The following is a 181,468-nucleotide window of genomic DNA, read 5'->3' on the forward strand; positions in this document are numbered from 1 at the left end:
TGATCACTTGAGCTCGGAAGTCTGCTGAATAGGTCATATATTCTTATACCATTTCGCTTGTTTTAAAACAATTGTATCTTATTTATAAAAGACTGACTATATAATCAGAAGTCTTCAACTCAATCAACTATAGTATTAAACCATTGATATCTTATGAAAGACAAAATCTTATTTATCTTATCTGTTCTTGTTGCCTTTTTATTTGGTGTTTTAAGCACCTATTTGTTTATGACCAAACAGCAAATGGATCGGGTTATGCAGACGAAACAGCAAACCCCTATAGACACAAATAATCAAAATGGCTCTAATCAAGCAAGTAATACTTTAGTGAAGTTAGAGAGTTACGCAAATAATATAGGCGCAGGGAAATTATCAGCTGATCCAAACACAAAGGTATCATCTCCCTCTACTAATGATTACTCACAGCAGCAAGCTATAAATATCGTTAATGATATGCCGGATTACGTCCTAGGTCAGTACGTTGATAAATTTATGGCAAAAGGCTCCAGTGATGTTATCTCAGATAAAAGACGGTTTGCCCAGCGAGCTGTCGAAGAACTATATAAATCAAATGACAATCAACCATTAGTAGGCAATGTGAAATTATCTTTAAGTCCAGTAATGCCGCCAAACTCTTTAGATACTTCAACCCTGAATAAAGATACTAAGCTATTTGCGCATTTGGACACAGATGGTAAAGTCTCTGCTAGCCCTTTTGTATTTGTAAAATGGGTTAACAATCAAACAGGGCAAGTGTTGTTATTTGAGAAAAAGAATATTGTCGCTTACAGTAATCAGAATTGGGTAAGTTTTAAACCATATGATGGCTGGACTCCGGGAAGCTATGATATTCGTTTTTATCAATTTACCTCAGAGCTTCAGCCAGTCGCTCAATTGACTTATAGTATTTACGCCGTAATTGAGTAAGACCTGAAAATTAAAACCCGCAAGGCGCATCAATAGAGGCAATCACACCGCCACCCAGACAAACCTCATCGATATAGAATACTGCTGATTGCCCAGGTGTGACTGCACGCTGCGGCTCATCGAATAGTACACGGACTTCACTGCCGTCATCACTTAGCGCGTAAACACGGCAGGCCTGATCAGGCTGACGATAGCGCGATTTTGCCATACAGCGTAAGCCATCTTGGCCAAAAATATCAGCAGGCGGTAAGCCATCGACCCAGTCAAGCTTATAAGCTTGTAGTTCATTACTTAGCATCATCGGATGCTCATGACCTTGACCGACGATTAAACGGTTCTTGTCCAAATCTTTTGCCAGTACAAACCAAGGCTCTTCAGGACGGTCTTTGACCCCGCCAATACCGATGCCGCCGCGCTGACCTAGGGTGTAATACATTAAGCCATCATGCTGACCTATCACATGACCATCGTCGGTGATGATATCGCCTTTTTGTGCTGGCAAGTACTGCTGTAAGAAGTCTTTAAAGCGACGCTCACCAATAAAGCAAATGCCGGTTGAGTCTTTTTTGTTGGCGGTAATTAGGTCATGTTCTTCAGCGATTTGGCGCACCACTGGTTTTTCAAGCTCGCCAACTGGAAATAAGGTCTTAGCAATTTTATCGCCACCGACCGCATGTAAGAAGTAACTTTGGTCCTTATTGTTATCCAGTCCGCACAATAGCTGGGCGACGGTTTCGCCATTGCTATTTTCATAGTTCATGCTGCGGCGTGTATAGTGGCCGGTGGCAATATAGTCAGCACCAAGGGTCAAAGCATAGTCTAAGAAGGCTTTAAACTTGATTTCTTTGTTGCATAAAATATCTGGATTTGGGGTGCGTCCGGCTTTATATTCGGCTAAGAAATGCTCAAAAACCCTATCCCAGTATTCCATCGCAAAGTTGGCGGTATGCAGCTTGATACCGATTTTGTCACACACCGCTTGCGCGTCTGCTAAATCATCCATCGCCGTACAGTATTCGGTGCCGTCATCTTCTTCCCAGTTCTTCATAAACAGACCTTCCACTTTGAAGCCTGCTTGCTGGAGCAAAACAGCAGAGACGGAAGAGTCAACGCCGCCCGACATCCCGACAATCACGTGCTTGCTGCTAGGATTGTCAATATCGGCAAGCGTCAAAGGACGATGGACGCTAAAAGAGTCTGAAACGGGTAGGCTTGAGGTGTTTGGCGTGGCTGACATAAAATTGCTCAACAATTTATACGTTATCCAAAATTGGAAATGACGCTATTCATTAATAAAACGACTAAGAGTGATAGACTTAGTCAGCGGATAAGGTCATCTCGTTTTTTGGACTGGGTATTTTGGTCTAAGTATTGTGATAAAATAAGCGTCATATTATAACAGTTAATTGAAAGCGGTGGCGACCTATGCGCGCCTACTGTGAGTAAAAGCGCTTGAGAAATTTAGATAGTGATTCTAAATTATTTTAATCACCCCTAATTCACTTGGAATAATAATGATAAGAATTGGTCAAGGTATTGATGTTCATGCTTTTCATAATAATGGTCAGCAGCAGCAATATGTCATACTGGCAGGTGTGCCGATAGAGCATACGCATAGTTTGCTTGCGCATTCTGATGGGGATGTAGTACTGCATGCGCTTGCTGACGCCCTGCTTGGCGCATTGGCACTTGGTGATATTGGGCAGCATTTTCCAGATACTGATGCGGCGCACGCCGGTTTGGATTCGCGCGTCCTACTCCGTTATGTGTATGGTAAAGTCCAAGCAGCCGGCTATACTTTAGGCAATGCCGATATTACCGTCATGTGTGAGCGCCCAAAATTGGCACCCTATAATCAAGCGATGCGCGAAAATATCGCCAGTGACTTGCAAACCGATGTGAGTAATGTCAGCATTAAAGCCACAACGACTGAAAAACTGGGCTTTACTGGTCGGCAAGAGGGCATCATGGCCAATGCCGTGGTATTATTGGTGCCGAATATGAATCTGGCTAGCGACAACATGGCTAGCGATAATGTTTCTGATGTTAATACGCCTGACGTTTAATCCCTAATAGCAAGCGATTAGATGATGGTTGCAATATAACGGCAATTGCCCCATGTAGCAGCCACATGCCAAATTTAATGTGACACACCTCTGTTTGATAATAATTTTTGATTTTAATAAATAGGAGCTTTTATGAGCGAGCAAACCCCAAATACTGCTGCAAACGATGTTGAACAGCTGATTCGTGATCAAATCAAAGACAATAAAGTCATTCTTTATATGAAAGGCACGCCGCAGTTCCCGCAGTGTGGTTTTTCTGCCAAATCGATTGAGGTTTTGACGCAGATTGGCCGTCCATTTGCCTTTGTTAATATTTTAGAAAATCCAGAAATCCGTGCAACATTACCAAAGATTGCTAACTGGCCAACCTTTCCACAGTTGTGGATTGATGGCGAGTTGATGGGCGGTTCAGACATCATTTTACAAATGTACCAATCAGGCGAGCTTAAGCCTTTGGTTGAAGCCAATAGCCCTGCTGCTTAATATTTAAGCGCTTTTATTGGGCAGCTTATATGTCTCAATAAATGGTTTAAAGGATTTTTGAAGTATTGAAGCACAGTAAACCCGAATAGCCTTCCTTAATAGATTGGATGGGTTGTTCGGGTTTTTTTGTCTATGCAATTCATTGTTTTTATAGCTTTTAGCCCCATATAGTGTCCAAGATAAATATATTTTGCATAAAGGAGAGGGTTATATGAATAATCAATTACCAAACACGGAATTAACGGAGCAACAAGAAGCAACTGAAAAAGCAGCCATTGAAAAACGCCGCGAGCATTTAAAAAACGAATCAACCCGTTTGATTGATATGGCAGACAATGAGCCAAATTCTGCCCTTAAATGTATTCATCATTTAAGCGTGGCAGGCGGTGCAACCGAGGCGACTTATATTGCTATTGAGCAGCGTATCTTCGCTGATCAAGATGCTGCCGGTGCCTATCATCTAGCATTATTGGCGCAAAATACCCCAGATTTACCCATCGATGCGCGTCAACTTATCGAGCTTGTGGTCAATAAAGGTGATAACGCTCAGCGTTTGGCCTTGTTAAAAAACTTGCCATTACCGCCAGTTGAGATGATTAAAGAGCAAATCTTGGCTAGCGATGATGGTGATGCTATTGGGCAAATGAATGCCTATTTGCAGATTAACCCAGAAGGTTATGGCAGCCACCATATGCTGGCAAGTGGGCAGTCCGACCGTATTGTACCGCTCAGTCCGGGTAAATAAATCCCACCTAGGCTCATCAAGCTTCTATTGATGCACCTTGATAGTTAATTGGAATAATAATTAATTTGAATAGTTTTTCGTATAACGTTTTTTCAGCGGTAAAAAATTGTTATAATTACCGGCTATCTAACCTATCTTTAATGGCTCATCTGAGTCGTTATCTCTTTTTAAATTCGACTGACGTCTATTTATCGGCAGCCATGCTATTTGAACATAGCCTCTGGCTCACGGTTGCGTTAAAAGTCAAGTGAGGCATACATGCAATACCCAAAAACTTACGACGTGGTAGTGATCGGTGGCGGTCATGCTGGCACAGAAGCTGCTTTGGCGGCCGCACGTATGGGTGCGCAAACTTTACTTTTGACGCATAACATTGAGACACTAGGACAGATGAGCTGTAACCCTGCGATTGGTGGTATCGGTAAGTCGCATTTGGTGCGTGAAATTGATGCGCTTGGTGGCGCTATGGCATTGGCGACGGACAAATCCGGTATCCAGTTTCGCGTGTTAAATAGCCGTAAAGGTGCTGCTGTTCGTGCCACGCGCGCACAAGCAGATCGTATTCTTTATAAAGCCGCTATTCGCCATACGCTTGAGAATCAGCCAAATCTTGATATATTCCAACAAGCAGCTGACGATATCTTGGTCGAAAACGGTCGTGCAACGGCAGTTGTGACCGCAACGGGTATTATCTTTAATACTCAAACCGTGGTACTCACCTCAGGTACGTTTTTAGGCGGGGTTATTCATATCGGTCTTGAGAATTCAAAAGGTGGACGTGCAGGCGATCAGCCTTCTATCAAACTTGCTGACCGTTTACGTGAATTGAAATTACCCGTTGGTCGCTTAAAAACAGGGACACCAGCACGTATCGATGCGCGTAGCGTTGACTTTAGCGTGATGACGGTACAGCCAGGCGACACACCTTTGCCGGTGATGAGCTATATGGGCGATGTCTCCATGCACCCTGAACAGGTTAATTGCTATATCACTCATACCAATGCGCGTACCCACGATATTATTCGTGAAAATCTAGACCGCTCACCGATGTTCTCTGGAAAAATCGAAGGGGTAGGTCCGCGTTATTGTCCGTCTATTGAAGATAAGATTCATCGCTTTGCCGATAAAGACAGCCATCAAATTTTTATTGAGCCAGAAGGTTTGACCACGCATGAGCTATATCCAAATGGTATCTCAACCAGCTTGCCGTTTGATGTGCAATTAGACTTTATCCATAGTATGAAAGGCTTAGAAAATGCGCATATTACACGCCCAGGTTATGCGATTGAATATGATTATTTCGATCCACAAAATCTAAAACCAACGCTTGAAACCAAATCGATTGAGCGCCTGTACTTTGCTGGTCAAATCAATGGTACGACCGGTTACGAAGAAGCGGGCGTGCAAGGTCTATTAGCCGGTACCAATGCCGCACTGGTCACCTGTGAAAACAGTGAGTTTGATGTTTGGACACCGCGCCGTGATGAAGCGTATCTTGGCGTGCTTGTCGATGATTTGATTACGCATGGTACCACTGAGCCATACCGTATGTTTACCAGTCGTGCAGAGTATCGCTTACTGTTGCGTGAAGACAATGCTGATCAGCGCTTAACCGAAACTGGTCGTAAGCTTGGACTAGTAGATGATGTGCGTTGGCAGGCGTATGAAGAAAAAATGGAAGCCATTGCTTCAGAAACCGCACGTCTTAAAGATATTTGGGCAACCCCTGCTAATGCTTTAGGTCAGCAAGTAACCGAGCAGACAGGAGAGGTGCTGTCTAAAGAATCCACTGCTTATGACTTATTGAAACGCCCACAAATACATTTTAATGATATCGCTGCTATTACAGGTTCGGAAGTTGATAACCAAGTTGGCGAGCAAATAGAGATATCGGTTAAATATGCCGGCTATATTGATCGTCAGCAAGAAGATATCGACCAGATGAAGCGTTTAGAAAATACAGCCCTACCAATGGATTTTGATTATAGCGTGGTGTCAGGATTGTCCAATGAGATTGTACAAAAGATGGCGCAAATTCGTCCAGCAACTTTAGCACAAGCGGGACGTATTAGCGGTGTGACACCTGCCGCTATTCAGTTACTAGCGATGACCGTTAAAAAACAGAAAAAAGCACAAGCGGCACTGAATGCGTCGTAGCAATAGCTTAAAAGACAAAAGCTCAAAACTAAAAAACCAACCTATCAAAAAGTGTTAGCTCAAAGCCTAAAAAATATAAAAAAGCCCATAATGAGAAATCGTTATGGGCTTTTTTTGTCAAAATATCGCCGTTATGAAAAGAAAGTCGCATACCAGCTTGTCTTGCTTGCCGTTTTATCTCTATACTTATATGACGAATCATCCTACTTATCATTTATTAATTTATCTCGCTGTTGTCTATAGTATGGTGGGCTTGTCACCGAATTGAGCTTGTTTATGACCGCTGCTATTATTTTTGCCATCACCATTGTATTGCCCAACCTTTTTTTGATGGGGTTGGGTTTTTTAATGCAAAGGCGCGGTGAGGCGAGTCAAGCTTTTATCGATCAAGCATCCAGCTTTGTCTTCAATTACTGCTTGCCTTGCTTGTTGTTTTTTAGCGTCGTTGATAGTGAGGTCGATTATGCGAAGCAAATGATTTTAATCATGGCTGGTATCCTTGTAACCTTTATTTTATTTATTGGGGCAGAGGTTTATGCTAAGTTTTTTATCCCTAAGCCTGCCGACCAAGGCGTGTTTGTACAAGGTATCTTTCGTAGTAATATGGCGATTATCGGGCTGGCAACAGTTGCCAATGCCTACGGAGAGCAGGGCTTAAGTATTGGCGCCGTCTATATGGGTGTGGTGACGATATTATTTAATATCTTAGCAGTTATTACGCTGAGTCGTGTGTCCAAAAGCGCAGACGATACGTGGGTCAGTCGCAGCATAATGGTTGTCAAAAAACTGTTTACTAATCCATTGATTATCGCCTTATTAGCGGCATTTGCTTATAAATCGTTACCGCTACCGCCTATTACGGGCGTGATTCATACGACTGGCGATTTGCTGGCAGCGGTGGCATTACCGTTAGCGCTGATTTGCGCTGGTGCGAGTATTGATCTAAAGTCGATGTTGCATCCGTCTGGGTTGTCCATGCAGGCCAGCATTGGACGTATTGTCATTGCCCCTTTTGTAGCGATAGCCGTTGGGTTAAGTTTTGGCTTATCGGGCATGCATATGGGCGTGCTGTTTTTAATGGCGGCATCACCAACTGCGGCTGCCAGTTATGTGATGGCAAAGGCCATGGGTGGTAATGATATATTGGCTGCTAATATTTTAGCATTTACAACCGTGGTAGGAATGTTTGGCATGGCGATTGGCGCGGCAATACTACGTGTGTTAGGGTGGATATAGCGTCAATCATTACGCTTAATCATCCTGTTTAGTCATCGCGTTTAATTATGGATATAAAGTAAATAATAAATTGATAAAAAGGAGCATCCAACGTGCAGTTATTAAATCAAGCAGTCGTGACAGAACATCTCAATATGCAAGCGGCTATTGACGCCATTGAAGCGATGTTACATCAGCAAGCGGCACACCCTAAGTGGATTAAAGCGCCTGAGCGTTTAGTTATTGAGACGTTTAGCGAAGATGACAAACACAGCTCAGGCTCGCATCTATCGATGCCCGCTACGATTTATGATGGGGAAAAAGAATATACTGCCGTGAAATTGGTGACCATTTGCCCTGATAATCCCAGCCGTGATATGCCAACGACTACCGCCCTTATTACCGTATCTGATAATGATACTGGCGCCATATTAGCGATTATGGATGGCATTTATATTACCCAAGTGCGTACCGCAGCATTGTCAGGTATCGCCACCAAATATATGGCAAAGCCTGATTGTCAAAGCGTGGCAGTGGTCGGCTGCGGCGGCATGGCTTATGAACAATTGCATGCTGTATTAACAGTCCGTCCTGAGATTGGAACGGTTTACCTATGGAATAGAAGCAGTGAAGGCGCTGAACAATTTAAAACGTGTTTTGAGCGTGATTATAGTCAATGGAACGTTGATATAAGCATTTGCGAAAATATCAATGATGCTATCTGTGATGTGGATATTATCAATGTAGCCACGCGTGCGACGGAAGGTTTATTTGATAGCAATCATATTAAGCCTGAGGTGCATATCAATGCGGTAGGAGCATATCAGCCGTCGATGAAAGAGATCAGTAATGAGGTTATCGCAAATAGTAATATGGTGGTGGTTGATGACTTAGCGGGTAGTCGCCATGAAGCAGGTGATTTGATTCAAGCGCACGATAGTTCTGATTGCGCATGGACATGGGATGACCTTAGTGGCGATTTACAAGCGCTCGTAACCAAAGAGATAGTAAAAACAGAGCCTGGTATCACTTTGTTTAAATCAGTCGGCGCGGCAAGCTTTGATGCCGCTGTGGCTCTATATGTGGCGAAACAAGCCAAACAAAAAATCTTTGGTACTGCAGTTGATTGGTAAGAATACTGACGGCTTTTAACGCCAATATTTGAATGTTTTTATCCCAACTATTATTACCATTAAAAAGCCCCCTTTTCAAATTAGAGAAGGGGGCTTTTAACATCGAATGTCATTTATTTAATGTTATCTTTATTGCGTTTATTTTCAATACGCTGTTTGCGCTTGGGGCTAATATGATAAGTAAAATAGCCGGCAACGACCATCACCGCAATAAAGGCCACGATATATAATAATATTGATAAATCGATAAAGGCCGAGGGTTTCATGACCGTAATCTCATTAGGGTTTATCAATAATTATGCGAGCATGGCGGTCTATTGTAAAGTAAACAAGTTTAGCTCAGGTGTAAGTTCCAGTGAACGCAAACGCGCTGCCTGATCATAAACATTGGCGGTGACAATCAATTCATCGGGCTGATACTGTGCAAGGAATTTAGCAAGTTTAGGTTTGACGGTTTCGACAGAGCCAATAAATGAGACCGATAAAGCGCTGTCTACCATCATTTGCTCGGCAGGGCTCCAGATGCTGTCCATATCGTAAGTTGGCATTGGCATTTGTCCGCGCTCACCGCGACGTAGACGTACAAAACTTTGCTGCGCTGATGTAAAGTGATAATGGGCTGTCTCATCATCGTCAGCAAGTAACAGGTTTGCCGCCAGCATCACATAAGGCTTAGCGAGATGCGCCGATGGTTTAAACTGTTCACGATACGCACTAATTGCTTGTGCCATCATCTGTGGCGCAAAATGCGAGGCAAAAACGTATGGTAGGCCTAAATGCGCCGCTAAAGTCGCGCCAAAAAGCGATGAGCCCAGTATCCAAATAGGAATGTTAGATTTCGCCCCTGGAAATGATTGCACAGGACTGTCATCGGTGCCATCACCTAAGAAATACATCAATTCTTGTACATCTTGCGGAAAACGATCGGCGTCTTGCATTTGACGACGCAACGCTTGAAAGGTAGCACCATCTGTACCCGGTGCGCGGCCCAGACCCAAATCTACGCGGTCGCCATATAGTGCCTGTAAAGTACCAAATTGCTCAGCGATGACTAACGGCGCATGATTGGGCAACATAACACCACCAGCACCGATGCGTATGCGCTTGGTTTGACTACCGATATGCGATAACAGTACCGAAGTTGCGGCACTAGCAATGCCGGGCATATTATGATGCTCGGCCATCCAATAGCGGTTAAAGCCAGATTTTTCTGCTTGCTGAGCAATGGCAACTGTCTGTGCAATGCCTTCAGCGATGGTTTTGCCTTCAGGAACGGGTGCTAAGTCTAAAAAAGATAATGGGATTGTGTTGCTCATGATTCACCTATTGTTATGATGGCGCTATTCAACGACATTCTTATAGTTAGTTTTTTAAACATCAGTAATAAAATAAAAAGCATTCTGATTATTCAATAGCTCATATGATGGGGCGATTAAATCAAATATAAAGGTCAACGCTCAAGGTAATAACAAATCGTAATAATTCGAGGCGCGTATAAGAGTGCTGCGCAGATTTCTTACCGGAATCAATAGCGTCATAAAAGAAAAAAGCAAACGGCACCGCTATCTATTGATAACGGTGCCGTTTGTATTTACTAGAAAGACGATTGTTAAACCATGATGCTTGAAGTCGCTGCTAGTGACTTAAGCGCCGCTGCTTAATAAGCTACTGACTAAGTTAAGAGTTACTGACTAAATTGTTTTTGGCATAACTCCATAAAGGCGCGTCCGTATTGACGAATTTCTGCATCATCACGTACCGCCATCCAACTGGTAAAACGCCCGAAATGGTCAACAGGAATGGCAGTCAGGTTCTGATAATGGCTTGGCTCAAATGCCATTTCGGCGATGATACCAATGCCCAATCCTAATCCTACATAGGTGCTAATCACATCCGCATCAAGTGCTGCCAATACAATGTCTGGTTCAAGTCCTGCATCGCTAAAGGTTTTATCAATGGCGCCACGCCCTGTAAAGCCGCCGTGATAAGTCACAATCGGATAGCTGGCAAGCGTTGGTAAATCAATCGATTCCAGTCCTGCCAGCTCATGGTCGCTTGGTACAATGACGCGATGCGTCCAGTCATAATAGCGGTAGCAACGTAGATAGTTATTGTGTAGTAATGACTCGGTGGCAATGCCAATATCTGCCTGCCCGCGAATGACCATCTGCGCGATGGTTTCAGGATCTGCCTGTTGTAGGATTAAATTAACCTTGGGGAAGCGTTCTTTAAATGCTTTGACCACTTCTGGCAATACATAACGCGCCTGTGTATGCGTAGTGGCAATCGTTAGCGTGCCAATATTGGGGTTATTAAAATCCAGACTGAGATTTTCAATGGTACGAATTTCCGCAAAGATAGACTCGATGTGCGGCATAAGCGCTGTGCCCATGGTTGTCAGCCCCGTCAGGCGTTTGCCTTGGCGTACGAACACTTCAGTTTTAAGCTGGTTTTCAAGTGCTGCAATATGTTTTGATAGACTCGATTGGCTGGTGTGCAGCACGGTTGCTGCTTGACTTAAATTATAGCCATTGATTACCGTATGCCACACTGTTTCCAACTGCTTGAGTTGGATTTGTAGATGCCGCTGATTGACTACTACGTCGATTGCCATCATTTAACCCTATGTATAAATATACAAACCTCGTCTGTATATAAAAATAAAAACTTACAAATATTCAATAAGTCGCTAGTGTAAATCAAAGCTATTATTCTTGTATATAATAAATGGCTATGAATTTATATTAATTTGGAATATAGGATGGTTTATTTGTCTTAAATTGACAATAGGACTTTAAAAAAATATGCAATTGAAGAAAGACGTTTTTAATATTTAAGTAAGCTACTGATACATGAAGTTACTATTATGAAATAAATAGCGTGGCTAGATACTGTGGTTATTAACTTAATGCAAAAACATCTAGTCAAGGTTAGCGTTCTCAAGTACCATAATTCAATTTTGTACTAATGATGGTTTTTGTGCAACGCTGAGCAATTTTTATCCATCCTTTTTGTCTATATTGAATAAGAAATGATTGATAAAAATTGTGCGCAGTTGTGTTATTTATCTCAATTTTTGGTGATTGATTATGTCTGCTGTCCAACCTATAACGCCTGAACAACCGATTGCCAAAAAATCATGGGGAGAAGCCGCCAAAGCTTATTTAGACCCACGTGTGATTATCATGCTGTTTTTAGGGTTTTCAGCCGGTATTCCCATTCTGCTTATTTTTTCCAGTCTGTCGTTATGGCTGCGCGAGGCAGGTATTGACCGTAGCGTTGTCACTATGTTTAGTTGGGCGGCATTGGGATATTCATTTAAGTTTATTTGGGCGCCATTAATCGACGCGCTGCCGGTGCCTTTTTTGACTAAATGGTTGGGTCGTCGCCGTAGTTGGATGGTGGTATCACAGCTGCTCATTGTATTGGCTATCTTTTTGATGGCGACGGTTAACCCTGTTAGCGAAGACGTATTGGTTTATATGGCGGGTGCGGCGGTTTTGCTGGGATTTTCTTCTGCCACGCAAGATATCGTCATTGATGCTTACCGCATTGAGCTGGCACCGCCATCGATGCAGTCTATTTTGTCCTCTATCTATGTGTCAGGTTACCGGGTTGGTATGATTGTCGCTGGGGCAGGCGCGCTATATTTAGCAGATTATTTTGGTTCGACAGAAACTTCTTATAGTTATGAAGCGTGGCGTAATACCTATTATATTATGGCTGGGGTTATGACCTTGGGTGTATTGACCACCTTTGCCAGTTATGAGCCAACCGCTGAGATTTTGCAAAGTCATAAGCAAAAAAGCAACCTCAAAGTTTTCCTAATTTACTCAGCGTTACTATTAATACCAGCCTTATTGTTTGGTGTCGTATATCTTATCAATATCCTTATTAATAAGGTTTTTGATAGTACCATTGCCCTGATACCGCTAATGGCAATGCCGAGTATTAAGTTCTATTTTATAGCGTTGGTTGTGTGTGCACCTCTGCTGCTGTTGTACTTTATGATTAATCAACCTAAGATTATTAATAAAGCACCATTGGTGGCTGAAACGCGCGAAGACTACGTCAAGTTGGTTTTACTGTTTGTGTTTGCCGTCGTAGCATTTGTTGCGGCCTATGTCTTGATAGGGCAAGTACTGCCAGAGTTTGAAGGCGTGTTTGTCAGCTTCATTAGTGAGACATTGCATTTACTAGTAAGCTTAGCAGCAGCACTGGCAGCAGGTTATGCATTGGTAAAAGTCGGTTTAGTCAAAAAAGAAATTGCGATGGCAACGTGGATTGAGCCTATCTTAGACTTCTTTAGACGCTATGGAAAAAAAGCATTTTTGTTATTAGCGTTGATTGGTTTATACCGCATATCAGACATTGTGGCAGGGGTGATATCAAACGTCTTTTATCAAGATATGGGCTTTAGTAAAACCGATATTGCCAATGCGGTAAAACTGGTTGGCGTGATTATGGCCATCGCTGGTGGTTTCTTAGGCGGTCTATTGGCGCAGCGTTTTCGTATCATGCATGCCATGATGATTGGTGCCATTCTCGCTTGTGCGACCAATTTATTATTTGTGGTGCTGACCTATAATCCGGGCAGTTTACCCATCATGTATATGGCAGTAATATTTGATAACTTAGCTGCTGGTCTTGCCAGTGCGGTCTTTATTGCATTCTTATCAGCATTGACATCTATACGTTTTACCGCGGTACAGTATGCTATTTTTTCTTCATTGATGACCTTAATACCAAAAGTAATGGGTGGTTATTCAGGTTCTATCGTTGATAGTATGGGCTATCCGTTCTTCTTCATTTTTACCTTTGCGATTGGTATTCCAATTCTTGTGCTGATTTACTTTGTCGATAAATATATCGTCATTGGCGATAACGACGATATTTATGGCGACAGTGATGGTGAAGGCGGCAAAGGTATTGGTGATAAGTTAACCAAAGCCAATCCGAATCTGACGGATACCAAAGAGCCACCACGTGCCTCAGAATAGCTAAGACAATAAAATATAACCAGTTCGACAGCTTTATTCAGTAAACAGTAATTTTATGAGTTATCTATGACAGCATTTACCATTGGTCAAATAAAACAGCAGATTCAGCAATTGACGAATGAGTCTGCGAGCAGCAGTTTGCCCTCATTTTGGCTCACTGATTGGTTGTTGTTTGTCATCGATAAACCAAGCTCATTTTTAATCACTGATGAAAAATATCAGATGACCGATAGCGAGCTTGAGCAATTTCATGTGGGTGTGACCAAGATGCAGCAGGGCACGCCGTTGGCGTATTTAACTGAACAGCAAGAATTTTGGTCGCTGAACTTTAAAGTAAATGAGCATACTTTAATACCGAGACCGGATACTGAGATATTGATTGAACAAGTATTAACTTGGATACAATCTCAGCCAAAAAGTGCGGATAAGGATAAAAAGCCAAAACGCCTATTAGATTTAGGGACAGGCTCAGGTTGTATTGCTATTAGCTTAGCACATGAGTTAAAACAAAATCATGTCAGTAGTTCAGCAGAAAACTGGCAAGTGATTGCCGTTGACTTATCTGCAGAGGCGCTAAAAGTCGCTAAGCACAATGCAATGGTAAACGAGGTTGCTGATATTAAGTTTATTAAAAGTAGTTGGTATGATGCGCTGTCTATTCAGGATGAGCCATTATTCGATGTGATTGTTTCTAACCCGCCTTATATCGATGAAGAAGATGAGCATTTAGCAAGGTTAATTGCTGAGCCGATTAGCGCTCTGAGCTCACCAAATCATGGACTTGACGATATAGAACATATTATCCAGCATGCGCCGCAACATTTGAATGTAGGTGGGCTTTTAGCAATTGAGCATGGTTTTGATCAAGGTGATGCTGTACGGCAGCTATTTTTGAATAGGGGTTTTGAGTCAGTATATACCGTACAAGATTATGGTGGTAACGATCGTGTGACGCTCGGCCAGTTACTATAAAAATACGCAGTTGCTGTCAAAATAAGTTTCAGTGCTAAGCCTTGGTAATGACTATGAGTGGCATTTATGAGTGATATTAGAGAGACGGAAATGTTAGGAGATGCGGAGCTGCTGCGTTATGCGCGCCAGATATTGCTTGATGGTTGGGATATTGATGCTCAATTACGCTTAAAAGCATCGCGAGTGGTTATGGTAGGCGCAGGTGGTTTAGGTTGCCCCGCTTCTGAGACACTCGTGCGGGCAGGCTTGGGACAAGTGCACCTAATAGATGATGATATAATTGAAGCCAGTAATTTACAGCGCCAAACGCTATTTTTACCTGAGGATATCGGTAAACCTAAAGCGCTTACAGCGGCGCAGATGCTCAGCAAAATTAATCCTCTTATCAGTGCTCATGGTACAGTGGCAAGGTTGAGCGAAGATAATGCTTATGAGCTACTTGATATGGCATCTAGCAAACCTGATTTACTCCTAGACTGTACTGATAACTTCGCCACCCGTGATATTATTAATCGTATTAGTGTCCGTTATCAGATTCCGTTGTTATCTGCTTCAGCGATAGCCATGCAAGGACAGTTGGCATTATATGAGCCGCAATTAAATACCGGCTGCTATCATTGTGTGTTTGGCTCAGTGGTGCTAGATGCCGCCGCAGACGAGCGGACCTGTGCCAATTCAGGGGTACTTGCCAGTACCACAGCCATCATGGGTAACTTACAAGCAAATGCCGCCTTACAGTATCTAGGATTAACCAAAAATCCACTGACAAATAAGCTATTAATATGGGATGGTAGCCAGATGCAGCAACGGCTAATGGGCTATCGAAGAGATGCACATTGTCCGATTTGTGCCAAGCATTAGCAAATTGCTCAACCTTTTTAAGTCTCCACATCCTCATAACCTCCTTTTTATTGCCATAGTTGTTTTTTATGAAAATCCATCGTCCGCATTTATTAAAGCACACCTTTAATGTTGTTAATCGCATTCGCCAAACCGCGAGTGTGGCTGGTTTGTCTGCACTAAGAGTGGCAAAAGGTGAAAAACCTGATGCCATGCTGCTAAAAGAAACCTTTGAACAATTAGGCACGACCTATATCAAAATCGGGCAGTTTATTGCCAGTACGCCGTCACTATTCCCGCGCGAATATGTGCAAGCATTCCAAAGCTGTCTGGATCAAACGACTCCCTTATCCTACACTTATATTGAACAGGTATTAAAAGAGGAACTAGCCGTTGATGGGCTAACGCTTGAGGAGATGTTTGCTCACATCGATGCAAAGCCGTTAGCATCAGCCTCTATTGCCCAAGTTCATGCGGCGCGTTTGCATAATGGCGATGAGGTGGTGCTAAAGGTACAAAAGCCGGGTGTTGAAACCATTATGCAAACGGACTTGGGCGTGTTGCACGGCGTGACCAAATTGGTTGAGCTACTAATGCCTTCGATGCGCTTTGCCAGTATTGCGCCAATTATCGATGAGATTCGTCTGCGGATGCTTGCCGAAACCGATTTTATCGCTGAGGCGCAAAATATCCGTGATTTTCAGCAATTTTTAGCGATATCAGGAAATACACGCGTCGTTGCGCCAACCGTCTATGAAGAGCTGACCACCAAGCGTGTACTGACCATGAGCCGCTTATATGGCGTCTCTATGGTAGATGAATCTGTCATGCGTCAGTATTGTAATGACCCTGCACAAGTAATGGCAGATACGCTTAATACGTGGTTTGCCAGTCTTATGCTATGCAATAGTTTCCATGCTGATTTGCATGCGGGCAATTTGATGCTATTAACCGATGGGCGTATTGGATTCTTAGACTTCGGTATCGTTGGTAAATTGAAAGCTGAGAGTTGGCGCGCATGTATGGGTATGATGCAAGCGATGCAAGACAGTGATTATCACGCAATGGCACGCCATATGATTGATATGGAGATGACCCATGGCGACAATCAGGTAGATGTGGTGGCATTGGGCAATGATTTGCAGCGCATGATGAAAACCATTATGGCTGAGGACAAGGCTTTTACCAGTGGTGTGCCTTTTAATAGTAAAGAGCAAGCTGATGAGTTAAATACAATGATGTTGGAGATTGTTGAGGTCGGCAAGCGTCATGGTATTCATTTCCCACGTGACTTTGCCTTATTGACCAAGCAGATGCTCTATTTTGATCGTTTTATGCGTACGCTTGCCCCTGATATGGATATGTTTAGTGATCAACGGGTACAGATGCTTGGGCAATCAGAAACCGCCGAGCAAGCCAGTCGTCCAATCCAAAATATTTCTTAGCAGTAATCGTTATAATTAGAACTCTTTTATTTTATCTTTGCTTGGTTATATATCACTGCTTTTAACACAAAGGATTGTGTGCTTTTTGCCACAAAATGGCTCTGTCATGATGACTGTACTTAAAAGCCGTGCTACTACTATCATTACCAATGAAACAGCGGTTGCTTGTATAGGGTTGTATTGTTTGGCGGTGGTCATGGGATTTGGGCGGTTTTTATTTACCGCAACCTTGCCTGATATCATGACGCAATTATCGTTATCGACGGTCATTGCAGGCTGGCTGGCCTCGGTTAATTACAGTGGCTATTTCATTGGGGCGCTCATTGCGATGTTTGTGCCCCATCGTTTGACATGGCAAATGCTCATAGTATGGACAGCAGTCAGTGTCGTCACCACCATGTTATTAGTGGTGCCAAATCTGTCATTGAATCTCTGGTATGTCATTCGGCTATTCTCAGGTATCGCAAGCGGCGTGGCGATGATTTTGAGCTCATCACTGGTGATTCAAAGCTTTAGTCATGAGCGCCGCTCGGTACTCTCAGCACTGCATTATGCGGGTATTGGCGTCGGTATCAGCGCTTCCGCCGTACTGACGTGGTGGTTGTTAACGCTCGGCTATCATTTCGATATCATTTGGCTGGTAGCAGGGATTATCAGTCTACCGTTATTATGGCTGCTTTATGCCATCAGACCAGAAAACTCAACTCCATTTAAATCAAAAGCAAATAACTCGCAGACATCCCAATTACAAACCTCTAAGCAACAAGCCGCTGAATTAAAATACGGTAGTCAGCGGCTGTCCGTACAGCAAACTTATCTCAATTTTAAACATTCTTTATATGAAGCAGTGGCTGGTCATACTAAGGCGATTGTATTACTGTCGGCAAGTTATGTGTTGGCGGGGTTTGGGTATATTACTTCGGCGACTTTTTTGCCAGTGATGGCGGCACAGCGGCTCACGACACAAAGCTATGCAGGATTACTGATTTGGCTTGTGGTCGGGATTTTTGCCATGCTATCAAACCCTATATGGGGCGCGCTTGCCAAGCGTATCGGCGAGACTAAAACCTTAATGGGGTTAACGTTATTGCAAGCGTTTGGTATGGGCTTACCGATATGGTTCGATGGCGCTATTGGCTTGTACGGTAATGCGGTGATTTTAGGCTTAACCTTTGTTGGCATGGTTTCAATGACGCTAAATTTGATTAAAAACATTAATCCTGCTTACTCTAACTTATTGATTGGTCTAGCGACTTTGGCCTATGCCATAGGGCAGTTCATGGGACCGCTCGTCACGGTGGCGCTGGCGGGTAAAACTGATAATTTTAATGCCGGTTTACTGGTCGCTGCTATCGGCTTATTATTAGGATTGACTTTAGTCTTCTTTTTCCGGCGTCAAACCCAGCGCCGATTCTTGTTTAATCAATAACTACAATTAAAACAAAGATAAAAGTCACAGCCTTATTAACTTCAAACTAAACCACGCTACGGCTAAACACTTCCCGTAGCTCAAAGCTGGTATGCACTTGGGCAACACCTTTGATGCGGTTGAGCCTATGCAATAAAAACTCCTCATAATGCGCCATATCGCGTACGCGCACTTTGATTAAGTAGTCTTCGGTGCGACCGGTGACAATACTACAGCTAACCACCTCATCAAAACTTTGAATTTTCTCTTCAAAATGCTCGAAGCGGTCTGCAGTATGGCGATCCATACTAATCGCAATAAATACGGCTAAAGGATAGCCAAGTTTTTGTGCATCGGTTTGGGTGTAGTAGCCAGTGATAATACCTGCCTCTTCTAAGCGTTTGATACGGCGCGCGCAAGGGGTCGCCGATAAGTTGACCCGCTCGGCAAGCTCGGTAATACTCATACGCGCTTGGGTTTGTAATAAGCGTAATAACTGTTTGTCGGTATCATCAATATCTATAGATAAAGAATTATCCGTATGATTATTTAACATCGAATATCATCTATTTAGTGAAATAACCTAATTATAGCTTCAATAATGATTTTTATCACTAAATTAGTATGTATTCAAGTAAAATAAAGCTGATTTCTAACGCATAGAATTTGTTATTATAATGGCATAAACTTTTATTATCTCATATGATAAAGAGTGCTTGGTCATTAGTTGCCCAGTTAAAACCTCTACTTCAACTCAGCTCTTTATGTTATCTAAGGATTGATTATGCCTAATCAAGCAACACGCCATGCAGACAATACCTCTGCAAAAGTCACCCCAAAAAATGCCGCTTTTGATTTCCGTAAATATCGCCCTTTTGCGTTTGCACCTGTGCTGTCAGATCGCACTTGGCCGAGCAAAACGATTGAGAAATCACCAGTTTGGGCAAGTGTGGACCTGCGTGATGGTAATCAGGCGCTGATTGATCCAATGACGATTGAACAAAAAATGCGCTTCTTTAAAACCTTAGTGGACGTTGGTTTTAAAGAGATTGAAATTGGTTTCCCCTCAGCGGCACAAGTTGAGTTTGATTTTGCGCGTAAACTCATTGAAGAAAACCATGTCCCTGCTGATGTCACCTTGCAAGTATTGGTGCAGGCTCGCGAGCATTTGATTGCCCGTACCTTTGAGTCATTGATAGGGGCGAAGCGTGCCATCGTCCACGTTTATAACTCAACGTGCCGTATCCAACGCGAAAAAGTATACGGTAAAAATAAAGCAGAAATTAAAGAAATTGCTATTGCTGGTGCTAATTTATTGGTCGAATACGCGGCCAAATATCCAGAAACAGAATGGGTATTCCAGTATTCACCAGAGAGCTTTAGCCAAACCGAAACCGAATATGCGGTCGAAGTTTGCGACGCGGTTTGTGATGTTTGGCAGCCTGAAAATGGTCAAGAAGTGATATTAAACTTGCCAGCGACCGTTGAAGCATCAACGCCCAATGTATTTGCCGACCAAGTTGAGTATTTCTGCCGTCATCTTGCCAAACGTGAGCTTGTCACCATCAGTTTGCATACCCACAATGACCGTGGCTGTGCCGTAGCTGCTGCTGAACTTGGCGTGCTTGCTGGCGCAGATCGTATCGAGGGTACCTTGCTTGGTAATGGTGAGCGTACCGGCAATATGGATATTATGGTCATGGCGATGAACTTGTTTAGTCAAGGCGTCGATCCAGAGCTTGATTTTAGTAATATGAGTGAGATTGTACAAGTCGTGAGCGAATGTAATAATTTGCCACTTCATCCACGTCATCCGTACGTTGGGGAGCTAGTGTTTACCGCCTTTAGTGGCTCGCATCAAGATGCTATCAAAAAATGCCTCGATTATAATGAACAGCATGCCGAACAGACGGAAAATGTTTGGGATGTCGCATATTTGCCGATTGATCCGGCGCATATCGGTCGCAGCTATCAAGACGTGGTTCGTATCAATAGCCAATCTGGTAAAGGCGGCGTTGCTTATATCTTGCAACGCAACTATGGCTTTAATTTACCGCGCTGGATGCAGATTGACTTTAGTGGCGTAGTACAAAAACAAGCGGAAAGCGCTGCTCGTGAACTGCAGAATGATGAAATCTTACAGACCTTTGAAGACACTTATTTGCAACAAGGCAGCTTTGAGCTTCTAGATTATAGTGTCAATAACAAAGGCGGCGAGGCGTACTTTAACGGTCAAGTACAGATGAATGGCGATACCATTACTATTGATGGTACGGGTAACGGTCCTTTGTCTTCATTTATTGACGGACTTGCACAGCACACGGGTAAATCTATTCATGTCATTAATTACGCTGAGCATGCGATTAATCCGCAGCATAATAGCGGTAATGGCATCGATGATGATACCAATAATGACAACAAAACCAATGCTAATGCTGCTGCTTACATTCAACTAAATGTCGACGGCGACGTTTATTCAGGGATTGGTACTTGTAGCAGTACCGTATCGGCCATGCTTAAAGGCGCGTTATCTGCCTTTGCTCAGGCAGTAAATACTGTCGCTGCTTGATAAGATTCTTAGTATTAGTATTAAGACAGTTCATTTAATACGATAATCTATAACGTCATGGCTTTTGCAATTCGCAAATCAGTCATGACGTTATTTTTTTATGGAAGAAACTATCCTAGCAGCATGCTGTTTTAAAGGTACTCTTTTTATATTGAAATAATTATAACTGAGTGAGTGCTTAGCTACGTCTTTACCGACTAATAGCATAATGTTACTTGTGTTTTTGGTGTCTAAGACTTACGCTAATGTATACATCATTCATTATTATAATAGTAGAAAAATAAGGTTAATTATGGAACCTATATCATTTGCTTCATTTACATTGGCATCTATTTTAGCGTCACTGCCAGCGAATGGTGAAGCCGTCAGTAAGCCCACGATTACCACGCATATCAGTCCCGCCATTGCCGGACAGTGGGAGATAGATTTAGATAGCAGTATCACCATGACCAAAGAAGCGAAAGCCAGACAAGCGGCATCAGAGCAGCAAAAAGGAAAAAGTAATGAGCCAAAAGTAAGCGCTGATACAGAGGGTGGCGTGTTGACTCAAAATGAAAAACGTATCGTTAATATTCAACCAAGCAGTAGTAAAAAATTAATGGCTTCAGCGGCAAAGTCCAATCAATGCCGTGAGTTATATAACTTTGCTGCCGATAATGAGATGTGGGCGGTCAGTGGTAAAGAATGGACCTATGGTCGCTACCTAGTTACGCATCGCGAAGAAGGATTACCGATTATCGCCATCAAGACAGTTTATGACAATAATGAGGTAGATTGTTCAGGCAATCAGATAGATCAGACGGATGAGGCTTTAATAGCGTTTTTAAACCATGACGGTAATCAAATGCAATGGTGTGCCGACCCTGATGGTAAAGAATGCTTTATGAATTTCACTAGAGTGTTGCCATAGCATTTTATTATCATCTATAAATTGTCATCTGTAAATTGAGAATCCTCATTTATAAAATCCAGACGCAATAAAAAAACCGCTATCCATTTGGATAGCGGTTTTTTTATTAACTTTCTTGTAAAACAACAGAGTTTAGAAAGATTATGAATCAGCCTTGTCTTTATTGGCCGTTAATAATTCTCTTTCAAGATAATGAATGTTTTGCGCTTCATGGACAAATTTATCATCAGCTAAAATCACATCACGATGCATCGGTATATTGGTTTTAATACCTTCAATCACCAATTCATCAAGTGCATGTAAGGTTTTAGAGATTGCTTGCTGACGCGTTTGACCGTGGCAGATAAGCTTGCCAATCAATGAATCATAGTAGCTTGGAATCTCATAGCCTGGATAGAGATGTGAATCAAAGCGAACGCCAGCGCCACTAGGTGAGTACAGCTGAGTGACAGTACCGGGTGATGGCATAAAAGTCACTGGATCTTCAGCATTGATACGACATTCAATCGCATGACCTTGAACTTCAATCTCACTTTGACGATAAGATAGACCGTAGCCCGCCGCGATTTTAAGCTGCTCAACTACTATATCAATCCCTGTAATCATCTCAGTGATGGTATGCTCAACCTGTACACGGGTATTCATTTCGATAAAAAAGAATTCATTGTTTTCAAATAAAAACTCAAATGTCCCAGCACCGCGATACTTGACCAGTTTACAAGCTTTGACACAAGCATCGAGGATAGGCTGACGTACATCATCAGGGATATCAGGGGCAGGAGCCTCTTCTAATACTTTTTGATGGCGACGCTGTAAAGAGCAATCACGGTCATACAGATGAATCGCATTACCATTGCCGTCACCAAGTACCTGTACTTCTACGTGGCGCGGATTTTGTAGATAGCGCTCCATATAAACCGTATCGTCACCAAACCACAATTCAGCTTCTTGCTTTGCCGCTTGCACTTGACCAATAATTTCCTCAAAGCGTTCAACGACGCGCATACCACGACCACCACCGCCTGCCGCTGCTTTAATAATGAGCGGAAAGCCAATATTCCGTGCTTGCTCTTCCGCATTGTGCATGGTCACCGCACCCACTGAACCGGGTACCGTTGGTACACCTGCTTTTTTCATAGCATTAATAGCAGAGACTTTATTGCCCATTAAGCGGATATGGTCAGCACTAGGACCAACGAAGGTCAATCCGGCTTCTTCGATACGCTCAGCAAACTCAGCATTTTCAGCCAAAAAACCATAACCGGGGTGAATGGCGTCAGCGCCAGTAATTTCAGCGGCGGTCAAAATAGTATTGATATCAAGATAGCTTTGGTTGGCATTGGGTTTGCCAATACAGATTGCTTCATCAACAAAGCGTAAGTGCATCAAGTTTGCATCAGCGGTAGAATAGACGCCGACGGTCTCTATGCCAAGCGCCTTACAAGCTCGAACGATGCGTAGGGCAATCTCACCTCTATTGGCGATGAGCAGTTTTTTTATCATGGGTTCATCCTTGTTGAAGCGGCAGTCATTGATAAAGTCGCTATTTTAGACATCACAAAAATAAATGACGATACAACTCATTTAGGTAAATTGAGCGCTGATGCCGTATCAATAATAACGAGGTTTCAATCATTACAAAGTAAAGGTTGGCGAATATCGTTACGCTTTGTAGCGTACGATTGGTTGGCCAAACTGCACAACGTCAGAGTTGTCTACCAAGATTTCATCCACGATACCACTTTGAGTGGCTTCAAGAGGGTTCATAATTTTCATGGCTTCAATAATACCAAGCGTGTCACCTGCCTGTACTTTTTGTCCGACTTTTACAAATGGTGGATCGTTAGGACTTGGTGCGGAATAAAAAACACCAACCATCGGCGATGTCTCAACGCTACCAGCTTTAACAGCAGCTTTGGCTTCAGCAGCGATTGGTGCAGCACCAACAGCAGGAGCGGCCATCATTGTCGGTGCTGGCGCATCATAATGACGAGTTAAACTAATATGTTCGTCGTCTGAGCTGATTTCTAAATTAACCAGTTCACTTTCTTCCATGAGTGCGATCAGGGTGCGTATTTTTTCAATATCCATAATTTTAATTTTGCCTTGTACTAAATTCGAGAAAATAATGTAACTAAATAATGTGTTGGTAGTTGCTAATGATACCTATATTCACGCCAATGAGCAATCGATGTACAGTTGTTAACTGAGTTTTTTTACATATTATGACGTAAGCTATCTTAAGCGTAAGAAACGCTCAATGATTAATCATAGTCTATGTGACAAGGTAGCGCTAGTAATGGTTACTAGACGCTACGATTGGATAAAGGTAATGACGGTATTAAGCCCACAGCATCGTTAAGCGTTTTTGCTGATAGCGCAAACGCAAAGTCAGTAAGATAGAGGATAAGAATAATCCGGTAATGAGTGCCATCCAAAAACCTTGCGCGCCAACGTCGGTAAAGCGCACCAGATAAACACCAAGTGGTAATGCCACGATCCAATAGCAAAATAGCGTTACCCACATCGGCACAGTAGTATCTTGCATACCGCGCAATATGCCAGCGACATTGACCTGCCAACCATCAAATAACTGATAAGCCAGCGCAAAGATAAGTAAATGCATGGCTTGTGCTGTGACGTCGGGGTTATCGGTAAATGCCGCCGCCAATTGTGGTCTAAATAACCAAATGCCAAGCATACAGGTGAGGGCAATCATTACCGTCCATATCAACCCTGTGGCTTGTACCTGACGTAATGCCATGAGGTTTTTTTCACCAAAGCGGTTAGACACCATAATAGTCAGAGCCATCGCGACTGAGATGGGAATCATAAACAGTTGCGAGGTCACCGATAGCGCCACCTGATGTGAAGCGGTTGCAAGCTCGCCTAAAGGGCTGATTACCAACGCTCCCAAGCTAAATAAACTGGCTTCAAAAAAGATAGAAATACCAATCGGAATGCCAAGTTTTAACAGCTTTTTTATCTGCGCGCGATTGGGACTAGCAAAAGCATAAAAGAAGCGCGTACTGGCAAACTGCTGACGCTTAGTAAAACTGGTATATGTCGCTAATAGCAAGACATTAATCCAAAGGACTATTGCGGTCGCAACCCCGCAACCAGCGCCGCCCATCTCAGGCATGCCAAATAGACCATGGATAAAAATATAGTTAAGCGGGATATCGGCAAGCAGCCCGATGATGCTGATAACCGTGACAGGCTCTGGTCGACCAAGCGCCTCACAATAACTGCGTAGTACCGCATAGACCGCAATCGCAGGGAAACCGAACGATACCCCACGTAGGTATTGCGAAGCGATGGGTTGAATGTTTTCAGGTACGCCCATTACCCCCAGTATATTGGGCGCTATATTGACAACAATAAAGCCAATGATACCAATGACACCAGCCGCCCATAAAGACTGCTGGGTGATGTGTGGCACTTGGTTGTGTTTGTTTTGCCCGATTGCTTCGCCAATGAGCGGCGTCGTGGCAATCAAAATACCTGTCGCCAATAAAAACAGCGGCAGCCAAATACCAGAACCGACGGCCACTGCTGCCAAATCAAGCGCAGAGACTTGGCCTGCCATAATGGCATCGACAACCCCAAGCGCGGCTTGGCAAAACTGGGTAATCAAAATAGGGAGTGCAAGTACGCCTAAGCGTAAGCTATAACTTTTAAAATCTCTAAAGGATAATGGGAAAACCATAATGAGCAACTTTTTATTCTTGGCAGTAATTATTGTAGATGAGCAAATGCTGCCATCAACAAGTTAATAGCGATACAGTAAAATAGAATTGGTGCGACGATAATACTCCGATAAATAATATGAGCAAGTCCATTCTGAGTAACAATAGCCAGACTTGGTATAAAAATAAAATTGTTAGCCCTAAAATAAAAAATGACCCGTCAATTCGTGAGCAGAATTGACAGGTCATCATAAGAAAAAATAGTAAATAAGCTAAAGCCTGAGGTCATTGATTTAGATATGTATTGTTAATACTTATACTCGTCTAGTCTTCTAAGATTTGCTCGTGTAGCAATACAGATAAAATTAATTATCTACAATGATTCAGGTAAGTCTTGCACCAGTGCTTGATAGCCAATCAAGGTGTTATTTGCATCGAATGCCTGTACGACAATCGCATAATTGGTTGAACGATCGGGAATAACGGGCGCAAACTGGGTTTCAAGATTGTTTAATACCAGATTCTGGACATAACCGTTAGCACCCGATTCTGCCTTATTAACATCAATTTGACTCACTAAGACATGCTTAGTATTGCTAGGGTTTTGCCATGTTATGGTTTTTTGACTACCATTACCGATAATATCAAGATTTAGGTTGCCAAGTTTATAATCGAGTGGGTAAGTTTTAAAGTTAGAACGGTCACTGATGGTATAGCTGACATTACAATTATCTTGACCACTTGATAGATTCTTGCCGCCCAGACCATCTTGGTATTCAAAGCTGCCTTTCCAAGGCGCACCTACTTCATTTTTTGCAAAGTTACCAGCAAAGGTCGTTAATAAGTTGGGTGTCTCTATCCCTAAGTCACTGACATATTTAATGTCTAAAAATTCTAATGTATCAAGGCTGCCCGTTACTTTACCAGCGATATAGTTGTCTACTTTGATTGCTGAATTGATACCTAATGCATTGTTTTCTTGGCAAGCTTGCTGCTGATAACTAAAGCTACCATCAACACTACCTGCGCCATCTTTACTGATATCAAAGTATACCGCACCGATATCAGTATCGCTGTTGTCACCATCATCAATCTCGACAAAGTGCCCAACATAAAGACCACCGCGACCGCCTTCTGGCGTTAGTTTATCCAAGAACTTATCAAGTGATTCCTCTGGTAAAAAGACCGACTCCAAAATCTCAGCCATGGATTTTTCATCATCGCTCAATTTATCTTCGACTTCTTTATATTTCTCTTTGATTTTATCTTCCAAACGGTCGTATTCGTCTTTTACTTGATCTTCTACGCGATCATATTCTTTCTTAACTTTATCGCCATCACTGCCACAGGCGCTTAGGGTAAGACTTAGTATGCTGGCCGTTAATACAGATAATAGTAGCTTGGGTGCGCTCATGAATGAGTCCTGATGATTAATTGCTATGATAGAGAAGGGTAAATGAAAAATTAATTTCTGTGCATAAATATAGCAAACTCCATTAGGCATGTACGTGGATAAATGTGCACTCATAACATAAAAATTCTTACGCCATCGTTACCGTCAGATACTATCATCCTCTGGCAACAGATTTAGATCTTCTGCCATATCCATAATCGTGCTCCAATGTTTGGCTTCAAGCGGAAGAATAGTCAGCTGCTCACAGCCTTTTCTCAGCAATAAGGAATCCTCAAGCGCCGGCAAAAACTTAAGTTGCGCTAACGGCAATATATCAGTAAAAGCCTGCTCGAAAGTCACATCGACCATATACCAGCGCGGCTCATCTTCAGTTGCTTTGGGGTCATAATGGCGATGTTCGGGATGAAATTGGGTGCTGTCAGGGTAGCCGGCTTTACTGATAGTGACAACGCCAGCGACACCAGAAGGCTTGGCGCTTGAATGGTAGAAAAACGCTTGATCGCCGACCTTCATATCGTCACGCATAAAGTTGCGGGCACGGTAATTACGGACGCCATCCCACATCTCGGTACCTGAACGTTGTAAGTCTTCTATATTAAAACAGCGTGGATTGGATTTGATAAGCCAATAGGCCATTATTTTTATCCTTTTAAGAGTTGTTATTCTAGTAGAAATGATTTGAAAAGCTACTAATAACGTATTGTCATTTTAGGTGGTCATTGCGTTTGCTTACTGTTTTATCTATCAGATATTCACTTAGACACCCATTTTTTTAATGATTTTATAGCTAATTTATGGCGACTGGGCTTTTCTTTAGCTCTTACAGCCGTTATCCTAGCGTTACTTTCTGTTCTTCACTGCAGATCACCCTTTATAGATAAGTCCGCTTATGTCAAATATCAAACCTTTTCATTCTTCCAGCGATATTGGATCTGTTAATCGTGACAATATAAATATGCTCAATGCAAGAGAGATTCCGCTAGCGCTTTATATCCATATCCCATGGTGCGTCAAAAAATGCCCTTATTGTGATTTTAATTCGCATGAACTGCCGGTTGACAGTCAGCTATCTATGTATGATGAGTATGTCGATGCGCTATTACTCGATGCAGCAGCGCAGCAGCAGTTAACCCAAGGGCGAGAAATCAGCTCAATATTTATTGGTGGCGGCACACCTTCGCTGCTGCCCATTGCCCAGTATCAGCGCTTATTTAACGGCTTGCGTAAGGTTTTTAGGTTCTCAGATGACATTGAAGTCACGATGGAGGCCAACCCAGGCACCCTTGAGCATGCACCATTTGCTGAATATTTAAAGGTAGGCATCAATCGTTTGTCTATTGGGGTACAAAGCTTTTCTGCTGAGCAGCTCACCACGCTGGGGCGTATTCATAATCCAGCCCAAGCGCTATCTGCCATTAAATCGGCTCGTAGCGCTGGATTTGAGCGCGTCAATGTAGATTTGATGCATGGACTGCCGCAGCAAATGATGAGTGAAGCGTTGGAAGATATCCAAATCGCGCATGACGCAGGTGCCACTCATATCTCATGGTATCAACTAACCATTGAGCCAAATACTGTGTTTTATCGCAGTCAGCCGATTCTACCCGATGAGGATAACTTGGCAGATATCGAGCAGGCCGGTCAGGCACTGCTTGAGCGTTTAGGCTATAACAATTACGAAGTGTCGGCATGGGCAGGCGCGTCCGATAAACCTTGTCGTCACAACGTCAATTATTGGCAGTTTGGTGACTATTTGGCGATTGGTGCAGGTGCTCACGGTAAAGTCACCATTACTAAAGATGCCAATCAAGAATTGGCGGCTGAAAAAGATTCTTGTGAGATATTAAAAAACGAGTCAGGTATTTATCGCTTTAGCAAATCACGTATGCCCAAAGACTATATGGAATACCAAGACAAGGCTCAGCAGAATGAAACAAGTGAGCAAAATCAAATAATAACTATGATGCTAAAAACGCCAATGCCGCCAAAAATGGTAGGCTGGCAGGCAATTGCGAGTGATGAGCTGGTCAGTGAGTTTATGCTTAATGCTTTACGCTTACATGATGGTGTGGCGTGGTCATTGTTTAAAGCTCGTACGGGGCTTAGCTATGACAGTATTGCTGTAGAGGTGAATAAACTCATTAAACAAGGTCTTTTGATAGATGACAATGAACATTTACAGCCGACTGCATTGGGTAGAAAGTACCTTAATCAAATACTAAGAGTCTTTTTATAAAGGCAGGAAACAAAAAAGAGGCTTACCAAATGATAAGCCTCTTTAAAATAAGTCTAACAAGATCAGAGCTTAGATTTTGTTTTGTACTTCTTGTGCAGTACCACTTACAGCGCTACCAGCGCTTGATACGTCTTGACCTAGACCTTTAAAAGTATTACAACCAGTTAATACAAACATAGCAGCCAAAGATGCGATAACTAATTTTTTCATAATTTTTTCCTCAAAAAAGACAGGGTGTTATAAGTAATAACAGTAAAACCTAGCATTTTGCTTAAGTTTTACCGAGGGGTTGCAGGATACGATGATAATGTTTTTGCATCATCTCGTTATCCGTTACAGCCATCATAATCAAAGTTAAAATCAGAGCACAGTATCAAAATGTAATTATTGGCAGTAAACTGTAACTTTTGATTACGCCTGCTATATACGCCCAATATAAAGTCCAAACCATTGACGGAGTTCGTATGACCATTCATATCGTGTTGGTAGCGCCAAAAATGCCTAGTAATACGGGTAATATCATTCGTCTGTGTGCCAATAGTGGGGCGCAGCTACATTTGGTCAGGCCGTTAGGGTTTGAGCTCGACGATAAGAAGCTACGCCGCGCTGGTTTAGATTATCATGAATATGCCCACCTGAAAGTACATGACGACTGGGCAATGACCAAACAGGCGCTGCAAGCTGCTAGTTGCGATATTATTACCGCGCTTACGACCAAGCTCAGCAAGCCATTTTATGAGTATGATTTTAGCGTGCAGAAGACTGACCATACAGATAATCAGTCGACTACTAGCCCATCATCAAATCATGTTGCTTTAGTTTTCGGTTCTGAAACGGCAGGGCTGCCAGATGATATCCGTGCCGATATTGGTGCTGATAACTGGCTGCGACTGCCGATGTTGGCAGATTCGCGCAGTTTAAATTTGTCTAATAGCGTGGCAATATGCTTGTATGAAGTATGGCGACAGCAAGGGTTTGACGGCGATGAAGGTCGCAGTATTGGCTATGAGACTTTGACGGTTTATGAACCTAAATAGAGAAGGTAGTTAAGTAAAAAAGAGGTTAAAGAAAATTAAACCAATGATTTTCTTTAACCTCTTTTTTACTGCTTTTTTTTATAAACCACGTTTTTTATAAACAATTAGGCGGTTTTGGTAAGCCAGCAAGACGATTGACATGACGGGCGACCAAGCCAGTATTAAATAGCTGCTGTAGCTTTTGATTACTGATGTCATGCTCGGGTAAGGTTTGCTGTAGCCATTTAATCAGCGGACGGGTAGCAGGCGCGTGGTTAAATTTGACAAAAAATGCGCGTACCTGCTGTAAGACTGCTAAATGTTCAGCATTAATAGTCACATCAATAGTGTTCGCTAACTGCTGCGCTATAGTAGGCGTCCAAATCGTATGGTCGCATAAATGTCCGTCTTGGTCTAATTCAACGTTGAGCGCTGCTGTGATAGGAGTGATTGTATTGTCATTATTCATAGAGCAATCGTCACCACTTTATCAAACTTAGCACCATTAGCATGAGTATTTTGAGTCATGGCAACCCATTCACTATCGCTTAAAATAGCGGTTAATTTGGCAGCGAGATTAAGCTTAGCGCTTGTATTGTCGCTCAGCTGCGCTATATCCTCAGTCAGGGCGTAAATAGCAGCGATATCTTCTATCTCAATGTTCTCAAGGTCACCCAAATAGGCATTAAACCAGTCAATAAAAGCCACAGTTGAACCTAATAATATAATGCTATCACCCGCTCGCCACGTCGATACCATTTGTTCTGTGCTGCGTCTGAGCGTATCCATAGTGCAATGTAATTGGTATAAAGTTGCCATAATTGTATCCGCTTGCTTACTGTATTTTTTGTCATGTTAAAGTAAATATTAAAATGAAGATTGTCACTAGTACTAAAAAACCAAAATCTGATCAAAATATTGCGAATTTATTACCTCTGGCATCAAAGTCAGTTGCTTCGCCAAATCAGTCGGTAGCATACCCGTAATCCAACCGCTAAACACATCGTCAGGTAACCAAGCGGCTGGCATATCATATAATTCAAGCGACTGAATCATGCCGTGCAGACGTGAATCAGGCTGCATCAAAAATCCAAATACAGGCGCATCCAAATACAGCTGTACCTCATGGCCAAAAGTCGCTAAAGTTAAAGCCAGCGCGCAACCTTCATAGCTTGCCATCTCGGTATGTGTGTGCAAGCGAATGAGTAATTTCATGATGTCTTCCTAATCTTATGTATCGCTATCGCTAAGCTGATTGTTTAAGGGCTGATTATTTGTACAGCGAACTATAATTCCAATGCTCATTAAAACTGTATCAAACGACAGTCACCTTGCATCATCATCGCAAGCTCACTCAGTCCAACCAACTTAAAACCAGCTGCTAGATTTTCGCTATCTAATTGATGACGGGTAATATTTTCACTATCTGAAATACCACGGCTGAGGGCCGTACTGACACAAACTGGGAGCGCCAACTGATATTGTTTGGCAAGCTTTTGCCATTCTTGAGTGATATTCATCTGGTCTGCTGATTGCCAGCGTAATCGATTGGCCGTATTGGCAGCATCCGCATAGAAAAAAATATTTAACGACGCATGCGGGTTTGCAGGGCGGTCGCTATTATCGGTCTTATCATTATTATTCGTGTCAGTGCTTTCTAGATAAGTACGAGCATAGCGTAGCGCAATATGTGCCAACGGCTGGCTGGGATCAGCAGTAATCAATAATAGCGGGGTTGAGGTCGTCATAATCGCGGTGTCACTTATGATGAATGAGTATGAAGAAAAAAGCGCAACGCCTTAATTTTTTTAAGACTCAAGGTTTTTAAGAACCAAGAACTTAAGAACCAAGCACTTAAGAACCAAGCACTTAAGAACCAAGCACTTAAGAACCAAGCGCTTAAGAATCAAGCGCTTAAGAATCAAGCGCTTAAGAATCAAGGTTTTTGAAGCCTTTTAAGCATTGGCTATTGTAGCATTATTCACGAATTTTTCTTATGTTCGTCAGTTCTTAGTTAGTAGAGTGCTGTCAATAGCATGGTTGAGAATTTATGCTACTATAAAAACCCTAAAATAAGATTGTTTATAGCCACTTTAATATTATAAAAATAATTTTTCCGATTGATGTGGTTTTTATAGCTTTATGCTGCAAGGAGTTGTCGTCGTTATGCTATCTACCGTACTTAGTGGTACAGGCTTCCAGCCCGCACCAGAGCAGCTACAAGTGCTACAGACTGCAAGTGAGTTTGCTTATCAGGTTTGGCAAAGTCGAACGGGCGCTTGCCAGACATTTTTGCGCAGTTATCCGTTACAAAGCACCTTAACACGCCAGCAAATTGACGATTTGATTCAAGATTATACCTTGGATGAGAATTACCAACTTGCCAATGAAGCTAAGGTGATGAGCGGCTTGCGGCATTTGCGTATGTTGTTAATGATGCGCTGGATTTGGCAAGATGCCTTGGCAATGATTGAACTTGAGCAATTGACCGATGAGCTGTCTGAATTTGCGGATGGCTGTATTTTATTTGCCAAAGACTATACGTACCAGCAGCTGATTGCGCAATATGGGCAACCGACCTTTATTAATGCAAAGGGCAATGTGCAAGTTGATGATATGGCGATTATGGCGATGGGTAAGCTTGGCGCGCATGAGCTGAATTTATCCAGTGATATCGATCTTATTTTTGTCCATCAGGCGCGCGGTGAGACAGACGGTGACAAAGCAAAAGGGACGCGCAGCATTGATAATAAGCGTTTTATGACGCGGCTTGGACAAGGCATGATTAGACTGCTCGATAACAATACCGCTGATGGTTTTGTGTTTCGAGTCGATATGCGTTTGCGTCCTTGGGGTGATGGCAGTGATTTGGCGATTCATTTATCAGCACTACAGAAGTACTTTGCTCAGCATGGGCGGGCATGGGAGCGTTTTGCTTGGCTCAAGGCACGCGTGGTTGGGCACATAGAACAGCCGTTTTACGACGATATTCAGGCGCTGATTAAGCCTTTTGTGTTTCGTTATTATGTTGACTATAGTGCCTTTTCAGCCCTTAGAGAGATGAAATCTCTGATTCAGAATCAAGTCGCTCAGCGTGAAGACTTGGACAATATAAAGCTTGGCGCGGGTGGTATTCGAGATATTGAGTTTATCGTCCAAGCCTTCCAATTGATCTATGGTGGGCGGCATCCGCAGCTACAGGTTAAGTCTTGTTTAGCAGCGATGCAGGCGCTCTGTCAGTTTGAGTATTTAGAGCTGAGTACTTATCAGGAATTGCAGGCTGCTTATCGTTTTTTACGTCGTCTTGAACACGGTATTCAAGCAATTAATGATCAGCAAACGCAGCGCTTGCCGCATGATAGACAATGGCAGCATAATTTGGCGGTCACACTTGGCTTTAATGATTGGCAAGGGTTATTAGCAACACTCAATCATCATCGCTATCATGTTAATGTGCCGTTTGAGCGTATGGTCACCGAACGGCAAGTACCGGATCAAGACGATGACGAGCTTGAACCGGAACGTTTAAATGAGCAGATTGCACGGTTAAATGAAGTGTTGACTGAAGACAACCGCGCGCGCTTACAAGGCTTTTGGCAGTCAAAAATGGTCGCCAACTTGAGCGATGAAGCGCGTGAGCGTTTGGATGCCGCTTATCCTGTAATCGTCCATGCGTTACTTGCTCATCAAGAACAGCAGCAACTGGCCAATATTGCTTTGCCCCGTTTAATTACCTTACTAGAAGCTATTTGCCGCCGTTCTATCTACTTAGTCATGATTGCAGAAAATCCCAATGCCACCGTTGAGCTGATTCCAATGTTATCAGCCAGCCCTTGGATTGCAAAAGAATTGGCGCAGTATCCTGTACTTTTAGATACCTTCTTACAGCAGCGCTATCGTCACTTACCGGACAAGCCGGAGCTACGTGATATTTTACGTCAACAGTTATTACGGGTTGAACCTAACGATGAAGAGGAGCTACTGAGCGTACTGCGATTATTTAAAAAGAACCAAGTATTGGCAGTGGCTGCCAGTGATGTGTTGGCAGAACGCCCAATTATGAAAGTGTCAGACTCACTGACTTATATTGCTGCTGTGGTACTCGAGGCGGCGCTTGAGCGAGCCTTTGCCGAAATCGTCAAACGCTATGGCTATCCGATTGCTCAAGATGGTGATCCGGTCACTGAAGCGGACTGCGGTTTTGCTATTATCGGCTATGGTAAGCTTGGCGGATTGGAGCTGTCATACTCTTCAGATTTAGACTTGGTTTTTTTGCATAAAATAAAAGAGCAAGGCATGACCACGGGTGAAAAATCCGTCAGCGGCATGAAGTTTGCGGCACGGTTGGCGCAAAAGCTGATGACGTACCTTAATACCCAAACCCGTGATGGCCGCGCTTATGAAGTCGATATGCGTCTGCGTCCCTCAGGTAATGCCGGCATGATGGTGGTTTCTTGTCATGCGTTTGAGACTTATCAGCTTGAGAAAGCTTGGTCTTGGGAGCATCAAGCGCTGGTGCGGGCGCGGGCCATCTGCGGTGATAAACGCGTGACCGCCCGTTTTTGTGATATTCGCCGAACTGTTTTGGCATTACCGCGTACGATTGAGCAAGTCCGCATTGAAGTCACGAGTATGCGTATTAAAATGCAAAAACATCTAGGTACCAGTCAATGGCAACAGCAAGCCGGCAAGTTCCATCTTAAGCAAGATGCTGGCGGCATTGTAGACATAGAGTTTCTCGCGCAGTTTGCGGTACTGGCTTATTCGCATGAGCATCCAACCCTGACCAAATGGAGTGACAATGTGCGCATTTTTGAAGAGATGGCGACTTTGGGTATTTGGGAGGCGAAGGTTTGTCAGGATTTGACCGATGCTTATTTACGCATACGCGCAGCGACGCATCAATTGGCATTGTCAGAGCAGTCGTTATTGGTTGATGAGGCGCTTTGGACAGAAACACGAGCACTGGTACAAACGCAGTGGCAACATCTGATGGGCGTAGACTCAGCAGAATAGCGCTGCTGTCATATAATGACACGGCCAAATGATACGACAAGAAGCACAGCGCTTCGATAGCCATTCTACCCAAGGGTGTATGAATAAAAGCCATGCAGTGATAAACTAAAATATTGTATTCGCTTCGCTTGCCGGTGATATAATCGCTGGCACATTAAATGTGTATATAAAAAATTGCACCTGAAAATAGACACTCAGTTTCAGCATACTATTTTAATTAAAATATCTACTTAACACTCAACAAAAAAAGTTAGACGTCAGTGCTAGCATAAGGACTATTAAATGAATATGGCAACACAAGAAGGTAAGCTTTGGATGAATGGCACAATGATTGAACAGCCAGATGCCAAGGTTCATGTGCTTACACATAGCCTGCATTATGGAATGGCTGTGTTTGAAGGTGTACGTGCTTATCAGACTGCTGACAACCGTACGGCGATTTTTCGCTTAAAAGACCATACCGATCGTCTATTGGGTTCTGCAAAAATCTTTCAAATGAATGTGCCTTTTGATGCAGCGGCACTTGAGCAAGCACAAAAAGATGTGGTCAAACAAAATAACTTGGCAGAAGCCTATATTCGTCCGCTTATTTGGGTTGGCGCAGAAAAATTGGGTCTGTCATCGCGTGACAATAGTATCAATGCGATGGTTGCTGCTTGGCATTGGGGCGCCTACCTGGGTGAAGACGGTATCAAAAACGGCATTCGTGTAAAAACTTCTTCATTTACCCATCACATGACCAATGTGACCATGTGTAAAGCAAAAGCCTCAAGCAATTATCCAGTCTCTATCATGGCCAACCAAGAAGTGACTCGTAATGGCTATGATGAAGCAATTTTGATGGACCCACAAGGCTACGTCTGCCAAGGTGCTGGCGAGAACTTGTTCTTAGTCAAAGATGGTGTGCTGCATACACCAGATTTGGGCGGCGGTGCGCTTGACGGCATTACCCGTCGTACCATCATTCAATTCGCTGATGATTTAGGGATTAAAGTCGTTGAACGTCGTATCACTCGTGATGAGTTCTACTTGGCAGATGAAATATTTATGACTGGTACCGCAGCTGAAGTCACGCCTATTCGTGAGTATGATGATCGTACTATCGGTAATGGTGGTCGTGGTGAGCTGACTGAGAAATTGCAAACCTTGTACTTTGACGTGGTGCATGGTCGCAATGAGCAGTATATGGATTGGTTAAGCTTTATCGATTAATCTCTTTAAGGTTATATCTCATTAAATAAAAAAGCTAAGACTGTTTTGAGTCTTAGCTTTTTTTATTTCTGTTATTTAGCCATTCTTATTAGAGGTTTAGTTAAATGATCAAAAGCTTAGTAAGCTGAGGCAATATCTGACCAGCTTAGTAATCTCACATTATACTTATGCAATAAATCTTCAAACTCATGGCTTATTAGCCAATCATACTCCATCTCTCGAGCCGCCTTGATTTCATCTTCCCAATTATTGCTACCATTTTCAGGCACAGCAGGATGACACATAATCAAAGTAGGTGATAGGTGAACAGGTGTTGTCGATAGCGTGGAATTTAACGTAAGTGGCTTTGTAGATAAGCCAACATTACGCGGTGAACTTTGCAGCCACTGCTCCCACAGCAGCGCTAGCTTTTGATTATCAGCATTAAAACCATAGACCCCACCGAATTTATCATTGGTTTTAATATGGTTATGCTCACAGGATTGACGCCATCCATAGCCGCCCAAGGCGTAGATTATCCAAGATTTTAAATCTTTAATAAGCGGCGTGGTAACGCGTGCGCTCAGTGCACCTTTTGATATCTCGTTACTATAACGATTGGTCAACTCTTTAATTAAACAGTGACGAATAATCGGGAACTGGTGGATATGTTGATGTCCGTCAATAAACAAGGGTGCATGATTAAAGCGATCTTCAAATCCATCCAACTGTTGTTTAATAATATCAGTTACCTCCATAGAATTGAAACGACGCAAGTAACTGGCGACGATGATTGATTTTAATGAACCACGTAGGGCAGAGGGGAATATCCCAGTTAAATCTAAATGTAAGCCGACATCTACATTGAAATTTTTAAGTTGATTGATATCGCTAGCTGTAATCGTACCGCCAACCATATAGCTACTGGCACCAATACGACCAAGCTCGGCAAGATGGATAACCGCATCATTAACCGCAGTAGATAGGCCTAAATCATCAACATTAATAATAATGGGGCGTGCATTATCTATTAATGATGGAACTTGTTTTTGAGAGTTAGAATAGCTCATGATTTAAATGCCCAAAACTTACCCAGCGCAAAGGTCATTACTGTAATAACGCCAGTAACTAACAACCATATCAGTATATAATATTGCTCGCCAAACCAACGTAAACCCAGTACAAATAAGCTTTGATTAGCAATAAAACCTGCTGCGGAACTGCTAAACCATTTGATTAGTGCAGATAGTTGTTTACTTTTATAGTTTTTACTATCGCTTTTAGTATTGTCGTTTTTAATAATATTGCTTTTGAAAGTAGGGCTATTCTGACTGGTCTCATGTGAGGTATTTGCCTGTCTAAAGGTGAGATAAAAATGCCCAAGAAAACTCACCACAAAAGCGATTAAAAAAGCACCTACGTTTGCCCATGCTGGAGTAATTGTAGTGATGTTGACAATACTCACCAGTACCGAAAAGTGCACCAAAGCTGCACTGGCACCGACTGCTAAAAACCAAAGTGCCTGCATGGAGTTTGATTTTGTTTCTGCTGCTTTATTCATCAGCTTGTTTATCCATCATGTTTATCTATCGTAGTATCGATAGTAGCTTGTGAGTAATCATCAGCATATTGATGGTGAGTATTGGACGATTTGCTATTGATGACCTCATCAATTAAATATAGTGGGCGCTGTTTGACCTCTTCATATAGCCTACCCACATATTCACCAATCACACCAATACACACCAATTGAATACCAGTGGAAAACATAATCCCTGCTGCGACAGTTGCCCAACCTGCGACATCACTACCAAATATTAACGTATCTATTACAATATATAAGCCGTATAAAAAAGCCAATGCAGAGACGACAAAACCCATACGTGATATTAGTTTTAATGGTCGTTGAGAAAATGAGGTAATACCTACGAGTGCCAATTCAAATAAGCTACCATAATTAAATTTACTTTCACCAGTATCACGATTGGCAGCGGTAAAGGGCAGGTAGACCGTATTAAAACCAACCCAAGCATACAAACCTTTCATAAAGCGTTGGCGCTCTGGGAGTGAGCGTAAGGCATTTAATACCTTACGGTTCATCACTCGAAAATCGCCAGCATTGGGACGAATCTCGTAGCGTTGGCTGTCTTGGATAAAATGATAGAAACTGCTCTTTAAGGTTTTTGCCAACCTGCTCTCATGCGGACGATTGGCCTGAATGCCTGCAACCATATCAATATCTGATTGCTCAATCATCGCTAGCATTTGCGCAAGTATTGGTAAAGGGTGCTGTCCATCAGCATCAATCATAGCAACCATATCACCTCTCGCTGCGGCTAGCCCTGCACTGAGTGCAGGCTCTTTACCAAAGTTACGTGATAAACGTATGATTTCTAACTCTGTATTTGATGGGCGAGTAGTCATCAAATCTGTCACCACATTAACGGAATGATCGCGGCTACCATCATCAACAATAATAATCTCACAAGTTGCTATCGTCGTTTCACTGTTTTGTTGTGTCGATGAGCTATCTGTTACAGGAGCGCGCAGTGTCTGTGTAAACGCAAAGACTTCTGGTAAAAAGCCCTTTAAAGCATCAGCATCATTATACGCGGGTATGATAATAGATAAATAAGGCCGAGATTGCGACGGATGATGTGACATAAAAAACTCAATTAGTTTATTCAATATAAATGATCGTTAAGTAGGCATTCATAGACAATACATTATTTGGAAGGCTGGAAGCAGCGGCTCGGAACATAAGCCACCCAGTTTATTAATAACGGCTTCTTTACCTTGTTATCACGCCAGTCAATTCGCCATTGCCCTTGTTGTTTGACCAAAGTGTTTTTATTGGCGTGATTGCTACCTAGTTCATTGGCCTTGATAACGCTAACATCGTCAAGCAAGGGCAGCACGATATCTTCCTCACTCTCTTGCCACATCACTAATGTACCGTGCTCTTGAAGACGTCGGGTATTCATCCAAGGCGAGTGGCTTGCAGGTCCTGATATCATTTGTGATGGAAAGCCACTATTCATAGCAACTAACGATCCAAGCCAAGGCTCGCCCGACACACTATCGAGATTACAGCTACTTAATGACTGCCAAGTAGTTTGTGCTTGAATTGCCAATGCCTGCTCCGGCCATTGCATACGAGAAGGCTTATGACGAATCTTGTCACCGAAACCCACATATACTATCATTAGTACAGTCGCAACAGATAACCAGATAATAATCGCTTTACGTAGCTTAGTTGCGGTCAATAATTCATTAGTAGGTGCTATAAATGAAGCGGCGAGCAACCCCGATAACGCCCACATTGGCATACCCCACATATCACGCAAGCCAATTCCAAATATTAAGCTTAAAACAATCAATACCGCTATTGGTGATAACCACATATACCATAGCAACAATGCATCATGCGGTACGCTCTTTTTATACTCATGAATGCTGACTAAGCGTTTGCGATTTAAAGCCAGTATGATCAATAGTGGAATATGCGCGACAAGCTGAGCAGTGATAAATCCTATCCAGCTAAAATGCCGCTTGATGTTATATGCACCAGCATCAACTTCTTGTGAGCGTCCACTTGCATAACTAAGCGGTAACCAATCATGAGTTATCAGCCAATACAAATGCGGTGCAAAAACTGCTAGCATCACAAAAGCCGCTATCCACGGTTTTGGCTGTCTTAAGAGAGGCCACTGTTTCGGTAACACTAAATATAATGCCATTGGTATCAGTAAAAATATTACAGTGTACTTGGTCAGCATACCAAGTCCACCAAGCACACCCAGTAATATCCAATCTCTGAGACGGTTTTGGGTCAAAGATTGATACAACGCTAAATATAATCCAGCCCAAATGGGAAACTGGGCGACATTGTGATTAAACTCAAGGCTAGGATAGGTGTAATAAAGAACCGCCAAAGTTAATGCGCTACCGATTAGAGTAGTGGTAGGTGACCAAATTTTTTTGCCTAACTGGTAAATTAGGACTAAGGTTAGTAAGACGTATAATTGGCTGAGTAAATAAGGGCCAATATGACCAAACAATTTATAAAAATTGTATAATATCCATGACGATAGTGGGGGATGTTTATAATAACCCCATTGCCATTCGTGCCCCCAATTAACTCCTTCACTTACGTCTAAAGGTACACTGCTTGAGATAAATACAGGTAAGATACTCCAAGCTATAAAATATAAGCATATAAATACAAAAAATGGTCGCCATTTGTATAAAATATTTTGCGGTTCAGTATGAGCTGTCATGAATAAACTCGTAAATATATAGTCTTATAGGAATACTTATATTTTGGTTATTACTAACCAAGAGATTGCTAGAGGGGTGTATTGTAATCATTTATTATTGCGATTGCTAATCAATAAGATTCCAACTTAATAGTTATATTTCTTTAAGCAAAGGAATAAAGTCTACATATATATCAAAACTATGAGCAATTAGTTGAACGTTGGAGACATCTAGCCAATCTTAAATAGTGGTTTTATAAAGTATTGATTTAAAGCAGATGTTGCTATGTAGGGGTTAAAGGGGCAGTGTTAATGTCTCTCTATAAAATAGTTTCTAATTAAAATAAAATTAATGGTGAAATAATTGAAAGTATTGCATTTTGTGACAGGGGGCTTCTCGGGAGCCACTAGAGTAGCTATAGATTTAACAGACGCTCATAATAAATTAGCGGGAATTGATAGTCTGCTAGTATTACGACAGAAAAAGACCACAGTTCCAGAAAAGTTAATGGAGCTAGACAAAAAAAATATCGATTATCGCGTTATTACTGGTGTGGCTCATATCGCTACAATATATGAGCTAAAGAAGCTATGTGAAAAGTGGCAACCTGATATTTTAGTTGCTCATGGTTTTCCTGAACATTTGTTAGGTAGGTATGCAGGTATACTGGCAAAGGTTCCTCATTTGGTACAAATAGAGCATAACTCTCAAGAGCGATATACGCCATGGAAACTAAGGCAAAGTCGTAAGTTAAGCGAATCTACTGACAGAGTGGTGGCAGTTTCTAAGGGTGTGGCAGAAGTCTTATCTAAACAAGGACTGCATGCACCTATTCAAGCAATTACTAATGGCATTGATACTACTAGATTTGGTGGTAAAGGACTTTTGCCAGTAAAAGAACGGCCGCAAGATATTATAATGGTGGGTAGGTATGCTAAAAGTAAAGATCACATTACCTTGATTGAAGCCTTAAATAGGCTAAAACATAAAGGTATCCTGCCGAATTTAACTTTAGTAGGCAGTGGGCGTAAAAGTTATAAGAAAGAAGTACACGAACTAGTAAAGCGTTATGACTTACAGAGCCAAGTTAATTTTATTGAATACAGTAGCGAAGTGGATAAATTATTATCGCAGCATAAGGTGTTTGTGATGTCCAGCAGGTTCGAAGGATTGAATCTTGCAGTATTAGAAGCAATGGCAAGTGCTTGTGTGGTGATTGGTAGTCGAGCTGTGGGTGTAGAGGAATTAATTGAAGATAAAAACGATGGTTTTCTGTTTCCAATCGGTGATGCTAATGCACTAGCAGATATTATTGAGTTTGTTTTATCCAATCCTGCCTTTTATCAATCATTAGCAGTTGCAGCTAGAGAGAAAGTTTTAGTTCATTATGATAAAAAACAGGTCACTCAAGCATATTATGAGTTATTTCAGGATTTATTAACAAGCTGTTAATTATTATAAAGTTTTTAATGTGAGTGTTGTATGAATAAAGAAGATCTAACAATTGGTATTTTAATACCTGTTTATAATGTAGCGGATTATGTAGAAGAGTGTATAGAATCCATACTCACTCAAATCGATACTAGAGCATCTATTTTAATAATGAACGATGCTTCGACAGATAATAGTACAGCTATTATCAAGCGTTTTGAAAATCACCCTCAAGTGCAAATCTTCGACGCTCCTTATAATAGAGGGTTATCAGCCACACGCAATACGCTTTTTGATATGGCGCAAACAGAGTATATCTGGTTTATTGACTCTGATGATGTTATGTATGAAAACGCTTATTCATCGGTTATGTCTCAAATAGAGAAATTGAAATCGGATGTGCTATGTGCCGATTATGTATCATTACGAGGGAAAAAAGAGGTAAAGAAAAAAGCTTTTCTAGGCAAAGCTAATAAAAATTATATCAATAATAACAATAACTTCTTAGATAATATTATTCAAAATAAAAGTAATCATATTTGGAATAAAGTCTTTAGAAGACAGTTGATACAAGATGTAAGATTTAAAGAAGGTGTTAATTTTGAAGATATCTACTATATAACAGATGTCTCTAATAATCATTTTAAGTTCAGTTATCTCAAAATGCCTATTATAAAATATCGCGAACGACAAGGGTCTATTGTCCAAAACTTGAATGAAAAATATGTGGATAATTATTTGTCAGCTTTTCAGTACCGTATTGAGAAATATAAAGTAGTTGACGATAATGAATTAGGCTTCATCTATTTAAAATATAAAGTTTATAAGCATTACACAGGTCTTATTACAAAACTCGATAAAAATAAGCAGGCTCAACTTTTATCTTACGTCGATATTCATTATAGTGATTATTTTTCGAAACTTTACTCAGCTACTTATAATAGATTATCTTTTTTTCAAAAAAAGATAATAAGACTCAAAAAATCAAAAGTAGATATGTTATTTAAAAAGAAAGGGCATAAGTCGTGAATAAAATTTTTGATATTGTCAGTAATAAACCTTTCAAGATTTTTTACCACGGCTTAGTGCCTAGAAGTGTAAGAAAATCTTGGAGGTATAAATATGATGAGTTGCCAACTCAAGTTGCTGTAGCTGAATATTGGCAATCGATCATTAGGGAATACCAAGATGGAAATATCGATAAGTATCAAATAAAGCCAAAAAAAGACCTGAACAATAGAAAAGTTATTTGGCAATACTGGGCACAAGGAATAGAAAACGCGAATGACACCGCCAAGCTATGTTTTGCTTCAGTAGATAGATATAAAGGTGATTATGAAGTCATACGTATTACTGATGATAACTTAGAAGACTATCTTGAATTGCCAGATTTTATTGCTGAAAAACGAAAAAACTCTGTATTCAAACCCGTTTTTTTCTCAGATTTACTTAGAGTCGCACTGATTAATGTTTATGGTGGGATATGGCTTGATGCTTCTATATTACTGACCGAAACCATACCTACGCAATATAGTGATTACGACTTTTTCATGTTTTCTAGAGACCCAAACTCAGTTAATAAAAACTGGGGGACAGGCGATAAGCATGTTTACTTTAGTTGGAGAGACACTCTAAAGGTTAAGTATTTAAGCAGTATTATTTATGGTCGTGCTAGCAGTAAGTTGTCCTCTATTATGTTAGATCTACTATTATACTTTTGGAAAACTGAAGAGGCGATTCCGCACTATTTTTTCTTTCAAATTATGATAAATGAGTTACGAGGAGTAGGCGTAGTTGACTTTGATTTTCCAGTAAAAGACGATACTCTGCCGCATCTTTTACAATTTAAAATGAAGGAGAAGTTTGATCACAGTGAATTTGAAGCTATCAAAGCACAAGCTTCAATGCACAAGCTAAGCCTGCACGATACGCTTAAAGAAAAAACACTATTGGGCGACTTGACCTATTACGGTTATTTAACAAAAAATCAATAAAATAGTCGTTATTGCTAGTTTAACCGCTACACCCAATACTCTTGCAACCAAGGGCTAGGCTTCACATGACGATACCATTTACCGCCGCCACCTTTGATGGCGTCTGGTGGATTAATCTCACCATGAAAGATAACAATTTTTGCGCCTTCAGGTAACGTCGGTGCACGTACAAAATTCAAAGGAGTAGGCGCCATACACTGATATTTAAAACTGACACACCAGTTTTTATCCCAGTACTCTAAATGGTGATGCTCACGCAGATAGTTAGAAAGATAAGCCTGCTCATGACGAACCTGTGTGCGAATGGTTTCAAAGTTGCGCTCAAAGTTTGCGAGCAAATCAGGATAGTAACCCATACCGATGTTAAAGCGATAAACCGAGCTATTGCCAATCATGCGCCATGGCTTTTTCCAGTCACGAATAATGACCACGCTGTCTTCATATTCAGCTTCATAAGTGAAAAAAGCATCGATATTATCGACGATAACGATATCAATGTCTAAGAATAAGACAACACCTTTTAAATCATATAACTCTGGCTTAAAAGTGGTCAGCTTTTTCCAGCCACGTTCAGGGCCTGCTGGTAAATCCATTTCTGGAATAGGGTAACATTGAACGGCAGGGTCGATGCCAGTACTATCATCGGTTAAACAGACCATTTGAAAATCTAAAGTCAAGTGTCGACTGACCATGCTGTAAAGACGGTTGACATATTCTGCACCGTATTTATCGCCCCATTTCATACAGATGACATAGCGCTGCTCGGCAGAGCTATAATCGGTTTGTAGCTGCTCGGTCGATGAAAGGCTGGTTACGTCAGGCGCCATAATGTACTCATATTAAAGTCAATGAAGATTTGTTCAGTCATTAGTCAGTCAAAAAATATCCTAATAAACAACCGCTTGCTCATATTAGCATAGCTATCATTGACGATATTTCTAGATGCTTAACTGATTGTACGAATGTTGCTTATTTGAATCAAACTTCAAAATTATTAGACACTTACTTATTATCATGTAAGGCATGTTTTTGAGTATTACCGCTGATAAAATCAGCCAAAGTTTTTTCGTCAGCCCTATAAGGGTTGTCTAATAAAGGGATTTGTTTGAAACGGCGATAACCCCACATATAATGACTGTAATGAGCTTCAATCATATGCTGCATGGCAATATTGAGCGCATACGCCGCGTTTTCGGTATTGCGGTCATAGAGTGCTGGATCGTCTAACTTATAACAATAGATATCAAAACCTTGTCCATCATCGCGGCGAATACAAGATAAACCAACCAACGCACACTTGGTTTTACTGGCAAGTTTTGACGCCAATGTGCTGGTTAAGGTTTCAATACCAAAAAAGGGCACAATTACGCCACCTGAAGGCTCAGGAACGTGATCAGGCAATACAATACTAAAACCGCCTTGTTTTAAGGTTTTAAAAACCGCTTTGACGCCGCTACCATCGGTCGGAACCAGTGTCGCATTAAGACGCGAGCGACCTTGTAGAACAAAATTGTTGGTAAGCTTACCTTTAACAGGCTTATACATAATCGTTGGCGCGCCAAACTGATTAAGCCACGCGTTCATCATCTCCCACGTCCCCAGATGGGGGACAATCGCCAGCATACCATTAGGATTGGCAAGCCCTTCTAGTAAGTACTCTTTATTATGCACGTCACGAATCTGGGCAATGCTCCACTGCGGTGGCATTGCCCAGCTTTTAATAGATTCGATACTGGTTAAACATTGATGATAAATAATCTCTTTGGTTAATGCGCGTTTTTGATGAGCAGATAACGACGGTGCAACCAGTGCCATATTGATACGCACAGTACGCATAATACTAGTATTTGGTAGGCGTAATATTACCCAGGCAACAAAACGTGCCAGCATCTGCAAAACAGACAGTGGCACGAATTTGAAGAGATGATATGGATTCATGACCATTCGCATGGTGATAAATTACATAACCAGTCAGACAATAAGTAACTAAGCATTATCTGACTATTTATTGCGCAGGTTTGTTGGTGTCAGCCTGTGCTTTTTCGCGCACACGGATACCAAGGTCACGTAGCTGCTTGCTATCAACTTCAGCAGGTGCTTGGGTTAGTGGGCACTCAGCCGTTTTGGTTTTTGGGAAGGCAATGACATCACGAATGGAGTCTGCACCGACCATAAGCATAATCAGGCGATCTAAACCAAATGCCAAACCACCATGCGGAGGCGCACCGAATTTTAAGGCGTCAAGTAAGAAACCAAACTTATCTTGGGCCTCTTGCTCGCCGATACCAAGCGCTTCGAGTACGGCTTGCTGCATATCATAGGTATTGATACGTAAGCTACCACCGCCAACTTCTGTGCCATTTAGTACCATATCATAAGCGATAGAAAGTGCCGCTTCAGGATTGGTTTTCAGTTCTTCAACAGAACCTTTTGGCTTTGTGAATGGATGGTGCATTGAGGTCCATTTGCCATCGTCAGTTTCTTCAAACATTGGGAAGTCAGTCACCCAAAGAGGCGCCCATTCGCAGGTCAGCATGTCTAAGTCTAGACCAATTTTTTGACGTAACGCACCGATGGCATCGTTGACGACACTGGCTTTATCAGCACCGAAGAAGATAATATCATTACTCTCTGCACCCGTACGCTCAATCAAGCTTGCCAATACGTCATCAGTCATGTTTTTGATGATAGGCGACTGTAGACCAGATTCTTTATCCACGCCGTTGTTGATGTTGCTGGCGTCGTTGACTTTAATATAAGCCAAACCACGCGCACCATAAATACCAACAAACTTGGTATAAGCATCGATTTGCTTACGGCTGAGCGAAGCGCCGCCAGGGATACGTAGGGCAGCAACGCGGCCTTTAGGATCGTTAGCAGGTCCAGCAAAGACTTTAAAATCAACGTCTTTCATTAAATCAGCAACGTCGATGAGTTTTAATGGAATACGTAAGTCGGGCTTGTCTGACGCATAGTCACGCATCGCTTCAGCGTAAGTCATACGCGGGAAGTCTTCAAAATCCACATTCATCATGGTTTTAAACAGATGCTTAATCAAACCTTCGTTGATATTCATGATTTCTTCTTCATTTAAGAAAGAAGTCTCAATATCGACTTGGGTAAATTCAGGCTGACGGTCAGCACGTAAGTCTTCGTCACGGAAACACTTAGCGATTTGATAATAACGATCAAATCCTGACACCATCAATAACTGTTTAAATAGCTGTGGTGACTGCGGCAGGGCAAAGAAGTTACCCGGGCGAGTGCGTGAAGGCACCAGATAATCGCGTGCGCCTTCTGGTGTGGCACGAGTCAAGATGGGGGTTTCAACGTCTAAGAAACCATGGTCGTCTAGATAACGACGAATCGTTGAGGTGGCTTTAGCACGAAAAACCATACGCTCTTGCATTTGCGGACGACGCATATCAAGGTAGCGATATTTTAAACGCAAATCTTCTGATACCGTGGTTTTCTCATCATTTAATGGGAAAGGCGGTGTTTCAGATTTTGCCAATACTTCAATCTCTTTGCCCAGCAGCTCAATCTGACCACTGGTCATATTATTGTTTTCGGTACCTTCATAACGGCGGCGTACGCGACCAGTGATTTTTAGCACGTATTCAGGACGTACCGCATCGGCAATCGCAAACGCTTCTGGCGTATCAGGGTCAACGACGACCTGCAAGATACCCGCGCGGTCACGCATGTCTAAAAAAATCACGCCACCGTGATCGCGACGACGATGTACCCAGCCTACGATACTAATGGTCTGATCGATGAAGCTTTCGGTTACGGCTCCGCAATATTCGTCTCGGTATTCGCTATGCGTCATAGTGCTTTGCGTCATAATATAATTATCCAGTTGTCAGCCCAATTCGAAATACAATAATGCAGCCGCTATTGTGTGATACATGCGCCGTGCCATTTAAGCCTTTAACTAAAAAAGCACGAATAACGCGATATAAGACAAATGGTCATCACGTTGGCTGCAGAAAATTTGGTGTAAACACATATTATGCCTAATCTGCCCTTGTTATACAACCTGTGGCGTCCAATCAGTGATGTTCAATCGAAGTGCAGGAATGTATTCGTAGTGGGCGTATTTATTCAGTAATATTTGCATTGGGTTAAATATTGTCATTTTGCTTGAAAATACTAGCCAGCGTGCGCATATCAGGCTAACTTATCAAACCTTATTAAAATTAAAACCACTTCAATTATGCATTACCATTATTTATTTTAACTATCAAGGAATCCTGCTCATGCTTTTTCATCCTTCTAAAAATCCTGTTGAGCTAAGAGTTATTCATCTCAATAAAAGTCAAGAGCAACGTCGTGAAGACCTGATGGAGGCGACCCAAGGTAAAGCGGCGCTTAAACAACTGAAAAAAACCATGGCGAAAAAAGCCAAGCAAGCCTTAAAAGTAAAAACTAAAAGCAAAAATAAAAAGAAAAATAGCGATGATAAGCAACAAGTATTTGTTCTTGATTTTGATGGCGATATCAAAGCCACAGCAGTGAAGCATTTACGTGAAGAAATCAGCACGCTTATCAGCACCGCTAATAAAGGTGATGAAGTCGTGGTACGCTTAGAATCAGGCGGCGGTTTGGTTCATAGCTATGGATTGGCAGCGGCACAATTAGCACGTTTAAAAGACGCGGGTCTAAAACTCACCGTTTGTGTCGATAAAGTCGCGGCCAGTGGCGGTTATATGATGGCTTGTGTCGCCGACAATATCGTCGCCGCACCATTTGCTGTGATTGGCTCAATCGGTGTGGTATCGCAATTACCAAACTTCCATAAATGGCTCAAAAATCACGACGTCGATTATGAGATGTTTACCGCTGGTGATTACAAACGTACCGTGACCGTATTTGGTGAAAATGACGCTGAAGACCGCGCCAAATATCAAGAAGAACTTGAGCAGACGCACGAGTTGTTTAAGCATTTCGTCAATACTTATCGTCCAACATTAGATGTCGCTAAAGTGGCGACTGGCGAGCATTGGTATGGTGAAGATGCCCTAAAACTTAATTTAATCGATAGCCTGCAAACCTCTGACAGCTATATTTTAGAGCGTATGGAAAATAATGAAGTGTATGCGCTGCATTCACGTCAAAAGCCAACGTTAGCAGAAAAATTGGGTTTGTCACAAGCCGCAGAAGCAACAATCAGCATGGCGGTTGATAAGCTACCAGATGCATTGGCACGTTTTGATTTGAACAGTCGTTTGAATATTCTAAAATAAGTCTAAATATCATTAGGTTACTTGATAATTAGCGTTCTAGCATTTCAACAGCGAATCGTGCATTGTTTGTATTTTGTAAAAGGCGTGTCCTAGCGGGTCGCGCCTTTTTTGCTGTTTAATCATAAATGCTGTGTTATAAATAGTGCAGATAAAAGAGAGTATACGCACGTACACTATAAAATATCATTAATCTTTTTATGAAATCTCGATATATAGAATCTCAATGTGAATTTTATAAAAGTTATTAACTATAAGCAAAGAAAAGGATGTCAACTATGTCTACCGACACATTAATGTTTACCGCCACCGAACATGGTCAAGCCATGCATGCCAAAGTCAAAGAATTTATCGAAACCCAAATCGAGCCAATAGAAGCACAGTTTTGGGCGGATTGTCATGCGCAAAACCCAGACGGCGATTGGACCAAATGGCACTGGCCAGAAAAGTACGAGAGCCTGCGTAAACAAGCGCGCGAGGCGGGTTTATGGAATCTTTTTTTACCAGATGATAAGCTTGGTGCTGGGCTTTCTGTTACCGATTATGCACCGATTGCCGAGCTGACCGGTCGCAGTTTGTTAGCGCCTTATGTCTTTAACTGTAATGCCCCTGATAGCGGTAATATGGAATTATTATGGCGCTATGGTTCTGATGAGCAGCAAGACAAGTGGCTCACGCCAATATTAGAAGGTAAAACGCGTTCGGTGTTTTGTATGACTGAGCCTGATGTGGCGTCAAGTGATGCGACCAATATGCAGGCGACGGCTGTCGTCGATGGTGATGAGATTATCATTAATGGTAGTAAGTGGTGGTCATCTGGTCTTGGCGACCCTGCGGTCGATGTTTTGATTGTTATGGCCTATACCCCTGATGAAAATAAAGACCGTCATCATCAGCATTCGATGGTATTGGTGCCAGCAAAGACAGCAGGCGTCAAGATTGAGCGTATGCTAAAAGTATTTGGCGATTATGATGCGCCGCACGGTCATGGTGAAGTCAGCTTTAACAATGTGCGTGTGCCAGTTAATAACTTTATCGGTGGACCCGGAATGGGCTTTGAGATTGCGCAAGGTCGATTAGGGCCAGGTCGTATCCATCATTGCATGCGTTGTATTGGTGCTGCCGAAAAGTCTCTTGAGCTAGCGGTCAAACGTGGTATGCAGCGTACGGCTTTTGGTAAACCATTGCTACAACTGGGCGGTAACTTTGAGCGTATTGCTGACGCACGTATTAAAATTGACCAAGCGCGCCTGCTGACGTTATACGCGGCGCAAAAAATGGATGCCCAAGGTACCAAAGCAGCATTGACTGAAATTTCTGCGATTAAAGTCGTTGCACCAACGGTATTACAAGAAGTGGTTGATATGGCAATTCAAATCCATGGTGGTATGGGCGTTTGTCAAGATACGATGTTGCCTGCTTTCTTTGCGCAAGCACGAGCGCTACGTTTAGCCGATGGTCCTGATGAAGTTCATAAAACTATGATTGCTAAATTAGAATTAAAACGTCACGGTTTTAGCCGTTCTTCATCAAAGCCTGTTAAATCTTAGAAGGCCTACTAAATCGTCATTTGAATTGCACGACTAAAAATTCACTATCGATTATTTGATGGTGAATTTTTAACTCTTAAGCTTTTATAAAGAATAAAAGACTTATAAAAAATAAACGACCACACGATAAGGAACATCTTATGGCAACTGAATACCCTGCCAACAACAGCGATGCTGACAATCAAGCCGTTAATAAAGTCCTAGATAAAGGCGGCGAAGTGCGCGAGGGCGAAGAGCTCGACGCTAAAGCGGTCAGCGCTTGGCTACGAGAGCAAGGCGTCGATATAAAAGGCGAGCCAACCGTTACCCAATTCTCAGGTGGCGCTTCAAACTGGACTTATCGCTTGCAATATAATGGTGAGGGCACAGACCAAGACTTGATTCTGCGACGTCCACCAAAAGGCACTAAAGCCAAATCAGCGCATGATATGGTGCGCGAATATACCGTGCAAGAAGCTTTAAAAGACGCTTATCCGTACGTACCAAAGATGGTCGCGCTCTGTACTGATGAAGACGTTATTGGAGCCGATTTTTATGTCATGGAGCGTATGGAAGGCATCATTCCTCGTGCCAATTTGCCAAAAGGCGTTGATTTAGATCCAGAGCAAACGCGTGCCCTATGTACCAACGTCATCGACGCCTTGATTGAATTGCATCAAGTCGATTATACCAAGCATCCTGATTTAGTGAATTTAGGTCGTGGCGAAGGGTACTGTGAGCGCCAAGTGACGGGTTGGGATAAGCGTTATGTCAAAGCCAAGACGCCCAAGGTGCCAAGTTTTGCCTTAGTACGTCAATGGCTTGGCAAGCACACGCCTGCTGATAGTAAAACCTGCCTCATTCATAATGATTGGCGCTTTGATAATGTGATTTTGGCGGCTGATGATCCGACCAAGGTCATCGGTGTGCTCGATTGGGAAATGGCAACCTTAGGTGATCCTTTGATGGATTTGGGCAGCGCATTGGCTTACTGGATTGAAGAAGACGATAACATCATCATGCAGCAATCTCGCCGTCAGCCAACACATTTGAAAGGCATGATGACGCGTGACGAAGTGGTTGCCTATTATCTTGAAAAGACTGGCCTTAAGATAGATAACTGGACTTTTTATGAAGTGTTTGGCTTGTTTCGCCTAGCGGGTATCGTGCAGCAGATTTATTATCGTTATTATAATAAACAAACCAGCAATCCAGCTTTCAAGAATTTTTGGATTATCGTCCATGTCTTACATGCTAAATGTCTAAAACTTATTGCTCAATATGAAGGCGAGGCTTTATTTACGAGCCACGTGCAACCGCACCTGCAAGATATGGGCGTCGATGCGGCTATGGTTGAGCAACTGCCGAGTCCTATTCAAACGGTTATCAAAGGCATTTTACCAAAAAGCTATTTTGGACAAAGTACTTCTAAAACTCAAGAATAAACGCTTCAAACGCATATCAAATGCAGAAATTTATAGCAGTTTATTAAATCTAAAAAATTGAAAAAAGTACGATTAATAAGGCAATGTTTTATGACAACCATACTTTTAGCACGTCATGGTCAAGCGTCATTTGGGCAAGAAGATTACGATCAGCTCTCAGAGCTTGGTGGTATGCAGGCACAAATGCTGGGTCAGCATTATGCAACGACCCAACGACGAATCGATGCGATTTTTAGCGGTAGTTTGGTTAGGCAGCAAGATTCTGCACGTCATTTTTGGCAAAGTTATCAGTCATCTTTTGGCGAGGGTAACGAGAAACCGAGCGTGTCTGCTATCAATCTAAATGAGCCTGATAGCTATGTGCTGCCGCAATTTGATGAGTTTAATCATAAAGATGTACTGATAAAATCGAATCCTGCTTTTGCTAGTCGCGTAGCAATTGCCGCTGAGATTGCTAAAGCAGAAGTGCCGGTCACACGTCTAGCGGAGCTGTTTGACGACGCGATGCAGCGCTGGCATGCGGGTGAAAATGACAACGATTATATCGAGAGCTGGCTGCAATTTAATGAGCGTGCCAAGCAAGCGCTTGAGCAGGTCCGTCTGCAAGTTGCTAATTTACAGTTGGGCGTTGATGATACAGTGCTGGTCTTTACCTCAGGCGGTATCATCGCTGCTATCACCGCGCAGTTATTACAACAAGGCAGCTCGATGGCGTATCAAATCAATAAAAGCTTGGTAAACACCGGCGTGACGTCACTTACGCTTAAAAACGAACGTAGTCGCTTATTGTCTCTAAATGAGTACAGTCATTTATTCGCTGATGGCAAACGCTTTGTGACATGGCGCTAAAAAAGAGATGAGTAAAATATTAAAGCCATGATTAAGAAGCCAATTAAAAACATAATAAAGCGGTTACTGTAACTAGGTAGCCGCTTTTTATGGTTTTAAAATCAATAATTAGCATCGTTAAAATGCTTTAACTTTATGGTACTGTAAATTGATTGCGTGTTTGGTTTACGCTATAACTGCTAAGCTAAGCTAAGCTAAGCTAAGCTAAGCTAAGCTAAGCTAAGTCTATAGGTTTACGCTATGATAGATAATCGACGTCATTTATATTGATACCAACAGGATAGGATGGTCCATGAAAAATAAATTAATAAACTTAGTCACTAGTAGTGCTAAGCAACATAAAAATCAGCTATTTAGTGCTATTCAGCCAGCGCGTTATCTGAAAGGCTTGAATAAGCAGCAAGTTGGACGCGGTAAAACGATTTTAATCACCGGCGCGAGCTCAGGATTGGGCGAGGGCATGGCACGATTATTTGCTAAACTTGGCTATAACCTTGCTATTTGTGCCCGCCGTGCTGATCGTTTAGAAAATCTAAAGTCAGAGTTGATGGTCCAGTATCCTGATATTCGTATTGAATATAAAGTCTTAGATGTCAGCGATTACGAGGCGATATTCGACGTATTTGATGCGTTCGCAGCGGATTTTGAACATATCGATCGCGTGGTGGTCAATGCTGGTATTGGCGATAGTCGCCGGATTGGGAAAGGGCGTTTTGATACCAATCGTAAAACGGTTGAAATTAACTTTATCTCAGCGCTCGCCCAATGTGAAGCAGCGATGAATATCTTCCGTGCACAAAATAGTGGTCATTTGGTCGTGATATCTAGTATGTCAGCGATGCGCGGCTTACCTAAGCATTTGACCGCTTATGGTGCAAGTAAGGCGGGCTTGGCGCATCTCGCAGAAGGTATCCGTGCGGATATGTTATTGACCAAGCTGCCGATCAAAGTGTCTACTATTTATCCCGGTTATGTGCGCACGGAGATCAATGAAAATGCCAAACCTTTACCGTTTGAAGTAGATGCCGAGACGGGTACCAAAGCAATCGTCGCCGCGATTGAGGCGGAGGTCGACGAAGCTTGTGTACCAAGTTTGCCATGGTCGATTGTCGGTAAAGCTATGAAACACTTGCCATTACAAGTGGTCAATAGAGTCAGCTGATAGCAGTTTTTTTGCTGATGATGTCAGAAGTATTAAAATCAAACCAATAAAAAGCCCGCTACATTTTATATAGCGGGCTTTTATTATTTTTGAAACTTTAAAGTTTTAAATATTACAAGGTTTGCGGGTTATCTGATATATGTTTTTCACGCAGTTTTTGACGTAGTACTTTACCGACATTGCTCTTTGGTAGCTCGCTGACAAACTCGATATGACGCGGGCATTTATAGCCAGTTAAGTTATCGATAGCGAACTCTTTGATGTCGCTTTTACTGACATTGTTATCGGCAGGCACGATATAGATTTTAACCGCCTCACCTTGATGGTCATCAGGAATGCCGATGACCGCACATTCAACAATCCCTTTACAATCAAGCATCACTGACTCGATTTCATTAGGGAAGACGTTAAAGCCTGAGACCAAAATCATATCTTTTTTACGATCAAGTAAGGTGATATAACCTTTTTCATCCATACTGATGATATCGCCAGTACGGAAATAACCATCTTTGGTAAAGTCATTGGTATTGTCTTTATTAAAGTAGCCAGAGGTAATATTTGGTCCTTTAATGCACATCTCACCCGACTGATTATAACCGACGGTCTCACCATTATCATCAACCACAATAATATCAACACTTGGGACAGGAATACCAATGGTACCGTTGAATTTGCGATCTGTGATGACGTTAGCTGTACCTGCCGCTACGCCTTCGGTCATACCCCAACCTTCAACCATTGGACAGCCAGTAACTTCCAACCAGCGTGCAGCGGTCTGTTCGGTCGCTGCCATACCACCTGCTTGCGAGATACGTAATGAGCTAAAATCTAAGTCTTTAAAATTAGGTTGATCAAGCAACCCTTTAAACAAGGTATTGACCGCTGGGAAAATATGGAATGGTTGTTTTGATAAGGTTTTGATAAATCCAGGCATATCGCGTGGGTTTGGTATCAAAATAAAGGTATAACCAGAACGCATACCAAGTAAGCTCAGCATAAAGGCAAAAATATGATAAAGCGGCAGTGCCATGACCATATTGATATATACCTCATTAATCTCCGAGGTAACAGGACGGTACCATGCTTCTGACTGCATTGCGGCAGCGACGACGTTACGCTGAGTTAATACAGCGCCTTTAGACAAGCCTGTTGTACCACCGGTATATTGCAAAATCGCTTTTTGTTGCAATGACGTTTTTGGTGCTTGGAACGGCAGGTTTTTACCTTTTTTAAGCACGTCAGGGAATTTGGTAACGTTATATTTAGGATCATTAAGATTGTACTTCGGTACTAAGCGTTTGACCTGACGGATAACCGTATTGACCAAAATACCTTTTAGACCCATCATATCGCCCATTTTTGATAGGACAATACGTTTGATATCCGTCTCTTCGATCACTTGCTCAAGCGCTTGAGCAAAGTTATCGACCACAAAAATCACTTGAGCACCTGAATCATTTAGTTGATGACGCAGTTCGCGACCGGTATACAGAGGATTGATAGGGGTACAAACATAGCCTGCACGTAAAATACCAATCATGGTCGGTAAGTACTGTGGTACGTTTGGCATCATAAGCGCAACGACGCTGCCTTTAGGAATGCCTTGTGCTTGCAACCAAGCAGCGACGGCAAGAGAGGCTTTATCAACATCACCATAAGTATGAGTCACACCCATACAAATAGTCATAGGGTGCATACGAAAGCGGTTAAAGCACTCTTCATATAACTCTATGAGGCTCTCATACTGATCAGGATTGATGGTTTTAGGTACGTTTGCTGGGTATTGAGCAAGCCAAGGTTTATCAGTGGTCATACTTAGCGTCCTTAAATTTACGATAAGTTAAGGTTCTATAAAAAAGTAGTCACATCCTTGTCAACAACATTATCATCGCTATATAAGCAATGGATTGTCGAGTGTTATCCTATTTATCCACAGACTGCTAAAATACGGTGACCTTTATACAAATGTATTAAATTGCAAGATTGTTTTACGAAAAAGATATTTAACTACCAAAAATAAGTATTTAAGTAGATTAAACGGCTAGTAAAAGATTTTAATATTAAAACAAAAAATATTATCATCCACATAAGGCTAGTCGGTTAACCTCAATCGAAGATACTATTAATATAAGTTAATAAATAATAGCGTAACATATTTTGGCAGTACATTAACATAACTACCATTGAGCTGGTTATTCTTATACAAGAACTTGTTAGTTTATAATTAAGTTTGATAAAGTAAAAGAACTGTGTTGCAAGTAAAATAAGATAAGTGGTTGTGAATATAAGATAAAAGGTGGTAAAGCACAAAAAAGCACCCTATATATGATAGAGCGCTTTTTTCATGGCTTTTATATTAATAAGCCATTGAGGCTTTGCGTTAATTAACGTTGTGGATTGTCAGCGATATGCTTTTCACGCAGTTTTTGGCGCAGTACTTTACCGACATTACTTTTTGGCAACTCATTCACAAACTCGATATGACGCGGGCATTTATAACCAGTCATGTTGTCTAGGGCAAATTCTTTGATTGAGTTTTTAGTAACGTTATTATCAGCAGGAATAACATAGATTTTGACTGCTTCACCTTGACGATCGTCAGGAATACCAATCACGGCGCAATCAATAATCCCTTCACAATCAAGCATGACGGACTCTACTTCGTTAGGGAAGACATTAAAGCCTGAGACCAAAATCATGTCTTTTTTACGGTCTAATAATCTAAAGTAGCCTTTTTCATCCATGCTGACAATGTCGCCAGTGCGGAAATAGCCATCTTGGGTAAAGTCTTCGCTACTGTCTCTGTTCAGGTAACCTGAAGTAACGTTAGGGCCTTTAACACACATCTCACCTGCTTGGTTGACACCAACGCGATTGCCTTCATCGTCAATGATGATAACATCAACGCTTGGCACAGGAACACCAATGGTGCCATTAAACTTACGGTCAGTAACGACGTTGGCAGTACCGACTGCGACACCTTCGGTCATACCCCAACCTTCAATCATGGCGCAGCCAGTGGTCTCAAGCCAGCGTGCTGCCGTCTGTTCGGTTGCCGCCATACCACCTGCTTGCGAGATACGTAGCGAGCTAAAATCAAGGTCTTTAAAGTTTGGATGATCAAGCAAGCCTTTAAACAAGGTATTAACCGCTGGGAAAATATGGAACGGTTGTTTTGATAAGGTTTTGATAAATCCAGGGATATCACGTGGATTAGGTATCAATATAAAGGTATAGCCCGAACGCATGCCTAATGAGCTCAGCATAAACGCAAAAATATGATACAGCGGTAGTGCCATGACCATATTGATATAGACCTCATTAATCTCTGAGGTAATCGGGCGCGTCCAAGCTTCTGATTGCATGGCGCCTGCGACGATATTACGCTGAGATAAAATGGCGCCTTTAGATAAACCTGTTGTACCACCGGTATATTGTAAAAAGGCTTTTTGATCCAAGTTCATTTTTGGCTTTTGGAAGGGCAAGTGCTTGCCTTTTTTTAGCACATCTGGAAACTTCGTTACTTCATGTTTAGGATCATTAAGCTTATATTTTGGTACCAAGCGTTTGACCTGACGAATAATGGTATTCACTAAAATACCTTTTAGACCCATCATATCGCCCATTTTTGATAAGACGATACGTTTGATATTGGTCTCATCAATAACCTGTTCGAGTGCTTGAGCAAAATTATCAACCACAAAGATAACCTGAGCGCCTGAATCATTTAGTTGATGACGCAGCTCGCGACCGGTATACAGAGGGTTGACTGGCGTACAAACGTAACCTGCGCGCAAAATACCAATCATCGTTGGCAGATACTGCGGCACGTTTGGCATCATGAGTGCAACCACGCTGCCTTGAGGCAATCCTTGCGCCTGTAACCAAGCAGCGACCGCAAGAGACGCCTTATCAATGTCATCATAAGTATGGGTCACGCCCATACAGATACTCATCGGATGCAAACGAAAGCGGTCGAAGCACTCTTCATATAGCTCCATGATGCTGCCATATCTATCTGGATCGATAGTTTTTGGTACACTCTTAGGGTATTGGGCAAGCCAAGGTTTATTCAACATCATAGTCAGCGTCCTGGTAGTTCAATTAGGTTTCTATCGTTAAGCAGTCATATCCATGTCAATAAAAAAATCAGCGCTGACATAAAAAAATTGCCGCTGAGTTTGATAACATCCTTATCTATTGACGGACCGCTAAATTTGTAACTATTGTTCATTTTTGAAAAATGATAAAAGCGTTAATATCAAGTAAATTCGCCCATCTTAAAAATCATACCTAGTTTTACACCGTTTTTACCACTTCTCTGCAACTAAAAAATAATGCATCGGCGATATAATGATACATTTAAGCAATACATTAGCATGAATCTAAGTAAAGGCAATATTAACATGAGCGTACTGCCCAGTACATATTTAATGCTAATAAAACCATTTAACTATTATGCAAGAAAAAAATGACCAACGGTCGTTATGGTAGGACGAGCTGCTGCTTTTTATTAAAAAAACGCCGATGAATGAGTAAAGCGCTTATCGTACAGCCAAGGGTACTACTGACGCAGATTAAAAACATCGTTACAATCTGATAACGTACCGCTTGGGTAGGGTCTGCGCCAGCAAGTATTTGCCCAGTCATCATACCTGGTAGGCTGACAATACCGACAACCAGCATTGAATTTAGGGTGGGCGTCATGCCATTGATGATCGCAGCTCGTATTTGTTCATGTACCGCTTCAAATGGTGTGGCAGATAGGCTTAACATCATCTCTATGCGCCCTTGTTGCCCATGAAGGTTTTCGATAAGCTGATTGCTGGTCAAGGAGATGGCCGTTAAAGAATTGCCAAGTATTAAGCCGAGTATAGGAATGATAAATTGCGGTGTATACCAAGGTTGCACTTGTAAAATAAGGCTAATAGCGATGACTGTCACCAATACTGCTGATGTACTGACAGCGATTAACGTATCGACTAATAAGCCTTTATAAGTACGTTTGACTCGATTTTTGGCAGCGCTCCCGGCAATCAAAGTCATGATGGTCAAAATAATAAGGACTTCGTACCATTGTTCCCGAGCAAAAATCCATGCCAGTATTAGTCCGATAAAGCTAAGCTGTATCACCGTACGGATAGCAGCAATGACAAGTGTTTTGGTCAATCTTAGACGTAAAAACCATGACACGACCAGCACGATAATAATCAAACTGCTGGCAAGCGCAATGTCAGCGTTAGTCAGTACGATTTGCATGTTATCTGTACTCATGACGGGAGCTCGTTATAAAGACTATGTTAATCTACTTTAGTTAAAACCCCTGCTTGCATATGCCAATGCTTATCTGCTAACGGCATAATATCGTGCGTGTCATGAGTCACCCATAGTAATGTTCGCTTTGGCTCACGCCGTAACCAACTGACAAGCAAGTGGATGAGTTTCGCTGAGGTATCGACATCTAAGGCCGCAGTAGGTTCATCCAATAACAGCACTTGCGGATTTAATTGTAATAAACGCAGCGTATTGACCAGTTGCTTTTCACCACCTGACAAAGTATTAGCGTCTTGTTGTAAAAAGTCAGGGATGCGCTCTAAATGCTCAAGCTGCTCGATATGCCAATCGATATTAAAATGCTTTTGCTGATGGATTGCCAAGCGGTAAGGCAACTGCAGGTTATCAACCACGCTGCCTTCTAGTAATTGAGGCTGCTGCGCGAGAAGGGCGACCTGTGAGCGCCATTGCGTGAGTGCTATTTCATGAATGTTATGACGAGTATGGCTATTTTGTTCATCGCTTTGTAGCCAAACATCGCCTGTGGTCATAGGCAGTAGCCCTGCCAATACACGCAATAAAAAGGACTTGCCACTGCCAGAAGCACCGGTCAAAACCGTTACTTGCCCAGCCAACAACGTACCACTGCTGCCACTTATCAGTGCTCGTTTATTAATAGATAAAGCATCAACGCCATCGGACGCTGAGTTCTTCTGTCTTTTTGTGCGCCATCGGCGGTAAGTAGGAAACGGAGTAAAGCTTGAATGAGCAAGCGCGCTATGATTAGGGTTTGCTATCGCAGCGCCCTTGCTATATATCCAGATATCTTCAAATACTAGCATAAAAGGCCTTATTATTTGTCTTATCAGCGCTCATAGGCCAGTCAGTTAAGTGTTTTATTGATCAGCGTGTTGTGTGATTGCTTGCTGAATGGTATCGCGCAATTTTTGCGGTACACGAATAGGACGCATGGACGCGTTGTGATTCACAGTAGCATCAGAACCATCATTCGATATAGGAGTTGGCATGATTTGATTTTGTACACAAGCGATAACGATTTTGGTGCTGCTTAATAGGGTACTGCTTAAAAAAGCAGAGCTCGCTTGAGTGTTATCATCTGCATCCACATTTGGCGATGAGCGATGGATACTTTGATAAAATATAATGCTGGCAGGTTTGAGCTCAACCTTATCGATGCGTACATTGATAACTTCGTCTAATAGAATGGCTTTTTTGTATTGCAGGTCTGCTTGACTGACGACAAAGTGCTGAATGTCACCATCATCGGTCTGCAAAAAATACCCATTTAAACCAAGCTTAGTAAACCAGTCGCGGCGACAGTTTTCGAAGAATACTAAATGATTGGCATGATAGACTATGCCACCCGCATCAGTATGGTTAATATACACATTATAGTCAGTGGCAAATAGCGGTTTGGTTGCGCTAATGGGTGTGGTATCGGTATTTTTATTCGGGGTTGTTATCATAATAATGCTCAATAAATTTGCTTGAAAAAAAGTGCTTAGTAAAAGTACTTAACTGAAGCGTTTAATAAAAAACTGCTTCATTAATAATGTTAACGCACAGGTTGTGACTTCTAACAGCTACTCTATCGTAAGAAATAAGGGCGCGCAACAGATAGCCTTGCTGATGTCTGTTATCATAATCCTTTATATATTGCCGCTTTGTCTAGTTTATAGCAGCACTTTTTAACAGCCGCACTTGTGTATAGTCACACTTTGTTTTAATTCACTAGTATAGGATAATTTATGACCCGTTTTGTCAGTTTTAATATCAATGGTATCCGCGCTCGCCAACATCAGCTAGAGGCGGTACGAGAGGTAATCGACCCTGATGTGATGGGTTTGCAAGAAACCAAGGTACATGATGAGCAGTTTCCACTCGAAAATGTCGAGAGCTTGGGCTATCACGTCGAGTATTTCGGTCAAAAAGCCCATTATGGCGTCGCTCTACTGTCCAAGGTTGCCCCTATTTTTGTACAAAAAGGCTTTCCGGGTGAAGATGCAGAGGCGCAAAAACGCTTTATCCATGCGCGTTATATATTTGATGGACGTGAAGTGGATGTGCTTAACGGTTATTTCCCGCAAGGTGAGAGCCAAGATCATCCGACCAAATTTCCTATGAAGCGTGCTTATTATGCAGATTTGATGACCTATATCGATACGCTAAAAGCAGAAGGGCGCTCGCTGATTATCATGGGTGATATGAATATTGCCCCAGAAGATACCGATATTGGTATCGGTGAGGTCAATGCGAAGCGCTGGCTTAAAAATAGAAAAACCTCGTTTTTACCGGAAGAGCGTGAATGGTATAGTGACTTGATGTCGCGCGAGCTGACTGATACTTATCGTTTACATTATCCAGAGAGTACCGAATTATATAGCTGGTTTGATTATCGCAGTCGCGGCTTTAATGATGAGCCGAAACGCGGACTGCGTATTGACCACATTTTATGTACGGCGGATTTAATAGAGCACTGCGTCGACGCAGGCATCAGCTATGAGCTACGAGCCATGGAAAAACCCTCTGATCATGCGCCAATTTGGGCAGCTTTTGACTTAAACAAAGTATAATAACTCGCTTTTAACATCAGATTTTTAATAGCAGACTTTACAACCAAGAGTGTATAACGAAGATTTTATAAAAGATAACCAATAAATAATGCATCAGCATTGATGAATAAGGATTGAATGATGGCTGTCGGCAACGTTGCAGTACCCAATACGATTTATCCTATTGATGGAATCAAACTAAGCGCCACCCCTGCAGGCGTACGCTACAAAGACCGCGATGATTTGGTGGTGATAGAAATTGCTTATAGCGCCAACACTGCGGTTGTTACTACGAAAAACACTTTTTGTGCCGCGCCCGTACGCGTCTTACGTGAACACTTTGCTAAAGCCAGTCCGCGTTATTTAATTACCAATACAGGCAATGCCAATGCTGGCACAGGCGCTGATGGCATGCGCCGTGCGCTTGATATCTGTAGCGCTTTAGCTACCAAAGTTGGCGTAGATGTCAGCTCTGTGTTGCCGTTTTCAACTGGTGTGATAGGTGAGCCGCTAAACAGTGACGCCATCATCGCAGGCTTAGACAATGCGTTAGCCAACTTAGGCACTGATAATTGGCTCGCTGCCGCAAATGGCATTCGAACCACTGATACCATTCCAAAGCTTGCTAGTGAAAAGGTGAATGTCGATGCTAGCAGCTATCATATTACGGGCATGTCAAAAGGGTCAGGCATGATACGCCCTAATATGGCGACCATGCTTGGCTATGTGGCCACGGACGCTAATATCGCCGCTGACTTATTGCAAGAAATGCTTAGCAAGATTAACGAGCAATCTTTTAACCGCATTACTGTCGATGGCGATACCTCAACCAACGATTGCTGCGTTTTGATTGCCACAGGTACGGCGAGCTCAGAGGTTATTGATAGCCCAGAACATCCGCATTATCAGCCGATATTTGCTGCTTTGACGGCGGTGTTTGTACGTTTGGCGCAATTGATTGTGCGAGATGGGGAAGGTGCTACCAAATTTATGACGGTAAAGGTCACGGGCGGCAATACCACCCAAGAATGCTGCGATGTGGCATATGCCGTTGCTCATTCACCACTGGTCAAGACCGCATTCTTTGCCAGTGATGCCAACTGGGGTCGTATCTTAGCAGCGGTTGGTTATGCGAGTATCGATAACCTTGATACCGAGCAAGTCGATGTTTATCTAGACGAAGTGATGATTTGTCAAAATGGCGGTGTGGCTCCGACTTATACGGAAGCGGCTGGCAAAAAGGTCATGAGCCGTCCTGAGATTACCATTCATATTGATTTGGCACGTGGCGATGCTCAGGATACCGTTTATACCTGCGATTTATCTTACGATTACGTCAAGATAAACGCCGATTATCGTAGCTAAAAGTCATCTATATTTTTATACAAACGCTCAAAGCTGTCATTTTTATGCATAGTTTTGAGCGTTTTTTTATGTCCAATACCGAATTATTCAATACCGCGATTTCTCTCATTAATAAATCACTGTTAATTAACGACCATGAATAAAAACCATCTATTAACACCAGTTGCAAAAGCTGACGTTAAGTTACAAAGCAGTCATAGAGCGTTAGGGGCTGAGCGACCTATACTTACCGCAGTAAACAATAGACGGTACTGATAATAAGAGCTGAGCGCTTTTTTATACATCAAGATATCGATTTATAAATCAAGTTTGTCTCGATTCTATAGCTTGTGATTAGTGCTTGTAATTAATTAGGCTTTTAATTAACAGTATCTTTATAAATACCTACTACCTTTTGAATAGTAATAATTGATTAAAATGAGTTCAAAAGGTAATGATTAATACAAATAAACTGAGGATTTAATAATGAAAAAATTAGCAATAGCTGCATTGATGACGACTTTTGTTTTGTCAGGTTGTTCTACTATTGGTATGAATAATGAGCGTACTATGGTCGTTGAAGGCGAACCTGTAAACGTGAAAGTGGTTAATATTCCAAGCTTTAAAATAGAAATAGCGCCACTAAAAGCAGTATGTGAGCTACCAACTGCAAATGGCACTATGGTTGAATCAGAATGCCTACAATATCGTCAGACTTATCAGAAAAACTACACGCCTTTAAACGGTGATATCCAAGGCTTTACTTATGAGCCAAATTATCGCTATATTCTAGATGTGCGCCAAGAAGCGGTTATGAATGAAGCGACCAAAGTAGTTAAACCAGTTTGGATTCTAAACGAAGTGGTTTCAAAAACTGCTGAGTAACTTCTAGACCTAATTAGCATTAGCTAATATTGTTAAATTAGAATAGTTAACCACTTATAAAAAAGCCTCTAATCATTAGAGGCTTTTTTTGTTTTACGTTGAACGATGAAAGTTTTGGTGTAGATTAACATTGACTATAATTAACACTAACGCCGCGGGTGGCCGTGGGAATACGATTATCAGCATAAATAGCAAGCCCACCGCGTGCGGTTTCTTTGTATTTATCAGACATATCAGCGCCTGTCTGCTTCATGGTTTCAATCGCTTTGTCTAGAGAAACAAAGTGCTGACCATTGCCGCGGCAGGCAAGACGAGCGGCATTGATGGCTTTTACTGCACCCATCGCATTGCGTTCGATACAAGGAACTTGTACCAAGCCGCCAATCGGGTCACAAGTAAGACCCAAATTATGCTCAATGCCAATCTCGGCGGCATTCAAGCATTTGGCTGGCGAGCCACCCATTATCTCAGCCAATGCTGAGCCTGCCATGGCACAGGCTGAACCCACTTCGCCTTGGCAGCCAACCTCAGCACCAGAGATAGAAGCGTTTTGTTTAATTAAGCTACCAATGGCAGTAGCGTTTAATAAAAACTTACGGACGCCATCTTGGTTATAATCGGTTAAAAAATCACGATAATAGTGCAAAACCGCAGGAATAATACCCGCGGCACCATTGGTCGGTGCGGTGACCACTTTACCACCATTGGCATTTTCTTCATTGACGGCAAGGGCATACAAATCGACCCAATCCATCGCTGCGAGCTTATCGGTTTTGGCGATAGGCAAGTCCTTTTCAGCGCATAGTTGCTTATGTAAATCGTGGGCGCGGCGTTTAACATCCAGCCCGCCCGGTAAAATGCCGCTGTTTTTACAACCTTGAGTCACGCAGTCCTGCATCACCTCCCAAATCGTATCTAAATAGCTAAAGATATCTGCTTGATTGCGGTAGTGACATTCGTTGGCGAGTACCAGCTCGCTGATACTTAACCCATGCTCACGGCACTGCTCAAGCAACTCTGCGGCATTATTAAAAGGGTAGGGAACGATATCAATCGTTGGGCTGGCATGATCCTCATCGGGATTATTGGCATCATCTTCGTTGATAACGAAGCCACCACCAACTGAATAATAAGTCTGCTGGTACTTGCTACCATCGGTTAATAACGCGCGGATGGTCAATGCATTCGGATGATAGGGCAACACGGTATCATCGTACCAATACATATCGCGCTCGCTATCGAAGTCTATAATGTGTTTGCCAGACAAATTGAGCTGCTTATCAGTAAAAATAGGCGCTAGATATTCGCCAGTCAAGCGGGTATCAATGGTGCTCGGCGTATGTCCAAGCAAGCCCAAATATATCGCCGTATCGGTTGCGTGTCCTTTACCGGTAGCGGCCAAAGAGCCATAAAGCTCTATTTCAATATTTTTAATCGACGTTAATGCGCTTTGTTTAAGCAATGATGTCAAAAATAAGTTGGCAGCTATCATGGGTCCGACCGTATGAGAGCTCGATGGTCCAATACCAATTTTAAATAAGTCGAAAACACTAATCATAAAAATACCAAGAAATTGTCAGTGCATCAGCGTATGTTATAGATAGGCTTTAGGACTGGTAGGAAAAAAATAATAGATAACGCTCGCAAAAGCCTTGATGAATACAGCACGATGACAAGGTACACGATTATTTAAAGGCGTATTTCAATAGATGAGGCATTTAAATAATATGGGAAAGTTATCTATAGATGTCACTCAGTATAGGCGTACAGGGGACTATTGAATAATAACTTTTATTTATCATAGAACTCCGTTATCATGCTCGCAGCCATTACCTGTGTAACATCCTGTAAGCTCGTCAGTGTTTATTATTTTTGATAGTTCACACGATCTATCTGTTTTCGTCTCGGCTCAATTCATAGTTGTATTTCTCACAGTTTTTTAGCTGACGAGTATTCTCTTAGCTCAAATAGGACAGCGCATGACAACTCCCGAACCTCATTCTCCAAAACCCGAAAATAGCACCCAAGAATCTGCTCCGCATAATGCATTAGAAGCGGCTGGTATTGATGCAACTGCAATGAGCTATCCGCACAATCCAGACTTTGATAATGGTCGTTGGTTTCCAACGTGGCGTCCGTACGGCGGTGATTTGGATCGTGATCCGGTCGGTATCAATGAGTATTTGCCACCAGCAAAGAGCGTTTTGTTAGGTGTGCAGCATACTTTTGCGATGTTTGGGGCGACAGTGCTGGCGCCATTATTAATGGGCTTTGACCCTAATTTAGCCATTTTGATGTCCGGTATTTGTACGGTGATGTTTTTTATGATTACCGGCGGGCGCATGCCAAGTTATTTGGGCTCAAGTTTTGCCTTTATTGGTCCAGTTATTGCGGTGACGGCTTATGCGGGTGTGGGATTCAATGACAATTTGAATGTCGCCTTGGGCGGTATCATGGCATGCGGCATCATTTATGCCTTGATAGGTCTTTTAGTAATGAAGACGGGTACAGGTTGGATTGAGCGCTTGATGCCACCTATTGTTACCGGTGCAATTGTGATGATTATTGGTTTGAATTTAGCGCCAGTGACCATTCAAGGGGTTTCCGCCAACCAGTTTGATGCATGGATGGCGACGCTGACAGTATTACTTATCAGTGGGGTGGCTGTATTTACCCGCGGTATGCTGCGCCGTCTGTTGTTGCTTGTTGGTTTAATTTTGTCGTATATCGCCTATTTTGTCATGACCAATGTGCTTGGCTATGGCGTTCCGATTGACTTTACTGGTGTATCAGCAGCGTCATGGTTTGGCTTGCCAAGTATTCATTCACCGCGTTTTGAGATGAGTGCGATTATATTGATTGCCCCTGTTGCCTTTATTTTAGTGGCTGAAAACTTGGGACATTTTAAAGCAGTAGAAGGCATGACCAAAGCGCGAGTAACGCCTTATATGGGTCGAGCATTTTTTGCTGATGGTTTAGCAACGACGTTTTCGGCAGGTTTTGGTGGCACAGGGGTGACCACTTATGCAGAAAATATCGGTGTCATGGCAGTCACCAAAGTATATAGTACGACGATTTTTGTAGTAGCTGGTTTGGTTGCTATCTTGCTTGGATTATCTCCAAAATTTGGCGCGATTATTCAGACAATACCGGCAGCTTTATTGGGCGGTGCATCTATCGTAGTGTTTGGTTTGATTGCGATTGCAGGGGCAAAAATTTGGATAGACAATCGTATCGACTTTAGTAAAAACAGCAATTTAATCATTGCGGCCGTTACCGTGATTATGGGTACGGGTAATTTTAGCCTGAATCTGGGTGGCTTTGACTTGGGCGGTATTGGTACGGCTACCTTAGCCGCGATTGTGCTTAATGCCTTATTTAACAAACAAAAAGATTAATAGACAAAAAGATTAACCGTCAAAAAGGTGAACTGCTAAAATGATTGATGTTTTAATCATAAAATTAAAAAACTTCATAGAGCGATAAGCAAAAGCCACAATCATTATTGTGGCTTTTATTCGTTATGACGCTTATTTATAAACATTGTTATTTGCTGTGTTCTTTATTTATAGTCACGTTTATAAAACCGTGAAAAAAACCGATAACGTCGTAGCACGCGTGGTTTAGGTTTCAATGAACCTAAATAAATGGCAAACATAGTCAGCAGCGCACCACTCCATTGTAAAGTATTAATGGGTTTATCGAGCCAGCTATAATCAATCACCAAAGCGGCAATGGGCTCGGTTAATAATAGCAACCCTGTCAATGCTAATGACAACTTAGGAATAGAGTAGGCGATAAGCCCCCACGCTAAGCATTGCATCACTGTGCCATAAATCAACACCCACCCAATTTCAGACCACGTATTGGGCAGAATATGACCCATATCAAACACGAACATTGGGATAATCATTGCCACTACGCCGCCGATACTAATCAGTTGCATGAGCATAAATATCGGCGTTGGCTCAGTGTCGTGGGTCTTACGGATAAAGGTCATTGACGCGGCAAGCATAGCGCCTGAGATAATGCCCGTAACGAAACCCCAGGTCGCGGCGGTATTTTGCGCAAACTCAGGGCTGCCTATCATTGCCACGCCTAACATGGCTAGAAATAAACTGATAAGCTGCAAAATAGACTGGCGCTCATTAAAATATAAAAAACCAATGGCTGCTAAAAAGAAAATCTGCAAGCTGTTTAATAAGGTTGAGATACCAGGGCCGACCGCATAAATACTCTCGTGCCATAGTGCCAAATCGAGTCCTAAAAATGCGCCCGATAATAAACCGTAAAAAATAGCCCGTTTTGAGCGCGGTAGTCGTTGCCCCGTCATTTTAGCCAATACAGCGAATACCACACCTGAAATAGCCAGGCGCCAAAATGACATCGCCCAACCACCAATATCGACATGGGCGACAATCAAGCTGCCCAAACCGAAAATAACACAACCAATGACCAAGCCAGTAGCGGCGGAGCGTGAAGCGGCAATAGCCATGCAATATCCTTATCTTATTACTATGATGCTTTTTTAATGGTTTTTATCGTCGTTTGCTAAAGCGGTGACTTAAACAAGCTATATTGTCAGTGTTTTGCACTTGAAATGGAATGGTTTGATACGATTTATTTTATAATGACGGATCACACACTATGTATAAATAAAACAGTCACCTTCTTACAGGAATAGCATTGGCGCAAACGCTGTCATTTGTTACTCTACTGCCTATCTGTATTTGAAATCGGTCATGTTTTAAAGTAGTGATGCTCTTCAAATACTTAACTTAATATACTCAACTTCATATATTCATATAGCCTCTATTATTTTTAGCCTAGGTTTGCTTATGCTGCTACGTTCTATATCAAAACGACAAATAGATTTCTTATCCACATTATCGCCACAACTGCCGCGAGGCAGTTGTGGCGTGCGCCTGTTTGTGATGAGTATAATAGCTGCTACGTTTTTTTTGATGTCAAATGCGCAAGCGGCCAGCTGTAAAATACCCAAAAGTTATTATAAAAATGTCGCTTGTACAGCCAGTAGCGGCTATTTCTTAGCGATCAAAGATTTTGGTGCGCCAGTTGCCTTGATTGATAAACAAGGTAAAAGTGTGGTTGATTTATCCCGCTATCAAAAAGTAGATGCCGATAAAATATCGGGCGGATTGCTACCGGTACTCCATAACGGTCGGGTAGGTTATGTCAATATGCAAGGTCGCGAGGCTATCCCTGCGATGTACGATATGCTCAAGGAGAGTCAAGGTTGGGCGCGTCCCGTCTCTGAAGGTCGCATCGTAGTCAAACAAAACGGTCATTATGGGGTTATCGATACCGCCAATAAGACTATTGTGCCATTTGCCGCTGCAATTAGTGATATAGATGATTATCGCGGCGGGATGACGCGCGTGCGTAAAAACCAAACCATAAGCTGGTTGGATAAAAATGGCAAACCTACGCGTGACTCGAATTCGAACAGTAAGGCTGATAGCCAAACATCGACGACAAGAGCACCTGCTAGTAATAGTAATATTAACAGTAGTAATAATGCTAACGAAAACGCCAAGGAGATGCAGCAATCAGTGGCAACAGGTCGTTTTACCACCCTGCAGCCACGTCAACAAGATGGCAGATGGGGCTTTGTTGACGATGACAATGTCACCATGATTACTTATTCGTTTGATGAGGTGCTTCCATTTTCTGAAGGGTTGGCGGGCGTGCGCATCGATAACGAATGGGGTTTTGTCAACTTAGGCGGCGAGTTAGTGATTCCTTTTCGCTTTGATAATAGCGGCGTGAGCGTAGGCGATAGTTATAAAAACCAGCCAGCATTTGTATTTATAAATGGTAAAGCATGGATTGGTAATTTAAAGAATGGCGATAAGATGTGTATTGACAAAGAGGGCGCTGGTGTCGGTTGTGATTAATGTTTAACACTTATCATTTAATATTGTGATTAAACTCGCAGGTAAAAAAGAGTGTCAGAATTATGGATAATCTATCGCTCCGACACTCTTTTTTATGGTTTATTGATTAACAGTTCTACACTTAAAACACTATTTCTCTAACAGATGACTGCTAATCAAGTCGACCATATAAGGCTGATAATATTCTGGAATATCGTGTGCCATACCTTCGATTAAATGAAATGTTGCATTGGGAATGGTTTTTGCAACCACTCGCCCTTGCGAGGCGGGTAACAGCCCGTCTGCGCTACCGTGCAGAACAATCGTCGGTGCTTTAACTTGCTTACTGTATTTGCTAATTGAGCCTGAGGCCAAAATAGCATTGAGCTGTTGTACGGTACCAAGTGGGTGGAAATTACGCTGATAGCGTATCTTGGCTATGTCACGCACCATGCGTACATTGACGTGTCCTGGCGTACCAACGGTTTTCATAAACCAGACGCTATGACGCACAATATCACGCTCAGAATGGCTCTCAGGACGATTGATGAGGGTATATAACTGCTTGGGCTTGGGCGGTTTTAAAAAGGCGCGATTGGTGGTGGTAAACATCAACGCCAGGCGTTGTACCAAACTTGGATAACGCGCGGCGACAATCTGAGCAATCATACCGCCCATAGAAGCACCAAGTAGATGGGTTTTACTTAGGTGCAAGGCCTTGATTAAACGAGCCGTATCTTCTGCCATATCGGTTAAATTATAAGCAACCTGCGCACCTTTATTCGACAATCCTGTTTGCAGGCGCATCATCATTTTTAACTGACTGATACGTGGTAAACCATCAATCTGTACTTTAGACGACAAGCCGATATCACGATTGTCAAAACGAATCACAAAAAAACCGGCATCGATAAGGCGCTTTATGAAGTTATTTGGCCAAAATATCATTTGTGAGCCAAGTCCCATAATCATGAGTAGAGGTGGATTATTTGGGTTGCCACCCGCCTCAACACACAGCTCGATACCGTCACCAATATCTATCATGGCTTGATGCAGATGCTCGCTTAAGTCTGAAGCATGCCAGTCATGGTCACCAAATTGCTGCCATTCAAGCGTTGGATAATTGCCATTTCCTTCTGCAACCTCAGCTGTTCCCGACGTGTTAGGCGCTTCAGAGATTCCGGGCACAGCGTTAATGGGGTTTGATTCTGTCATGAAGTATCCTATTTAGACGATCGTTGGCTTAAAATTCGAGCATTTCAAAATCAAGCTTGCCAACGCCGCATTCTGGGCAAGTCCAGTCATCTGGGATGTCTTCCCATTTGGTGCCAGGAGCGATGCCTTCTTCAGGACAGCCAAGCGCTTCGTCATATATCCAACCGCAGACAATACATTCATAACGTTTCATAAATAGTCCTATCGATTATTTCCAGTATTACGATTTCCAGTGTTTCTATTACCCATATTAAATAGGTAGTTAATACATGTTTTAAGGTATTTATTAACCATAATAGGCAATATCTAGCTACTAAAAACGCCCATAGTTTAGCATATAACCGTCATTTTCATAGTTAAGTTTACACTTGTATATTGAGATTAACCAGCTTTTATCAAGTTCTTAAGCGTCACTTTAATGGTTTTAGCGATGGTAAGTTTGCCAGTTTTGCCGCCACGATAAAGTCGATTATGCTATAATCCTTGCCACTAAGTTTGCCAATTGATATATCGATTGACTCTGCCATATCATCATCGCAGTCCTATAAGCTAAGGGTTATTATGAGCGCTAATGCCGCCGTTAAAGCAGTAAATACCACAACCGAGTCGTCTCCTACGCTCAATACTGACCATCCATTTTGGCAAGTCATTCGCACAGTACCAGACTTCCCGAAAGTCGGCATTGATTTTTATGATATTACGCCGTTACTACGCAGTCATATTAATGCCGTGATTGACGAGATGCTTGCTGTACTGCCTGCGGGTTTGCTTGATGAGGTGGATTGCTTGGGTGCAGTGGAGGCGCGTGGGTTTGTATTTGCCAGTTTGCTGGCGGGGCGCTTAGGTAAAGGCATGATTTTGCTACGTAAACCTGGCAAGTTACCACCACCAGTCGCTAATAAAGCTTATGCCTTAGAATATGGCAAAGACACGCTTGAGATGCAAAATAATTTGCCACCTGAGCGGGTATTATTGGTCGATGATATCTTGGCTACTGGCGGTACACTGACTACTGCTTATGAGCTGTGCAAGTCTGCTGAGCATACGGTGGTTGGCGCATTGGTATTGTTAGATTTGGTTGATTTACATGGTGAATTTCCTGTACCTGTCTATACGGTTTTAAAAGCTTAGAGAAATGGTTTTTAGCATAATAAAAAGCGCGCTGAATAAATAGTTCAGCGCGCTTTTTTTTGAATTGGATGTACTTTACTTGTTTGTCTTAACTCGTTTTATTTTATGCTATTTAGCTTGCTGGTAATTTTTACAAGCTTGTTCGATGAGCAAGCGACTAATCGTTTTTGGTTTAGTAAGCCTAAAGTCTTTAGTTGTCAGTATCGGTTTATCTGATTGCCAAGATTTTAACACTTTATCATCAGCAGCATAATTCACGTAAGCGCGCTGATAGTAGCTTGCGTCCTTACATGAAATAAGCCATTGTTGGTCGCTATGATGAGTGTTCGTTTGTTTAGTGTCTTTCGGTTTCTCTTTAGCTTCTTTGGTGTCTTTTGTTTCTTTCGCCTCTTCATTTTCTTTTACGCTTTTTGGCGCAGGATAGGTTCTGCGAATCGAGACGGTAATATTTTCGACCTCTTTTTCATCAATAATATGAATATCTGAGCGTTCGATAGAATCCAAATCTAAACTAAAAATAGAGCCAGTCTGACTTTTTGATACCTCTAACCAGTTTGCCGCATAGCCACTCATTGCAAGTGTACTACCTGCTAATATCACTGCTAGCCGTTTCATAATCGAGCCTTGCTTTTTGTTATATTAAGTTGCTCATGATAGCCAACTTAATAGGGGCAGGCAAATTTCTTTTATGACAAGGGGTTCACGCCCAGGCAGTTTCAGTACTGTCTGTTAGCAAGCAAACAAACCCCTAAGAAGCCTAGGACATAATTAACTAGGGCAGTTAATCACGCATGGCTGCTAGCATTTGCGCAAGCTCATCACGTGCACCGATAAAGCCATCAATGCCCTTTGGTAATAAGTCTTGAGTAACGGTATCTTGCTGATAGGCGGCACTGAATTCGTCATGCGTTAAGCTGACTTTGGTCATGTCGGCCAAATCCATGGACATGCTTGGTGACAGTTGGCGCGTGACTTCAACATCCATGGCTGCCAACTCATCAATTAGATTGGGCGCGATGGTCAGTAAATCGCAACCTGCGAGTGCCAATATTTGCTCAGTCGAGCGGAAGCTGGCACCCATCACTTGCGTTTTATAGCCATGCTGTTTGTAATATTGATAAATGAGTTTGACCGATTGCACTCCCATATCATCTGCAGCTGGTACGTTTTGGCGATTTTGTTGACGTTTTTGCCAGTCTAAAATACGACCAACAAAAGGGGAAATCAGCGTCACGCCAGCATCTGCACAGGCAATCGCTTGATGCTGACCGAATAATAAAGTCAGGTTGCAGTGAATACCCTGAGTTTCAAGATAACGTGCTGCTTCAATTCCTTGCCACGTTGCTGCCATCTTAATCAACACGCGCTCTGAGTCGATGCCTGATTTTTGATAGGCTTCCATAAAGCTTAGGGCTTTATCAATGGTGGCTTGGGTGTCATAAGACAAGCGTGCATCGACTTCGGTTGAGACGCGACCTTCAATCAACGCCAGAATATTACAGCCAATTTGAATGGTTAGCTCATCAATCACCGCATCGATATCGCCCCGATGGCGACTCATGGTTTCTGACAGCATGGCCTCATTATCCGGATGAATAAGAGCTTTGGTAATCAGGCTTGGATTGGTAGTGGCATCGATGGGTTTTAGACGCGCAATGGCGGCAAGGTCGCCCGTATCAGCGACAATAGTGGTCATGGTGCGAAGCTGTTGTAATGCGCTCATCAGATATCCTTGGTATGGTCAATTAACGTTGTTATGTTCTTGTTTAGAATGGTTATTCAAGTTTGTACTCCATGATATTTTTTATTTATAAAGCTGTTTATCATGGTGAGGTTTCTAGAGGTTTTGGTTAGTAGTAATGCCTCAAAGATTTTCTTAAGCCTAAACCTATTAGACGTATGCGCTGTTAAAACTATGCGCTGTTAAAATTAGGTGCCTTTAATAAGAGCCTTTAAACTGTATCATAGATTTGAGCGTATGTAGCCCGATAGTTTTACAGCACTTGGTCGTTACAGGGCATAACTGTGCTAAGATTTATAGCAAATTGCCCATTAACGCGCATTTACGAATGGGCACTGTCGATAGTTTTTGCTATAGTAGAGCCGATCAGCTGTTTGCCTCGCGCGAAACATCAAAAGTAAGTATTTATTATTAAAATAAACATATTGAACAGAGAGTCACCCCTAACAGTGATAAAACTCAGTAATAATATTAGAGAAAGGATGGGCGGTAATGATTGAGCAGTCACCAGAGCAAAATGTAGACAATCTAAATCAAATCAATACAAACGATATGGCCAATGAAAAAGAGTTTTTGGATAGTATCCGCCAAAATATCGATGCGGTAGACTGCGAAATACAGACGCTGATTAACAATCGTGCCAAACTGGCTCAGCAAGTGGCAGTCGTGAAAAAAAGCCATATTGCTAATAATCCAACTGCCGACAATACCAATCCTATTTTTTATCGTCCTGAACGTGAAGCGCAAGTGTTAAAGGCGGTCATGGAACGCAATACCGGACCCATCGCTGATGAAAAAATGGCGCGTTTGTTCCGTGAAATTATGTCGGTGTGCTTGGATTTAGAAGCGCCGCAACGTATTGCATTTTTGGGCCCTGTCGGTACCTTTACCCATGCAGCAGCGTTAAAACACTTTGGTAAAGCTGCCGATACTGTGCCACTCAATACCATCACTGACGTCTTTCGTGAAGTTGAAGCGGGCACGGCGATGTATGGTGTGGTGCCAGTCGAAAACTCATCAGAGGGCGTGGTCAACCATACGTTAGATGGCTTTTTATCTTCTACGCTAAAAATAATCGGTGAAGTTGAGCTGCCTATTCACCAGAATTTCTTAGTCGCGGAGCATACCAAACTTGATGGTTTAAGCCGTATTTACTCGCATCAGCAATCATTGGCGCAGTGCCGTCATTGGCTTGATGTTAATTATCCTAATGTCGAGCGTGTGGCGGTATCGAGCAATGGTGAAGCGGCCCGTCGTTTAAAAAACGAGTGGCATTCAGCGGCGATTGCAGGCGATGTGGCGGCGGCAGAGTATGATTTACATAAGCTTTACTCAAACATCGAAGACAATCCAAGTAATACCACGCGTTTCCTCATTATTGGTCACGAGGCGATTGCGCCATCGGGCCAAGACAAAACCTCAATCATGGTCTCAGCGCATGATAAAGCGGGCGCCCTGATCGAAATCCTAAAACCATTGTCCTATCATGGCGTGTCGATGACCAGTATCGAGACACGCCCTGAACGTCCTAATAAATGGGCTTATGTGTTCTTTATTGATATGGATGGGCACATTGAAGACGCAAATGTGAGCGCTGCTATCGCTGATATCCGCCCATTGGTCAAAGATTTGCGCGTACTAGGCTCTTATCCAAAAGCAGTATTGTAAAACTGATTTAATCAAATTGTTTATCAAACGAATAACAGGTATTAACGAACAGTAGATGCGTTATCACCTCTAAGGATAAATCATGCAGTCATCTCATTCGACAGAGTCAAATTTATCACCGCTTGTGCCTGCCTATGACAGTATTCTAGAGCTGATACCTTATCAGACTGGAAAACCAGTTGAAGAGCTGACACGTGAGTATGGCGTCTCAGATGTGGTAAAACTTGCTAGTAATGAGAACCCGAGAGGCTGCTCACCGCACGTTACGCTGGCGATTACCGAACAATTGGGTCAGCTGGCACGTTATCCTGATGGCAATGGTTATTATCTAAAACAAGCGCTTGCTGATTTTAACGATGTCCGTGTCGACCAGATTACCTTGGGCAATGGCTCTGATGATTTGCTTGATATTTTAGCACGTAGCTTTGCTGGTGCTGACGATGCCATCATTTACAGTCAGTATGCTTTTATCGTTTATCCGATGCTGGCTAAAATGCAAGGGGCGACAGGTATAGAAGTACCTGCTCATCGCTTTGGTCATGATCTAAAGGCGATGAGTGAGGCAGTTCAAGACAATCCTAATACCAAAATGGTGTTTATCGCCAATCCTAATAACCCAACCGGCACCCAGCTTGCGCATCAAGAGTTGCAAGCGTTTATGGCCAGTGTGCCACGCTCGGTATTGGTGGTATTAGATGAAGCCTATATCGAATATAGCCCTGAGAGTAATAATCGGGCGCTGTTAGATGAGTTTGATAACGTGGTCATCGTACGTACCTTTTCCAAAGCTTATGGACTGGCGGGCTTGCGTGTTGGCTATGCGTTAAGCTCAGTGCCAGTCGCTGATTTACTCAATCGAATTCGTCAGCCATTCAATGTGAGCAGAGTGGCGCTAGCTGCTGCCGCTGCGGCGCTTAACGACCAAGATTTCATTGAAAAAACGAGGCTTACTAACCAAGAACAAATGCGCTGGTTAGAAAAGCAGTTTGATGCCTTGGGACTAGGGTTTATCAAGTCGCATGCCAACTTTATTATGGTTGAAATAGAAGTCGAGATGGAAGACATAACAGCGGCTTCTATTCATCAAGCATTGCTAGAGCAGGGCGTTATCGTGCGTCCATTAGAAGGTTATGGCTTGCCTAATTGGTTGCGTATTACGGTAGGGATTGCAGAAGATAACATGCGTCTGATTGATACGCTGCGCTCCATATTGACCGACGATTAAATAATATTGCGAAGGGTTTTTTAAAGTCAGTTAATTAGCCACTAAATTTTATAAAATGAATGTCAGTTTGCTTTATCTAAAAAGACGTTTATTTGTTCAAAGAGAAATGCCGTGAGTCGCCAGCAAAGCAATCAAAACAATAATATGCAATCCATTAATACTCAGCCGCCGTTATTTAAGCAAGTTTGTGTTATCGGTCTCGGGTTAATTGGTGCCAGCCTTGCCCAAGCCATTAAAGACAATGGTTTGAGTGAGCGATTGGTGGCGGTTGATAGACATGCGCCAAGCATCGACGAAGCCATTCAGCACGGTTTGCTAGATGCTGGTAGTGCCGTCTTAAGTGAAATAGTATCGGGCAGTGACCTGATTGTCATCGCCGTACCAGTGCAAGCGGTGCAAGCCGTGTTTGTCGATATCAAAGCTGCCATGGATAATGGGCAGATTTCTTCTGATTGCATCATCACTGACGTCTGTAGCACCAAAGGTAATATCATTGATGCAGCAAAAGCGGTCTTTACTTCGCTACCAACTGGCTTTGTACCAGCGCATCCGATTGCTGGCGCTGAAAATTCAGGGTATCATGCCAGGCGCGCCACATTATTTATCAATCATAGCGTTATTATTTGTGAGCTCTCAACGACAAACCCTTGGGCGATTTCTAATCTGCGTCAGTTATGGGAAGCGGTAGGTGCGACTGTCATGTCAATGGATGCTGAGCATCATGATGCTATCTTAGCGCATACCAGTCATTTACCGCATCTGCTGGCATTTAATTTGGTCGAGCAGCTGGCGAGTCATGATGATAATTTAGATATGTTTCGTTATGCAGCGGGCGGCTTTCGCGACTTTAGCCGCATCGCTGCCAGTGACCCTAAAATGTGGCATGATATATTTTTTGCCAACCAAAGCGCAATCGTAAGCGCCCTTGATGAGTATGGCGTTTATTTACAGACCATACGCCAGCTTATCATTGATAAAGATTCAACCGCCCTGATGGGACTTTTGGGCCGCGCGCAAGCCGCACGGCGACATTTTGGCCATATGTTAGCCAGCACCCCTTATACGGATACTCCTGCTATGTCAGCTTCTTATATCATTACCCCTAGCAACACCGTTTCTGGCACCATTACCATTCCTGGTGATAAGTCTATCTCTCATCGCAGTATTATGCTCGGTAGCCTTGCAACAGGCGTCACCAAGGTCACTGGATTTTTGGAAGGGGAAGACGCGCTTGCTACTTTGCAAGCGTTCCGAGATATGGGCGTGACCATTGAAGGTCCTGATAATGGGCAGTTAACTATTCACGGTGTTGGTATGAACGGTCTAAAGCCAAGTAAAACGCCATTATATATGGGCAACTCAGGCACCAGTATGCGTCTGCTAGCGGGTATCTTAGCCGCACAGTCATTTGATAGTGTATTAACAGGTGATACCAGCTTAAACAAGCGCCCAATGGAGCGTGTGGCAGCACCGCTACGTGACATGGGTGCGGTCATTCAAAGTACGGGTCATAGTGGCACAGCGCCACTTAGTATCACTGGTCGAGATAGTGTTGGCAAACCTCTACAAGGCATAGAGTATGATATGCCGGTTGCTTCTGCGCAGATTAAATCTTGCTTATTACTGGCTGGACTGTGGGCAGAAGGCACAACAACTGTGATTCAGCCTGAAATCAGTCGAGACCATACCGAGCGTATGCTCTCAGCCTTTGGTTATCCCGTTACCGTTGATGGCAATCGTATCAGTGTTGAGGGCGGTGGTAAACTCACAGGCGGTGACATCGCGGTCCCTGCTGATATCTCATCAGCGGCATTCTTTATGGTCGCTGCGGCTATCAGTCAAGGCAGCGAGTTGACCTTGAAGCAAGTTGGCATTAATCCAACGCGTACCGGTATTATTGATATTCTAAAGTTGATGCAAGCGGATATCAGCCTGAGTAATGAGACTCATGTCGGTGGTGAACCAGTAGCAGATATCACTATTCGTGGCTCAAACTTGGTCGGTATAGAAATACCTGAGTATCTGGTGCCGCTCGCGATTGATGAGTTTCCAGTATTGTTCATTGCTGCCAGCTGCGCCCAAGGTCGTACGGTGTTAACGGGTGCAAAAGAGCTGCGCGTTAAAGAGTCAGATCGTATTGCCGTCATGGCAGATGGTCTACAAACCCTTGGTATTGATTGTACCGTTACCGAAGATGGTCTAATTATTGAAGGTAAAGGGATTGAAGGCAAGGGCAATAATACTGATATCAATGAAGTGAATAATAGCCAACCTGTCTTTGATGGCGGACATATTACCTCGCACCATGACCATCGTATCGCGATGAGCTTTGCTGTAGCTAGTCTGCGTGCATCCAAGCAGATTACGATTGAAGGTGTTGAGACCGTCAACACCAGCTTCCCAGGATTTGCTGAGCTTGCCAACCAAATCGGTATGTCTATCCAAGTGGATAAGGGTGCGGCTTAAGGTCATGTCAATATGATAAGCCTTATTATTTGCTTTTAAAGTATTAGTTTTTGAAGTTTTGGTCTCTGAAGTATTGAGTCTTAAAGTTCTGTATGTCGGGATTCAATACAGTCTAAAAGGTTATTTATAAACCTTTATGTAAAATTTTTTTTAAAGTTGTTTTTTTAAAGTCGTTTTTTTAAAGTTATTGTCGTGAGCAATGTGTTGATACTTAACGAGTATTAACGCATTGCTTTTTACTTTCTACCCTATATGTAGTAACCCTGCGCTCTTACCGCTAAGTTTTCATTATTGATAAATAATAAATAAGTAAGGTCGCGCTTTGCTCTAATTTAAGTTGTCTTGTCTTATGACCACTCAAAATGTTGTCAAAAAACCAGTCGTTCCTATTAAAACCACACGAAGTGGTATCATAACTGCGCTGATCGCTTTTTGTATATGGGGCGCATTTCCTTTATATTTTAAACAATTAGCCGCTTATAACGCCACAGAAATCATCGGTCATCGCATTGTTTGGACGTTTGCCTGTTTGCTTATTGTCGTAGTCGTGACCAAGCGCTGGCAATGGATAGAGACTTTAAAGCGAAATCCAAAGTGGATAGGATTGACCTTTTTGTCAGGTATTATTATCGCCACCAACTGGCTGACTTACGTATGGGCGGTTAATCACGATCAAATACTTGAGGCAAGCTTAGGATACTTTATCGGACCGCTCGTTGGGGTGGCGCTATCGATGATTTTATTCAAAGAGCGCCTGCGACCTTTGCAATGGGTCGCGATTGGGTTTGCGCTATTATCTGTGGTCATTCAAGTAGTGATGCTCGGTAGCTTGCCATGGTTATCACTTATTCTTGCTTTTAGTTTTAGTACTTATGGCACGATTCAGCGCCAAACGCCACTGACTGCAGTCGATGCAATGTTTGTTGAAACGACGATGCTGGTACCTATATTTATTTGGTGGTTTTGGCAAGCGGATGTTGTGAGTAGTCAGCTGAGCTTTTGGTTTACGCCCAATATTTGGCTGTTGATGCTGGCAGGTCCGATTACTTTAATACCGTTACTGTTATTTAATAGATCGACTAAGCTAGTTGCTTATAGTATTTTAAGCTTTATGAATTATCTGACGCCGACCTTTATTTTCTTCTTAGCCGTATTCTATTATAAAGAGCCTTTTGACCTAAACCGTTTAGCCGTCTTTGGTTTGATTTGGCTCGGGCTATTACTATTCAGTATTGATTTGTGGCGTCATCGTCCTAGTAAAGCGTTAAAAGCTGAGCGCTTGCGCGAAGAAGCGTTGCAGCAGAGTAAGTGAAAAACAACAAAGTAAATAAAATTTCGAGCTAAAGACTTAAATTAAAAAGCTCAGTTAAAAAATTAATAATTAAGGATGAGTGCATGTTTCATACCGAATCTGATGTGGTATTTGTCAAAGGTTTAACAGTAGAAGCAGTCATCGGTGTTTATGCATGGGAGCGCGCTATTACGCAGCCGCTCCTGATTGATATTGCGCTCGAGACGGATATTAGTAAAGCTGCTGTTTCAGACGATGTTAAGGATGCGCTGAATTATAAAGCGGTCTGTGACGATGTGAGCGAATGGTGCCAAGCGATTAAGGCACAGTTGCTTGAGCATTTGGCTGGTCAAATCGCTGATAAGCTACTCGCAAAATACAACTGTCATAAAATAACGTTAAGCGTTGCCAAGCCGACTGCTATCAAGCAGGCTGATGCGGTTGGAGTACAAATCACACGTTATGCAAAAGCCAGTACTAACAAGCCAACTGCAAGCAAGGGCGATGACGTTTAAGATGCATAAAAATTTGGCTAATCTGAATCTTGATGACTTAAAAAAGTATGCGCCTGAACAGCTGCAAACGCATTCTGTGAGGGCGCTGCTATTGGCTTTGGGTAGTAATTATCAAGCAGAAAAACACTTAGCCCGCGTTCGAGGAACGTTAGCCGATTTAGGTGAAATACAACTCTCGACGGCGTTTCAAAATCCTGATTTTACAGCAACACCTGAGCTGCCAAAACCTGATTATACCAATCAGTGTGTTTATTTAACCCTTACATCTGCCATGACCTTGCAACAGTTGCAGCAGACTTTTAAAAAGTTTGAAAGTGATTGCAACAGGCAGCGTTTAACGGAAGCGCAAACGTCAATAAAACGCCCGATAGAAATAGTCACCATGGATATCGATATTCTACTGATAGAAACTGCTTTTAATAAGAATAGCCTAAGCAAAAAAGAAATATCCAAAAGCCCAAAGCAATGGGTAATCATGGCGGATAGATATCCATTTAAGGCGCATGAAAGAGCAGGAGTTGAGGAATTAATTTCGAATGGGCTTTAAAGAGGTTAAATTAAGCGGCTGAAATTTTATTAAGAATTAAGCTATTGAAGGCTTAGTATTCGATAGCTTAGTATTTTTCTGAAAAAAATCTCAAAATAAAAGCTAGGCGAAATGCCTAGCTTTTATTTAACTCACATGGTTTAGATTGAAAATTCTTATTGCGCCGTTAAACCACCATCAACGATAAACTCCGAACCTGTTGAGTAGCTTGAATCATCTGACGCTAAGAATAGCACCATGCCGCTGACTTCTTCTGGCTGAGCCACACGTCTCATCGGAATAGTTTTGGCAAAAGCTTCAACCGCATCTTTGGTATCACCTTGCATAATCATCGGTGTGGCAATGACGCCTGGATGAATGGAGTTCACGCGAATGCCATGAGGGGCACACTCTAATGCTGCCGCTTTGGTCATACCGCGTACCGCAAACTTAGAATCGGTATAGCCAATTGCACCGCCAACCAAACCGTTAATCGATGAGATATTGATGATAGAGCCTTGTTTAGCGGCTTTCATGGTTGGAATAACCGCTTTCATGCCTAAAAAGACTGATATTTGGTTAATCTCTAGAATCTTGCGATACTCTTCTACTGAAGTATCTAAAATGGATTTGTGAGTGGTAATGCCTGCATTATTGACCAAGACATCAATACGTCCAAAACGCGCTTCAGTCTGCTCAACGACTTGCTTCCAATCCTGCTCGCTAGTAACATCATGCTTAATAAATAGCGCATCAGCGCCAAGCTCTTTAGCCAAGGCGTCGCCTTTATCAAAATTGATATCGGTCAAGACCACTTTTGCACCTTCTTGCATACATAAACGCGCATGAGTTTCGCCCATACCTTGGGCGGCACCAGTGATAATGATAACTTTATCTTGTAAACGAGCCATGAGTTTTCCTGTTTTTTTAGTTATGAATAATGAGAGAGTATAGGACAGAATCGCTAAATACTCCTTAGTAATTATGAAACCAAAAGTCAATGCTTTATGTTTTTAAAAGATATAGTCAAAACATCCTAAAAACGCTACGGTATTACTGATATCAATTTTTTGTAGCCTCTGTCTGCGCAGGCACAGCAAACAAGAAAAATTGATATCAGCAGTGCGTGATGTATTGATATTACTTTTCACTGACTATAGCTTTGAATATAGCTTTTGGCTGATTTTTTTAAATAATGTAGTGAGGAAATAATGTACAACGACATATTAAATTTCTGTTTTAATGAGGCGGGTAGTGAGAAGTTTTTTGAGAAAGACGAGAATTTTGATAAATTACTAATAGAGCGGTACAGCGATATACTTGAGCAAGCGACGGCTGCAGAGTTTTATACATGGCGAAGCAGCATAAAAGGGCGTTTAGCAGAAATTATTATATTGGATCAGTTTTCGCGCAATATTTACCGTGATACGCCAGCGGCTTTTGCCCAAGATGCGATGAGTCTCGCGCTCGCGCAAGAAGCGGTTGCTGCCGGTGCATTAGAGGCGCTTGAAACGATGGATGAACGTAAGTTTTTGTTGATGCCCTATATGCACAGCGAATCAAAACTGATCCATCAGCAAGCAGAAAAGCTATTTAAGCAATATACCAATGCAGACACCGTGGATGCTGAGCTTAAACATAAAGTGATTATCGATCGTTTTGGTCGTTATCCACATCGTAATGACATTTTAGGACGAGTTTCTAGTAGCGAAGAAGTAGAGTTTTTGACGCAGCCTGACTCGTCATTTTTATAAACGTTGTCTGTTAAATAGTTAGTCGATAAAGCTTTATTTATCAATTGGTTAAAATAGAAAAAGAGGCTCCCTTTTGAACTGACCCCCATAAGTTGGACACAACTTATGAGGGTATTTTCATGCGTTACGATCTATAATTTAAGATGCAAGTCATCACATACTATCGGCAAGGCCATAGTAGTCATGCCACCGCTAAGAAGTTTAACGTCAATCCAGAGTTTGTACTCAAATGGGTTAAGCAATACCAAAGCGGTGGCATAAATACCATTAAGCCAAAGACAAGTAAGGCCAAATACAGCAGTGAGTTTAAACATCACGTGATTACCACCATGCTTAAGGAAGAATTAAGTCAATCCGAGGTCGCTCTAACGTTTGATATCAGCTCACCGGCCTTAATTAGCCACTGGCACAAAGCGTATCGGCTTTATGGTATGTCTGGACTAATATCCAAACGTAAAGGTAGAACCGCCATGAGTAAACCCTTTATTACAGACAAACCTGATGATGAAAAGACGCCCGCAGAGCTTAAGCGTGAACTGGAATATTTGTGTGCAGAGAATGCTTACCTAAAAAAGCTCGATGCCTTGCTCAAAGCGGAGGAACAAGCAGGCAAAAAGCAAGGCTCATCGAAGCACTAAGACAAGAGCACCCTTTATCTGCTTTGCTAAACATCACTAAGATGGCTAAGAGTGTCTTTTACTACCATAGGTGTCAGTTTGATGTTAAAGACAAATATGCAGACTTAAAACATCATATTGCTCAGATATACCACAAGCACAAAGGTAGGTATGGTTATCGTAGAGTCACGGCGGCGCTAAAGCAGTTAGGGGTTTATCATAACCATAAGCTCATCGCTAAGCTTATGCATGACATGAAGCTTAGCGCAAAGATAAGACGTCAGAAGTACCGATCTTACAAAGGACAACAAGGCAAGATTGCGAAGAACTATTTAAAGCGCCAGTTTCATGCAGATAAACCAAATAAGCGCTGGCTCACCGATATTACTGAGTTTAAGGTGGGTGACGATAAGCTGTATTTGTCGCCCATACTTGATTGTTATAACAATGAGATTGTCAGTTATACACTCTCAAAGCGCCCGACTTATGACTTAGTGAGTAATATGCTAGGGCGGGCTTTAGCAAAGACGAAAGTGTGTCGTGATAAGACACTCATGCTACATTCTGATCAAGGATGGCATTATCAAATGAGACCGTTTGGAGTGGTGCTTAAACAGCATGGTATTAAGCAAAGTATGAGCAGAAAAGGCAATTGCTTAGATAACGCACTGATGGAAGGGTTCTTCGGTACGCTGAAGTGTGAGACGATTTATATTGAAAAACCTCAAACGATTGAGGATTTAGAACAACAGATTCACGAGTATATTCATTATTACAACAATGAGCGTATTCAGATGAAACTAAAAGGACTGAGTCCTGTGCAATACAGAACTCAGTCCTTGGGGTAAACTAAACCGTCCAATATTTGGGGGTCAGTTCATTTGGCCTCTTTTTTATTCAGTATTGACGACAGCTAGCAGATTACTCCTGCTCAGTGCCTATATCGTCCATATCACTTTTACCAATCACATCCAAGTCCTCTAAGCACAATTTATCGTATTGTTTTTTGCAAAAATCTGGATCTATTTTACACATAGCGGCTTGCAGTTGGTCGAGTCGATTTTCTGATTGCTGAATATGCTCGAGCATTTTAGCAAAAGCTTCAGCAACAGGATCTTGTGAAGAGGGGTCAATCCCATAAGCCTGAAACGCTGTCGCTCGTGCTGTGCTAGAAGCGGCGCTTTTAGCCTGATGATGAGCAGTTGTGCCTGCTTGCGCGGCTTTTTCTTGTTGTTTGGCGTCATCTACTTTGGCCGTAATAGGATTGCCTTTTTCGTCATGATGGTCTGAGATCATACGGGCGGCACTACCGACCATCGTCGCACCGGCTGGCACTGCTTTTACCACCACGGCATTTGAGCCAATTTTAGCGCCTTTACCGACCGTGAAAGGCCCTAATACTTTGGCACCGGCACCGACAATGACACCGTCTTCTAAAGTAGGGTGACGTTTGCCATTATTCCATGAGACACCGCCAAGGGTCACGCCGTGATAAAGCGTAACGTCGTTGCCAATCTCAGCCGTCTCACCAATCACCACGCCAACACCATGATCAATAAAAAAGCGCTTACCGATTTTTGCAGCAGGATGAATCTCAATGCCAGTGACGATACGCGAGCCGTAAGAAATCACGCGCGCGGCAAGTTTTTGCTCATTTTGCCAGAGACAATGCGCGCCACGATGTAAAATGAGGGCGTGGATGCCAGGGTAGGTCAAGATGACTTCTAGGCTATTACGCGCTGCAGGGTCGCGATTGAATACCGCTTCAATATCTTCTTTTAGGTCTTTTTTGATATTGACAAGCGATTTGAACAAGGTGGTTGGCAATGACATAAAGCGTCCTATTGTTTTTTAATGACAATCTCTTTAGTTATAGCAGTTTCGAAGTACAAAATATAGTAATGAGTGATAAATTAAAACAGAGGGTCTGTAGATAAAACGCCCATTACCGACGATTTATCGGTGACAAGCAGGTGTCATTTAGCTGTCACTGGTCACATATTTTAGCAGCTCGACAACCTGCTCAGGTGTTTGTGCCCATGCCATTGCTGCCGCATCCACTTCTTTCAGAGGATGAATAATATCTTCAGCATGCAAGGTGATATAAGGCTTGCCCAGTGCAGCGCAGTAACCTGCGTCAAAGGCGGCGTTCCATTGTTTGTATTTATCACCAAAGCGAATGATAGCGATATCACATTTTTGAATCATATTTTTGGTACGAATGGCATTAACCTTTGATGACTGATGGTCGCGCCAGAATTCATTGTCATTTTCACCCAACACATCACCAGCCGCGTCGCTGGCTTCATGTTCGGTCACAGCGGATGTAAAGGTAATAGCAAGACCATGGGCTTTCGCGCCTTGCATGATTTTTTGGCGCCAGTCGCTGTGTATTTCTCCAGATAAATAAACCGTCCAATTCATTGTTCACTCCTTTTTATTATTCAACCATCTGACTTGCAAAACAGTAAGGCTACTGCTGCTAATGCTAATGCCAATGCCAAGCACTCAATGCCTTAAAATCAATTTCCTAAAATCAATGCTCTAAACCTTGCAAATTATAAATTTTAGTCCTTTGCAAGCTTAGCAATTAAAGCACTAAGTAGCTGGTACTCTTTCTGATCAAGCTGAACGCGTGAGCCAAGGCGTGATAGTCGCGAGGGTAAAGACTTTAGGTTTTCGCTATCGGCCAGTCCGCGCTGAACCATCAGCTCTGTCGTGCGATGAGTCAGCTGTTGCAGTTGTTGCTGGCTAATGGCAGGCTCATCCCATTGTTGACGCAGATGCACGTCTAATGTTGGCTGTAATGTTGTATTTTTATCATTATCTAGGCTGTTAATAGTCGTTTGAGCATGGGTCTGCGCATAAGCAAAGATAAAGCTGGCAATCACTTGTACCGCGGAGGCAACATTTAGCACGGGATAAGCAGGATTGGCATCTATTTGAATATGATAATCAGCGTAAGCCAGCTCTTCATTGGTTAAACCGCGGTCTTCACGCCCAAATAAGATAGCAATATTTGGCTTATTTGTAGATTGAGAATTTTCACTCAATTTAGTGTTTTCATTATTATCAGCTACATCGAAAGCGGTTTGCTTATCGATAAAATCCAATATGATTTTGGCAGCTTGCGTCGGCGTCACCACAGGGCGCGGTAAGTGGCGGCTACGACTGCTGGCCGCAAATACCAGCTGGCAATCCGCTATCGCCGATTCTAACGTCGGCGCTATAGTTGCTGATGATAATAAGTCACTGCCACCGGCGGCATGCGAAATACTGGTCTCATCAATAGGCAGTTTAGGGTCAACGACGGTCAAACGCGATAAACCCATAGTGTGCATGGCGCGAGCTGCTGAACCAATATTGGCAGGCAATGTGGTATTGACCATGACGATTTGCACGCAAGACAAATAGTCGCTTACCGTATGATTGACAGTCGAGCTTGCTAAGATTGAGGAAGAATCGTGACTCATTACAACCCCAATCTTTGCTTGATTTCTTGCTCAACACGTTGCAAAGCCACTGCAACCGCTTCAATCAATTGAGCTTGTTCGGCGATAAGACACTCACGGCAAGCTTCTTGCAATTGCCCACTAAGATGCATCAATTGAGTTGCGCCCAAATTTGCACTGGCACCTTTTAGCGCATGAGAAATTTCATAGCCATTAGCGTTGTCATCTTTTTGTTGGGCGCTTCTTAAGTTAGTAATTCGCTGCTGACTGTCGGTAAAATACACTTGTATCAAGTCAACAAAGTCTTCTTCTAACAAGTCACGCATGTCATCAAATTGCTCGTCATTGATAATCTCGTCAATTTTAGTATTCATATTATTATTTGGGTTTTCAGTCATGATCATGTGTCCAATATATTGAAAGTTAAAGCAGCAAAGTTAATCATCATAAAGCGGCTAGTTATAATGAAAATGTAGGTTGTCTTCGCTAACCATACTCTTTAATTGTTGCAAGTTGTCATCGTTAGGGTAGACGCGCCAATGCTCGGAGAGTCCTACATTGGCAATGCCATATTCTTCATAAATGCTTAAACCAAGCGGCAGGCAATTATCATTAATAGAGGCATCGGTATTGCTAAGGGCATTATTGGCATAGCTTTGACTAGCACTATTTTGATGTAGCGCATCTTGATGCATATCATTTTCTAGTGCCAATAAATCATTGCCATCTTCATCATATAGGCTGCCACCCATCGATGGGTCATAAGCGCTGTTACCACTGCCACCATTATTACCTTGCTCGTCCTGCTCATCGTTATAAGACAAGCGTGGCGCTGGTATGATGTCAGCTTGAGCGGATTTAAGCAGTGGCTGCATACGTGTCAGCAGATTAATATCACTGCCGTGGACTTTGATGCTGATTTTTTTCAGCCAACGCAGGCGCGCATCGACCATACTCATGGCATTATCAAGACGGGCAAACAGGCGTCCGTCACGCTCACGAATACTGCCTTTAATAACCACCACTTCATCAATTTTTAGCTGCTCTTTTACGCGGTTAAAGCGCTCAGCATAACAGCTTACCTCTAACCGTGACGTCCCATCGTCTAAGGTAATGACATTACGAGTGCCAAAATTGGCAATATCAATGATCAAACCGGCAAAATAGCAGCTACCGTTATAACCAGTATCTGTCAGCTTATCGAGACGTGCGCCTGAAGTATAACGTTTTAGCTCCTCACGATATTCATCGATAGGATGTCCGGTTAAATATAGACCTAGAGTATTCTTCTCTGCTTTGAGGCGGTGTTTATCACCCCAAATCAGCTCTGGCGTCATAACGAGTGGCGGCGCAGCAACGACACCGTCCATTTCACCAAATAAATCCATCATACCAATTTCACGGTTTTGACGGTCTTGTTCAGCAGCTTGTACGGCACTTGGCAACTGACTCATCAGCGCACCACGAATCTCGTATGCTTCGTCGCTTGGCAAGTCTGGACGTAAGGTCGCCGCAAAGTCATCAAAGCAGCCAGCACTGACCAATGCCTCAAGGGTACGTTTATTGACCTTTTTAATATCAACACGGCGGCAAAAGTCGTATAAATCTTTAAACGGGCCTTCACGGCGACGCGCATCAACGATAGATTCGACGGCACCTTCACCCACACCTTTAATAGCACCCAAACCATAAATAATATTAGTAGGTGTATCGGCAACAAAATGCCATTCACTGCGGTTTACCGAAGGATTAACGACGGTTAAATCAAAGTTTTCACGGCAGTCATTGATAAAGAACACCACGTTATCAGTGTTGTTCATATCGGACGTTAGGACGGCTGCCATAAATTCGGCAGGGTAGTATTGTTTGAGATAAGCCGTTTGATAAGCAAGCACGCCATAAGCGGCAGAATGCGAGCGGTTAAAACCATAACCGGCAAATTTTTCCATCAAATCAAAAACACCGCCTGACGTTGCTTCATCAATCCCTTGCGCCGTCGCACCGGTGATAAAGATATCGCGCTGCTTAGCCATTTCTTCAGGTTTCTTTTTACCCATAGCTCGGCGTAGCATATCCGCGCCGCCCAAGCTATAACCTGCCATAACCTGCGAGATTTGCATGACCTGTTCTTGATAGACAATAACGCCGTTGGTATTTTCTAAAATAGGCTCAAGGTTTGGATGGTCATAAATGACTTCCTCACGACCATGCTTACGGTCGATATACATCTCTACCATACCTGCATCGAGCGGGCCTGGACGGTATAGCGCACACATGGCGATAACGTCTTCGATATTGGTCGGTTGTAATTTTGCTAAGTACTTTTTCATGCCCATACTTTCTAACTGAAAGACGGCAGTGGTCTTGGCATCTTGCAAGAGCTTGTAGGCTTTTTTATCATCTAATGGTAGGTCTTCTAATACCAACGCATCTTTGCCTTCTTTTGCACGACGCAGGTTGATATTTCTGACAGCAGCATCAATCACGGTCAAGTTACGCAGACCCAAAAAGTCAAATTTTACTAACCCAACTGCTTCAACATCATCTTTATCAAATTGGCTGACACGGTGACCTTCATCATCACAATAAATAGCACTAAAATCAGTGATTCTGTGCGGCGCAATCAATACGCCACCGGCATGTTTACCCACGTTTCGGCAAATGCCTTCAAGCTTAATTGCCATCTCCCACACTTCAGTGGCATCTTCATAATCCATGTTGTCAGGATTGGAGATCAAGTCTTTGAGCTGTGGTTCTTGCTCAAGCGCTTGACTGAGGGTGATACCCGGTGTTTTGGGAATAAGTTTCGACATTTTGCTGGCAAGGAAGTAGGATTTACTTTGCGCGCGCGCGACATCACGCACCACTGCTTTTGCTGCCATCGTACCAAAGGTGATAATCTGCGAGACCGCTTCACGACCATAGGTTTGCGCGACATAATCAATAACGCGGTCGCGACCTTCAATACAGAAGTCAATATCGAAATCGGGCATGGACACACGCTCGGGATTCAAAAATCGCTCAAATAATAAGTCGTAATGAATAGGGTCGAGGTCGGTGATATTGAGCGCATAAGCGACGAGAGAACCAGCACCAGAACCACGACCTGGACCGACTGGTACGCCATTGGCTTTTGCCCAGCGAATAAAGTCCATTACGATTAAGAAATAACCGGGGAAACCCATCGAGAGGATAACTTTTAGCTCATACTCTAAACGCTCATCGTACTTTTGGCGAAAGTCGCTCCAGTTGTCAGTACGTGCTTCAATCGGGAATAGCTTGTCTAAGCGATTTTCAAGCCCACGTTGCGATTCTAAGCGAAAGAAAGATTCAATTGTTTCGCCTTCAGGTACGGGGAATTCAGGCAGGACGTTAATGCCGAGTGTCAAGGTCACATTACAGCGGGTCGCTAAGCGCAAAGTATTGTCAATTACTTGCGGAATATCGGCAAATAGCTGTGCCATCTGTGCTTGGGTTTTAAGATATTGCTCGTCCGAATAGAGTCGTGGACGATTGAGGTCAGCAAGTACATACGAGCCTGCGATACAGACGCGCGCCTCATGAGCGTCAAAATCGTCTTGCTCTAAGAAACGCACATCGTTATGGGCAATGATAGGAATGTGATGTTTGGCACCTGAATGAATAGCCGCTTTAATAAAAGCATCTTCACCTGAGCGATTAGTGCGCTTAATCGCAAAATATAAGCGATCATCGAACTGCGCTTGCCATTCTGTCAGCAGCTCGTCGGCTTTTTCTGGCATGGAACCGACCAGTGCTTGTCCGACATCGGATTTTTCAGTAAATAAAACAATGACACCGGCTGCGTGCTCTAAAACATGGCGACGCTCAACAACGGGCACACCATGATTGGCAGCATCGGCGCGCCCTTCAGTAAAGCCAAGCGATACGATGCGGGTGATATTTTGATAGCCTTCATTGTCCATCGCCAACAATACCAACCGCGTCTCTTCATTATCCATAATGATTTCACTGCCGATAATTGGCTTGATGCCCGCACCTAAGCAGGCGCGATAAAACTTCACCGTGGCATACAGGTTGGATAAATCGGTCAACGCCAACGCGCTTTGATTGTCTGCGGCGGCCGCTTTGATAAGCGGCTTTATACGCACGATAGAATCGGTAATTGAATATTCGCTGTGGATGCCAAGGTGTACAAATGCCATAGAGGACTCTTACGGATGCGATCAAAAGGGTGTGGTGCTAAGAGAGAAGATCAGAAGACATTGCACATTGCAAACTCATTTACGAAGCTTTAGCATTATTGATGCGGTGACAAGCGATTCATCGCTTGGTTTGGGTCTTCTAATCTTAACGGATAATAATAGCATTCTTTGCCCATAACAGCCACTGATTCAGCGCCCAACAGCGAGGTGACAGACATTGAGAGTAGGTCTGCGTAGCAATAAACTATTGTGCTCAAAACTATTATGCTTAAAGATATGTCGGTAGTTTTTTCTTAATGGATAAGCTTTTCATAAGTTGTTTATGTAAAGCGGGCAAGTTGATAAGGTTTTGGGTCGATAGCGTGCGCTTCATCAAAATAGTATGCCGCGATCATTTGTGCGCTAACAACCGCTTGCGTCAGCCCTAAATGCTGATGGCCAAAATTTAAAAACACGCGCTCAATATTATCGATAACCGGTAAGGAGTCTGAGGTCGATGGTCGAAAGCCCATCCATGGCGCACTATCAACCAAATTCAATGGCGTTTTTAACATGGGCTGCGCGTGTTGTAAGAGGATGTGTGCCCGTTGCATATTAGCAGGGGCTTCAAGTCCCGCATATTCCACTGTGCCCGCCAAGCGTAGACCTTCTTGCATCGGTGTCATCACAAAGCGCCGATCTAGACTGGTTACAGGCATCTGTAAACGTGCGCTTTCGTGCGGTAGCATTAAGTGATAACCACGTTCGGTGTCTAAAGGAACATTGACGCCTGTTAGCTGTTTGGCCAATATTTTAGAATGAGCCCCGGCCGACAACATCACCTTGGAAGCTACGATATCACCTTGGTTGGTCGTTAAACGGATGCCTTCAACGTCAGTCTTCGCTTCAAGGACACGGCAATGTTCAATAATGTGACCGCCTAATTGTCTCAATGTGATGCTAAGCTGGTTGATGACGGCTGTTAAGTTGGTAATATGGCCTGTATTTGGGAACAATAACGCCGCTACCTGGTTATCTTGTAAGGCGGGTTCATGCTCTAATAAGCTCTCTTTCTTCAATAACTCATTAGCTACGCCGACATCATTAAGACGTCTGCCATGTGTCTTCAGAGAGTCTAAGCTACTGACTTTTTCGACTGTTAATAATGCACCTTTCACTTTTATCCAATCTTCTAACTGCCACTGCTGGGCGAAGTCTAACCATGCTTGTAGGCAATTATCATTTAAGCTTAATAGGGCTTGATGGATACGGGAAAATGGTTCAGGGCGCATATTCATTAGTAACTGAATGGCCCAAGGCGTCAAGCGTGGCAGATAGCGCCAATCTATGCGCAGTGGACCTGTTGGATTCAATAACATAGCTGGAATATGACGGAGCATACTGGCATCGGCAATCGGGAATACATGCTCTGGCGCGATATGTCCTGCATTACCAAATGACGCACCTTGTCCAACTTCATTTGCCTCTAGTAGAGCGACCTTTACACCTCGTGCTTGTAATGTCACTGCAGTTGCCAGACCAATAATACCGCCACCGATAATATGTAAATCGAGGTTTGGGGTGTTCATAAACGTTCTCTGTAAAAATTCTAAAAGTGCTCATGCACTGATTAAGGAGGAAGGAGTAACTGGTGTTATAACGGTCATCTAGCTAAAACCAATAACCTTAGGGCGTGCCTTCATTTTAAAAATGGGGATAAAAATGACGACACGCCCAGTTCAATGGATTAAGAAAATGAACGCTATTTACATAACTGAGATAGACAGCTGTTAATCAAATATCGTTGAAGGGCGGCTATAGCGATCACAGTGCTTTTAGCCAGCAGTTCAAATAATTTACGGGAATATCGCCCACTCAGTTTCACCAGATACATTTACTGTAAAATCAAATCAATAGCCGACCACTGCCGCATCGACAATACGTGGGTCTGAAGAACCATAGACACCATTTGGCGTCATCATAATCGACTGTGTTGAACCCATAGCTGACTGCGGACTGATCTTATGTCCCATTGATTCCAGTTTTTTAATCGTATCGACATTCAGTGCTTTTTCGATACGAATCTCATCGGGTAGCCATTGGTCATGAATACGAGGCGCGTGTGTGGCTTCAGCGATATTCATATCATGGTCGATGACGTTGGATATCACTTGCGTGACGGTTGTGATGATGCGGCTACCACCTGGGCTGCCCGTGACGATATAAGGCTTGCTGTCTTTAAATACGATGGTTGGACTCATCGAAGACAACGGCCGCTTATTCGCTTCAACCGCATTTGCATCGCCGCCGATTAAACCATAGCCATTAGGTACGCCAGGCTTGGCAGAAAAATCATCCATCTCATTATTGAGCAGGATACCCGTACCTTCAGCGACAAGCCCAGTACCATAAGAGAAGTTCAGTGTATAAGTATTGGCGACCGCGTTGCCGTCTTTATCAACAATAGAGAAGTGCGTGGTTTGATCGCTCTCGTACGGTAGAGGGTTATTGGCTTTGATAGTCGCCGCTGGGGTGGCTTTATCTGGATTGATTAACGCGCGCAGTTTATCGGCATAAGCTTGTGAGGTTAACCCGCTGGCAGGAACATCGATAAAATCAGAATCACCCAAATACTCAGAACGATCGGCATAAGCAAGCTGCATAGCCTCAGCCATCAAATGAATGGTTTGCGCGCTATTTTGACCATAGTCTTTTAGCGGATAACCTTCCAAAATATTTAAAATCTGCACAATATGAATACCGCCAGAAGACGGTGGTGGCATTGAGACAATCTCATAACCACGATAATCACCTTTAACGGGCACGCGAGCGATGGCTTCATAATTTGCCAAGTCCTGCAAACTCATACTACCACCAGCATCATTGACCGCTTTAACCAATTTACGTGCCGTTTCCCCTTTATAAAATCCATCAGCCCCTTTGGCTGCAATCAGTTTTAGCGAATGGGCAAGCTCAGGCTGTTTTAAGCGCTCACCCGGTTGATAAGCGCTGCCATCAGCTTTAAAAAATATCTTTTTGGTGCTAGGCCATTTTTGCATGCGCTCGCTTAACGCTTCTAGTGATTCAGATAGTCCAGGTGTTACCACGATACCTTTCTCTGCCAGTGCAATCGCTGGCGCCATCACTTGCCCGCGGCTCATTGTGCCATGATCTTCTAATGCTTTGAGTAAGCCTGCAACTGTACCCGGCACACCAACGGCTAAGCCATGATATTGAGATAAGTCGCTGACAGCGTTGCCATCCTTATCAAGATACATATCGCGTGAGGCGCTACTGGGGGCTTTTTCACGATAATCGAGCGCCACGGTTTTACCTTGTTTGGCATCATAAACCATCATAAAACCACCGCCGCCGATATTGCCAGCTCGTGGCAATGTGACCGCTAGAGCAAAACCAACCGCTACAGCGGCGTCAACAGCATTACCGCCATCTTTTAAAATCTTTAGTCCGATATCAGAAGCCATTGCTTCTTGGCTTGCGACCATACCGTTCTTTGCCCAAACAGGGTGGTGGATAGCATCCTCAGAATAGATGGCCTGATCAGTTTTAGCTTGGGTGGTCTTAGTTTGATTACTCTTAGGCGTGAGCGTGTTGGTTTTCGCTCTTGTTACGCGCTGCGTCTCAGACAATATGGTAGGGTTTTCTGCCATAATTGCTAGATTGATTGCACTGGTATTAATTGATTCTTGGTTTATTGACATCGGATTGATAGTGTTTTTCGTATTGCTGATCGGCTCAGCAGCATGAGCGGATAATGAGACTAAAAACGTACTACTGATTAATAAAATAGCCGCTTTAATCTTTGCTCTAGCTTGAAGGTTGCTATGAGGAGCGTCCATTTTATTTCTTAATGCTGAGTGTTGCATCGTAAATTCCTTTTTACGTAGATAAGAAGATAAAGTCTTATTGTGATTGCTATTTATGAAATACACAAATAGCTTAAACTAAAAATCATTCAAATATTCATAATTGTATTACAATGAAATTTTGTTGTGAATCTTACTTTAGCAAAATATCTGGAGGTAGTTATGAATAAACTATTAGCAGCAGGTATAGGCTTAGCTTTTGCGGTTGGAACAATGCACGTCCAAGCTGCGTCGACGATTGAAGAATTTATGTCTACTAATAATGGGCCAGGTTCTTTTAATTGTGCTTATAAACTTAAAATTGCCAGTAAAAAATGCTTAGTAACAACTTCAACTATTAACTCTTCAAAGGATTATAGGGCTAAAGAAATCTTTGGTTCTCATGAGTCTTTACCGCTCCTTACTATCAAATGGCCAGATGGTGACAGTAGCCGTTATGTAGATATAGGTGGCGATGAAGTGTATGAGCTCATCAATTTAGCAGACCGTAAAAGCTATAATTATAAAACGATTAAAAATGCTCGCCAAAATATAGATTTTTCAAAAGGTTTGGTCATTATCAATGAGGATGGTAAAGAACATATCCGTTTATGGTAAATGTCTTTAATGCTTATTTAATATGCAGCGCTATCTTATCGGATAGCGCTTTTTTGTTTTCTCGAATATAAGAGTAATTATAAAAATTTCATTAAAATATTTCTGTATCTTTCCTAAAATGTAACCTTTTATGTTATAAATAACAGAATAATGACTAAAGTTATCATTGTCTGTTTTTATCAAATAAAGGGATTTTTATGGGGCAGCTTACTTCTCAAAAACGCACCTTAGCGCATGACTCTCAAGCGTCAGTTGTAAAATCATCGATTACCTATAAAAATCGTCCTATAAAGCTCGTTATTTATGCGTTTACCGCCGTTAGCACCACGACGATGCTGATGGGCTGTCAAACAACGGCAGATTTGTCATCACAGTCCAATTTATCCACGACAGGCATAGATTTTAGTGTTGCTGACACTCAGCAAAACCAAACTCAGGGTAAAGTGTTCAACACCAAATTGGATAAGAATGCTGAACATTATCAGCGTTTATTTGACCAAACTAAAAACCCAAATCCAGAAGTGCAAGCCAAGGCGCGTCTACTGAGCGCTATTCGTCAGCATTTAGCGACGGAGCACGTGTCAGTATCGCAGGCTAATTATCATTCAATTCCCTATATTAAAGCCGACAGTATTGACGCCGGCTCGAGCAGTTTTTTTAGAACACTGCTCGAGCTTTATCTTTATAACAGTACCGCTGATGAAGATATTAATGATAATGAAAATCTAGAAGCAGCAGCTGAGGCGGCGGTCGAAGAAGACATTGACAGCGATAATGAAGAAAATGATATTGAGGATAGCGATAAGGTTTATAGCGGCGATTCTGCCGCTGAAGCGGTGGCTGCCGCCGTCGCTGCGCGCACTGTCGAAGAAAAGCGTCGTTACGATGAGTATGGCTATGATCAAAATGGCTATGATGAGGAAGGTTATGATCAAAACGGCTACGACGAATATGGGTATGATAGTGAAGGTTATGATGAATATGGCCACGATAAGTATGGTTACGATACAGAGGGTTACGACGAGAATGGCTACAATGAATACGGCAATCAGAGAGATGACAGCGCGTACGAAAGTGACGCTGGTGGTTTGTTATCTAATTTAAGTCGTATCAAATCAAAAGATTGGCTACGTAACTATGAAGATATGCAAGCCAGCAAAACGGCAAATGACCCTGAAGATGAAAATGCCGTTCGTGCTTATCCGGGGTTAATGACCAATCTTATCAATATGTTTATCCGTACCCCTGAACAAGTTCAAGCAATGAATGCCTACCATTATCAATACCTGACCCTCAATAGCGTCAGTCATTATAAGCCCAAACAAAAGCAACTACAGAGTGTGTACAGCTACGACTATGTAGCGCCGACCATCCATTCATCGATTCAGCTACCGCTTGCTCTTGATTTTGACAAAGGTGCAGCGACAATCGATCCGTCGGCGTTGATGCCCATCTTGGCACTAGGCAATCCTGAGCATACGCCGTTGCCCGCGCAAATGACCGCTCATACGGTGAATTTTGGCTTACCTGAAGCGGTTACTTCTATTGCTCAAATACCGTCAGGTGTCATTTATGATGCGGTCATTGACGCAGTACAAAACAGTATGGCAGAGCTAGAGCCAGAGTATTTCAGTGCTGTGGATATACGTGATGATGAGTTTGCCAAGGAGGTAGGCGCTGATAGGGCGGTTAAAGTCTATTTTGGCAGTCGTCAAAGCGGTGAGATGATAGGTAAAATATTTAAAAACATCTCACGCTCGCTGCAAAAGCATATTGACCAAAATCCACAAGACTATCCTGATGATAATGTATTGAAAGCTGCGATTGCTAAGATTGAGTTGTATAACAAAGGCTATCAAAGTGCAGATGTTGGCGGATTGCTGCAGCTGATAGAAGCGGTGAGTCCTATCTCTTTTAATCATATCAATTACTATTATTTAGATGGCTCAGACCATTTATTGGCAAAACAGCAACGAACCAATATCGGCAGTGATTTTTTTGGTTCACAAAACACGGTCTTGAATCAGACGCGCTATGATAGTGCCAGCTTTAACAAACATCCGTTAGCACCATTATTGGCACAATCTTTTGGCGCAAAGGCACCGGTCGCTATCGATGGCAACGCGTGGCTTGCAAAAAAACGTCAGCAAAAAGAGAAGTTAGAGAAGGCACGTTATGCGCGCTATGACTATGTAGAAGCAACTGAAGTAGAAGCAGCAGAGGTAGAAGCGACTGATGCAAGTGCTAATTATGCTGATGAGGATGTCACAAACTCAGCAGAGTAGGCAGCCTCGTTTGATGATAGGCGCTGATATGCTGATATATTTTCAGTATCAATCATCGTTGCACAATGCTTAGCAGAATATAACGTCTAGCAAAATATAACGTCTTTCAAGGATAGAGAAAATGAAAAAATTAAATGTGGCCTTATCCATTAATAAACCAAAGCAGATAAATACCTTGTGCTCTAAATCAATGATGACGGTAAGCTCTTTGGTTTCTATGACATTGGTCGCCAGTACATTACTGATAACGGCTTGCCAGTCTACCAACTTATCTACCAATCTTGGCCAATCAAAAAATTTGCAAGCAGATAATGCGCCAAGCGTTGCAAAAAACGCATTAGCCAGCGCATTACAGCAGCAACGCCGGCAGTCTTCTGCTTATCATAGTAATATTGAGGTTATTAATGAGCATCAATTTACAGCTATCGATAGCACACAACGGGTGGCATCAGACGATGTTGATAGCTATTGCGAAGATAACCACGACCAAGCTTATGCGGCTTTATTAACAAAAGCAGAAGCACAAAAAAAAGAAATTATGTTGATTGATTACGCGCCCCAGCGTGAGGCACTTAAGCAATCGTACCTAGCCTGCTCAGCAGCTTATGAAGCATGGGCGGAGGTTCACTATGATAGTACTGCTTATAGCGTTGAGGAAGCAGCGGAGGACGTGGTAGACGCGGCGGCAGAGGTCGCGATGCCAGCATCATCTGATATAGATTCTGCTAGCGCCGCCAGTGTTGCTAGCATCTCACCTTATTACCAAAAGCTATTTAATGAATATGACAGCAGAAAATCTACACTAGATATCAAAAAATCGCAATTACTGGATGCTTATCTGCTAAAGCCCTTGTCTATAAATGCGCAGGGTGTTTATCAGCCGCTGGCAGGTAAGTTTACCATGCTGGGTAGTGCGCAGTATTTGGCGCGTAACCATCATAGTAGTATCAATCAACCTATTTATATCGATTTTAAAACCGCTAGCGTCTATCTGTGGGCGGACAATTTTGCTTTGCTGACATCAAAGCTTGCTGATGATAAGTTGGGCACCAAATGGCAAAATAAATGGTTAAAAATAGCCCTTGATGATGGTACGTTACCGAAAGATTTTGGTCGTGCGATGATAAAAAGTCATATTCAAGCAGAAGACAGCGTCTATGCCAAAGCTGATGTGAGTCAATTCGATTTTATTAATCCAAGTATTCTAACGGCACTAGAACCTAAATTACCTGAAAAGCAGCTAGCAGCTATGCTCAATAGTGCAAAAATCATTCGCCGTGTCCAAAGTAGTGCTAGTGATGAACAGGCATATAAAGACTATATGGGCACCTTCTATAAACTCATCACTCAGCAATACCCTGAGCTGATAACACACAGTGCTTCTGATACGCAAGATGACATTTATGCTGCGGATAGTAAAATCACCAGTAAATCGATGGTCAAACAAGTTTTAGTAAAAATGAAAGATTTTGCTGATGATAAAATGCTGAGAACACAAGAAGCGGATTTACTAGAAACAAGCTCACCGGCCTTTACTGCAAATCTGCCCGTGCAAAAACTATACGGCTTTGATAAAGGAGGTCAGTTGCAATGGCAGCACAGTCGCCACTATCTACCGAACGATGCCAGTGGTGAATCAAGTGATGAGTTAAGTGTAGAAACCATAGAAAAGGGCAGTCTCATTGTTGATGCCCTTACTCAATATATGCCTATTCGTGCTCAAGATAAGGCTTTTCCCAACCTACCGAATGACAGTCAGATACCAAACGCTAATAACAGCATTGATCTAAAAGAATATAGCGCTGAGCTTGGCGAATATTACCGTCAAGGTAATGGCACAGCAATGGGCAAAACGCTATTTAATATGCTACCGATGTATAAAAAGCGTTTCGGCTTGGTAGAATAACAGAAGGGAGCTAAACTCTAGGTTTATAATCAATTTAAATGAGTTAAGCACGGCAAATAAATGCTTGTTAAACATTTATAAAAACAACAAAAAAGCGCATCGGCTAACCGATGCGCTTTTTTATAATCTACTTTCTTAAATACTCATATTCTTCTTAAAACATTCATATTGTTATCTAAGAGTAGCAGTCAATTACATGCCTTGCTGATACTTGCCATGCATCTGACGGTTTTTTGAACCATGATGACCTTTTGCCTTTCTTTCTGATTTTAATTGCGCCATTTTTTGACGCTGTTCAGGAGTCAGTACTTGCGCGATGGCATGCTCAGTTTGCACGCGCTCAATAAAGCGCTGCTTGGTCTTTGCCGCTTGTTGATCGGCTAGGCGGTTGACGGCTGCCGTGTCTAAAGTTTTGGCATTGGTCAACGTCTGCATTTGTTGCTGCATTTGCACGCGCTCTGCTTGATATTTGCTACGATCGTTTTTGTTGCCAGTATATTTTTCTTGCATAATGGCTTTGATTTGCGCCTGCTGCGTCGCTGTCAAATCCAGCTGTGCCATAGAGCCTCTCATGCCACCTTTATGCATACCACTTTCGTGCATGCCGTCTTTCATTCCAGCTTTATGCTGCTTTTGCATGCTGGTCGTTGTTGGCGTTGCTGACGTAGTATCGGTGGTGGCGTTGACACTGGTACAGCCCGTAACCGTTAACACGCTAGATATCGCGAGTACTGAGCCTATCAATAATTTTTTCATCATTATTACCTTAATAGTTACCTTAAATTATGGAGCAAACGTTACTTATGTTACAAAATTTATGTTACAAACTGCACTTATTACGAAAAGCAGTTTTTTGTCTGAGAAGTAACGATTGGCAAGTGTCCCGGATAGCCACTATGAATCATTACTTGCCGTCAGTGTTTGTTGCTGATAGCGGTTATCATACGACAGCTAGAAGTTGCGAACATTTATGAAATATTAAGAAAGGTAACGTTTGTGGCGCATTGATGGGTGCTTGCCTGATAATATGCGCCATACTATGGCATGCTTGGAATCATTTGACTGAGCGGCAAGAAAGTAGAGAGGAGAGGAGGATGACGATGGCAAATATTTTATTGGGTGACGATGATGAAGAGTTGACCCAACTGTTGCAAGAATATTTGCATAATCATGGTATTCGCTGTGACTGTGTCCACGATGGTGAAGCGGTCATCGAACGCTTAAAAGTAGCGATGCATGACAGTGTGCCTTATGATTTATTGGTGCTCGATATTATGATGCCAAAGATAGATGGGCTTAGTGTCCTGCGTCAGCTGCCAGCGATTAGCGATATTCCTGTCATTATGTTGACCGCAAAAGGCGAGGAGATTGATCGCATTATTGGGCTGGAGCTTGGCGCAGATGATTATATTACCAAGCCTTGTAACCCGCGTGAGCTGTTGGCACGTATTAACGCGGTGATTAAACGCAGCCGTATTACCGCCTTGGGTGCAGCCTCGTCAGAGCATATGCCATTGCCAGAGAGTCGCCTGCATTTGGACCAAAATCAGCGTATCTGTCAAATAGATGGCGTTGAGCTACAAGTGACTGGTACGGAGTTCGATTTATTGTTGGCGCTCCTCAAACAAAAAGGCGAGGTGGTAAGTAAAGCATGGCTGTCACAAAATGTCTTACAGCGTGAACTGCAGCCGTTCGATCGCAGCCTTGATGTGCATGTATCTCGCCTGCGTAAAAAACTCCAACCTTTTCATGATGAGTCTATCAAGGCGATTCGTGGTAAAGGTTATCAGCTGGTGCTGTAATGACGGACTCATCGATGCCTACTTCTACATTTAAGCCAAGAATGACACTATTTTGGCGGCTATTTCTCAGTCTATTATTGACTGTACTCATCACCTCTATCATCTCTGTTGTGGTAGAACGTTGGCTCAATGGCAAAGAGCTCAGCGCTCGGATGGACGTGCAAATTGACAGTCTGTTACTCAAGCGTCAAGAAGTGGTTGCGGCGCTACAAGCGGGTGATTTATTGGCAGTCAGACAGCTATACCGGCAAGACCGACGGTTGATGAGTCAAATTAGAATTTACGATGAGCAGGGCGCTATTATTTTTCCGCGTTATCGTTATAGAGAAGAGCGTCAAACAAACGGTCAGGAAGTGGAGCGTGACTTGCCATCACAGGCTATGTCTGACAATCGTAGAGCGCCTAATAATAAAAATGACAGCGCCTATGAAAAGCCTTCTTTCATTAATGAAATTCTGCATCCAGCGATGCCGAATAGAGAAGTGATTTTTGACCCTAATAATCGCCCAGAACTGGCAGATTTAACCGTAGATTTGCCGGACGGCCAAACGGCCATTATACAATTGCGCCCGCATTTACGTTTTGCCGACATTTTAGAGCTACAACGCGGTAATTTCACGGTGCGTTTGCTGCTGATTATCCTCTTTAGTACTTTGGTCTGCTTTTGGCTCAGTCGTACGCTGACTCGGCGCATCGGTCAGGTGCAAGATACCGTGCACCGTATGATCGATGGCGACTATCAACCCAATACCCATTTATCAGAGATGGGCTCTGACGAGCTAGGACTATTAGCAAAAGATGTTGCTCAATTATCGACGCGCTTGGCGGATAGTGAGCTTGCACGCAAGCAGATGTTAAGTGATATCTCTCATGAGCTACGCTCGCCATTGGCACGTCTTGATGTTGCTACTGAGCTGACGCGTGACTTTGCGCCCAATGCCAGCCGCTACCTCGACCGTATCGATAAAGAATCGGCACGTATGAATGAGCTGATTGAGCAAATTATTCATATTCAGTCGCTACAAATGCAGCAATATACCATCGATAATTTAGAAAATGATGCCGTAAATATTGTTGAACTCATCACTGAAATTGGCAAAGATGTCTGTTTTGAGTTTCAACATAAAAATGTGCGCTGGCAGTGGACGCCGCCCGATGTTTTATTATCGTCATCATCTGGTGCGTCTTTGACTGTGATTGGCAATCAAGAACAGTTGCATAGCGCCCTTGAAAATATTATTCGTAATGCTTTTATGCACACATCCTCAGGCTCAAGCGTCATTGCTGAAGTCACAAAAAAACGGTTCGATAATGGAAAAGATGCCCTTGCAATCGCCATCACAGATGAGGGTGGCGGGGTAGCAGAAAAAGACTTAGAGCGTATTTTTCAGCCGTTTGTACGCCTTGATAGTGCGCGTCACAGGGAAACAGGCGGCTATGGATTGGGCTTGGCAATCGTTCACGCAGTAGTGATGGCACATAAAGGTCAAATTAGTGTTCATAATCGTCAAGATAGTATTCAAGGTTTAGTGGTACAGATAGTGCTGCCTATTCAATAACGCTAATTAGCAATAAGAAATCAATAATAAAAACGCTCCTACTTAAATATATTCACTATTTAACATATATCTGATGAACGGTAGTAAATCTCCGATGAGCAGTATTGTTACTCTCTGTATATTCATTAATAATAATATACAGAGAGTAATAATGATTTTACAAAACAAGGCGTACTATTATTTAAGTGTTGTTACTGGTAACATTCCCTGAAGTATGGCTTTTATCCTATGAATTTATACCCCGTTTTATTTTGTCATATCAGCTCTCTAAAAATGGATTTTACTTTTGATTTCTCAAATCACATAAGTCTGTAAGGGAGTATACATCATGAACCGGAATTATAAAGTCATATGGAATGCGTCTTTAAACTGCTTTATGGCAGTTTCTGAGTACGCTAAAGCGCGTGGTAAATCGTCAAAATCTAGCGTGAGCTCAAACGCTACTATCAATACCACATCCACTCTTTCATCTACCCGTATTTTTCGTATAACCACTATCTGGTTGGGGTTAGTGACGGCTGGATTTAGTATGCAGGCGATTGCTGTACCTTGCGACGCTAGTACAGAGATAAAATGCGGAATTAATGCTACAACAGGAGGTCTTCATGGCATTGCTATAGGTAAAAATGCCACAGTTTTAGGTAGTCAAGGCATATCCATTGGTGGCGGTTCAAGTGGTCAGAACACCACTGCTAATGGAGAGCAGTCTATCGCCATTGGTGCTAACACAGTATCAAAAGGGGCATCCTCTATCGCCATTGGTGGCGATGATCTAGATACAGCCTCAAAAACCAATATTGACGGCACACTATCTACTGGAGCATTCAATAGTGGCGGTGTAAACGCAGCCTTCAATGACTATGCTGGTCGAGACTTACTAAACACCAGTGACAATTATGGAGGATACACTGAAGCAGGTGGAGCAGCCTCCATAGCAATGGGTGCTAAATCCCGGTCTGCTGGTAACCTAGCAACAGCGATTGGCATACATTCAAGTGCAGCCGGTACTGCCTCATCAGTGTTTGGTGTGGGCTCATCCGCAGCAGCAAAAGGTTCACTCGCATTAGGTGCTGGTGCTCAGTCCATCATAGATGATGGTGTGGCTCTAGGTTCAAGATCAGTGGCTAACGTTGCAGGTGGTGCACTAGGTTTCGCTCCAACAAGTGCCAGTGTCATAGACAAAGCTGCTATCACAGCGACTAACAGCACAAGCCTTGGTGCTGTCTCTCTTGGCAATGCTAAAGATGGCAATCGTCAGATCGTCAATCTAGCCGCTGGTACTACAGACAGTGATGCGGTGAATGTGGCTCAGCTAAGAGGCTTATCTAACACAGTCGTCGCTAATAAAACCAAGTACTATAGTGTGAATTCAAGTGCGGTTGGTAATGCTGATAACTTGGGTGCAACCAAACCAAACGCCATGGCTATGGGTGGCAATGCATCAGCGACTGGTGGACAAGCAATAGCAATTGGTAGCGGAGAGAGTGGTCAGAACACCACAGCAAGTGGAGAGCAATCTATCGCCATTGGTGCAAACGTTGAATCAAGCGGCCACTCTTCCATCGCCATCGGTGGTGATGATTTAGATGATGCCTCAAAAACTGCTGGAGTAAATGATACGTTTAAGTATTATACAGGTGGTGATCTTATAGAAAATTCAGCTACTCCATATACTGGACATACTGAATCAGTTGGTGCAGCATCTGTCGCCATTGGTGTCAAAGCACAGTCCGAAGGAGACCTCTCTACAGCTGTGGGTGTGCGTTCAAGCTCATCAGGTGATGCATCTTCTGCCTTTGGTATGGGCTCTTCAGCAAGTAAAAAGGGCTCAGTGGCACTAGGTGCAGGCTCAACTACAATCACCGATGCAACCAAAGAAGAGAAAATGACCGTTGGTGGCGTAGAGTACGATATCGCTGGAGCGGCGCAGGGAGTTGGTGCTCAAGTATCTGTTGGCTCGGAAAGACATGAGCGTCAGATAAAGCATGTTAGTGGTGGTGCGGTTAATGAGAGCAGCACTGATGCGATTAACGGTAGTCAGTTATATGCGACAAACATAGCAGTAGATAAAAACAGTGCTGATATTGCTTTAGGTCTTGATTTTACTGGTGACAATAGCATGACGACTGTTAATCGTAAACTTGGTCAGAAGCTTACCATTCAAGGCGGCGAAACTGACTTAGATAATCTCGCTTCTGGTAACAACATTGGCGTAGTGGGTAATGATACAAACAGTACTTTAACAATCAAACTTGCTAAAGACTTAACTAGTCTTGATAGTGCAACCTTTGGCGATGTTATTATTTCAAATAAAGGTATTAACAACGGTTTCAATAGAATTACAAACGTAGCGGCAGGTATTGATTTTACTGACGCTGCTACTGTTGGACAGTTAGAGGCTACAACTTTTGCATTAGGTAAAGGCTGGGGAATTAGTGCCCAAGGTGCTAATGCTACCAAAGTAGTAGGCGGCGATAGCGTTGATCTAAATAACACTGATGGCAATATTGTTCTCTCTAAAACTACTGATAGTAATGATGTTAGTTTTGACCTGAATCCTAATCTTAGTGTAGATAGTATAAAAGCAGGCGCTAACACCTTCAATGACAATGGTTTAACGATTGTAGGTGGACCTAGTGTCACCGTAGCTGGTATTAATGCTAATAACACTAAGATTACCAATCTTATGGATGGAGATATTACAAAAGATAGTAAAGATGCTATTAATGGTGGTCAGCTTTATGTAATAGCTAATGATCTTAGTGGTAGTATCGCAACCAACACTACCAACATCACCAAAAACGCGGCTGATATCGTAACGAATACTGCGAATATCAGTACCAATACCACCAATATCAAAGCTAACAAAGACAAAATCGATGCTGGTCTCAACTTTGGAGCCGATAGCGGTGCCGTCATTAATAAACCAATCGGTGATGGCAGCGTACTCAGCTTCAAAGGCGGTAACAACATTAAGACCACCGCTGAAGGCAGTAGCATCAAGTTTGACTTAAATGGCAACATCAATGTCGATAGCGTGACGACTGGTGATACAACCGTCAGCACAAACGGAGTCGTCATTGTAGGTGGTCCTAGTATCACTAAAACCGGTATATATGCAGGTAATGGTGAAACTGCCCCTAGTATGACTGCTGCCGGTATCAATGCAGCTGGCACTAAGGTGACGAATGTTGCGGATGGCATGGCACCTAGAGATGCTGTGAACTTCGGGCAATTAGACGCTGTTAGCAGAGGTTTAGGTAACAGCATTAATGAGCTTGGCTACAAAATTGGCGAAGTCGAAGATGACGCCAATGCGGGTATCTCAGCGGCTATGGCCATGTCTTCATTGCCACAAGCTTACATCATCGGTAAACCAATGATAGGCGGAGGTATCGCGACATTCAATGGTGAGAGTGCCGTCGCTATTGGTTTCTCTAAAATGTCTAATGATGGACGCTGGGTGATGAAGTTAAATGGCACAGCGGACACCCAAGGGAACGTAGGTGCTGCAATCGGTGCAGGATTCCACTTTGACTAATTAGCTATGTAGTTAATTTAAACCAAGCTAAATAGTCATTGACTCATCAAAGGAAAACAAAAAAAGCAAGGCATTAGATGCCTTGCTTTTTTATGGATAGAAATTACCTAATGAAATATAGAGTATTGAATTAAGTAAATAAAAACTAAAATTTTTAAGGCAAAATTTATGATATAAAAATCTGTAACTTCAACTATTCAACGTACCAAAAGAACAGGTGATAATGTGCTAGCAATAATCTCCGTCGTGGTACTACCCAAAAATAAATGCTGGAGTTTAGAGCGTCCATAAGCCCCAACCACGATGATATCGATGTTATTGTCAAGCTGAAAGCCGAGTAAGCCATCAACCGCATCAAGCAGTGGCAGGTGATGGGCATCTACGCTAAAGCCTGCTGTCCTCAATTGCGTGGTAGCGTCGTCAAGGCTTTTTTTGGACGCCTCATTATCATGACCTACCATCACGATATGACCTTGCAGCCCTTGTAAAAGATTGATTTTCGCTAGCATCTGGATGGCATTCATCGCGGTTTTACTGCCATCAAACGCCACCATATACGATTGAGGTTCTTTAAACTTCTCGGAACAAATTAACACAGGTATGTTTGAGGCACGGGCAACCGTTTCGATTTGGCTACCGATATTGATTTGGCTGTTTTTATGATCTTCACCGCGGCGGCCCATGACGATAGCACGGTTTTTTGCTTGAAAGTATTCAATCGCTGGCAGCAGCTTCCCGCGGCGTTGATAGATGCAGACGTTCACGCCTTTAAAGTTAATTTGGATATGACTTTTTGCGTCTTGTACTAATGCATTGCTGTAGCTGTTTACCACCTGAGCCCGTTGCTCATCCAGCTCGGATAACTCATCGAGTAAAGACTGGCGACTATTAATGCCAATGGCGCCAGATAAATCGCGTCTGATCGAAGCTGCTACATCGCTGACGTGCAATAATGCGATCGATATGTCCAGCTTGCTTGCGTACCACGCGGCATAATCACATACTGAGCCAGTCACCGCTGAGCCATCGATACAAGCCAAAACGTGCTCTTCCGTTATCATAATCTGTCCTTAGTTTCATCTATCATCTGATAAGCGTCTTTTATCCTGATGTTGTAGATATTTTTTAACCTAAATCTCTCATAACTGTTTTTAGCTATTATCTTACCTCAAATGCCGTCATTTCAACATTAAAGCACTGTGCTTTAAATTCCTTTCCAAGAATATTTTTTTAGATATAGAACAATATTTCATTCGTTAACTCATCATGAGTAATAACTTATGATAAATAATGAAGTGCATTGCAATTATAAAACATGAGTATGACCGAATACTAATTCCGTTTTCTACAAACTTTCAAATAGGTCTGCTAGTCAATAAGCTACTCTATCTCAAAAATTCATCTATTAATTGATAGATAATAGTTATATGAATTCCTATTATTTAAAAATTATATTTATCATATTTTCTATTCTTTCTTTAAGGAATATCTTCTATTTATATTGCTTCTAATAGCTGTTATTTAATAAATGTCTGATTATAAAGGTAAAAATTTTCTTCTATCATAATGTAAATTACCAAAGAACAGAGTATAACTCAGCCCAAAGTTACTGCTTAAGACAGTCTAGAGTTCCTTAAAGTTACAATTATCTCAATAACCATTTTTAATTTCTTTAGAAGATTTTTTTAAATACTAGACAAGTATAAAATTTTTTTGGTTATATATGTTTGAAGAAAATTTAAACTAGCATTACAGAAAATTTAAAAAAGAAGATTGGATATTATCATTAATAATGAACTATTGTTAATTTTTATAATAAAATTTAATAGCCAATATCAAAACCTAAAACAATCGGCTTGTCTTTTATTGTAAAGTTGTTAATATATGACATCGTATTTTATTGCTATTTCGGTATCAAATTTATCATTATTATGAGAATTTGGTTTTAATAGGGAAGTTACTAGGAAAAAAGGTATGAGTGCAATTAATCACGAAGAGCGCGTCCGTCATGAAGGTTTACGTGAAAAAATCATGTCTGCGGAGCAAGCAGCGACATTTATCTCACATGACATGAATGTTGGAATGAGTGGTTTTACGGGAGCAGGTTATCCAAAAGCCATCCCAGCTGCATTAGCAGAGCGTATGAAAGCGGCTCAAGCACGCGGTGAAGAATTCAAAATCGGTTTATTAACCGGCGCGTCAACTGCCGCAGAATGTGATGGTGTATTGGCTGAAGCCAATGGTATCAAAATGCGCACGCCTTATCAGTCAGAAGCTGCCCTTCGTAAGCAAATTAACGCCGGCGAAACCCATTATTTTGATATGCACTTATCGCATGTCGCTCAGCAAAGCACCTTTGGTTTCTATGGTGACATGCATGTGGCGGTGGTTGAAGTGGCCGGTATTTTGCCAGATGGTCGCTTGATTCCTTCTACCTCTATCGGTACTAATAACGCATGGCTGCATAATGCTGACCAGATTATTCTTGAAGTTAATAGCCGCCAAAGCCTGTTATTAGAGGGCATGCATGATATCTTTGATGATATTGGTGTACCGCCGTATCGCAAACCGATTCCAATTACTACGCCGGGTGAGCGTGTTGGCTCGCCTTATCTAACCTGTGATTTGGATAAAGTCGTTGCCGTAGTCTTAACAGATTCACCAGACCGTAATAGCAAATTTGCTGATCCTGATGAATGCTCGAATAAAATTGCCGGTTATATTATTGACTTTTTCCATGAAGAAGTGAAAAAAGGCCGCATGCCAGCCAACTTATTGCCTATCCAATCAGGTGTAGGTAACGTTGCCAATGCGGTATTGGCAGGATTGCAAGCCAGTCCGTTTGAGAATTTAACCGGTTATACCGAAGTATTGCAAGACGGTATGTTAGATTTGATTATGTCAGGTAAAATGACCCAAGCTTCTGCAACCGCCATGTCGTTAAGCCCAGATGCATTAGACCGTTTTAACGCCAATATCGAAGAATTGCGCAAACGCATTATCTTGCGCCCACAAGAAATCACTAACCATCCTGAAGTCTCGCGTCGTCTCGGCGTGTTGGCTATCAATGCGATGATTGAGTGTGACCTTTATGGCAATGTCAACTCAACCCACGTGATGGGTACCAACATGATGAATGGTTTGGGCGGCTCTGGCGACTTTGCTCGTAACGCCTTTACCTCAATGTTTGTGAGTCCGTCGGTTGCCAAAGGTGGCGCTATCTCATGTATCACACCGATGGTGTCACACGTTGACCATACCGAGCATGATGTGATGGTAATCGTCACTGAGCAAGGTTTGGCTGATTTGCGTGGTTTATCACCGCGTCAACGCGCGCAAAAAATCATTGATAACTGTGCGCATCCAGACTATCGCCCTATGCTGCAAGATTACTATGATCGCGCTGCACAGACTGCTGGTATGCAAACGCCTCATATCCTGAGTGAAGCATTGTCTTGGCATCAACGTTATGTTGAAACCGGCGATATGCGCGTCAAAAAAGGTTTGGCTTTGGCGGTTTAAACGCTTAATTAAAAGCTTAACGCCAAAATCAGCGTTATAGCTAGCTGATGACACCATTAAAAACACCGCTTGTCTATTCAGATAAGCGGTGTTTTTTTATACTTTTATAATATCTAAAGAGAAATTTAAAAGTAAAATAAAAGTTAAGTTTATATTTTCGATAACCTCACTTGAGAGGTATGGATTTTAAATGCTTAGCTGTGGCTATTTAAATACTCAATCAACGGCTTAATGCCAGAGTCTGCAACACCAACGCCTTGGGCGACTAAGCGGCCTTCTTTATCCAAGACAGAAATCAGGTTAGAGTGGTTGATATCGCCATTATCGGCAAATTGATACTTGATATTTAAGGTATTGGCAAGCATGCGGGTACTGGCTTCATCGCTACGAATCAGGCGCCAGTTATCGCCAAGATCATTATGCTCAGCAAAATTTTTCATCACCTCGACGCTATCGCGCTCAGTGTCTAATGTCGCCAGTAAAAACTCCGTTTGCGCACGCGCTTCAGGCGTCATCTCTTTATAAATCTGTTTCATCGATTGCACTAAGATAGGGCAGGTGTGCTGGCAGCTGGTATAAGCCATCACCACTACTTGATTTTTACCCTTAAGATTATCAAGCTCAAAGGTATTGCCACGATGGTCTGTCCAGTCGCCGCCTGCCTGATAGATAGAATAATCTTGTCCCAATGCTTCTGCCGGTTCTTGCGCATTCATATCGGCATGATTCATCTGTTTATGGTCCATGTCCTTCATATCGTTATCATTATCTTTCGCTACTTTAGATTCAGAAGTAGCATCAGGTTGACTGTCTTGTGTCGTCGCCGAGTTAGGCGCGTCAGGGTTGCTACAAGCGAGTAAGCCAATACATAGTCCAGCCGCCAAGGTTAGTTTGATAGCATGAGACACATGAGATAATGAGTGAGTCGCTGTATTTTGCAATCTTGTATTTTGAATGGTTTTTATTGTTTTCATAAGACAATCCTTAAAGGCCATTAAATTTAATTGAAAATAAAAAGTAGGGTGCTAGGTTATCAAAGTAAAACGCTATGTTAAAAGGGCGCTAGGTTAAATTGGAGCGCTGTATCGAGGCAAATTAATTACTAGCACAGCGAAAACCGAGGCTGCTAACCGTGTATTTGGCTTCTAAGCTTGAGCGAAAACCATAACGCATAAAGGCCGCATAATCGCTTGGATCGACCGCACCTGCTGCGCCCGAGCCGCAGAACATCTGTTGGTTTAGGTTGCTGTCGGCACGCGATTCGCCAGTGACTAAGCTATTGTTAAAATTCTCTGTCCATTCCCAAATCAAACCATGCATGTCTTTGACGCCCCAATAGTTGGCAGGGCTTTGTCCGACATCAGCAAGTTGGTCTTTGCTACCAGACGATTTGCCATACCAATCAAGGATGCGTTGGTTGTAGCCGGCCTCTAAGCTACCATTTTTATTGGTGGTAGAAGCCTGTGCGACATATTCCCACTGTTCAACGGTTGGCAAGCGCTTGTTTTGCGCGCGGCAATACTGATTGGCGGCATACCATGACACATTGACTACAGGCTTTCGAAAATCCGCCTTTTTAGGGACAGAGATATCTTTGGTATTTAGCCAGTGCTTTAAATAACCGGCATCGGCAAAAATTGGCGCAATTGCTCGTTGGCGAAATTTTGGGTTTTCTTTTAAAAACTGATAAAACTGTATATTAGTAACTGGCAACTCATCAATTTTAAATTTATCAACTGCCACTAATGGTGAGTTTTTACTCAAATATAACGGACGATAAGTGCCCGGCTGAATGGTCAGCTCTTTTGCTTGCGCTTGCGTGCTCATAAACCCAAAGTCGGTTGTTAGGGTCAGTGCACTGACCACCAGTAGCAGTGCTACTGGGCGAGCAGTCGTATTCAGAATCTTTTGTGTGGTAATTTTTACAGTCTTGTTTTTATAAGTTTTAATGCTGCGAGTGTTGCTTTTGCGAGTGTTAGTGATGTAAGTCCATAACATAACTAATCTCCTAGTAGTCTCAAAAAAGGGCGGGGCGTATAGCAATCAATCAAGCCGTTAGTCATTTAGCTATTTAGTTAATTAACCACTATAAAAACTATCTTCTTTTGAAGCTTTATTTATCGTGACGGTGCCAAGCTCAGATTGAGTGAGACACCGTTTTGACGTAACGATAGAATATTTGGTTATTTAATTAAAATGGCTTTTCAATAGCGACTGGTCGATAAAAACCTTTTCACCAAACAGTTAATAGTATCCGTCTAAACCCTATTATTTACGAGCGGCTTTGACATCTGCTGGCGTGACTTCACCACCTTTATTGCCCCAACTATTGATGATATAAGTGACGACGTTAGCGACTTTTTCATCATCTAAGGCGACCGCTGGCATCACACTGTTGTACTCTTCACCGTTAACCGTAATTTTGCCAGTTAAGCCATGCAAAATAGCATTGATGGCACGTTTGGGGTCTTGGTTGAGATAGTCTGATTTGGCCAATGGTGGGAAGGCTTTTGGTATACCAACACCATTTAATTGGTGACAAGCTGCACAGTTGCTGGCATAAACAGACTCACCCATTTTAATTCTTTCTTGCTTGTTGGCAGCGGTCACTACGGGAGCCGGTGCATTGGTTTTGCCGAGGCTTTGCGCCGCTGAGCCTTCAGGTAAATAGACCTCTTCACGTACTTTTCCAGAGTAAATTTTTGCATTTTCAGGACCTTGAACATCGATGATACCAAGCGCCCCTTTGTTAAATGCTCGGAAAATAGAGTGGTCAACGATCACAAGCTCGCCTGGAACATCTACTTTAAACTGGGTAATAGCCGCGCCACCTGCTGGAATAAGCGTGGTTTGAACATTATGGTTTTCAGCGCTACCGCCTTCCATATTTACTTTATCAAAAATCTCACCGATGACGTGGAATGATGAAACCAAGTTAGGACCACCGTTACCAACAAACAGACGAATCGTTTCACCAACTTTCGCTTTAAGCGAGTTTTCACCTGTTAGCGCACCTACTGAACCGTTAAATAACACGTAGTCAGCTTGTTCTTTTACCGCTTTTTCCATATCAAAAGGTTGCAGCCCTTTATCACCATAGTTGCCTTTGGTGTAGAAATCGCCTTGCATCACATAGAATTCGCGATCAACTTTTGGTAAGCCTTCTTCTGGCTCAACCAAAATCAGACCATACATACCGTTTGCGATGTGCATACCAACGGGCGCTACCGCACAGTGATAAACGTATAATCCCGGTTTTAAGGCTTTAAAGTTAAACTCAGAAGTATAACCAGGAGAAGTAAACGAAGAAGCGGCACCACCCCCTGGACCTGTCACCGCGTGTAAGTCAATATTGTGCGGCATTTTCGAATCAGGATGGTTTGATAAATGAAACTCAATTTCATCACCTTGACGTACGCGAATAAATTGTCCTGGCACCTGACCGCCAAATGTCCAGAAATTATACTCAACACCATCCGCTAAACGCATGGTTTTTTCCACAGTTTCCATTTTTACGATGACTTTTGCCGCATAGTCACGATCGATGGGCGGAGGTACGTCAGGCGCATGGGTGATAATAGCGTCAATCACTGGCAACTCACCATCTTTAGTATTTGGCGCCTTGCTATCTTTGGTAGCTTGAGTGGTTTCTGCTTTGGTTGCGCTGGCTTCATCAGGGTTTGATTTATCACAACCGACCATCCCTGCTGTGCCAAGAGCGAGTAGACATGCTAGAGCAAGTTTAGAGTAGCTAAGTGATTGCTGATGAAAAGATGTTGAATTAAAAAGGCGCATAAGGCTCTCCAAAAATTGAAAATAAGTGGCTCATTTAACAAAGCTCGATTTTTATCGCTTTCGTCATCCTAATGTTTATTGTGAAGAAAAGCAAAAAACACTGTTAAAATAATAAGATTAAACAATAAAATTATAAAGATATTGAGCTTTTAAACTGGCTTCCATAAGATGTATTTTAAATGAATGTTTAAAAATAAGCGAATTATTTCTGTAAGATTTATTCACGCTTTTTATACTGGTGAGTTATAGATTTAGCTAGGTATTTTTGCGATTTGGTGTGCTAGAAGGAGGGTATTGGTTTAAGGGCTATAAGCTTTGGGAATTCTCAACGAATGCAATTTAGCAAAATGATTGCTATGAAAGTAGGCAAATAAGGTGGTTCAAACATTTCTAATTCTTTTTATTCGTATCAAATCCAACCTATGATGTTTGGTTTATTTTAATAAACAGTTAATAAAAACAAACAAGAAGCTCCTATTTACTATCAGATTTATATCATAAGGTCGTCTTAATTGTGCTTATTTTAGACTATTCATATTTCAAAATGGTTTTTTAGTAAAAACCTCATTAAGCATTTAATGTTTTGATAGCTATCAAGGAGATTAAGATGAACAGAATACCCGCAAACGTAGGATTAACCAAAGCGCGACAGGCATTATGGATAGCATTGTTCGCCGGTATTCTCGGCGTCACGGCTTGTAGCAATGAAAGAGAAGATGTGGTGGCAGATTCGACCGAAGTGACAGATGAAGTTGCCGCTGTTGAGGAGAGCGAAGCAGGCAATGATATTAATGAAGGCACAGAAGTTGTTGAAACGGGCATGACTGCAAAAACGAATGACACGACTGCAGATGGCATGGCAGCGTCGGATAATGACGGTGAGCAAAAAGCCGACGATACCGTCACTGTTAATGAAAATAACTCAAATTTAGATCAAACACCTGCAGATGGTGTGCAGTAAACAATTGAATAGCTATTAATCTGAACTCGAAATGTTGGGTATTATTGGATGTTATAATGATATTATTCAATCATAGGCTTTAAAGATAACAGTTAAAGAAAATAAAAAAACTGAGTGAAATAAGAAAAGCCCACTGACAAAATCAGTGGGCTTTTCTTATTTATATAGCAGACACTCATGTCTTGACTGCACTTGACTGCACTTAGACTGCCCAGCAAGAACAACCAAAAGCGCCGAAAAAGTCTTTAAAGTTAGATACCGGTGCTTTCGAAGTCCACGCTTTGGCATGGTTGTGACCATGCAGCGTACAAGCACTGGCACAGCCGCAAGACATCGCTGCTTGATTCATAAGTGGCGCTAGGGAGTTTCTACCAGCGCCTTCAGGCTCGCCCCATGCACCGTAACCACCATATTGATTGACTGGCGACCAATCCGGCATCGCCGGTGGTAGTGGGGTGTCATAACCTGAGAACTCACCATCGGCATAGACAACTTTGCCACCAACAACCGTCATATTTGAGGTTAAGTAAGCAATCTCGTTTTCTGCCACGCTAAAGAAATCTTTACTTGGGACGATAAAATCCGCCAAATGTCCGACTTCGATGCGACCACGTTCGCCTTCTTGGTTAGCAAACCAAGCGACCTTTTCGGTCCACATCCTTAGTGCCGTCTCGCGATCAACGAGATTGTCTTGCTCATAAAGCTTCATACCGCCAACAGTCTTGCCAGTAATTAACCATGCTAACGATACCCAAGGGTTATAAGAGGCGACGCGTGTGGCATCGGTACCGGCAGAGACATTGACACCGCTATCTAACATTTGCTTAACAGGTGGGGTATTGGCCGCTGCCGCTGTGCCATAGCGCTCGGCGAAATACTCACCTTGATAGGCCATACGGTGCTGGACAGCAATCCCGCCACCAAGCTCAGCGATACGGTCGATATTGCGCTGTGAGATGGTTTCGGCATGGTCAAAGAACCAGTTTAAACCATCAATAGGAATATCTTGATGCACCTTTTCAAATACATTTAACGAGCGCTCAATGGTTTCATCATAAGTGGCATGCATGCGCCATGGCCATTTATTCTGTGCCAAAATTCGTACTACTTCTTCAAGGTCGCCTTCCATTTCTGGCGGCATCTCTGGACGTGGTTGGCGGAAATCTTCAAAATCTGCTGCTGAAAATACCAACATTTCACCCGCCCCATTATGACGGAAGTAATCATCACCTTGCTTGTAATTAGTAGTTTGCGTCCAATTTAAGAAGTCTTCTTTCTCTTCTTTTGGCTTTTGGGTGAATAAGTTATACGCCATGCGTACGGTCAGCAGATTGTCGTCATTGAGTTTTTGTACCACTTCATAGTCGTCAGGGAAATTCTGTGAACCACCGCCAGCGTCAATAATGCCTGTAACCCCTAAGCGGTTTAGCTCACGCATAAAATGACGCGTAGAGTTCACTTGGTAGTCAAAGGGAAGCTTTGGACCTTTGGCTAGGGTGGCGTACAAGATAGTAGCATTCGGCTGAGCGAGCAGCAAACCAGTCGGATTGCCATTGGCATCACGTTGAATCTGACCACCTGGCGGTTCTGGCGTGTCTTTGGTATAACCAACGGTACGCAGCGCTGCGGCATTAAGTAGGGCGCGATCATATAAATGTAGAATAAAAACCGGCGTATCTGGTGAAATGGCGTTAATTTCGTCTAACGTTGGTAAGCGCTTTTCGACAAATTGATTTTCGGTAAAACCGCCAACGATACGTACCCACTGCGGCGAAGGTGTTTTATCCACTTGTGCCTTTAGCATAGACATGGCGTCTGCTAATGAGCGTACCCCATCCCAGCGCAGCTCCATATTATAGTTGAGACCACCACGAATCACGTGCGTATGGTTGTCGAACAGACCCGGTATCACGCTACGACCATTGAGGTTAATGACCTTGGTATTGGCACCAGCCAGTTCTCTGATGTCTTTGTCGTTACCAACAGCAATAAAGCGATCATCTTTAATCGCCACCGCACTAGCAGAAGGTTTGGCGCGATCCAACGTCGTCATTTTGCCGTTATAATAAATAATGTCAGGGCTTGTCATAATATTATCCTAGTAAAGGTAAGAGAATTCCTTATCACAGCAGTTGGCCTTTTTTGCCAGTAACAGCAAGTAAAGGCTTGAAGCTATCTTTAACGTACTATTGCTCAACATCGTGTTTTCCACAAAGCCACTTCTTAGCGTCTTGTCATTTTAAAAGCGATTCATCGTTTTTTATGTCTTTTGCAATCGATACGATTTTAGGGTGTCGAGTGGCAGGTGTGTCAATTGGCGTTGCTATCTTCTCAGCGCTAAAAGGGTTGTCAGCAACCAGCTGCTTGCCAAACGGTATCATTTGTTCGCCTATTAACATTCCTAATAATCCAATCAATGCAGCGACAGGTGGCGCAGGTGAGCGTACCTGTAGCACCCCATAAAGTAAGCCTGCAAGAATACCGACAACCAATGAGATAATATAAATTTTCATATGCTTAACGTTTCTAATGAAGGGTTATAGCCTCTGATATCGGCTTAATCGGTTTTAATTTTTGCTTGGTTAAGACTTAGTTAAGTTCAAGCATAGTTAAGTAAAGGCTTTACTAAAAATTTGGACAAAATTAAGTCTTAACCAAGCTGAGTTGCTATTAGTTTTTAAAACCAATATTATTTTTTTAGCAGCGCAGGGTTCGGACCGATACTACCGATAGACTGAGCGCGGGCAGGGGCTTTATGTACCATCGTATATGCATAATCAACACCCATACCATAAGCACCAGAATGCTCTCTGACGATGTCCATCACCGCATCATAAGTGGCTTTATTGGCCCAATCACGTTGCCACTCTAATAGCACTTGTTGCCAAGTCACTGGAATCACGCCTGCTTGCATCATACGCTCCATCGCGTATTGGTGGGCTTCAACAGAAGTACCACCAGACGCATCCGCCACCATATAGATTTCATAATCAGTGTCTTGCATGCATGATAATGCAAAAGATAAGTTGCAGACCTCAGTCCATAGGCCAGATACCACGATTTTTTTACGACCATTGGCAGCATGTTTTGCCAAGGCATCACGGACGTTTTGATCATCCCAAGAGTTCATTGAAGAACGCTCAAGGGTTTCATTTTCAGGAAAAACGCTTAGCAGTTCAGGAAAGGTATTACCAGAAAAGCTGGCTGTTTCAACCGCCGTGATAGTCGCCGGAATATTGAAAGTTTTAGCGGCTTTTGCTAAGCCAACGACGTTATTTTTTAAGCTTTGACGATCGATTGACTGTACGCCAAATGCCATCTGTGGCTGTTGATCAATAAAGATGATTTGGCTGTTTTGTGGGTTCAACAACTCTAGAAGATTCTTAGACATCTCGACATTCCTTTTAATGGGCTGAAGTTAACTACACTTAATCATTGATAATTATCAATAAAGGTATATTAGCTGTTGATGGCAGGCGGATAAATAGCATTATTTACAAATGTAATTTCTCATTTAAAGAACAGTTCATTATAAAAATATAAAGAAGCCATAAAAAAACGCCATACTAACCAGCATGGCGTTTCTATTATTTGGACGATAAAATTATCAAGATTTTAGACGTTTTTAATGATTTCTTTCGTAGGCTGCCACGTGCTCTTTAATAAGTGAAGAGTACAGTAAGGATATGTCTTAAGTACCAGTCGCTTCTTTTAATGTCTGCTTATCACGCATTTTTATCGCTGCATATAGCACTGACAGGATAAAGGGTGCAATCGCCCATAAACCAATGTAGATATATAGCACGGCGCCAACAAATGCGCCTATCGTAAAGCTGGCTACCAAGGTAAAGCTGTGTCTGAGGCTGTCCATATTGCAATTGTTGCGGTCGAAGACATAATCTGATAAATCAATACCTAGCTGCGTGGTATTACCCGTCATCAAAAGCGTTGGTTTCATTTTACCCATCACACTTTTGCCAGCGGTATTACGAATCGCAAAGGCGGTCAAACCTAAGAAACCGGTAAAGGCGACCTCTAATGTACCTGCCTGCTCAAAAGGTCCAAAGTAAACAGCAGAGGCTAAGAAAGCCAATAAAAATATCACCTCAGCGAACAGTAAGTTACTTAAAATGGGCTTATTGGCACTGGTGATATTGATCATACGTTTGGTTATAATCACGGTAATCAAAAATACCGGCAATGCGCCGAGTTTGACCCATAAACCATCGCCGCCTTTGACCAAGCCACCACCAGCCATCACCAAGTTACCTGTGACGTGGTTGGTAAAGAAGCCGAGTAGGCCGATAAAACCAATGGTATCAATTGCGCCGCCCACGGTAGTCAACATGACTGGAATCTGATAGCGCTGCCAAAATGTGAGCTTCGCCGCTGAGTCTTTGTCTTTCATGCTATCGTTTGCCTCTGGATTAGCCATGCCGTTCTCCTATAAAGTTGCTCTATTTACTGACGGATTTCTATCAACTTTGATGGTCTTAACTTATCTGTCAGATGCTCAGCAATATGGCTATCAAGTGAGCCAATGCGCCGCTACTTAATAGGTTGGGTCTTTAGTAGCAGGACCATAAGTTGTACACATAGTAAAGGGTCAGCTTAATGAGATAAATAACCGTTATTGCAAATATAAGTTCTGATTTAGATAACAATCATAAAATAGGCTAGATGAAAGTAAGTAAAAAGGTATTAAAGGAATTTTGGCAAAACTTCATAGAATAAAGTTGTATAGATATCAAATAAGTCAGATTAGGCGAGAGAAGGTAGGGTTTTACAGTGTAATAGTATTGATTTAGCCATTAAAAAAACCGATCTGTTAGCAGACCGGTTTTTAAGTATGATTATATTTATAGGTATGTTTATGCTTATATTCGAATGATAATTATTCGAGATAGCTTTTAAGTGCGAGATATTTAGCGACTGGTAAAGGTGATGGTCTTAGCGCCATTAGTAGATGGCTGGCTAATCGTTACTTTGCTGTCTAAAATATCGCCGCGCGCATCGATTTTATAGCATTCTGACGAGCTGCCATTAGGATCGTTACTGAGTAGTAAGTTAGCTGAAGTCTCTATACAAAACCACGCGGTATTATTACTGTCTCTTGTTAAAGACCAATCCTGGTTATAGGTGCCTATTTTTTGACGCATACTTCTATCAGCATAGACGTCCTCTTTAATCAATTTGCTAGAGGAGCCAACCGTTGTCATTTTGGGAATGGTCGTGGTCTGATTCGACAGTGAATACTTACCTGAGCTATCAGTAAAGCCATGGAATACCAATGGATTAAGGGTAAAGTAGTTAATGGCGACTGATTGATCAGTGACTTGATTGTTGACTTTGTTGATGGTATTTACTTCAGCGCCTTGTACTTGTTTATTATTAAATACCATGCTGCCTTTGGGCGTGACTTTGATATCAGCAGATGCCGTTTGATTGCCGACGTTCGCCACTAAGCTTTGACTGCGAGCTTTGGTATAGATATTGAGCATGGTCGCTTCAACGGGATATTGAGTGACAATATTGTTTGAATTGCCCGTTGTGGTGCCGCCTTTCATACCGCCCGCACAAGCGCTTAAGCCTACTGATACAGCGACAAGTAATCCTAATTTTTTCATGGTTTATTTCCTCGATTTATTTAACCGCAATTTATTTAATAAGTTATAGACCTATCTACTATAGTCGAATTTTTAAACGATAACATCTGCTATGTATGCCTGTGCCTGCTATCCTTACATCATTATAACAACCGATTATTTTGTAGAAATTTATTGTATAAATGAGCGGTAAAAATACCTATAGTCAAAACATCCTAAAAACGCTACGGTATTGCTGATATCAATTTTTTGTAGCCTCTATCTGCGCAGGCACAGCAAGCAAGAAAAATTGATATCAGTAGTGCGTGATGTATCGATATTGCTTTTCACTGACTATAGCCAATTAAAAAATCATAAATAATTGTTTTTGCTGCTCATACTTCCTTAGTCTGTTATCATTTCGACCTGCAAAAATGACAGTTATCTTCTATAAGCACCATTCGTTAGGACGCTAAAATGATCGTCAAGCAAAAGCCAAGCGCCATCAAACTGCTTTTTACCTTACGTGGCTCCATTCTGCCAAAGGTCTATCCGCAGATTTTGCTCATTAGTCTGATTAGTGCCTTTATCACCAATATCCAGCATGGATTTCCCAGTTCTTTTTCTTCTTATAGCGTTGCGCCATTTACCTTGCTTGGGATTGCGTTATCGTTGTTTTTAGGCTTTCGTAACAATGCCAGTTATCAACGCTGGTGGGAAGCTCGAGGGCTGTGGGGTCAATTGGTTTATGATACGCGCAGCTTTACCCGCCAAGTGCTGTCTTATATAGGTGATGAGAGTAAAGAGGGTCAAGATAGTAAGGAAGAGCGAGAAAACGAAGAAGGAAGAGAAAGTGAGAAAGGGCGCGATAGCCAACGCCGATTGGTGTATCTGAGCATCGCTTTTACCCATGCCTTACGCCACCGACTGCGTGACAGCTCGCCTTGGCAAGATGTCGAGCGTTTTGTCGAACCTATCCATCATGCCAGTATGCAGCAAGCACAAAATTTGCCGGATTATCTGCTGCGTTTGCTCGGTAAGGAGCTTGGATATTGTCGGCGGCAGCGTTTGACCTCAGAGCATATGGTGCAAAATATGGATGAGCGCCTAAATTCGATGACGGTGGTTTTATCGGCTTGCGAGCGTATCTATAGCACACCATTGCCGTTTGCTTATACGCTATTGGTGCATCGCACGACATATCTATATTGCTTTATGCTGCCTTTTGGTTTGGTTTCTTCTTTAGGCTGGGTGACGCCGCTAATTTGCGGCGTCATTGCTTATACCTTTTTTGGTTTGGATGCGTTGAGTGAAGAGTTGGAAGAGCCTTTTGGTTTGGCTGCCAACCAATTACCACTGACGGCTTTATCACGTAATATCGAGATTAATTTGCTAGAAGCCTTGGGCGAAACTGAGCTGCCACCTAATATCATCGCTAAAAATGGCTATTTGCAATAAGCTATTTTCGACCAATTATCTGTCATAAATAGCGGCTGCGGCAGCATAATATATGCCATAAAAAAACCACTCGATTGAGCGGTCTTTTTCATTTTACATTGTCATCATTACTGTTAAATGCCGTTTAAAAAGGTTAATAGCGTTTGTTGTTGCGTGGCAGGTAATTGCTTAAAGCGTGTGCAGGCTTGAGTTAATCGTCTTCCAGCCAAAGAAATAAAGACCTTAACAAGCCCTCAATTCAATCGACAGTCATCTAAATGGCTTCAGCAAGCTATTTACTATGATTGCTCATACTAGCATCAGTTGTTTGCTGGACGATTTGTTCGACTTGTATAAAATCTGTATGCCGCACATCTTTGCCGCTGGTGCAAAAGATAACCAGCTCAGCAACGTTTTTAGCGTGATCGCCCACCCGTTCTAGGGCGCGTAATACCCAAAGTATGTTAATCACTTTGGACACATGGCGGCTGTCTTCCATAATATAGGTCATCAAGGCTCGAGTGGCAGATTGGTACTCTTCATTAACCGCTGTATCACTTTGCAATACCGAAAACGCTTGCTGAGGATTCATATGCGAAAAGGCGTTAATCGCATCAAGCAGCATCAGGCGCACCTGATTGGATAAATGCTGAACCTCTGAATAGCCTCTTGGTGAGGCCCCATCTTCAATCAATTTACAGGCCATACGGGCAATTTTTTCTGCTTCATCGCCCACACGTTCAAAGTCAACAATACCTTTACTAAGCGCCATGACTAAGCGCAAATCATTGGCGGCTGGCTGGCGCTTGGCGACTAATAAAATGATTTGTTCGTCGATTTTAATCTCTAGCTGATTGATCAGATGGTCATCTTCAATCACTTTTTTTGCGGTCGCCTCATCTGCGGCTATCAAGGCGCGTGTCGCAACCATGACTTGCTCTGCTGCCATATGACCCATTTGCATAAACAGCTCAATCACGTCATGTAAGTCATTATCAAAACTCTTTGATAAATGCTTTGCCGTTATCGCCATGCTTACCTCCTTAATCGAATCAGTCTTAATCGTATTGGTGTTGCTCATAAAAATATTGCCAAAATGAGTAGCGTGATAAATGACCACTACAAACAACTTCTCTAAATAAATAGCAAATTAGCCATAACGACCGGTAATATAATCTTCAGTCGCTTTTTGTGCTGGGTTGGTGAATATTTGATCTGTTTCACCCATTTCTACCATGTCTCCCAAATACATATAAGCGGTGTAGTCAGAGACGCGCGCGGCCTGCTGCATATTGTGGGTGACGATAGCAATGGTATAGTCGTTTTTTAAATCGGTAATCAAATCTTCAATCGCGCCAGTAGAGATGGGGTCGAGCGCTGACGTTGGCTCATCTAATAGCAAGACTTCAGGTTTCGTTGCTACTCCGCGGGCAATACAAAGTCGCTGCTGTTGACCGCCAGATAATGACAATCCTGACGCTTTAAGTTTATCTTTGACTTCCAGCCATAACGCTGCTTTTTTGAGTGCCCACTCGACACGTTCATCCATCTCTGCTTTGCTCAGCTTTTCATAGAGACGGACGCCAAATGCGACGTTGTCATAAATGGACATCGGGAAGGGTGTGGGTTTTTGAAAGACCATACCGACACGCGCACGCAGCAAATTGACATCCATGTCTTTGGCCAAAATATTTTGGCCATCAAGGGTAATTTGACCTTCAGCATGCATACTCGGATACAAGTCATACATACGGTTAAAGGTACGTAGCAGCGTTGATTTACCGCAGCCTGAGGGACCAATAAAAGCGGTAACCTTTTTTTCTGGAATATCGATATTGATGTTTTTTAACGCTTGAAAATCACCATAATAAAAGTCCAAATCACGAATGGTAATCTTGGCAGGTGGCATGTTGTCGGGCATGTCTGCCATGGTTTGCTTGATAAGATGGTCGATATCTGGCTGTTTATGCTGACCATGATTAAACATAGCGTCATCCAGTAAACGGCGTTTGCTGCTGGTATCTGTCATCGGCTTAGTCGCTTTTCTCTCTAATACATCAGTCATAATGGTATCCATCTGTTTTAAAGTTTTGTTAAATGGGGGTGTTTTTTTTGCTATTAGCTGTGCGTTTGTTAGCCTTAAATTATCTGCTATGGTCTTTGCCACCGATAAAGCGTGCGGCGATATTTAAGAATAATACTGTCGCGGTAATGAGTAGCGCCGCCGCCCAAGCCAGTGCATGCCAGTTGTCATAAGGGCTCATGGCAAACTGATAAATCGTATTGGGTAAGTTGGCCATCGGTTGGCTCATATCGGTACTAAAGTATTGGTTGTTTAGCGCGGTAAATAGCAAGGGCGCGGTCTCACCGGTAATACGAGCAAAAGCAAGCAGCACACCGGTGGTCAGACCTGCTTTGGCGGCTTTCAGTGTCACGGTACTGACTAGCTTCCATTTTGGTGTGCCGAGTGCGTAAGCAGCTTCGCGCAGGGTATTAGGCACTAGGTTTAGCATATTTTCCGTCGTACGCACGACAATAGGAATCACAATCAGCGCCAATGCCAAAGCACCGGCCCAACCCGAAAAGCTCTGTCCTTTGACCATCAAGGCATAAATAAACAGACCAATCACGATGGAGGGGGCCGACAGTAAAATATCATTTAAAAATCGGGTGACTTTACCCAGCATACTGCCATGTGAAAACTCTGCTAAATAAATGCCAGCCATCATGCCGATTGGTGCACCAATCGCCAAGCCCGAAAAAGCCAACATCACTGAGCCAACAATGGCATTGCGTAGACCGCCTTCGCCCATCGGTGGCGGGGTATCTGCCATAAAGACAGGCATCTCAATTAAACCTTGAAAGCCTTCAACAAACAGCGTAATCAAAATCCAAATCAGCCAAAACAAACCAAATACAATCGCTGATAAGGCAAACCCAAGTCCCAATCTATTGATAAAACGGCGCTTGTTATACAGTCGCTTGTTGTAGCGATCTTCAAAGCGTACAGAAGGCTGGCTTGGCTGCGTAGTTTGAGTAGTGACTGGTGCTAAAGTCATGAAGTGTTTGTCCTTCTTAGGTCAAATAATGGCGGCAAATAGCGTGTTTTAGTTTGTTTAGGCTTGTTTTTATTTGCTTTGTTGGCTATTTAAAATAGGGTGTTTTTAATTGCCTGCTTTTTGGTCAATACGCATGAGCATCAGCTTAGATATTGATAGAACAATAAAGGTGATCACAAACAGTATTAACCCTAAATGTAGTAATGAGGCTAAATGCAACTCACTTGACGCTTCAGCAAATTCGTTGGCCAGCGCTGAAGTAATGGTCACCCCAGATGTGAATAGACTTGGGCTGATATTAAAGGCATTACCAATCAAGAAGGTAACGGCCATTGTTTCGCCAAGTGCTCGACCAAGACCTAAAATCACGCCACCAACCACGCCTGCTTTGGTATAAGGCAAGATGATTTTAAACATCACCTCCCACGTAGTGGCGCCCATGCCGTATGCGGATTCTTTTAGCAGGTCTGGCACCACAGAGAAAACATCGCGCATGGTGGCAGCAATAAAGGGAATAATCATAATCGCCAGTATTAACGAGGCAGTAAACATCCCCAATCCCATCGGGGCACCGGTAAAAACCTTACCAATAATAGGTAGAGGACCAATATTTTCAATAAACCAAGGCTGAATATGATCGCCAAAAAACGGTGCAAAGACAAACAAGCCCCACATGCCATAGATGATAGAAGGGATACCTGCCAGCAGCTCGATAGCAATTCCCAGTGGCTTTTTCAGAAAATTGGGGCAAAGTTCCGTTAGAAAGATAGCAATCCCAAAGCTGACTGGCACGGCAATACAGATAGCGATAAGAGAGGTGACCACCGTCCCATAAATGGGTGCAAGCGCACCGTATTGATCGTTCACCGTATCCCAGTTATTGCTGGTATAAAATCCCAAACCAAACTTAGTGATACTTGGCCACGCACCGACAATTAATGACAGCATGATGCCGCCAAGCGACAAGAGCACCAATATTGCAAATGCTTTGGTGGCATTGACAAAAACCGCGTCAAAGCGTTTTTGTTTTGCCAGTTGGGATTTTAGGTCTGCCATAAAAGCCTCTGTTGTTTATCGATCTAACGCTTCATTGTGTTGACGCTTATTGGTGTTCGCTGTAGCGTCTTACCGTAATAAACTGTTTACTCTAACGACGTATCATTAAATTCATTACGGCTAAGACGTCACCAAGCAAACACGCGTCTCAGTATTTGCTTGGTAACATTAGTTAGCTTGTTCTCAATTTGCTTCTTTTCGAATAACTAAGTTGCGAATTACTGTGCTGGGGTATAAACAGGCTTACCTTCGCTATTTACCACCTCGTTCCATTTCGCTTTAAATAAAGCCACGGCCGTATCAGAAAAAGGCACGTAATCGAGGCTCATCGCGTCATCATCGCCTTGGGTATAAGCCCAGTCAAAGAAGTTAAGGACGCCCGCCACTTGCTTGGCGTCTTTTGGTTGTTTATGGACTAAGATAAAGGTCGCAGCAGCGATAGGCCATGCTTGAGCTGTCTCAGAGTTAGTGATGACTTTATAAAAGCCTTCTTGCTTTGACCAATCGATGTCACCAGCGGCGGCGAACGTTTGCGCAGAGGGTTGAACGACATTGCCGGCAGCATTTTTCAGGGCAACGTGTGACATACCATTTTGCTTAGCATAGGCGTATTCGACATAGCCGATAGAGTTTTTCATACGATTCACATAGCTTGAAACGCCTTCGTTACCTTTACCACCAGCACCAGTTGCCGAGGTTGGCCATTTCACGGTTTTGTCGACGCCAACATTGTCTTTCCAGTCGTTTGAGACTTTGGCTAAGTAATCGGTAAAGTTAAAGGTTGTGCCCGAACCGTCTGAGCGGAATACCGTGGTAATGGCCGCGTCAGGAAGGGTTAAATCAGGATTCATGGCTGCGATGGCAGGGTCATTCCATTTGCTGATTTTGCCAAGATAGATGTCAGCTAGCATTTTTCCATCGAGCTTTAATTGACCAGGCGCAACGCCATCGATATTAACGACAGGAACCACGCCACCGATAACGGTTGGAAATTGAATCAGACCGGCTTCCTCTAATTCAGCTGGGGTCATCGGTGCATCGGACGCCCCAAAATCAACGGTTTTTGCGACGATTTGTTTGATACCACCCGATGAACCAATCGACTGATAATTCACTTGACCGCCTGTTGCTTTATTATAGGCATCTGACCATTTAGCATAGATAGGCTGCGGGAAAGAAGCGCCCGCGCCGGTAATGTTCATTGACACATTGTCTGTCGATTGAACGTTTGCGGTGTCGGTAGACGCGGTGGTTGATTGCGCCGAAGTAGCTGGCTCATTGCTTTCATTACTATTGGGGGTTTGATTACAAGCAGCTAAGGTAAAGGTACTCGCGACTGCTAAAGCCATTAATGAATAACGCATTATTTCTCCTAAAAAGTAATCAGATTTAAGTATGGGGCGTTTATGAATAACAATGTCGATGCCCAGTTTTTTAGTAATGTATTGCTAACGATGTTTGGTTAGCAATGTTTTGCTGCAAAGACGCTCGGTGGTCAATGAGCATATTGTGCCGAGCAAATATGACAGTTTGATGAAATAAGACATTTTTATGAAAAAAGTCGGTCAATTAAAGAAACAGCCCAATAGAGCGGTCATTTCAGCGGATTGCAGCTGATATCTAGAGCAAAATTCGTTATGATGAGCCGTTGGTTTTTTGGGGGAGTAAGGGTTTAAGGCTAAGTTTTTAAATTGACATTTTTAAATTGCAATGATTAAAAAGCCCTGTTTGAAGCGTCGTATTTAAATTACAGTGTTTGAGGCGCAGTGTTTAAGGCAAAGCATTTAAAGTATCGAGCTACTGTGTCATCAAACTGTCATAATTAAGCCGTTTAATGGGCAGGGGTTGATAAGTGCTTAGTATTTTTATTTTCTAATTTTTTGTCTTTCAATAATGAGGCGATGGTATGCGCAATGAGCAGATTTTGATTGTCGAAGATGAACCTGCAATTCGTGAGATGGTGGTAATGACGCTAGAGATGGCGGGCTTTGAGAGTTTACAAGCGGCTGACGTCGCAGAGGCGCATCAGCAAGTGGTTGACCACAGACCTGCTTTGATTTTGCTAGATTGGATGTTACCAGGCGATAAAAGCGGTATTGATTTTTGCCGCATGCTAAAAAGCGATGAGATGCTGGCTGAGATACCGGTGATTATGCTGACGGCTAAAAGTGAAGAGGATAGCAAGGTTCATGGGCTTGATGCGGGCGCTGATGACTATATGACCAAACCTTTTTCAACGCGTGAATTAATCTCCAGAATCAAAGCAGTGTTGCGTCGTAGTCGTGCACTTAGTAGCGATAAGCTAATTGAAATAGGCAAGCTTAGTCTCGATCCTAAAAGCCAACGCATCACCGCTGATAATAAAGTCATTGATATCGGTCCGACAGAATATCGATTGCTGGCATTTTTTATGAGTCATCCGGAGCGTGCTTATACGCGCACCCAGCTGCTAGATCAGGTCTGGGGCGGTAATGTCTATATCGAAGACCGCACGATTGATGTGCATATCAGACGCTTGCGCAAATTATTACATCCTTATGATTGCAGTGCCTTGATTCAAACGGTTCGCGGTACCGGTTATCGGTTTTCTAGTCTGGTCGAATAATGCTATCGATATTTAGAAAAATAGCCCATTATTTATAAGGCAGCGAAACAGCGGTAAGAACAATCAGTACTAAGAGTCATAAATATTTAAAATTATAAGAACTAAAAACCATAAGAACTAGGAACCATAAAAACTAAGAGTGATAATTGCTAAGCATCATACTGTTAATAGAGAAGAGAGAAAAACATGATAACGCCTAGGGACATAGAACAAGAGGACATAGAGCAATACTCCACCGATCAGCTTAAAAAAATCAGAAGTGCCTTACGCGCACTGCGAGATGCAGTTATCTTGTTAAATGACGATGATGGTTTGGAGTGGTGGAATCAGGCCGCCGAAGATTTATTATTGCTGCAGTCAGCGGATCATGGCAAAAGTATTTTTGATTTTATTAACGTCCCTGAGTTTCGGCAATACTATCAGACCATGGTGGCACCCAATGATGGTGTACATATGAAATCATGGCGCGACCCTAACCGTTATCTCAAGTGCGAGCTTACGCCTTTTGGCGATGAAAAACTGCTGATTATTTATGATGTGACCCGCTTACAACATCTAGAGCAAATGCGCCGCGACTTTGTTGCCAATGTCTCTCATGAGCTACGAACGCCACTGACCGTCCTAATGGGCTATTTGGAGAATTTTTCAGATCAGGAAGATGTGCCGCGGCAATGGCGACGCGGGTTTGAGCTAATGACGCAGCAGACTGCGCGTATGAATAGAGTGGTCAATGACTTATTGCTATTGTCTCGAATTGAAATCGAAGAAACACATGAGCTGCATTATATTGATATGACTAAGCTGCTCACTCATGTCTATGATGACGCGCAGGCTTATAACCAAGAATATGGCCATACGCTGCATTTACAGATAGACACCTATGATGGTCTATATGGCTCGGAGATGTATCTAAACAGTGCTTTATCCAATCTGGTGATCAATGCCATCAAATATACGCTAAAAGCAGGCAATATCATCATTAGTTGGGCGAAAACTGCAGAAGGCTGTCGGTTTGCCGTCACCGATGATGGTATCGGTATTGCGCCGGAGCATGTCGCGCGGTTGACCGAGCGTTTTTATCGAGTGGACAGCGGACGTAGTCGTGCGACCGGTGGCACAGGGCTGGGGCTGGCGATTGTAAAACATGTATTATATCAATATGATACCACTCTGCAGATTGAATCGTCAGAAGGCAAAGGCTCAATATTTAGCGCCGTTTTCCCCGCCACTCATATTCGATCTGCTCCTATGGACTAATATTAAACTCGTAGCCGTGAGCAGGATTTTTTAAAAACTACTGTCAATTATTAGGGCGTGTCCTCAATGCATTTTGCAATGAATGATAGTGCAGGCCAAGTAAAGCATAGACTTAAAATTACGAGCCAACTTCTCATAGCTGTTGCTTTTAGCTGCGTCCATAATCTATCGGTTAATGCTTGTCTAGTCATTTTTCTATATGCCTTATATCGTCTGAAATGTATGCTTTATTTTAGAAGATATATGCAGTTTTTCGAGTTAGGGGCATGCCCTAAAGACCAATGCGATTTTTGACGTTCGAGAATGTACGATTTTGCAGTGTTCTCTTAGTTTCTAGTTATACGCAAACTAATAATCAAATCAAGAATAAAGAAACAAACGCTATAATAAGCAACAAAAACTGATAAGAGAGTGTGGCATAAACTCCGTTACACTATGATGGACAACCTATTGAGTTTAGTATAAGTTTTTTTAACATCAGTCTTTAAATTTACAAAAAACCATTAAGGATAGATTATGCATATCACTGCAAATTTTGACGCAGGTAATATTGACGTTATTAGTCTAGAAGATAAAAAAGATATTCAATTGGCAATTCGCCCAGACGTTGGTGAAGAGTTTTTCCAGTGGTTTAACTTTCGTCTATCAGGTGAGATTGGCGAACAATATGTGCTCAATATTGTCAATGCAGGGCAGGCGTCCTATCTTGAAGGTTGGGAGGATTATCAAGCGGTTGCGTCTTATGATCGGGAGTATTGGTTCCGCTTGCCGACCTCTTATAAAGATGGCAAGTTAACCATAGTGGCAGAGCTTGAATGCGCCACCATTCAAATTGCGTATTTTGCCCCTTACAGTTATGAGCGTCATCAAGACTTATTGGCAGCTGTACAAACGCACCCATTGGTGACACTAGAGCATTTAGGCGAAACCCTTGATAAGCGCGATTTAACCTTAGTGAAAGTTGGTGATGGCGATGCTAAGAAGCGCAATATTTGGATCACGGCGCGTCAGCATCCAGGTGAAACAATGGCGGAGTGGCTAGTTGAGGGGTTGTTATATAGCCTACTAAATAGTGACAATGCCACGGCTAAGCTGTTATTAGATAAAGCGAATATCTATATTGTGCCGAATATGAACCCTGATGGTAGTGTGCGCGGACATCTGCGTACTAACGCCGTAGGCACTAACTTAAACCGCGAATGGTTGAATCCAAGCTTAGAGAAAAGCCCTGAGGTATTCCATGTCATCAATAAAATGGAAGAAACAGGCGTTGATCTATTTTATGATATGCACGGTGATGAAGCGCTGCCTTATGTGTTCTTAGCGGGCTCACAAGGAACGCCAAGTTATAATGACCGTCTTGCAGGTCTACGTGATAAATTTTCAGACGTCTTAAAATTAGCTAGTGCCGATTTTCAGTCTGAATTTGGTTATGACGTTGATGCGCCGGGCACCGCGAACATGACCATCGCCACCCACTGGGTGGCTGAACGTTTTGATTGCTTGGCCAATACTTTAGAGATGCCATTTAAAGACAATGCCAATCTTCCGTTTGAGGATACAGGCTGGTCACCAGAGCGTTCAATTAAGCTCGGCGAGGCCTCGTTAGTTGCGATGTTGGCGGTCGTGGATGAGTTGCGTTAGTGAATGATTGAAAGCAATATCAAGATTCAAGTGAAAATAATCATAGATATCGTTTTTGATAAAATATTAACCATTTAAAAATAGCGCCCATTCTAGGCGCTATTTTTGTTTCTCGTAATAAAGACAATAATCAATGACTGGTAGACATCATCTCTCATTAAGATTAGGTCTTAACTATATATGGTTACCATTTATAGTTGGTTTTGATCTGTGTTTCTAAAAACTTAGTTGCAACGCTATTATAAAGATCGCAATCTACTACACCTTTAGTGAAGTCAGTATCAGAGTCTTCTTGTACATCTTTTTGATAATAATAAGCATTATAAACTAAACCATTATATTGAACTGCTGCCTCGATTTCACCATTTTCATCGGTATATCTGACCGCTGTCAGCTCATTATTACGACCGACTTTTTCGTTGATTATATTAGTTACAGTATTATGTTTTCTTTGTTCATCAAGCCATTCGTTAATAGTAATATCTTCTCTAGAGGCTAAATCATAAAAAGTATAGTATGACTGAGAAGGTGTTTCTTGTAAGATATAACACTGCGAACCTGTAGGGAAAGCAACATTGCTTTGGAAGCCATCGTAACTTAAATCAGTATTAATACCAGTTTTTGCGTTGACAGCTAACTTTTTAACGCCGCTGAGATCTAACGTCTTGATATCATAAACTGCATCTATGGAGCGGTTATCGGTCTGAATTTTTAACTTAAAGGTGTCGCTATCAATAAAATTAACCTTATAGAATGAGTTGTCAAATCCATCTTTGACTTTTGCGAATGTCTTATCAGCGACGTAGTAGTCATGATGGCCTTCTTCATCGCCTATGCTAATTTGATAAGCATTATCAGAGCTGCCAACTACAGTAGAGGTGGTACGAGTCAAACCGTTGTTATTAATCTTAAATGTGATTTTACCCCAACCCTTTTTGTATAAACCATTTGAAACATCAGTAAACGAATCAAATGCTGTGTAGTTCAGCTCGTTATTAACTATGGGGCCAGTATTATTATCAGTAATGATGGTTGAGTCTGAATCATCACTTCCGCAGCCTGTTACTATTAAGGTGCTTGCTAATAAAATGCCTGTGTATAGCTTACTGACTTTCATATCTTTACCTATTGTTGATTCCTAGTAAGAAACGTAATAATAGGGAAAACTTTTTTAAATTGCAAAACAAAAATTCAGTATTAACACTGTTGCTATAGTAATGCGCTATTCTTAATAATAGACAGTATCTATATTGTCATGCCTAAAAAATATTAACACAGCCAAAATTTAATCATTAAATTAAGTGATATTTAAGAGCTTATCTTCATACGGATTTTAATGAATGGTAGGTTATTTAAAAGATGCAATTGAAAATGCCCAAGCTATTGTTAATGATAACAATATCAGAACAAAAGGTATTTTGTTAAATGAAAAAACTGGCCTATGAGACCAGTTTTTGATGGCTAAATGTCAAATATTTAAACGAGTAGGCTACTAAGTTTATAGGGTGCTCACTTTAAGCGTATCAGCCTTGAAAAGTACCGTATTCTTCATTTTGACCGACGATTTCAATATAGTCAGGATTCAAATCAGACAACTTTGCTGCACCTGTCAAAAGCATGGTCGACTTGAGGTCATTACTTAAGAAGTTAATGACTGACTCAACGCCCTGCGCGCCGCCCAATCCTAAACCATATAGCATCGGACGACCGACTGCTACGGCATCTGCACCCATCGCGATAGCACGAATAACATCAATACCTCGGCGAATACCACCATCTAAAATAACTGGAACACGTTTATTGACCGCTTTAACGATAGGCGGTAGTGCTGTGATACTGGCATGCACGCCATCGATTTGACGACCACCGTGGTTAGAAACCTGAATAGCATTAGCGCCAGCACGAATAAATCTATCGGCATCATCAGGACGCAAAACACCTTTCACGATCACAGGTAATCCTGTCAGCTTCTTAATAAATTGAATGTCAGCCGTAGTCAAAGATGTCTTTTGATCAAAGAAGTTACCAAAGCCCCCTTTTTTAGGATCATGATTACCAAAGTTGCGGTCAGGACGGAAAGGGCTACCCATGGCTTTAAAGGCATCCGGCTGTCCTGGACCTAGTGCATCAGCTGTCAAAATAATAGCGCTGTAGCCTGCCTCTTTAGCACGAGTAACGAGTGAGCGCGTGACTTGTAAATCATTATTCCAATAGAGCTGAAACCATTTTGGCCCCGTCGTTGCTTTGGCAATTTCTTCGAGCGTTGCATTAGATGCGCCCGATGAGCAATATAATGTGTTGGCAAGACCAGCACCGCGTGCGGTATCTTTTTTACCTTGGTCATGAACCATGGCGTGCGCGCCCATAGGAGCGACCATGATAGGCGACTGCATCTTTAAGCCTAGCAGTTGCGTAGAGATATCGATGTTGTCTTTGGTCAAGCCGGCCAAACGTTTGGCAGCAATATGGTAATCGGTAAAAGCGCGGCGGTTTTCGCGTAGCGTCCACTCGTCACCAGCGCCGCCCGATACAAACTCATAGCCCGCTTTTGGAATCACGCCGCATGCTTCGACTTCTGGGCGGTCTAGGCTAATCGCTTTTTAGTGAGTACGTCATTAACTGTTGGGGTACAAACAGCCTTTATTTTGAGCTTTGTCCTAGCAATTTGTGGACTGATTATGGCGTTTTTTTATTAAGTCATCAAAAGCTGATTGAAGTATGCTCAATTGTTCTCAAATTAAGAACTGTGTTTTGCTGTTATCTCTGTTTATAAGATTATTTATCACTGCATATAGTAATACTATAAGTTCAATTAAAAGATAGGAGTAGGACGATGAGTACTATAAATAACACCAATGAACCTCAAGACATCAATAATAAGCTCAGCCCATTGCAAAATCGTACGATTATGCAGCAACTACCTGGCATGCCAACTTCTGACGGCGCTGGAGTGAAATTAACTCGTATTATTGGTACGCCGCACTTAGATATGTTAGATCCTTTTTTGATGCTTGATTGTTTTGAGAGTGACGATGCTGATGATTATGTGGCTGGCTTCCCGACACATCCGCACCGTGGTTTTGAGACGGTGACTTATTTGCTCAATGGTCGTATGCGTCACAAGGACAATGCTGGTAATGAAGGGGTAATCGAGCCGGGCGGTGTACAGTGGATGACGGCTGGCAAAGGCATTTTGCATTCAGAGATGCCAGAGCAACAAGAGGGTTTGTTAAAGGGTTTTCAGTTGTGGGTTAACTTGCCTGCCAAAACCAAAATGAGTGAGCCTGGATATCAAGAGTTTTTGCCTGAATCAACGCCGCTTGAACAGCGTGATAATGGTATTGAAATTCGAGTGATTGCCGGTGAAACCAACCAAGGTACCGTTGGTCCAGTCATTAATGCTCATACTTATCCCACTTATATGGATGTCAGCTTACCTGCCAATACTACTTTCGATCAGACGCTAGTGAATGAGCATAGTGCTTTTATCTACGTGATAGAAGGTGAGGTTTCTGTTCAGAACTCTACAGGTAGTGCACAAGGCAAAGCCAATAATACTGTCAAAGTGAAAAACTTAGCGGTCCTAAGCAAAGGCGATAATATTACAGTGAGCAGCAATATTAATGGCGCACGGTTTTTGTTAATCGCTGGAAAACCGCTTAATGAGCCAGTGGCGCGTATGGGGCCTTTTGTGATGAATACTCAGACAGAAATACGTCAAGCGGTTGAAGATTTCCACAGCGGTAAATTTGGACAACCTGCGTAACGTACCTTTTTAAAAGTCCTTTATAAATAATACAAGCCCGTTGACATCGTATCAGCGGGATTTTTTTGATGGATATTAATGATTTTGGCATTGAAATTAATAGACCAAATACCTGAATTTAACAGTATTACTAAGAAACCCGCTAGCTCTAAGGTGGTAGGGCAAATGCGTGCTTGAGTTTTATAGTATAATGGAGAATCCATGTCAGATAGCTCATGGTCAGCCTTTACTTTTATGCTTGCACTTCTAAGCCTGTACTTCTAGGTTTGCTTATAAAGAAGGATGGTATGAAAAACAGCTTATCAAAATTGACAGATGGTTTTCATCATCTAAAACGTGGTCAAATTGCCATGACTAACTAATAGCTAATAATCATTAACTGTGTTTTCTTAAAAACACGAAAGAAAAATACTAAGTATTCAAACGACTGCTTTTTATACCACCACACGTCTCATTAAGAAGATTTAATTATGCCAAACGAACGTCCTTTATATATCCCTTTTGCTGGACCAATATTATTAGAGATGCCTTTATTGAATAAGGGTAGCGCTTTTACCTCGGATGAGCGTGATAGCTTTAATTTAACCGGTTTATTACCGTACAACATCGAGACCATCGAGGAGCAATCATTACGCGCTTATCATCAGCTTAGCTCCTTTAGCAGTGATATGGATAAGCATATTTATTTGCGTAATATCCAAGATACCAATGAGACCTTGTTTCATCATTTGATTGAGCAGCATATCGAGGAAGTGATGCCGCTCATCTATACCCCAACGGTCGGGCAAGCTTGCGAACAATTCTCCAAAATTTATCGCCGTAAACGTGGTTTGTTTATCTCTTATCCTGAGCGTCATAAAATTGATGACATTTTGCAAAATGCCACCAAACAAAAGGTAAGAGTAATCGTAGTAACCGATGGTGAACGCATATTGGGCTTAGGTGACCAAGGTATTGGTGGCATGGGCATCCCGATTGGTAAATTATCTTTATATACGGCTTGTGGCGGCATCAGCCCAGCTTATTGTTTACCGATTCTATTAGATGTGGGCACCAACAATAAACAACTGCTTGACGATCCTATGTACATGGGCTGGAGAAATCCGCGTATCTCTGGGGCTGAATACGATGAGTTTTTAGATTTATTTATTCAAGGGGTCAAACGTCGTTGGCCAGAGGTGCTGTTGCAATTTGAAGATTTTGCACAGGAAAATGCGACCCCATTATTAAATAGATATCGTGACGAATTGTGCTGCTTCAATGATGACATTCAAGGTACCGCGGCGGTTTCAGTCGGCACATTGATTGCGGCCTGTTTAAACAAAGGTGAAAAACTCAGTCAACAAAGAATCGCGTTTTTGGGTGCAGGGTCAGCGGGCTGTGGTATTGCTGAACATATTATTCGCCAAATGCAGCGTGAAGGCTTGAGTGAGGCACAGGCGCGTAGCCAAGTATTTATGGTGGATCGTTATGGTTTGCTTACCGATAGCATGACAGAGTTGCAAAAATTCCAAGTACCGTTGGTCCAAAAAGAATCCGCGCTTGCAGCATGGGATAAGAGTCAAAAGCTCGGTTTGGCGCAAGTGGTTAAACAAGGGAAAGTCACCGTATTGTTTGGTGTCAGTGGGCAAAAAGGTTTGTTTACCCAAGAGGTGATTGAAACCTTATGTGTTAATACGGAACATCCCATTGTATTGCCGCTTTCAAACCCAACCTCTCGCGTTGAAGCAACGCCTCAGGAAGTGACCAATTGGAGCAAGGGAAAAGCCATTATTGCAACGGGCAGTCCTTTTCCTGACACTACTTTTGAAGGACAAACTTTTGAAGTGTCTCAATGTAATAACAGCTATATATTCCCAGGCATTGGCCTAGGTGTATTAGCAGCACGTGCGACGGGTATCAGCGATAATATGTTAATGGCGGCAAGCCAAGCACTGGCGGATATATCAGTGAAATATGTAAAAGCTCCGGGCGCAATATTACCGCCAATTAGAGTGATTAGAGAGATCAGTGAAGAGATAGCTTATGCCGTTGCATTACAAGCGGTTGAAGATAAATTGGCCTTACCTATAACGATAGAAAATTTAGAACGTCGTTTAAAAGCCAACTTCTGGTTACCTAAATACCGTAATTATCGTCGTACGTCCTTTTAGTTTTCAAAAGTACCGATAAAAAAGCGTTAAAAATAAAAACCTCTTAAATCGCTGCTAAAGTGGGTTTTAAGAGGTTTTTTTGTATTTAGCATTTGTCTTAATTTATTTGTGGCAAAGGTTAACTTATAAAGTAACGCTCTGTTTAAAGCCTTCTAACTACTGATCTACCTACTTAAAGGCTTCTACGTTATATAAAAATGGCGAGTAGGGGTTTGTACGATTGTAACGAACGAATAATTGATCACGATAAATAAACCCCATTATACTTGCTGATCTAAGGTAATAACCGCCTGTTTTAACCAAGTACCTGCCTTACCTAACGGCTTTTCTTTATGCCAAATCAGCTCAACCGCAACCGGCCAGCTATGCTTATCAAAATCAAGCTTTGGTGATACCAAAGAGCCATCCTTTAACGCATCAACGATAATATGCTCAGGCACCAACGCCCAACCAAGATTACGCTGGACAAGCTCAATAATCACCCACTGACTCTCAACCCACCATACATCGGCGGCCACCCGTAGACGTGATTTTTCTTTACTTTCATTGCGCGTCGCGACAATGAGCTGACGGTATCTTTTTAAGTCCTCCCAGCTGACCACTTTGTTTGCTATTTCATGTTCAGGCGCACAAACCATCTTAAGCGGAATCCAGCCTAAGGTATGAAAACTAATGGCCGATGGCAAATCCTCTTGGCTCCACATAATGCCCAAATCCGCGCGCTTTTCCAAAATTAAGCGACTGACATCTTCCATGATGGGCAGCAATAGCTCTAACTCCACAGTTGGAAACAAGTTATCAAACTCATCGAGCAATCGCGCCAGCCATTCTGATGGATAAAGGTCATCGACTGCCAGCACCAAACGGCTTTCGACACCTTCACTTAAGCTTTTGGCCACCCCAAAGAAATGCTCGCAGCGCTCCAGTATTAAATAAGCTTCAGCTAGCAGCCGTTTACCTTCCTCGGTTAATTCAGGATAGCGACTATTTCGAGTAAACAAGACGTTGTCCAAGTCGATTTCTAAATTTGCCACCGCCGCACTAACCGATGATTGTGCTTTGCCAAGCCGCCGTCCTGCTGCCGAAAACGAGCCCGTTTCTACCGTTGCCACAAATGCTTGCAGCTGCTCTAAAGAAAAGTTCATGTATCGGTTTTTCCTATAGACAGTAACTTTGATCTATTAGTTTAACAGATACAATAGAGTCAACTAAGTACTATGAATGTATATTCTATAAGGATTAATGATGCGAACTCATAGAGATCGTATACGTCACGCTGTTGGATTTGAAATAATTGCATTAATATTATCCATTCCCATTATGAGCTTCTTTTTTAGTTTTGATATTAAAGATATCGGTGTTATTGCCATCGTAGGCTCTATCATGGCGACTATATGGAACTACGGTTTCAATATTGTCTTTGATAAAGGAATGGTGAGGTTTAAACGCAGTACATTTAAGACGCCAGCAATAAGGGTGCTGCATGTACTGCTATTTGAGAGTGGTCTGCTAATGCTGTATCTACCAATGGTGGCTTGGTATCTCGGCATTAGTCTATGGCAAGCTTTCATCATGGATGCGTCATTAGTAGGGTTTTACCTATTTTATAACCTCTCTTACAACTGGGCTTACGACAAGATTTTCCCGATACAATATTTTAAATATGTAGAAAACAAAGCGGTTTATTTATAAGTTGAGCTAACCATTCGTTAAGTGATATCTGATCTTGATAGCTACTATAAATTAGCAACGTCATTGATATTTATAACAATAAATAAAGTTAACGCTGATATTGTTTTTTAGTCTGGTATTTTTTTAACCTTGTATTTTTTAAGATTTGCATTTTAGATTAGCTTTTAGGAATATGTAGCTTATAACCAACGCCGATTTCAGTGAAAAAATAATTGGGTCTAGAAGGATTGTCTTCTAGTTTTTGGCGTAAATTTGACATAAATATGCGCACATAGTGCTCTTGGTGGTTGTGACCTTTACCCCAGACTTCATTCAGCAGTTGCTGATGCGTCATGACCTTTTCGGCGTTTTTAATCAGTACGGTCAGTAAGCGATATTCAATCGGCGTTAAATGAATGTCTTCGCCATTTTTCTTGACGTGCCGTTGTGCCAAATCAATACTGACATTGCCTAATGCTAATACAACCGGTGCCTCATAACCGGCTTGCCAGCGGCGCATCTGGGCGTTGACCCTAGCAATTAGCTCGCCCATGCTAAAGGGTTTTACCAAATAATCATCGGCACCTAAATTTAAAGCTTTGATTTTATCTTGCTCGTCACTGCGAGCCGACAGTACTAAGATAGGCAATGACGACCAAGCTCTAATATCTGAGATGACATCGCAACCATCCGCATCTGGGAGACCTAGGTCTAATATCAATAGGTCTGGGCGGCGAGAAGCCGCTTCAATCAGCCCGCGTTGCGAGCTATCGGCAGCGTAGACTTGGTAGCCTTCTTGCTCCATCGCTGATTTGATAAATCTTGCGATATGGGCTTCGTCTTCAATGATTAAGATGGTTTTCATAGTAGGGTATTTGCTACTTATAGGGGAAGCTTGAGGCAGTAATGAGGTAATGAAATAATGATTGTGCCCAAGGTTCTAACAATGTTGGAGAGACTGATTTTATAAGCTTTCGGAGCTAGTAGTTGTGTTTGTGGTTATGTTTGCAACTATATTTGTATCTATGCTTTCATCTATCTGAGTCATATTTGATGTGAATTTATCATCAAATATATCTAGATTTTCTAAAGGCTGCCACGGTAGAACTATAACAAATTGTGCGCCGTGCGGTTGTATATTGCTCGCGCTAAGCGTGCCGCCTAAGTGCTGGACCAAGTCTCTACTGAGCGACAGCCCCAATCCGAGTCCTGTTGTATTACTTTCACTATCACCGCGGGTAAAACGTTCAAATATTTGCGCTTCCATCCCTACTGGCAGCCCTTGACCGTTGTCGGTTACTGTTATTTGGTAGCTTTGCATTGTTTTGTTGTTTTGCACGGTTTTATTATTTTGTACGGCTTTGTGATTTGGCAGGTTTTGAGCAGTGTTCTGATTAGTGAGGGTCGCTTCAATAGTGATAGATGCATTGTTTGGAGTGTAATTAATGGCATTGGTCAGCAGATTATTTAAAATACGCGCCAAAATTAATTCATCGGTATAAATAAAATCGACAGCACTGGCCACGTCTATCTTAACTTGTCGATTCTGTAGATACGGTTCAAGTTGGCGTATATTACTACCGATAATCTCCTCCAAGCTTACCCATTGCTTATTGAGTTTCATACCGCCGGATTGCAGCGCTACATAATCTAAGATATTGATGACCAAACGCTGAATGACATTGGCTTGCTGTTCGATATCGATAGCCAGCTGCTTTTGTTCAGCAGGTGCTAGATTTTGGCTGGCAAGATAAGCGGCCAATCCTGATAGCACGGTAATGGGAGTGCGAATATCATGAGATAGCGCGGATAACAGCGAGCCGCGCAGACGTTCTGACTCTACTTTGATAAGGGCATTTTGTGCGACTTTGGCGTAATAAACGCGCTCTAAAGCTAAAGTAATCTGAGCAATCGCGACATCGAGGGTACGTTGTTGTTCTGGTTGATTAAAGTTATCGATGTCGGTTGGCATCAGTGCCAATACAGCCAGTACCTGACTTGAGGTTGCAAGCGCCCGATAGTGCATAGGGTTGGCGGCCAGCGTATGCGTCGCTAGACCCGCGCTTTCTTTATGATCAAATACCCATTGGGTCACATTCCAATTAAACTCTGAAGGAATACTCGATTCTGAGACGACAGTCAATTTACCGTCAGCATTGGGCATCGCTATGAGCGCTTTACTAGCGATATGCTTAGTTAGCCAAATAATAGCTTGGTTGATGATTTCTTCATTTTTGCGCGCTGCACTGAGGCTTTGTGCCAAATGACTCATAGAGATCGCTTGTTGCTCACGTCTACGGGCATTTTGCGCCTGAAAGCGCAGCCCAACCGCTAAGTTATTGATAATCAATGAGACGACAATCATCACTGCAAAGGTGACTAAGTACTGGACATCGCTAACACTAAAAGAAAGCTTAGGGTCCACAAAAAACAAGTCAAAGCTGATGACACTTAAGAGCGCTGCAAAGATACCAGGGGCACGCCCAAAACGAACCGATATGAACACAATGACCAACAAATACAGCATCACTACATTGGCTAAATCAAACCAGCGAGTGAGGGCGACTAGGCTGACAGTGACGAGCGTACAACCTAGAACGGCCATCAGATAACCGATGCGATTGTCCTTAGAAGCTAGGGCAGCCATATCCCAAGTAGGCAGTTGTCGTTTGCTAGGGGTGTTTTTTGTCTGTTTGGCTTGATTGACGAGTATCAAGTCTAAATTGATATCCTGCTGTGAGATTTGCTTGACCAATGATTGATCATAATAAAACCTAGAGTGATTTTGCCCGACAATAATACGCCCAATATTAAATTGATGGGCGTAACTGACCAAGCCTTCAGCAACGCTAATGGCGCTGATGATTTCTGTCTTAGCGCCCAACTCATCTGCTAAGCGTAATGCCTCTAAAATGCTTTGCTTATTTTTGGACAGCTCATAGGCATTTCGCGGCGTTTCGACATAGATGACATACCACTGCGAGTGTAAGCTGCTGGCAAGTCTGGCGGCATGACGAATAAGGCGCTCGCTATGCGCGCGCGTACTGATACCCACCAATAACTGATCGGTGGTATTCCAGATGGATGAAATACGCGATTGATTGCGATAATCTCGCATATCGGCATCGACTAGGTCAGCAGTTCGACGCAATGCCAGCTCGCGTAGGGCAATCAGATTGCCCTTTCGAAAGAAGTTTTCTATCGCGTGCTTGGCTTGGCTTGGGATATAGACTTTGCCGTCATGCAGTCGAGCCAATAGCTCATCGGCTGGCAGGTCGACCAATACCACCTCATTTGCCTGATCAAAGAACCAATCGGGGATGGTTTCTTGTACTACCACCCCGGTGATTTGATTGACCACATCATTCAGGCTTTCTAAATGCTGAACATTAACTGTGGTATAGACGCTGATACCTGCCTTTAATAGCTCCTCAACGTCATGCCAGCGCTTTGGGTGTCTGGAGCCTGGGATATTGCTATGCGCCAGCTCATCAACCAATAAAATATCTGGATGCCGCGCCAAAGCACCATCAATATCAAACTCCGCCAAGGTTTGCTCTCGATACTCAACCTGACGTAACGGCAGTATTGTCAATCCATCTAATAATGCTGCTGTCTCACTGCGTCCATGAGTTTCTACGATGCCGACTAAGACATCCAGTCCATGTGCTTGGTCTCGATGGGCGGCAGAGAGCATATCATAGGTCTTGCCAACGCCTGCTGATGACCCAAAGAAGATTTTTAGTTTACCTCTGCTGCGCGTATTTTCTTGCTGCTTTATCTGCTGCAGTAAATCTTCTGGATTGGGGCGCTGCTCACTCATGCTGATGCTCACTGCTGATTAATGGGTTGACTCAGTTAACGACTGCCATCTCATCTAAGGCTAAGTTGACCGCCAATACATTCACGCGCGGTTCGCCGAACAGATTGAATTGTCGCGCTTCTGTATGCTCATCGATGGCTGTTTGGACTTGTTCAGCGCTGATGCCACGTATACGTGCCACTCTGCTGACTTGCCATTCGGCTGCCGCTGGTGAGATGTGCGGGTCTAAACCACTGCCTGACATCGTGACCAAATCAAGAGGGATAGGCGCGGTGTTTTGTGGATCAGCGGCTTTTAGTCGTTGTACTTGTGCATCGACAGCAGTCACTAATTCAGGATTTAAAGGTCCCAAATTACTCCCCGAAGATTGCGCGGCATCATAACCGTCTCCCGCTGCTGATGGACGCGTCCATAGGTATTCTGGCTGATCAAAGCGCTGACCGATAAGCGCAGAGCCTACCAAGCTGCCATTGTGTTCTATCAAGCTGCCATTGGCTTTATCCGCCATGGTCACTTGGGCAATGCCGGTCATTAATAAGGGGTAGCATAAACCTAAAATGAGTGCCAAGGCTATAAATAATGATAGCGCAGGTTTGAGCATGGGCATACGGGCAGTACTATTGTCCAATGCAGAATTGTCCGATGCAGAAAGATTTGTCTCATCCGCCTTTTTTTCATCCGCCTGGTGGTATTTAGAGTCAACAGGAACAGATTGTATAGCGTTGTTAGATTGCACAGAGTTATTAAGTGGCGTAGATTTATTAGGTTGCATAGTCGTCATCCGTATCGTTGGTTATACCAAGTGCAAGGCATTAATGAGCATGTCGATTACTTTGATACCGACAAAGGGAAGAATGAGTCCACCCAAGCCGTATATCAGCAAGTTGCGGCGCAATAGATTGATGGCAGAATCAGGTCTATAAGTCACGCCGCGCAGCGCCAGTGGAATGAGAAACACAATAATCAACGCATTAAAGATAATAGCCGATAAAATCGCGCTTTGAGGGCTGCCTAGTCGCATAATGTCCAATACCCCAAGCGTAGGGTAGGTGCTGGCAAAGGCGGCTGGAATAATGGCAAAGTACTTGGCGATATCGTTTGCTAAGCTAAATGTCGTCAGTGCGCCGCGAGTCATGAGCATCTGCTTGCCGGTTTGCACCACTTCAATCAGCTTGGTCGGATTTGAGTCCAAATCGACCATGTTGGCGGCTTCTTTAGCCGCTTGAGTACCACTATTCATAGCGACAGCCACATCTGCTTGCGCCAGTGCCGGTGCATCATTGGTGCCATCGCCGGTCATGGCGACTAGTTTACCTTGACGCTGATAGCTGCGTATTCTTTCAAGCTTTTGCTCAGGGGTTGCCTCCGCCATAAAATCATCGACGCCTGCTTCGGCAGCAATGGCCGCCGCTGTCAGAGGATTATCGCCCGTAATCATCACGGTGGTAATGCCCATCTTGCGCAGCTCGGCAAAGCGCTCTTTTATGCCGGATTTGACCACGTCTTTAAGCTCGATGACGCCGAGCAACTGCTGGCTATCGGCGACCAGTAGCGGTGTACTACCACGGCGCGCGACTTCCTCTACTTGTTGCTGTAGGTTAGTAGGTAAGATGCCGCCTTGTGCTTCTACCCATTTTACGATGGCATCAAACGCCCCCTTACGGATATGGCGCTGATCAATATCGGTGCCACTCATACGTGTTTGCGCGGTAAATTCGATGGTGTCAAACGGCTTTGCTTTCCATGTATTTTCATCAATATCAAATCGGTTTTGGGCAAGCTTGACGATACTGCGACCTTCTGGCGTTTCATCGGTCAATGAGCTGATCAGCGCCACTTCCGCAAGCTGATTTTCTGTCACTCCGTTTGCGGGTATAAATTGTGACGCTTGTCGATTGCCATAGGTAATCGTGCCAGTCTTATCAAGTAGCAAAACATCAACGTCGCCTGCCGCTTCTACCGCGCGCCCAGAAGTCGCGATGACATTGGCCTGCATCATACGACTCATGCCCGCCACGCCAATTGCTGACAATAGACCGCCAATCGTCGTCGGTATCAAGCAGACCAACAGCGCCACTAAGACCACAATCGATATCGGCTCGCCATTGCCCGAAGACAGTACGGCAAACTGTGAAAAAGGCAATAAGGTCACACATACCAGTAAAAATATCAGCGTTAGCGCCACCAACAAAATGGTCAACGCTATCTCATTTGGCGTTTTAGTGCGTTTGGCGCCTTCTACCAAGGCAATCATACGATCTAAAAACCCTTGTCCGGGAGCTTGGGTGATACGTATCATTAACCAGTCAGATAACACCTTAGTGCCACCTGTCACCGCATTGAAATCGCCACCACTTTCACGAATCACCGGTGCAGACTCGCCGGTGATTGCAGATTCGTCAACGGAGGCTAAACCTTCTATGACTTCGCCGTCAGCAGGAATAATCTCGCCCGCATTGACCAGAACGATATCATCTTGCTTAAGCTCTGTTGCCTGAATCATAGTCGGCACAGAATGCCTATCAGTGCCGGCAAGCCTGCGAGCTTGCACGTCTTGACGTGCCTGTTTTAGACTGGCGGCTTGGGCTTTGCTACGTCCTTCGGCTAACGCTTCTGCAAAGTTTGCAAACAACAGGGTAAACCATAACCAAAAAGTAATAGATAGGGTGAAAACAATGCCAGCTTGCCCTTGAATCAACATCGTAATCGCTAAGATACTGGTCAGTAGCGAGCCGACATAAACCACAAACATCACCGGATTGCGCCATTGCACTCTGGGATCAAGCTTAAGTAAAGCGTCTTTTAGGGCGGGCTTGATCAAAGCAGGGTCAAGGAGGCCTTGCGCTAGTTTTTCGGGTAAGTTTGAATGATTGGGGTCTTGCTGCGACTGCAAATTTGCAGCCTGTGTATTAGTGTCTGATAAAACGCTCATGTTTGTATTCCTCACATAATCATAAAATGGGTCGATTCACTATTGGGTAGTGAGTCACGTTATTAGTAATAAGTTAAATAGCTAACTAACTAAATAACGACTCGTCTAATGCTTGCCTGTACTCAATCGGCTAGTCTCCCAACATCCAAATCTGCTCTATGATGGGTCCGAGCGCTAAAGCAGGGACAAAGGTCAGGGCGCCAATCATCAGCACTGTGCCGACCAAAAGCCCGACAAATAATGGCGTGGTGGTTGGCAAGGTGCCGCTATTAACCTCTAATCTGGGTTTCTTCGCCAACGATCCTGCTAAAGCCAGTACCGGGATGATGACCCCAAAGCGACCAACCAACATCGCCAACCCAAGCATGGAGTTATAAAACACAGAGTTGGCACCCAAGCCTGCAAAGGCAGAGCCATTATTATTGGCCGCCGAGCTAAAGGCATAGAGCACTTCACTAAAACCATGAGCACCAGGATTGAAGATACCGGCTTGCCCACTGGTCGTCATCACACTGATAGCTGTGCCTACTAGCACCATCGTTGGCGCGGCCAATAAGCCCAAAACCACCATCTTCATCTCAAACGGTTCGATTTTTTTGCCAAGATATTCGGGAGTACGGCCAATCATCAGCCCCGATATAAATACCGCCAAGATGGCAAATAGCAGCATACCGTAGAGACCTGCGCCCACACCGCCGAAGACCACTTCGCCTAATTGCATTTGCAACATAGTGCTCAGTCCACCGAGGGGGGTAAATGAATCATGCATGGCGTTGACGGCACCGCACGAAGCGGCAGTGGTAATCGTGGCAAACAGTGAGGTGGCAACAATGCCAAAACGCACTTCTTTGCCCTCCATGTTGCCGCTCACACTGGCATCGGCAAGGCCTTGAACTTGTGACGCCAACCAAGGGTTGCCGGCAAGCTCGCTGCTGACAGTCAAAGAATACATCGCTATAAACAAGACCGTCATAGCACTTAAGATAGCTATTCCTTGTTTTAGGTTGCCGCTTATTTTGCCAAGACAAAAACAAAGCGACGTTGGGATAAGGAAAATAGCTAACATTTGGATAAAATTAGAAAAGGGCGTAGGATTCTCAAACGGGTGGGCGGAGTTGGCATTAAAAAATCCACCGCCGTTGGTACCGAGCATCTTAATCGCTTCTTGCGAAGCAACAGGACCCAAAGCAATCGTTTGCGATTCACCTTGTAAGGTCTGCACGTCGGTATACATGGATAGCGTTTGTATCACGCCTTGGCTCATCAATAGCACCGCTATAATTGCCGCTATCGGCAGCAAAATATAGAGATTACAGCGCCACAAATCTATCCAAGCATTACCCAAATGCGCGCTCTTTTTAAATACCAGACCACGCATTAGGGCAAAAGCCACCACGATACCGGTTGCCGCTGATAAGAAGTTTTGCAACGACATACCCATCATTTGGGTCAGGTAGCTCATGCTACTTTCGCCGCCGTAAGCCTGCCAATTGGTATTGGTGATAAAACTGATGGCGGTATTCATCGCCAAATCCCACGTGACGCCTGATATATTGGCAGGGTTTAGCGGCAAGTATCCTTGCACCAACTGCAAAACAAACAACCCCAATAGCCCAATGAGGTTAAATAGCACAATGGCGCCAGCGTACTGCTTCCAATTCATACCGAAAGCAGGCTTGCCTTTGGCATCTTGACCCATCATACCCAGCGTCGTAAAAATACGGGATTCAAGCCGAGAGACAGGGGCTTGCATCCTTTGCAGCAGGTAACCTGATAAAAAATATCCTAAAGTAAATAGAACGATTAGATAAATAACCAGCTGTGATAGCGCATATATTGTCATTAAAATGCCTCCGGTTTAATCAGTACATATAACAAATAGATGAATAAACCGAAGGCTAGAAACCCTGCAAAAACTTCCATGACACTCTCCAAAAACGCACAATGAACCATGAATAATGAAGATCAGTGATGGTTAGACTGATCTTTTATTACTTCTTTATTGCTTACTTATTAATAGCAACAGTATGCCGAGAGGGGTATAAAAGTGTTGTCAAGATAACGCGGTGGGGTATAAAGAAAGTATAAAGATGGGCAGTGTTAAAACGTAAGAAGAGCAGAAAGCCTTAGTTTTTAAGGCATCGTTTAGATGTTTTTTAGAGTGCGGATATTGCTATAGGCTAGCAATATATTTGGCGGAAGTTGATATAGTGGCTTCACTTTAAAACAGATGCATTGCGACTGGGATGAATTTTCCGTAGCCTCTGTGATAAAGGTTATAGCTAGCACGCTTAGTACTAGCTATATAAATCATGACTGTTCTGGATAATGTTATTAACTGAACGCTTTTGTGATTTTTACCAAAAGAATTCTTGCGGACAGCGTCTCTAACACAGTAAAAGTATAACCTTCGCTGCTGATGTGTTCATTCACTTGCGCGATACCATCGAGTTTAAAATTGATATAACCACCGATGGTCAGCTGCTCGGCATCTGCTAAGAGGTTTGGCTCATTTAGCTCAAGGCGCAACTGATCCAAACTAATAGTACCTTCAGATATCCAGTGGTCTTCTTGTTTAAAAATCACTAACGTCTCATCTTCATCGGGGAATTCCCCAGCAATCGCTTCAAATAAATCTAAAGGCGTCACCAGTCCTGCCACTTGACCATATTCATCGACTACGATGGCCAAGTTACCTTTGGCATTCTTGAGCAAATTGATAAGACGCAAATTATCAATGGTATCAGAGACAAAAACAGGCTGCTGCTTGCTGAATAAAGGCGCTAGAGCCAGATGAATATTGTTAGGCTGTTTGTCGAGTGCCGCTAAGATATCTTTGGCCCGTACGACGCCCAATACCTTGTTTAACTGCCCTTGGCAGATAGGCAATAAGCTGTGCGGCGTGGATAATACTTGCTCACGAACCTCGTCTAGACTGCCTTCGATATTGACCCAAGATATCTCTGAGCGCGGCGTCATGATGGTTTCAACATCACGTTCGCCAAGCGCCAGCACCCCACTGATCATGTAGCGCTCTTCTTCTGCAAAAGGGATAGTCTGTACTGAAATATCATCTTCTGTGAGAGATTCTTCCTGATGATTAGCGGTTTTGCCGCCCATCAGTCTTAAGATATTATCTGCGGTTCGGTCGCGGAGCGGAATGGCGCTTTCATATTTCGTACGGTTACGCTGCATGAATTGATTAAAGGCTTCAATAATAATAGAGAAACCAATGGCGGCATATAAGTAGCCTTTTGGAATGTGAAAGCCTAAGCCTTCAACGATTAAGCTAAAGCCAATCATAAGTAAGAAGCTTAAGCATAAGATAACGACAGTCGGGTGCTTACCGACAAATTCCGTTAAGGTTTTGGCTGCCAAAACCATCACCGCTATCGCCACAATAACCGCCGCCATCATCACTTCTAAATGCTTGACCATGCCGACTGCGGTGATAACCGCATCAAACGAGAATACGGCATCTAGGATAACGATTTGCGCAACGACCGCGGCAAAGCCTGCATAGACTTTGCTATTGTTATTGGTCTCAAGCTTGCCCTCTAAGCGTTCATGTAGCTCAAGCGTCGCTTTGAGTAATAAAAAGAATCCGCCGACTATCAAAATTAAATCTCTGACCGATAAATCAAACTGACCATAACTCACTACAGGTTCAGTCAAAGTTATGAGCCATGACATAACGAATAATAGTCCTAAGCGCATAATGAGCGCGAGCCCAAGGCCAAGATTGCGCGCTTTACTGCGTTGGTGCGGGGGCAGCTTATTAGCGAGAATGGCAATGAAAACGAGATTATCAATACCTAAAATAATCTCAAGACTAACCAGTGTGAAGAAACCAAGCCATATCGAAGGATCGCTTAGAAGCTCTATCATTGAATTGAATACTCTCTGTTAAAAAGGTTTAGGGGGAAGGTAATATCTTTACTATTGAATTAGAATAATGATTACTAGGGTTTAAGTGCCTATCTTATATTTAACGTCTCTAAGGTTAATAGATAACCTCACTGATATATCTCAAAGTTTCTTACAATAGGTTTGCTAAGCGAAGATAAAGTGATTGTATAGAGATAAAACTGGAATGACACCATATTAATTTTGAACGATTAGTGCGCTGTAAATGAAGAATTGTTTAGTGTTACCGCCTTTATTCGTTGACAGCTTACTTACTGCTGTAACGACGTTTCATAAGGATTTTTGATTAAGCGCTTTAAAGTTAATAGATGCTGAGTCGATAGCATAGTTCAGCTAGTTTTAGATAGCAGGCATAAAGCACTGCGTTAGCTCGTTCTATACTTAAAGTTTCTTAACATTAAAATCATCATAACTGGTTACGATTCTTTTAAAAAATTTTTAGGGGATGGCAAAAAAAAGGCGTATAAGTATTATCGTTACTCCTCTCATGGAATTAGGCTATGCATCCAGCCCTACCGTATCGGCTGTTGAATAAGTTCACGATTGTTATTGGCGCCATTGGCGTTGGGATTGCCTTAGTCGATAGTGGTTTTACGCTCACGACATGGCTACAGCATATTTTTCATATTTTTTATTTGGCGATTATTCTATTGGGTTTTGTGGCCACGGTAGGGCGCTATATTCGCTCAAAGTCGCGATTGTCTGTTAACAAAGTCGCCGTTTTCGATTTGCTAGCCAGTGTCGCTATTTTTATATTATTGGCGGTGCATTTCTTTGAGCTGGCGCGCTCCGGATTATCGATGCCGGTAGATGGTTTTATTGCGATTAAGATTGCCGTTTTTGTCACCTTTATCCGTGAGATATCGGACAATAACTTCAGTCTTAATCGGACCTTTTTGAATCCGGGTCAATTTTTTATATTAAGTTTTTTATCTGTGGTATTGGTCGGAGCCTTGCTGCTGATGATGCCCAATGCCACCACTGAGCCGATATCCTTTGTCGATGCGCTATTTACGGCCACCAGTGCGGTTTGTGTGACAGGGCTGATTGTGGTGGATACGGCGACCCGTTTTACCACGTTTGGCCAGCTGATTATCATCGGGCTGATTCAAATTGGTGGTTTGGGCATTCTGACCTTTGTGACCTACTTTAGTTACTTTTTTAAGGGCGGCGTCAGTTATGAGACGCAGCTTAGTATCAGTGAAATGAACATCTCACGACGGATGGGCGATATGGTTACTACCCTTAAGTCCATTTTATATGTGACTTTTGGGGTTGAAGCGCTTGCTGCTATTTTAATTTATATAAGTATCTATGATTTGCCGGGGATGAGCTTTACACAAAGGCTATTTTTTGCGATATTTCATGCCATATCCGCTTTTTGTAATGCAGGGTTTTCTACCTTTAGTGCCGGCTTATACGATGAGTCACTGCGCTTTAACTATCCTTTACAGCTCATTATTAGCACCACTTTCTTATTTGGCGGTATGGGTTTTATTATTGTCGTCAATCTATTGCGCTATCTGCGTCACCGTGCCCAAAGGGCGATTTTTCAGAATGATCCACGTTATGGCTATCAGCCGTGGCTGCTGAGTATCAATAGCCGTATTACGTTAATTACCTCTGGCGCTTTATTGTTAATTGGTGTGGTCGGGGTTATGCTGTTTGAATACAACGGCATACTTGCTGAGCATCAGAGTTTTTCCGCGAAGCTAATCACAGGGCTGTTTACGGCAGCCACACCGCGTACCGCAGGTTTTAATATTGCCGATATGGATGCGCTCGCATTTCCAACCATTATGCTGACGATTTTTTTGATGTGGATTGGTGCTTCACCAAACTCTACCGGCGGCGGTATAAAAACCAGCACCTTTGCCATTGCGGTGTTAAATACCTTGAGCTTAGCCCGTGGTCAGACCAAGGTTGAAGTGTTTCAGCGCGAGATTGCTGACATCTCTATCCGTCGGGCGTTTTCCATTATGTGGCTGTCGTTATTTGTCATTGGAATGGGTGTTACCCTTATCAGCTACGATCAGCCCGAGCTTGATTTGATTAAAGTGATTTTTGAATGCTTTTCTGCCTATAGTACGGTTGGCTTGAGTTTAAATTTAACCGCTGAGCTATCGACTTTTAATAAGCTTGTCGTCTCAGTGATTATGTTTGTTGGGCGGGTGGGGATGTTGACGATATTTGTTGCGCTACTGAAGAATAGATATCAGCGTAACTATCGTTATCCGACTGAAGAGATTACTATCAATTAACTTAAGGTTAATTAAAAAAATAACTTATAACTAGTTTTTTTAACTAAACAGGTATTAACTAAATACGTCGCAATTGCTGCTTTTTGAATGGCATGAGTGACAAGGGATATTATGAAATATATCATTGCAGGTTTGGGTAGTTTTGGTTCTTCGTTAGGCATGGCGCTGACGAGCCAAGGTCATGAAGTCATCGCCATTGATAGCAGCATGCAAAAAGTTGAAGCTTATAAAGAAGCCATCACTCATACTATCTGTATGGATGCTACCGACGAATATACCGTCAATGGCTTGCCTATTATGGATACCGATATAGTGGTGGTAGCGATTGGGGAAAACGAAGGAGCCAATATTATGGCAACGGCGCTGTTTAAAACCCTAAAAGCCAAGCGCCTAATCAGCCGTAGTATCAACCCCTTACATGAAAAAGTACTACAAGCGATTGGGGTCGACGATATTTTTCATCCTGAAAAAGAATCGGCCATGCGCTGGGCAAAACGGCTGTCATTGCGTTATTTCGTTGACTCTTTTGAATTGACTGACAACTTTAGTATTGTCGAGATTGCTATTCCTACTCCTTTAATTGGAAAACAAATAGCGACATTACAGCTAGAAAATAGGTTTAATATTAAGCTGTTGAGCACCATGCACTATGAGCATTACCAAGACAGCTTTGGCCGTCAGCAGAGCAAACCTAGCATTCAGGGATTGGCCACACCAGAGCAAGTACTGCAAGAAAATGATGTATTGGTGGTTTATGGCGCTAACAAACATATCAATAATTTTTTACGTAGTGTAGGGGTTAAAGTACACTAATCGCTAGGGATAACGTTATGAATAAGTGCTGCATATCCGTGCTATGTCTTACCAGTCTCATGTTGTTCAGCGGCTGTGATGAGTCGAAACAAAACCCAAATGTCATGTTTTCAGAGAAGCACCAAGACCCGATTCAAGAACTTGAGAAGCGGTCTAAAAAAGTCGATCACAGCCAGTTTGGTTATAAACAAACCTTTTATGTACCGATTTATTCAGATATCTATACCGATAGGGATAATCGTAAGGTTTTACTGTCAGCGACCTTAAGCGTGCGCAACACCACCTTAAAAAAATCGCTCTATATTAATAAGATAGATTATTACAGTACCGATGGCGACCTTGTAAAGTCATATTTAACAGAGACTATCGAGCTGCCCGCTATGGCGACGTTAAATTATATCGTCGAAAAAGAAGAGGATAAAGGGGGTTCTGGGGCAAAATTTATCATTGAAGTTGAAGGCATAGATGAAAGCGTCAAGCCCGTCATTGAGGCGGTGATGATTGGTAATTTTAGTAATAAAGGCTTCGCTTTTAGTACGCAGGGTACGCCAGTTTTGTAGTGATGGTTTTCTACGCTTCATTGATATAGATAAGCCAAATTTAGGAGAGTTGCCATGTTAAATTTTACCCAAGATTTATCTTTAGCAACTATTAAAACGGTACTACTTACCACTGTCTTGCTCGCTACGGCGCAACTAATAATAGGCTGTGACTCGCAGCCTTCACTTTCAGATAGTAACGTCACGGCGCAAACGGATGAAGTACATAAAAGCAAGCCTGAAGATAATAAAACCCCTATAAATCCTGCACCTATAAAATCCGCTACTGCGGATAAAGCGCTAGCTATCGAAGTATCAAAGCTATCTAATGAGAAAACCGTAAGTCCAACAGGCTACCAAAAGCTAAGTTTTGGGCAGGTTATTACTCCTGAATTGCTACATGAGTTAGGACTGACTAAAGCAGAAACGGACAATGAGCAATGCTATTACGTCAGTAATCCAGCAGTGAGCTATATGGATAAAGAGTACGGTAAACGTGCCTCTGTGCTATATCAAATCATAAACAACAAAGTTGCTCTGATCACTATTCAAGCTCCAAATATACCTTTTTATACAGATGTCTATGTTGGCGATGCAGTGACAGAGGTCATGAAAGCGCATGATAACCAGCTAACTTATGAAATCGATAAATATGCATCTGATGGTGACTACTATAGTCTGATTGCTAATGTTAACTTCGAGGTAATAAAAGAACTCCAACTCGGAGAATCGTTAAAAGACAACAATATTGAGCTTAATGATAAAGAGGATAGACTACCCATACAAATTGAATACCATATCACGGGCGGTCAAAAGCTGAATGGTTATAGGATTAAATCAACAGAGTGGACGGCAGATAATCGGAGCTTATTAAAAGGGGAAGTAGAAAGTATTGATATCGGTATACCAGATGCTATCTATCTGGTCGAAGGTTGTTCTTAAAGCGTAAATATAAACAGCGTAGCGCTTTACATTCATAGTAAAACAGCATGGTTTTTATAGGTCATTATCTAAAAATTTGTCATCAAGTTGTCATGCAGTTTCAGTAGACTCAAGCGTAAATCGTATTTTAGTGGTTGCAACGATAAAGCCGTAATATTTTTTATGCCAATCCAGCCTGCTAAATCCAGCCTAAAAGGTGACTCAACATGACCTCATTGAATAACAAGCAAGAGCTAACGCACGAATTTGTTGAAGACTCTAACCCAACTAATAATATCGACTTTCAAACCATAATCAATCGCCGTATGAACCGCCGCAGTATTTTAAAAGGTGGCACAGGATTAACGGCGGCAGCGTTTTTTGGTGCACTACCTTTAGTTGGTTGTAGTGACGACGATGATGATAGCAGCTTGCCTGTTAATCCTAGCGACGATAACAGCGCCGCTATTCCCGCGCAAGGCGATTTAAAACGCCCCGAAACCTTAAAGTTTACAGCAGTGCCGCATTCAACGGCTGAGACGATGAGCGTAGCAGCAGGCTATAAAGCCGAGATGATATTACCACTAGGCACGCCGCTGATATCTGGTATCGAGGATTGGAAGGACAATCGTGAGCAATCCGCTGAGTCGTTTGAATGGCGTATGGGTGACAACCATGATGGTATGTGGTTCTTTGGCAAAAAGGGCAATACGTACGATGCCAAGGCTTCAGAAAATGGTCTGTTGGTGATGAACCACGAATATGTAAACAGTAGTGAGCTTAGCCCATTTGGTTACCATGTCATCCAAGATAATAGTGCCGCGCCAATTTTCCAAAACCGTCGCCTCGCGAGCGACGTGCGCCGCGAGGTCAACTGTCATGGAGTTGCTGTGGTTGAGATGAGCCGACGCGCTGACGGTATCGGTTATGAGATGGTGCCCAATTCGAAATACAATCGCCGTATCACCAGCAGTACGACTGCCCAATTAGCAGGCCCTGTTGCTGGCTCTGATTTGGTTAAGACCAAGTTTGATCCGACAGGCTTTCAGACTCGCGGTATTAATAATAACTGCGGTGCTGGATTATCACCTTGGGGCACCTATCTGACTACCGAAGAGAATTTTTTAGGCGTATTTGCCCGTGGGCAAGATGCCCCTCAATTGAGTGCTGCACATAACTACGGTCGCGAGCGCTACGGGGCAACGGAGAATTTCCCTGGCTTTGAATATTTGTGGCATACACCTGACACCAAAGATGCTGCTATCCCTGACGAGTTTTCACGTTGGGATATAACAGCCGTCGGTGCCAGTGCTGCCGATGACTACCGTCATGCCTTTAATACCTTTGGTTATATCACCGAAATCGACCCTTTTAATCAACACTCTGTGCCTCAAAAACGTACCGCACTAGGGCGTTTCGCCCATGAAAATTGTGCCTATGCACCTGTTGAGCAAGGCAAACCTGTGGTCTTTTATATGGGCGATGATGCCCGCGGCGAATATATTTATAAGTTCGTCTCCAAAGCCACGTGGTCAAATGCGGATATCGGTGGTGGCTTAAAAGCGGGTGATAAATATATGAATGAGGGCACACTATATGTCGCGATATTCCATGAAAATGGTCGCGGTGAGTGGAAAGCACTGATCTATGGTCAAAATGGACTGGATACCTCTAATAGTATATTGCCGTTTCATGGACAAGATGAAGTTTTGGTCTTTGCACGTGCCGCTGCCGATGTAGTCGGGGCAACCAAGATGGATCGACCCGAATGGGTGTCAGTTAGCCCTATAACTGGTGAGGTATATGTGACCTTGACCAATAACAAGTATCGCGGCGTAAGTGATGATCAACCGCTTTCAGCGTCCAACCCACGCAGCTATCAAGTAGGCGGCAAGGCGGCTGGTAATGATAATGGTCATATCATTCGCTGGGCAGAAACAGGCGGCGATCATGCGTCAACAAGTTTTGAATGGGATATTTATTTGTTTGCCTCGCCAAGTGATTTGTCAGCAGAGAACTTATCGCAGCTAAATGACAACAACGATTTATCATCGCCAGACGGACTGTATTTTGATCCACGTGGGGTGTTATGGATTCAGACAGATGATGGTGCTTATACGGATACCAGCAGTTGTATGTTATTAGCGGCACTACCGGGGAAAGTCAGCGATGGTAACCTTAAAACCACTTCGGCAGGGCAACAAACCCGAGTCGGCATGCCTGCCAGTAATGAAAATATAAAACGCTTTTTCGTCGGTCCTGAGGGCTGTGAGGTGACTGGTATTACGATGACGCCAGATTTCAAAACGTTGTTTATCAACATTCAGCATCCAGGCAATAGCTGGGGTGCCGTCGCCGGTGGCAGTACTCCGCGCTCAGCGACGGTCATGATTACGCGAGAAGATGGCGATGTTATATTGGCTGAGTCCTTTGATGATGCTATTAATAACACTTAAAACTACTAGCACTTAATAACATCCCTAATCGTTAACGAAAAAACCAATATGCTTGATGTTCTTTTCTCCGTTTATAGAGAATAAGGATGCAAGTATATTGGTTATTGTGTTTTTAAACGTCACTTTCAAGAAGAGGTTATGCGTTCAGTTATTACTTTGCTTAGGTATTCCATTGCCCTTGAACCATAATACCTGCAATAGGATTTAGCCCCATTTGATAAGCAAGGTCAGCAGGGCGGGCGATATCCCATAACGCTAAATCAGCATCATAACCCACTTCTATTTTGCCTTTTTTGGCTAGACCTAACGCTTGTGCCGCATGAACGGTTGCCCCAGCCAATACTTCTTCAGGGGTTAAATAAAATAGTGTACAGCCCATATTCATTGCTAATAATAGCGACGTGAGCGGTGAAGTGCCAGGATTACAGTCGGTTGAAATAGCAATGGAAACTTGATGTTTACGTAACTCTTCAATCGGTGGTAGTTTGGTATCACGTAGTGTATAAAACGCGCCCGGTAATAGCACGGCAATGGTGTTGCTCGCTGCCATTTTTTTAATGTCGTCTTCTACTAAATGCTCAAGATGGTCGCTTGATAATCCTTTATATTCTGCTACCAGAGCACTAGCGCCTATATTTGACAGCTGCTCAGAATGCAACTTAACTGGCAAGTCTAACGAGCGAGCCACTTCAAAGACGCGCTTAATCTGCTCAGCAGTAAAGGCGATGTTTTCACAAAAGCCATCGACCGCATCGACCAAACCTTCAGCATACAAAATTGGTAACCACTGGCAAACTTGCTCTATATAATCATCCGAGTGGTCCTTCATGTGAGACTTGTATTCAGGTGGTAGGGCATGGGCGGCTAAATAAGTGGTACTAACATGGATGTTATGCTTTTTACCAAGCTTACGCGCGACTGTTAGCATTTTGCGTTCAGTTTCTAGGTCTAGTCCATAGCCCGACTTAATCTCGATACTGGTCACACCTTCTTTAATGAGCGCGAGCAGACGTTTTTCACTTTGGGAAAATAGTTCTTCTTCATTAGCTGCGCGGGTAGAGCTAACCGTTGAGATAATGCCACCACCCTGTGCAGCGATATCTTGGTAACTGGCGCCATGTAGTCGTGCTTCGAACTCATTGCTACGGTTGCCAGCATAAACGATATGGGTGTGGCAGTCGATAAGCCCGGGCGTTATCCAGTTGCCATCAACGTCTTTGATTTGATTGTTTTTATAATGGGTCAGATGCGGCGTTATTTGTGTATGCGTGCCAACCCATGCGATTTTACCGTCTTTGATACCGATAGCGGCGTTTTCTAACTGACCATAAGGTGTGCTTTTATTTTGACCATTATTTTGATTGGCGCTATAAATATCAAACCCGTATTGCGCTGAAAAGGTAGCGAGATTGGCATTAATAATGATGTGGTCAAACGATGTCATGCTATCCATAACGTCTGTAGTATTGATAGAGTCATCAAATATCTGTTCGCTAGAGTTATTCATAATGTGCTCCTGCTTATTTTGAAGCTAGTGCGTTTCGGTGATAAGTAAATGCTGCTCTATAATAGTCGCCAAGAGACGAGCGGCGACTTTACAGCTGCGTTGATCAATATCAAAGGTAGGATTAATCTCAGCGAGATCGGCTATTTTTACTTTGTTTGACGCCATAATAAGTTTGACCGCGCGCTCAACGAAACTGAGCTCAATACCATAGGCCGCTGGCGCGCTGACACCGGGTACGATACTTGATGGCAAGCAATCCATATCAATCGTTAAATAAATAATATCAACGCTATCGATAAAACCTGTTATTTGAGCTGCAATTTTTTTCCATTTCTTATTGGTACAGTCTTCATCACTGATGATATGCACATCTAACTGTTCAGCACGATCAAAGAGAGCGGCAGTGTTGGAAAAACGACTGACGCCGATACAGCAATAGTGAAAAGGCTGACCATGTTCATCAAGATGCTCGGCAATTTGTCGAAATGGTGTGCCAGACGTTGCGACATCAGACTGACGAATATCAAGATGGGCATCAAAGTTGATAATGCCTATACGCGGCTGTGAGTCTTTATCCTTGGTAGCATTTTTTTGCTGTAATGCTTGCCATAATCCTAAAAAGCTACCGTAAGCGATGGCATGACCACCGCCAAGACCAATGGGTAAGCCGCCTTGCATAATAATCTGGCTTACCTTGGCGGCATAATTGACTTGTGCTTGTTCTAAAGTATTTGCAGCAAAATCATCGTTATCATGGCAATGGATATCACCTGCATCACCTAATAAGGTTGGCAATTGATTATCAAAGCGCTGCTGTAGCTCCGCGATGACAGGTAGCGCAGCAAACGCCTGACGAATCAATGGCGGTGCTGCTCTTGCGCCGACACGTCCTTGATTGCGTCTGACACCTTGGTCACAGGCAAAACCAACTAGCCCAATACGCTGTCCTGCCCTTGGTATAGCATCATCAAAGACATAAGGCTTAGCTAGTTGATACCAGTAGCAGGCGCGTACTGTTTCAAACGGCTCTGCACGTCCTGTCCATCGACTCATATCAGCTGCCGTGTGGCTAACATTTATTGTAGTCATCGCCGATCTCCTTTTAATCAATCAACATTTTACTTAGACTCATACCAATTGCTACGTAATGACTGCCAATGCTCAGTAAGGGTACCAGCTAGTACTAACTGTTTTGCCGCTTCGATATCAGGGGCTAGATAACGGTCTTTATCATAAAAAGTCACTTGCTCACGCAGCTTTTGATGTGCAGTCGTCAAAGATTCCGAGGTATCTAATCCGCGATGGAAGTCGATTCCTTGACCGGCAGCCAAGAGCTCAATACCGATAATAGTGGCGGTATTTTGTGCCATCTCGTATAGGCGTCGCGCGCAATACGTTGCCATCGACACATGGTCTTCTTGGTTGGCAGAAGTTGGAATGCTATCGACACTGCCAGGATGGGCGATAGATTTATTCTCTGAGGCAAGCGCCGCTGCGGTCACATGAGCAATCATAAAGCCTGAATTTAACCCTGCATTGTCAACTAAGAACGGAGGTAAACCACCTGACAAAGTAGCATCAATCAGCAAAGCGATACGGCGCTCAGACATAGAGCCAATCTCAGCAATTGCCAAGGCTAAAATATCGGCAGCAAAAGCTACGGGCTCAGCATGGAAGTTACCACCTGAGATAGCAACAGGACCGTCTTCATTGTTAAAGATAAGTGGGTTGTCGGTGACGGCATTCGATTCAATCAACAGTGTTTTTCCTGCTTGATTGATGATATCAAGGCAAGCACCCATCACTTGTGGCTGGCAACGCAGGCAGTAAGGGTCTTGTACTCTATCATCTTGCTCGCCATCATGGGAGGCGCGAATGGCACTGCCTTTAATCAGCTGACGATGTGCTTTGGCGATTTCGATTTGACCATGATGACCACGTACTTCGTGGATACGCGCATCAAATGGCGCATCTGAGCCTTTGGCAGCATCGATAGATAGTGAGCCGACTATGGTTGCCGTTTCAAGCAAATCACGTGCTAGGAAATAACCACGCAATGCCAGTGCGGTTGATACTTGAGTACCATTGATAAGCGCTAGACCTTCTTTAGCAGCTAGAGTAATTGGCTCAAGACCATGCTGCGCTAAGGCCTCAGCGGCGGGTACTTTTTTACCAGCGACATAGACGTCGCCTTCGCCCATCATCGCCAATGTCATATGCGATAAAGGTGCTAAGTCGCCTGAAGCACCCACTGAGCCTTTGGCAGGAATATTTGGGGTAATTTGGTTGTTAATTAAGCCAAGTAAACTGTCGACTACAGCGCGACGTACGCCAGAGAAGCCTTGAGCCAAACTGGCAACTTTCATGACCATAATCAATCGAACCACGTTAGCCGGTAACGCTTCACCAGTACCAACCGAGTGAGAGACGATAAGATTGCGCTGTAGTAATTCCAATTGGTCATCGCTGATACGAGTTTTTGCCAATAGACCGAAACCAGTATTGATACCATAAGCGCTTTTATCGCGGCGAATAATCGTTTGGACATCTTCGTGTGAGGCATCTATCGCTTCATAAGCGCTGTCAGGTAGCGTCAATACAACAGGTCGCTCGTAAATATCGCGCAGCATTTCAAAGCTTAATTGACGTGGCTGTAGTATTATTTTTTTGATATCAGTCATAAGGGTAATCCTAACTTTAGGTGCTATATTAATTATATTATTGGTTGTCTATACACTATATATAGTGATGTTATTTGAGTTTTCTTAACTTATCCAGCCAAGAGACATCGCCAAATGTCCAAAAGCTGCTGCTAACAAGATACTAAGTGCCACACGCTGGAACCAAACGATGACCATTTTGCCAACAGAGATGGGAATTTCGGTCGCCAGTACACAAGGAATCATGGCAGAAAAGAACAGCACGCTACTAATAGAGATGACGCCGGCGACATAACGGGTCAACATATCCGCTTCACTGAGCAATAAGGCGGGCAAGAACATCTCAGCCAGTCCTGCTGACATACCTTTGGCAGCGACAAGTGGCTCTGGCAAACCGCCTAACCACGTAAATGGGTATAGTAGCAACCCTAGAGCGTCAAATACCGGCGTGTACTTGGCTAATAATAGTCCAGTGAGTCCAACGGCTATGATAGAAGGCACAATAGCCGCTGCCATGGTCAAACCATCACGAAAATTAGACCATAGAATTTGTTTAAAATTCGATGCACGGCGTGAGGTGGATAAACCCAGCTCATACGCCGCTTTTAGACGCATGCCTCTTTTGTAGTCTAAATTTGGACGGTCCAGCTCATTATCAAACCGGCTAATCGGTGGAATACGGGCAGTAATAGCGGTAACAATAAAAGTAATCACCAACGTTGACCAAAAAAACAGATTCCAAAATTCCATCAGCCCCAGTGTTTTGGCAACAATTACCATAAACGCTGCCGATACTGTAGAGAAGCCAGTAGCGATAATGATAGCTTCACGCGCAGAATATTGCTTTTGTAGATAAACGCGGTTGGTAATTAATAGCCCAATTGAATAGCTACCAACAAAAGAAGCAACCGCATCAATGGCTGATGCGCCAGGTGTTCTCCAGATAGGCTTCATAATCGGTTGCATCAGCACACCAACCATCTCAAGCAAGCCAAAACCGACTAAAAATGCCAGAATCAATGCCCCAAGCGGGACAATCATGCCAACCGGTAGCGCCAGTTTTTCAAATAGAAACGGCAGCATATCCTTTTCCATCATAAAGGCGGGCGCGTTACCACTGATATACATCACTGCTAATATCAGTCCCAGCACTTTAAAAACGGTTAGGATTTTGTGGGTGATATTTTTGCGCCATGAGCCATCGATAAATGGCTTACTTACGCCAAATATCATCAGCATAAACAGTAAAATAACAGATAAAGTATGTTGCTGATTGACCAGATAAGTTGCGCCGTGATCGAACAAAATCGTGCTTTTCTCACCAATGGTAAAAGGAACAAAAAACATCACCAGACCAATGGCACTAAATACAATAAGCTGTATCAGCGCCATAGGCTTTGATAGCAACTTTTCAGGCGGCGTCATATCAGGTGTTGGAATGCCTAGTAGTAGGTCAGGTACTGGACTAGCTGGTGGCATAAGATCTTGGTTAGACATATTATCATCCTTGATAAAGTATTGATGATGTCCTTATGTCGATTGATATCGTGTAAGGACAAGGGCAAGTTATTTAATCATCGGTAGCTTTAAGCCATAATCTTTGGCAGTTTTAATCGCCAGCTCGTAGCCTGCATCTGCATGACGCATAACGCCAGAACCACAATCATTGACTAATACTCGGGCCAAGCGTTTGGCTGCCGCATCAGTACCATCAGCGACGATGACCATGCCTGAGTGCTGTGAGTACCCCATACCTACGCCACCGCCATGATGCAATGATACCCAAGTGGCACCGCCTGCGACATTTAGCATACCGTTCAATAATGCCCAATCTGACACCGCATCTGAGCCATCTTTCATGCTTTCTGTTTCGCGGTTTGGGCTGGCAACAGAACCGGTATCCAAGTGGTCACGACCGATGACAATAGGACCTTTAAGCTCGCCATTTTTGACCATCTCATTAAAAGCAAGACCTGCTTTATCACGCTCACCAAGACCTAACCAGCAGATACGTGCCGGTAGACCTTGAAACTGAATGCGCTCTTTTGCCATATCAAGCCAGCGATGAATGTGCTGGTTTTCAGGGAAAAGCTCTTTAATCTTTTGATCGGTTTTGTAGATATCTTCTGGATCCCCTGATAATGCGACCCAGCGAAAAGGACCTTTACCTTGGCAAAACAGTGGACGAATATAAGCAGGGACAAAACCCGGAAAGTTAAAGGCATCTTTAACCCCTTCATCAAAAGCAACTTGACGAATGTTATTGCCATAATCGGTTGTTGGGATACCCATCGCTTGTAGATCTAGCATCGCCTGTACGTGTACGGCACAAGACTGAGCAGCGGCTTTGGTTAAGGCAGCGTGTTGCTCCGGGTCTTCTTGTGCGGCTTTCCATGCTTCAACCGTCCAGCCACTTGGTAGATAACCGTTAATCAAATCATGTGCTGAGGTTTGGTCAGTGACCAAATCAGGTTTGATTTCACCTGCATTGGCGCGCTTGACCATCTCAGGCAAGATATCGGCGGCATTGCCAAGTAGGGCGATAGAAACCGCTTCACCAGCTGCGGTATGTTGCTTGATGAGTTCATAAGCATGGTCTAAATCATCAGCTTGTTTATCGACGTAGCCGGTACGCAAGCGGAAATCAATACTAGATTGCTGACATTCTATGTTTAAAGAGGTCGCGCCGGCAAAGGTAGCCGCTAGTGGCTGCGCGCCACCCATACCACCAAGACCAGCAGTCAAAATCCAACGTCCTGCCCAGCTGCCATCATAATGCTGACGACCGGCTTCAACGAAGGTTTCATAAGTCCCTTGAACGATGCCTTGGGTACCGATATAGATCCAACTACCCGCAGTCATTTGGCCATACATAAATAAGTCTTTACGATCTAGCTCATTGAAATGCTCCCATGTTGCCCAGCGCGGTACAAGGTTAGAGTTGGCAATCAATACGCGCGGCGCATTTTCATGAGTTTGAAAGACGCCAACAGGCTTACCAGATTGCACTAACAATGTCTCATCGTCTTCTAATTCTTTGAGTGACGCTAGGATTTGATCATAGCTTTCCCAGTTACGGGCTGCGCGTCCGATACCGCCATAGACGACCAAGCTTTTTGGGTTTTCAGCCACATCAGGATGCAGGTTGTTCTGCAGCATGCGATAAGGGGCTTCGGTCAGCCAGCTTTTACAATGTAGTGTGCTGCCAGTTGGCGCGGCGATATTGCGACTCTCGTCACGGCGAGTATATTTAGAGATGTTGTTCAATCCATTATCAGTAGTCATAATCCTATCCTTGTGATATCTGTTGGAGCAATCGGGAAAGCAAAGTGAATCTTGTACGGTCGGTATATTAAACTTATTAATACTGCCGTAAAGTTGTATATACAAATTATCAGGAATTATTTTTTCATGCAAGGTTTTTTTCTTTGTAGGCGCATTATTTTTGTGAATGTCTGGATGAATCGACAGCTGCTATATAGTTTTGCTAAGGTTTGCGAAATTATCTCGTGTTACTATGACCCTATTATTATTGCTAAAATTAACGGTTAAAAATGAATACGATGATAAAGACGATTCCAGCATATCAACGCATTAAAAATGCGATATTGGAGAATATTCATTCAGGTAAATGGCAGGCGGGCAATGCGATTTCTACCGAAATGGCGTTGGCAGAAGAGTTTGGCGTCTCTCGTATGACGGTCAATCGTGCTTTAAAAGAATTGAGTGAAGAGCGAGTATTGGAGCGTCGGCAAGGGTCGGGGACGTTTGTCGCACAGCAGCAGTTTAACCATACCTTTGTAGAAGTGCGTAATATCGCTCAAGATTTAAAGTCTGCCAATCGTGATTATCAAGCGCAAGTTGTCAGTAAGCGTGGCATTACGGCGGCTATGCTCAATGATGAGCTACGGCGTAAATTTGGTCTTGAGAAGGTAGCTAAATCGACTGAGTTTAAGGAAGTTGATGGTAGTAAAAGTATTGAGAATATTGATAGCGAAGCTGCTGTTTTATACGAGGTCAAGATTATCCATTTTGCTGATGGTCAGCCAATACAGTTTGAAGAACGTTGGGTAGATGCCCTAAAGGTTCCTAAGTTTATCGAGCAAGATTTTAGCGTGGTCAATACCAGTGATTATCTCATTGCCAAAAGCCCACTCGAGCGTGGTAGCTATACCATTCGAGCATTAGCCGCACCCGATGAGATTGCATCGCTACTACAAATTGTCCCGCAGTCACCTACGTTGGTGCTTTGTCGTCAAACCTATTCAGCTGGTCAAGTATTGACCTTTGTCAAAATGTGGCATGCAGGTGAGCGTTACCAGTTTGCAGGGGAGTTGTAGCCTTAATTTTCATTGCTATAGCTGCCAATCTATTGAGTGCAACATTAAGTTTATATTTGACGACTATATTTACGGACAAGATAGCGGCTATCCTATTGCTTTTTACTCATCTCAGATAACAAGTCAAGTTGTATCTCTTGTATTTCAGCGAGCCTGTCCCATTGATGCATTAAAAGATGATCCAGCTTTTCATGCAAGTGTTGGATTTCAAGCTCAGCTTTTAAGTTAATTTGATAATCATTTTCTGAGCGCAATCGGTCTTTGGTTTCTTGCCTATTTTGGCTCATCATAATTACAGGTGCTTGAATAGCAGCGATACAGGATAATATTAAATTTAATAGAATAAACGGGTAGGGATCAGCAGGACGGGCGACCATTACCACGGTATTGACGATAATCCAAATGGCTAGAAAAATGGCAAAACAAATGAGAAATGTCCAACTACCACCAAAGGTTGCAATTTTATCTGCCAATCGTTCACCAAATGTCCATTCTTTGTCTAGGGTTGTATCAATATTTTTGGTGATAAGTTCATGCTGTTGCATACTTTTAATCAATTCAGATTCAAGATCTGTCACCTCGCCTTTTTCAGAACTTAGCGATGATTTGACATACTTCGTTCGATATTTGCTTAAATCGGTTTGGCAAATATAATCTTTAGGCAAGCATTCGGGAAAATCATGTAAAATTTCTTCTGTGATTGCTTTTCGTACTGTGCCTATAGGGGTAAGGGTTTTTATAGGATAATTTTGTCCACAGACAATACAGTGATAAAAGCCATTTTTTTTAGTCATCGCTATATTCCTTTATAATCGTTCAAATTAACGACCACTACAACAATTATCATAGTAACATTGGTCAAGACGAAGTACGATGCTGTTCCTAGTGTTAAGACATAATGTAACTCAAAAGATGATGGTTTTTAGCCTGATATCAGAATTTTCACTTGTTGCCATTGCTAGTGATTTTACTATTACGCAAGTAAGGGTTATGTAAGGCAGTACATGCTGCAGAAATGTAGTGGCGTTTAATGTGTGTTTAAAAAAATCTCTATGAAGACTGGCAAGCGTAGTACTGTTTCACCAATAAATATCTAAATACTTAAAAGGACTTAAGTAATGAAAGCAGTTACTGTACCAGCTCTACTGGCTTCAATGGTAGTGGCCACTATCGCACAAGCAGAGGCCTATAAATGGCAAGATGAGCTATGCGATATCCAAGGCAATTTCGATAATAAAAAATACACCGCCAAGCAAATCGAAAACGCCCATTTCATGTTAAATAATTTAACTAGTGTACAGTTAAATAGCACTTCTTCCCCTATGAACCTCAGAGATATAGATAAGGTAACAACGGCAGATTTAGATAACTTAGATCAAGAGTATAAGCTGCGCAAGCGTAAAGTGGAATCCTTAAAGGTCGTAATAGAAGCGCAACCCTATAAGCGTGAGTTGTTAAAATCCATCGACGGCGAATACTTCCACGATAAATTATCTATTTTGGCTTATCTGGCTCCTGTACAAGCGATGAGGCAGAGTCCACCGATGTGTAAGCAGTACCTTGCGCCTTTTTTTAAAGGCGAGGCCGCCGTACAACGCAAATGGCAACAGTTTGTAGAGGAGCAAATTCAGGAGCAAGAGCGTATCAGTAGTGATGGAGGTCAGTCTTATCGCACTCTAAGGACAGAGCGTTATCAGGAAGAAAGAGCCAGCGACCCTGCCAACTATGCCAAAATAAGCTTGCTGACCTTTGGCTTTAGCAACTGCTTAAATGACCATATTTATCATGCCGACTCTCAAAAAGTATTTAGCAATCAGCAAAAACTAAATAAAATATTATTTGGTAAGAGTTTGACTATGGTGTGTGAGGAACCGTAGGTTTTTTTTAAGCTTAGGAGGATGTATGGCTAAATATGAAAAAGCAGATAACAAGGTATCGCAAAATAAGAGGAAGCAACGCAAGAAGTAATCGAAGGATTGAGGTAGTGCGAAGTTATGTCTAAATACAAAGATTGGTGCGCCCACAGGATTCCACACTGCATCTGGAAAGCCTTGCTGCATAAGGCGTTTACAAATATTTCTTATATAACTACTGTATAGACTACTGTAATAAACAAAAATGACGCTACTTGGCGTCATTCTGTTTGGGGTTGTTCGGTGCGTTAAGTATATCATCGATTTTGGGTTTCAACCACTTGTTAGGTCTACCCTTTAGATCGGGCGCTGGCAAGAAGCCGCTATCACGTTTTGTCTGTACGGTGGTAGTTGAAGCCCAGCCAAAGAGGTTTTTGATATCAGCGGTGGTGTAATATTTACCAGTCATGGCAGCGTCCTTATTCTATAGGTAGTCAGTAAAGAAAATGGATTGGTCATAGGCGGGTTGCAAATCTACCTATGACCAATATTGATTATTGTTAAAGTTTAGCCGTTCTGTGTCTCAGATGGGTTTAGATTGCCAAGGGCGGTCAAGCCAATATCCTCTTCAAAATCGTCGTCGGTGTCTGTAACGGCTGGCTGGTTATCCAAAGCTTCTTGCTCAGCTGCGGCTTGAGCCTCAACTTCTTTCTGAGCGTTCATTCGATTAACCAAAGTATTTAAGCCGTTCTTAATTTCATCAAATCTTGTGTCATGTTCATCAGCAAAGTTAGGGTACTTAGATCTAACCTTGCCCTGAGTTTCATCATCAAGCTGCTTAAGTAGCTTATTAAGACTCAAAAGGTTTTCATCGCTCATGTAGAAGTTTTTACCACTGTTGAGCCATTCAAGAAGCTGTACACCTGTATTGCTATCTATGACAAATGGTTCGTCGCCAAACATACTCGTTCTGTCTTTACTGGTGATGGCGTAATGACCTTCTCTGTCGATATTGAATACTGATGTAAATTCAAACTCAAAATCTTCTTTCTGCTCGTACTTCATGCCAACCTTGTTCACTTTCTTAGTTTTGATATCTTGTACGTGCTCACTCTTCATTCTTACAGTAGCAATCACATGAATCTTACTTGATACAATTTTATCTAAGAATTTTCTATGTCGTGGTAGGGTATTGCTCCATGCGCCAAAGCTATTGCCTTTAAATACAGTCTTTCCAAGTAAGTCATTTATCTCCAAGCAACCACCTGTTCCGACCCACTCATGACTCATGCTATCAATAATGACGTTATCATAACCTTGCTGCTCAGCGGCTTCGATGGCTTGTGTATATCGCTCAGGGGTGTAGGGTGCTTCAAGCTCTAATTCGTCGAAGTCAAATTGGTCAGCGTAAAGACTCGCTGATCCGCTTTCGGTTTCAATAAGTGCTGTTCTGCCACCTAAGCCCCTTGCAATTTGTAGGGCTGCTGTTGTCTTGCCGCTGCCACTAACGCCACATAGAGCTAGTCTTAGTTTGGATTTTTTACGTTCTGCTTTAGTGAAAATCATCATGGTTAAATTCCTTGTTTATTAGTATGTTGTTGTAAGCTTGCGATAAGGTCATCAAAGCTCATTCTGTTAGATTTGCGCTCAGCAAAAGATGGTTGCTTGAGCATGGCTTTCTGTTCTACTTCATCTAGCTGATTGAAGTGATACTCATACTTTTCAAAATTAGCCCATTCCCAGCCAGCTTGTTGTTGATTACTCATGGTCATTTAACCTCGCTGATAGTTGCTGCTCATAAGCGTAAGAGGCGTTAAGACCGTCTTGAGTTTTGAGCTGGCTAGTACACGCGCTAGGCATGTAAACAAAGAAGATGTTTACCCAGAACGATAGTATTAGTGATATCTTGACCGCTGTGATTAAGTTCATGATTACGCTCCAACGTTGCAAGCGTTATCAATAAAGCTTAGGTTCATATCAAAAAGCGACTTTCTTGCCCGCGCTATGCTCTCAGAAATAAGTTTTTTGATTGCCGCTGGTGATACTTGTTGGTCACTGTATAAAGAGAACATGAAGCCATCACCGTAATAATTGTCATCAAAGTACAGGTTGGTTGATAAAAGGGTTGTTTAAGCTGTTATTACCAGAGTAATTTGTGTTGTCGATGTTGACGCGGGTGAACTGGTCATTGTTAAGAACCATCATGCGCTCATTGACTGCTAGCGCTTCATGCTTCTCTACCTTATACATAGCGTTGACTTGACTTGACCTTCAAACATCACCTTGCTGTAGTCAGTGACTAGGTAGCTATATACAATCATGCCAGCTTTTATCTTTTGAACTTGATTGCGTGAGGTGTTATGTGACTTAATCCTATCCTTGTTGTGAAAGCCCTTATCTGATTCGAGTCGGTGAGGGCTTTTTTGTGCCTGAGATTAGGTGCTTTTGCTATGAGTAGTGATTACTACTTGCTAAACCAATGTATAAATAGTAGTATACACTATTATATATTGCAACTATTATTTTAAACAAATAAAAATAAATTACTACTAATCAAAATTTTAGCAATAAAAAACCACTCAAAAGAGTGGCTTGGTGCTGCTTAGTTGCTGGCTAGCCAGCTCTGTATATAACCTTACCTATTATCGTTAATTCGCTCTTACTGACAACCCTGTCAGGGTAGTTTTTATTATAGCTATGAAGCTTTAGCGATTCACCGACCTCTCTAAACACCTGCTTAATCATAACCTCACGACCAAATATCAATAGGTATAATTCACCATCAATGATATTTGGACGGCTCAAATCAACACCCACTTCATCATCCTTATTGATATAAGGTTTCATGCTGTCGCTATCATTGATCACTATCTTAAAGCAGCTTGGCTTAACGTCATGCTTAGCAAAGAACTTTTGCGTCATCTCAACTTCACGATCCTTGCCTAAAAATTCAAAATCATTATTGCCGACTACCTTACAGTGCTTATAAACAATGACCTTCATATCCTTTTTGTTATGTATTCTTATCGCGTAATCGGTATGGAAATTCTCACCGTCACGGGTATTCTCAATATTAAACAAGCTAGTCTCTTCATCCTCAAGAAAAACATCGTCTCTATCAAGGTAGAAAGGGGGAAGCTCTAACTTCTTTTCTATATTACGCGCTGCCAATTCACCAAAAGGTACAGTGCCATTTATTATCTGAGATAAATAACTAGCGCTTACATGGAAACCTCGCTCAATACTTGCATAGCTCTTATAGTTTTGACGCTTCAATCCCGCCAGCACATATTTTAGCTTCTCAACTCTATATTCATTAATCATATCAAGCCCCTTAGTGGTTTTACTCTATTGCGTACAAACTATTTGTTGTACTCAATAGAATAGCAGTAGCTACTACTCAAATCAAGAATGAACCAACAATCAATAGAAATTATTTGTAAAAAGATATAAATTACTATTGATATATTCAATAGTTTTAACTATTATAAATCATAACAAACAAAGGAGCTTAAAGGCATGAGAAACTCACGCAGTAAAAAAATCAGCTTACGTGACTACTACTTATCTTTAGACATGCTGGCACGCGAAGTGTTTGCTGAGAAGGTAGGTACTACCACGGGTCATATCCACCAAATTTATAATGGTTACAGCAAATGCAACGAGTCTGTTGCGATCAGAATGGACAAAATCAGTAACGGTCTTATCTCATGTGACGAATTATGCTCTGAAACTGACTTCAATTATATACGTCAGCAAGCAGTAAGTAATAAATAGCAGGCAACAAAAAACCCCTTCTGACTGTAATCAAAAGAGGCTCACAACAAAACTTCAATACAACAATAAGGATTATACCAGATGAAGTTACCCACTATCAAAGAAAATAGCGACTTACAACAGGCTGTTGACGCTAAAGAGCTTTACCAAGCGTTAGGGTTAGATCCTACAAACTGGTCAGGTTGGAGCAAAAATAATATTGCAAACAACCCTTTTGCCATGAAAGGCACGGACTACGGGGTTTACGGACTTAGTACGAATACCCAAGGCGGGCGACCTACTACAAATTACTACTTATCAGTCGAATTTGCAAAGAAGTTAGCAATGCAAGTACGCACTGAGATTGGTGAGCGCATACGTGACTACTTCTTAGAATGTGAGCGTAAAGCCAGCCAGCCAGCGTTTCAAATACCGCAATCATACGGTGAGGCATTACAGCTTGCGGCTAATCAAGCGCTACAAATCGAGCAGGACAAGCTAAAGGTTGATCATTACAACGCTATCGTCAAGAAAGATGGCTTACTGAACGCTAAAAGCGTCGCAAGCAAGATGGGTATGACACCGCAAGCTATGAATAAGATATTGAATGAAATGGGTGTTTACGACAAAAAAATCGTGGGTGCAAAAGTCTTCAATCAGAAATTTATCAGTGCTGGCTATGGCGTTATGAGACAGACAAGCAATGGCTATACGCAAGCGATGTTCACGCTGGCTGGTGAGTCTTGGATAGTCGAAAGACTTGCAGTTAAGTCTATTGCATAGCAGACAAAAATGAAGCTCTTAGACGGCAATCTAAGAGCTTCATTCAATATCAATACAAGTTACACCATATTAGGACTATAACATGAAAACAAAAGATGGGTCAAATCAGCATGAAGACGCTTGCAAGCCTGCACACAAACGCAAATTTGAATACGGGTTTACCTCTATGGATAACAGATTGTTTTACCTACAACAAGACCTTACCCCAAGTGAATTTAGTGTATTTGTCAGAATCTACCGTGCAACTGAGGGCTATGACGGAAGATCAAGAGCGTTGTCAGGTACTTACCTGCAAAAAGTGTGCAACATGAGTAAAAACACTGTTACAAGCGCAATAAAAGGTCTTGAGAAACAAGGGCTAATTTGCGTTAAAAGACGCCAGAAATCAACATCTTTATACTTGATTAATCTTGAGAAAATGGACGATATGTATCAAGAAATCAAAGGAAAAATCATAGAGGATTTTGAGAATATGAGCAGTGATGATGACTCTTCTATCCCAAATATTGGGGGTCATAAAGACGATATCAACAATCTTGATTCCCAAAATCTGACCATGACTATCCCAAAATCTGACCATTTGATTCCAAATATTCGACCATGTGACTCCCAAATATTGGGAACTAATAAAGAAAGGTATAAAGAAAAGTATAAAGAAAATATATGTGTCGATGACCAAGACAAAGATTCTGACAATGATTCTACCAATCCATTTTTAAATCAATCTCAGAATGATGAAACAGTAGTTAAGAAAGATACCAAGCGTGGCTCAGCATTAACCAAATCGATAAACATACCATTCGATGAATTTTGGTCAATGTACGACAAGAAGCAAGACCGTGGAAAATGTGAAAAAAAATGGCTCAAGCTGACAGACGAAGAAAGATTGCTGACAATGAATCACTTGCCGGCCTACATCGAGTCAACGCCAAACAAGCAGTATCGAAAGCACCCGCATACATATCTTAATAGTGAAGCATGGAATAACGAAGTAATCAGCAACCTATCAGCAATCACTAACCAACAAGGATTTAATTATGGACAACAACAATCAGCTAGCCAGCCAGCTTCAAACGCAGACTTGTACCAACAGCAACTCAGAGAGCAGTTCGGATTATCAGGCGAATCCATCCGAACAGTTAATTGATTTTCTAATTAATTTATTTAGTACATGGAAGGTATCGCACGCTACAAAGATGAAAGACCAAGATTGGGGTAAGCAGCGCATAGAGCTTTGGGCAATAGCACTGACCGACTTGAGAGCTACCAAGCAAGGATTAGAGAGGGCGCTCAGAAAGTCAATATCTCAGTCATGGCTACCAACCACCGCAGCTGACTTCTTAGAGCTAGGCAGGCAAGCAAATAACCAATACCCTGATAGTTATGTTGCTTACGTCGCAGCCGCTAACAGAAATTATTTACACCCTGTCTGTCATGAGGCGTCAAAAAGGATTGGAATAGAGAAGTTAGCGAGTGAGCCTGAAACATCGACACTCAAGATTTGGAATGAGATTTACAAGACTGTATGCACAGAACACACTCAGGATAGCGCCAAATTCAATCAAAACGTTATCGCCATTAAGCTTATCAAGCAGAATGATAAAAAGGTACTAGAAGCACCAAGAATTAGCTTAGAAGAGCAATCAGTCATATCAGATAGATACATTAACTTAATCAGGGAATCACTATGAACGACTTACAAAAACCTCTATATAACTTAAGTTATGAGAATGGCGTACTAGCAACGCTAATGAGCGACGAAAACACTTACAACAAAGTATGCGAAATCATTGTTGAAGACGATTTTGCGGCTGAGAAAAACCGCCTTTTATTCAGAGTAATTAAATTCTTATTTGAAGCTGGCGACCCTGTTGATACGGTCACAGTACACGATCAACTAGAACGCACAAAGCTACTTCATAGCGCTGGCGGTGAATCATATCTAGCGGAGGTATTAAGTTCAGGATATATAGGATCGTCCAGCATAGTTTACCATGCTACACGTATCAAGGAGCTGTCACAGCAAAGACGTATTAGAGCGGTGCTTGATAACGCAAAAGGTGTTATCAATGATGACGGCAAAGATGTTGACGTAAAAGTCAGTGATATCGTCTCAGAGCTGCTTAAAGTGTCAGAGAGTGATAACGACGCTGACAACCAATCTCAGTCAATCAGTTACTTGGTCAAAGGTTTTATAGACAAGCAATCAGATCTAATGAAAGGTATTAAGCCAAAATCTCAAAAGACTGGGTTCTTTGACTTAGATGGCAAAGCACTGATTCAAAATGGTCACTTAGTTGTACTGGCAGCAAGACCAGCGATGGGCAAGACGACCCTTGGATTGAATGCAGCGTCAAACATGATTGAAATTCACCGCTCTTTAGATCAAGACGGTAACGTTGTCAGTGAAAAGCTAGGCGTTATATTCTCACTTGAAATGACCAAAGACGAAATAATGGAGAAATACATATCAGCTGCGGCAAACGTTGATATGAAGAGCTTGAAAAATGGCACGCTCAGTGAGGATGAGTGGGCGCGTGTATTCAAAGTTATAACCAATATTAATAAAGGCTACCCGCTCCACGTTGACGACCGCGCCAGATTAACATTTCAGCAAATCAGAGCAAGATTGATACAACTTAAATCACAGGGTAATGAGATTGGCGTTGTTGTTGTTGATTACTTACAGATTATGGGTGGTCTTGACGCAAACAACTTGACCAACTCACTAGCTGAGGTCACATGTAACTTCAAGGCACTTGCTAAAGAGCTTGGTTGCCCTGTCATTTTACTATCACAGCTAAACCGTGAACTTGAAAAACGCCCAAACAAACGCCCAATTAACTCAGACCTTAGATCGTCAGGTTCTATTGAGCAAGACGCGGATATCATCATTTTTGTCTATCGTGATGAAATCTATAACGAAAACAGCGAACAAAAAGGAGTAGCGGAAATCATCATTGGCAAAAATAGACATGGTGAGATTGGCACAGTCAGACTTGGATTCGATGGCAGAAAATCGAAGTTTACCAACTTCACGCAAATGTACGACGAAGACGGACACCCATTTCACGCATAGCAATACATAACAGCATTTAATCATAGCTAAAACATCACTCACAGCCCGATAAAACCACTAATCAGTACATTGTAGCCAAGACAGTAATAGCTACCTTAAACGGAAAACGAGAGGCACAAGATGATTAGTTTTTTAATTCTTAGTAACTACGATGATTTATTAGATAACACATCCCACCAAGGGTTCGAGATAAACGACACAACCCGCCATTGATCATGTCAAAGCTGATATAGCAAGCCAAACTCACTACTACATACAGCATAGATTATAACGACAGAGTTGATATCGCTTACCAGCAAGCCGATGCTATTGATTTTGATAGTGTAGCCTTTGCTTTTAACGAAGATGCATTGTCATTGAGAGTTACTAGAAAAGTGAAGTGCTTGATTTGAGGAATAAACTCAATAGAGAAACTAATCGAAGTTAGAGCCTCCACCAAAAAAAATAATGGCGTTTATTCATAATAATGAATCTTATCGAGTAGATAAGGCGGTTTCAAGGTTCAGTTATAAATGAACTGCTTTGGCTAGGATAATCAAAAATACCTATACTACTAGAATACTGTTCATGAAGGTGCTATGTATTATATAACACTATATGTTGTAACTTGAAGCGAATAGGCAAACAGTATGAAAACACTGAAAAAAATAAAACCCATCTTATGCTTTCATATTCATCCTAGTATATCGAGCAGAAATTAAAATATTTTGAGAATAAAATGTTGAAAAATGGGTAATCACCCCTGTTACATCATTTTTTTTGATATCTATCATGTGGGTAGTTTTGCAATAGTTTATAGATTCTAAAACCCATCATCCAAACTATAGGAATTTATTGTTCATCAGGTTTTATCTAATTAATCGATATATATTTAACCTTACAGGTATTTTATATAGGCTATCTGAGAATAGCTTATCAATACAAATAACTCCAATAACAAAACAGGGCAAGTAATGTATAAAAGAGAAAGAATGTATTACTCACCATCAGACTTAACCACATATATGGAAAGCCCTTTTGCTTCATGGATGGATAGGCTCGCTCAAGAGCATCCAGATCTGACCCCAGAAAAAGACCTTAGTGATGAATTCATGGAATTACTGCAACAAAAAGGCTATGCCCATGAAGATAAGCTTGAGGTAAAGTTTATAGCTGAGGGTAGGACGCTAGTAAAGATTGAGGGTAGTAATAACGAAAAACATATCAAAACACTAGAAGCAATGAAACAAGGCGTCGAAGTCATTGTGCAAGCAAGATTAAAGCTTGACCAATTTGCTGGCTTTGCTGATTTTTTGGTAAAGGTAATACACGATTCAGGCCAAACCCCAAGTAAGCTTGGCAACTGGCATTATGAGGTATGGGACACAAAGCTTGCCAGCAGAGTCAAGCCGACATTCATCATCCAATTGTGTTGCTACGCTCAAATGCTTGAATCCATCCAAGGCTGTTTGCCTCAGAGTATTACTGTTGCGCTTGGCAATGGTGAGATGGAGGTGCTAAAGACTTATGATTTTTACTACTATTACTTAAGTTTAAAAGCCAATTTTCTAGACGAGCATGCTAAATTCCACTTAGATCACTGTCCAGACCCTGCCGACTCCGGAAGTTGGGGGAACTGGAGCAATCATGCCGAACAGCTTTTGCTTGATAAAGACCATTTATTTCAAGTAGCAAGTATTACCAAAGGACAAATTAAAAAGCTTAATCAGGCAGGCTTGTACACTATGGAGCAGCTTGCAGAGTCGCCTTTTTTATTGATGAGTGGTATTCACTCTACGGTGTTCGCTAAGCTAAAAGCTCAAGCGGCTATACAAATAAAAAGTAAGATAAAAAGTCAAAAGCTATATGGTTCGACAGACAGCGATAGGCCAGAGTTTGAAATCCTGCAACATTTGCAAGCTGAGAGAAAAGGACTCTCATTATTACCGCCTCATTCTCCTATGGATGTATTCTTTGATATTGAAGGCTTTCCGCTTGACGAAGGCGGATTGGAATACTTGTGGGGTAATACCTACTTTGATGAGCAGGGCAACCGCCAGTTCAAAGACTTTTGGGCTCACAACCGTGAACAAGAAAAGCAATGCTTTCAGGAGTTTATCCATTGGGTTTATGGTCGGTGGCAACAAGATCCAAGTATGCACATTTACCATTATGCCAGTTATGAGATTACCGCCTGTCGTAAGCTGATGGGGCGCTATGGTGTTTGTGAGTATGAAGTGGATCAACTGCTAAGAAATGAGGTGTTTGTCGATTTATACAAGGTAGTCAAGGGTGGTTTGCGATTGGGTGCTCCCAGGTACTCAATTAAAAATGTTGAACGCCTCTATCGCAATCAACGCGATACTGAAGTAGGTGACGGTGGTGATTCGGTCGTCGTTTATGATCAGTGGCGTGAGTTAAACCAACGTGGTTTGGAAGGCGATACTTGGCAAACCTCAAAGACTCTTAATGACATTCGAGACTACAACATTGACGATTGCGATTCTACGCAAGAGCTTGTGGTATGGCTAAGGGAACAACAGCTAATACATAACATTGATTATCTTGGTAAAACCGAAGTCATTGAGCCAGAAACCTCCGAAGAAATAACCATGGTTACCGCACTGCGTGATCGTCTATTAAACCAAGCTGAAACCGAGTCACTAGATAATCCTAAACAAGCACAACTCACTGAGAATCTAGCATGGATGTTAGAGTTTCATCGCCGAGAGTCCAAACCTTTATTCTGGAAGCTATTTGATCGCCTTGGCTCAGATGAGATGGAGCTCTTTAACGATTTAGATTGTCTGGCCATATGTGAGCGCACAGCTAGAGAGCCATTCAAATCGTCACCAAGAGCTAGAAATCTAAGCTACGAATATAGATTTAGTCCAGAGCAAGAGTTTAAAGGGGCTTCAAGTAATTTCTATGTGCTTGGGCTAGAGACATCTGAAGGTAAAAATGCAAAAGTAGGGTTGGTCGCAGAGGAAAGTGATTTAGAAAATGGGATAATTGTACTCAAAGCCAAAGATGAGCCCCCAAGTATGGTGTCGCTTATTCCCGATGAATATATCAGTACTGATATCATTTCTGGTGCATTGTGTAGAACGGTTTCTGAGTATGAACAAGGGCTATTTAGACAGAAGAAATCTGCCATTATGGATTTTTTAACGGGTGTAAAGCCAAGAATCTTAAGTCACAAAGGTTGTGATATCGTCAGTAGTAAGGAGCCTGATGCTCGCTTAGAGCAAGTCATCGCAGCGATTAGCAATCTTGATAGTAGTTACCTACCGATACAAGGACCTCCAGGCGCTGGTAAAACTTATACAGCTAAACAAGCCATTGCTCATTTACTTAAGTCAGGGGCAAAAATTGGAATCTCTAGTAATAGTCACAAAGCCATCAACAATCTATTACTAAGCACGGCTAAACACTGCAAAGAGCACAATATAAAAGCATCATTTTTCTGCAACAAAGAGACGGACGATGAGCTTGCTGCTTACGACGTGACTATCTACAGTAATAACCAACTAGCCAGCCAAATTCAGCCCGCATGTGTTATTGGCACGACTGCATGGGGATTTGCTCGTGAGGACATGACAGAGCAGCTCGACTATCTGTTTATTGATGAAGCAGGGCAGGTCGCAACAGCAAACTTAGTGGCAATGAGTCGTAGTGCTAGAAACCTAGTATTGATGGGCGACCAAATGCAACTGGGTCAACCCTCACAAGGCACTCATCCCGCTAAAAGTGGACTGTCTATACTTGATTATCTACTACACGAAACACCAACCATCCCTGCGGATATGGGCGTGTTCTTAGATATGACCTATCGTATGCATAGTAAGGTGAATACGGTTATCAGTCAGCTAATCTACGAGAGCAAACTACAATCACACATCGATAATGATAAGCGTATCCTCAACGTAACAGACAATACAGCTAGCCAAAGTAATGAATGCCAAGGGATAGATGATTACTTAAATTTGGAGGCAGGTATCGTCTTTGTTCCTGTGGAGCATGAGGGTAATACTCAAGCTTCTGATGAGGAGGTAGCAACGATTAAGCAGCTGGCTAATTCGCTACTGGGGCGCATGTTTTGTACTGGTGCTATCAAAGATAGTGGTGAGTCAGTTAATCGCTTAATCACGTGGGAGGATATGTTATTTGTCGCTCCATACAATCATCAGGTGAGTAAGCTAAAAATAGCTTTGGGTGAACAAGCAAAGGTTGGTAGTGTTGATAAGTTTCAAGGTCAAGAAGCTCCGATCGTATTCTTGAGTATGTGCGCTAGTGATGCTAATGAATCGCCTAGAGGCATTGACTTCTTATTCGATAAAAACCGCATTAACGTGGCAGTTTCTAGAGCACAAACATTGGCTATCGTGGTAGCAAGCCCTAATCTTGTTAATATCTCTGTCAATAGTGTTGAACAGTTGAAGAAAGTAAGTTTGTTTGGTGCCATAATATATATGGATAGTCTAAATAATATACATACATATGAAAAACCTACAGGTGAGTATGAGTGAGTCAATGGACGTTCTAAGTATGTTCGAGTCAGAAAATCGAATGAATAGCTTCCAAGCACATTTTCAAAAATTAATTAGAATTTTTGAAAATGAGGCAATCAGTTTTGTTATCGTTGGTAGTGTCGCTTATTCAGAGTATGCTCCTCCTCGTGCGACCACCGCTATTGACTTTATGATGCTTGAAAGTGATTGCGATCACTTTAAAAAGGCTCTACAAAACCGTGAGATTGATTTTACAATAAATGATTACCAACAAATAGTTATCACAATAAAAGATGAACCGAACGAGCTTAATTCTTATGATTTGATGCTTTTGGCCCAATACGCTCCAAAAGGTCTTGCAGTTAATAATATGATAATACGTAAGCAAATATTCGGCGTACAAAACGTGCCTGTAGCTCGCCCTGAAAAATTAGTCGCTTTATGGTGTAACGCAGTTAGTAACGGGAATTTTAAGGTATATGAAAGCGCTAAAATGTTAATCAAGTTGCAGCTAGCAGACATTGATAGCTGTTTTGAATTAATTGAGAATATGCCTGATAGTGATGCTAAAAAAGTATTGCGTTCAATTCTCGCAGGTAGATTAACCTACTTGCCTGCAGTTGATATGAAAGAAGATCTACTTATCTCATCTGATTTATTTCAAACCTATGAAGAGATGGAGGTAGCTAAAGCAGAACGTTATAGCTCCTCTCAAGAACGTAGGCGCAGGCTATATTATGCTAGATAATAGAAGGTTTCAAATGATGGCCTTAACTATAGATATAGTCAGAGAAACGTAATATCGATACATCTATTACCGCTGATCTCAATTTTTCTTGCTTGCTGTGCCTATGCAGACAGAGGCGGCAAAAAATTGAGATCAGCAGCACTGTAGCGTTTTTAAGATGCTTTCACTATATGTAGAAAATTTAAATCCAGATTAAAAGTGCCAATTAGCATGGTTGTTAGTTATTAATGGACAATGTAGTTAATAGTAAACTATGACATTATCGCTCGTCTTAAATTTACGATAATCTAATGAAAATCGTGGTAATGATTGTCCTAATGCCTTTTTTACTATAGTCACTGCACTACAAAAGAGTTATGATTTGGATGAATATCATAAAACAATTTAGATAAGTCATTTTCCATCCA

150 protein-coding genes are annotated in these 181,468 nt (G+C 42.5%); 70 read left to right on the forward strand and 80 right to left on the reverse strand.

Features of this window, described 5'->3' with window-relative positions:
- Positions 1–153 precede the first annotated feature (153 nt).
- A complete protein-coding gene (locus JMX13_RS03770; RefSeq protein ID WP_201609696.1) occupies positions 154–927 on the forward strand; it encodes a hypothetical protein in 774 nt (257 codons plus the stop codon).
- A gap of 10 nt (positions 928–937) precedes the next feature.
- Here JMX13_RS03770 and mnmA read toward each other — a convergent pair whose 3' ends face one another.
- Complete coding sequence (gene mnmA / locus JMX13_RS03775; RefSeq protein WP_201609700.1) at positions 938–2,164, reverse strand: tRNA 2-thiouridine(34) synthase MnmA; 1,227 nt, start codon at positions 2,162–2,164, stop codon at positions 938–940.
- A gap of 277 nt (positions 2,165–2,441) precedes the next feature.
- On the opposite strand from mnmA, the gene ispF reads away from it, so the two are divergent.
- The 4 genes from ispF (at position 2,442) to mnmG (ending at position 6,378) form a co-directional block, all read left to right on the forward strand.
- Positions 2,442–2,993 carry a 2-C-methyl-D-erythritol 2,4-cyclodiphosphate synthase gene (ispF, locus tag JMX13_RS03780; RefSeq protein ID WP_201609701.1) on the forward strand — a complete coding sequence of 184 codons (552 nt, stop codon included), beginning with the start codon at positions 2,442–2,444 and terminating at the stop codon, positions 2,991–2,993.
- A 132-nt stretch (positions 2,994–3,125) separates the two neighbouring features.
- Positions 3,126–3,476 carry a Grx4 family monothiol glutaredoxin gene (grxD, locus tag JMX13_RS03785; protein ID WP_025653310.1) on the forward strand — a complete coding sequence of 117 codons (351 nt, stop codon included), beginning with the start codon at positions 3,126–3,128 and terminating at the stop codon, positions 3,474–3,476.
- A 211-nt stretch (positions 3,477–3,687) separates the two neighbouring features.
- The gene (locus tag JMX13_RS03790; protein ID WP_201609703.1) at positions 3,688–4,221 is read left to right on the forward strand and encodes a hypothetical protein; all 534 of its coding nucleotides are present in this window, start codon (positions 3,688–3,690) and stop codon (positions 4,219–4,221) included.
- Between the two features lie 258 nt (positions 4,222–4,479).
- Complete coding sequence (mnmG, locus tag JMX13_RS03795) at positions 4,480–6,378, forward strand: tRNA uridine-5-carboxymethylaminomethyl(34) synthesis enzyme MnmG (RefSeq protein ID WP_201609711.1); 1,899 nt, start codon at positions 4,480–4,482, stop codon at positions 6,376–6,378.
- A gap of 28 nt (positions 6,379–6,406) precedes the next feature.
- Here the strand turns inward: mnmG and JMX13_RS03800 are convergent, their stop codons facing one another.
- A complete protein-coding gene (locus tag JMX13_RS03800; protein WP_201609713.1) occupies positions 6,407–6,580 on the reverse strand; it encodes a hypothetical protein in 174 nt (57 codons plus the stop codon).
- A gap of 74 nt (positions 6,581–6,654) precedes the next feature.
- Between JMX13_RS03800 and JMX13_RS03805 the strand changes: the two genes are divergently transcribed.
- Together JMX13_RS03805 and JMX13_RS03810 are read left to right on the forward strand one after the other, a co-directional pair.
- A complete protein-coding gene (locus JMX13_RS03805) occupies positions 6,655–7,614 on the forward strand; it encodes an AEC family transporter (RefSeq protein ID WP_201609715.1) in 960 nt (319 codons plus the stop codon).
- 92 nt (positions 7,615–7,706) lie between these two features.
- A complete protein-coding gene (locus JMX13_RS03810; protein WP_201609717.1) occupies positions 7,707–8,726 on the forward strand; it encodes an ornithine cyclodeaminase family protein in 1,020 nt (339 codons plus the stop codon).
- 113 nt (positions 8,727–8,839) lie between these two features.
- On the opposite strand, the gene JMX13_RS03815 is transcribed toward JMX13_RS03810, so the two are convergent.
- The 3 genes from JMX13_RS03815 to JMX13_RS03825 all read right to left on the reverse strand — a co-directional run bounded on the left by JMX13_RS03815 (position 8,840) and on the right by JMX13_RS03825 (position 11,340).
- A complete protein-coding gene (locus tag JMX13_RS03815; RefSeq protein ID WP_201609719.1) occupies positions 8,840–8,992 on the reverse strand; it encodes a hypothetical protein in 153 nt (50 codons plus the stop codon).
- Between the two features lie 48 nt (positions 8,993–9,040).
- Positions 9,041–10,042, reverse strand: a complete 1,002-nt coding sequence (locus JMX13_RS03820) for an LLM class flavin-dependent oxidoreductase (protein WP_201609721.1) — start codon at positions 10,040–10,042, stop codon at positions 9,041–9,043.
- 368 nt (positions 10,043–10,410) lie between these two features.
- Entirely contained in the window at positions 10,411–11,340 is a 930-nt protein-coding gene (locus tag JMX13_RS03825) for a LysR substrate-binding domain-containing protein (RefSeq protein WP_201609724.1), read from the reverse strand.
- 475 nt (positions 11,341–11,815) lie between these two features.
- Between JMX13_RS03825 and JMX13_RS03830 the strand changes: the two genes are divergently transcribed.
- The 5 genes from JMX13_RS03830 to JMX13_RS03850 all read left to right on the forward strand — a co-directional run bounded on the left by JMX13_RS03830 (position 11,816) and on the right by JMX13_RS03850 (position 18,412).
- A complete protein-coding gene (locus JMX13_RS03830) occupies positions 11,816–13,726 on the forward strand; it encodes an AmpG family muropeptide MFS transporter (RefSeq protein ID WP_201609732.1) in 1,911 nt (636 codons plus the stop codon).
- A gap of 66 nt (positions 13,727–13,792) precedes the next feature.
- On the forward strand, positions 13,793–14,698 hold the full coding sequence (prmC, locus tag JMX13_RS03835; protein ID WP_201609734.1) for a peptide chain release factor N(5)-glutamine methyltransferase: 906 nt from the start codon (positions 13,793–13,795) through the stop codon (positions 14,696–14,698).
- Between the two features lie 66 nt (positions 14,699–14,764).
- Positions 14,765–15,559 carry a HesA/MoeB/ThiF family protein gene (locus tag JMX13_RS03840; protein WP_201609736.1) on the forward strand — a complete coding sequence of 265 codons (795 nt, stop codon included), beginning with the start codon at positions 14,765–14,767 and terminating at the stop codon, positions 15,557–15,559.
- A gap of 68 nt (positions 15,560–15,627) precedes the next feature.
- A complete protein-coding gene (locus tag JMX13_RS03845; protein ID WP_201543040.1) occupies positions 15,628–16,983 on the forward strand; it encodes an ABC1 kinase family protein in 1,356 nt (451 codons plus the stop codon).
- 106 nt (positions 16,984–17,089) lie between these two features.
- A complete protein-coding gene (locus tag JMX13_RS03850; RefSeq protein WP_201609738.1) occupies positions 17,090–18,412 on the forward strand; it encodes a YbfB/YjiJ family MFS transporter in 1,323 nt (440 codons plus the stop codon).
- A gap of 46 nt (positions 18,413–18,458) precedes the next feature.
- On the opposite strand, the gene JMX13_RS03855 is transcribed toward JMX13_RS03850, so the two are convergent.
- A complete protein-coding gene (locus JMX13_RS03855; RefSeq protein ID WP_201609746.1) occupies positions 18,459–18,947 on the reverse strand; it encodes an Lrp/AsnC family transcriptional regulator in 489 nt (162 codons plus the stop codon).
- 228 nt (positions 18,948–19,175) lie between these two features.
- On the opposite strand from JMX13_RS03855, the gene leuA reads away from it, so the two are divergent.
- Positions 19,176–20,960 (forward strand): 2-isopropylmalate synthase, encoded by a 1,785-nt coding sequence (gene leuA / locus JMX13_RS03860; protein WP_201609748.1) that lies wholly within the window; start codon positions 19,176–19,178, stop codon positions 20,958–20,960.
- A gap of 292 nt (positions 20,961–21,252) precedes the next feature.
- Entirely contained in the window at positions 21,253–21,870 is a 618-nt protein-coding gene (locus tag JMX13_RS03865) for a hypothetical protein (protein ID WP_201609750.1), read from the forward strand.
- 141 nt (positions 21,871–22,011) lie between these two features.
- Here JMX13_RS03865 and accC read toward each other — a convergent pair whose 3' ends face one another.
- From accC to JMX13_RS03890, 5 genes are all read right to left on the reverse strand, one after another.
- The gene (gene accC, locus JMX13_RS03870) at positions 22,012–23,373 is read right to left on the reverse strand and encodes an acetyl-CoA carboxylase biotin carboxylase subunit (protein WP_201609752.1); all 1,362 of its coding nucleotides are present in this window, start codon (positions 23,371–23,373) and stop codon (positions 22,012–22,014) included.
- A 159-nt stretch (positions 23,374–23,532) separates the two neighbouring features.
- Entirely contained in the window at positions 23,533–23,961 is a 429-nt protein-coding gene (accB, locus tag JMX13_RS03875) for an acetyl-CoA carboxylase biotin carboxyl carrier protein (protein WP_201543034.1), read from the reverse strand.
- 250 nt (positions 23,962–24,211) lie between these two features.
- Positions 24,212–25,579 (reverse strand): MATE family efflux transporter, encoded by a 1,368-nt coding sequence (locus JMX13_RS03880; protein ID WP_201609754.1) that lies wholly within the window; start codon positions 25,577–25,579, stop codon positions 24,212–24,214.
- Between the two features lie 353 nt (positions 25,580–25,932).
- A complete protein-coding gene (locus JMX13_RS03885; protein WP_201609756.1) occupies positions 25,933–26,973 on the reverse strand; it encodes a hypothetical protein in 1,041 nt (346 codons plus the stop codon).
- 144 nt (positions 26,974–27,117) lie between these two features.
- Complete coding sequence (locus JMX13_RS03890) at positions 27,118–27,609, reverse strand: EVE domain-containing protein (protein WP_201609758.1); 492 nt, start codon at positions 27,607–27,609, stop codon at positions 27,118–27,120.
- Positions 27,610–27,862: 253 nt separating this feature from the next.
- Between JMX13_RS03890 and hemW the strand changes: the two genes are divergently transcribed.
- The gene (gene hemW / locus JMX13_RS03895; protein ID WP_201609774.1) at positions 27,863–29,209 is read left to right on the forward strand and encodes a radical SAM family heme chaperone HemW; all 1,347 of its coding nucleotides are present in this window, start codon (positions 27,863–27,865) and stop codon (positions 29,207–29,209) included.
- A gap of 69 nt (positions 29,210–29,278) precedes the next feature.
- Here hemW and JMX13_RS03900 read toward each other — a convergent pair whose 3' ends face one another.
- A complete protein-coding gene (locus JMX13_RS03900; protein WP_011280495.1) occupies positions 29,279–29,419 on the reverse strand; it encodes an entericidin A/B family lipoprotein in 141 nt (46 codons plus the stop codon).
- Between the two features lie 254 nt (positions 29,420–29,673).
- Between JMX13_RS03900 and JMX13_RS03905 the strand changes: the two genes are divergently transcribed.
- Complete coding sequence (locus tag JMX13_RS03905; protein ID WP_201609776.1) at positions 29,674–30,246, forward strand: tRNA (cytidine(34)-2'-O)-methyltransferase; 573 nt, start codon at positions 29,674–29,676, stop codon at positions 30,244–30,246.
- A gap of 94 nt (positions 30,247–30,340) precedes the next feature.
- Here the strand turns inward: JMX13_RS03905 and JMX13_RS03910 are convergent, their stop codons facing one another.
- The 4 genes from JMX13_RS03910 to tusD all read right to left on the reverse strand — a co-directional run bounded on the left by JMX13_RS03910 (position 30,341) and on the right by tusD (position 31,973).
- Entirely contained in the window at positions 30,341–30,694 is a 354-nt protein-coding gene (locus JMX13_RS03910; RefSeq protein ID WP_201609778.1) for a TusE/DsrC/DsvC family sulfur relay protein, read from the reverse strand.
- On the reverse strand, positions 30,691–31,044 hold the full coding sequence (locus JMX13_RS03915; protein WP_201609780.1) for a hypothetical protein: 354 nt from the start codon (positions 31,042–31,044) through the stop codon (positions 30,691–30,693). The genes JMX13_RS03910 and JMX13_RS03915 overlap by 4 nt, the downstream gene beginning before the upstream one ends.
- A gap of 72 nt (positions 31,045–31,116) precedes the next feature.
- On the reverse strand, positions 31,117–31,440 hold the full coding sequence (locus JMX13_RS03920; RefSeq protein ID WP_201609782.1) for a hypothetical protein: 324 nt from the start codon (positions 31,438–31,440) through the stop codon (positions 31,117–31,119).
- Positions 31,441–31,529: 89 nt separating this feature from the next.
- On the reverse strand, positions 31,530–31,973 hold the full coding sequence (gene tusD, locus JMX13_RS03925; RefSeq protein WP_201609790.1) for a sulfurtransferase complex subunit TusD: 444 nt from the start codon (positions 31,971–31,973) through the stop codon (positions 31,530–31,532).
- A gap of 418 nt (positions 31,974–32,391) precedes the next feature.
- Between tusD and glnE the strand changes: the two genes are divergently transcribed.
- Together glnE and JMX13_RS03935 are read left to right on the forward strand one after the other, a co-directional pair.
- A complete protein-coding gene (glnE, locus tag JMX13_RS03930; RefSeq protein ID WP_201609800.1) occupies positions 32,392–35,241 on the forward strand; it encodes a bifunctional [glutamate--ammonia ligase]-adenylyl-L-tyrosine phosphorylase/[glutamate--ammonia-ligase] adenylyltransferase in 2,850 nt (949 codons plus the stop codon).
- A 282-nt stretch (positions 35,242–35,523) separates the two neighbouring features.
- Complete coding sequence (locus tag JMX13_RS03935; RefSeq protein WP_201609802.1) at positions 35,524–36,453, forward strand: branched-chain amino acid transaminase; 930 nt, start codon at positions 35,524–35,526, stop codon at positions 36,451–36,453.
- 116 nt (positions 36,454–36,569) lie between these two features.
- Here the strand turns inward: JMX13_RS03935 and JMX13_RS03940 are convergent, their stop codons facing one another.
- The 4 genes from JMX13_RS03940 to JMX13_RS03955 form a co-directional block, all read right to left on the reverse strand.
- On the reverse strand, positions 36,570–37,502 hold the full coding sequence (locus JMX13_RS03940) for a ChbG/HpnK family deacetylase (RefSeq protein ID WP_201609804.1): 933 nt from the start codon (positions 37,500–37,502) through the stop codon (positions 36,570–36,572).
- Positions 37,499–37,993: a GtrA family protein gene (locus JMX13_RS03945; RefSeq protein WP_201609806.1), complete on the reverse strand. Its 495-nt coding sequence runs from the start codon at positions 37,991–37,993 to the stop codon at positions 37,499–37,501. The genes JMX13_RS03940 and JMX13_RS03945 overlap by 4 nt, the downstream gene beginning before the upstream one ends.
- An 8-nt stretch (positions 37,994–38,001) precedes the next feature.
- Positions 38,002–39,096 carry a glycosyltransferase family 2 protein gene (locus JMX13_RS03950; RefSeq protein ID WP_201609807.1) on the reverse strand — a complete coding sequence of 365 codons (1,095 nt, stop codon included), beginning with the start codon at positions 39,094–39,096 and terminating at the stop codon, positions 38,002–38,004.
- 62 nt (positions 39,097–39,158) lie between these two features.
- Entirely contained in the window at positions 39,159–40,712 is a 1,554-nt protein-coding gene (locus tag JMX13_RS03955; protein ID WP_201609809.1) for a glycosyltransferase family 39 protein, read from the reverse strand.
- 343 nt (positions 40,713–41,055) lie between these two features.
- On the opposite strand from JMX13_RS03955, the gene JMX13_RS03960 reads away from it, so the two are divergent.
- Genes JMX13_RS03960 through JMX13_RS03970 form a run of 3 tightly spaced genes read left to right on the forward strand, consistent with a single transcriptional unit; the run spans position 41,056 to position 44,117 of the window.
- Positions 41,056–42,144 (forward strand): glycosyltransferase family 4 protein, encoded by a 1,089-nt coding sequence (locus JMX13_RS03960; protein ID WP_201609811.1) that lies wholly within the window; start codon positions 41,056–41,058, stop codon positions 42,142–42,144.
- 30 nt (positions 42,145–42,174) lie between these two features.
- Positions 42,175–43,152 carry a glycosyltransferase family 2 protein gene (locus JMX13_RS03965; RefSeq protein ID WP_201609813.1) on the forward strand — a complete coding sequence of 326 codons (978 nt, stop codon included), beginning with the start codon at positions 42,175–42,177 and terminating at the stop codon, positions 43,150–43,152.
- The gene (locus JMX13_RS03970; protein ID WP_201609815.1) at positions 43,149–44,117 is read left to right on the forward strand and encodes a capsular polysaccharide synthesis protein; all 969 of its coding nucleotides are present in this window, start codon (positions 43,149–43,151) and stop codon (positions 44,115–44,117) included. Before JMX13_RS03965 ends, JMX13_RS03970 begins: the two co-directional genes overlap by 4 nt.
- A gap of 26 nt (positions 44,118–44,143) precedes the next feature.
- Here the strand turns inward: JMX13_RS03970 and JMX13_RS03975 are convergent, their stop codons facing one another.
- The 3 genes from JMX13_RS03975 to aspS all read right to left on the reverse strand — a co-directional run bounded on the left by JMX13_RS03975 (position 44,144) and on the right by aspS (position 47,949).
- A complete protein-coding gene (locus JMX13_RS03975; RefSeq protein WP_413786300.1) occupies positions 44,144–44,860 on the reverse strand; it encodes a glycosyltransferase in 717 nt (238 codons plus the stop codon).
- Positions 44,861–45,119: 259 nt separating this feature from the next.
- The gene (locus JMX13_RS03980; RefSeq protein WP_201609818.1) at positions 45,120–46,055 is read right to left on the reverse strand and encodes a lysophospholipid acyltransferase family protein; all 936 of its coding nucleotides are present in this window, start codon (positions 46,053–46,055) and stop codon (positions 45,120–45,122) included.
- A 67-nt stretch (positions 46,056–46,122) separates the two neighbouring features.
- A complete protein-coding gene (gene aspS, locus JMX13_RS03985; RefSeq protein WP_201610028.1) occupies positions 46,123–47,949 on the reverse strand; it encodes an aspartate--tRNA ligase in 1,827 nt (608 codons plus the stop codon).
- 400 nt (positions 47,950–48,349) lie between these two features.
- On the opposite strand from aspS, the gene sohB reads away from it, so the two are divergent.
- From sohB to JMX13_RS04010, 5 genes are all read left to right on the forward strand, one after another.
- Positions 48,350–49,366, forward strand: coding sequence for a protease SohB (sohB, locus tag JMX13_RS03990; protein WP_227686217.1), 1,017 nt, complete (start codon positions 48,350–48,352; stop codon positions 49,364–49,366).
- A gap of 293 nt (positions 49,367–49,659) precedes the next feature.
- A complete protein-coding gene (locus JMX13_RS03995; protein WP_201610030.1) occupies positions 49,660–50,913 on the forward strand; it encodes an acyl-CoA dehydrogenase family protein in 1,254 nt (417 codons plus the stop codon).
- A gap of 140 nt (positions 50,914–51,053) precedes the next feature.
- Complete coding sequence (locus tag JMX13_RS04000) at positions 51,054–52,337, forward strand: phosphotransferase family protein (RefSeq protein WP_201609823.1); 1,284 nt, start codon at positions 51,054–51,056, stop codon at positions 52,335–52,337.
- Between the two features lie 90 nt (positions 52,338–52,427).
- Positions 52,428–53,186 carry a histidine phosphatase family protein gene (locus JMX13_RS04005; RefSeq protein ID WP_201609831.1) on the forward strand — a complete coding sequence of 253 codons (759 nt, stop codon included), beginning with the start codon at positions 52,428–52,430 and terminating at the stop codon, positions 53,184–53,186.
- A gap of 292 nt (positions 53,187–53,478) precedes the next feature.
- Positions 53,479–54,348, forward strand: coding sequence for an SDR family oxidoreductase (locus JMX13_RS04010; protein ID WP_201609833.1), 870 nt, complete (start codon positions 53,479–53,481; stop codon positions 54,346–54,348).
- Positions 54,349–54,460: 112 nt separating this feature from the next.
- Here JMX13_RS04010 and JMX13_RS04015 read toward each other — a convergent pair whose 3' ends face one another.
- From JMX13_RS04015 to JMX13_RS04035, 5 genes are all read right to left on the reverse strand, one after another.
- Positions 54,461–56,161 (reverse strand): AMP-binding protein, encoded by a 1,701-nt coding sequence (locus JMX13_RS04015; RefSeq protein WP_201609835.1) that lies wholly within the window; start codon positions 56,159–56,161, stop codon positions 54,461–54,463.
- A gap of 571 nt (positions 56,162–56,732) precedes the next feature.
- Positions 56,733–58,430: an AMP-binding protein gene (locus JMX13_RS04020; protein WP_201609837.1), complete on the reverse strand. Its 1,698-nt coding sequence runs from the start codon at positions 58,428–58,430 to the stop codon at positions 56,733–56,735.
- Between the two features lie 403 nt (positions 58,431–58,833).
- Entirely contained in the window at positions 58,834–59,622 is a 789-nt protein-coding gene (locus JMX13_RS04025) for an ABC transporter permease (protein WP_227686208.1), read from the reverse strand.
- Positions 59,623–59,648: 26 nt separating this feature from the next.
- Positions 59,649–60,464: an ATP-binding cassette domain-containing protein gene (locus tag JMX13_RS04030; protein ID WP_201609846.1), complete on the reverse strand. Its 816-nt coding sequence runs from the start codon at positions 60,462–60,464 to the stop codon at positions 59,649–59,651.
- Positions 60,465–60,518: 54 nt separating this feature from the next.
- Positions 60,519–61,109 (reverse strand): hotdog domain-containing protein, encoded by a 591-nt coding sequence (locus tag JMX13_RS04035; RefSeq protein ID WP_201609848.1) that lies wholly within the window; start codon positions 61,107–61,109, stop codon positions 60,519–60,521.
- Between the two features lie 282 nt (positions 61,110–61,391).
- On the opposite strand from JMX13_RS04035, the gene xthA reads away from it, so the two are divergent.
- The 3 genes from xthA to JMX13_RS04050 all read left to right on the forward strand — a co-directional run bounded on the left by xthA (position 61,392) and on the right by JMX13_RS04050 (position 64,424).
- On the forward strand, positions 61,392–62,216 hold the full coding sequence (gene xthA / locus JMX13_RS04040) for an exodeoxyribonuclease III (protein ID WP_201609850.1): 825 nt from the start codon (positions 61,392–61,394) through the stop codon (positions 62,214–62,216).
- 120 nt (positions 62,217–62,336) lie between these two features.
- Entirely contained in the window at positions 62,337–63,560 is a 1,224-nt protein-coding gene (argJ, locus tag JMX13_RS04045) for a bifunctional glutamate N-acetyltransferase/amino-acid acetyltransferase ArgJ (protein ID WP_201609852.1), read from the forward strand.
- Positions 63,561–64,025: 465 nt separating this feature from the next.
- A complete protein-coding gene (locus JMX13_RS04050) occupies positions 64,026–64,424 on the forward strand; it encodes a DUF4377 domain-containing protein (protein WP_201609854.1) in 399 nt (132 codons plus the stop codon).
- A gap of 124 nt (positions 64,425–64,548) precedes the next feature.
- Here the strand turns inward: JMX13_RS04050 and JMX13_RS04055 are convergent, their stop codons facing one another.
- Positions 64,549–65,982: an L-serine ammonia-lyase gene (locus tag JMX13_RS04055; protein ID WP_201609856.1), complete on the reverse strand. Its 1,434-nt coding sequence runs from the start codon at positions 65,980–65,982 to the stop codon at positions 64,549–64,551.
- A gap of 520 nt (positions 65,983–66,502) precedes the next feature.
- On the opposite strand from JMX13_RS04055, the gene JMX13_RS04060 reads away from it, so the two are divergent.
- Positions 66,503–67,822, forward strand: coding sequence for a solute carrier family 23 protein (locus JMX13_RS04060; RefSeq protein ID WP_265088394.1), 1,320 nt, complete (start codon positions 66,503–66,505; stop codon positions 67,820–67,822).
- A 164-nt stretch (positions 67,823–67,986) separates the two neighbouring features.
- Here the strand turns inward: JMX13_RS04060 and JMX13_RS04065 are convergent, their stop codons facing one another.
- Positions 67,987–68,919, reverse strand: coding sequence for a DMT family transporter (locus tag JMX13_RS04065; RefSeq protein WP_201609860.1), 933 nt, complete (start codon positions 68,917–68,919; stop codon positions 67,987–67,989).
- A 343-nt stretch (positions 68,920–69,262) separates the two neighbouring features.
- Here JMX13_RS04065 and JMX13_RS04070 point away from each other — a divergent pair, with 343 nt between their 5' ends.
- Positions 69,263–70,342, forward strand: a complete 1,080-nt coding sequence (locus JMX13_RS04070) for a WG repeat-containing protein (protein ID WP_201609862.1) — start codon at positions 69,263–69,265, stop codon at positions 70,340–70,342.
- A 129-nt stretch (positions 70,343–70,471) separates the two neighbouring features.
- On the opposite strand, the gene JMX13_RS04075 is transcribed toward JMX13_RS04070, so the two are convergent.
- On the reverse strand, positions 70,472–71,536 hold the full coding sequence (locus tag JMX13_RS04075) for an alpha/beta fold hydrolase (RefSeq protein WP_227686209.1): 1,065 nt from the start codon (positions 71,534–71,536) through the stop codon (positions 70,472–70,474).
- Between the two features lie 28 nt (positions 71,537–71,564).
- On the reverse strand, positions 71,565–71,729 hold the full coding sequence (gene rubA / locus JMX13_RS04080) for a rubredoxin RubA (RefSeq protein ID WP_201609864.1): 165 nt from the start codon (positions 71,727–71,729) through the stop codon (positions 71,565–71,567).
- Positions 71,730–72,097: 368 nt separating this feature from the next.
- Between rubA and JMX13_RS04085 the strand changes: the two genes are divergently transcribed.
- On the forward strand, positions 72,098–72,667 hold the full coding sequence (locus JMX13_RS04085; RefSeq protein ID WP_201609866.1) for an adenine phosphoribosyltransferase: 570 nt from the start codon (positions 72,098–72,100) through the stop codon (positions 72,665–72,667).
- 108 nt (positions 72,668–72,775) lie between these two features.
- Here JMX13_RS04085 and JMX13_RS04090 read toward each other — a convergent pair whose 3' ends face one another.
- A complete protein-coding gene (locus JMX13_RS04090; RefSeq protein WP_201609868.1) occupies positions 72,776–73,282 on the reverse strand; it encodes a hypothetical protein in 507 nt (168 codons plus the stop codon).
- Between the two features lie 166 nt (positions 73,283–73,448).
- Positions 73,449–74,390, reverse strand: coding sequence for a transaldolase (locus JMX13_RS04095; RefSeq protein WP_201609870.1), 942 nt, complete (start codon positions 74,388–74,390; stop codon positions 73,449–73,451).
- A 570-nt stretch (positions 74,391–74,960) separates the two neighbouring features.
- On the opposite strand from JMX13_RS04095, the gene pheA reads away from it, so the two are divergent.
- The 6 genes from pheA to JMX13_RS04125 all read left to right on the forward strand — a co-directional run bounded on the left by pheA (position 74,961) and on the right by JMX13_RS04125 (position 82,120).
- Complete coding sequence (gene pheA / locus JMX13_RS04100) at positions 74,961–76,076, forward strand: prephenate dehydratase (RefSeq protein ID WP_227686218.1); 1,116 nt, start codon at positions 74,961–74,963, stop codon at positions 76,074–76,076.
- An 82-nt stretch (positions 76,077–76,158) separates the two neighbouring features.
- A complete protein-coding gene (gene hisC / locus JMX13_RS04105; RefSeq protein ID WP_201609874.1) occupies positions 76,159–77,301 on the forward strand; it encodes a histidinol-phosphate transaminase in 1,143 nt (380 codons plus the stop codon).
- A gap of 144 nt (positions 77,302–77,445) precedes the next feature.
- Positions 77,446–79,767 carry a bifunctional prephenate dehydrogenase/3-phosphoshikimate 1-carboxyvinyltransferase gene (locus JMX13_RS04110; RefSeq protein ID WP_201610036.1) on the forward strand — a complete coding sequence of 774 codons (2,322 nt, stop codon included), beginning with the start codon at positions 77,446–77,448 and terminating at the stop codon, positions 79,765–79,767.
- Between the two features lie 349 nt (positions 79,768–80,116).
- Positions 80,117–81,079: an EamA family transporter RarD gene (gene rarD, locus JMX13_RS04115; protein ID WP_201542997.1), complete on the forward strand. Its 963-nt coding sequence runs from the start codon at positions 80,117–80,119 to the stop codon at positions 81,077–81,079.
- 83 nt (positions 81,080–81,162) lie between these two features.
- Positions 81,163–81,573: a dihydroneopterin aldolase gene (folB, locus tag JMX13_RS04120; protein WP_201609876.1), complete on the forward strand. Its 411-nt coding sequence runs from the start codon at positions 81,163–81,165 to the stop codon at positions 81,571–81,573.
- A gap of 1 nt (position 81,574) precedes the next feature.
- Positions 81,575–82,120 (forward strand): 2-amino-4-hydroxy-6-hydroxymethyldihydropteridine diphosphokinase, encoded by a 546-nt coding sequence (locus JMX13_RS04125; protein ID WP_201609878.1) that lies wholly within the window; start codon positions 81,575–81,577, stop codon positions 82,118–82,120.
- Positions 82,121–82,275: 155 nt separating this feature from the next.
- Here JMX13_RS04125 and JMX13_RS04130 read toward each other — a convergent pair whose 3' ends face one another.
- The gene (locus JMX13_RS04130; protein WP_201609880.1) at positions 82,276–83,010 is read right to left on the reverse strand and encodes a glucose 1-dehydrogenase; all 735 of its coding nucleotides are present in this window, start codon (positions 83,008–83,010) and stop codon (positions 82,276–82,278) included.
- A 300-nt stretch (positions 83,011–83,310) separates the two neighbouring features.
- Between JMX13_RS04130 and JMX13_RS04135 the strand changes: the two genes are divergently transcribed.
- The 3 genes from JMX13_RS04135 (at position 83,311) to JMX13_RS04145 (ending at position 85,318) form a co-directional block, all read left to right on the forward strand.
- A complete protein-coding gene (locus tag JMX13_RS04135) occupies positions 83,311–83,853 on the forward strand; it encodes a DUF924 family protein (RefSeq protein ID WP_227686210.1) in 543 nt (180 codons plus the stop codon).
- Between the two features lie 143 nt (positions 83,854–83,996).
- Positions 83,997–84,491: a helix-turn-helix domain-containing protein gene (locus tag JMX13_RS04140; protein ID WP_227686211.1), complete on the forward strand. Its 495-nt coding sequence runs from the start codon at positions 83,997–83,999 to the stop codon at positions 84,489–84,491.
- A complete protein-coding gene (locus JMX13_RS04145) occupies positions 84,401–85,318 on the forward strand; it encodes an IS3 family transposase (RefSeq protein ID WP_201609882.1) in 918 nt (305 codons plus the stop codon). The genes JMX13_RS04140 and JMX13_RS04145 overlap by 91 nt, the downstream gene beginning before the upstream one ends.
- A 73-nt stretch (positions 85,319–85,391) precedes the next feature.
- Here the strand turns inward: JMX13_RS04145 and cysE are convergent, their stop codons facing one another.
- From cysE to ggt, 8 genes are all read right to left on the reverse strand, one after another.
- Entirely contained in the window at positions 85,392–86,264 is an 873-nt protein-coding gene (cysE, locus tag JMX13_RS04150) for a serine O-acetyltransferase (RefSeq protein WP_413786301.1), read from the reverse strand.
- Positions 86,265–86,450: 186 nt separating this feature from the next.
- Positions 86,451–86,894 (reverse strand): YtoQ family protein, encoded by a 444-nt coding sequence (locus JMX13_RS04155; protein ID WP_201609886.1) that lies wholly within the window; start codon positions 86,892–86,894, stop codon positions 86,451–86,453.
- 143 nt (positions 86,895–87,037) lie between these two features.
- On the reverse strand, positions 87,038–87,943 hold the full coding sequence (locus tag JMX13_RS04160; RefSeq protein ID WP_201609888.1) for an RNA methyltransferase: 906 nt from the start codon (positions 87,941–87,943) through the stop codon (positions 87,038–87,040).
- Positions 87,943–88,320, reverse strand: a complete 378-nt coding sequence (locus tag JMX13_RS04165) for an Hpt domain-containing protein (protein WP_201609889.1) — start codon at positions 88,318–88,320, stop codon at positions 87,943–87,945. Before JMX13_RS04165 ends, JMX13_RS04160 begins: the two co-directional genes overlap by 1 nt.
- 57 nt (positions 88,321–88,377) lie before the next feature.
- Positions 88,378–92,106: a DNA polymerase III subunit alpha gene (dnaE, locus tag JMX13_RS04170; protein ID WP_201609891.1), complete on the reverse strand. Its 3,729-nt coding sequence runs from the start codon at positions 92,104–92,106 to the stop codon at positions 88,378–88,380.
- Between the two features lie 95 nt (positions 92,107–92,201).
- Positions 92,202–92,363: a hypothetical protein gene (locus tag JMX13_RS04175; protein WP_201609893.1), complete on the reverse strand. Its 162-nt coding sequence runs from the start codon at positions 92,361–92,363 to the stop codon at positions 92,202–92,204.
- A gap of 63 nt (positions 92,364–92,426) precedes the next feature.
- Positions 92,427–93,674 carry an NAD(P)/FAD-dependent oxidoreductase gene (locus JMX13_RS04180; protein WP_201609895.1) on the reverse strand — a complete coding sequence of 416 codons (1,248 nt, stop codon included), beginning with the start codon at positions 93,672–93,674 and terminating at the stop codon, positions 92,427–92,429.
- Positions 93,675–93,995: 321 nt separating this feature from the next.
- A complete protein-coding gene (gene ggt, locus JMX13_RS04185) occupies positions 93,996–95,945 on the reverse strand; it encodes a gamma-glutamyltransferase (protein WP_201610040.1) in 1,950 nt (649 codons plus the stop codon).
- Positions 95,946–96,134: 189 nt separating this feature from the next.
- Between ggt and JMX13_RS04190 the strand changes: the two genes are divergently transcribed.
- The 3 genes from JMX13_RS04190 (at position 96,135) to JMX13_RS04200 (ending at position 100,760) form a co-directional block, all read left to right on the forward strand.
- Positions 96,135–96,569 carry a hypothetical protein gene (locus tag JMX13_RS04190; protein ID WP_201609897.1) on the forward strand — a complete coding sequence of 145 codons (435 nt, stop codon included), beginning with the start codon at positions 96,135–96,137 and terminating at the stop codon, positions 96,567–96,569.
- Positions 96,570–96,766: 197 nt separating this feature from the next.
- Positions 96,767–98,854 carry a hypothetical protein gene (locus JMX13_RS04195; RefSeq protein WP_201609899.1) on the forward strand — a complete coding sequence of 696 codons (2,088 nt, stop codon included), beginning with the start codon at positions 96,767–96,769 and terminating at the stop codon, positions 98,852–98,854.
- Between the two features lie 121 nt (positions 98,855–98,975).
- The gene (locus JMX13_RS04200; RefSeq protein ID WP_201609901.1) at positions 98,976–100,760 is read left to right on the forward strand and encodes a hypothetical protein; all 1,785 of its coding nucleotides are present in this window, start codon (positions 98,976–98,978) and stop codon (positions 100,758–100,760) included.
- Between the two features lie 192 nt (positions 100,761–100,952).
- Here the strand turns inward: JMX13_RS04200 and JMX13_RS04205 are convergent, their stop codons facing one another.
- Positions 100,953–101,516, reverse strand: a complete 564-nt coding sequence (locus JMX13_RS04205; protein WP_201609903.1) for a Spy/CpxP family protein refolding chaperone — start codon at positions 101,514–101,516, stop codon at positions 100,953–100,955.
- Between the two features lie 344 nt (positions 101,517–101,860).
- On the opposite strand from JMX13_RS04205, the gene JMX13_RS04210 reads away from it, so the two are divergent.
- The 3 genes from JMX13_RS04210 (at position 101,861) to JMX13_RS04220 (ending at position 107,662) form a co-directional block, all read left to right on the forward strand.
- Positions 101,861–102,562, forward strand: a complete 702-nt coding sequence (locus JMX13_RS04210) for a response regulator transcription factor (protein ID WP_201609905.1) — start codon at positions 101,861–101,863, stop codon at positions 102,560–102,562.
- Between the two features lie 14 nt (positions 102,563–102,576).
- Positions 102,577–104,121 carry a sensor histidine kinase gene (locus JMX13_RS04215; RefSeq protein WP_227686212.1) on the forward strand — a complete coding sequence of 515 codons (1,545 nt, stop codon included), beginning with the start codon at positions 102,577–102,579 and terminating at the stop codon, positions 104,119–104,121.
- Between the two features lie 328 nt (positions 104,122–104,449).
- Positions 104,450–107,662: a YadA-like family protein gene (locus JMX13_RS04220; RefSeq protein ID WP_201609916.1), complete on the forward strand. Its 3,213-nt coding sequence runs from the start codon at positions 104,450–104,452 to the stop codon at positions 107,660–107,662.
- A gap of 197 nt (positions 107,663–107,859) precedes the next feature.
- Here JMX13_RS04220 and JMX13_RS04225 read toward each other — a convergent pair whose 3' ends face one another.
- Positions 107,860–108,723, reverse strand: coding sequence for a universal stress protein (locus JMX13_RS04225; RefSeq protein ID WP_201609919.1), 864 nt, complete (start codon positions 108,721–108,723; stop codon positions 107,860–107,862).
- 913 nt (positions 108,724–109,636) lie between these two features.
- On the opposite strand from JMX13_RS04225, the gene JMX13_RS04230 reads away from it, so the two are divergent.
- Positions 109,637–111,184, forward strand: coding sequence for an acetyl-CoA hydrolase/transferase family protein (locus tag JMX13_RS04230; RefSeq protein ID WP_201609921.1), 1,548 nt, complete (start codon positions 109,637–109,639; stop codon positions 111,182–111,184).
- A 194-nt stretch (positions 111,185–111,378) separates the two neighbouring features.
- Here JMX13_RS04230 and JMX13_RS04235 read toward each other — a convergent pair whose 3' ends face one another.
- The 3 genes from JMX13_RS04235 to nirK all read right to left on the reverse strand — a co-directional run bounded on the left by JMX13_RS04235 (position 111,379) and on the right by nirK (position 114,979).
- Complete coding sequence (locus JMX13_RS04235) at positions 111,379–112,158, reverse strand: SCO family protein (protein WP_201609923.1); 780 nt, start codon at positions 112,156–112,158, stop codon at positions 111,379–111,381.
- Positions 112,159–112,279: 121 nt separating this feature from the next.
- Positions 112,280–113,182, reverse strand: coding sequence for a formylglycine-generating enzyme family protein (locus JMX13_RS04240; protein WP_201609925.1), 903 nt, complete (start codon positions 113,180–113,182; stop codon positions 112,280–112,282).
- Positions 113,183–113,452: 270 nt separating this feature from the next.
- Entirely contained in the window at positions 113,453–114,979 is a 1,527-nt protein-coding gene (gene nirK, locus JMX13_RS04245; RefSeq protein ID WP_265088389.1) for a copper-containing nitrite reductase, read from the reverse strand.
- A 607-nt stretch (positions 114,980–115,586) separates the two neighbouring features.
- Here nirK and JMX13_RS04250 point away from each other — a divergent pair.
- Positions 115,587–115,940 (forward strand): hypothetical protein, encoded by a 354-nt coding sequence (locus JMX13_RS04250; protein WP_201609927.1) that lies wholly within the window; start codon positions 115,587–115,589, stop codon positions 115,938–115,940.
- Between the two features lie 202 nt (positions 115,941–116,142).
- On the opposite strand, the gene JMX13_RS04255 is transcribed toward JMX13_RS04250, so the two are convergent.
- The 5 genes from JMX13_RS04255 to JMX13_RS04275 all read right to left on the reverse strand — a co-directional run bounded on the left by JMX13_RS04255 (position 116,143) and on the right by JMX13_RS04275 (position 121,567).
- Positions 116,143–118,029 (reverse strand): amidohydrolase, encoded by a 1,887-nt coding sequence (locus JMX13_RS04255; RefSeq protein WP_201609929.1) that lies wholly within the window; start codon positions 118,027–118,029, stop codon positions 116,143–116,145.
- A gap of 145 nt (positions 118,030–118,174) precedes the next feature.
- Positions 118,175–118,453, reverse strand: a complete 279-nt coding sequence (locus JMX13_RS04260) for a DUF1427 family protein (protein ID WP_201609931.1) — start codon at positions 118,451–118,453, stop codon at positions 118,175–118,177.
- A gap of 176 nt (positions 118,454–118,629) precedes the next feature.
- Positions 118,630–119,331 (reverse strand): hydrolase, encoded by a 702-nt coding sequence (locus JMX13_RS04265; RefSeq protein WP_201542974.1) that lies wholly within the window; start codon positions 119,329–119,331, stop codon positions 118,630–118,632.
- 300 nt (positions 119,332–119,631) lie between these two features.
- On the reverse strand, positions 119,632–120,348 hold the full coding sequence (locus JMX13_RS04270; protein WP_201610044.1) for a YoaK family protein: 717 nt from the start codon (positions 120,346–120,348) through the stop codon (positions 119,632–119,634).
- 517 nt (positions 120,349–120,865) lie between these two features.
- Positions 120,866–121,567, reverse strand: coding sequence for a hypothetical protein (locus JMX13_RS04275; protein WP_201609934.1), 702 nt, complete (start codon positions 121,565–121,567; stop codon positions 120,866–120,868).
- Between the two features lie 435 nt (positions 121,568–122,002).
- Between JMX13_RS04275 and JMX13_RS04280 the strand changes: the two genes are divergently transcribed.
- Positions 122,003–122,983, forward strand: a complete 981-nt coding sequence (locus JMX13_RS04280; protein ID WP_201609936.1) for a bestrophin family protein — start codon at positions 122,003–122,005, stop codon at positions 122,981–122,983.
- A 271-nt stretch (positions 122,984–123,254) separates the two neighbouring features.
- Here JMX13_RS04280 and phoU read toward each other — a convergent pair whose 3' ends face one another.
- From phoU to pstS, 5 genes are all read right to left on the reverse strand, one after another.
- A complete protein-coding gene (phoU, locus tag JMX13_RS04285; protein WP_201610046.1) occupies positions 123,255–123,995 on the reverse strand; it encodes a phosphate signaling complex protein PhoU in 741 nt (246 codons plus the stop codon).
- A gap of 117 nt (positions 123,996–124,112) precedes the next feature.
- Entirely contained in the window at positions 124,113–124,892 is a 780-nt protein-coding gene (gene pstB, locus JMX13_RS04290; protein ID WP_082894397.1) for a phosphate ABC transporter ATP-binding protein PstB, read from the reverse strand.
- Positions 124,893–125,106: 214 nt separating this feature from the next.
- Complete coding sequence (gene pstA / locus JMX13_RS04295) at positions 125,107–126,021, reverse strand: phosphate ABC transporter permease PstA (protein WP_102076463.1); 915 nt, start codon at positions 126,019–126,021, stop codon at positions 125,107–125,109.
- Positions 126,022–126,126: 105 nt separating this feature from the next.
- Positions 126,127–127,077: a phosphate ABC transporter permease subunit PstC gene (gene pstC, locus JMX13_RS04300; RefSeq protein ID WP_201609938.1), complete on the reverse strand. Its 951-nt coding sequence runs from the start codon at positions 127,075–127,077 to the stop codon at positions 126,127–126,129.
- A gap of 218 nt (positions 127,078–127,295) precedes the next feature.
- The gene (gene pstS / locus JMX13_RS04305) at positions 127,296–128,441 is read right to left on the reverse strand and encodes a phosphate ABC transporter substrate-binding protein PstS (protein ID WP_201609940.1); all 1,146 of its coding nucleotides are present in this window, start codon (positions 128,439–128,441) and stop codon (positions 127,296–127,298) included.
- Positions 128,442–128,983: 542 nt separating this feature from the next.
- Here pstS and phoB point away from each other — a divergent pair.
- The 3 genes from phoB to JMX13_RS04320 all read left to right on the forward strand — a co-directional run bounded on the left by phoB (position 128,984) and on the right by JMX13_RS04320 (position 132,583).
- Complete coding sequence (gene phoB, locus JMX13_RS04310) at positions 128,984–129,682, forward strand: phosphate regulon transcriptional regulator PhoB (RefSeq protein ID WP_201609942.1); 699 nt, start codon at positions 128,984–128,986, stop codon at positions 129,680–129,682.
- Between the two features lie 186 nt (positions 129,683–129,868).
- Positions 129,869–130,939, forward strand: a complete 1,071-nt coding sequence (phoR, locus tag JMX13_RS04315) for a phosphate regulon sensor histidine kinase PhoR (protein ID WP_201609943.1) — start codon at positions 129,869–129,871, stop codon at positions 130,937–130,939.
- A 516-nt stretch (positions 130,940–131,455) separates the two neighbouring features.
- A complete protein-coding gene (locus JMX13_RS04320; protein ID WP_201609944.1) occupies positions 131,456–132,583 on the forward strand; it encodes a M14-type cytosolic carboxypeptidase in 1,128 nt (375 codons plus the stop codon).
- Between the two features lie 184 nt (positions 132,584–132,767).
- Here the strand turns inward: JMX13_RS04320 and JMX13_RS04325 are convergent, their stop codons facing one another.
- Positions 132,768–133,700 carry a hypothetical protein gene (locus JMX13_RS04325; RefSeq protein WP_201609945.1) on the reverse strand — a complete coding sequence of 311 codons (933 nt, stop codon included), beginning with the start codon at positions 133,698–133,700 and terminating at the stop codon, positions 132,768–132,770.
- A gap of 406 nt (positions 133,701–134,106) precedes the next feature.
- Positions 134,107–135,141: an alpha-hydroxy-acid oxidizing protein gene (locus JMX13_RS04330; protein ID WP_201609950.1), complete on the reverse strand. Its 1,035-nt coding sequence runs from the start codon at positions 135,139–135,141 to the stop codon at positions 134,107–134,109.
- Between the two features lie 275 nt (positions 135,142–135,416).
- Between JMX13_RS04330 and JMX13_RS04335 the strand changes: the two genes are divergently transcribed.
- Positions 135,417–136,349 (forward strand): pirin family protein, encoded by a 933-nt coding sequence (locus tag JMX13_RS04335; protein WP_265088390.1) that lies wholly within the window; start codon positions 135,417–135,419, stop codon positions 136,347–136,349.
- A 20-nt stretch (positions 136,350–136,369) separates the two neighbouring features.
- Here the strand turns inward: JMX13_RS04335 and JMX13_RS04340 are convergent, their stop codons facing one another.
- On the reverse strand, positions 136,370–136,552 hold the full coding sequence (locus JMX13_RS04340; protein WP_201609952.1) for a hypothetical protein: 183 nt from the start codon (positions 136,550–136,552) through the stop codon (positions 136,370–136,372).
- A 267-nt stretch (positions 136,553–136,819) separates the two neighbouring features.
- Here JMX13_RS04340 and JMX13_RS04345 point away from each other — a divergent pair, with 267 nt between their 5' ends.
- Entirely contained in the window at positions 136,820–138,502 is a 1,683-nt protein-coding gene (locus JMX13_RS04345) for an NAD-dependent malic enzyme (protein ID WP_201542963.1), read from the forward strand.
- Between the two features lie 260 nt (positions 138,503–138,762).
- Here the strand turns inward: JMX13_RS04345 and JMX13_RS04350 are convergent, their stop codons facing one another.
- Positions 138,763–139,647: a LysR family transcriptional regulator gene (locus JMX13_RS04350; RefSeq protein WP_201542962.1), complete on the reverse strand. Its 885-nt coding sequence runs from the start codon at positions 139,645–139,647 to the stop codon at positions 138,763–138,765.
- A 100-nt stretch (positions 139,648–139,747) separates the two neighbouring features.
- On the opposite strand from JMX13_RS04350, the gene JMX13_RS04355 reads away from it, so the two are divergent.
- Positions 139,748–140,194, forward strand: a complete 447-nt coding sequence (locus JMX13_RS04355) for a PACE efflux transporter (protein ID WP_201542961.1) — start codon at positions 139,748–139,750, stop codon at positions 140,192–140,194.
- Between the two features lie 157 nt (positions 140,195–140,351).
- Here the strand turns inward: JMX13_RS04355 and JMX13_RS04360 are convergent, their stop codons facing one another.
- The 7 genes from JMX13_RS04360 to JMX13_RS04390 form a co-directional block, all read right to left on the reverse strand.
- Complete coding sequence (locus JMX13_RS04360; RefSeq protein ID WP_201609960.1) at positions 140,352–141,038, reverse strand: response regulator; 687 nt, start codon at positions 141,036–141,038, stop codon at positions 140,352–140,354.
- A 99-nt stretch (positions 141,039–141,137) separates the two neighbouring features.
- The gene (locus JMX13_RS04365) at positions 141,138–143,996 is read right to left on the reverse strand and encodes a DUF4118 domain-containing protein (protein ID WP_201609967.1); all 2,859 of its coding nucleotides are present in this window, start codon (positions 143,994–143,996) and stop codon (positions 141,138–141,140) included.
- A 31-nt stretch (positions 143,997–144,027) separates the two neighbouring features.
- Entirely contained in the window at positions 144,028–144,768 is a 741-nt protein-coding gene (gene kdpC / locus JMX13_RS04370; protein WP_201609977.1) for a potassium-transporting ATPase subunit KdpC, read from the reverse strand.
- A gap of 21 nt (positions 144,769–144,789) precedes the next feature.
- Positions 144,790–146,928, reverse strand: a complete 2,139-nt coding sequence (gene kdpB / locus JMX13_RS04375; protein ID WP_227686213.1) for a potassium-transporting ATPase subunit KdpB — start codon at positions 146,926–146,928, stop codon at positions 144,790–144,792.
- A 130-nt stretch (positions 146,929–147,058) separates the two neighbouring features.
- A complete protein-coding gene (gene kdpA, locus JMX13_RS04380; RefSeq protein ID WP_201609984.1) occupies positions 147,059–148,771 on the reverse strand; it encodes a potassium-transporting ATPase subunit KdpA in 1,713 nt (570 codons plus the stop codon).
- The gene (gene kdpF, locus JMX13_RS13805) at positions 148,771–148,881 is read right to left on the reverse strand and encodes a K(+)-transporting ATPase subunit F (protein WP_081501593.1); all 111 of its coding nucleotides are present in this window, start codon (positions 148,879–148,881) and stop codon (positions 148,771–148,773) included. The genes kdpA and kdpF overlap by 1 nt, the downstream gene beginning before the upstream one ends.
- Before the next feature lie 381 nt (positions 148,882–149,262).
- Positions 149,263–150,816, reverse strand: a complete 1,554-nt coding sequence (locus tag JMX13_RS04390; protein WP_320158014.1) for a TerC family protein — start codon at positions 150,814–150,816, stop codon at positions 149,263–149,265.
- Positions 150,817–151,355: 539 nt separating this feature from the next.
- Here JMX13_RS04390 and JMX13_RS04395 point away from each other — a divergent pair.
- The 5 genes from JMX13_RS04395 to JMX13_RS04415 all read left to right on the forward strand — a co-directional run bounded on the left by JMX13_RS04395 (position 151,356) and on the right by JMX13_RS04415 (position 157,845).
- Entirely contained in the window at positions 151,356–153,116 is a 1,761-nt protein-coding gene (locus JMX13_RS04395; protein WP_201609986.1) for a TrkH family potassium uptake protein, read from the forward strand.
- A gap of 111 nt (positions 153,117–153,227) precedes the next feature.
- Positions 153,228–153,929 (forward strand): potassium channel family protein, encoded by a 702-nt coding sequence (locus tag JMX13_RS04400; RefSeq protein ID WP_201542955.1) that lies wholly within the window; start codon positions 153,228–153,230, stop codon positions 153,927–153,929.
- A gap of 17 nt (positions 153,930–153,946) precedes the next feature.
- A complete protein-coding gene (locus tag JMX13_RS04405) occupies positions 153,947–154,489 on the forward strand; it encodes a DUF3124 domain-containing protein (RefSeq protein WP_201609988.1) in 543 nt (180 codons plus the stop codon).
- 54 nt (positions 154,490–154,543) lie between these two features.
- Positions 154,544–155,410 (forward strand): hypothetical protein, encoded by an 867-nt coding sequence (locus JMX13_RS04410; RefSeq protein WP_201609990.1) that lies wholly within the window; start codon positions 154,544–154,546, stop codon positions 155,408–155,410.
- A gap of 206 nt (positions 155,411–155,616) precedes the next feature.
- Positions 155,617–157,845: a PhoX family protein gene (locus tag JMX13_RS04415; protein WP_201609992.1), complete on the forward strand. Its 2,229-nt coding sequence runs from the start codon at positions 155,617–155,619 to the stop codon at positions 157,843–157,845.
- A gap of 160 nt (positions 157,846–158,005) precedes the next feature.
- Here JMX13_RS04415 and hutI read toward each other — a convergent pair whose 3' ends face one another.
- The 5 genes from hutI to hutU form a co-directional block, all read right to left on the reverse strand.
- Entirely contained in the window at positions 158,006–159,352 is a 1,347-nt protein-coding gene (gene hutI, locus JMX13_RS04420; RefSeq protein WP_201609994.1) for an imidazolonepropionase, read from the reverse strand.
- Positions 159,353–159,376: 24 nt separating this feature from the next.
- Entirely contained in the window at positions 159,377–160,441 is a 1,065-nt protein-coding gene (hutG, locus tag JMX13_RS04425; RefSeq protein WP_201609996.1) for a formimidoylglutamase, read from the reverse strand.
- A 29-nt stretch (positions 160,442–160,470) separates the two neighbouring features.
- Positions 160,471–162,033, reverse strand: a complete 1,563-nt coding sequence (gene hutH / locus JMX13_RS04430) for a histidine ammonia-lyase (RefSeq protein ID WP_201609998.1) — start codon at positions 162,031–162,033, stop codon at positions 160,471–160,473.
- 84 nt (positions 162,034–162,117) lie between these two features.
- Positions 162,118–163,509, reverse strand: coding sequence for a YjiH family protein (locus tag JMX13_RS04435; RefSeq protein ID WP_265088391.1), 1,392 nt, complete (start codon positions 163,507–163,509; stop codon positions 162,118–162,120).
- A 69-nt stretch (positions 163,510–163,578) separates the two neighbouring features.
- Positions 163,579–165,297: a urocanate hydratase gene (hutU, locus tag JMX13_RS04440; protein ID WP_227686214.1), complete on the reverse strand. Its 1,719-nt coding sequence runs from the start codon at positions 165,295–165,297 to the stop codon at positions 163,579–163,581.
- Between the two features lie 269 nt (positions 165,298–165,566).
- Between hutU and JMX13_RS04445 the strand changes: the two genes are divergently transcribed.
- A complete protein-coding gene (locus tag JMX13_RS04445) occupies positions 165,567–166,352 on the forward strand; it encodes a UTRA domain-containing protein (protein ID WP_201610000.1) in 786 nt (261 codons plus the stop codon).
- Positions 166,353–166,444: 92 nt separating this feature from the next.
- Here the strand turns inward: JMX13_RS04445 and JMX13_RS04450 are convergent, their stop codons facing one another.
- Positions 166,445–167,146 carry a DUF1003 domain-containing protein gene (locus tag JMX13_RS04450; protein WP_201610002.1) on the reverse strand — a complete coding sequence of 234 codons (702 nt, stop codon included), beginning with the start codon at positions 167,144–167,146 and terminating at the stop codon, positions 166,445–166,447.
- Between the two features lie 324 nt (positions 167,147–167,470).
- Between JMX13_RS04450 and JMX13_RS04455 the strand changes: the two genes are divergently transcribed.
- Positions 167,471–168,229 (forward strand): hypothetical protein, encoded by a 759-nt coding sequence (locus JMX13_RS04455; RefSeq protein WP_201610004.1) that lies wholly within the window; start codon positions 167,471–167,473, stop codon positions 168,227–168,229.
- A 247-nt stretch (positions 168,230–168,476) separates the two neighbouring features.
- Here the strand turns inward: JMX13_RS04455 and JMX13_RS04460 are convergent, their stop codons facing one another.
- From JMX13_RS04460 to JMX13_RS04480, 5 genes are all read right to left on the reverse strand, one after another.
- Complete coding sequence (locus JMX13_RS04460; protein WP_201610006.1) at positions 168,477–168,674, reverse strand: hypothetical protein; 198 nt, start codon at positions 168,672–168,674, stop codon at positions 168,477–168,479.
- 98 nt (positions 168,675–168,772) lie between these two features.
- Positions 168,773–169,774 (reverse strand): AAA family ATPase, encoded by a 1,002-nt coding sequence (locus tag JMX13_RS04465; RefSeq protein WP_201610008.1) that lies wholly within the window; start codon positions 169,772–169,774, stop codon positions 168,773–168,775.
- Between the two features lie 2 nt (positions 169,775–169,776).
- Positions 169,777–169,971: a hypothetical protein gene (locus JMX13_RS04470; RefSeq protein WP_201610010.1), complete on the reverse strand. Its 195-nt coding sequence runs from the start codon at positions 169,969–169,971 to the stop codon at positions 169,777–169,779.
- Positions 169,972–170,302: 331 nt separating this feature from the next.
- The gene (locus JMX13_RS04475) at positions 170,303–170,455 is read right to left on the reverse strand and encodes a hypothetical protein (RefSeq protein WP_201610012.1); all 153 of its coding nucleotides are present in this window, start codon (positions 170,453–170,455) and stop codon (positions 170,303–170,305) included.
- A 363-nt stretch (positions 170,456–170,818) separates the two neighbouring features.
- On the reverse strand, positions 170,819–171,529 hold the full coding sequence (locus tag JMX13_RS04480; RefSeq protein WP_201610014.1) for a helix-turn-helix transcriptional regulator: 711 nt from the start codon (positions 171,527–171,529) through the stop codon (positions 170,819–170,821).
- A gap of 195 nt (positions 171,530–171,724) precedes the next feature.
- Between JMX13_RS04480 and JMX13_RS04485 the strand changes: the two genes are divergently transcribed.
- The 7 genes from JMX13_RS04485 (at position 171,725) to JMX13_RS04515 (ending at position 181,061) form a co-directional block, all read left to right on the forward strand.
- Entirely contained in the window at positions 171,725–171,982 is a 258-nt protein-coding gene (locus JMX13_RS04485; protein ID WP_227686215.1) for a helix-turn-helix domain-containing protein, read from the forward strand.
- Positions 171,983–172,063: 81 nt separating this feature from the next.
- A complete protein-coding gene (locus tag JMX13_RS04490) occupies positions 172,064–172,744 on the forward strand; it encodes an antA/AntB antirepressor family protein (protein ID WP_201610016.1) in 681 nt (226 codons plus the stop codon).
- An 82-nt stretch (positions 172,745–172,826) separates the two neighbouring features.
- A complete protein-coding gene (locus JMX13_RS04495; RefSeq protein ID WP_201610018.1) occupies positions 172,827–173,891 on the forward strand; it encodes a replication protein in 1,065 nt (354 codons plus the stop codon).
- A gap of 49 nt (positions 173,892–173,940) precedes the next feature.
- Positions 173,941–174,435, forward strand: coding sequence for a hypothetical protein (locus JMX13_RS04500; protein WP_201610020.1), 495 nt, complete (start codon positions 173,941–173,943; stop codon positions 174,433–174,435).
- Positions 174,432–175,823 (forward strand): replicative DNA helicase, encoded by a 1,392-nt coding sequence (locus JMX13_RS04505; protein WP_201610022.1) that lies wholly within the window; start codon positions 174,432–174,434, stop codon positions 175,821–175,823. The genes JMX13_RS04500 and JMX13_RS04505 overlap by 4 nt, the downstream gene beginning before the upstream one ends.
- 971 nt (positions 175,824–176,794) lie before the next feature.
- The gene (locus JMX13_RS04510; protein ID WP_265088392.1) at positions 176,795–180,331 is read left to right on the forward strand and encodes a TM0106 family RecB-like putative nuclease; all 3,537 of its coding nucleotides are present in this window, start codon (positions 176,795–176,797) and stop codon (positions 180,329–180,331) included.
- A 19-nt stretch (positions 180,332–180,350) separates the two neighbouring features.
- On the forward strand, positions 180,351–181,061 hold the full coding sequence (locus JMX13_RS04515; RefSeq protein ID WP_201610026.1) for a hypothetical protein: 711 nt from the start codon (positions 180,351–180,353) through the stop codon (positions 181,059–181,061).
- Positions 181,062–181,468 lie beyond the last annotated feature (407 nt).

Origin of the sequence: Psychrobacter immobilis, assembly GCF_904846285.1 — a bacterium.
Taxonomy (GTDB): domain Bacteria; phylum Pseudomonadota; class Gammaproteobacteria; order Pseudomonadales; family Moraxellaceae; genus Psychrobacter; species Psychrobacter immobilis_D.

Coding starts and splice junctions, on each gene's coding strand:
- JMX13_RS03770 (WP_201609696.1), top strand. CDS start 154: ATGAAAGACAAAATCTTATTTATCTTATCTGTTCTTGTTGCCTTTTTA.
- mnmA (WP_201609700.1), bottom strand. CDS start 2,164: ATGTCAGCCACGCCAAACACCTCAAGCCTACCCGTTTCAGACTCTTTT.
- ispF (WP_201609701.1), top strand. CDS start 2,442: ATGATAAGAATTGGTCAAGGTATTGATGTTCATGCTTTTCATAATAAT.
- grxD (WP_025653310.1), top strand. CDS start 3,126: ATGAGCGAGCAAACCCCAAATACTGCTGCAAACGATGTTGAACAGCTG.
- JMX13_RS03790 (WP_201609703.1), top strand. CDS start 3,688: ATGAATAATCAATTACCAAACACGGAATTAACGGAGCAACAAGAAGCA.
- mnmG (WP_201609711.1), top strand. CDS start 4,480: ATGCAATACCCAAAAACTTACGACGTGGTAGTGATCGGTGGCGGTCAT.
- JMX13_RS03800 (WP_201609713.1), bottom strand. CDS start 6,580: ATGATTCGTCATATAAGTATAGAGATAAAACGGCAAGCAAGACAAGCT.
- JMX13_RS03805 (WP_201609715.1), top strand. CDS start 6,655: ATGACCGCTGCTATTATTTTTGCCATCACCATTGTATTGCCCAACCTT.
- JMX13_RS03815 (WP_201609719.1), bottom strand. CDS start 8,992: ATGAAACCCTCGGCCTTTATCGATTTATCAATATTATTATATATCGTG.
- JMX13_RS03820 (WP_201609721.1), bottom strand. CDS start 10,042: ATGAGCAACACAATCCCATTATCTTTTTTAGACTTAGCACCCGTTCCT.
- JMX13_RS03825 (WP_201609724.1), bottom strand. CDS start 11,340: ATGGCAATCGACGTAGTAGTCAATCAGCGGCATCTACAAATCCAACTC.
- JMX13_RS03830 (WP_201609732.1), top strand. CDS start 11,816: ATGTCTGCTGTCCAACCTATAACGCCTGAACAACCGATTGCCAAAAAA.
- prmC (WP_201609734.1), top strand. CDS start 13,793: ATGACAGCATTTACCATTGGTCAAATAAAACAGCAGATTCAGCAATTG.
- JMX13_RS03840 (WP_201609736.1), top strand. CDS start 14,765: ATGAGTGATATTAGAGAGACGGAAATGTTAGGAGATGCGGAGCTGCTG.
- JMX13_RS03845 (WP_201543040.1), top strand. CDS start 15,628: ATGAAAATCCATCGTCCGCATTTATTAAAGCACACCTTTAATGTTGTT.
- JMX13_RS03850 (WP_201609738.1), top strand. CDS start 17,090: ATGATGACTGTACTTAAAAGCCGTGCTACTACTATCATTACCAATGAA.
- JMX13_RS03855 (WP_201609746.1), bottom strand. CDS start 18,947: ATGTTAAATAATCATACGGATAATTCTTTATCTATAGATATTGATGAT.
- leuA (WP_201609748.1), top strand. CDS start 19,176: ATGCCTAATCAAGCAACACGCCATGCAGACAATACCTCTGCAAAAGTC.
- JMX13_RS03865 (WP_201609750.1), top strand. CDS start 21,253: ATGGAACCTATATCATTTGCTTCATTTACATTGGCATCTATTTTAGCG.
- accC (WP_201609752.1), bottom strand. CDS start 23,373: ATGATAAAAAAACTGCTCATCGCCAATAGAGGTGAGATTGCCCTACGC.
- accB (WP_201543034.1), bottom strand. CDS start 23,961: ATGGATATTGAAAAAATACGCACCCTGATCGCACTCATGGAAGAAAGT.
- JMX13_RS03880 (WP_201609754.1), bottom strand. CDS start 25,579: ATGGTTTTCCCATTATCCTTTAGAGATTTTAAAAGTTATAGCTTACGC.
- JMX13_RS03885 (WP_201609756.1), bottom strand. CDS start 26,973: ATGAGCGCACCCAAGCTACTATTATCTGTATTAACGGCCAGCATACTA.
- JMX13_RS03890 (WP_201609758.1), bottom strand. CDS start 27,609: ATGGCCTATTGGCTTATCAAATCCAATCCACGCTGTTTTAATATAGAA.
- hemW (WP_201609774.1), top strand. CDS start 27,863: ATGTCAAATATCAAACCTTTTCATTCTTCCAGCGATATTGGATCTGTT.
- JMX13_RS03900 (WP_011280495.1), bottom strand. CDS start 29,419: ATGAAAAAATTAGTTATCGCATCTTTGGCTGCTATGTTTGTATTAACT.
- JMX13_RS03905 (WP_201609776.1), top strand. CDS start 29,674: ATGACCATTCATATCGTGTTGGTAGCGCCAAAAATGCCTAGTAATACG.
- JMX13_RS03910 (WP_201609778.1), bottom strand. CDS start 30,694: ATGAATAATGACAATACAATCACTCCTATCACAGCAGCGCTCAACGTT.
- JMX13_RS03915 (WP_201609780.1), bottom strand. CDS start 31,044: ATGGCAACTTTATACCAATTACATTGCACTATGGATACGCTCAGACGC.
- JMX13_RS03920 (WP_201609782.1), bottom strand. CDS start 31,440: ATGAAATTACTCATTCGCTTGCACACACATACCGAGATGGCAAGCTAT.
- tusD (WP_201609790.1), bottom strand. CDS start 31,973: ATGACGACCTCAACCCCGCTATTATTGATTACTGCTGATCCCAGCCAG.
- glnE (WP_201609800.1), top strand. CDS start 32,392: ATGCTATCTACCGTACTTAGTGGTACAGGCTTCCAGCCCGCACCAGAG.
- JMX13_RS03935 (WP_201609802.1), top strand. CDS start 35,524: ATGAATATGGCAACACAAGAAGGTAAGCTTTGGATGAATGGCACAATG.
- JMX13_RS03940 (WP_201609804.1), bottom strand. CDS start 37,502: ATGAGCTATTCTAACTCTCAAAAACAAGTTCCATCATTAATAGATAAT.
- JMX13_RS03945 (WP_201609806.1), bottom strand. CDS start 37,993: ATGAATAAAGCAGCAGAAACAAAATCAAACTCCATGCAGGCACTTTGG.
- JMX13_RS03950 (WP_201609807.1), bottom strand. CDS start 39,096: ATGTCACATCATCCGTCGCAATCTCGGCCTTATTTATCTATTATCATA.
- JMX13_RS03955 (WP_201609809.1), bottom strand. CDS start 40,712: ATGACAGCTCATACTGAACCGCAAAATATTTTATACAAATGGCGACCA.
- JMX13_RS03965 (WP_201609813.1), top strand. CDS start 42,175: ATGAATAAAGAAGATCTAACAATTGGTATTTTAATACCTGTTTATAAT.
- JMX13_RS03975 (WP_413786300.1), bottom strand. CDS start 44,860: ATGAAATGGGGCGATAAATACGGTGCAGAATATGTCAACCGTCTTTAC.
- JMX13_RS03980 (WP_201609818.1), bottom strand. CDS start 46,055: ATGAATCCATATCATCTCTTCAAATTCGTGCCACTGTCTGTTTTGCAG.
- aspS (WP_201610028.1), bottom strand. CDS start 47,949: ATGACGCATAGCGAATACCGAGACGAATATTGCGGAGCCGTAACCGAA.
- JMX13_RS03995 (WP_201610030.1), top strand. CDS start 49,660: ATGTTTACCGCCACCGAACATGGTCAAGCCATGCATGCCAAAGTCAAA.
- JMX13_RS04000 (WP_201609823.1), top strand. CDS start 51,054: ATGGCAACTGAATACCCTGCCAACAACAGCGATGCTGACAATCAAGCC.
- JMX13_RS04005 (WP_201609831.1), top strand. CDS start 52,428: ATGACAACCATACTTTTAGCACGTCATGGTCAAGCGTCATTTGGGCAA.
- JMX13_RS04010 (WP_201609833.1), top strand. CDS start 53,479: ATGAAAAATAAATTAATAAACTTAGTCACTAGTAGTGCTAAGCAACAT.
- JMX13_RS04015 (WP_201609835.1), bottom strand. CDS start 56,161: ATGACCACTGATAAACCTTGGCTTGCTCAATACCCAGCAAACGTACCT.
- JMX13_RS04020 (WP_201609837.1), bottom strand. CDS start 58,430: ATGATGTTGAATAAACCTTGGCTTGCCCAATACCCTAAGAGTGTACCA.
- JMX13_RS04025 (WP_227686208.1), bottom strand. CDS start 59,622: ATGAGTACAGATAACATGCAAATCGTACTGACTAACGCTGACATTGCG.
- JMX13_RS04030 (WP_201609846.1), bottom strand. CDS start 60,464: ATGCTAGTATTTGAAGATATCTGGATATATAGCAAGGGCGCTGCGATA.
- JMX13_RS04035 (WP_201609848.1), bottom strand. CDS start 61,109: ATGATAACAACCCCGAATAAAAATACCGATACCACACCCATTAGCGCA.
- xthA (WP_201609850.1), top strand. CDS start 61,392: ATGACCCGTTTTGTCAGTTTTAATATCAATGGTATCCGCGCTCGCCAA.
- argJ (WP_201609852.1), top strand. CDS start 62,337: ATGGCTGTCGGCAACGTTGCAGTACCCAATACGATTTATCCTATTGAT.
- JMX13_RS04050 (WP_201609854.1), top strand. CDS start 64,026: ATGAAAAAATTAGCAATAGCTGCATTGATGACGACTTTTGTTTTGTCA.
- JMX13_RS04055 (WP_201609856.1), bottom strand. CDS start 65,982: ATGATTAGTGTTTTCGACTTATTTAAAATTGGTATTGGACCATCGAGC.
- JMX13_RS04060 (WP_265088394.1), top strand. CDS start 66,503: ATGAGCTATCCGCACAATCCAGACTTTGATAATGGTCGTTGGTTTCCA.
- JMX13_RS04065 (WP_201609860.1), bottom strand. CDS start 68,919: ATGGCTATTGCCGCTTCACGCTCCGCCGCTACTGGCTTGGTCATTGGT.
- JMX13_RS04070 (WP_201609862.1), top strand. CDS start 69,263: ATGCTGCTACGTTCTATATCAAAACGACAAATAGATTTCTTATCCACA.
- JMX13_RS04075 (WP_227686209.1), bottom strand. CDS start 71,536: ATGACAGAATCAAACCCCATTAACGCTGTGCCCGGAATCTCTGAAGCG.
- rubA (WP_201609864.1), bottom strand. CDS start 71,729: ATGAAACGTTATGAATGTATTGTCTGCGGTTGGATATATGACGAAGCG.
- JMX13_RS04085 (WP_201609866.1), top strand. CDS start 72,098: ATGAGCGCTAATGCCGCCGTTAAAGCAGTAAATACCACAACCGAGTCG.
- JMX13_RS04090 (WP_201609868.1), bottom strand. CDS start 73,282: ATGAAACGGCTAGCAGTGATATTAGCAGGTAGTACACTTGCAATGAGT.
- JMX13_RS04095 (WP_201609870.1), bottom strand. CDS start 74,390: ATGAGCGCATTACAACAGCTTCGCACCATGACCACTATTGTCGCTGAT.
- pheA (WP_227686218.1), top strand. CDS start 74,961: ATGGCCAATGAAAAAGAGTTTTTGGATAGTATCCGCCAAAATATCGAT.
- hisC (WP_201609874.1), top strand. CDS start 76,159: ATGCAGTCATCTCATTCGACAGAGTCAAATTTATCACCGCTTGTGCCT.
- JMX13_RS04110 (WP_201610036.1), top strand. CDS start 77,446: ATGCAATCCATTAATACTCAGCCGCCGTTATTTAAGCAAGTTTGTGTT.
- rarD (WP_201542997.1), top strand. CDS start 80,117: ATGACCACTCAAAATGTTGTCAAAAAACCAGTCGTTCCTATTAAAACC.
- folB (WP_201609876.1), top strand. CDS start 81,163: ATGTTTCATACCGAATCTGATGTGGTATTTGTCAAAGGTTTAACAGTA.
- JMX13_RS04125 (WP_201609878.1), top strand. CDS start 81,575: ATGCATAAAAATTTGGCTAATCTGAATCTTGATGACTTAAAAAAGTAT.
- JMX13_RS04130 (WP_201609880.1), bottom strand. CDS start 83,010: ATGGCTCGTTTACAAGATAAAGTTATCATTATCACTGGTGCCGCCCAA.
- JMX13_RS04135 (WP_227686210.1), top strand. CDS start 83,311: ATGTACAACGACATATTAAATTTCTGTTTTAATGAGGCGGGTAGTGAG.
- JMX13_RS04140 (WP_227686211.1), top strand. CDS start 83,997: ATGCAAGTCATCACATACTATCGGCAAGGCCATAGTAGTCATGCCACC.
- JMX13_RS04155 (WP_201609886.1), bottom strand. CDS start 86,894: ATGAATTGGACGGTTTATTTATCTGGAGAAATACACAGCGACTGGCGC.
- JMX13_RS04160 (WP_201609888.1), bottom strand. CDS start 87,943: ATGAGTCACGATTCTTCCTCAATCTTAGCAAGCTCGACTGTCAATCAT.
- JMX13_RS04165 (WP_201609889.1), bottom strand. CDS start 88,320: ATGACTGAAAACCCAAATAATAATATGAATACTAAAATTGACGAGATT.
- dnaE (WP_201609891.1), bottom strand. CDS start 92,106: ATGGCATTTGTACACCTTGGCATCCACAGCGAATATTCAATTACCGAT.
- JMX13_RS04180 (WP_201609895.1), bottom strand. CDS start 93,674: ATGAACACCCCAAACCTCGATTTACATATTATCGGTGGCGGTATTATT.
- ggt (WP_201610040.1), bottom strand. CDS start 95,945: ATGGACGCTCCTCATAGCAACCTTCAAGCTAGAGCAAAGATTAAAGCG.
- JMX13_RS04190 (WP_201609897.1), top strand. CDS start 96,135: ATGAATAAACTATTAGCAGCAGGTATAGGCTTAGCTTTTGCGGTTGGA.
- JMX13_RS04195 (WP_201609899.1), top strand. CDS start 96,767: ATGGGGCAGCTTACTTCTCAAAAACGCACCTTAGCGCATGACTCTCAA.
- JMX13_RS04200 (WP_201609901.1), top strand. CDS start 98,976: ATGAAAAAATTAAATGTGGCCTTATCCATTAATAAACCAAAGCAGATA.
- JMX13_RS04205 (WP_201609903.1), bottom strand. CDS start 101,516: ATGAAAAAATTATTGATAGGCTCAGTACTCGCGATATCTAGCGTGTTA.
- JMX13_RS04210 (WP_201609905.1), top strand. CDS start 101,861: ATGGCAAATATTTTATTGGGTGACGATGATGAAGAGTTGACCCAACTG.
- JMX13_RS04215 (WP_227686212.1), top strand. CDS start 102,577: ATGCCTACTTCTACATTTAAGCCAAGAATGACACTATTTTGGCGGCTA.
- JMX13_RS04220 (WP_201609916.1), top strand. CDS start 104,450: ATGAACCGGAATTATAAAGTCATATGGAATGCGTCTTTAAACTGCTTT.
- JMX13_RS04225 (WP_201609919.1), bottom strand. CDS start 108,723: ATGATAACGGAAGAGCACGTTTTGGCTTGTATCGATGGCTCAGCGGTG.
- JMX13_RS04230 (WP_201609921.1), top strand. CDS start 109,637: ATGAGTGCAATTAATCACGAAGAGCGCGTCCGTCATGAAGGTTTACGT.
- JMX13_RS04235 (WP_201609923.1), bottom strand. CDS start 112,158: ATGAAAACAATAAAAACCATTCAAAATACAAGATTGCAAAATACAGCG.
- JMX13_RS04240 (WP_201609925.1), bottom strand. CDS start 113,182: ATGTTATGGACTTACATCACTAACACTCGCAAAAGCAACACTCGCAGC.
- nirK (WP_265088389.1), bottom strand. CDS start 114,979: ATGCGCCTTTTTAATTCAACATCTTTTCATCAGCAATCACTTAGCTAC.
- JMX13_RS04250 (WP_201609927.1), top strand. CDS start 115,587: ATGAACAGAATACCCGCAAACGTAGGATTAACCAAAGCGCGACAGGCA.
- JMX13_RS04255 (WP_201609929.1), bottom strand. CDS start 118,029: ATGACAAGCCCTGACATTATTTATTATAACGGCAAAATGACGACGTTG.
- JMX13_RS04260 (WP_201609931.1), bottom strand. CDS start 118,453: ATGAAAATTTATATTATCTCATTGGTTGTCGGTATTCTTGCAGGCTTA.
- JMX13_RS04265 (WP_201542974.1), bottom strand. CDS start 119,331: ATGTCTAAGAATCTTCTAGAGTTGTTGAACCCACAAAACAGCCAAATC.
- JMX13_RS04270 (WP_201610044.1), bottom strand. CDS start 120,348: ATGAAAGACAAAGACTCAGCGGCGAAGCTCACATTTTGGCAGCGCTAT.
- JMX13_RS04275 (WP_201609934.1), bottom strand. CDS start 121,567: ATGAAAAAATTAGGATTACTTGTCGCTGTATCAGTAGGCTTAAGCGCT.
- JMX13_RS04280 (WP_201609936.1), top strand. CDS start 122,003: ATGATCGTCAAGCAAAAGCCAAGCGCCATCAAACTGCTTTTTACCTTA.
- phoU (WP_201610046.1), bottom strand. CDS start 123,995: ATGGCGATAACGGCAAAGCATTTATCAAAGAGTTTTGATAATGACTTA.
- pstB (WP_082894397.1), bottom strand. CDS start 124,892: ATGGCAGACATGCCCGACAACATGCCACCTGCCAAGATTACCATTCGT.
- pstA (WP_102076463.1), bottom strand. CDS start 126,021: ATGACTTTAGCACCAGTCACTACTCAAACTACGCAGCCAAGCCAGCCT.
- pstC (WP_201609938.1), bottom strand. CDS start 127,077: ATGGCAGACCTAAAATCCCAACTGGCAAAACAAAAACGCTTTGACGCG.
- pstS (WP_201609940.1), bottom strand. CDS start 128,441: ATGCGTTATTCATTAATGGCTTTAGCAGTCGCGAGTACCTTTACCTTA.
- phoB (WP_201609942.1), top strand. CDS start 128,984: ATGCGCAATGAGCAGATTTTGATTGTCGAAGATGAACCTGCAATTCGT.
- phoR (WP_201609943.1), top strand. CDS start 129,869: ATGATAACGCCTAGGGACATAGAACAAGAGGACATAGAGCAATACTCC.
- JMX13_RS04320 (WP_201609944.1), top strand. CDS start 131,456: ATGCATATCACTGCAAATTTTGACGCAGGTAATATTGACGTTATTAGT.
- JMX13_RS04325 (WP_201609945.1), bottom strand. CDS start 133,700: ATGAAAGTCAGTAAGCTATACACAGGCATTTTATTAGCAAGCACCTTA.
- JMX13_RS04335 (WP_265088390.1), top strand. CDS start 135,417: ATGAGTACTATAAATAACACCAATGAACCTCAAGACATCAATAATAAG.
- JMX13_RS04340 (WP_201609952.1), bottom strand. CDS start 136,552: ATGGATTCTCCATTATACTATAAAACTCAAGCACGCATTTGCCCTACC.
- JMX13_RS04345 (WP_201542963.1), top strand. CDS start 136,820: ATGCCAAACGAACGTCCTTTATATATCCCTTTTGCTGGACCAATATTA.
- JMX13_RS04350 (WP_201542962.1), bottom strand. CDS start 139,647: ATGAACTTTTCTTTAGAGCAGCTGCAAGCATTTGTGGCAACGGTAGAA.
- JMX13_RS04355 (WP_201542961.1), top strand. CDS start 139,748: ATGCGAACTCATAGAGATCGTATACGTCACGCTGTTGGATTTGAAATA.
- JMX13_RS04360 (WP_201609960.1), bottom strand. CDS start 141,038: ATGAAAACCATCTTAATCATTGAAGACGAAGCCCATATCGCAAGATTT.
- JMX13_RS04365 (WP_201609967.1), bottom strand. CDS start 143,996: ATGAGTGAGCAGCGCCCCAATCCAGAAGATTTACTGCAGCAGATAAAG.
- kdpC (WP_201609977.1), bottom strand. CDS start 144,768: ATGCAACCTAATAAATCTACGCCACTTAATAACTCTGTGCAATCTAAC.
- kdpB (WP_227686213.1), bottom strand. CDS start 146,928: ATGAGCGTTTTATCAGACACTAATACACAGGCTGCAAATTTGCAGTCG.
- kdpA (WP_201609984.1), bottom strand. CDS start 148,771: ATGACAATATATGCGCTATCACAGCTGGTTATTTATCTAATCGTTCTA.
- kdpF (WP_081501593.1), bottom strand. CDS start 148,881: ATGGTTCATTGTGCGTTTTTGGAGAGTGTCATGGAAGTTTTTGCAGGG.
- JMX13_RS04390 (WP_320158014.1), bottom strand. CDS start 150,816: ATGATAGAGCTTCTAAGCGATCCTTCGATATGGCTTGGTTTCTTCACA.
- JMX13_RS04395 (WP_201609986.1), top strand. CDS start 151,356: ATGCATCCAGCCCTACCGTATCGGCTGTTGAATAAGTTCACGATTGTT.
- JMX13_RS04400 (WP_201542955.1), top strand. CDS start 153,228: ATGAAATATATCATTGCAGGTTTGGGTAGTTTTGGTTCTTCGTTAGGC.
- JMX13_RS04405 (WP_201609988.1), top strand. CDS start 153,947: ATGAATAAGTGCTGCATATCCGTGCTATGTCTTACCAGTCTCATGTTG.
- JMX13_RS04410 (WP_201609990.1), top strand. CDS start 154,544: ATGTTAAATTTTACCCAAGATTTATCTTTAGCAACTATTAAAACGGTA.
- JMX13_RS04415 (WP_201609992.1), top strand. CDS start 155,617: ATGACCTCATTGAATAACAAGCAAGAGCTAACGCACGAATTTGTTGAA.
- hutI (WP_201609994.1), bottom strand. CDS start 159,352: ATGAATAACTCTAGCGAACAGATATTTGATGACTCTATCAATACTACA.
- hutG (WP_201609996.1), bottom strand. CDS start 160,441: ATGACTACAATAAATGTTAGCCACACGGCAGCTGATATGAGTCGATGG.
- hutH (WP_201609998.1), bottom strand. CDS start 162,033: ATGACTGATATCAAAAAAATAATACTACAGCCACGTCAATTAAGCTTT.
- JMX13_RS04435 (WP_265088391.1), bottom strand. CDS start 163,509: ATGTCTAACCAAGATCTTATGCCACCAGCTAGTCCAGTACCTGACCTA.
- hutU (WP_227686214.1), bottom strand. CDS start 165,297: ATGACTACTGATAATGGATTGAACAACATCTCTAAATATACTCGCCGT.
- JMX13_RS04445 (WP_201610000.1), top strand. CDS start 165,567: ATGAATACGATGATAAAGACGATTCCAGCATATCAACGCATTAAAAAT.
- JMX13_RS04450 (WP_201610002.1), bottom strand. CDS start 167,146: ATGACTAAAAAAAATGGCTTTTATCACTGTATTGTCTGTGGACAAAAT.
- JMX13_RS04455 (WP_201610004.1), top strand. CDS start 167,471: ATGAAAGCAGTTACTGTACCAGCTCTACTGGCTTCAATGGTAGTGGCC.
- JMX13_RS04460 (WP_201610006.1), bottom strand. CDS start 168,674: ATGACTGGTAAATATTACACCACCGCTGATATCAAAAACCTCTTTGGC.
- JMX13_RS04465 (WP_201610008.1), bottom strand. CDS start 169,774: ATGATGATTTTCACTAAAGCAGAACGTAAAAAATCCAAACTAAGACTA.
- JMX13_RS04470 (WP_201610010.1), bottom strand. CDS start 169,971: ATGAGTAATCAACAACAAGCTGGCTGGGAATGGGCTAATTTTGAAAAG.
- JMX13_RS04475 (WP_201610012.1), bottom strand. CDS start 170,455: ATGTATAAGGTAGAGAAGCATGAAGCGCTAGCAGTCAATGAGCGCATG.
- JMX13_RS04480 (WP_201610014.1), bottom strand. CDS start 171,529: ATGATTAATGAATATAGAGTTGAGAAGCTAAAATATGTGCTGGCGGGA.
- JMX13_RS04485 (WP_227686215.1), top strand. CDS start 171,725: ATGAGAAACTCACGCAGTAAAAAAATCAGCTTACGTGACTACTACTTA.
- JMX13_RS04490 (WP_201610016.1), top strand. CDS start 172,064: ATGAAGTTACCCACTATCAAAGAAAATAGCGACTTACAACAGGCTGTT.
- JMX13_RS04495 (WP_201610018.1), top strand. CDS start 172,827: ATGAAAACAAAAGATGGGTCAAATCAGCATGAAGACGCTTGCAAGCCT.
- JMX13_RS04500 (WP_201610020.1), top strand. CDS start 173,941: ATGAAAGACCAAGATTGGGGTAAGCAGCGCATAGAGCTTTGGGCAATA.
- JMX13_RS04505 (WP_201610022.1), top strand. CDS start 174,432: ATGAACGACTTACAAAAACCTCTATATAACTTAAGTTATGAGAATGGC.
- JMX13_RS04510 (WP_265088392.1), top strand. CDS start 176,795: ATGTATTACTCACCATCAGACTTAACCACATATATGGAAAGCCCTTTT.
- JMX13_RS04515 (WP_201610026.1), top strand. CDS start 180,351: ATGTTCGAGTCAGAAAATCGAATGAATAGCTTCCAAGCACATTTTCAA.